153 protein-coding genes, 1 tRNA gene, 1 pseudogene and 1 riboswitch are annotated in these 184,537 nt (G+C 58.5%); of the genes and pseudogenes, 102 read left to right on the top strand and 53 right to left on the bottom strand.

The window, feature by feature from the left end:
- Window positions 1–141: 141 nt before the first annotated feature.
- From L861_RS10010 to L861_RS09985, 6 genes are all read right to left on the bottom strand, one after another.
- Window positions 142–873: an SDR family oxidoreductase gene (locus L861_RS10010; protein WP_016416959.1), complete on the bottom strand. Its 732-nt coding sequence runs from the start codon at window positions 871–873 to the stop codon at window positions 142–144.
- A gap of 9 nt (window positions 874–882) precedes the next feature.
- Window positions 883–2,424: an FGGY-family carbohydrate kinase gene (locus L861_RS10005; protein ID WP_016416958.1), complete on the bottom strand. Its 1,542-nt coding sequence runs from the start codon at window positions 2,422–2,424 to the stop codon at window positions 883–885.
- 47 nt (window positions 2,425–2,471) lie between these two features.
- Window positions 2,472–3,452: an ABC transporter permease gene (locus L861_RS10000; protein ID WP_016416957.1), complete on the bottom strand. Its 981-nt coding sequence runs from the start codon at window positions 3,450–3,452 to the stop codon at window positions 2,472–2,474.
- Window positions 3,449–4,951, bottom strand: a complete 1,503-nt coding sequence (locus L861_RS09995; protein ID WP_016416956.1) for a sugar ABC transporter ATP-binding protein — start codon at window positions 4,949–4,951, stop codon at window positions 3,449–3,451. Before L861_RS09995 ends, L861_RS10000 begins: the two co-directional genes overlap by 4 nt.
- Before the next feature lie 58 nt (window positions 4,952–5,009).
- On the bottom strand, window positions 5,010–5,948 hold the full coding sequence (locus L861_RS09990) for an ABC transporter substrate-binding protein (RefSeq protein WP_016416955.1): 939 nt from the start codon (window positions 5,946–5,948) through the stop codon (window positions 5,010–5,012).
- Window positions 5,949–6,211: 263 nt separating this feature from the next.
- Window positions 6,212–6,940: an SDR family oxidoreductase gene (locus L861_RS09985; RefSeq protein WP_016416954.1), complete on the bottom strand. Its 729-nt coding sequence runs from the start codon at window positions 6,938–6,940 to the stop codon at window positions 6,212–6,214.
- A gap of 327 nt (window positions 6,941–7,267) precedes the next feature.
- On the opposite strand from L861_RS09985, the gene L861_RS09980 reads away from it, so the two are divergent.
- Both L861_RS09980 and coq7 read left to right on the top strand, forming a co-directional pair.
- Window positions 7,268–7,609, top strand: coding sequence for a histidine triad nucleotide-binding protein (locus tag L861_RS09980; RefSeq protein WP_016416952.1), 342 nt, complete (start codon window positions 7,268–7,270; stop codon window positions 7,607–7,609).
- A 182-nt stretch (window positions 7,610–7,791) separates the two neighbouring features.
- Window positions 7,792–8,433, top strand: coding sequence for a 2-polyprenyl-3-methyl-6-methoxy-1,4-benzoquinone monooxygenase (gene coq7, locus L861_RS09975; RefSeq protein WP_016416951.1), 642 nt, complete (start codon window positions 7,792–7,794; stop codon window positions 8,431–8,433).
- 89 nt (window positions 8,434–8,522) lie between these two features.
- Here the strand turns inward: coq7 and speD are convergent, their stop codons facing one another.
- From speD to L861_RS09955, 4 genes are all read right to left on the bottom strand, one after another.
- A complete protein-coding gene (speD, locus tag L861_RS09970) occupies window positions 8,523–9,317 on the bottom strand; it encodes an adenosylmethionine decarboxylase (protein WP_016416950.1) in 795 nt (264 codons plus the stop codon).
- Window positions 9,318–9,548: 231 nt separating this feature from the next.
- Window positions 9,549–9,968 (bottom strand): OsmC family protein, encoded by a 420-nt coding sequence (locus tag L861_RS09965; RefSeq protein WP_016416949.1) that lies wholly within the window; start codon window positions 9,966–9,968, stop codon window positions 9,549–9,551.
- A 70-nt stretch (window positions 9,969–10,038) separates the two neighbouring features.
- Window positions 10,039–10,722: an N-acetylmuramate alpha-1-phosphate uridylyltransferase MurU gene (murU, locus tag L861_RS09960; RefSeq protein ID WP_016416948.1), complete on the bottom strand. Its 684-nt coding sequence runs from the start codon at window positions 10,720–10,722 to the stop codon at window positions 10,039–10,041.
- Window positions 10,719–11,771 carry an aminoglycoside phosphotransferase family protein gene (locus L861_RS09955; protein ID WP_016416947.1) on the bottom strand — a complete coding sequence of 351 codons (1,053 nt, stop codon included), beginning with the start codon at window positions 11,769–11,771 and terminating at the stop codon, window positions 10,719–10,721. The genes murU and L861_RS09955 overlap by 4 nt, the downstream gene beginning before the upstream one ends.
- A 154-nt stretch (window positions 11,772–11,925) precedes the next feature.
- Here L861_RS09955 and L861_RS09950 point away from each other — a divergent pair, with 154 nt between their 5' ends.
- The 8 genes from L861_RS09950 to L861_RS09915 are packed head-to-tail and all read left to right on the top strand — an operon-like array spanning window position 11,926 to window position 20,396.
- Window positions 11,926–14,376, top strand: a complete 2,451-nt coding sequence (locus L861_RS09950; protein ID WP_016416946.1) for an LPS-assembly protein LptD — start codon at window positions 11,926–11,928, stop codon at window positions 14,374–14,376.
- A 58-nt stretch (window positions 14,377–14,434) separates the two neighbouring features.
- Window positions 14,435–15,724, top strand: a complete 1,290-nt coding sequence (locus tag L861_RS09945; RefSeq protein ID WP_016416945.1) for a peptidylprolyl isomerase — start codon at window positions 14,435–14,437, stop codon at window positions 15,722–15,724.
- A 15-nt stretch (window positions 15,725–15,739) separates the two neighbouring features.
- Window positions 15,740–16,789, top strand: a complete 1,050-nt coding sequence (gene pdxA / locus L861_RS09940) for a 4-hydroxythreonine-4-phosphate dehydrogenase PdxA (protein WP_371827875.1) — start codon at window positions 15,740–15,742, stop codon at window positions 16,787–16,789.
- Between the two features lie 56 nt (window positions 16,790–16,845).
- Complete coding sequence (rsmA, locus tag L861_RS09935) at window positions 16,846–17,649, top strand: 16S rRNA (adenine(1518)-N(6)/adenine(1519)-N(6))-dimethyltransferase RsmA (protein ID WP_027947676.1); 804 nt, start codon at window positions 16,846–16,848, stop codon at window positions 17,647–17,649.
- Window positions 17,646–18,041 (top strand): Co2+/Mg2+ efflux facilitator ApaG/CorD, encoded by a 396-nt coding sequence (gene apaG, locus L861_RS09930; RefSeq protein WP_016416942.1) that lies wholly within the window; start codon window positions 17,646–17,648, stop codon window positions 18,039–18,041. Before rsmA ends, apaG begins: the two co-directional genes overlap by 4 nt.
- A gap of 19 nt (window positions 18,042–18,060) precedes the next feature.
- Window positions 18,061–18,870 carry a symmetrical bis(5'-nucleosyl)-tetraphosphatase gene (locus tag L861_RS09925; protein WP_016416941.1) on the top strand — a complete coding sequence of 270 codons (810 nt, stop codon included), beginning with the start codon at window positions 18,061–18,063 and terminating at the stop codon, window positions 18,868–18,870.
- 47 nt (window positions 18,871–18,917) lie between these two features.
- Complete coding sequence (gene glpE / locus L861_RS09920) at window positions 18,918–19,247, top strand: thiosulfate sulfurtransferase GlpE (protein WP_016416940.1); 330 nt, start codon at window positions 18,918–18,920, stop codon at window positions 19,245–19,247.
- Between the two features lie 6 nt (window positions 19,248–19,253).
- Window positions 19,254–20,396, top strand: coding sequence for a tRNA nucleotidyltransferase/poly(A) polymerase-related protein (locus L861_RS09915; protein WP_016416939.1), 1,143 nt, complete (start codon window positions 19,254–19,256; stop codon window positions 20,394–20,396).
- Between the two features lie 11 nt (window positions 20,397–20,407).
- On the opposite strand, the gene folK is transcribed toward L861_RS09915, so the two are convergent.
- Both folK and folB read right to left on the bottom strand, forming a co-directional pair.
- Complete coding sequence (folK, locus tag L861_RS09910; RefSeq protein ID WP_027947675.1) at window positions 20,408–20,926, bottom strand: 2-amino-4-hydroxy-6-hydroxymethyldihydropteridine diphosphokinase; 519 nt, start codon at window positions 20,924–20,926, stop codon at window positions 20,408–20,410.
- Window positions 20,926–21,279: a dihydroneopterin aldolase gene (gene folB / locus L861_RS09905; RefSeq protein WP_016416937.1), complete on the bottom strand. Its 354-nt coding sequence runs from the start codon at window positions 21,277–21,279 to the stop codon at window positions 20,926–20,928. Before folB ends, folK begins: the two co-directional genes overlap by 1 nt.
- A gap of 169 nt (window positions 21,280–21,448) precedes the next feature.
- Here folB and plsY point away from each other — a divergent pair, with 169 nt between their 5' ends.
- Window positions 21,449–22,087 carry a glycerol-3-phosphate 1-O-acyltransferase PlsY gene (plsY, locus tag L861_RS09900; protein ID WP_016416936.1) on the top strand — a complete coding sequence of 213 codons (639 nt, stop codon included), beginning with the start codon at window positions 21,449–21,451 and terminating at the stop codon, window positions 22,085–22,087.
- Here the strand turns inward: plsY and tsaD are convergent.
- Window positions 22,084–23,115 carry a tRNA (adenosine(37)-N6)-threonylcarbamoyltransferase complex transferase subunit TsaD gene (tsaD, locus tag L861_RS09895; RefSeq protein WP_016416935.1) on the bottom strand — a complete coding sequence of 344 codons (1,032 nt, stop codon included), beginning with the start codon at window positions 23,113–23,115 and terminating at the stop codon, window positions 22,084–22,086. The two genes, plsY and tsaD, sit on opposite strands and share 4 nt — an antisense overlap.
- Window positions 23,116–23,385: 270 nt before the next feature.
- Here tsaD and rpsU point away from each other — a divergent pair, with 270 nt between their 5' ends.
- The 3 genes from rpsU (at window position 23,386) to rpoD (ending at window position 27,674) form a co-directional block, all read left to right on the top strand.
- Window positions 23,386–23,601, top strand: a complete 216-nt coding sequence (gene rpsU / locus L861_RS09890; RefSeq protein ID WP_016416934.1) for a 30S ribosomal protein S21 — start codon at window positions 23,386–23,388, stop codon at window positions 23,599–23,601.
- A 136-nt stretch (window positions 23,602–23,737) separates the two neighbouring features.
- Window positions 23,738–25,555, top strand: a complete 1,818-nt coding sequence (gene dnaG, locus L861_RS09885; protein WP_016416933.1) for a DNA primase — start codon at window positions 23,738–23,740, stop codon at window positions 25,553–25,555.
- A gap of 259 nt (window positions 25,556–25,814) precedes the next feature.
- Window positions 25,815–27,674: an RNA polymerase sigma factor RpoD gene (rpoD, locus tag L861_RS09880; protein ID WP_016416932.1), complete on the top strand. Its 1,860-nt coding sequence runs from the start codon at window positions 25,815–25,817 to the stop codon at window positions 27,672–27,674.
- Window positions 27,675–27,755: 81 nt separating this feature from the next.
- Here the strand turns inward: rpoD and L861_RS09875 are convergent, their stop codons facing one another.
- Both L861_RS09875 and L861_RS09870 read right to left on the bottom strand, forming a co-directional pair.
- Entirely contained in the window at window positions 27,756–28,400 is a 645-nt protein-coding gene (locus tag L861_RS09875) for a hypothetical protein (protein ID WP_016416931.1), read from the bottom strand.
- A gap of 53 nt (window positions 28,401–28,453) precedes the next feature.
- The gene (locus L861_RS09870) at window positions 28,454–29,404 is read right to left on the bottom strand and encodes a LysR substrate-binding domain-containing protein (protein ID WP_016416930.1); all 951 of its coding nucleotides are present in this window, start codon (window positions 29,402–29,404) and stop codon (window positions 28,454–28,456) included.
- 156 nt (window positions 29,405–29,560) lie between these two features.
- Here L861_RS09870 and L861_RS09865 point away from each other — a divergent pair, with 156 nt between their 5' ends.
- The gene (locus L861_RS09865) at window positions 29,561–30,940 is read left to right on the top strand and encodes an L-serine ammonia-lyase (protein WP_016416929.1); all 1,380 of its coding nucleotides are present in this window, start codon (window positions 29,561–29,563) and stop codon (window positions 30,938–30,940) included.
- A 64-nt stretch (window positions 30,941–31,004) separates the two neighbouring features.
- Here L861_RS09865 and L861_RS09860 read toward each other — a convergent pair whose 3' ends face one another.
- On the bottom strand, window positions 31,005–31,895 hold the full coding sequence (locus L861_RS09860) for a LysR substrate-binding domain-containing protein (protein WP_016416928.1): 891 nt from the start codon (window positions 31,893–31,895) through the stop codon (window positions 31,005–31,007).
- 183 nt (window positions 31,896–32,078) lie between these two features.
- Here L861_RS09860 and L861_RS09855 point away from each other — a divergent pair, with 183 nt between their 5' ends.
- From L861_RS09855 to etfB, 10 genes are all read left to right on the top strand, one after another.
- The gene (locus L861_RS09855; protein WP_016416927.1) at window positions 32,079–33,188 is read left to right on the top strand and encodes an S-(hydroxymethyl)glutathione dehydrogenase/class III alcohol dehydrogenase; all 1,110 of its coding nucleotides are present in this window, start codon (window positions 32,079–32,081) and stop codon (window positions 33,186–33,188) included.
- A gap of 80 nt (window positions 33,189–33,268) precedes the next feature.
- Window positions 33,269–34,126, top strand: coding sequence for an S-formylglutathione hydrolase (fghA, locus tag L861_RS09850; protein ID WP_016416926.1), 858 nt, complete (start codon window positions 33,269–33,271; stop codon window positions 34,124–34,126).
- 332 nt (window positions 34,127–34,458) lie between these two features.
- Window positions 34,459–35,592, top strand: a complete 1,134-nt coding sequence (gbdR, locus tag L861_RS09845) for a choline metabolism transcriptional regulator GbdR (RefSeq protein WP_016416925.1) — start codon at window positions 34,459–34,461, stop codon at window positions 35,590–35,592.
- A gap of 108 nt (window positions 35,593–35,700) precedes the next feature.
- Entirely contained in the window at window positions 35,701–36,405 is a 705-nt protein-coding gene (mtgA, locus tag L861_RS09840; protein ID WP_016416924.1) for a monofunctional biosynthetic peptidoglycan transglycosylase, read from the top strand.
- A 140-nt stretch (window positions 36,406–36,545) separates the two neighbouring features.
- On the top strand, window positions 36,546–37,523 hold the full coding sequence (locus L861_RS09835; protein ID WP_016416923.1) for a dipeptidase: 978 nt from the start codon (window positions 36,546–36,548) through the stop codon (window positions 37,521–37,523).
- Window positions 37,524–37,660: 137 nt separating this feature from the next.
- Window positions 37,661–38,209, top strand: a complete 549-nt coding sequence (locus tag L861_RS09830) for a 4-vinyl reductase (protein ID WP_016416922.1) — start codon at window positions 37,661–37,663, stop codon at window positions 38,207–38,209.
- 12 nt (window positions 38,210–38,221) lie between these two features.
- Entirely contained in the window at window positions 38,222–40,294 is a 2,073-nt protein-coding gene (gene dgcA / locus L861_RS09825) for a dimethylglycine demethylation protein DgcA (RefSeq protein ID WP_016416921.1), read from the top strand.
- Window positions 40,295–40,538: 244 nt separating this feature from the next.
- Window positions 40,539–42,506, top strand: coding sequence for a (Fe-S)-binding protein (locus L861_RS09815; RefSeq protein WP_016416920.1), 1,968 nt, complete (start codon window positions 40,539–40,541; stop codon window positions 42,504–42,506).
- Window positions 42,503–43,786 carry an electron transfer flavoprotein subunit alpha gene (etfA, locus tag L861_RS09810; protein WP_016416919.1) on the top strand — a complete coding sequence of 428 codons (1,284 nt, stop codon included), beginning with the start codon at window positions 42,503–42,505 and terminating at the stop codon, window positions 43,784–43,786. The genes L861_RS09815 and etfA overlap by 4 nt, the downstream gene beginning before the upstream one ends.
- Window positions 43,776–44,579, top strand: a complete 804-nt coding sequence (gene etfB / locus L861_RS09805; RefSeq protein WP_016416918.1) for an electron transfer flavoprotein subunit beta — start codon at window positions 43,776–43,778, stop codon at window positions 44,577–44,579. The genes etfA and etfB overlap by 11 nt, the downstream gene beginning before the upstream one ends.
- Before the next feature lie 29 nt (window positions 44,580–44,608).
- Here etfB and L861_RS09800 read toward each other — a convergent pair whose 3' ends face one another.
- Complete coding sequence (locus L861_RS09800; protein ID WP_016416917.1) at window positions 44,609–45,574, bottom strand: DMT family transporter; 966 nt, start codon at window positions 45,572–45,574, stop codon at window positions 44,609–44,611.
- A 306-nt stretch (window positions 45,575–45,880) separates the two neighbouring features.
- On the opposite strand from L861_RS09800, the gene L861_RS09795 reads away from it, so the two are divergent.
- From L861_RS09795 to L861_RS09780, 4 genes are all read left to right on the top strand, one after another.
- The gene (locus tag L861_RS09795) at window positions 45,881–46,282 is read left to right on the top strand and encodes a DUF4168 domain-containing protein (RefSeq protein WP_016416916.1); all 402 of its coding nucleotides are present in this window, start codon (window positions 45,881–45,883) and stop codon (window positions 46,280–46,282) included.
- A gap of 191 nt (window positions 46,283–46,473) precedes the next feature.
- The gene (locus L861_RS09790) at window positions 46,474–48,384 is read left to right on the top strand and encodes a DUF294 nucleotidyltransferase-like domain-containing protein (protein ID WP_016416915.1); all 1,911 of its coding nucleotides are present in this window, start codon (window positions 46,474–46,476) and stop codon (window positions 48,382–48,384) included.
- Between the two features lie 3 nt (window positions 48,385–48,387).
- Window positions 48,388–49,110: a 3'-5' exonuclease gene (locus L861_RS09785; protein ID WP_027947674.1), complete on the top strand. Its 723-nt coding sequence runs from the start codon at window positions 48,388–48,390 to the stop codon at window positions 49,108–49,110.
- 106 nt (window positions 49,111–49,216) lie between these two features.
- Complete coding sequence (locus L861_RS09780; protein WP_035568093.1) at window positions 49,217–50,560, top strand: IS1182 family transposase; 1,344 nt, start codon at window positions 49,217–49,219, stop codon at window positions 50,558–50,560.
- A 235-nt stretch (window positions 50,561–50,795) separates the two neighbouring features.
- Here the strand turns inward: L861_RS09780 and L861_RS09775 are convergent, their stop codons facing one another.
- The 3 genes from L861_RS09775 to L861_RS09765 form a co-directional block, all read right to left on the bottom strand.
- Window positions 50,796–52,466, bottom strand: a complete 1,671-nt coding sequence (locus L861_RS09775) for a BCCT family transporter (protein ID WP_016416913.1) — start codon at window positions 52,464–52,466, stop codon at window positions 50,796–50,798.
- Between the two features lie 312 nt (window positions 52,467–52,778).
- Window positions 52,779–54,353: a BCCT family transporter gene (locus tag L861_RS09770; protein ID WP_016416912.1), complete on the bottom strand. Its 1,575-nt coding sequence runs from the start codon at window positions 54,351–54,353 to the stop codon at window positions 52,779–52,781.
- A 209-nt stretch (window positions 54,354–54,562) separates the two neighbouring features.
- On the bottom strand, window positions 54,563–55,075 hold the full coding sequence (locus L861_RS09765) for a PRC-barrel domain-containing protein (RefSeq protein WP_016416911.1): 513 nt from the start codon (window positions 55,073–55,075) through the stop codon (window positions 54,563–54,565).
- A gap of 251 nt (window positions 55,076–55,326) precedes the next feature.
- Between L861_RS09765 and L861_RS09760 the strand changes: the two genes are divergently transcribed.
- From L861_RS09760 to L861_RS09735, 6 genes are all read left to right on the top strand, one after another.
- The gene (locus tag L861_RS09760) at window positions 55,327–57,045 is read left to right on the top strand and encodes an NAD(P)H-dependent oxidoreductase subunit E (RefSeq protein WP_016416910.1); all 1,719 of its coding nucleotides are present in this window, start codon (window positions 55,327–55,329) and stop codon (window positions 57,043–57,045) included.
- A gap of 17 nt (window positions 57,046–57,062) precedes the next feature.
- Window positions 57,063–59,930 (top strand): formate dehydrogenase subunit alpha, encoded by a 2,868-nt coding sequence (gene fdhF, locus L861_RS09755; RefSeq protein ID WP_016416909.1) that lies wholly within the window; start codon window positions 57,063–57,065, stop codon window positions 59,928–59,930.
- A gap of 24 nt (window positions 59,931–59,954) precedes the next feature.
- A complete protein-coding gene (locus L861_RS09750) occupies window positions 59,955–60,194 on the top strand; it encodes a hypothetical protein (RefSeq protein WP_016416908.1) in 240 nt (79 codons plus the stop codon).
- 171 nt (window positions 60,195–60,365) lie between these two features.
- The gene (locus L861_RS09745; RefSeq protein ID WP_016416907.1) at window positions 60,366–60,749 is read left to right on the top strand and encodes a hypothetical protein; all 384 of its coding nucleotides are present in this window, start codon (window positions 60,366–60,368) and stop codon (window positions 60,747–60,749) included.
- A 250-nt stretch (window positions 60,750–60,999) separates the two neighbouring features.
- Entirely contained in the window at window positions 61,000–61,293 is a 294-nt protein-coding gene (locus tag L861_RS09740; RefSeq protein ID WP_016416906.1) for a hypothetical protein, read from the top strand.
- Window positions 61,294–61,441: 148 nt separating this feature from the next.
- A complete protein-coding gene (locus L861_RS09735) occupies window positions 61,442–61,837 on the top strand; it encodes a hypothetical protein (RefSeq protein ID WP_016416905.1) in 396 nt (131 codons plus the stop codon).
- Between the two features lie 353 nt (window positions 61,838–62,190).
- On the opposite strand, the gene L861_RS09730 is transcribed toward L861_RS09735, so the two are convergent.
- The 3 genes from L861_RS09730 to gbca form a co-directional block, all read right to left on the bottom strand.
- Complete coding sequence (locus tag L861_RS09730) at window positions 62,191–63,555, bottom strand: sigma-54-dependent transcriptional regulator (protein ID WP_016416904.1); 1,365 nt, start codon at window positions 63,553–63,555, stop codon at window positions 62,191–62,193.
- Window positions 63,556–63,597: 42 nt separating this feature from the next.
- Window positions 63,598–65,046: a sensor histidine kinase gene (locus L861_RS09725; RefSeq protein WP_016416903.1), complete on the bottom strand. Its 1,449-nt coding sequence runs from the start codon at window positions 65,044–65,046 to the stop codon at window positions 63,598–63,600.
- A 166-nt stretch (window positions 65,047–65,212) separates the two neighbouring features.
- Window positions 65,213–66,499, bottom strand: coding sequence for a glycine betaine monooxygenase oxygenase subunit (gbca, locus tag L861_RS09720; RefSeq protein WP_016416902.1), 1,287 nt, complete (start codon window positions 66,497–66,499; stop codon window positions 65,213–65,215).
- 354 nt (window positions 66,500–66,853) lie between these two features.
- Between gbca and gbcB the strand changes: the two genes are divergently transcribed.
- Together gbcB and L861_RS09710 are read left to right on the top strand one after the other, a co-directional pair.
- Entirely contained in the window at window positions 66,854–67,960 is a 1,107-nt protein-coding gene (gbcB, locus tag L861_RS09715) for a glycine betaine monooxygenase reductase subunit (RefSeq protein WP_027948016.1), read from the top strand.
- Between the two features lie 171 nt (window positions 67,961–68,131).
- Window positions 68,132–68,893, top strand: coding sequence for a transporter substrate-binding domain-containing protein (locus L861_RS09710; RefSeq protein ID WP_016416900.1), 762 nt, complete (start codon window positions 68,132–68,134; stop codon window positions 68,891–68,893).
- Window positions 68,894–68,995: 102 nt separating this feature from the next.
- Here the strand turns inward: L861_RS09710 and L861_RS09705 are convergent, their stop codons facing one another.
- Window positions 68,996–69,874: an AEC family transporter gene (locus L861_RS09705; RefSeq protein WP_016416899.1), complete on the bottom strand. Its 879-nt coding sequence runs from the start codon at window positions 69,872–69,874 to the stop codon at window positions 68,996–68,998.
- Window positions 69,875–69,929: 55 nt separating this feature from the next.
- Complete coding sequence (locus tag L861_RS09700) at window positions 69,930–70,166, bottom strand: hypothetical protein (RefSeq protein WP_021029158.1); 237 nt, start codon at window positions 70,164–70,166, stop codon at window positions 69,930–69,932.
- Window positions 70,167–70,169: 3 nt separating this feature from the next.
- Here L861_RS09700 and glyA point away from each other — a divergent pair, with 3 nt between their 5' ends.
- The 6 genes from glyA to purU all read left to right on the top strand — a co-directional run bounded on the left by glyA (window position 70,170) and on the right by purU (window position 77,867).
- A complete protein-coding gene (gene glyA / locus L861_RS09695; RefSeq protein WP_016416897.1) occupies window positions 70,170–71,498 on the top strand; it encodes a serine hydroxymethyltransferase in 1,329 nt (442 codons plus the stop codon).
- 23 nt (window positions 71,499–71,521) lie between these two features.
- Entirely contained in the window at window positions 71,522–72,772 is a 1,251-nt protein-coding gene (locus tag L861_RS09690) for a sarcosine oxidase subunit beta family protein (RefSeq protein ID WP_016416896.1), read from the top strand.
- A gap of 156 nt (window positions 72,773–72,928) precedes the next feature.
- On the top strand, window positions 72,929–73,279 hold the full coding sequence (locus L861_RS09685) for a sarcosine oxidase subunit delta (RefSeq protein ID WP_016416895.1): 351 nt from the start codon (window positions 72,929–72,931) through the stop codon (window positions 73,277–73,279).
- Window positions 73,276–76,320, top strand: a complete 3,045-nt coding sequence (locus L861_RS09680) for a sarcosine oxidase subunit alpha family protein (RefSeq protein WP_016416894.1) — start codon at window positions 73,276–73,278, stop codon at window positions 76,318–76,320. The genes L861_RS09685 and L861_RS09680 overlap by 4 nt, the downstream gene beginning before the upstream one ends.
- Window positions 76,313–76,948 (top strand): sarcosine oxidase subunit gamma, encoded by a 636-nt coding sequence (locus tag L861_RS09675; protein ID WP_016416893.1) that lies wholly within the window; start codon window positions 76,313–76,315, stop codon window positions 76,946–76,948. Before L861_RS09680 ends, L861_RS09675 begins: the two co-directional genes overlap by 8 nt.
- Before the next feature lie 52 nt (window positions 76,949–77,000).
- Window positions 77,001–77,867 carry a formyltetrahydrofolate deformylase gene (gene purU, locus L861_RS09670; protein WP_016416892.1) on the top strand — a complete coding sequence of 289 codons (867 nt, stop codon included), beginning with the start codon at window positions 77,001–77,003 and terminating at the stop codon, window positions 77,865–77,867.
- Between the two features lie 91 nt (window positions 77,868–77,958).
- Here the strand turns inward: purU and L861_RS09665 are convergent, their stop codons facing one another.
- Complete coding sequence (locus L861_RS09665; RefSeq protein WP_016416891.1) at window positions 77,959–78,909, bottom strand: ferredoxin family protein; 951 nt, start codon at window positions 78,907–78,909, stop codon at window positions 77,959–77,961.
- The gene (locus L861_RS09660) at window positions 78,906–79,784 is read right to left on the bottom strand and encodes an ABC transporter ATP-binding protein (protein ID WP_016416890.1); all 879 of its coding nucleotides are present in this window, start codon (window positions 79,782–79,784) and stop codon (window positions 78,906–78,908) included. The genes L861_RS09665 and L861_RS09660 overlap by 4 nt, the downstream gene beginning before the upstream one ends.
- Window positions 79,785–79,999: 215 nt before the next feature.
- Here L861_RS09660 and L861_RS09655 point away from each other — a divergent pair, with 215 nt between their 5' ends.
- The 11 genes from L861_RS09655 to L861_RS09605 all read left to right on the top strand — a co-directional run bounded on the left by L861_RS09655 (window position 80,000) and on the right by L861_RS09605 (window position 94,251).
- Window positions 80,000–81,472 (top strand): DHA2 family efflux MFS transporter permease subunit, encoded by a 1,473-nt coding sequence (locus L861_RS09655; RefSeq protein WP_016416888.1) that lies wholly within the window; start codon window positions 80,000–80,002, stop codon window positions 81,470–81,472.
- Between the two features lies 1 nt (window position 81,473).
- Window positions 81,474–83,243 (top strand): IucA/IucC family protein, encoded by a 1,770-nt coding sequence (locus L861_RS09650; protein WP_016416887.1) that lies wholly within the window; start codon window positions 81,474–81,476, stop codon window positions 83,241–83,243.
- Between the two features lie 4 nt (window positions 83,244–83,247).
- The gene (locus L861_RS09645; protein ID WP_016416886.1) at window positions 83,248–85,107 is read left to right on the top strand and encodes an IucA/IucC family protein; all 1,860 of its coding nucleotides are present in this window, start codon (window positions 83,248–83,250) and stop codon (window positions 85,105–85,107) included.
- Window positions 85,101–85,874: an HpcH/HpaI aldolase family protein gene (locus L861_RS09640; RefSeq protein WP_016416885.1), complete on the top strand. Its 774-nt coding sequence runs from the start codon at window positions 85,101–85,103 to the stop codon at window positions 85,872–85,874. The genes L861_RS09645 and L861_RS09640 overlap by 7 nt, the downstream gene beginning before the upstream one ends.
- Window positions 85,871–87,127, top strand: a complete 1,257-nt coding sequence (locus L861_RS09635; RefSeq protein WP_016416884.1) for a type III PLP-dependent enzyme — start codon at window positions 85,871–85,873, stop codon at window positions 87,125–87,127. The genes L861_RS09640 and L861_RS09635 overlap by 4 nt, the downstream gene beginning before the upstream one ends.
- Window positions 87,124–89,079, top strand: coding sequence for an IucA/IucC family protein (locus tag L861_RS09630; RefSeq protein ID WP_016416883.1), 1,956 nt, complete (start codon window positions 87,124–87,126; stop codon window positions 89,077–89,079). Before L861_RS09635 ends, L861_RS09630 begins: the two co-directional genes overlap by 4 nt.
- 52 nt (window positions 89,080–89,131) lie before the next feature.
- The gene (locus L861_RS09625) at window positions 89,132–90,085 is read left to right on the top strand and encodes an ABC transporter substrate-binding protein (RefSeq protein ID WP_016416882.1); all 954 of its coding nucleotides are present in this window, start codon (window positions 89,132–89,134) and stop codon (window positions 90,083–90,085) included.
- A gap of 4 nt (window positions 90,086–90,089) precedes the next feature.
- Window positions 90,090–91,094 carry a FecCD family ABC transporter permease gene (locus tag L861_RS09620; RefSeq protein WP_016416881.1) on the top strand — a complete coding sequence of 335 codons (1,005 nt, stop codon included), beginning with the start codon at window positions 90,090–90,092 and terminating at the stop codon, window positions 91,092–91,094.
- Entirely contained in the window at window positions 91,091–92,128 is a 1,038-nt protein-coding gene (locus tag L861_RS09615) for a FecCD family ABC transporter permease (protein ID WP_016416880.1), read from the top strand. The genes L861_RS09620 and L861_RS09615 overlap by 4 nt, the downstream gene beginning before the upstream one ends.
- A gap of 33 nt (window positions 92,129–92,161) precedes the next feature.
- Complete coding sequence (locus L861_RS09610) at window positions 92,162–92,785, top strand: RraA family protein (protein ID WP_016416879.1); 624 nt, start codon at window positions 92,162–92,164, stop codon at window positions 92,783–92,785.
- A 122-nt stretch (window positions 92,786–92,907) separates the two neighbouring features.
- Window positions 92,908–94,251, top strand: a complete 1,344-nt coding sequence (locus L861_RS09605; RefSeq protein ID WP_035568093.1) for an IS1182 family transposase — start codon at window positions 92,908–92,910, stop codon at window positions 94,249–94,251.
- 237 nt (window positions 94,252–94,488) lie between these two features.
- Here the strand turns inward: L861_RS09605 and L861_RS09600 are convergent, their stop codons facing one another.
- The 8 genes from L861_RS09600 to L861_RS09565 form a co-directional block, all read right to left on the bottom strand.
- On the bottom strand, window positions 94,489–96,627 hold the full coding sequence (locus L861_RS09600; RefSeq protein WP_016416877.1) for a TonB-dependent receptor: 2,139 nt from the start codon (window positions 96,625–96,627) through the stop codon (window positions 94,489–94,491).
- 283 nt (window positions 96,628–96,910) lie between these two features.
- Window positions 96,911–99,049 carry a TRAP transporter permease gene (locus L861_RS09595; RefSeq protein WP_016416876.1) on the bottom strand — a complete coding sequence of 713 codons (2,139 nt, stop codon included), beginning with the start codon at window positions 99,047–99,049 and terminating at the stop codon, window positions 96,911–96,913.
- Window positions 99,050–99,276: 227 nt separating this feature from the next.
- A complete protein-coding gene (locus L861_RS09590) occupies window positions 99,277–100,305 on the bottom strand; it encodes a TAXI family TRAP transporter solute-binding subunit (RefSeq protein WP_016416875.1) in 1,029 nt (342 codons plus the stop codon).
- A gap of 199 nt (window positions 100,306–100,504) precedes the next feature.
- The gene (locus tag L861_RS09585; protein WP_016416874.1) at window positions 100,505–101,890 is read right to left on the bottom strand and encodes a sigma-54-dependent transcriptional regulator; all 1,386 of its coding nucleotides are present in this window, start codon (window positions 101,888–101,890) and stop codon (window positions 100,505–100,507) included.
- Entirely contained in the window at window positions 101,883–103,622 is a 1,740-nt protein-coding gene (locus tag L861_RS09580) for a sensor histidine kinase (RefSeq protein ID WP_236617141.1), read from the bottom strand. Before L861_RS09580 ends, L861_RS09585 begins: the two co-directional genes overlap by 8 nt.
- A gap of 181 nt (window positions 103,623–103,803) precedes the next feature.
- Window positions 103,804–105,789 (bottom strand): Fe(3+)-hydroxamate ABC transporter permease FhuB, encoded by a 1,986-nt coding sequence (fhuB, locus tag L861_RS09575; protein WP_027947936.1) that lies wholly within the window; start codon window positions 105,787–105,789, stop codon window positions 103,804–103,806.
- The gene (locus L861_RS09570; protein WP_016416871.1) at window positions 105,779–106,678 is read right to left on the bottom strand and encodes an ABC transporter substrate-binding protein; all 900 of its coding nucleotides are present in this window, start codon (window positions 106,676–106,678) and stop codon (window positions 105,779–105,781) included. Before L861_RS09570 ends, fhuB begins: the two co-directional genes overlap by 11 nt.
- On the bottom strand, window positions 106,678–107,445 hold the full coding sequence (locus L861_RS09565) for an ATP-binding cassette domain-containing protein (RefSeq protein WP_016416870.1): 768 nt from the start codon (window positions 107,443–107,445) through the stop codon (window positions 106,678–106,680). Before L861_RS09565 ends, L861_RS09570 begins: the two co-directional genes overlap by 1 nt.
- Before the next feature lie 263 nt (window positions 107,446–107,708).
- Here L861_RS09565 and L861_RS09560 point away from each other — a divergent pair, with 263 nt between their 5' ends.
- A complete protein-coding gene (locus L861_RS09560; RefSeq protein ID WP_016416869.1) occupies window positions 107,709–108,320 on the top strand; it encodes a superoxide dismutase in 612 nt (203 codons plus the stop codon).
- A gap of 37 nt (window positions 108,321–108,357) precedes the next feature.
- On the opposite strand, the gene fhuF is transcribed toward L861_RS09560, so the two are convergent.
- The 5 genes from fhuF to L861_RS09535 all read right to left on the bottom strand — a co-directional run bounded on the left by fhuF (window position 108,358) and on the right by L861_RS09535 (window position 115,232).
- The gene (fhuF, locus tag L861_RS09555; protein ID WP_016416868.1) at window positions 108,358–109,083 is read right to left on the bottom strand and encodes a siderophore-iron reductase FhuF; all 726 of its coding nucleotides are present in this window, start codon (window positions 109,081–109,083) and stop codon (window positions 108,358–108,360) included.
- Between the two features lie 10 nt (window positions 109,084–109,093).
- Window positions 109,094–111,187: a TonB-dependent siderophore receptor gene (locus L861_RS09550; RefSeq protein WP_016416867.1), complete on the bottom strand. Its 2,094-nt coding sequence runs from the start codon at window positions 111,185–111,187 to the stop codon at window positions 109,094–109,096.
- 129 nt (window positions 111,188–111,316) lie between these two features.
- Entirely contained in the window at window positions 111,317–112,312 is a 996-nt protein-coding gene (locus tag L861_RS09545) for a helix-turn-helix transcriptional regulator (protein ID WP_016416866.1), read from the bottom strand.
- A 74-nt stretch (window positions 112,313–112,386) separates the two neighbouring features.
- Window positions 112,387–114,483 (bottom strand): TonB-dependent receptor, encoded by a 2,097-nt coding sequence (locus tag L861_RS09540; RefSeq protein ID WP_016416865.1) that lies wholly within the window; start codon window positions 114,481–114,483, stop codon window positions 112,387–112,389.
- Between the two features lie 173 nt (window positions 114,484–114,656).
- Window positions 114,657–115,232: a hypothetical protein gene (locus L861_RS09535; RefSeq protein ID WP_016416864.1), complete on the bottom strand. Its 576-nt coding sequence runs from the start codon at window positions 115,230–115,232 to the stop codon at window positions 114,657–114,659.
- Between the two features lie 128 nt (window positions 115,233–115,360).
- On the opposite strand from L861_RS09535, the gene L861_RS09530 reads away from it, so the two are divergent.
- The 32 genes from L861_RS09530 to L861_RS09375 all read left to right on the top strand — a co-directional run bounded on the left by L861_RS09530 (window position 115,361) and on the right by L861_RS09375 (window position 149,498).
- Window positions 115,361–115,437, top strand: a tRNA-Ile gene (locus L861_RS09530).
- A 97-nt stretch (window positions 115,438–115,534) separates the two neighbouring features.
- A complete protein-coding gene (locus L861_RS09525) occupies window positions 115,535–116,605 on the top strand; it encodes a tyrosine-type recombinase/integrase (RefSeq protein ID WP_016416863.1) in 1,071 nt (356 codons plus the stop codon).
- Between the two features lie 165 nt (window positions 116,606–116,770).
- A complete protein-coding gene (locus tag L861_RS09520; RefSeq protein WP_144063002.1) occupies window positions 116,771–118,426 on the top strand; it encodes a hypothetical protein in 1,656 nt (551 codons plus the stop codon).
- A gap of 447 nt (window positions 118,427–118,873) precedes the next feature.
- Window positions 118,874–119,710, top strand: a complete 837-nt coding sequence (locus L861_RS09515; protein WP_016416861.1) for a hypothetical protein — start codon at window positions 118,874–118,876, stop codon at window positions 119,708–119,710.
- Between the two features lie 509 nt (window positions 119,711–120,219).
- Window positions 120,220–120,432 carry a hypothetical protein gene (locus L861_RS09510; protein WP_016416860.1) on the top strand — a complete coding sequence of 71 codons (213 nt, stop codon included), beginning with the start codon at window positions 120,220–120,222 and terminating at the stop codon, window positions 120,430–120,432.
- 43 nt (window positions 120,433–120,475) lie between these two features.
- A complete protein-coding gene (locus L861_RS09505; protein WP_144063001.1) occupies window positions 120,476–121,366 on the top strand; it encodes a DnaT-like ssDNA-binding domain-containing protein in 891 nt (296 codons plus the stop codon).
- A gap of 1 nt (window position 121,367) precedes the next feature.
- Window positions 121,368–122,000, top strand: a complete 633-nt coding sequence (locus tag L861_RS09500; RefSeq protein WP_016416858.1) for a replication protein P — start codon at window positions 121,368–121,370, stop codon at window positions 121,998–122,000.
- A gap of 434 nt (window positions 122,001–122,434) precedes the next feature.
- A complete protein-coding gene (traJ, locus tag L861_RS09495; protein WP_016416857.1) occupies window positions 122,435–122,806 on the top strand; it encodes a conjugal transfer transcriptional regulator TraJ in 372 nt (123 codons plus the stop codon).
- Between the two features lie 34 nt (window positions 122,807–122,840).
- Window positions 122,841–124,622: a TraI/MobA(P) family conjugative relaxase gene (traI, locus tag L861_RS09490; protein ID WP_027947934.1), complete on the top strand. Its 1,782-nt coding sequence runs from the start codon at window positions 122,841–122,843 to the stop codon at window positions 124,620–124,622.
- Between the two features lie 286 nt (window positions 124,623–124,908).
- The gene (gene trbJ / locus L861_RS09485; protein ID WP_016416855.1) at window positions 124,909–125,676 is read left to right on the top strand and encodes a P-type conjugative transfer protein TrbJ; all 768 of its coding nucleotides are present in this window, start codon (window positions 124,909–124,911) and stop codon (window positions 125,674–125,676) included.
- Between the two features lie 10 nt (window positions 125,677–125,686).
- Entirely contained in the window at window positions 125,687–125,917 is a 231-nt protein-coding gene (gene trbK, locus L861_RS09480; protein WP_016416854.1) for an entry exclusion lipoprotein TrbK, read from the top strand.
- Between the two features lie 13 nt (window positions 125,918–125,930).
- The gene (gene trbL / locus L861_RS09475; RefSeq protein WP_016416853.1) at window positions 125,931–127,427 is read left to right on the top strand and encodes a P-type conjugative transfer protein TrbL; all 1,497 of its coding nucleotides are present in this window, start codon (window positions 125,931–125,933) and stop codon (window positions 127,425–127,427) included.
- A gap of 10 nt (window positions 127,428–127,437) precedes the next feature.
- Window positions 127,438–127,707 carry a hypothetical protein gene (locus L861_RS09470; RefSeq protein ID WP_016416852.1) on the top strand — a complete coding sequence of 90 codons (270 nt, stop codon included), beginning with the start codon at window positions 127,438–127,440 and terminating at the stop codon, window positions 127,705–127,707.
- A 68-nt stretch (window positions 127,708–127,775) separates the two neighbouring features.
- Window positions 127,776–128,012 (top strand): hypothetical protein, encoded by a 237-nt coding sequence (locus L861_RS09465; protein WP_016416851.1) that lies wholly within the window; start codon window positions 127,776–127,778, stop codon window positions 128,010–128,012.
- A gap of 191 nt (window positions 128,013–128,203) precedes the next feature.
- Window positions 128,204–128,458, top strand: coding sequence for a FitA-like ribbon-helix-helix domain-containing protein (locus tag L861_RS09460; protein WP_016416850.1), 255 nt, complete (start codon window positions 128,204–128,206; stop codon window positions 128,456–128,458).
- Window positions 128,455–128,883 carry a type II toxin-antitoxin system VapC family toxin gene (locus L861_RS09455; protein ID WP_016416849.1) on the top strand — a complete coding sequence of 143 codons (429 nt, stop codon included), beginning with the start codon at window positions 128,455–128,457 and terminating at the stop codon, window positions 128,881–128,883. Before L861_RS09460 ends, L861_RS09455 begins: the two co-directional genes overlap by 4 nt.
- 82 nt (window positions 128,884–128,965) lie before the next feature.
- Window positions 128,966–131,731 carry a class I SAM-dependent DNA methyltransferase gene (locus L861_RS09450; RefSeq protein WP_016416848.1) on the top strand — a complete coding sequence of 922 codons (2,766 nt, stop codon included), beginning with the start codon at window positions 128,966–128,968 and terminating at the stop codon, window positions 131,729–131,731.
- Window positions 131,731–132,522, top strand: a complete 792-nt coding sequence (locus L861_RS09445; protein ID WP_016416847.1) for a hypothetical protein — start codon at window positions 131,731–131,733, stop codon at window positions 132,520–132,522. Before L861_RS09450 ends, L861_RS09445 begins: the two co-directional genes overlap by 1 nt.
- Window positions 132,519–133,529, top strand: coding sequence for a virulence RhuM family protein (locus L861_RS09440; RefSeq protein WP_016416846.1), 1,011 nt, complete (start codon window positions 132,519–132,521; stop codon window positions 133,527–133,529). The genes L861_RS09445 and L861_RS09440 overlap by 4 nt, the downstream gene beginning before the upstream one ends.
- 181 nt (window positions 133,530–133,710) lie before the next feature.
- Window positions 133,711–135,606 (top strand): DEAD/DEAH box helicase, encoded by a 1,896-nt coding sequence (locus tag L861_RS09435; protein ID WP_236617138.1) that lies wholly within the window; start codon window positions 133,711–133,713, stop codon window positions 135,604–135,606.
- The gene (locus tag L861_RS09430) at window positions 135,599–136,768 is read left to right on the top strand and encodes a GIY-YIG nuclease family protein (RefSeq protein WP_016416844.1); all 1,170 of its coding nucleotides are present in this window, start codon (window positions 135,599–135,601) and stop codon (window positions 136,766–136,768) included. Before L861_RS09435 ends, L861_RS09430 begins: the two co-directional genes overlap by 8 nt.
- A 20-nt stretch (window positions 136,769–136,788) precedes the next feature.
- A complete protein-coding gene (locus tag L861_RS09425) occupies window positions 136,789–138,165 on the top strand; it encodes a Shedu immune nuclease family protein (RefSeq protein WP_027947932.1) in 1,377 nt (458 codons plus the stop codon).
- On the top strand, window positions 138,162–140,180 hold the full coding sequence (locus tag L861_RS09420; RefSeq protein WP_016416842.1) for an ATP-binding protein: 2,019 nt from the start codon (window positions 138,162–138,164) through the stop codon (window positions 140,178–140,180). The genes L861_RS09425 and L861_RS09420 overlap by 4 nt, the downstream gene beginning before the upstream one ends.
- A 502-nt stretch (window positions 140,181–140,682) precedes the next feature.
- Entirely contained in the window at window positions 140,683–141,444 is a 762-nt protein-coding gene (locus L861_RS09415; RefSeq protein ID WP_016416841.1) for a FadR/GntR family transcriptional regulator, read from the top strand.
- 48 nt (window positions 141,445–141,492) lie between these two features.
- Entirely contained in the window at window positions 141,493–142,482 is a 990-nt protein-coding gene (locus L861_RS09410) for a TRAP transporter substrate-binding protein (protein WP_016416840.1), read from the top strand.
- A 63-nt stretch (window positions 142,483–142,545) separates the two neighbouring features.
- On the top strand, window positions 142,546–143,025 hold the full coding sequence (locus tag L861_RS09405) for a TRAP transporter small permease (RefSeq protein ID WP_051149327.1): 480 nt from the start codon (window positions 142,546–142,548) through the stop codon (window positions 143,023–143,025).
- Window positions 143,026–144,300, top strand: a complete 1,275-nt coding sequence (locus L861_RS09400) for a TRAP transporter large permease (protein ID WP_016416838.1) — start codon at window positions 143,026–143,028, stop codon at window positions 144,298–144,300.
- Between the two features lie 33 nt (window positions 144,301–144,333).
- A complete protein-coding gene (gene rpiB / locus L861_RS09395; protein ID WP_016416837.1) occupies window positions 144,334–144,783 on the top strand; it encodes a ribose 5-phosphate isomerase B in 450 nt (149 codons plus the stop codon).
- A 346-nt stretch (window positions 144,784–145,129) separates the two neighbouring features.
- Complete coding sequence (locus tag L861_RS09390; RefSeq protein WP_016416836.1) at window positions 145,130–145,318, top strand: hypothetical protein; 189 nt, start codon at window positions 145,130–145,132, stop codon at window positions 145,316–145,318.
- Between the two features lie 4 nt (window positions 145,319–145,322).
- Window positions 145,323–146,576, top strand: coding sequence for a ferritin-like domain-containing protein (locus L861_RS09385; protein WP_016416835.1), 1,254 nt, complete (start codon window positions 145,323–145,325; stop codon window positions 146,574–146,576).
- A gap of 26 nt (window positions 146,577–146,602) precedes the next feature.
- The gene (locus L861_RS09380; protein ID WP_016416834.1) at window positions 146,603–148,372 is read left to right on the top strand and encodes a LodA/GoxA family CTQ-dependent oxidase; all 1,770 of its coding nucleotides are present in this window, start codon (window positions 146,603–146,605) and stop codon (window positions 148,370–148,372) included.
- Window positions 148,362–149,498, top strand: a complete 1,137-nt coding sequence (locus L861_RS09375) for a tryptophan 7-halogenase (protein ID WP_144063000.1) — start codon at window positions 148,362–148,364, stop codon at window positions 149,496–149,498. Before L861_RS09380 ends, L861_RS09375 begins: the two co-directional genes overlap by 11 nt.
- Here L861_RS09375 and L861_RS09370 read toward each other — a convergent pair.
- On the bottom strand, window positions 149,461–149,733 hold the full coding sequence (locus L861_RS09370; protein WP_016416832.1) for an HU family DNA-binding protein: 273 nt from the start codon (window positions 149,731–149,733) through the stop codon (window positions 149,461–149,463). The two genes, L861_RS09375 and L861_RS09370, sit on opposite strands and share 38 nt — an antisense overlap.
- A gap of 421 nt (window positions 149,734–150,154) precedes the next feature.
- On the opposite strand from L861_RS09370, the gene L861_RS09365 reads away from it, so the two are divergent.
- Window positions 150,155–151,537, top strand: a complete 1,383-nt coding sequence (locus L861_RS09365; RefSeq protein ID WP_016416831.1) for a PAS domain S-box protein — start codon at window positions 150,155–150,157, stop codon at window positions 151,535–151,537.
- Here the strand turns inward: L861_RS09365 and L861_RS24115 are convergent.
- A protein-coding gene (locus tag L861_RS24115) for an IS3 family transposase (protein ID WP_144062932.1) occupies window positions 151,530–152,707 on the bottom strand; the annotation gives its coding sequence in 2 pieces (ribosomal slippage) (window positions 151,530–152,411 and window positions 152,414–152,707; 1,176 coding nt in all). The genes L861_RS09365 and L861_RS24115 overlap by 8 nt on opposite strands.
- A gap of 28 nt (window positions 152,708–152,735) precedes the next feature.
- Between L861_RS24115 and L861_RS09350 the strand changes: the two genes are divergently transcribed.
- A complete protein-coding gene (locus L861_RS09350) occupies window positions 152,736–154,010 on the top strand; it encodes a putative bifunctional diguanylate cyclase/phosphodiesterase (RefSeq protein WP_081645816.1) in 1,275 nt (424 codons plus the stop codon).
- A 13-nt stretch (window positions 154,011–154,023) separates the two neighbouring features.
- On the opposite strand, the gene L861_RS09345 is transcribed toward L861_RS09350, so the two are convergent.
- Both L861_RS09345 and L861_RS09340 read right to left on the bottom strand, forming a co-directional pair.
- On the bottom strand, window positions 154,024–154,857 hold the full coding sequence (locus tag L861_RS09345; protein ID WP_021029155.1) for an alpha/beta fold hydrolase: 834 nt from the start codon (window positions 154,855–154,857) through the stop codon (window positions 154,024–154,026).
- A gap of 236 nt (window positions 154,858–155,093) precedes the next feature.
- Entirely contained in the window at window positions 155,094–156,833 is a 1,740-nt protein-coding gene (locus L861_RS09340; RefSeq protein WP_016416828.1) for an isocitrate/isopropylmalate family dehydrogenase, read from the bottom strand.
- A gap of 426 nt (window positions 156,834–157,259) precedes the next feature.
- Here L861_RS09340 and L861_RS09335 point away from each other — a divergent pair, with 426 nt between their 5' ends.
- Together L861_RS09335 and L861_RS09330 are read left to right on the top strand one after the other, a co-directional pair.
- Window positions 157,260–158,393 (top strand): DUF4236 domain-containing protein, encoded by a 1,134-nt coding sequence (locus tag L861_RS09335; protein WP_016416827.1) that lies wholly within the window; start codon window positions 157,260–157,262, stop codon window positions 158,391–158,393.
- Between the two features lie 158 nt (window positions 158,394–158,551).
- Window positions 158,552–159,274 (top strand): Crp/Fnr family transcriptional regulator, encoded by a 723-nt coding sequence (locus L861_RS09330; protein ID WP_016416826.1) that lies wholly within the window; start codon window positions 158,552–158,554, stop codon window positions 159,272–159,274.
- Window positions 159,275–159,328: 54 nt separating this feature from the next.
- Here the strand turns inward: L861_RS09330 and L861_RS09325 are convergent, their stop codons facing one another.
- A complete protein-coding gene (locus L861_RS09325; protein WP_016416825.1) occupies window positions 159,329–159,532 on the bottom strand; it encodes a hypothetical protein in 204 nt (67 codons plus the stop codon).
- A 240-nt stretch (window positions 159,533–159,772) separates the two neighbouring features.
- Between L861_RS09325 and L861_RS09320 the strand changes: the two genes are divergently transcribed.
- The gene (locus L861_RS09320) at window positions 159,773–168,358 is read left to right on the top strand and encodes a glycoside hydrolase family 94 protein (RefSeq protein WP_021029154.1); all 8,586 of its coding nucleotides are present in this window, start codon (window positions 159,773–159,775) and stop codon (window positions 168,356–168,358) included.
- 642 nt (window positions 168,359–169,000) lie between these two features.
- Window positions 169,001–169,297: a hypothetical protein gene (locus L861_RS09315; RefSeq protein ID WP_016416823.1), complete on the top strand. Its 297-nt coding sequence runs from the start codon at window positions 169,001–169,003 to the stop codon at window positions 169,295–169,297.
- A gap of 194 nt (window positions 169,298–169,491) precedes the next feature.
- On the opposite strand, the gene L861_RS09310 is transcribed toward L861_RS09315, so the two are convergent.
- The 3 genes from L861_RS09310 to L861_RS09300 are packed head-to-tail and all read right to left on the bottom strand — an operon-like array spanning window position 169,492 to window position 172,025.
- Window positions 169,492–170,262: an ABC transporter permease gene (locus L861_RS09310; RefSeq protein ID WP_016416822.1), complete on the bottom strand. Its 771-nt coding sequence runs from the start codon at window positions 170,260–170,262 to the stop codon at window positions 169,492–169,494.
- Window positions 170,263–170,265: 3 nt separating this feature from the next.
- Window positions 170,266–171,246: an ABC transporter substrate-binding protein gene (locus L861_RS09305; protein WP_016416821.1), complete on the bottom strand. Its 981-nt coding sequence runs from the start codon at window positions 171,244–171,246 to the stop codon at window positions 170,266–170,268.
- Window positions 171,243–172,025: an ABC transporter ATP-binding protein gene (locus L861_RS09300; protein WP_016416820.1), complete on the bottom strand. Its 783-nt coding sequence runs from the start codon at window positions 172,023–172,025 to the stop codon at window positions 171,243–171,245. Before L861_RS09300 ends, L861_RS09305 begins: the two co-directional genes overlap by 4 nt.
- A gap of 89 nt (window positions 172,026–172,114) precedes the next feature.
- On the opposite strand from L861_RS09300, the gene L861_RS24685 reads away from it, so the two are divergent.
- Both L861_RS24685 and L861_RS25300 read left to right on the top strand, forming a co-directional pair.
- Window positions 172,115–172,276, top strand: coding sequence for a hypothetical protein (locus L861_RS24685; RefSeq protein WP_154658836.1), 162 nt, complete (start codon window positions 172,115–172,117; stop codon window positions 172,274–172,276).
- Between the two features lie 62 nt (window positions 172,277–172,338).
- Window positions 172,339–172,446, top strand: a pseudogene (locus L861_RS25300) (hypothetical protein); the annotation flags it as partial.
- Here the strand turns inward: L861_RS25300 and L861_RS09295 are convergent.
- The 3 genes from L861_RS09295 to L861_RS09285 all read right to left on the bottom strand — a co-directional run bounded on the left by L861_RS09295 (window position 172,435) and on the right by L861_RS09285 (window position 176,761).
- Window positions 172,435–174,384, bottom strand: a complete 1,950-nt coding sequence (locus tag L861_RS09295; protein ID WP_016416818.1) for a tripartite tricarboxylate transporter permease — start codon at window positions 174,382–174,384, stop codon at window positions 172,435–172,437. The pseudogene L861_RS25300 and the gene L861_RS09295 overlap by 12 nt on opposite strands.
- A gap of 84 nt (window positions 174,385–174,468) precedes the next feature.
- The gene (locus L861_RS09290; RefSeq protein WP_016416817.1) at window positions 174,469–175,593 is read right to left on the bottom strand and encodes a Bug family tripartite tricarboxylate transporter substrate binding protein; all 1,125 of its coding nucleotides are present in this window, start codon (window positions 175,591–175,593) and stop codon (window positions 174,469–174,471) included.
- Window positions 175,594–175,648: 55 nt separating this feature from the next.
- Complete coding sequence (locus L861_RS09285) at window positions 175,649–176,761, bottom strand: 4-oxalomesaconate tautomerase (protein ID WP_027947953.1); 1,113 nt, start codon at window positions 176,759–176,761, stop codon at window positions 175,649–175,651.
- Between the two features lie 153 nt (window positions 176,762–176,914).
- Between L861_RS09285 and L861_RS09280 the strand changes: the two genes are divergently transcribed.
- Together L861_RS09280 and bluB are read left to right on the top strand one after the other, a co-directional pair.
- Complete coding sequence (locus L861_RS09280; protein WP_016416815.1) at window positions 176,915–177,817, top strand: LysR family transcriptional regulator; 903 nt, start codon at window positions 176,915–176,917, stop codon at window positions 177,815–177,817.
- 75 nt (window positions 177,818–177,892) lie between these two features.
- Window positions 177,893–178,600, top strand: coding sequence for a 5,6-dimethylbenzimidazole synthase (gene bluB / locus L861_RS09275; protein WP_016416814.1), 708 nt, complete (start codon window positions 177,893–177,895; stop codon window positions 178,598–178,600).
- Between the two features lie 56 nt (window positions 178,601–178,656).
- Here bluB and L861_RS09270 read toward each other — a convergent pair whose 3' ends face one another.
- Both L861_RS09270 and L861_RS09265 read right to left on the bottom strand, forming a co-directional pair.
- Window positions 178,657–179,097: a YybH family protein gene (locus L861_RS09270; RefSeq protein WP_016416813.1), complete on the bottom strand. Its 441-nt coding sequence runs from the start codon at window positions 179,095–179,097 to the stop codon at window positions 178,657–178,659.
- Between the two features lie 849 nt (window positions 179,098–179,946).
- A complete protein-coding gene (locus tag L861_RS09265; RefSeq protein ID WP_016416812.1) occupies window positions 179,947–180,168 on the bottom strand; it encodes a hypothetical protein in 222 nt (73 codons plus the stop codon).
- Window positions 180,169–180,664: 496 nt separating this feature from the next.
- On the opposite strand from L861_RS09265, the gene L861_RS09260 reads away from it, so the two are divergent.
- The 5 genes from L861_RS09260 to L861_RS09240 all read left to right on the top strand — a co-directional run.
- Window positions 180,665–180,958 carry a hypothetical protein gene (locus tag L861_RS09260; protein WP_144062999.1) on the top strand — a complete coding sequence of 98 codons (294 nt, stop codon included), beginning with the start codon at window positions 180,665–180,667 and terminating at the stop codon, window positions 180,956–180,958.
- 684 nt (window positions 180,959–181,642) lie between these two features.
- Window positions 181,643–181,999, top strand: coding sequence for a hypothetical protein (locus L861_RS09250; RefSeq protein ID WP_144062997.1), 357 nt, complete (start codon window positions 181,643–181,645; stop codon window positions 181,997–181,999).
- Window positions 181,996–182,205: riboswitch (cobalamin riboswitch) on the top strand. (Overlaps the previous gene by 4 nt.)
- Window positions 182,206–182,238: 33 nt before the next feature.
- A complete protein-coding gene (locus L861_RS24105) occupies window positions 182,239–182,430 on the top strand; it encodes a CbtB domain-containing protein (RefSeq protein ID WP_144062996.1) in 192 nt (63 codons plus the stop codon).
- A gap of 183 nt (window positions 182,431–182,613) precedes the next feature.
- On the top strand, window positions 182,614–183,384 hold the full coding sequence (locus tag L861_RS09245) for a CbtA family protein (protein WP_016416807.1): 771 nt from the start codon (window positions 182,614–182,616) through the stop codon (window positions 183,382–183,384).
- Window positions 183,365–184,537: magnesium chelatase ATPase subunit I (locus L861_RS09240; RefSeq protein ID WP_081645814.1), on the top strand; the 1,173-nt coding region annotated here is incomplete at its 3' end. The genes L861_RS09245 and L861_RS09240, both read left to right, overlap by 20 nt.

Here is a 184,537-nt window from a genome sequence, read left to right as displayed (position 1 = left end):
TTGTCGCCCTCGCTCAGGGCGTGGGAGCGGCTGGCCTCGCCGAGGATGCGCCCTGCATCGACATCGACCACCACCACCTTGGTGCTCTGGGTACCGCAGTCCACACCGATGTACATGTCAGGCTCCTTGTAGAATGCGAGACTAGTGTGACGTGAAACCTCCGTCGATCGGCAGGCAGGCGCCGCTGATCATCGACGCGGCCGGGCTCAGCAGGAAGGCCACCGGCAGGGCGACTTCCCTAGGGGTGGCGAAGCGACCCAGCGGGATGGCGGCCAGCATCGGCTCGCGCTTGGCGGGATCCGCCCAGGCACGCTCGGCCATGGGGGTCAGGGTCACTGTCGGATTGACGCTGTTGACGCGGATGCCCTTGGGGCCAAGCTCGAGGCACAGTACGCGGGTCATGGCATCCATGGCCGCCTTGGACGCGCAATAGCCGAGGTGGCCTGGCAGGGCGGCCATGGCCGCCTGACTGGAGACGTTGACGATACTGCCCTGGCGGCTGTGCTCGATCATGTGGCGTGCTGCTTCCCGCGCTACCACGGCACTGGCGGTGACGTTGGTGGTCATGATCCGCTCGAGGTCTTCCGCCTTGACGTCCAGGACGTCGTCAAGGATCGAGATGCCGGCACAGTTGACCAGGCCATCGAGGACGGGTATCCCGGCGAAGGCCTCGGTGACCGCGGCCTCATCGGTGATGTCGACGGCCAGGGTACGTGCCCCCAGTTCTCGCTTGAGTTCGGCGAGCTTGCCCCGGTTGCGACCGAACAGCACCAGTTCGGCGCCGAACTCGGCGAGGGACCGTGCAATGTCGAGTCCGATGCCGCTGGTCGCCCCCGTGACGAGGATGCATTGATTCTGGAGTTCGAAATTCATGATGTGATGTCACTTGCTCCGTGTGTCGTTTGCATTGAGTCGATGCATGATCGGCTTCAACGTCGGATAGAGCCGGCAATACAGCGTGAACAGTTCGTCGTAACGACCCGCTGCCGCCTCGGATGGCTCGGCGCGCTCGATCAGGGTGCCATGCCGCAGGGGGGGGGCCAGGTCGAGCAAGCCGGTGGCCTGCCCGGCCAGCAGGGCGGCTCCCAAGGCCGCCTCCACGTTCTCGCGGAAGGTGTAGACCGGCATGCGGGTTACGTCGGCGATGATCTGCATCCACAGGTCCGACCGGGTGGCGCCGCCGACCACGATCAGGCGGGAGTCGAGGGCCACCCCCAGTCGGATGCCCGCCTCCATGTTGTGTCGCAGGGCGAAAGTCACGCCTTCCAGTACGGCACGATACAGGTGGTGGCGGCGGTGATAGAGACTGAGGCCGATGAAGCCGGCGCTGGCCTGGGCGTCCCATACCGGGCTGCGCTCTCCCATCAGGTAGGGCAGGAAGAGCAGGCCATCGGCGCCAGGGGGAAGCTCACGGGCGGGCAGTTCGAGCTGGTCGTAGGCGCTGCCATGCTCCCCAGCAGTGGCCTGGTCCTTGCCGCAGAAGGTATCGACGAACCAGCTGACCGAGGCTCCGGCGGTCAGGGCGCCGCCAAAGGTATAGAGGTCCCGTTCGCTGTTCAGTACATGCGGCATGCTGATCAGCCCCTGGCTGGAATCGACGCGCTGATTGATCACCCCCCAACACATGCTGGTGCCGATCATGGCGACATGATTGCCGGGTCGGGTCGCCCCCGCCGCCAGCGTGGCCATCGCCGCATCGACACCACCGGCGACCACGGGGATATCGGCGCACAGGCCCAGTGAATCGGCCAGCGACGGCAGCAGGCCGCCGACAGAGGTTCCCGAGTCCACCAGTCGGGTCGGCAGCTTGTCCCGATCGAGTCCCAGGGCGTCGAGCATTTCCGTCGACCAGTCGCGTTCCTCCAGGTCGTAGATGCCGCCGGTGTTGCCGGCCGAACTGTGGTCGATGGCAATCTCGCCACTCAGGCGATAGTTGATGTAGCTGTTGGGCGGTAGCAGGTAGCGGGTCCGCTCCCAGATTTCCGGGCGCTCGGCCTTGAGCCACATCATCTTGGTGAAGCCGTAGTAGCTGTCTACCCCGTTGCCGGTGATGTCTCCCAGTTGGGCCAGATCGATATGCTCTTTCACCCACTGGACCTGGGCTTCGGCCCGGCGATCCATCCAGATCAGGCAGGGATGCAGAGGCCGAATCTCGGCGTCGACCGGGATGCCCGAGCCACCGTAGAGACTGCTGACACACAGCCCCTTGACGCCCCTGGGGTCGACGCCGGGGGCTGACAGGCAGGCTCGGAGGCAGGTGAGCACGGCTTCCCACCATATGTCCGGCCACTGCTCGGCCCAGAGTGGGCGAGGGGTGTCGACGCGGTAGCCATGGCTATGCTCGGCCAGGATCCGGCCCTGGTGATCGATCACCAGGGCCTTGGCGCTCTGGGTCCCGATATCGATACCGATGACGGTGTCCATGATGGTTCCCCCTTACGGCTTGAAGATGATCTTGATCGGGTCGGTTGTCAGGGCGTGCGCTTGCGGCTGATGTAGATCGCCAGCAGGATGATGAGACCCTTGATGACATTCTGGAGGTAGGGCGAGACACCCATCAGGTTCAGGCCGTTGTTGAGCACACCGAGCAACAGGGCGCCGACGAGGGTGCCGAGGATCATGCCGCGGCCGCCGGTGATGGCGGCGCCCCCTAGGACCACGGCGGCGATGGCGTCGAGTTCGAAGCCGACCCCGGCGTTGGGCTGGCCGCTCATCAGGCGCGAGGTCAGGATCAGTCCGGCGATGGCCGCGGTGGTGCCGCTCAGGGTGTAGACGAGCAGCTTGTAGCGCGAGACGCGTATGCCGGACAGTCGGGTGGCCTCCTCGTTGCCGCCGATGGCATACAGGTAGCGACCGGTGGCGGTGTGGCTGAGCAGCACATAGCCGATGGCATAGACGCCGATCATGATCAGGATGGGCATCTCGATGCCGGCCAGGCTGCCGCGACCGAAGAAGGCGAACTCCTGGGGCAGTCCGGAAATCGGGTAGCCGCCGGTATAGATCAGCCCGAGCCCGCGGGCAATGCCCATGGTCGCCAGTGTGACGATGATCGGCGGCATGCCGGCGAAGGCGACGAAGACGCCATTGAATGCGCCGAAGGCGGCCCCCACCAGCAGCCCGAGCACGATGGCCAGCACCGGAGGAACGCCGGCGACCATCAGGCCGGCCATGACCGTCCCCGACAGGGCCATCACCGGCCCGACCGAGAGATCGATACCGCCGGTGAGGATGGCCAGGCTCATCCCCGCGGCGATGATCGCGATGATCGACGCCTGGCGAGCCAGGTTGACCATGTTGCTCGAGGTCAGGAAGTTGTCATTGATCACCGCCATGGCGATGAAGACGACGATGAAGCCGATCAGCGGGTAGAAGACTGGGGTGCGGCGCCAGCGGGCCAGTCGCAGGCTGAGTGACTGACGGGTGGTACCGGGAGTAGAGGCGAGCTGGCTCATGAGCTGAGTCCTCCCGTGGCATGATGCATGATGGATTGTGAGTTGAGGTCTTCGCCTTGGAGTTCGGCAGCGATCCGGCCGTGGTAGAAGACCGCGGCGCGATCGCACAGGCCAAGCACTTCGGGCAGTTCCGAGGAGATCATGATGATCGACACCCCCTGAGCGGTGAGCTCCTTCATCAGTGCATAGATCTCCGACTTTGCGCCGACATCGATGCCGCGGGTGGGCTCATCGAAGATCAGCACCTTGCACTGGTGCCCCAGCCAGCGGGCGATGACCACCTTCTGCTGGTTGCCGCCACTGAGGTCGCCTACCGGGGTTTCGGGACTGGGCGCCTTGACGCGTACCGACGCCATTAGCTCGGCGGCGGTGCGGGACTCCTGGCCGCGTCGGATCAGCGGCAGCGCTCCCTGGAATTGCGTCAGGTTGTTCAAGGAGATGTTGTCGCGACACGAGAATGGCAGGATCAGCCCCTGGGTCTTGCGGCTTTCCGGAAGCAGGCCGATCCCCAGCTTCAGGGCGGTGGCGGGGTGACGAAGCTTGACCGGCTTCCCCTCCATGCTGACCTTGGCATGAGCGGGACGCGTCGCGCCGATCAGCCCCATGGCCAGTTCCGTGCGACCAGACCCCACCAGACCGGCGAAGCCGAGGATCTCGCCACGGTGGAGCTTCAGCGAGTGCTCGGGGCCATTGGTGTCGAGGCGAAGGGCCTCGATGTCCAGCACCACATCGTGGTAGTCGGCATCGCAACGGTGTTCAGGGAAGATATTCTCGACGCGTCGGCCGACCATCTTCTCGATCAGGTCGTCGGGGGTGGTCGACACGATGTCGCAGTCGTCGACCTTCTCGCCATCGCGCATCACGGTGACGCGATCGCAGATGGTGAAGATCTCCTCCATGTGGTGGGAGATGAACACCATGCCGACCTGTTGCTCGCGCAATTCTCGCATGATGGTGAACAGGTGGTCGGCTTCGCTGGGCGTCAGGGTCGCGGTCGGCTCGTCGAGGACCAGGATGCGGGCATCCAGTGACAGTGCCTTGGCGATCTCGATGAACTGTTGATCGGCGACGCTCAGTTCGGCGATGGGACAGTCCATGGGAATCGAGACCTTGAGGCGGTCGAACAGGCGTTGTGCCTCGCGGATCATGCCGGGCCGGTCTCGCAGCCCGAGCCGGTTGCGCAGTTCTCGGCCCAGGAAGATGTTATCCACGGCATCCAGGTCCGGAATCAGGCTGAATTCCTGGAAGATGATGCCGACCCCGGCGTTGAGGGCGTCCTGATAGCCGTGGAAGTCGCACGTCTTGCCATCGATGATGATGTCCCCCTCGTCCTGGCGGTAGATGCCGCAGAGGATCTTCATCAGGGTCGACTTGCCGGCCCCGTTCTCGCCGAGCAGGGCATGCACCTCGCCGGCGTGGACATCGAGTGACACATCCTGCAGGGCCTTGACCCCGGGAAACGACTTCGAGATGTGTCTCAGGGAAAGTAATGGAGTCATGGGGATACCCTCGTGTGCCGCCTTGGGCGGCACACGTTGTCAGCGTCTGCGGTAGGGGTTACCAGCTGAAGTCGGCGGCCTTTTCGCGGTCGATCAGCTCCACGTCGATGGGGATTTCCGCGGGAGCGGTGCTGGCGCCCCAGTGCTTGGCCAGACCCAGGCCGAGCCCCAGGCGCACCATGTCGCGGGGATACTGGGCCGAGGTGGCGATGAACGGCGAATCGGCCTTTTGGATCTCGGCAACGGCCTCGGGATGACCGTCGACGCTGACCAGCTTGATGTCCTTGCTGCTGGAGTTGATGGCGATCAGGGCACCCAATGAGCCGATGTCGTTGACGCTGAACAGGCCGTCGAGATCGGGGTGGGCCTGGATGATGTTCTCGGTCACCGTCATGGCGTGGGTACGCTCCTGGCGGCCGTTCTGCTTGTCGACCACCTCGATGCCGGGGTATTCGTCGAGCGCGGCGGTGCAGCCATCGATGCGCTGCAGGATCGGCACGACCGGAATGCCGTCCAACAAAGCCACCTGACCTTCACCGTCGAGTTGCTGGGCCAGGTAGTCGCACGCCTTGTAGCCGGCGTCGTAGTTCTTGGAGCCCACGAACCCGTCCACCGGGCCGTTGGCCTGGGCATCGATCGCGACCGTGGTGACGCCGGCTTCCTTGGCGGCCAGCACCGCCGTCTCGACACCTACTGAGTCGGCGGGGTTGAGCAACAGGATGTCGATACCCCGCTGGATCATGTCTTCGACATCGCTGACCTGCTTGGCGACGTCATGGCGGGCATCGGTGGTGATCACCTCGGCCCCCAGGCTGTCGGCGGCGCTCTCGAGCGCCTCCTGCATGGTCACGAAGTACTCGTTGTTGAGCTCCTGGAAGGACATGCCGATTGTCAGGGTGTGGTCATCTGCCACCGCTGTGCCCGTGGCTAGGGCAGTGCCGCAGGCGGTGACGAGAGCGGTCTTGCGGACGTGTGCTGTGATTTCGCTGATATTCATGGTTGGCTCCAGGCTTGTTCTTGTCACGTTGTAAGGGGGCTGACACTGGTTTTATGTTAACGTCAACATTTAGAAGGCTAGAAGGCTCTGTCTGGCGGGTCAACGGGCCTTCGACCAATGTCTAGCTCCTTCAGTATTCCTTGTCAGTCGACGGCTGGCGGATCCACCGGATCTGTACGTTCAGAATCTTCGGAAACTTATAGTTTCGGATGATCGCCGAATCGCAAGAGTCATCCTTGCCGTTACGGTGTCGGATGTCCTTCTTACATATCGAAATTGCTGGGCAGGACCACCATGTCGCGAATGGTCACATTGCGGGGGCGGGTCAGCATGTACATGATGGCATCGGCCACCTCGGTCGGTTCGATAATGCTGCCGGATTCCTTCGCCTTGCACAGATTTTCTTCCGGCCAGTCGGCGAGCAATGCACTGTTGACCGGGCCGGGAGAGACCGAAGCAACTCGGATGCCGTGTTTCAGAACCTGGCGGCGCACGGTCTGCACGAAACTGGTCATGGCCCACTTGGATGATGCGTAAACCGGCTCCCAGGGGACGGGAAAATGCCCGGCCACCGAGCTCGTCACCATGATGTCCCCCGTGCCACGCTCAATCATGTGTGGCAGGACATTATGGACGTTCTTCATTACAACACTGACGTTCAGGCTCACCATCCGATCGATCGCGTCCGGGTCGGCATCGAGCAGGTCGCCACCGATATAGCTACCGGCATTGGCGTGGAAGATATCGAGTTGGCCTGCCTTCTCCAGGACCTGGGACAGCAGAGTCGCACAGTCCTTCGGGTCGAGCAGATCGATGACCAGGGGAGTCGCGGCATCACCGAGCTCCTCGCAGATCGCCATCAGAGCGGCTTCATCGCGGTCGATCAGTACCACACGGGCGCCTGACGCGATCATCGCCTTGACACTGGCCAGCCCGATACCCGATGCCGCGCCGGTAACGGCTGCCACCTTGCCAATCAATTCATTCGCCATCTAGTTCTCTCCTTTATCGCCAAGTATCCCGAAGTGAGAGGTACCTTCGCTATCCACCGATTCGGTGGTGATCACTTCGGCCTGAAACATGTGCTTGAGGCGTGTGTGAAGTGAGACGTTGCTGACGCGATTAAATGTTAACGTCAACATTTGTGGAGATTAGATATCCTTCAAAGTTAAATCAACGGAGTTTAGACCAATGTCTAGTGGGGGAGGAGAGGCCTGATCGGGCCCCACTGGTGGTTATATGGACTGACAACCGTGCCGAGCAGGAGTAACCTCGTGCTCTGACGACATCATTCAGCCCCATTCTGATCGGAGTGCGTCATGGATTGCCTGTTCTGCAAGATCATCAACCGCGAAATTCCTTCTGACATCGTCTATGAAGACGAGGATGTTCTAGCGTTCAACGACATCAATCCTCAGGCACCGACCCATGTGCTGCTCATTCCCAAACGACATGTCGCCACCCTGAATGATCTCAAGGAAGACGATCTGGCGCTGGTGGGCCGGATGACGTTCTCGGCGGCCAAGCTGGCCAACGAGTACGGCTTTGCCGAGGACGGCTATCGTGTGGTGATGAACTGCAATGAAAAAGGAGGTCAGTCGGTCTATCATATACATATGCACCTGATGGGCGGTCGACGCTTCACATGGCCGGCTGGGTAGCTGGCGCCGTCCGACCCGAACGAGGCGCGGCGATTCAAGCGAACGACGCATCGGTGCATCTTGATTTTTCACGAGGCCCCACCTGCGGGGCCTCGTGCATTCCGTACCTTTCCGATCAATGACCTTACGCGTTGCGGTAGGGTTGGGATAGACTGAAGGCATTGAATCAAAGGGAATCCATCATGACGCGTCAGCTTTCACGCGCCGACCGCCTGATCCATCAATTCGACACCGTGCTGCGTACTCTGGTACCTCATGCCGCACAGCCAGAAAGGCCGTCGCCAGCGGGTAACATCGCCGATGAGCCAATGACAGAAGCCGAGCGTGAGCATGCCGTAGGGTTGATGCGTATCAATCATACGGGCGAAGTGTGTGCCCAAGCGCTCTATCAAGGGCAGGGATTGACGGCCAAGCTACCTGACACGCGTGAGCAGATGGAGCGGGCGGCTCAGGAGGAAATCGATCACCTCGCTTGGTGCGATACGCGCCTGCAGGAATTGCACGGTCATACCAGCCTATTGAACCCGGTATTCTATGCCGCATCCTTTGGCTTGGGCGCCGTGGCTGGCGCGGTGGGTGATCGGGTCAGTCTGGGCTTCGTTGCCGCCACTGAGGAACAGGTCGGCAGACACCTTGACGACCACCTTCACCAATTGCCCACCAGCGACCGTCGTTCGCGAGCGGTACTCGAGCAAATGCGCGAGGACGAAGCCCATCACGAGCGCTGGGCGCTGGAGGCTGGTGGTGCACGTTTTCCGTTGCCGGTGAAGCTGGGTATGCGCTTGATGTCCAAAGTCATGACCAAGAGCGTTTACAAGCTGTAAGCCATCAGAAAAAACACCCCGACGAAGGCTCGTCGGGGTGTTTTCATGATGCCGCCAAATCATTGTTTCGCTTACAGCTTTGCGAAGCGTCAATCGAGATTTCGCGAATAGAAGATCTCGAGCATTTCCTTGCGCAGGCGATCTTCGATATCACGAGCTTCCTCGAACGTGAGGTCGCGGCTCGAAGTGCCAAACAGATAGTTGTTGAGCTCGAAATCCTTGAGCAACATTTTGGTGTGAAACATGTTTTCCTGATAGACGTTGACATCGACCATCTGATAGGCGTTCTTGGTGTCCTCAGCCAGATAGTCCTGGATCGAGGTGATGTCGTGGTCGATGAACAGCTTCTTGCCGTCGACGTCACGCGTGAAACCCCGAACCCGGTAGTCCATGGTGACGATATCGGAATCGAAGCTATGGATCAGGTAGTTCAGCGCCTTCAGCGGGCTGATCATGCCGCAGGTCGAGACGTCGATGTCCAGGCGGAAGGTGCTGATGCCGTTATCCGGGTGAGACTCCGGATAGCTGTGTACCGTTACATGACTCTTGTCGAGGTGGCCGACCACGGTTTCCGGCAGTGGGCCCGGCCCTGGTTCGGTCTGCTCGGGATCGGCTTCATCCAACTCGTGCTCGGCGATGAGGATGGTCACACTGGCACCGTGGGGTTCATAGTCCTGACGAGCAATATTGAGAACGTGGGCGCCAATGATATTGGTCACATCCTTCAATATCTGCGTCAAGCGCTCGGCGTTGTACAGTTCATCGATATAGTCGATGTACGCCTTACGCTGCTCCTCTGTTTTGGCATAGCAGATATCGTAGATGTTGAAGCTCAGCGAGCTGGTCAGGTTGTTGAACCCATGGAGTCGGAGATTATCGGTCACTTCCGAACCTCCCTGATGGTAGTTGAGTGCTACCCGACGAGCCTGCGCCGGAACCCACTTGGAAAACGATGACCCATGGCGCTGAGGGATGTTTCGATGTTTCAGCCAGTGACATGAATCGGCGTTTTCGTTGGCGAACGAAAGGCGCGTATTATGCACATCCTAGGCGAGTGGCGCACCCGCCAGAGGCGATTTTTTTTATTACGGCCGCGGCCGCTCACCTCCCTTCATTCAGTCCTCGACAATAGTATAGGAATGTGACACCTCGACACCGCCTCTCGCGAGCATGATCGAGGCGCTGCAATATTTCTCTGCGGAGAGTTCCACGGCACGCTTGACCTGGGCTTCCTTGAGCCCCTTGCCACTGACCGTAAAGTGTACGTGGATCTTGGTGAACACACTGGGCGTCTCGTCGGCACGCTCGGCCTCGAGGCTCGCCACACAGTCACTGATCGGGGCACGTGACTTCTCGAGGATCTGCAGCACGTCGAAGGCGGTGCAAGCCCCCATCCCCATCAGCATCATTTCCATGGGTCTTGGACCGGTGTTGCGTCCGCCGTGTTCGGGGGGGCCATCGATGACCACACTATGGCCGCTCCCGGATTCGGCGACGAACTGACGACCATCGGTCCATTTGATGCTGGCTTTCATGGGCAAGGTTTCCTTGACGAGATGGGTGACATTCAGTGTGGGTGCAGCATAGCACCGTGTAGCGTCGAGCTCAGCCACGCAATGGGGGAGTACCGCCTTTCAACCAGGTATCGAGCTGGCGTAAACGCTCCGGGGTACCGACATCGATCCAGTGGCCGCGATGATGGTGACCTCCTACACGGCCGGCGATCATGGCATCGCATAATAACGGTGCCAGCGCGAAAGCCCCTGGCATCTGGCCGGCAACCAGTGCCGGATCAAGCAGACTGAGGCCGGCAAAGGTCAGGCGGGGCGTACCGACTGTTTGGACACGGCCGCCATCATCGAGATGGAAATCGCCTTCAGGATGATGAGCGGGATTATCGACCAGCCACAAGTGAGCCAGATCGTTGTTGAGAGTTGGAAGATCGCTCAGATCGGCATCGCACCAGATGTCGCCGTTGATCAACAGGAAGGGGGCTTCGCCTAGTAGCGGTAGGGCGTGGCGGATACCGCCACCGGTTTCCAATGGCGACGCCTCACGGCTCCAGGCGATGGAGACCCCATGTTGGTGGCCATCCTCCAGTGCGTCGATGATCTGCTCGGCGCGATAGCTGACATTGATCACCACCTCGTGGATACCGGCCTTGGACAGGCGCTCCAGGTGGTGCACGATCAGTGGCTTGCCGGCCACCGGCAGTAGCGGTTTGGGGCAGTGGTCTGTCAGGGGGCGCATGCGTGTGCCGAGACCGGCGGCCAGAATCATCGCTTTCATGACGTCCCTCCCCCGATGATGCCTCGGAAGCGTAGCTCGGCATCCAGTGCTGGTGCGAAGGAATCAGCGAGCCAGACACGGAAATTGTCGCAGACAGGCCACGGGGACAGGCTGTCCTGCAAGTGAGCGAGGAAGTGTGGCAAGCGTGCCAGGTAGCCGGTCTTGTGGTCACGCAGTGTCAGGCGACAGAAAATACCCAACACCTTGAGCGAGCGTTGGGCGGCCATGGCATCGGCCAGGCGACGAAATGTTGCGGTGTCGATATCGTCACCCAAACGACTGTCGGCGATGGCGCGCTGGCGAAAGGCTTCGACCCAGATGGCATATCGGGAAGCGGAAAAGCGGCAATAGCGGCCGCGCAGCAGCGAGATCAGGTCGTAGGTCAGAGGGCCGGCCACGGCGTCCTGGAAATCGATCAGATGCAAGGTATCGTCATGGACCATCAGATTCATGGCATCGAAGTCACGATGCACAGCGACGCGAGGCTGGCTCAGGGCGCTATCGATCAGGTGTTGGCGCAGCTCATGCCAGCTGTTGGGTGGCGCAATACCCAATAGTCGCTCCAGGCACCACTCGGGGAACAGGTCAAGTTCACGTCCCAGCAGGGCAGCGTCGTAAGCGGGCAGCGCCACGGTCGATGCTTGCGTCTGCAGGCGATCGAGCAACGCAATGGCGCGCTCGTGCCAGGTTAGTGTCGTGGGATCGTCGGCATCGACAAAGTGCTGTTGAAGCGCGGTATCGCCGAGGTCTTCGAGCTCCACGAAGCCGGCTTCCTGATCCGCGATATACAGGCGTGGCACCGGCAGCCCCGCTTGTTGCCAATCCTGGGCGATGGTCACGAAGCGCTGCGTGTTATTACCTTCCTGCAGCGGTGGTGCGTCCATGATCATTCGTGTACTGCCATTGGGCAGGAGCAGACGAAAATAGCGGCGGAAGCTGGCATCGCCGGCGGCCAGGTGCAGCAAGACGTCGGACGGCGCCAGGTTATGGCGCTGGGCGATCCAGTGGCGCATCCGGTCGAAACGCTCGGTTGTGGCGGCCTGTGGCATCCTCGGTCCTTGGTTGATTGGGTTGGTTGACGGACTGGCGAAGGCGCCGCATGCTGGCCCTTGCTTGTCACGCCCAAGGCGGGGCAAAGCGGGGAAGACGTGCAACGCGCGGCCTGTATAATACCGATTCCACTCGCCAAGGACACCGAGGAAGATGGGCAAGCGACGCTACTGGACTGTACTGACCGGCATGATAAGTGGCATCGGTCTGTCGATCGGCTCTGTTCAGGCTGCACCTCCTGAGCCCTTGCCCGCCGACATGCTGGATTGGCAAGCGTGGGGCGATGATGCTCCCGTCGATGCCGTGTGCCGAGGCCGTTATGTGATGCCCGAATATCGGCTGGCACCAGGCGATGTTCCTTCTCAGGTACGATCGTCGTCCGATACTGCCAGCTATGGCGAGAGTGGTGAAACCATCCTGCGTGGCGAAGTCATCTTGCGCCGGGGCGATAGTCAACTCGAAGCTCCTCGGGTGCGTGTCAATGCCGCACGTGATCGTGCCTTTGCTTCAGGCCCGTTGGCGTTACGCGATCAGGGTCTTCTGGTACGTGGTGACGATGCCGAGGTGTCGCTCGACAGTGATGCTGCCCAGGTGGATACAGCCCACTATGTGGTTCATGACCAGCGCTTGCGAGGAGATGCTCAACGCCTGCAGCGTCTTGAGGACGGTCGCTATCGCTTGACTGAAGCGAGTTTCACTACCTGTGAACCAGGCAGCGATCTGTGGCGGCTGGTCAGCAACGATATCGTCCTCGATCGCGAGAGTGGTTTCGGCACGGCTCGCCATGCACGGCTGGAAGCCGGCAATGTGCCGGTTTTCTATTGGCCTTGGGTGCGTTTTCCCATCGATGATCGTCGTCACACCGGCTTTCTGTGGCCAGCGATAGGATTTTCCGGCGACTCGTTCGATTACGCCCAGCCGTTTTACCTCAACTTGGCGCCCAACTACGATGCCACCATCACACCTCGTTGGATTGCCAATCATGGCCTGATGTTGGGCGGGGAGTTTCGTTACCTGTTCCCCAGCGATGCCGGCCAGTTCGAGGGGGCCTTCCTATCCAGCGACAAGGGCGGCAACAACGACGACCCCAATTCGAGTTCACAGCGATACGAGGGAGAGGACCGCTGGTATATCGACTATCTCCATACTGGCCGTTTTTCGCCACGTCTGCGCTATGACCTGCGCTATGGCGCAGCCAGCGATGGGAGCTACTTCGACGATTTTGGGCGAAGCTTCAGCGAGCGCGATACCAATAGCTTGTCGCGCCTGGCACGGCTCGACTATCGCGGCAGTTTGTGGAATTTGGAAGCGCGCGCGCAGGGCTACCAGAAGCTGGAGGATCCCCTCCTTGACAGCGATAAACCGTTCTACCGGTTGCCGAGTCTGACTGCCAATGCCACCTGGCGTCAGGACAGTGGCTTCTATCAGCAGTGGCGTTCCAACGCCACCTACTTTTGGCGCGACGTCAACGAGAACAACGTGCCGTTGCGCGAAGCGCCCATCGGTACCCGCACGCATTTGTCACCAGCCTTCGGTTGGCGCGCCGAGCCAAGCTGGGGGTTCCTCGAGCCTCGTATCGAGATGCTGCACACCGCCTACTCGCTTGACTATGGTCAACGCCAGACCGACCGCGCCACGGGTCTTACCCGCACGGTACCTGTGTCAACTATCGATGGCGGCCTGATCTTCGAGCGTGAGCTCGATGTTGGCGGGGAAGGGTATCGTCAGACCCTGGAGCCCAGGCTCAATTATGCTTATGTGCCGGCTCGCGATCAGAGCGAGTTCCCCGACTTCGACAGCGACGAGCGATCGTTTTCCTGGAGTCGGCTGTGGTCGCCCTACCGTTTCTCTGGCTCGGATCGGGTCGGTGATCTCAATCGGCTCTCCTATGGGGTCAGCACGCGCTTTCTCGAAGATGACAGTGGACGCCAGCGCGTCTCGCTGGGGGTAGGGCAGGCGGTATATTTCGACGATCGCACGATCGATATGGCCGGGGATCCCGATACGCTGCCCCCAGAGGACGATAGCACTCCTGAACGTTTCTATCGGTTCTACAACGCCACCCGCAGTCGCTCGCCGGTCGTGACACAGCTCGATTGGCAGATCAGCGAGCGCTGGGGAACCCGTTATGAATGGTTGTATGACGACAACCTCGGGCGGACTGAGCGAAGCGCCGTCAGGGTGGGCTATCGCGATCCGCGCGGTCATGTGTTGAACCTTGGCTATCGCTGGGAGCTCCAAGGATTCGATCCATCCGGCGACGCCGAGGATCGGCTGGGCTACAACCGCGAGGACTACGATGTTTCCTTTGCCTACCGCATCGACCCGCGCGTGGACATGATTGGCCGCTATCTCTACGACAACACCAACGGACGTTCTCTGGAGCAGCTTGCAGGTGTGCAATGGAACGACTGTTGCTATGGTGTGCAACTCGTGTGGCGAGAGTGGATCGAGGACAATGACACCGCCAATACCATTGAAGACGATTTCACCGACCGGGGAATCTTCCTGCGTTTCATCTTCAAAGGTCTTGGTGGTGTAGGCCAGGAAGCCGACAGTTATTTCGAAGAGGCCATTCCCGGATATCGTGCCACGGCCTTCTGATATACCCCCGCTAAGGCGGGGGCGATGAACAACCGATATGAATGTGAATGAGGAATCTATGCGCAGTCGACTAATCGCCCCTCTGGGCTTGGCGCTCGTCCTGGCGGTGACGCCCATGATGTCGCTGGCTCAGACTATCCAGCCGCTGGACCGTATCGTGGCGGTGGTCAATGATGGGGCCATCATGGCCAGTGAGTTGGAGGCACGGGTCGAACAGACGCAGAATCAACTGGCGGGGCGTGGTATCAACCAACCATCGAATCAAGCCCTGCGCAGCCAGGTGCTGGATCGCATGATCGTCGAAGAGATCCAGCTGCAGATGGCCAGGGAAGCCAATCTCAGTGTCGACGATACCGAACTTAATCGTACCGTGCGTGGCATCGCCGAGAGCAATGGCATGACCCTCGAGGAGTTTGCCGATGCCTTGGAAGCCGATGGCTTGACATTGGCCGGAGTGCGCGAGCAGGTGCGTCGAGAATTGCTCATGCGACAGCTGCAGCAACGCCGTGTCGCCAGCCGTGTCAACATCACCGATCGTGAGGTCGACCGTTACTTGGAACAGCAAGGGGCCAACGAGGATAGGCGTTATCGCCTGGGACATATCTTGGTGGCATTGCCTCAATCGCCAAGCGAAGAGCAGGTGAATGCGGCCCAGAACAAGGTGCAGCGACTCTCTCGCGAGCTTGCCAATGGTGCCGATTTCGCACAACTGGCCGCCAGCGAGTCCGATGGTGGCCAGGCATCGAATGGTGGCGATCTAGGATGGCGAAGTGGCGATCAACTTCCCAGTATCTTTGCCGATGTAGTGCCGCATCTCGATGTCGGTGAAGTCAGCGAGCCGCTGCGCAGCTCCAGTGGCTTCCACTTGGTCAAGCTCACTGATCGTGAAGGCGGAACACAACAGGCAGTGATCCGGGAACAACGTGCGCGACATATCTTGATCGAGACCAATCCCAATCGCGATGAGCAGCAAGCCGAGGCACTCGCCAGTCAGATCCGCCAGCGCTTGCTCAATGGCGAGAATTTTGCCGCTCTGGCTCAGGAATTCAGCGATGACAGCGGCAGTGCCCTCAATGGAGGAGAGTTGGGATGGGTTAGTCCAGGCCAGACGGTTCCTTCCTTCGAGGAGGCAATGAACGCCCTCGAAGTGGGTGAAATCTCTCAGCCGGTGCGCTCGCGCTTCGGCTACCACATCATTGTCGTCGATGAGCGTCGCCAGCGGGATGTGACCCGCGAGGCGCAGCGCCGTCAGGTTCAGGATACCTTGTTCCAACGGAAGGTGAACGATGAACTGGAAGCCTGGTTACAGGAGATCCGTGCTGATGCCTTCGTCGAGAAGCGTCTCTGAGATTATGCAGGTTCGATGATGTCTTCCTCGCTCACTCGGCCGGTGGTGGCCCTGACCACTGGTGAGCCAGCGGGCATTGGTCCCGAGCTGGCATTGATGCTGGCAGCCACTGAAAAACGGCTGCCAGCCATGTTGGTGGCGGTCGGCGATCCGCAGATGCTGGCTGAGCGTGCGGAACTGCTGGGGCTTGATATCAAGATCGAGGTGACGGCCTCCGGAAGTCGGCTTCCGCAGCCACGATTGGGAGTGTTGCCGGTGTGGCCGGTGGCTTTACGTGTCCCGTCGCATCCCGGCGTGCTCGAGCCGGCCAACGGTGCCTATGTGGTGGAAACCCTCGATGTGGCGATTGCTGCCTGCCGTGATGGCCATGCCGGTGCCATGGTCACCGCACCGGTGCACAAGGGCGCGATCATCGACGGTGGCCATACCGGCTTTACTGGGCATACCGAATATCTGCGCGACACCTGCAGTGTCGATGAGGTGGTGATGATGCTGGCCACCGATGCAGCGCTACATGGAAGGGTGGCTGGGCAGCCTCGCTGTGCACTGAGGGTGGCTCTGGCCACCACGCATCTGCCACTGCGCGAGGTTGCCGATGCCATCACCGAGACGCGTCTTGAGCGTGTTCTGCGTATTCTCGATGGTGACCTACGTCGCCATTTCGGTATCGACGCTCCACGTATCGTCGTCTGTGGATTGAATCCCCATGCTGGCGAAGGTGGCCATTTGGGCCGGGAAGAACTCGAGATCATCACACCGACATTGGCGCGCTTGCGTGACCAAGGTTTCGATCTCGAAGGGCCATTGCCGGCAGATACCTTGTTCACTCCCCGTCATCTTGAGGGCGCCGATGCGGTGCTGGCCATGTATCATGATCAGGGCCTGCCGGTATTGAAATATGCCGGCTTCGGGCGTGGTGCCAATATCACCCTCGGGTTGCCGATCGTACGCACCTCGGTGGATCATGGAACAGCGTTGGATCTGGCTGGCCAGGGTGTTGCCGACCCGGGCAGTTTACGCGTTGCTGTGAGGCTCGCTGCCGAGATGGCGCAGCGAAGCGGCTGAACTCCTCGTTTTCACCATTTCGATCGTTAGTTACCGAAAAAGGACCCTCTGAGCGCATGTCTTCTCGCCCTCCGATGCACCGGGCTCGCAAACGCTTCGGTCAAAACTTTTTGCGCGATCCTGGGATCATCTCGCGCATCGTGCGCGCTATCGGTCCGCGTTCTGGAGAACGTCTGGTGGAAATTGGCCCTGGTCAGGGGGCGTTGACCGAGCCCTTGCTCGAGGCCACGGGACATTTGGAGGTCATCGAGCTCGACCGGGACCTGATTCCGGGGTTGCGAGTGCAGTTCTTCAACTATCCCGGTTTCGTCATTCACGAGGGCGATGCACTCAAAGTCGATTTCGTCGCACTCAGAGGGGAGGGACCTCCGTTACGCGTGGTGGGAAATCTGCCCTACAACATATCCACGCCGCTGATCGTTCACCTGCTGGATGCCGGAGGAGCCATCGCCGACATGCACTTCATGTTGCAGAAGGAAGTGGTCGAACGGCTCGCGGCCAGTGCCGGTGGCAGCGACTGGGGGAGGCTATCGGTCATGGCTCAGTATTACTGTCGAGTCGAATCGCTGTTCGTGGTGCCTCCCGAGGCTTTCGTGCCTCGGCCCAAGGTCGACTCGGCCATCGTGCGCTTGACGCCGCATGCCGAGTTGCCACACCCGGCCAGTGACGAAGTCCTGTTGTTCGATGTCGTGCGCCAGGCATTTTCCCAGCGCCGCAAGACGCTGCGCAACAACCTCAAGGGACGCATCGATGCCACTGCCCTGGAAGCATTGGATATCGATTCCGGGCGTCGTCCCCAAACGCTGACGGTGGAGGAGTTCGTGCGGATTGCCAACCATTTGACGGGAGGCGAATCATGACGGACTCCTCCGACAATCTTTCCGCGGCCATTCACGTACATGTGGTGCCAGCCTTCCGTGAAGAGGAATCTTCGCCAGCCGACCAGCGTTACGTGTTCAGTTATACCATTACCGTGCACAACCACTCGGCACATAGCGTGCAGCTTCTGGCGCGTTACTGGAAGATTACCCAAGGGAGTGGCAAGGTTCAGGAGGTGCGGGGCAAAGGCGTGGTCGGCAAACAGCCACTGATCGGCCCTGGACAGACCTTCCGTTACACCAGTCGGGCGGTGCTCGAATGCCCGGTGGGCGTCATGGAAGGGGCCTATACCTGTATCGATGCCCGTTCTCAGCAGACCTTCGAGGTCGGAATTTCGCCATTTCGCCTGGCAGGGCCCAATCAGGTGCACTGACGTCACGAAGAGGAGCAGCATGACGACTTACGCGATCGGAGACTTGCAAGGCTGCCACGCCGAGTTCATGGCGCTGTTGGAGCGCCTGACGTTCGATCCCGATCAAGACCGACTGTGGCTGGTTGGTGACCTGGTCAACCGCGGTCCAGACTCGTTGGCCTGTCTACGTGAAGTGATGGCGCTGGATAAGGCCGTGCAGGTCGTACTGGGCAATCACGATCTACATCTGCTGGCGGTGGCTCGTGGTAGTGCCACACTCAAACGCAAGGATACCTTGGAGACGATTCTCCAGGCACCAGACCGTGAAATACTGCTCGACTGGTTGCAATCCCGGCCGTTGCTGTTGGCTGAGGAGGGTAGGGTGATGACCCATGCCGGGCTTTTACCGCACTGGTCCTTGCCTCAGGCAATCGAACTGGCTCGAGAAGTGGAGCAACGCTTGGCAAGCGATGCCAGCGGTGCTTTTCTCGAGCAGATGTATGGCAATGAACCGGCGCACTGGCGTGATGATCTCGATGGTATCGAACGGCTTCGGTTCATCGTCAACGCTTTTACGCGCATGCGCTTCATCGATGCGCAAGGGCATTTGGACTTTACCGCCAAGGAGGGGCTGGAATCAGCGCCACCTGGGTTTGCTCCTTGGTTTACTTTCCCGCGTCGTGATGACCCGCTGATTATCTTTGGTCACTGGGCCGCCTTGGGAGGACGCACAGTAGGCAGCCAAGTGCGTGCCGAGGCGCTGGATACCGGTTGCGTCTGGGGCGGTAGCCTGACAGCTCTGAATCTGGCGACTGGTGAGCGTATGAACGAGTCCCGTCATCCTCGATAATCCCTGCCCCTTCGCTATGCTTGTTTGGCGACTCAGGAGAACGTGCCATGAGCCAGAATGCCTTTGACCATCTCGATCCCGCTACGTTAGCCCAGTGGCTGGATGCCGAGGAACCGCTGACCTTGGTGGACATTCGTGATCCCATGAGTTTCGCTCAAGGGCACATTCCCGGCAGTCGCCATCTGGACAATGCCAGCGTCGGTGCATTGCTCGACGAGACGCCCTGCGAGCGCCCCATGGTCGTGGTTTGCTATCACGGTAACTCCAGCCAACAGGCGGCGGCGTGGCTGGCCGGCCAGGGATATGACCGGGTCTATAGTCTGGATGGAGGGTTCACCGACTGGGTGGCCCAGCATCCGACTCGTGTGGAGACGTAAGTCACCATGAGTCGGAACGACCCTCGCCTTGCCGGGCTGGAGGTCTATCGCGTGGGCGGAGCAGTGCGCGATGCTCGGTTGGGGTGGCCGGTCTATGACAACGACTGGGTGGTGGTCGGCGCAACGCCCGACAACATGCGCGAACGTGGCTTCAAGCCGGTGGGGCGCGACTTCCCGGTATTTCTCCATCCCGAAACCCATGAGGAATATGCGCTGGCGCGTACCGAGCGCAAACAGGGGCATGGCTATACCGGTTTTCAAGTATATGCTAGCCCCGACGTGACGCTGGAAGACGATTTGGCACGGCGCGATCTGACCATCAATGCCATGGCCGAGGACCGGTCAGGGTGTCTCATCGATCCCTACGGTGGCGCACGGGATCTGGAGGGACGCGTACTGCGCCACGTATCGCCGGCGTTCGCCGAGGATCCGCTACGGGTACTGCGAACGGCTCGTTTCCTGGCTCGCTATCATGGTTTGGGATTTGCCATTGCCGAGGAAACCCGCGCCTTGATGTGCCAACTCGTCGAAAGTGGCGAAATGGCCCATTTGGTGGCCGAGCGGGTCTGGAATGAAACCGAGAAGGCCTTGGGTGAGCCGAATCCCGAAGCTTATTTCCGGGCCTTGAGTGATTGTGGGGCTCTGGCCGCCCTGATGCCGGAATTGGCGCGAGACAGCGGAACCCTCGAGGCAGCATTGGCGCGTCTGCATCGCTTGCCCGAGGAGGATGGGCAGTGGTTGCGTTGGCGATGGGCCAGATTATGCGAGCACCTTAGCGATGACGAGCGTTGCCTCTTGAGTGAACGACTACGCTTGCCGCGTGCTTATCGAGAGCTGGCCCATCAGGCGGCACTGACCCGCCGGCTATGGTTGAATGCCCCCGTTCCACCGGATGGCGCTCGAGTCATGGCTTGGCTTGATGGAATCGATGCTTGGCGACGCGCTGAACGGGTAGCGCCGCAAGTGGCGCTGGTCAGTCTCGAAAACCCAGGGTTGGCCACCGACCTGGCCTTGGCCTGGCGGTTGGCGGCGCAGATTCTGCCGCAAGCGCTGCTCGACCAGGGGTTCAAGGGCAAGGCCGTGGGGGAAGAGTTGCGTCGTCGTCGTCGCGAAGCGATCGATGACGCTCTGGATGCCAGCCATCTGTAGATGGAGGCGTATCACGCCGCTCGTGAAATGACGCGACCTTGCCACACGAAGTCCACTGGCCACAGTGCCTGGCTGTCACGGGGGAAGCTTGCCCATAAGTCGGCATAGGGTATGCCACTGAGTGGGTGGGGGGTATCGGGGAGCAATTCCGCCAAGGGTTGCAGAACGAAGGCGTGGCGTGTGATCTCGTCACGGGGCAGTTGGACCCCGTCGACCAAGCCGGTCAATTCGCCCGCCGTCAGTAGGTCGATATCCAGAGTGCGCGGGCTGAATTTGGGGCTATTGGGGCGCCGGCCATTGGCATATTCCAATTGCTTGCACCAGGCCTGAAGTTCTCCTACCGAGAGCTGGCTATCGAATACCGCCACCAGGTTGTAGAAGTTGCGTCCGTCCTCGAATCCCACCGGTTCGCTCTCGAAGACCCGAGATATCCACAGTTCGCCAAAACTGGCCTGCAGTGCGTCCAGGCATGTCCGGACATGCTGTTCGCGGTCGATGTTGCTGCCGATGCTGACTACTACGCGTGTCATCAGCATTCACCTCGTTCGATGCAAACGCCCACCGCGGCAGCGGTAGGTACGGCCCCGGGTTTGCGTACCGTCAAGCGTAGCCATGGGATGGCGAACTCCTCGCGCAACATCGCTGCCAGCCGCTCGGCGAAGGTTTCCACCAGGCTGAAAGCATGCTCGTTGGTGAAGCTGCCGATTCGTTTACTGATGGCAGCGTAGTCCAATGTCAGCGTCAGGTCGTCATCGCGTGCCGCTGGGCGGATGTCGGTGGCCATCTCTAGGTCCAAGACCAAGCGTTGTTGTATATGCCGCTCCCATTCATAGACCCCGATGACGGTGTCCACGGCCAGTGATTCGATCAGCACGCGGTCCATGTCCGCCTCCTTCTGTCGTCTATCTGGAATGCAAGCTGCCGATTGTACGGCACCTGGCACGTGTGCGATAGGAAGGCGCGGGTGGGATGCGTTGGACGTGCAGCTATCGCAATGACATCTCGCCTGGCAGAATCATATCGTCTAGCCATGAGCCGTCGAGAGCGTTGCCATGCCCTCTTTGCCACTGTTGCCCACGACCTTTGCCTTGCTGCTGGCGGGCTACCTCAGTGGTTCGTGGCTTGGGGCGCTGACCGTGTGCCGCATGGCCGGCGTACGTGACCCGCGCTTTGCTGGGTCGTGCAATCCTGGTTTCTCCAATGTATTGCGCCTGCATGGCAAGCGCCTGGCATTGGCGACGCTGTTGCTGGATGCGTTGAAGGGTGTGCCGGTGCTGTTGCTGGCCAAAGGGGTGGGCCTGCCACCTTGGGCGCAAGGTGTGGTTGGGCTGGGAGTGTTGCTGGGGCACAGCTACCCCATATGGCATCGTCTACGAGGTGGTAAAGCGGTAGCCAGCGCCTTCGGGGTGCTACTGGTACTCACGCCCTGGGTGGCGCTGTGCTGCGCCGCTTGCTGGGTATTGCTGGCTTGGCGGGTAAGAACCGCCGCTATTGCATCGTTGGCCAGTGCCACTCTAGCACCACTGCTAAGTCTGTGGCTGGCACCGGAATACGTACTGGTGATCGTCACCTTTGCCTTGCTGGTGTTGGCGCGCCATGTGTGGAATATCCGCCGCCTGGGCGGCGGTGACGAACTTCGGTTGGGCGCGCGGGAGTCTTCGCAACATGGGCAGGAAGATATGAAGCGTTAGGCTGCTGGAGGCATGAGTTCCGCCAATGGCCAGCGCGGTACAGCCTTCATGGCGCTGTCATCGCGTTCGCCGGCCAGCAGGCGTTGGGCACCCACATAAGCGATCATGGCGCCGTTGTCGGTGCAGAAACGACTGCGTGGGTAGAAGGCTCGAGCGCCACGCTTCGCGGTCTCTTCCTCCAGGCGTTTGCGCAGGCGTACGTTGGCACTGACGCCACCGGCTACCACTAGCCGCTTGAGGCCGGTCTGGTCCAAGGCTCGTCGGCACTTGATCACCAAGGTGTCAACCACTGCATCCTCGAAAGCACGGGCGATATCTGCACGCCCTTGGTCATCGAGTTCACCGGTCTCACGTAGTGTATTGGCGGTGATCAGGGTGTGGGTCTTGAGGCCTGAGAAACTGAAATCCAGCCCCGGACGATCGGTCATCGGGCGCGGAAAGCGAAAGCGCGTGGGGTCACCGAGTTCGGCAAGGCGTGCCACGGCGGGGCCACCGGGATAGTCGAGCTCGAGCATCTTGGCGGCCTTGTCGAAGGCTTCACCAGCGGCGTCGTCTACCGATTCGCCGAGCAGGCGATATTGGCCCAGCCCCTGAACCTCCACTAATTGGGTATGGCCACCGGAGACCAGCAGAGCAATGAAAGGGAAGGCGGGAGGCTCCTCCTCGAGCATCGGTGCCAGCAAATGCCCTTCCATATGGTGTACGCCAAGTACCGGAATATTCAGGGCTCGGGCCATTCCGTGTGCGGTGGCGGCGCCGACCATCAGAGCGCCAACCAACCCCGGGCCGGCGGTATAGGCAATGCCGTCGATATCGTCACGGCCAAGTCCAGCGCTGGCCAATGTCTCCTGGATCAGTGGTAGCAGCTTGCGGGTATGATCGCGGGATGCTAGTTCCGGAACCACACCGCCGTATTCGGCGTGCATGGCGATCTGACTGTAGAGGGTATCGGCCAGCAGGCCGGCCTGCGTATCATAGAGGGCGACGCCGGTCTCGTCACATGATGTCTCGATGCCCAATACGCGCATGAAGAATATTCCTGAAGAATGATCGATACTGTACTCATTCTACGCGTTTTCACATGGCGTGGGCAGGTCGTCATTTGCAAACAGCCGCAACCATGACTAAAATACTGTCCGCTGTAAGACTGGGTCGTGCATCCAGGGACTGTGTCCGTCTTTGCTTTACTTTCGCTTCGCGGTTTGTCACGTGCGAGCGTCGTGGCAAGCCGACGTTAAGGCCCATAGGGTGTGCGTTCAAACCGAACTCATGATTTCTTCAAGGTAGGTGAGTGCTTAATGCCTTCTGTCAAAGTACGTGATAACGAGCCGTTCGACGTAGCTCTGCGTCGCTTCAAGCGTTCCTGTGAAAAAGCCGGTGTTCTCTCCGAAGTGCGTCGTCGTGAGCACTACGAGAAGCCGACTGCGGAGCGCAAGCGCAAGGCAGCGGCGGCCGTCAAGCGTCACGCCAAGAAGCTGCAGCGTGAGCGCAAGCGTTTCGAACGGCTGTACTGATCCGTACTAGGGGCGGCTCATGTCATGACCGGGCCGTCTCGAGAGGGACGCCAAGCGGCCGCCTGATGGTGGCCGCTTGTGTTTTCGTCCTTGCTTGCCACGCTTTCCCTTCGTCACTCAGGACAGTTTGCCGCCTATGGCCGGTCAGATCCCGCAACGTTTCATTGATGATCTGCTCGCCCGGGTTGATGTGGTCGAGGTAGTGGGGGAGCGCGTCACGCTCAAGAAGAGTGGGCGCAACTATTCAGGGTTGTGCCCCTTTCATCAGGAAAAGACACCCTCGTTCACTGTTAGTCAGGACAAGCAGTTCTACCACTGCTTTGGCTGCGGAGCCCACGGTAATGCATTGCGTTTCCTGATGGAATACGACAACTTGCGCTTCCCCGAGGCAGTGGAGCAGTTGGCTGTCCGCCAAGGGATGGAGGTGCCGCGAGAGGGTGCTGACGACCCTCGGGCCCAGGCCCGGGAACGCAAGCGCAAGGAAGGGGTCAACTTGTTGGAACTGGCAGCGAGCTTTTTTCGCGAACGCCTGAGGATGGCAGAGGCCGATTCGGCACGTGCCTACCTGGAGCGGCGTGGGCTCACTGCCGAGGTGCTGGCGGATTTCGGTATTGGTTATGCGCCACACGACTGGGAGGCGCTGAAGCGCCACTTGAGCGAGCACGGCATTCCTGAAGCAGTGCAGGTCGAATATGGCTTGCTGGTCCATCGTGAAGATAGCGGCCGTACCTATGACCGCTTCCGTGACCGGGTGATGTTTCCGATTCGCGACTTCAAGGGCCGTACCATTGCATTCGGTGGGCGGGTGCTCGGCGATGCCAAGCCCAAATACTTGAACTCTCCGGAATCTCCGGTATTTCACAAGGGGCGCGAGCTGTATGGCCTGTTCGAAGCGCGTCAGGCCAACCGTCACCTCGAGCGGGTATTGATCGTCGAAGGTTACATGGATGTGGTGGCATTGGCACAGTTCGGTATTCGCAATGCTGTGGCCACTCTTGGAACCTCGACCAGCGAGGAGCATCTCAGTCGATTGTTCCGCCTGGTCGGCGAGGTGGTGTTTTGCTTCGACGGTGACCGTGCTGGACGTCAAGCGGCTAGCCGAGCGCTTGAGATCGTGCTGCCACTGATGATTGATGGCCGGCAGGCACGCTTCCTGTTTCTTCCTGAAGGGGAGGATCCGGATAGCTTGGTCCGGCGTGAGGGGGCTGATGCCTTCGCCGATCGCATCACATGCGCCAGCCCGTTGTCGGAGTTTCTGTTCGAGCAGGCTGCCGTGGGGCGCGATCTGGCCCGGATAGAGGACCGTGAGCGTTTTGCCAGTCAGGTGTTGAGCGCATTGCAGCGCTTGCCGGAAGGGGTGCTCAAGTCAATGTTGCTGGGCGAGTTGGCCAAGCGCAGTGGCGTCGAGCAGGCGCGTTTCGAGTCCTTGCTGGCTCCTGTCGTACCGACCCGCGAGGTCGACGTTGACGACGAGGTTTACGAGCCCTATGAAGCGTCAGCGAAGCCGGTGGGGCGTGCTGACAAGCGGCCTGCAGCGCTGGGGCTGACAGGGCGCACTCTGCAGCTATTGGTGCATGAGCCGCGCCTGGTTGAGCGGTTGCCGGAGACATTGGACTGGTGTCCCACGGAGGATCCCGATGGGGCGCTTTGCGTGGAAGTCATCCAATTGTTGCGGGCGGGAGGCTATCGCAGCCCCCAGGTGCTGCTGGCGCACTTTCATGGTCGTGTGGAGGGGCAGCGACTCGCCGAGTTGGTGCGTCATGAGTTGCTGATTCCGCGCGAGGCCCGCGCTACCGAGTTGGAGGGATTGGTCGAGTATTTTCTCCAGCAACGGTCACGGCGCACGCCGCAGAGCGAAATCGACTCGCTGCTTGCCAGGGAAAGAAGCGGAGAGCGACTGTCGAGGGAAGAACGACAACGGCTCATGGAGTTGCTGACGGCACTTAGCCGTTGAGCTGAGGCGTGAGGAAGCGCCGCAACGAATTGACGGGACTCGTGTCGGGGTTGAATTGTTGCCCATTATCACCATCTAAGGGGCATACGTTCGATTGATCCGGCATCGAGTGCAACCGAACAACCTAACACACCTGAGCGTCGGCGCAAATGGAGCGCTGGCGGACGAGTATGGTAAGCCGCTATACTGATCGGCTTACTAGATTTTTTCCGCCTATACGTTTGGGTGCTTCATTCTTCTTCGTCGAGATAGGGTTTCTATGGCTGGAAATGCGCAGCAGCAGTCACGTCTGAAGGAGTTGATCGCGCGCGGCAAGGAACAGGGGTTCCTGACCTATGCCGAGGTCAACGACCACCTTCCCGAGGATATCGCCGATCCGGATCAAGTGGAAGACATCATCGGCATGATCAACGACATGGGCATCAGTGTCGTTGAAGAAGCCCCCGATGAAGACACCTTGATGATGGCCGATCACTCCCCGGACGAGCACGCCGCTGAAGAGGCAGTGGCGGCACTGGCGGCAGTGGAAAATGATGTCGGTCGCACCACCGATCCGGTGCGCATGTACATGCGTGAAATGGGGACCGTCGAGCTGCTGACCCGTGAGGGCGAGATCGAGATCGCCAAGCGCATCGAAGAAGGCACCCGTGAGGTGATGTCGGCATTGGCCTATTTGCCTGGTGCTGTCGACTCGATCCTCGAGGCCTATGATGCCACCCAGGACGAAGAGGCTCCTGGCCGTTTGTCCGACCTGTTCTCCGGGTTCATCGACCCTGATGAGGGCATCCCCGGTGTGGCCGAAGCCGAAGAGCCGGAACCCGAACCCGAAGCCGAACTCGACGAGGACGCCGATAGCGAGGCGGATGACGATGACGAGGACGCCGAGGATACCAGTGCAAGCGAAGGTGGGCCGGACCCGGAGGAAGCGCGGGCACGCTTCGAACAGATCCGCGAGCAGAACGAGCTGACCAAAGCCACCGTCGAGAAGCACGGCCGTGGTTCGCCCCGGGCCGAAGAGGAACAGGCTCGCCTGGCTGAACTGTTCTCGCCGATCAAGCTGGTGCCCAAGCACTTCGAGCGCTTGGTGGGGCAGGTGCGCATTAGCGTCGAGCAAGTGCGCGATCAGGAAAAAGTCATCATGCAGGTCTTCGTCAAGAAGGGCAAAGTGCCGCGCAAGACCTTCATCAAATCGTTTCCCGGCAACGAGTCCCGTGTCGAGTGGATGGATGAATTCCTGGCCGCCAACGATAAGTTCAGTGAGCGGCTCGAGCCGTTCCGCAATGACATCGCCCGTGCTCAGCGCAAGATTGCCTTCGAAGAGGACATGGTGCAGTTGCCGGTCGCTGAGCTGAAGGAAGTCAACCGCAAGCTGTCGATCGGCGAGGCCAAGGCGCGTCGGGCCAAGAAAGAAATGGTAGAGGCCAACCTGCGTCTGGTGATTTCGATTGCCAAGAAGTATACCAACCGTGGTTTGCAGTTCCTCGATTTGATCCAGGAAGGCAATATCGGTCTGATGAAGGCAGTGGACAAGTTCGAATATCGGCGTGGTTACAAGTTCTCGACCTATGCCACTTGGTGGATTCGTCAGGCTATCACGCGTTCTATTGCCGATCAGGCGCGCACCATTCGTATCCCGGTGCACATGATCGAGACCATCAACAAGCTCAACCGCGTATCACGGCAGATGTTGCAGGAGATGGGGCGCGAGCCGACACCGGAAGAACTCGGTGAACGTCTGGAAATGCCTGAGGACAAGGTTCGCAAGGTGCTCAAGATCGCCAAGGAGCCGATCTCCATGGAGACGCCCATCGGTGACGATGACGATTCTCATCTGGGGGATTTCATCGAGGATGGCACCATGCTGCTGCCCATCGATTCGGCCACCGGCGAGGGGCTGATCGAGGCCACTCGCAACGTGCTTGGTGGCCTTACCGCTCGCGAGGCAAAGGTATTGCGCATGCGCTTCGGCATCGACATGAATACCGATCATACCCTCGAGGAAGTGGGTAAGCAGTTCGACGTTACCCGTGAGCGGATTCGTCAGATCGAGGCCAAGGCGCTACGTAAGCTGCGTCATCCGTCGCGCTCTGAACCGCTGCGTTCGTTCCTCGACGAGTAATGCCTTTCCAGTAGTACCAAGCAAAACATCCATCGGCCAAGCCGGTGGGTGTTTTCATATCCTGCCTCTTATTCGATCGACCTACGCTCGCCAGCGGCGTGCCAGCATGATCAATTCTATTACCGCGATCAGAATCAGGCTGTAGCCGAGTAGTTCGGTGACTTCCTCGACGATGTCCTTGAACGTGCGCGCGTAGTTCTCATTGAGAATGGCGATCCACAATTCGCTGCGTCCGAAAAAGCGTGAGAAGACATAAGTGACCAGAAAGCCGCTGGCGAACAGACCGAAGGAGAAACTGTTGGCATAACGCTCGAATTCGGCGAGAAATGCATGGCGCTTGCGGATCACCATGAACAGACTGGGCAGTATCACCAGCGTCACTATGACTTGCCATGCGCCATCGAAGACATAGGTATCGAAGAAATAGTCCAGTTCCCGAACCAGAGAGCTGAAGACAAAAGCAAACATCAGCAAGGTGACGGTAGGCAGTGCCTTCAGGACGTGGCGTATATACAACAGCAAGGCAGAGATGATGCACAGGAATACAATCTGTGCCAGTTCGGTGAAACCGTATTCACTGAAGCGAACGTCTTGTAGGTACAGCGCTTCGTAGTATATGCCTTGCATCAAGCCGGTGATCAGCAGGATATACAGCATGGCGCGCAAGCAGGTGGCGCCAAAGCCGATGGGAGTCGGGAGTTTCGGTGGCAGAGGAGAGGGAGGCATCCAGGAGGTTCCACAAACAAGACAAACATTCAAGTACGAATGTCATTGTATCGTCACTGGCTCGTGCTTGCTATCTCACGCCTGTCGGGGGTGCTGCGCCGGGCCTCTTCTACTAACCAGTCGTGCACGGCGCGTACGCGTCGATCGTCGAGTGCACCTTGGGTATACACGATGCCATAACGCTTACCGGTTTCCACTCGCTGTGAAAAGGGAGCAATCAGCGCACCGGTCTTGAGCTCATTGGTGATCAGCGTCTGCCTGGCAATGGCGACGCCCATGCCGGCGATCGCCGCTTCCATGGTCAGTTGATTGCGGTTGAAGGTATAGCCACGTCGCACATTGACATGCGGGGCCGAGATGGCGCGTAGATAGTGCTCCCATTCAGCATAATCGTGGCTGCCACGCCAGGCAGTGACATCGTGCAGCAACGGATAGTAGGCCAGATCCTCCGGACGATGCAGAGGAGGCTTGCCACGCATCAGTCCGGGAGCGCAGACCGGGAAAATGACCTCGTCCATCAACGGAGTGATCTGCAGTCCCGGATAGTGGCCGTCGTTGAGGTCCAGCGCCAGGTCGAAGTCGCCGTCGCGCAACGAGAGGTTACTGTCCTCGGCGGATACGTGCAGTTCGATATCAGGAAAACGGGCTTGCAGTCGGGGCAGTCGTGGCATCAGCCACTTGGCCAGGAAAGAGGGCACCGAGCGTAACCGCAGGATACCGCTCATCACGCCGGAACGCAGACGTTTCACTTCCAGGCCCACCGACTGATAGGCATCGTCGACGACCGTCGCGAGCCGGCGCCCTTCATCGGTCAGCTCGAGTTGGCGCGGCAGACGGCGAAACAGTTTGAAGCCCAGGCGCTCCTCGAGCTGTTTGATCTGTTGGCTCACCGCTCCAGTGGTGACGTGCAGTTCTTCAGCGGCGCGGGTGAACGACAGGTGCCGGGCGCTGACGGCGAAGACCTTCAGCCAGGCATGGGTCTGGGCATTGAGAGTACGGCTCATGGTTTAGTCATTCTAAACAAAGGGCGAGATATTCTCGGTTGTCTACACAGGGATGTACGACCACCATAGCGTAAAAGGCCCGAGAGGGCAGCATTGAAACCGTGTCGGTTTAGCTATATTGATGAAGCGCCCATAGGCGTTGGTGAGGGAGTTCCCATGTCCATCAGTGTGTTCGACTTATTCAAGATCGGTGTCGGGCCGTCCAGTTCGCATACCGTGGGCCCCATGCGCGCGGCCTACGACTTCGTGCAGTCGTTGCGTGAACAGGAATTGCTTGAGCGGGTGGCGCGTGTCGAGGTGAAACTGTATGGATCCTTGTCGGCCACGGGTGTCGGGCATGGTACCGATCGTGCGGTGATCATGGGCTTGATGGGGGAACGTCCCGATCGGATCGACCCATCGATCATCTCGCCGTGCATTGAGGAGCTGCTGGAGTCACAGGCTTTACTGCTCGACAATCGGCTTGCGGTTCCCTTCCTGTGGGCGCGCGACATGCAACTACTCGAAGAGAATCTGCCGCATCACCCCAACGCCATGTGCTTGATCGCGCATGGTCATAGCACTGAGCTCTATCGCAACACCTACTATTCAGTGGGCGGTGGATTCGTGGTCGACGAGGCTCAGGCTCAGGCTGGCGAGCTCGATACCGATACCACCTCCTTGCCTTATGATTTCAACAGCGCTGCCGAACTGATGGCACTGTGCGAGATGCACGATCTGCGTATCAGCGACCTGATGCTGGAAAACGAAAAGGCCTGGCGCAGTGAGGCGGAAATCCGCGCTGAACTGTGGCGCATCTGGCAAGCCATGCAGGATTGCGTAGAAACCGGTCTGCATAACGAAGGCGTGCTACCTGGCGGGCTCAATGTCAAGCGTCGTGCCGCAGCGTTGCATCGGCGCCTGCTCGCGGTGGAGGACAGTCCTAGCCTGATCGCTTCGACCTTCTCGGCCATGGATTGGGTCAATGTCTTCGCCCTGGCGGTCAACGAAGAAAATGCGGCTGGCGGCCGAATGGTCACCGCACCGACCAATGGCGCGGCAGGTATTGTCCCAGCGGTGCTGCATTACTACATGAAGTTCCAACCAGGCGCCAGTGAGCGCGATGTGGTCGATTTCCTGCTCGCCGCCGCGGCAGTGGGCATCCTGTGCAAGAAGAATGCTTCGATTTCTGGTGCTGAGGTGGGATGCCAGGGTGAAGTGGGATCGGCATGTGCCATGGCGGCAGCGGGTCTCGCCGAAGTCATGGGCGGTACGGTTGCCCAAGTGGAAAATGCCGCCGAGATCGGTCTCGAGCACAATCTTGGTCTGACCTGCGATCCGGTGGGTGGCCTTGTTCAGGTGCCCTGCATCGAGCGCAACGCCATTGCCTCGGTCAAGGCCATCAATGCCGCCCAGATGGCTCTGCGAGGCGACGGCAACCACTTTATCTCGCTAGACAAGGTGATTCGCACCATGCGCGATACTGGGGCCGACATGCAGGAGAAGTACAAAGAGACGTCACGCGGTGGTCTGGCAGTGAATGCCATCGAGTGCTGAACCAGTTTCTCTCTCGTATCAACCCTACTTGGGCGCCTAACGGCGCCCTTTTTTTAGTTGATCTTCACCGCTTGCTTGGCAGCGTCTCGCCGATATGTGCGACCAGGAAGTCGACGAACTGGCGTACCTTGGGCGATAGATGCCGATGACGGGGATAGACGGCCCATACAGCGGTGTCAGGGTGTTGAAAGGCATCCAGTACCGAGATCAATTCCCCTGTTTGCAAATAGGGTTCGACATAGTAGTCCGGCAATTGAGCCACCCCCAGACCCTTCAACGCGGCATCCAGGATGGCCGGCCCGGAGTTGGCTTGCCAGTGTCCATGGATACGGACCTCGCGGCGTTGGCCATTGATTTCGAATAGCCAATTGTCGCGAGAGCCAATTAGACAGCGGTGGTTGGCTAATTCCGCTACCGAGTGTGGGCGCGGAACCTGTTCGAAATAGGCTCTGGAACCAACCACGTATTCACGGCGTCCACACAAGCGTCGGGCGATCAGGGTCGAGTCTCTGAGCACACCCATGCGAATCGCGATGTCATAGCCTTCATCGATCAATTCCACTTGGCGGTTGGTGAAATGCATCAACACTTCGAGCTGTGGGTGTAAGCACTGGAAGTCGTTGACCAGTGGGGCGATATAGCGTTCGCCGAAGGTCGTTGCCGAGGTTAGCTTGAGCACCCCCTTGGGTTTGGTTTGCAGGTCGTTGATGGCGGCTTCAGCCTCGCGGAAGCCGTCGAGCAAGTGACGACAGTGCTCGTAGTAGAGTGCACCGGCGTCGGTCAGACGTATCTGGCGCGTAGTGCGGTACAGCAACTGTGTATCCAACTGGTTTTCGAGTTGGCCGACCAGGCGGCTGACATGCGAGTTGGAGACCTTGAGATGGCGTGCCGCTGCGGAAAAGGTGCCCAAGCGGACCACTTCAGTAAAAGCCTCAATACGATCCCAGCGATGCATGCTTATCGTTCTCCTTCTTAATTATTGCTGACAGGCAATAATCTTATGAGTCTAACTCGGTTTATTCTGGAACGTGGGCTCGCCTAGACTGAAAAGGATGTCATATGCCGGCAAGCGCGTGATTCGCGGCTTGCCGGCATCGGTTTTTACCATTATCGCCGTATACGGACCAGGAGTGCCCCGATGAAGTCACGCGCTGCGATTGCCCTGGAAGCTGGCAAGCCGCTGGAACTCACCGAAATCGATGTCGAGGGTCCGAAGGCCGGCGAGGTGCTGGTGCAGATCAAGGCCACCAGTGTCTGCCATACCGACGCCTTTACCCTGTCCGGAGCCGACCCGGAAGGCCTGTTCCCCTCGGTGCTGGGCCATGAAGGGGCCGGCATCGTCCAGGAAGTCGGCGAAGGCGTATCCAGCCTCAAGCCCGGCGACCATGTGATCCCGCTCTACACTGCCGAATGCGGCCAGTGCAAGTTCTGCCGATCGGGCAAGACCAATCTGTGCCAGTCTGTACGCGCCACCCAAGGCAAAGGGGTGATGCCCGACGGTACCTCACGTTTCTCGCTCAATGGCCAGCAATTGCACCACTACATGGGCTGCTCGACTTTCAGCGAATACACCGTGTTGCCCGAGGTGTCGCTGGCCAAGGTATCGCCGCAGGCACCACTGGACAAGATCTGCCTGCTGGGCTGCGGGGTGACCACCGGCATCGGCGCGGTGCTCAACACCGCCAAGGTCGAGCCGGGCTCGACGGTGGCAGTATTCGGTCTGGGCGCCATCGGCCTGGCGGTGATCCAGGGCGCGGTGATGGCCAAGGCCGCCCGCATCATCGCCATTGACGTCAACCCTGACAAGTTCGACTTGGCGCGCCAGTTCGGTGCCACCGATTTCGTCAATCCCAAGGAGTACGGCGAGCCGATCCAGCAGGTGATCGTCGACATGACCGATGGTGGGGTCGACTACTCGTTCGAGTGTATCGGCAACGTCAACGTGATGCGCTCGGCGCTGGAATGCTGCCACAAGGGCTGGGGTGAGTCGGTGATCATCGGTGTGGCCGGGGCCGGCGAGGAGATCTCCACGCGGCCGTTCCAGTTGGTCACCGGTCGGGTGTGGAAGGGCTCGGCGTTCGGTGGCGTGAAGGGGCGCAGCGAGTTGCCCGGTTATGTGGAGCGCTACATGAACGGCGAGTTGAAGATCGATGAGTTCATCACCCACGACATGCCGTTCGAGCAGATCAACGAGGCATTCGAGCTGCTGCACGCTGGCAAGAGCATTCGCAGCGTGCTGCATTACTGAGCCACGGTAATCGAAGCATGAACACCGTTGGCCGGCCGTCCCTGTGACCGCAGGGACGGTGGGTTGGAATAGGAGTCGCCATGACCATGTCCGAATCGCTTTCATTAGTTTCTGCCAACAAGAGCTTCGGTGGGTGGCTGAAACGATACAAGCATCACTCTCGGGCGTTGGACTGCGAGATGATCTTTGCCATCTACTTGCCGCCTCAGGCCGAGAATGAGCGGGTACCGCTGATGTGGTGGCTGTCAGGATTGACCTGTACTGACGAGAATTTCATGCAGAAGGCAGGGGCGCAGCGCGTGGCCGCCGAGCTCGGCATCGCTATCGTGTGCCCCGATACCAGCCCACGCGGTTTGGATCTACCCGGTGAGCATGACAGTTACGACTTCGGCTCCGGCGCAGGCTTCTATGTCAATGCCACTCAGGAGCCATGGGCGAAGCACTATCGCATGTATGACTATGTTGCCGATGAATTGCCTTCGGTCGTGCGCCAGCACTTCCCGGTCAATGGTCGAGAGTCGATCAGTGGCCACTCCATGGGAGGTCATGGGGCGCTGATCATGGCGCTGCGCCATCCAGGGCGCTACAGTGCGGTGTCTGCCTTCTCGCCAATCGTCAATCCCAGTACTTGCCCTTGGGGGCAGAAAGCTTTCTCCAACTATCTGGGCGATGATCCCGGTGCTTGGACTCAGTACGATGCCTGCGAATTAGTGGTCAAGGGAGCTTCGCGCCAGCCGCTGTTCATCGATCAAGGTGAAGCCGACGATTTCCTCGAGGAACAATTGCGTCCCGAGCGGCTTGAGGCGGTGTGTGCCGATCACGATCACCCACTGACCCTGCGCCGCCAGCCTGGCTACGATCATAGCTATTTTTTCATTGCCACCTTCATTGAAGACCACTTGCGCTATCACGCCGAACGGCTGCGCGACAGCGGGTGACAGGCTCTGGATGATCCGGTTCGAATCAAGCGCCGCCTCGTCGGCGCTTTTTTATTGCCGTTTTTATGCTTTCAGACGACTCCGGCATATTCATATACGACGTCATTGTCTATGTGCAATGTTCGGTTGCTAGTCGATAGATAAATTTGTCATGTCAAAATGCGACACAAGGATTACATTGCCAGCAGAACTTGCCTGACTGCGACACACGAGAACGATGGATGGCTCGTAATCGGCGGTCTCAGGTCGTATAGCGCATCTAACAACGACAACAGAGGTCGTCGAGTTGCACTCGACGGTCGTAACAGACCAACCGTGCAGGAGTATCCCCAATGGCAATCACTCCCGATGCATCCCGTTCGTCCCCAGCTCCCCAAACATTGGGCTTCCTGTTGCTGGACAATTTCACCCTGATTTCCTTGGCGTCGGCCATTGAGCCGCTACGCATGGCCAATCAACTGGCCGGCCGTGAGCTATATCGCTGGTATACGTTGAGTTTGGATGGTGCACCAGTACGTGCCAGCGATGGCCTTCAGGTCACGCCGGATGCTTCCACCGCCGTCCCCCTGGCGCTGGACATGGTGATCGTCTGTGGCGGAGTGGGTCCGAACCGCAGCGTGCAACGCGAACATGTCATCTGGTTGCAGTCCCAAGCACGCTTGTCACGTCGCTTGGGGTCGGTGTGTACCGGTAGCTGGGCACTGGCCAAGGCCGGGTTGCTGGACGGCTACGAAACCAGCATTCACTGGGAATGCCTGGCTGCCATGCAGGAGGCATTCCCTCGCGTCGCATTGACCACCCGGCTGTTCTCCATCGATCGTGATCGGGCTACATCGTCCGGCGGTACGGCGCCGCTCGACATGATGCTCAACCTGATCAGCCGTGACCACGGTCGTGAGCTGTCGGCGGGCATCTCGGAAATGTTCATCTACGACCGCGTGCGCGGCGAACAGGACCAGCAACGGGTACCGCTCAAGCATGTTCTGGGCACCACTCAACCCAAACTGTTGGAGATCGTCGCGCTGATGGAAGCCAACCTGGAAGAACCCATTGGCCTCGACGAACTGGCACATTACGTCGATGTATCGCGGCGCCAACTCGAGCGGCTATTTCAGAAATACCTGCATTGCTCGCCGTCACGCTATTACCTCAAGTTGCGCCTCACTCGCGCGCGCCAGTTGCTCAAGCAGACCCCGATGTCGATCATCGAGGTGGCGTCGGCTTGCGGCTTCGTCTCTACCCCGCACTTCTCCAAGTGCTATCGCGAGTACTTTGGCATTCCGCCGCGTGACGAACGGCTGGGCATTGGTGGCAAAACCACGCGCAGCGTGCCCTTGGGTGCCGAGCAGGGCGCCCTGCTTAAGCATACGCAGGTCGAGGCGCCGTCACAGGATCTAGTATCCAGTGCCGTGCTGGCATTGGCCCAGGCCCAGGGAGAGCCGACCTACGCCAGTGTTCCTCTATAGGCTCCATGAACCATCCTGTGTCGATGCCGCGCCCCGATTTTCGGGGCGCGGTACTGTTATACTGGGCCAATTTCCAAAAATCGCTCGGTTATCACTGAAGGCTACTTCATGATGCAGGATTGGTGGCGCAGAACGTTGCGCGTACTGCTACTCGGCCTGGCCGGTTTCGTCGCATTGTCGATATTGCTGGTATTGCTATTCCGGATTGTCCCCGTATTCGGTTCCATGGTGATGGTCGAGCGCAAGATACAGTCCTGGGTGGCACGTGAGCCGATCACTATCGAGCACCGCTGGCGCCCGTGGTCGGAGCTATCCGACAATGCCAAGCTGGCGGTCATTGCTGCCGAGGATCAGCGCTTCCCTCACCATCGAGGGTTTGATGTCGATGAGATACAGCGTGCTTGGGAGGCCAGTCGTAATGGTGGCAAGTTGCGTGGCGCCAGCACCATCAGCCAGCAAACTGCCAAGAACCTGTTCCTATGGACTGGGCGGAATTGGGTGCGCAAGGGGCTGGAAGCCTGGTTCACGGTGCTAATCGAGTTGCTATGGCCCAAGGAGCGTATCCTCGAGGTCTATCTCAATATCGTCGAATGGGATAACGGCGTGTTCGGCCTGGAAGCGGCGGCTCAGCACTATTTCGGCGTGTCGGCCAGCCAACTCACCCAGGCCCAAGCCAGCCGCTTGGCCGCCATCCTGCCCAACCCCCGTGGCTGGAGCGCTTCACGTCCCAACTCTCATGTGGTGCAACGCAGCGCCTGGATTCGCCGGCAGATGCAGAATCTGGGTGGCCATTCCTATCTCGAACGACTCTAAGTGGTCTCTGTCGTCGCGATTGCGACACGCGTGACGTTTTTGGAATTTTCCCGGTCGTTTCCAAGCGTCGTGACAAGGGGGGCGAGGGATATGCTGCCGGCAAGATGTCATTGAGCATTGTCACTTGCCCGGAGCTGACCATGACCCCTCTAGAGCTGCATAACGACGCCATCGTCATCGATGGCCTGATCATCGCCAAGTGGAGCCGCGAGCTGTTCGAGGACATGCGCCTCGGAGGCTTGACCGCTGCCAACTGCACCGTCTCCGTGTGGGAAGGCTTCCAGGCGACCGTCGACAATATCGTCAAGTCCAATGCCTTGATGGCCGAGTGCAGCGACCTGGTGCTCCCGGTGCGGACCACAGCGGATATCACTCGTGCCAAGGAGGAAGGCAAGACCGGCATCCTCTACGGTTTCCAGAATGCCCATGCCTTCGAAGACCAGATCGGCTATGTCGAGATATTCAAGCAACTCGGCGTAGGCATCGTGCAGATGTGCTACAACACCCAGAATCTGGTAGGCACCGGTTGCTACGAGCGCGATGGCGGTCTGTCCGGTTTCGGTCGCGAGATCGTCGCTGAAATGAATCGGGTTGGCATCATGTGCGACCTGTCGCATGTCGGCGCCAAGACTTCCGAGGAAGTGATTCTCGAATCGAAGAAGCCGGTTTGCTACTCCCATTGTCTGCCATCCGGTCTCAAGGAGCATCCGCGTAACAAGTCCGACGAAGAACTCAAGTTCATCGCCGATCACGGTGGCTTCGTTGGCGTGACCATGTTCACTCCCTTCCTGCGTGCCGGCATCGACGCCACTGTCGACGACTACGTCGAGGCCATCGAATACGTGATGAACATCGTCGGTGAGGATGCCATCGGCATCGGCACCGACTTCACCCAGGGTCATGGCAAGGATTTCTTCGAGTGGCTGACCCACGACAAGGGCTATGCCCGTCGCCTGACCAGTTTCGGCAAGATCATCAATCCCGAAGGCATCCGCACTGTCGGCGAGTTCCCCAATCTCACCGAGGCGCTTCTGCGTCGCGGCTTTAGCGAGTCCGTGGTGCGCAAGATCATGGGCGAGAACTGGGTGCGGGTTTTGAAAGACGTCTGGGGCGAATGACGGCCAGCTACGAGTCACGGGCTACGAGCAGTAAGCAACACTACTGGCGAAGCTCGAAGCTCGAAGCTCGAAGCTCGAAGCTCGAAGCTCGAAGCTCGAAGCTCGAATCAAACAACTATTATCCGAGGAAAACGACTGTGACCAAAATGGCTCCCGAACTGCCCATCGAAGTGGACAGCGAAACCGGCGTCTGGACCACTGACGCTTTGCCCATGCTTTACGTGCCGCGGCACTTCTTCATCAATAATCATGTCGCGGTAGAAGAAGCATTGGGTGCCGAAAAGTATGCCGAGATTCTCTATCACGCCGGTTACAAGAGCGCCTGGCATTGGTGCGAAAAGGAAGCCGAGCTGCATGGGTTGGAAGGTGAAGCGGTATTCGAGCACTACATGAAGCGTCTGTCCCAGCGTGGCTGGGGCAAGTTCATTACCGAGGAGATCGATCTCGACGCGGGTACCGTCCGCGTGCGCCTCGAACACAGTGCCTTCGTGTACCAACTGGGCAAGGTGGGACGCAAGGTCGAGTACATGTTCACCGGCTGGTTCGCTGGGGCCATGGATCAGATCCTGAGTGCCCGGGGCAGCTCATTACGTACCGTGGCCGAGCAGACCCAAAGCGCTGCCGAGGAAGGCTACGACGTGGGCTATTTCATCACCAAGCCGATTTCATCCCACTCGCAGGGCTGAGGACCGTTCATCATGGCATTCGAAGCACTATTCCAGCCGATCGAGATCGGCAAGCTGACCATCCGCAACCGCGTGGTGAGCACCGCCCACGCCGAGGTCTATGCCACTGATGGCGGCATGACCACCGAGCGCTACGTCAAGTATTACGAAGAAAAGGCCAAGGGCGGCTGTGGACTCTGCATCTGTGGTGGCTCGTCGGTCGTCTCCATCGACAGCCCCCAGGCCTGGTGGAGTTCGGTCAACCTGGCCACCGACCGCATTATTCCGCACTTCCAGAACCTGGCGGATGCCGTGCACAAGCACGGTGGCAAGATCATGATCCAGATCACCCACATGGGACGCCGTTCTCGCTGGGATGGCTATAACTGGTCTACCTTGCTGTCGCCTTCGGGGATACGCGAGCCGGTGCACCGTTCGACCTGCAAGACCATCGAAGAAGAAGAGATCTGGCGCATCATCGGTGACTTTGCCCAGGCGGCGCGGCGAGCGAAAGAGGGTGGCCTGGATGGGGTCGAACTCTCGGCCGTGCACCAGCACCTGATTGACCAGTTCTGGAGCCCGCGCGTCAACAAGCGTACCGACGAGTGGGGCGGCAGCTTCGAGAATCGCATGCGTTTTGGCATGGAAGTGCTCAAGGCGGTGCGCGCCGAGGTCGGCGATGACTTCGTGGTCGGCATGCGTATCTGTGGCGACGAGTTCCACCCGGATGGTTTGACGCATGAGGACATGAAGCAGATCGCGGCCTACTACGATGCCACTGGCATGGTCGACTTCTTCGGTGTGATCGGTTCGGGCTGCGATACCCACAACACCCTGGCCAACGTGATTCCTAACATGTCCTATCCGCCGGAGCCGTTCCTGCACCTGGCGGCGGGCATCAAGGAAGTGGTCAGCGTGCCGGTGATCCATGCTCAGAACATCAAGGATCCCAATCAGGCCCAGCGCATCCTGGAAGGTGGCTATGTCGACCTGGTCGGCATGACGCGTGCGCATATTGCCGACCCGCACTTCATTGCCAAGATCAAGATGGACCAGGTGGACCAGATCAAGCAGTGCGTAGGGGCCAACTACTGCATCGACCGTCAGTACCAGGGGCTGGACGTGCTGTGCATCCAGAACGCCGCGACCTCCCGCGAGTACATGGGGCTACCGCATATCATCGAGAAGAGCGAAGGCCCCAAGCGCAAGGTAGTGGTGGTCGGCGGTGGTCCCGGTGGTATGGAAGCAGCACGAGTGGCAGCCGAGCGCGGTCATGAGGTGACTCTGTTCGAGGCCGAGGGCAGCCTGGGTGGACAAATCACCCTCGCTTCGAAGGCGCCGCAACGCGACCAGATCGCCGGTATCACCCGCTGGTACCAGCTCGAGCTGGCGCGCCTGAACGTCGACCTGCGCCTGGGCACTCGGGCTGACGAGGCGACGATCGCCGACCTGCGTCCGGATATCGTGGTATTGGCCACCGGTGGCCAGCCGTTCCTCTCGCAATTCCCCGAGTGGGGCTATTCCGAGAATCCCGAAGAAAGCCTGGTGGTGAGTACCTGGGACATCCTTAGCGGCGCCATTGAGCCGGGCAAGAATGTGCTGATCTACGACACCATCTGTGAATTCTCCGGTGTCTCGGCTGCGGACTACCTGGCCGACAAGGGCGCCAAGGTGGAGATCGTCACCGACGACATCAAGCCGGGTGCGGCGGTGGGTGGCACCACCTTCCCGACCTATTACCGCAGCCTCTACGAGAAGGAGGTGATCATGACCTCCGATCTGGCACTGCATAAGGTCTATCGCGAGGGTGACTCGTTGGTGGCGGTGCTCGAAAACGAGTACACCGGCGCCCTGGAAGAGCGGGTGGTCGACCAGGTCGTGGTCGAGAATGGTGTGCGTCCCGATGAGGCGCTTTATTACGCACTCAAGGAGCAGTCGCGTAACCGCGGGCAGATCGATGTCGACGCGCTGTACGCCATCCAGCCGCAACCGTGCCTGGCGGAAGAGGGTGAAGGCTTCCTGCTGTTCCGGTTGGGCGATTGCACGGCGCCGCGCAATACGCATGCGGCGATATATGATGCCCTGCGCCTTTGCAAGGACTTCTAAGCAAAGACTGGAGCCGACGGGTGGCGGACTCATGCGCGCCGCGCATCCACGAAACCCCAAAGGCCAGGCTTGCGGCCTGCAGCCACGACGCGGAAGGGCCATCCATGGCCCCCGCGTCTCTGCCGAATCCCTTCGGCAGGGCCGCACCGCAGCACCTGACCCCTGGCGCGGATGCGAAGTCGCTGATGAGCCGCCTCCCCGGCGGTGAGCTGTGGCCGTAAAACTATTCCAAGAGGTGGGCGCCATGCTCGACTCGATTCTACCGGTATTGATCTTCTCCGCCCTGGCGTTGGCGGTGATCGGCGCTTGGCGGCGTGTCCGTCTGTGGCGCCAGGGGCGGTCATCGCCCGTTCCGATTCTCAAAGGTTTGGCGGCCATGCCACGACGCTATCTGGTGGACCTGCACCACGTGGTGGGACGCGACAAGGTGATGTCCAACACTCACGTGGCCACCGCCGGTGGTTTTGTGCTGGCCGCGGTACTGATGATCCTGGTGCATGGTTTGGGACTGGCGCAGGGTGTGCTCGGCTGGGTGCTGTTGGCGGCCAGTGCCTGCATGTTCGTGGGCAGCCTGTTCGTGGCCAGGCGACGTCGCAACCCACCGGCGCGCTTGTCCAAGGGCCCTTGGATGCGCCTGCCGAAGAGCCTGATGGCTTTCTCACTGAGCGTGTTCCTGATCACCCTGCCGACGGTCGGTATATTGCCTGAAGACTTTGGCAGTTGGATTCTGGCCGTGGCGCTGGCTGCGGTGTTGGTCTGGGGCCTGGGCGAAATGTTCTTTGGCATGACCTGGGGCGGACCCATGAAGCATGCCTTCGCCGGCGCCCTGCATCTGGCCTTTCACCGCCGGGCCGAGCGCTTTGGTGGTGGACGTTCGACGGGCCTCAAGGCCTTGAATCTGGACGATCCCAAGTCATCTCTGGGCGTGGAGACGCCCAGTGACTTCACCTGGAACCAATTGCTCGGCTTCGATGCCTGTGTGCAGTGCGGTCGCTGTGAAGCGATGTGCCCAGCTTTTGCCGCCGGTCAGCCGCTCAATCCAAAGAAGCTGATCCAGGACATGGTGGTAGGCATGGCCGGTGGCAGCGATGCCAACTATGCCGGTAGCCCCTATCCGGATAGGCCGGTTGGCGAGCATCACGGCAACCCGCATGGGCCTATCGTGGCCCGCGAGGGCAAGGCTCTGGTCGATGCCGAGACACTGTGGTCGTGCACCACCTGCCGGGCCTGCGTCGAAGAGTGCCCGATGATGATCGAGCACGTCGATGCCATCGTCGACATGCGTCGCTTCCTGACCCTGGAGCACGGGAACACCCCCAACAAGGGTGCCGAGGTGCTCGACAATCTCATTGCCACCGACAACCCCGGCGGTTTCGATCCGGGCTCGCGCATGCACTGGGCGGCGGACCTGAATCTGCCGCTGATGCGGGACGTCAAGCAAGCAGACGTGTTGCTGTGGCTCGGTGACGGCGTCTTCGACATGCGCAACCAGCGCACGCTGCGCGCACTGGTCAAGGTGCTGCGTGGTGCAGGCATCGATTTCGCTGTGCTCGGCAACGAGGAGCGCGACAGCGGCGACGTGGCACGGCGCCTGGGCGACGAAGCGACGTTCCAGTCGCTCGCCAAGCGCAACATCGCGACCCTGTCGCAGTATCGCTTCCAGCGCATCGTCACCTGTGACCCGCACAGCTTCCATGTGCTCAAGAACGAGTACGGCGAACTGGATGGCCACTACGAGGTATTCCACCACAGCACTTATATCGCCGAACTCTATGAGGCTGGACGTCTGCACTTCAAGCCTTGGAAAGGGGGTACGGTCACCTATCATGATCCTTGCTACCTGGGACGCTACAACGGCGAATACGAGGCTCCGCGCAACGTGCTCAGGGCGCTGGGCATCGAGGTGGCGGAAATGGCGCGCTCTGGCTATCGCTCACGCTGCTGTGGCGGCGGCGGTGGCGCTCCGATCACCGATATTCCCGGCAAGCAGCGGATTCCCGACATGCGCATGAACGACGTCAAGGAGACCGGTGCGGATCTGGTGGCGGTCGGCTGCCCGCAATGTACCGCCATGCTCGAGGGGGTGGTGGATGCCACCGCCGAGATCCGCGATATCGCCGAACTAGTGGCCGACGCCTTGGTGACGGAGAGTGATCCGCACACCCAACCCACCGCCGAGGCACGCATCGCGATCAAGGAGGTAGCATCATGACCGGGATCTTGCGCCGCGATCCGCGCCAGGAGTGGATCGCCCGAAACCGTCTGCATCCCGAACATGAACGGGTGCTGGCCGAATTGGGGCAGGGGACTGCCGTGGCGACGGAGTGGGTGGGGCCCAATGGGGTGATACGCAAGAATCCCCATGCCGTGGGGTTTATTGGCCCCAATGGCATCAAGCGCATCGACCGTAGTGGCGTTCAGCAGGCTGCCTCGGCGGGACGAGGAGTAGGGCATGAGTCGGCAGCGGCTGATAGTCGTCGGCGTGTCGAGATCGATGCTCCCGCCTTCCTGGTCGCAGTGGTACCGGATATGGCGGGAGGCAGGCTCTCGTCTCATGATCGCGACCTGCTGGGCCTGGCCCGGCAACTGGCCGATGCCGATAGCGAGCAGCCGGGTGCCGTGCTGGCAGTGGTTTTCGGCAATCACAAGGAAGATGGTTTCGGCGAGGCGGGTGTCGATCGTCTGCTGCATCTCGATGAAGAGGTGTTCGATGGCTACATGCCGGAGGCGCGCCTGGCGGCTCTGAGTACCGTCGAGCGTGAGCTTGCCCCGTATCACTGGTTGCTGCCCGACTCCAAGCTGGGTGGTGCCGATCTGGGGCGGCGGTTGGCAGCTCGTATCCAGGAGCGGCCTGCCACTGGCGTCTGGCAAATCGAGAAGGACGACGCTTGCGAGCTGGGCTGGCGTTGTACCGCCCGGGGTGCCGCAGGTACCACTGACATTCAGCGCGCTTTGCCGCGTGTGGTCCTGGCTCTGGCCGAGTGTGCCGAACCCGTCTCCGAGACTCGTCATGCGGTGCAGCCGCTAGCCTTGTCGCAGGTCTTGCCTCCACTGCTGGGACGTATCGAGGATTTGGGCCAGGTTGCTGTCGACCCGGCCGGTGTGGCGCTGGCGGAAGCGGAGTTCATCCTTTCCGCCGGTAATGGCATCAAGGACTGGGATGGATTCCATCACGCCGCCAAGGTGCTGGGGGCGACCGAAGGCGCCTCGCGCGTGGCGGTGGACGACGGTTTCATGCCGCGACATCGGCAGGTGGGCGCGACCGGGACTTGGGTTACCGCGCGCGTCTATGTGGCCGTGGGTATCAGTGGTGCCATTCAGCACCTGCAGGGTATCCAGAGCTGCGAGAAGGTGGTGGCCATTAACCTTGACCCCGGCTGCGACATGATCAAGCGTGCGGACCTGGCGGTGATCGGTGACTCGGCGAGCATCCTCGCGGCACTGGTCGACATGGTGGAGCAGCAACGAGAGGAGAAGCGCGATGCAGCCTGAGGCCCATGCGAAAGCGGCACTCGAAGTCGCGGTATTGGTGTCCATTGGCAGGCATCCACTGACCGGTCGTGCCCGTCGCGCCGATCAGGATGCTCGGGGCGTGGAGCTGGCCATGTCCCTCGACAAGGCACGTATCACCCTGATGCATGCGGGGGCGCTCGACGATGATAGCGAAAGCGCACTGCGCGGCTATCTGGGCATGGGCTTCCAGACCCTGACCCTAGTCGAACAACCTCGCGATGCTGATGTGATTCCTGCCTTGGCCAGTGCCCTTAGCGAGACGAAGCCACAATTAGTGATCAGCGGCGAACGTGCCGAACAGGGGGAAGGCTCCGGCTTGCTTCCCTATCTGCTTGCCGAGCGCCTGGGCTGGCCGGTTGTCAGCGGTCTGGCAAGCGTGGAGAAGGTCGAGGATGGTGTGGCGACGCTGCTTCAGGCTCTGCCACGCGGTCAGCGCCGGCGACTTCAGGTGCGCCTGCCGGCCATCGTCACCGTCGACGCTGCCGCATCAGCCGCACGTCAGAGTGCCTATGGGCCGGCGCGGCGTGGTGAACTGCGATGTACCGAAGCTCTTGCAGTTCCTGATGAGGCATCAAGCGAATGGACGGTGCAGCCGGCACGCAAGCGCCCCAAGCGGTTGAAGATCGTCAAGGCAGCGTCGGCCCGCGACCGCTTCAAGGCTGCCGCGGCCAAGGCCGAGGGCGGCGGTGGTCAGGTCCTGACCGATGTGACACCAGAGCAAGGTGCTGAAGCAATCTTTAAGCTGCTAAAGGAAGAAGGGGTGCTCCGCTAGACCTCTGGACCACGACGGACGGGGCGGCGTCAGGCGCCGACCCGGTCCGATTTCGTCGCTTGCGTGGCGGTAGACTTGTTGCCCTTGGAAGTCGACCGCTTCCCCCTGGCCACCATCACCACGCCTGTCAACGCGATAGCCATACCTGCCAGGGCGATGGGTGGCAGCGCCTCGTCGAACAGCCACCAGGCCTCCAGTGCGGTGACCGGCGGTACCAGATAGAACAGGCTGGCCACGTGTGAGGCTTCGCCACGCTTGATCAAGGCCATCAGCAACAGGATGGCGGCGATCGACAACACCAGCGCCAGCCAACCAAGGGTCAGGATGAAGGTAGGCGTCCAGTCGATGTGCCGCTCTTCGAACAGCAGGGCGCCGAGTCCCAGCAGCAACCCCGCCCCCAGATACTGGACCGCGGTGCCAGAAAGCAACGGCATGCCGGTGCAGAAGCGCTTCTGGTAGAGAGTGCCGCACGAGATTCCTGCCAGCGCGACCATCACACAGGCCAACGCCCCCAAGCCGAACCCCTGAAACAGGCCGCCATCTCCCGGGTTCAGCTTGCTGCCTAGCACTAGCGTGATGCCCACCAGCCCAAGTGCCAGGCCGACCCATTGCAATGGATTCAAGCGCTCGTTCAGCAATGGCCGCGCCAGGGCGGCGGTCAACAACGGTTGTAGGCCGACCAGCAGCGAGGCCAGCCCAGCCGGCATGCCTAGGTAGATGCCATAAAAGACGCCGCCCAGATAGGCCCCATGCACCATCAATCCTGAGGTGGCGATATGCCCCCATAACCGTGGGCTCTCCGGCCAGTCACCGCGGAGCAAGAATACCAGTGGAATCAGCAATGTCAGGGTCAATACGAAGCGCACGAACAGAAAGGTGAAGGGTTCCGCATAGGGAAGTCCGAACTTGGCGCCGATGAAACCGGTGCTCCACAGCAACACGAACAGTGCCGGCATAGCGGCGATAGCGAGTGTGGAGGTTCGTGAGGCGGGCATGGGGGAGGTCGTCCTTAATCAGTCGAGAAAGCGATGAAAAAGCCACCTTACCCGTTGATTAGCAATAGAGGAAGCGAGGCGTGTCGATAGCCATGAATCATGAGATCATTCCCACAATAAGGCTATAGAGATAGCTTCTGTCATGGAGACGTTAAAGGACAGGTATTCTTTTGTGTCGCAATATGGTGACATATGTGTCATTGGAATAACTTTGTGTATATATCGGTTACAACAAAATATTGAACCTCGCCCTAGTCTTGTTCGTCACAGGGCATTACATACATTGCAATACTTTGGAGAGACTGCATGCAAAGGATGACTGCTCTGTTTTCTGCCGCACTGTTGACGGCTGGTCTGATGTCCGCTTCGGCGGCTTTTGCGCAAGAGGACCCTGCTGCGGCCCCGGAGCAGCCGCAAGCGGATGCACAGGCACAGAATTTCAGCGATGAACAGCTCCAGCAGTTTGCCGATGCTTCTCAAGAAATCGCGGTGATCTCACAGGAATACACCCAGCGCCTGCAAGATGCCGGAGAGGATAAGGAAGCTCAGCAGCAAGTTCGCATGGAAGCCAACGAAAAAATGGTCAAGGTGGTGGAAGACAGCGGTCTGGAAGTCGAGACCTTCAACTCTATCGGACATGCCATTCAACAGGATCCGGAGCTGATGCAACGCGTTCAAAAGATGGCAGGGCAGCAACAGCCGCAATAAAACGATCGTGAACTGATCGTGATTGGCGTCATGCTGACGTCTAACGCTGAAGGCCACCCAGTAAGGGTGGCCTTCAGCGTATGTGCCATCGAGATGACAGCCGGGAGTTGGCCAAGGTCGTAGGGACTGCTTTACACCCTTCGATTGGCGCATCAAACTGACGATTGTCTTGCTGGGTGGGGGTATGTCGAATGGATGTCGAGTTATTGGAAATTCGTGATCACATGGGGCGTTTTCCACCGTTCGATGGTCTTCCCGACGCATTGCTCGACGAAGTCGCCAGTCAGGTGGAGGTGGCCTACTTCAAGGCGGGTACTGATATCCTGAAACTCGAGGATAGCATCTCCGAGTTGCTGTACATTCGTAGCGGTGCGGTGGAGATCTATCGCCGCAATGGCGATCTCTACAATCGCCTGGGCGAAGGTGACATCTTTGGTCACTTCAGCCTGCTGCGAAACCATCGGGTACGCAATCCTGCCAGGGCCATCGAAGACACCCTGATCTATTTCATTCCCGAAAGCGTCTTTCATCATCTCTGCGAGGCAGACGAGCACTTTGCCGATTTCGTTGAACTCGACAGACCGCGCTTGAAAGCGACGGTGGAGGAGCAACGCCAGAGCAATGAGATGATGCTGACTCGGGTGCGTAAGCTGGTCACTCGCGGTCCTGTGATGATCGATCACGGAACCTCGGTGCAGGAGACCGCCCGGCGTATGAATGAAGAAAGCGTGTCGTCGGTACTGGTGCTCGCCGAGCCGGATGATGACCCTCGCCGTACCTTTACTGACAAGAACGAACGTCAATGGCGGTTGCTGGGGATCCTGACCGACCAGGATCTGCGCAATCGAATCGTCGCCGAAGGACTATCGCCCATGACCCGGGTGGGGGATGTCGTTACCGAAGGCCTTATCACCATCCAGTCGGACGAGTCGGTGCACGAGGCCATGCTTTACATGTTACGCAGTAACATACACCACTTGCCGGTGCTGTATCGTCGCCGACCTGTCGGCATTCTGCACTTGTCGGATATCGTTCGCTACGAGACACACAGCAGCCTCTATCTGGTAAGCAATATCTACAATCAGACCAATGCCCAAGGGTTGGCTCGCCTTGAGCCGGAAGCGCGGGCTGCCTTCGTGCGCATGGTTCACGACGGGGCTAACTCACATATGGTCGGTAGCGCACTGTCGACCATCGGTCGTAGCTTCACACGGCGGTTGCTCGAACTGGCCCAGGAAGAACTAGGTCCCCCTCCTGTGCCCTATTGCTTCATGGCCTTGGGCTCCATGGCACGAGATGAACAGAGCATCGTCACCGATCAGGATAACGCCCTGATCCTGGACGACAGCTTCGACCCACAGCAGCACGACGATTACTTCGCCGAGCTGGCCAAGCGAGTCAGCGATGGGCTTGATGCTTGTGGTTATACCTACTGCAAGGGCGATGTGATGGCCACCAACACGCGTTGGCGTCAGCCGTTGCGGGTGTGGAAGAATTATTTCAGTGACTGGATTGACAACCCGAATCCGGAGCATCTGCTGCACAGCTCGATCTTTTTCGATCTCGACAGCGTCTACGGAGAGGAGGCCTTCGTCGAGCAATTACAGGATCTGGTGGCCGAAAAGGCATCGCAGAGTCCCCTGTTCCTGGCGGCCATGGCTCGCAATGCCCTCAACCGTACTCCACCCTTGGGCTTCTTCCGCACCTTCGTGATGGAGAAGGATGGCAAGCAGAACGATATCATCAACCTCAAGCGTCGCGGCACAGCACCGATGACCGACCTGATCCGTGTACATGCCCTGGCCTGTGGCTCGCGCGCGCAGAATTCTTTCGCCCGTCTCGACGAGATTGCCAAGACTCAGCTGCTGCCGGCGGGTACTGGCGACAAGATACGCTATGCCCTTGAGTTCATTTCCATGGTGCGTATTCGTCATCAGGTAATCGATATCGAAGAAGAACGAGAACCGGATAACAATATCGAACCGGCCAATGTCTCGGATACCGAGCGCCACAACCTCAAGGATGCCTTTCAGGTACTGAGCAATGCCCAGAAGTTCCTGAAATTCCGTTATCCTATCCCCACAAGAAGTCAGGCACTCTAATCCATGCTGTCCTTTCGTTTTTCTCAAGAAGCGCAACCGGGATGGCCGGAATACATGGCACAGCGTGCCGCCAAAGCTCATGATCCACGGCTGCAACGATTCTTTTCCGCCGGCACCTTGACGCCGGATATGCCGATCGGTGAAGTGCCGATGGTGGCCATGGATATGGAAACAACGGGACTCGACGAACAACGCCACGGGATCGTCAGTATTGGACTGATGCCTTTTACCCTGCAGCGTATTGCGCTTTCACAGAGTCGCTATTGGGTGGTAAGGCCACCTCGTCCCTTGAGCCGCAAGTCGGTGACCTTGCATCGCATTACCCATTCGGAGATTGCCAAGGCGCCCGACTTGGAAGAGATTCTGGATGAGGTGTTGTCCATGTTGGCGGGCCGTTTGGTCGTGGTGCATTACCGCCATATCGAACGGCCGTTCTTCAATGCTGCGGTCAAGGCCCGTCTGAGGGAGGGTGTGCGTTTTCCATTAATCGATACCATGTCATTGGAAGCCCGGCTACATCGCCAATCACCTTGGGCACGCTTTCGCCGCTGGATGGGACGACCGCCGGTATCCATCCGTCTGCACAACAGCCGATTACGTTATGGCCTGCCACCCTATCAAGGCCATCATGCATTGGTCGATGCGCTGGCCACGGCGGAGTTATTGCAGGCTCAAGTCGCCAATCATTACTCTTTGCAGACGCCGATTGGCAATCTCTGGTACTAGAAGGTGTAACGGAAACCGGAAATAAAGAAGGCGGCCACAGCTGTGGCCGCCTCAGATTGCTGACAAAGTCCTGGCCCTTCGGCCAGGACTTTGTTGTTATTAGGGAATGCTAAAAGATCCCGGTCCTACCCAACACGAGCTGGAGATGGTCACGCTGGAAGAGCTGGTGCCTTCCGATCATCTGCTCCGGCGCATCGATGCCATCATCGACTTCTCCTTTATCCGCGACGAGACCCGTCACTTGTACTGCGAGGACAACGGTCGCCCCGCGCTGGATCCCGTTCTCCTGTTCAAGGCGCTGTTCATCGGCTACCTGTTCGGCATTCGCAGCGAGCGCCAGCTCGTCCGCGAGCTTCAGGTGAACGTGGCCTATCGCTGGTTCCTGGGCTTGCGTCTGACCGACAAGGTGCCGGACGCCTCGACCTTCAGCCAGAACCGGCGCCGGCGGTTCCGTGACAGCGATATCGCGCAGCGACTGTTCGATCATGTGGTGGAGCAGGCGATGCAACAGGGCCTGGTGGGCGGTCGTGTCCTGTACACCGACAGCACCCACATCAAGGCCAATGCCAATCGCCGTCGTTTCACGATGCAGGAGGTGGAGACGACACCGCAGGCCTATCTGGCAGAGCTGGAAGAGGCGGTGGTCGCCGATCGGGAGGCTCACGGAAAAAAGCCGCTGCCGCCTCGTCGAGAGGCGGAACCCGAGCCCACCGCCAAGAAGATCAGTGATACCGATCCCGACAGCGGCTACATGGTGCGGGAGGGCAAGCCCAAGGGGTTTTTCTACCTGGATCACCGAACGGTGGATGGCAGGCACGCCATCATCACCGATGTGCACATCACGCCCGCGAGCGTGCACGACAGCGTGCCCTACCTGGAGCGGCTGGATCGCCAACGCCGACGCTTTGGATTCGATTTGGCCGCCGTTGGGGTGGACGCCGGTTACTTTACCGCCGCGATTTGCCAAGGGTTGGAGAAGCGCCAACTTTACGGTGTGATCGGTTATTGTCGGCCCAGCAAGCCGAAAGGCATGATGCCGAAACGCCTCTTCGTGTATGACGCCGATCAGGACGGTTACCGCTGTCCAGAAGGCCAGACGCTGCGTTATGCGACTACCAACCGGGAAGGCTATCGTCATTACCACTCGGACCCGGTCTGGTGCCGGGAGTGCCCACGCCTAGCGACTTGCACACGCAATCAACACTACCGCAAGACGGTGACTCGCCACGTCTGGGAAGACGCCAAGGAGCGGGTGGGGAGCCGCCGGCTGGAGCCGGTAGGCAAACGAATTTACGAGCGCCGCAAGGAGACGGTGGAGCGCAGCTTCGCAGATGCCAAGCAACTCCATGGGTACCGCTATGCTCGCATGCGGGGAATCGCTGGAATGCGAGAGCAGGCCTTGCTCTGTGCGGCAGCGCAGAACCTCAAGAAAATGGCCTTGGCGGCCTGAGAGGGGCCCGGTCGTCGAATTTTCCTTCCAGCGACACCTTCAGGAAGCCCCATACTCGCTTGAGAGCGCCATTTTCTGCCTCTCGAGAGATAAATCGTGTTGTAGCGCTCCCTTCCGTCGCGAGCAAAGAACGCGAGCGTAGAAACACAAACCCCGCAAAAAATGCGGGGTTCGTCAGCAGTCTGAGGCGGCCACAGCTGTGGCCGCCTGGTTTGCGCTATTGCCGTTTCCGCTGTCAGGCCGCTTTTGGCTCGCTCATCAAACCCTTGACGATCGCGTAGCACGCCGCCAGCAGCACCAGGGTGAAGGGCAAGCCGGTGGAAATGACGGCGGCCTGCAAGGCCGTTAGACCACCACCCAAGAGCAGGGCGATGGCGATGGCGCCTTCGATGACGGCCCAGAACACCCGTTGAGGCTTGGGCGCATCCACTTTGCCGCCAGCGGTGATGGAGTCGATTACCAGCGAACCGGAATCGGAAGAGGTGATGAAGAAAATCATCACCAGCAAGATGCCGATGAAGGAGGTAATGGCAGTCAGCGGCAATTCACCCAGCATGACGAACAATTGGAGCTCCAGGGCCGCATCCGCCACCCCCTGGAAGTTCTGGTTCACCAATTGATCGATGGCGGTCCCGCCGAAAGCGGTCATCCACAGCACTGAAACCACTGACGGTACCAGCAGCACGGCGATCAGGAACTCGCGTACCGTGCGACCGCGCGAGACGCGTGCGATGAACATGCCGACGAACGGCGACCAACTAATCCACCAAGCCCAGTAGAAGGCAGTCCAACCCTCGGTGAAGTTGACGTCCTCACGACCGAAGGGGTTGGATAGAGCTGGCAGGTTGACCACATAAGACGCCAGATTCTCGAAGAAGCCGGTAAGGATCATCAAGGTTGGGCCGACGAAAATCACGAACAGCAACAGTAGGGCGGCCATGACCATGTTGAGCTGCGATAGACGCTTCACCCCCTTGTCGACGCCTGCCACCACGGAAAGCAACGCCACAGCGGTGATCCCCATGATCAGTAGCACCATGGTGACGTTGGTGTTGGGGGTTCCGAACAGGTAGCTCAGTCCACCAGCAGCTTGGGAGGCACCCAGCCCCAGCGAGGTGGCCAGGCCGAATAGGGTAGCGAACACTGCCAGAATATCGATGACATGCCCTGGCCAACCCCAGATACGTTCTCCCAGCAGCGGATAGAAGATCGAGCGCATGGTCAGTGGCAGCCCCTTGTTATAGGAGAACAGTGCCAGTGCCAGTGCTACCACCGCATAGATACCCCAAGGGTGTAGGCCCCAGTGGTAGATGGTGGCGGCCATGCCCAACGATATCGCACCCTGCGGGTTATCGGCAGCAGCGCCCAATGGTGCCCAGTCGGTACGCACGCCATTCTCGACGGTAGTACCGCCCATGGCGGTATCGAAATGCGTCAAGGGTTCGGAAACCCCATAGAACATCAAACCGATGCCCATGCCGGCGGCGAACAGCATGGCGAACCAACCAGCGTAGCTGAAGTCGGGTTTCGCATGCATGCCGCCAATGCGTACCTTGCCCAGGGGGGTGAAGATCAACACGATGGAAAGAACGACGAAAATATTGGCGGCCAGCAGGAAGAACCAAGTCAGGTTGCCGGTCAACCAAGTGCGCAGGCCGTTGAAGATTGGATCGACTTCGGCCTGCAGAGCCAGGGTGAGAATAACGAAGAACAGGATCACCAAGGCCGAGAACGTGAAGACCTTGCCATGCAGGTCCAGGCTCAAGCCGAACTTGCTGGCGGTGATGTTGTCTTGCCCGATGACGTAATCGGTATCGATAAGGTTTGCTGGCCCTTCAGGGGCTGGTATGCCTTCGGAGCCTTCATTCTGCCCCTTGGCCGATTGTTGTGAAGAGTAATTTGCCACAGTGGAATCTCCGTCTGAGTGACTTCAGGTAACAGCATCGCTCGAGTTCGGGGTTGGTGGGGCCTCCGGGTCTATGGTTTTTTTGTACATGCTCACTGCTCCTGCTCCTGCTCCTTTTAAATGCGATAAGTGGCTTACTTACCATACCGGAGTGGGGCGTGGGTTTGTCCAGTCAAAGAACTGAATTGATTCGATGTTTCCTTCAGTTTGGTAACGTAGTCACGACAATGCCAGGGAAGCCGTGAAAGGGCCGTCCCTGGCAGAGTAGGTAAAACCGGTCGGTATTGCTTACCGGCACGATGGGTCAACGCTTCAGATGGCTGCGGTCAAGCTCAGTTGACGTTGCTCCTGGCGTAATCCCACGTAGAGACTGAAACACATCACCAGCAATACGATGGTGAACGGCAGCCCGGTCGCGACCGCTCCGGCCTGCAGGGCGCTGAGTGCGGTGCTACCGCCGCCGTACAGCAATACACCGGCGATTACACCTTCCAGCGTAGCCCAGAATACCCGTTGGCTTCTGGGAGCGTCTGTCTTGCCGCCAGCGGTGATGTTGTCGATCACCAGCGATCCGGAGTCGGACGAGGTGATGAAGAATACCAGCACCAGTATGATCGCAAGCGTTGAGGTCAGTGTCGTCAGCGGCAGGTGCTCGAGCATCTGGAACATTGCCAATGATACGTCGTCGATACCTCCGGCGAGGGCGCCGACGCCATTCGTGGCCTGATCCAGCGCGGTGCCACCAAAGGCGGTCATCCACACGATGGTCACCACGGTGGGTACCACCAGTACCGCGGTCAGGAACTCCCGTACCGTGCGGCCACGCGAGACGCGGGCAATGAACATGCCGACGAACGGTGACCAGGAGATCCACCAGGCCCAGTAGAAGACCGTCCAGCCGTGGTACCAGGTCTGGTCGTCGCGGCCGATCCAGTTCGACAAGGGCACGATATACGACACATAGTCGACGGTGGTGGTCCACAGGCCGTTGACGAACAGCAGAGTGGAACCGGTGAACACCACGAACAGCAGCAGCACCAGGGCGATCACCATATTGATGTTGGAGAACAGCTTGACTCCGCCATCGATGCCGCGCCATACCGAGAACAGCGCCACGGCGGTGACCACCACGATGATGGCGAGCTGCGTGCCGATGGTGTTGGGAACGTCGAAGAGGTAGGCCAGCCCACCTGCCGCCTGGCTGGCACCGAAGCCCAGCGAGGTGGCCAGGCCGAAGATCGTGGCCAGAACGGCGACGATATCGACGATATGCCCGATCCAACCGCGAGTACGTTCGCCAAGCAACGGATAGAATGCCGATCTCAGAGTGAGGGGCAGTCCCTTGTTGTAGGCGAAGAAGGCCAGCGACAGCCCCACCACGGCGTAGATCGCCCAAGGGTGGAGGCCCCAGTGGAACATGGTCGCGCCCATGGCAGCACCGGCGCCTTCGGCAGTGCCGGCGGCAGCGTTCAACGGCGTGCCGTACCAGTCGGTGTAATAGGCTACCGGCTCGGCCACGCTCCAGAACATCAGGCCGATCCCCATGCCGGCGGCGAACAGCATGGCGAACCACGACATCCGCGAATACTCGGGACGAGCATCCTGGCCGCCCAAGCGGATCTTGCCAACGGGCAGAAAGATCAAGGTGATGCAGAACAGAACGAAGATGTTGCCGGCAATCATGAACAACCAGTCAAAATGCTCGATCGACCAACCGCGTGCGGCGACGAGCTGCTGATTGGCTAAATCTGGATAGACCAGCGCGTAGATGATGAATGCTAGGATGGTAATGGCGGAAAGGGGGAATACGGGGTTGTGGAAATCCAGCCCCATAACCTGTTTGTTGTCCTGACCGGGTGTCAGAAGCGGGTCGTCGTCATGCTTCATGGGATGTCCTCGTTTGTTATTTTGAACCGAATCGTCCTGGCGGTACTACCAGGCAAATTCAGTCAACGCATTCTTGAGGTATCCCGGTGCCTGTTGTGTCGTGAAAGCGACCTCGGCATGTCTAGCAGAATATGACGTGATGTGTTAACAAAGGCTACGCAAGGCGAACCCACCTTTCGGTGGGTCCGGCAAGTGATAGGGGCGGCGGCTCACTCGTTGCCACGAATGCTCTCTTCAATGGTGTCCGCGGCTTGCTCCGCTCCTTCGCGGGTGCGCTGCCAGGCACTTTCGGCACCTTCCTGGGTGGCTTCCCAGGCTTCACGGGCTTGTTGCCGAGTTTCGTTCCACCAACTGGCGTTATATTCCGGCATCTGCTCCAGTTCATCCGCGGTGGCATCGATAATGACCCGGTGTTCAGTATCCCCGGCGTTCTCGGAAGAGGTTTCCAGACGGTAATGGTCATTATTGACGACGATTTCGCGGCCTCCCATGCCCAAGGTGGCGCCAGTCTCGATCACTAGGGCCTGCACCCGCATATCATCGTCGAGCAGGATATCCTCGACGTCACCGACGCGTTCTTGCTGATTGCTGGATTGATAGGCATTGGCGTCAAGAATGGCGTCAGCGGAGTACAGTCCCTGTGGACCCTCGGCGGCGTGTACGTTGGTCATGAAGCCGATGGTGGTCAGGGTAGTACCGATGATCAAGAGTGTCTTACGCATGTCGCTAACTCCATTTCCGACAGAAGAAATCCTCTCTGGTCAACGTAATGGACTGATAGGAGATTGCCAAAGAACCTCGGTATCTTTTTGTTCTCCCTTGTATCCGAGTTCGGCTATCAGGGTATGTTGAGAGCGACGTGCGCGTATCTTTCCTCGGCGTTCGAGAGGCCCCAGAAACACTAAGATTGCCACTTGTAGACGCTGGTGCCACCATTTGGACATGTCATCATCGATAACAACGAGCATGTGCCATGACCGTCCAGACCGTGACTCCCACCCGTCGTTTCCGGGGTAAGCCCCGTGGGCGTGATCTCGATCCCGCTGCATTGGAGGAATTGCGAACCCTGATCGGCGACGAACGGACCCAACCCGACTTACGTCGTCGTGACCTGCTGATCGAGCACCTGCACATCATCCAGGATGCTCACGGCTATCTCTCGTTACGCTATCTGCGGGCGCTGGCCGCGTACATGAATCTGCCAATGGCGGCGGTCTACGAAACGGCGACCTTCTATGCTCATTTCGACGTGATCCATGACGATCAGGCACCACCACCAGCAACGACGATTCGTGTCTGCGACTCGCTGTCCTGCCAGTTGGCCGGTGCTGCGGCGCTGAAAGCGGAATTGGAAACCGGCGTCGACCCGGCCGAGGTGCGCGTACTACGTGCTCCCTGTATGGGACGATGCGAGATGGCGCCCGTGGTGGAGGTTGGCCATCGGCATGTCAATCACGCGACACGCGAAGCCATCGAAGCTGTGCTGGATACCCATCACTTTCATCCTGAGGCCGTCGATTGGCAGCATTTGGCCGACTATCGCTGTGAAGGCGGCTATGAATTGCTTGGCCAGTGTCGCGCTGGCCAGGTCACGGTCGACATGCTGATGCAGGCGCTCGAAACCGCCAATCTGCGGGGTCTGGGCGGTGCCGGTTTCCCGACCTTCAAGAAGTGGTATTTCGTGCGGCAGGAGCCAGGCCCGCGTTATTGCGCCATCAATGCCGACGAAGGTGAGCCGGGAACTTTCAAGGATCGTTACTATCTGGAGCGCGCTCCGCATCGCTTTCTGGAGGGCGCCTTGATCAGCGCTTGGGCAGTGGAGGCGGAAGCCCTGTATATCTATCTGCGCGATGAATACCCCGGTTTGCATCGAGTGTTGCGTGAAGCCATCGAAGAACTGGAGGCAGCAGGCCTGGTCGAAGCAGGGTATATCGTGATGCGGCGTGGTGCCGGCGCCTACATCTGCGGTGAGGAATCGGCGATGATCGAGTCGCTGGAAGGCAAACCCGGCAAGCCGCGTCATCGCCCGCCGTTCGTTGCCCAGAAGGGGCTGTTCGATCGTCCCACCCTGGTCAATAACGTCGAAACCGTTTACTGGATCCCTCTAATCTGGCAGCGCGGCGCCGAGTGGTTTGCCAGTCATGGTCGTCATGGCCGCAAGGGGCTCAGAAGCTTCTCGGTCTCGGGGCGGGTCAAGCGCCCCGGTGTTCATCTGGCACCAGCCGGTATCACCATGAATGAACTGTTGGAAGAGTACTGTGGCGGCATGCAGGAAGGCCACCGGCTCCTGGCGTATCTGCCTGGTGGAGCCTCGGGTGGCATTCTGCCGGCTACCAAGGCGGACATTCCCCTGGATTTCGATACGCTCCAGGAGCATGGTTGCTTCATTGGCTCGGCGGCGGTGATCGTGGTCTCCGACCAGGATGACTTGCGTTCAGCGGTCACCAACCTGTTGGCGTTCTTCGCCGATGAATCCTGTGGGCAGTGCACCCCGTGCCGTGTTGGCAGCGAGAAGATGCTGACCCTGCTCGAGCGCGACGAATGGGACGCTGCAGAGCTTGCCCGCTTGTCTCAAGTGATGATGGATGCGTCCATCTGTGGTCTCGGCCAGGCGGCTCCCAATCCAGTGTTGGGGTTGCTCAAGGACTTCCGTGAGCCGCTGGCGGCCCAACACATCATCGTCAAAGGCTGAGGGGAGAGGAATCGATCATGAATACCGTACTATCCTCGGCTACCTCCACGCAGGCTGAAGCTTTCACCATGACCCTCGACGATGTCGAGGTCAGCGCTTTCCCAGGCGAGACGCTGTGGCAGGTGGCCAAGCGTGCTGGTGAGACCATTCCGCACCTGTGTTTCAAGGATGCTCCCGGCTATCGCAGTGACGGCAACTGCCGCGCCTGTATGGTCGAGATTGAGGGCGAACGCACGCTGGCGGCGAGCTGCATACGCGAAGCCAGGCCCGGCATGGTGGTCAAGAGTGCTACATCCGAACGGGCGCGCATTTCCCGCGAAGGGGTGATGGAGCTGCTGATCGCCGATCAGCCCGATCGCGACGACAGTCCTGATCGTTCCAGTCACTTCTGGGCCATGGCCGATCAACTGGCCATCGATGCCACTGCGGTCAAACAGCGCCTGCCATCGCGTGAAGCGCGTTCCGAGCCCACCGTGCATCACATCGCTGCGCGTGAAGGCTCCTTGACCCATGACAGCACCCACTCGGCGATGAACGTCAATCTTGATGCCTGCATCGAGTGCAACCTCTGCGTGCGCGCTTGCCGTGAGGTACAGGTCAACGACGTCATCGGCTTGGCGAATCGCGGTGCGGCGTCCAAGATCGTCTTCGATTTCGACGACCCCATGGGCGACAGCACCTGCGTGGCCTGTGGCGAATGTGTCCAGGCCTGCCCGACCGGGGCGCTGATGCCTGCCACCCTGATCGACGAGCAAGGGCATGGCGACTCCAAGGTCGCTGACAAGACCGTCGATTCAGTGTGTCCCTATTGCGGGGTAGGCTGCCAGCTCACCTACCACATCAAGGATGACGAGATCCTGTTCGTCGAAGGCCGTGATGGGCCGTCGAACCAGAACCGCTTGTGCGTCAAGGGCCGTTTCGGTTTCGATTATCCGCGCCATCCCTCGCGCCTGACCGTGCCGTTGATCCGTCGCGAGGGCGTTCCCAAAGGCATCGATCCGGATTTCGATCCGGCCAAGCCGCTGAGCCATTTCCGCGAAGCGAGCTGGGATGAAGCCCTGGACCTGGCGGCCAAGGGGTTGGTCGATCTCAAGAATGCCCATGGCCCTAACGCTTTGGCCGGTTTCGGTAGTGCCAAGTGTTCCAACGAAGAGGCCTGGTTGTTCCAGAAGCTGGTGCGTACCGGCTTCGGTTCCAACCATGTCGATCACTGTACACGCCTGTGCCATGCCAGCTCGGTGGCGGCATTGATGGAGTGTATCGGCTCCGGCGCCGTGACGGCATCGTTCATGCAGGCGCAGGAAGCGGATGTGGTGATACTCACCGGCTGCAACCCGACGGTGAACCACCCGGTGGCGGCGACCTTCTTCAAACAGGCCGCCAAGCGCGGCACTAAGCTGATCATCATCGATCCGCGTGGTCAGGCGATGGGTGCCTATGCCCACAAGGCGCTGCGCTTCACACCGGGCAGCGATGTCTCGTTGTTCAATGCCATGCTCAACGTGATCGTTACCGAGGAACTGTACGATCAGGCCTATATCGATGCCCACACCGAAGGCTTCGAAGCACTGAAAGAGCATGTTCGTGGTATGACGCCGGAGGCTATGGCCGAGAGTTGTGGTGTCAGTGCCGAAGCGATTCGTGACGTGGCGCGTGAATATGCCAAGGCCGACAAGGCGATGATCTTCTGGGGGATGGGGATCTCACAGCATACTCACGGCACCGACAATGCCCGCTGCCTGATTTCGCTGGCGCTGGCCTGCGGCCACACAGGGCGGCCAGGCACCGGTCTGCACCCACTGCGTGGCCAGAACAATGTCCAGGGGGCTTCGGATGCCGGCCTGATCCCCATGGTCATGCCCGACTACCAGCCGGTATCCGATGCCCAGGTTCGCTCGGCCTTCGAGGAGCTATGGAATACCAAACTCGATGACAAACCCGGGTTGACCGTGGTCGAGATCATGGAGGCTATCCACGATGGCACTATCCGCGGCATGTACATTCAGGGCGAGAACCCGGCCATGTCCGATCCCGACCTGGATCATGCACGGGCCGCGCTTGCCAAGCTAGAGCATCTGGTGGTACAGGACCTGTTCGTTACCGAGACCGCCCAGTTCGCTGATGTGATTCTGCCGGCATCCGCCTGGCCAGAGAAGGACGGTACGGTGACCAATACCAACCGTCAGGTGCAGATGGGGCGTCAGGCGATGCCATTGCCCGGTGACGCCAAGCCCGACTGGTGGATCATCCAGGAAATGGCCAAGCGCTTCGGATTGCCTTGGGATTACCGGCATCCTCGCGATGTGTTCGCCGAGATGACTCGCGGTATGCCATCTCTTGACCATATCTCGTGGGAGCGCTTGGAGCGCGAGGACTCGGTGACGTACCCCTGTCCGGCAGATGATGCTCCCGGAGCGGACGTGGTGTTCTCGGACGCCTTCCCAACCGCGTCGGGCCGGGCCAGGTTCAGCCCTACCTTGCCGCTGCCACCGGATGAGCCGATAGATGCTGACTACCCCACGGTACTGACTACCGGGCGACAGCTCGAGCATTGGCATACCGGCTCGATGACCCGTCGTGCCCGCGTGCTCGACGATCTTGAGCCCGAGGCCGTAGCCAGTCTGGCACCCAGTGAGCTGAGGCGTCTCGGCTTGCAGCCGGGAGATCCTATGACCATCACCACGCGGCGCGGTGAGATCACTCTGCGTACGCGAGCCGACTCGCTAATGCCGGAAGGCATGGTGTTCGTGCCGTTCTGTTATGCCGAAGCGGCGGCGAATATCCTGACCAACCCAGCGTTGGATCCGTTCGGTAAGATCCCCGAGTTCAAGTACGCTGCCTGCCGGTTGTCCAAGGCGGGAACTCGTGAGGCTGTCACCCACTGATAGGGGGATGAGGAGGACAGGCAGATGATGATAGTCGACTTGATTGATGGGGATGATTTCCGCAGCCGATTGGTAGCATTAGGGATACAGATTCCCGAAGGAGCTTGTCCTGAAACTTGCGCACGCTTGGCGTTGCGCAAGCACGTGGAGGTGGGCGTTCTGGGGCTACAGGATCTGGTACGCGAGCTGATGCAGCATACTGATATCATGCTGCCGTCGGTGCGTACGGCCATTGAACGCTATCTGTTGCCGGGTCTTCGCTGATCGGCCGTCGCCATTCCTTGCATAGTGGAGAAATGCCCTGCTCGGTTTCGTGCCGAGTGGGGCGTTGTCATTAATGGGACGAACTTCACCGCGACAATAATTGTCAGGAGGGGTGCAGGGGGAATGAGTCCCCTGCCTCACTTCTCAACGCAATGAGGGGGTGTCGAAATCATGATGATATCCCAACAACTGCTCAAACGGATCGGAGTCATCGGGGTGTCGTTCGGGCTGATCGCCAGTCCGCTGGCATTGGGCCAGGATGACCCGACGGTCCAGTCGACTGATTCGGCAGCCAATCCGGAAGAAGGAGGCGAGCTTGTCGATCAACAGGAATCTCAAAGTGAAGAGTTACGCGACGAAGAGGTAGAGCCGAGTGTCAAATCAACAGACTCAGCCGCCAATCCGGAAGCAGAAGGAGAACTCGCCGAGGAAGGACAGTCGAGCGGTGAAGAATGGCTCGAAGAGGATGATGAAGAGTTAGAGTCAAGCACTGAATCCACTGGCTCAGCCGCCAATCCTGCAGAGGAAGGCGATCTCGCTGACGAAGATGAGTAACAGAATGTTCATCGCCCCACCCGAGCTTGTTTCGAGTGGGGCGATTTCATGTGCGGTTAGCGGGCCATTGTGACCCATGTGTCATTTAGCACCACGCCCGAGACCTTGCACGGCACGAAAGTGAATAGTGTTTGGAAAAGTATTTTGCCTATACCTGGTTGATATTAAGGGGTTTTTATTTGTCCTTTCGATACATGGCATGTCATCTGCTAGGGTTAGGTAAAGAAAGCAGCCACCAGAGGGAGCAAGGATGAAAGGTCACAACGAAGTTCTTCGCAAGTTGGTGCCGTTGATATCGATCGCTGCCTTGGGGCTGAGTTCTTTGGCTCTTGTGGGTTGTGATAACGAGGAAGACATGCCCCCAGGGGGAGAGGAATCGGCCCAGGAACAGCCGGCGAACCAGGATTCTGGGAACCAGAGTTCCGGTGAGCAGGAGTCCGGTAGCCAGGGTTCTGGTGAGCAGGAGTCCGGTAGCCAAGGTTCCGGTGAGCAGGAGTCCGGTAGCCAGGATTCCATGTCGAATGACGAAGAACAGCAGCAGTAGGGTATTGGCTTTCAGTACCAGCTTTCAGTATCAGATTGTGAACGCTTCTCGCTAGCGGGAGTTAGGCTATTGCCAGTAAAGCGGGAGATTTCATAGCCATGAGCCGTTTCATAGCCGTGAACCATAGCCAGAGGGCAGGAGACGCAGCATGGTGTCCAAGGAATGTATCAAGAAGTTCAGTATCGTCGGCATTACGTTCGGTTTGGTTATCAGCCCGCTGAGTTACGCTGTGGAAGAGCCCGAAGACAATCCCGAGACATCGAACGCTGAATCGATGCCAATGGGGGAGGATCCCGCAATACCCAGCGCTGATCCGATGGATGGCTCGATATCGTCAGGCTCAAATACTGACCGGATGGACGCGCCAAGTTCGTCGTCGAGCACCGACCCGGTGATGGATGACTCCATGTCTCCAAGCGTCGATCCGATGAATGATCCCTCGACGCCAGGCGCTGATCCCTCGTTGCCAGGGGACGGGCTACCCGAGGAGAACGAGGCCGGGTTCGGCGATGGTGGCGACCCCCTGCCGCAGGAAGGGCAATAACCTCGAAGCCAACCCAAGGGATAGCAAGGAATTTTACGGCGGATGGGAAGTCCCCAACGAGGAGAATATGGACGACAACGCATGCCAACGGCTGGTTCCAGCCGGCACCGCACAAGGAACGTTGTCCATTCATAGGGATGTGACGCATCGCCCCCATAGGGGGGCGATGTCGTTTTAGGCCTTGTCCGAAAATTGCCTGCACTCGCCCATACAGCGTTAAAAATCAGCTTAAAATGCTCATTTACAACCTCGTAAACTGCGCTTTTTCGCTGATTTTTGCCTTGTCTGGCCGTCGCTCGGCGGCTTTTCGAATAAGGCCGCACATTAGATTTGTCCGAAAATTGCCTGCGCTACTAGCTTTCGTCTTCTTCCAGACGTCGATATAGCGTCTTGCGGGCGATGCCGAGGATATCGGCAGTACGTCTCTTGTTTCCGCCAGTGGCTTCCAGAACCTTCTGGATATAGCGTTTCTCGACGTCTTCCAGGCGTGGCCACCGATTGCCATTGTCGCCATCCACCACGCTACTGTCAGCCAGTGACGGCTTGTCATCCTCATGATGGCGAATGCGCTCGGGCAGGTCTGCATGGCTCAATATGCCATCTTCGGCCAAGGTCACGGCTCGCATGATGGCATTTTCCAGCTCACGGACGTTGCCTGGATAGGAGTAAGTCAGCAAGGCTTGCAACGCCAGGGGTTCGACACGCTGGATCGGCTTGTCCTGAGCCTCTGCATGTTTGTCGATCAAGGATGCCACTAATTGTTCAATGTCGCCCTCACGCTCGCGCAAGGGAGGAATGCGCAGCGAGAAGGTTTCCAGGCGGTAGAAGAGGTCGCTGCGAAAGTTCTCATTCTTGATTTCCTCTTCCAGATCTCTGTGTGTCGCAGCGATGATGCGCACGTCGACGTTCTCCTCCTTCTCGGCCCCCACTGCGCGTATGGTTTTTTCCTGCAGGGCGCGCAATAGCTTGGCTTGCAACGCCGGCGACATCTCTCCGATCTCATCGAGGAACAGGCTGCCACCCGAAGCGGCTTGAAAGAGGCCCTGACGTGACTCGCTGGCGCCGGTAAAGGCGCCTTTCACATGACCGAAGAACTCACTTTCCATCAGTTCGGAAGGGATGCTGGCGCAGTTGACTGCGACGAAAGGCGCCGAATGACGAGGACTTTCCGCATGGATGGCACGTGCCAGCAGTTCCTTGCCGGTACCACTTTCCCCCAGGATCAGAATGGGGGCATCGCTCTTGGCCAATCGTGAGGCATCATGGAATAGCGACTGCATTGTCTCACTGGCACCAACGAGACCGTGAAAGCTCGCCCCCTGGTGGTCAATATTGGCCAGGCGAGATGCCAGGCGACGGTTCTCCAGTACGCGAAAGACCGATTCGCGCACGTTCTCGAGATCGAGCGGCTTGGTCAAAAAGTCATCGGCACCGATCTTGAGTGCTTCTACCGCCTGCTCGATGGTGCCAAAAGCCGTGATAACGATGAAACCGACGGGGTTTCCGTCGCGACGCAAGTTCTCCAATAGCGTCATGCCACTGATACCGGGCAGGCGCACGTCGCTGATGATCAACTCGACCTGGCTGTGGCTCAGGGTGGCAATAGCGTCTTCGGCGCTTTCCACCCCTTGTGTGGAGTAACCCGCATCACTCAGTTCTTCCTCGAGTAGTTCGAGAATGGCGGGATCGTCCTCGACGATCAGAATAGGCGCTTGCACGGGACCTCCTGAGAATTCTTGTGATGGACGGTTTAGCGACTCCTATTCCTTTTCCGGGCTATCTTCCAAAGGCAGGGTCAGGTCGAATCCAGCGCCACCAAGGCTGCTGTCGAAGACGCCGATACTGCCTCCATGATCGTTGACGATTCGATGGACCATGGATAATCCAAGGCCACTACCCTGGCCGACCGGCTTGGTAGTAAAGAAAGGATCGAAAACCTTCCCTTTGTGCGTGTCGGGAATACCAGGACCGTCGTCCTCGACCGTCAGGTGTAATTCGCCGTCATGATGGCGGGCGCGCAGTCGTATTCTGCCGCCTGGGCTGGCTTGTAGGGCGTTATGCAGCAGATTGGTCACCACTTGGGTGAGCTGCTGGGCATTGGCCATCAGGGTAGCGTTGGGCTCATCCAGATCCAACTCGAGGCGAGTCTGCTGCACGGTCAATTCATCCTCCAGCAATTCCCGGGCGGTTTCGACGATATCGCCCAAACGGCAGGATTCCTTTTCCACATTATGCTGACGGCCAAGTTCCATCAAATGCCGCACGATGATCACGATGCGTTCGACTTCATTCCGAATACGATCGAGCTTGGCGCGCTCGTCGTCGCCGATCGTGTCGCGGCGTGCCAAGCGTTGCGCCTGACCATTGATCACCGTCAATGGGGCACCAATCTCATGAGCGACTCCGGCAGCCAGGACACCCAGTTCGGCGAGTTTCTTCGACTTGCGTAACCGTTTCTCCAGCTCGATTTCCTTCTTCTGGCGCGCCTCGATATCGGCATCCTTCTCGGCCATGGCATCGAGCATACCGTTGAGGGCTATGGAAAGCCTGCGATATTCCTCGGGACCCTTGCTTATGGCGCGATAGCTGCGGTCGCCTTTCTCGACCCGCTCCATGACCCCTAGCAAGCGATTGATCGGCCGCTCGATGTAGCGCCGGAAGCCCCACCAGATCGTCAGTACGATACCACCGGCGCCAAAGGCGAATACCAGCACCGCGACAATGCTGATGAAACCAGCATAGTTCTCGATCCCGGTATTGAGTCGATTGACCTGAAGTACGCCGCGAGGCTCGCCACCCGATGTGGTCAGAGGAATCAGTGTCGAGTAGTAATTCCAACGCTCATGCTGTCGGTAGGCGCTGAGACTTTCTCCCTTTTTCGCCACTTGGCGGATGTCTTCCGGCTTGAAGAGTTCTTCCCCCAGGCCAAGACCATAGATCTTCTGACCTTGGGTATCGAAAACATAGGCGCCATAGATGCGGTGGAAGGAAAAAGCGGCATGCAAAGATTCCTGCAAGGCGTCTGGTGTGTCCTGCTCGAGAGCATAGCTTAGCGAAGTGCCGATGGCATGGGCGATGATCTGCACTTCGTTCTGCAGCTTGGAGCGGATATTGTCTTCCAGCGACTTGATCGCCACCAGACTGAATACCAGCAGGATCAGGAACAGGGGGACAAGGACCGTGAGAATGATGATGTTGCGTAGACGCATTGCACCCTCGAGGGTTGACCGCATCGATCTTTGACCCTCTCCACTCCCGCTGGTTCGCCACAAGATACCCACTATTGCTCTGCTATCGATGACCTCGCGATATGAAAAGGGCCCGCGTTGGCGGGCCCTTTCATCATGCAGGAGTGGCGAACGATTGCAAATGCCATCAGCCTTGGGCGAGTTGCAGGTTTGGTGCAGTATGGCCAAGATTCTCAAGCATTTGCTCGCTGTACCAGTCGATGAAGTCGATGACCCCAAACTCATAGGTTTCAGAGTAAGGGCCGGGCTGGTAGGCCTTGGAATTAATGCCGCGCTGGTTCTCTTCGGCGAGTTGCCGGTCCTGAGAGTTGGTGGCATCCCATACCTTGCGCATGTGCTCGGGATCGTAATCTACGCCCTCTACGGCATCCTTGTGCACCAGCCACTTGGTGGTTACCACAGTTTGCTGCGGGCCCAGCGGCATGACGCGGAACACTACCGCATGATCACCCATGAAGTGGTTCCAGGAGTTGGGTAAGTGCAGAATGCGTAGCGAACCCATGTCAGGGCTGGTCAGGCGACCCATCAGCTTCTTGCAAGCTGGCTGGCCATCCATGGTCATCGACACGGTGCCGTCCAGCAGCGGAGTGCGGGTCAGGCGGTTGCGTTTGCCGAAACGCTTGAGCTGCCACGGCACCTCTTGAGCATCCCAATCGGCCTGCTTGCGTTCCACCAAGGCCTTGTAAGCCGGTGTGGCGCGTGGATCGTCGGTATCGTCGAACTCTTGCAGCGAGTTGAGCAGTTCCGGGTGGGCGCCGTTGCAGTGATAGCACTCGCGGTTGTTCTCGAGCACCAACTTCCAGTTGGCCTGCTCGACGATAGTCGATTCCACCGCCACCTTGGCATTGTCCATGTCGTAAGGTGCCAGGTAGTGCTCGAGCGTGACCAGGAAATCGTCGATGGCAGGCGGTTGCTCGGCCAGACTGACGAAGATGTAGCCACCGGCGGTCTTGACGTGAACCGGCTTGAGGCCATAGGCGCCGAGATCGAAGTTGTCGCCCATGTCACTGCCGGCGAACAGCAGACGCCCGTCGAGCTCATAGGTCCACTGGTGATAGGGACAGACCAGCTTGGCGACCTTGCCCTTGTCCTTCACGCATAGACGCGAGCCACGGTGTCGGCACACATTATGGAAGGCGTGTACAGCGCCGTCAGCGCCGCGCACGATGAGCACTGGGTTCTCACCCACGTCCAGCGTCAAGAAGTTGCCCTTGGTGGGGATCTCACACGTCATGCCGGCGAACAGCCACTCTTTCTCGAAGATTTCCTGCATGTCCAGGGCGAACAGCCGGGCGTCGTTGTAAAACGGTTGCGGCAACGAGAAATGGCGTTGACGGTTAGCCAACATCTCGGCGGTGGCCTTGCGGGCCGGTGCCAAGGGGTCGTCCAGGCTTGGAGTGGACATTGGGGTCATGGCGGCACATCCTCTTACATGGCTGTCGCGGCAGGGCCACGGTCAGGTCGATAGTGATGATTTGTTAGGGTAGTCGTGAGAGGCCGAAGCGGACATGTCCTGTCGGGCAAGCCGTCGATTTTCGGCGAGTTTGGATCAGTGTTGGCATGGGCAGTTATCTGCCGACGACATGACGTGCTTCACCTACGACGCGGCCCTGAAAAAACCGCCCTATCGGTGGATTTCAGAGATATGCTCATGTCGTTGACAGACAAGTCAGGGCCCTGGTGCATAGCGCAGAATGCGCTCATCAAGAGAGGGGCCTCAGGCATTGGAGGCCTACCGATGGTGCAGCCCAGCCAGGCAGAGACGACAATGACAACGAGCTTCCTCAATCCGGTAACCACCCAGACTTGGACCAATGGCCGTCACCTGGTGAGATGCGTCAAGGTGATCCAGGAAACCTGGGACGTGCGCACCTTCTGCTTCATGGCAGAACAACCGGTGCTGTTCTTCTTCAAGCCGGGACAGTTCGTGACTCTGGAACTGGAGATCGATGGTGAGCCGGTCATGCGCTCCTATACCATTTCCAGTTCGCCGTCGGTGCCTTACAGCTTCTCGATCACCGTCAAGCGGATGCCGGGAGGCAAAGTCTCCAACTGGTTGCATGACAATCTGAAGACAGGCGATGAACTGGCGGTCCATGGGCCGGTGGGTAATTTCAATGCCATCGACTATCCGGCCGACAAGATCCTGATGCTGTCCGGGGGGGTAGGGATCACGCCATTGATGTCCATGGCTCGCTGGTTCTTTGACACCAATGCCGCCGTCGATCTCGAGTTCGTGCACAGTGCGCGCACCCCGGGGGATATCATCTTCCATCGTGAACTTGAGCACATCTTCTCGCGGATCCCTGAGTTCAAGCTGCATATCGTCTGTGAGCGGAGCGACGAACTGGGCGAGGCGTGGGCCGGTTTCCGGGGCTACCTGAGCCAGGCGATGCTCGAACTGATGGCGCCTGATTTCATGGATCGCGAGATATTCTGTTGTGGTCCGACGCCCTACATGAACGCCGTCAAACGCTTGCTGCGTGACAATGGCTTCGACATGAGCCGCTATCATGAGGAGTCCTTCGGTGCCACGCCGGCGGACGTCCAGGAAGAGGTGCTGGAGCATGCCGAACAGGCCGAAGTCGAGGCTGGGGAAGTCGACGTCAGCGAATTGCTCAGTGTCGAATTCAGCGCCTCCGGCAAGAGCGTGCGCATCCAGCCTGGCGAGACCGTTCACGCCGCTGCCTCCAAACTGGGGCTGCATATTCCCAAGGCCTGCGGTATGGGTATCTGCGGCACCTGTCGTGTTCCCCTGACCTCAGGTCAGGTCGAAATGGAGCACAACGGCGGTATCACGGACGAGGACGTCGAGGAGGGTTACATTCTCTCCTGCTGCAGTAAGCCTGTCGGCGATGTGGTGGTGGAATACTGATATCACATCCGGCGCGCCCCGACCGGGCGCGCCGTCATCGCACCCTTCGATTCTAGGCGGTGCCGTGCACCGTTCTCCTTTCACTTGACGCTTGATTAGGTGTGTCGGACATTGGGGAGTTGGGCCAAGTCGCTTGGCTTTCCACCAACAATCATAAGGAACGAACTTCCCATGCTACGACTCATTGTCATTGGACTGCTGCTAGCCACCAGTCTGAGCGCCTCGGCGCGTGATCTCGATGCCATTCTCGATAGTGGCATCCTGCGCGTGGGGACCACCGGAGACTACAAGCCTTTCACCTATCTGGACGAAGGAGCATACGAAGGTTTCGATATCGACATGGCGGAACATGTGGCCGAAGAGATGGGCCTGGACGTCGAGTTCGTCGAAACCAGTTGGCCGACGTTGATGGATGATCTCAAGGCCGACAAGTACGACATCGGTATGGGCGGTATCAGTCGTACCGTTTCCCGCCAGCTACAGGCGCGTTACTCGCATCCTTACCTGACCTACGGCAAGACGCCTTTGGTACATGTCGATAACGCGGATCGCTTCTCCTCGCTGGAGGATATCGATCAACCGGACGTCAGGATCGGCGTCAATCCCGGGGGAACCAACGAAGCCTTCGTAAAGGACAACATCCAGCAAGCCGAAGTCGTCGTGATCGAGCGCAATCTCGATATTCCTCCCGCCGTGGCGGCCAAGGAAGTCGACGTGATGATCACCGACAGTCCGGAAGCCATTTTCTACGCCAATGCCGACGAAGACCTGGCAGCACCGCTGGTAGACGAGCCATTCACCAAAAGCCAACTCGCCTATCTGATGCAAGCCGATGCCGAGCGACTTCAGGGTACCGTCAACTTCATTCTGGAACGCATGGAGCTGACCGGTGAACTGGACGCCTTGCGTCGAGAGCACCTGTTGATCCAATAAGTGCCTATATTGCCAACGACGAACCACTCGCGGTTCGTCGTTGGTGTTCGTGTCGAGTGTCTCCCGGAAATGGTAAGGCAGTCGGCTCCCTTCTACGCATCATCACATCAAATAAGCCAGCAGCAACGGCAAGTAAAGGAACGACAGCAGGGTCGAGCAGAACACCAGGCTGGCGACATAGGCGGGTTCGCGACCTGCTCGCTGGGCGAACAGATAGTTGAAGACGGCAACCGGCATGCTCATCTGCAACACCAGAATGCTGTGCGCCATCGGTGGCAATTCCAGCAGGAAGCCGATCACCGAGGCCAGCACTGCCGCCGCCAGGGTACGCAGCAGGCTGAAACCGACGCCGGAGCGCAGGCTCTTGACCTGGATGCTGCCCAGCGACACGCCGAGGGTGATCAACATCAACGGCACCGTGAACCCGGACATCAGATCCAGGGTGTTGTCCAGCCATAACGGCAGTTTGGTGTCGGTGAGCAGGACGGCCAACGCGATCAGGATGGCATAAACATTGGGGGTCCGCGCGAGCGTTCGCAGCGGCTTGCCGCTACGGCTGGAAATCAACGTACCGAAGGTGAACTGCACCAACGATACCGTGACCATCGAGGCGATAGCAAAAGCAAACCCGGCATTGCCGAAGGCATAGAGCGTGACCGGTAAGCCCATGTTGCCGGTATTGGGATACATCATAGGCGACAGCAATACTCGCCAGTCCTTGCGCAGCAGCGGTGCCATGGCGAACGTCAACACCCCCATGCCGACCAGCACCAGCACGGTGCCGAGCATGGTGCGCCCGAAACTGCCGGCATCGATTTCCGCGCCGGACAACGAGGCCAGGATCAACGCCGGGGTGCCGATATTGAAGACCAGCTTGGTGACGAACTCCACCGGGTAGGCATGGCCCATGCGGACCCATAGGAAACCGAGACTCGCGCCGACGAAGACCGGGGCCATCACGGCGAAGAGTTCGGCAAGCATGGGCAATGTCCTTGAAAGAAAGGGAAATGACGCGACGAAGGCATATTGTCGTTAATTAGCCTGCGAAGATGCAACTGAGCATGCTCAACCCAGTGGAAAGGGAAATGGGTTGTCGAGAGACGACACCCATGTCGCAAACGCATCGGGTCGTGACGCCGCCAAGCATCTTGCCCCCCAGGCCCAGGGATACCATCGCCGCAAGGATGGCATAGTTGAATAACGACTGCTCCTTGGGAAACGCCGAACGAATGATCCGTGCTTCCCCGGCCACGACAACAATCTCTGGAGGCATAACATGTCCCACCGCGATGGGTTTGCCCACAACGACCGCCTGGCATCCTTCGATGCCGCCCTGGCCACGGCCATTGCTGAAGAAACCGCTCGTCAGGAGGCGCACATCGAATTGATCGCCTCCGAGAACTATGCCAGTCGCTGGGTCATGGAAGCCCAGGGCACCCAACTGACCAACAAGTACGCCGAGGGCTACCCGGGCAAGCGTTATTACGGTGGCTGCGAGTTCGTCGACAAGGTCGAGGCCCTGGCCATCGAACGTGCCTGCGACCTGTTCAGTGCCGATTATGCCAATGTCCAGCCGCACTCTGGCGCCCAGGCCAATGCCGCGGTGTTCATGGCGCTGGTTAGCCCGGGCGACACCGTGCTGGGCATGAGCCTGGCGCATGGCGGCCACCTGACCCATGGCGCGGCACCTAACTTCTCCGGCAAGCACTATAATGCCGTGCAGTACGGCCTGAACCCCGAAACCGGCGAGATCGACTACGCCGAAGTCGAGCGTCTGGCACGCGAGCACCGTCCCAAGATGATCATTGCCGGCTTCTCCGCCTATTCGCGGGTGGTCGACTGGCGGCGTTTTCGCGACATTGCTGACGAGGTCGGGGCTTACCTGATGGTCGACATGGCACATGTTGCCGGTCTGGTGGCGGCCGATCTGTACCCCAGCCCGCTGCCGCACGCGCATGTGGTGACCACCACCACCCACAAGACCCTGCGCGGCCCACGCGGCGGCCTGATCCTCTCCGCGAGTGGCGATGAGGCACTGTACAAGAAGCTCAATGGCGCGGTGTTCCCAGGCCAGCAGGGCGGTCCGCTGATGCACGTGATCGCCGCCAAGGCGGTAGCCTTCAAGGAGGCCATGAGCCAGGACTTCGTGCGCTACCAGACCCAGGTGATTGCCAATGCCAAGGCCATGGCCCAGGTGTTCGTCGCACGCGGTTTCGACGTGGTTTCCGGCGGTACCGATGACCACCTGTTCCTGGTCTCGCTGATTCGCCAGGGCGTGACCGGCAAGGATGCGGACGCAGCACTGGGCCGGGCGCATATCACCGTCAACAAGAACACCGTGCCCAATGATCCGCAGAGCCCCTTCGTGACCTCAGGGTTGCGCATCGGCACCCCGGCGGTGACCACCCGAGGCTTCAACGAGGACGACTGCGAGCAACTCGCGGGCTGGATTTGCGACATTCTCGATGTGCTGGCCGAGCAGGGCAGCACCAGTGCCGTGGAGGCCGAGGTACGCGAGAAGGTCGCCGAGCTGTGCGGGCGTTACCCGGTGTATGGCGACGCCGAGCAGGCGACCGCCGATGAGCGCGAGACAACCATCGCCTGAATCCATCCGTCAGGAGAATCATTATGCAACGTTATTCAGGATTCGGGCTGGTCAAGCATGCGCTGAGCCACCACGAGAACTGGCAGCGGCAGTGGCGCAACCCCACGCCCAAGAAAGAGTACGACGTGATCATCGTCGGCGGTGGTGGCCATGGCCTGGCCACCGCCTACTACCTGGCCAAGGAACATGGTGTCAAGAACATCGCCGTGATCGAGAAAGGCTGGCTGGGGGGGGGTAACACCGCACGTAACACCACCATCGTGCGTTCCAACTACCTGTGGGACGAAGCTGCAGCGCTCTACGAGCATGCCATGAAACTATGGGAAGGCCTGTCCCAGGACATCAACTACAACGTCATGTTCTCGCAGCGCGGCGTGTTGAACCTCGGCCACACCCTGCAGGACATGCGCGATATCCAGCGCCGGGTCAATGCCAACCGCTTGAACGGCATCGACGGTGAGGTCCTCGACGCCAAGGGCGTACAGGAACTGGTGCCGATCATGGACTGCTCGAAGAATGCCCGCTATCCGGTGATGGGTGCCTCCTGGCAGCCGCGAGCCGGTGTGGCACGTCACGACGCCGTGGCCTGGGGTTATGCCCGCGCCGCCGATGCGCATGGGGTCGACCTGCTGCAGAACACTGAGGTCACCGGCTTCAAGATCCGCGATGGCCGTGTCTACGGGGTACACACCAACCGTGGCGATATCGGCGCCAAGACCATCGGCTGCGTGGCCGCTGGCAACTCTGGCGTGCTGGCCAATATGGCCGGCTTCAAGTTGCCGCTGGAGTCACATCCCCTGCAGGCGCTGGTCTCCGAGCCGCTCAAGCCGATTCTCGACACCGTGGTCATGTCCAACCACGTGCACGGCTATATCAGCCAGTCGGACAAGGGCGACCTGGTGATCGGCGCCGGCATCGACGGCTATAACGGCTACGGTCAGCGCGGCAGCTTCCCCACCGTGGAGCATACCCTGCAGGCCATCGTCGAGATGTTCCCGATCTTCTCGCGGGTGCGCATGAACCGTCAGTGGGGCGGTATCGTCGATACCTGCCCGGACGCCTGCCCGATCCTGTCGAAGACGCCGGTCAAGGGGCTGTTCTTCAACTGCGGTTGGGGCACTGGTGGCTTCAAGGCCACGCCCGGCTCGGGACACGTGTTCGCCGCGAGTCTCGCCAAGGGCGAGATGCATCCCCTTGCCGCGCCATTCAGCATCGACCGCTTCCATAGTGGGGCGTTGATCGATGAGCATGGCGCCGCTGGCGTGGCTCACTAATCAGGATCAGGTCCAGAACAACATCAGCTAGCACGGGGAGGGGCCAAGCAAGGCGTCTTTTTCAGGGATGAAAAAGCCGAGCGTCCAGGGATGGATGCATAGCGTCCTTGCTGGGCTCTTGCCGCGCTAGCGATCTCCTCGAGGAGAACAAACATCATGTTTTACATTTACTGCCCTTACTGCGGCGAACACCGCGAGGAAGAGGAATTTCACCCCAAGGGCCAGGCACACATCGTGCGGCCCAAGGAACCGGAGTCCTGCTCGGATGAAGAGTGGGGCGATTACCTGTTCTTCCGCGACAACCCGCGTGGCATCCACCATGAGTTGTGGGTGCATGCCGTCGGTTGCCGCAAGTTCTTCAACATCACGCGGCACACGGTGACCTACGAGATCCTCGAGACCTACAAGATGGGCGAACAACCGTCGATCACCGCGGAGACGTATGCGCCACAGTCGTCCGAGTCGGAAGCGGCAAGAGTCGCCAAGCAAGCAGGAGTCCGGGCATGAGCCAGCAACAGCCGAATCGTCTCCAGGCCGGTGGTCGTATCGATCGCTCCCGTCGTCTGAGCTTCACCTTCAACGGCCAGACCTACCAGGGCCACGCCGGTGACACCCTGGCCTCGGCGCTGCTTGCCAATGGCGTCGACGTGGTCAACCGCAGCTTCAAGTACTCGCGCCCGCGCGGCATCGTCGCTGCCGGTGCCGAAGAACCCAATGGCGTGGTGCAACTGGGCAGTAGCGAAGCCGCTCAGGTACCTAACGTACGCGCCACACAGCAGGCGCTGTATGACGGTCTCTCCGCGCGCAGCACCAATGGCTGGCCGAACGTGCAGCGTGACCTGATGGGCCTGGTCGGCAAGCTGGGCGGCCAGTTCATGCCGCCGGGCTTCTACTACAAGACCTTCATGGCCCCGGCCTCGATGTGGATGACCTATGAGAAGTACATCCGCAAGAGTGCCGGCCTGGGACGTAGCCCCACCGAGCCCGATCCGGACATCTACGATCACATGAACCAGCACTGCGACGTGCTGGTGATCGGTGCCGGCCCTGCGGGATTGGCCGCGGCGTTGGCTGCCGCTCGCTCTGGTGCACGAGTGATCGTCGCCGATGAACAAGAGGAGATGGGGGGCTCGCTGCTCGATAGCCGTGAGCTGCTCGATGGCATGCCGGCCGATCGCTGGGTCGCCCAGGTCCTGGAAGAACTGGCTGGCCTAGCCAACGTGACCCTGCTGCCGCGCACCACCGCCAACGGCTATCATGACCATCACTTCGTGACGCTGCACGAGCGGCGCACCGAGCATCTGGCCGATATCGCACCACTCAAGGACGGCCGCCGCCAGGCCCGTGCGCGCCTGCATCGTGTTCGTGCGCTTCAAGTGGTATTGGCCACCGGTGCCCACGAGCGCCCACTGGTCTATGCCAACAACGACGTGCCCGGCAACCTGCTGGCCGGCGCCGTATCGACCTATATCCGCCGTTACGGCGTGGTGCCGGGTAACAAGCTGGTGCTTTCCACCAGCAATGATCACGCTTACCGTGCCGCTCTGGACTGGCAGGATGCCGGCCGCGAGGTGGCGGCCATCGTCGATGCCCGTCCCAATCCGACCGGTGACTGGATCGACGCCGCCAAGGCCAAGGGCATCCGCATCATCACCGGCAGTGCCGTGATCGAGGCCAAGGGCGACAAGCGTGTCAGCGCGGCTCGCGTGGCCAAGATCGACCTCGACGCCTTCCAGGTCGCCGGCAAGGTGGAAGAGCTGACTTGCGACACCATCGCCAGCTCCGGCGGCTACAGCCCGGTCATCCACCTGGCCTCGCATACCGGTGCTCGCCCTACCTGGCGCGACGACATCCTCGGTTTCGTGCCGACCCTGGTGAAAGGGGTTTCCGCTGCCGGTGGTGCTCACGGCATCTATGCTCTCGCCGACACCCTGGCCGATGGTGTCGAAGCTGGTGCGAGCGCTGCGGCGGCCATCGGTCACCAAGTGCTGAGCGTCGAATTGCCTGAGGTAGCGGCAATCCGCGAAGGGGCGACCTGTGCGCTTTACCAGGTGCCCCACGAAAATCCGACGCTGCGTGCTCCCAAGCAGTTCGTCGACCTGCAGAACGACGTCACCGCGGCGGGCATCGAACTTGCCACCCGTGAAGGCTTCGAGTCGATCGAGCACGTCAAACGCTATACCGCCATGGGCTTCGGTACCGACCAGGGCAAGCTTGGCAACATCAATGGCATGGCCATCGCCGCACGCTGCCTGGGCCGTTCGATTCCCGAAGTGGGTACCACGGTGTTCCGTCCCAACTATACCCCGGTGACCTTCGGTGCCATCGTCGGTCGTCACTGCCGCGAGCTGTTCGACCCCGAACGCTACACCGCCCTCCATCAGTGGCATGTGGAGAACGGCGCTGAGTTCGAGGACGTTGGTCAGTGGAAGCGTCCCTGGTACTACCCGCATACCGTCAACGGCAAGGTCGAGACCATGCACGAGGCCGTGGCGCGCGAATGTCGCGCGGTGCGCAAGTCCGTGGGTATCCTCGACGCATCGACGCTGGGCAAGATCGACATCCAGGGCCCGGATGCCCGTGAATTCCTGGGTCGCATCTACACCAACAAGTGGGAGAAGCTCGCCGTCGGCAAGGCTCGCTACGGGCTGATGTGTAAGGACGACGGCATGGTCACCGACGACGGTGTGACCACCTGTCTGGGCGATAACCACTTCCTGATGACCACCACCACCGGCGGCGCCGCGGCGATCCTCGAGTGGCTGGAGCTGTGGCATCAGACCGAGTGGCCGGAGCTCGAGGTCTACTTCACCTCGGTCACCGACCACTGGGCGACCATGACCATCACCGGGCCCGAGGCACGCCACCTGCTCTCGGAGATTACCGACATCGATCTCGATCGTGATGGCTTCAAGTTCATGGAGTGGCGCCAGGGCAAGGTCGCTGGCGTACCGGCGCGGGTCTTCCGCATCTCCTTCACCGGCGAACTGACCTACGAGATCAACGTCCAGGCCAACTACGCCATGCACGTCTGGAAGACGCTCTTCCAGCATGGCGAGAAGTACGACCTGACGCCCTACGGCACCGAAACCATGCACGTGCTGCGTGCCGAGAAAGGCTTCATCATCGTTGGCCAGGACACCGACGGTTCGGTGACCCCGGAAGACCTGGGCATGCAATGGTGCGTAGGTTACGACAAGCCTTTCTCCTGGATCGGCAAGCGCGCGCTGTCACGCCCCGACACCAAGCGCAGCGACCGCAAGCAACTGGTCGGCCTCAAGCCCAAGGATCCCAAGGTAGTGTTGGAAGAGGGCGCGCAGATCGTCTTCGATCCGAAGCACCCGGTTCCCATGCCGATGGTCGGTCATGTCACGTCGAGCTACTACAGCCCGGCGCTGGATTCGGGCTTCGCCCTGGCCGTTGTCAAGGGCGGACAGCACAAGATGGGCGAGACCGTCTATCTGCCCATGGCCGACGGCAAGACTCATGAGGCCGAAATCGTTAGCCCGATCTTCTACGATCCCAAGGGAGAGCGCCAGAATGTCTAATGTCGCAACCTTCGATACTCGCACCGAGGCCAATATCCCGGTCGAATCGCCACTGGCCTACTCCTATCGGCGCAGCGGCACCCCGGCGGTCACGACCGCCAGTCGCGTGGTGCTCAAGGAACGCGCGCTGCTCGGTCACTTGATCCTGCGTGGCGGTGCCATCGTCCTCGACGAGGCACTGCGCGAGGAACTGGGGATCAACCTGCCCGGTCAGCCCCAGGGGCTGGTTCTCGATGCCAGCGGCGAACGCTCGGTGCAGTGGCTGTCGCCCGATGAGTGGCTGATCATCGTCCCCGGCGGTGAGGAGTTCGAGCTAGAGAATCGCCTGCGTGCGCGTCTCGGCGATGCCCATTACAGCATCGTCAATGTCGGCGGCGGCCAGACCGTACTGGAGCTGTCCGGTGAGAAGGCCCGCGAAGTGCTGATGAAATCGGTGGTCTATGACGTCCACCCCAGCCACTTCCCAGTTGGCAAGGGCGTGACTACGGTTTTCGCCAAGGCCACCGTCATCATTCGTCGTCCGACGGAGGATTGCTGGGAACTGGTGGTGCGTCGCAGCTTCGCCGACTATTGTTATCGCTGGTTGCTGGATGCCGGCGAGGAATACGGCATCGGCGTCGCAAAGTGAGTGTCAGGCCGGGGCATGCCCCGGCCTTTTGCCACATAAGGAGGCGTCTATCATGAGTCCCCCTTCCGATACCTGGATCATTGCTGCCCAGTGTCCCAGCCGTCTGGGCACTGTGGACGTGGTCACTCGTTTCCTGAAGGAGCAGCGCTGTTACATCACCGAACAGCACTCCTTCGATGATCGTCTCGGGGAGCGCTTCTTCATCCGCGCCGAGTTCCGGCCACTAGACGATGACTTCGACGGTGAGGTCTTCCGCAACGCCTTCGCCCCACGAGCAGCGGAATTCGACATGACCTTCGAGTTGATCCCGCCGGGCACGCGCATGCCGGTGGTGATTATGGTCTCCAAGGCCGATCATTGCTTGAACGACCTGTTGTATCGCTATCGCATCGGTCAGTTGCCGATCGAGATTCGTGCTGTGGTATCCAATCACCCGGACCTCGAACCACTGGCGATCTGGCACGACCTGCCGTATTACCACTTCCCGATCACCCCGGATACCAAGGCCGAGCAGGAGGCCAAGGTGTGGGAAGTGATCGAGGAGACCGGTGCCGAACTGGTGATCCTGGCGCGTTACATGCAGGTGCTATCCAGTGAGATGTGCGAGAAACTCGCCGGTCGGGCGATTAATATCCACCACTCGCTGTTGCCTGGCTTCAAGGGCGCCAAGCCTTACCACCAGGCCTACGACAAGGGCGTCAAACTGGTCGGCGCCACCGCTCACTACATCAACGACGATCTCGACGAAGGCCCGATCATCACCCAAGGGGTCGAGCCGGTCAGTCATGCCGACTACCCTGAGGATCTCGTCGCCAAGGGCCGCGATATCGAATGCCTGACGCTGGCGCGGGCCGTGGGGTATCACGTCGAGCGGCGGGCATTCCTGCATGCCAAGCGCACGGTGGTGTTTGCCAAGTAACGCTAATTGTTGCCTTGTGACCCGCCCGGATGTGGGAAATGCGAAGGCCCGTAGGGAACGGGCCTAGCCCTGGTCATCACTCGGCAACTTTTCAGACAAAGTGCTGGCCTTGGGCCACGCTGTCCAGCACATTAACCTGCGTGGCACGCCAGACCTTGCTGGCTGTCGCACCGTCGCTTTCGTAGTCGGCGCAGGTGTCGTGTCGGATGAGCTCGGTTTCGACGCAGGTCACCGTCAGCCAGCCTTGTCGTTGTGCATCTTGCCAACGAACCGGGACGCTCAGGCGGTTGCCTTCTGCGGTGGCGTTCTCGCGGTCAACATCGACAATGGCTTTCATTCCTTGTGCCTGGAGCCACTCGAACGCGGCGACCTGGGCGCATTGTTCGGGCGGTGCAAGTCGGGAATCGCCACGGTAGCAGGGAAGATAGGGTTGATCGGACGCTTCGGCCTGTAACAGGTGCGGGATGTCATCGATTCCGATACGGCCATACTTGCGTAGCTGGGGAAAGACCACCGCACTGGCCGCCAGCCGACAGCCGCCCAGGTGAGTGCTTTCCCAGACGTCGAAGGGATGGTCATGTCGTGAGGCCTCGTCGACGATCGCCTTGTAGGTACGATAGCCGAACTTGGCACAACACTTGTCCTTCTTGCCATGGGTGCAGCACAGGATCATCGACCCTTGCACGGCTCCGCTCTCCCAGCGTTCGAGAGATGTGCCCTCGCGGAGGGCATGCAAGAAGGCGGTCAGCTCTGCTCGCGGTACATCATGGCTTCGGCACTCGGGCATCAGAAAGATGCGATGCAGATGACTGGGTTGCCCTTGGCGGTGGATCAGATTAATACGCCGACTATTCGTCGCAATGTCCTCGATCAGCGCAGAGATTTCTTCTGGCATGTCGCTTGCCTGGCGCAGGCTGCGCAGCCACTTGGCACGTGGCCAACTGATCAACAGATTGCGTTCGGCATGGGCCGCCGTGCCAACCAGAGGATCGCCAATGGCGGCGCTTTCCTGGGCACAGAAGCGTCTGGGCAACGCGGTCATGGCTGGATCATGGCAGTTGGTGCGTGATAGCCAAGCCCTGCGGTAACGGGCTGTGGTGATGTCATTCCACCCAACGCCGGTACGCATACCAAGCGTTGGGTATGTGGATCGCGAATCACATGCGCATCGAGATCGAAGACTTGCTTGAGGTTGGTGGCGGTGAACACCGTCTCGGGGGCACCACTGTGCTCGATGCGTCCCTTGCGCATCATCACCAGCACATCGGCGTAGGCCGCGGCCAGGTTCAGATCGTGCAACACCACCAGCAGGGTGCGTCCCTTGTCGTGGGCGAGTCGTACCAATAGTTCCAGCAGGTCGACCTGTACCTTCAGGTCGAGAAAGGTCGTTGGTTCGTCGAGCAGGATCAGGTCGGTTTCCTGGGCCAGCACCATGGCGATCCAGCAACGCTGGCGTTGACCACCCGACAGGTCGTCGATCGGACGATCGGCGAACTGGTCGACGTTGGCAGTGGCCATGGCTTCGGTCACAGCGCGTTCGTCCTCTGCAGACCATTGGCGCCATAAGTGCTGATAGGGAAAGCGCCCCAGGCAGACTAGCTCGCGCACCGTCACTCCCTCCGGGGCGGAAGGCCCTTGAGGAAGGATGCCTAGCTTGCGTGCGACATCCCGGGTTCGGCTGCGATGGATGTCCTTGCCATCGAGTAATACCTGGCCCCGCTCAGGCGCAAGTGTGCGCGCGAGGGTCTTCAATAGCGTCGACTTGCCACTGCCATTGGGGCCCAGCAGAACCGTCACTTGGCCATCTTTCACGCCAAAGTCGACCTCGCTGAGAACGCGATGGCCATCATAGCCGGCGGTAAGGCGCTTGCCCTGCAAACGGTCAGTAGAGGAGGAGGGGAGATGTTGAGCGCACATGGACGATTTCGATCCTGAGTTTCCCGAGCAAGCTATTATAAAAAATTCTCATTTTCAATGTCGGTCTTGCCCCCGAGCCAGCAGAAACGATTTTTAACACAAATGATAGTGATAATGATTTGCATTAAATAATTGAGTGTGCCATCTTCTCGCTGCTCAAGCATCTCCGAGTGCATCGGGGATGCGGTACTCACGATACATGGTAATGGAAGCCCATGAGCCCGAGGGATGCCGCCGGGGTGAAGGTACTGGTTACCGTCTTGCTCGGCACGTTTACCGTCAGCCTCAATAACAGTGCATTGAATCTGGCGATTCCTGAACTGATGTACGTTTTCGATGCCAGCGCCGTACAGGTCAGTTGGGTCATGACCCTGTTCCTCATCTGCATGGGCATGACCATGCCGCTCACGGGGTTCCTGGCCGACCGCTTTGGTACGAAACGTATCTATTTGCTCGGGCTATGGCTGTTTCTAGCGAGTTCCTTGGCAGGCGCCGCTTCGACGAATCTGCTTCTCGTCATCCTGGCGCGTGGCATGCAAGGGATCGCCGGCGGTTTGATGATCCCACTATCCCTATCCCTGATCTTTGCGACCTTTCCGTCTCACCAGCGTGGTCGGGTGACCGGTGTCTGGGGGTTCGCCGTGATGATAGCACCGGCGATCGGCCCAAGTGCCGGTGGGTTGTTGCTCGAGATCAGCCACTGGCAAGCCTTGTTTCTGATGAATTTGCCCTCCGCCATCCTGGGATTGGTATGCGGTTATCGCTATTTGAGCGGAGGTATCCGAGATTCTGCGCGGCGCTTCGACTTCCCTGGATTCGTGCTGGTCACGCTGGGCGTGGGGAGTGTGCTGTTCGCGTTGGGGACGATTTCATCGCTGGCCGAGCTGCTCACACTGTCACGTCTGGTGGCGTTATGCCTGGGGATGTTGATGTTAGTCGCCTTCGTGCACTTGGAACGCCGAGTGGTGCATCCGCTACTCGATCTGAGGGTCTTCACCGTTCGCCCTTATGCCCTGAGCGTTATCATCGCTTGCGCTCAGGCCATCGGTACCTTTGGATGCCTGTTGCTGATCCCGCTATGGATGCAGCATGTCCAGGGCTACGACGCCCTGACCACCGGGCTTGTGTTCCTGCCCGCTGCCCTTGCCGCGGCCTGTTGCGTGGCCTGGGCCGGGCGGCTGGTCGACCGTCATTCTCCACGCTGGATCGTTACCTTAGGGTTACTGGTGACCGTTGCCAGCCTGATGGGGTTGGCGATGCTGGACATGACGACTCCCTTGTGGGTGATCGTCGCGCTAATGGCACTGCGTGGTGTCGGGTTGGGCTTCTCTTACCTGCCGGTAACGACGGTGGGCTTGAATGCTCTTGCCGACAGTCGTGTCTCGCAGGCCTCGGCCATGAACAATATCTCTCGGCGCATCACGTCGTCCTTGGGCGTCGTCGCGCTTTCCCTCTATTACGAGGTGCGTACCTCGCAGCAGCTCTTGCAAGGCGTGAGCTCGACACACGCCAGCATGACGGCCTTGAGCGAGACGTTTCTCGCTCTGGCTCTTCTGATCCTCGCGGTGACGCCCATGGCACTTTCACTTCATGCCTCTTTTCGTGAGGTGAAGTCACCGCGTGGCCAACGCCGGGACGTGAGCGATCGCGTCTCTCAAGGGATGACCGGTTTCCGACAGGAAAAATGAGATGTTGAATCAACCGTTGGACTATCCGTCGTATACGAGCCACGTGGCAGCCAAGCAAGCGACCCTGCGTGCCTTGCTCAACAGCTATCTGCGTGAAACGGGATGTCAGGACCCTCGCCAGGGAGCAGCAGGGCTGGATGCGGCGCTGCTCGATGAAGGCGAGGAGTTCTGTATTCCTCTGCCGCGCTGCGGGGGAAGCATGCTCGGTACGCTGCGCTATTTCTCGCTGTTGGGGCAGCACCGCTATGGCTCGGCCTTCTATTGGCGCAATGCCCAAGGGCGGGTGACGCCACTCGACATGCAGGATGTCATCCAGCGCATCCTCGAGGAACTGGGTTCCCATGAAGAGGGGAACACCCAAGAGCTACGACTGTGGGACATGCGCGAGAAGATCAACAACAGCTTCGCCAAGATGGCAGCGTATCTCGATGCCTTCCAGCTACGTCACCCGGATGGCCAGCCACTGAAGCTTGATTTCATCGCTGCCGAACAGTCACTGTTGTTGGGCCACCCCTTCCACCCCTTTCCCAAATGCTCCCAAGGTGCCGAACGACGGGAATTCAGCAATTTCAGTCCCGAGCGACAGGCAACGTTCCAGCTTCATTACCTGGCCGTTCGCCGCCCCCTGCTGGTGGAGGAGTGGGTCGGCGAACCCGATGCCGGCCTGGCGGACAAGGTGCTGAGCGTGGCACGTGAGCGGCTTGGTGAGCGGTTCGCCGACTACGGGATCATGCCCATGCATCCCTGGCAGGCTTCATACCTACTGCCACAGCGGGATGTTCAGCCACTGCTCGCCAATGGTGACATTGTCGATCTTGGCGTGATGGGCCCCATGGCCTATCCGACCTCGTCGGTGCGTTCGGTGTGGGTGCCGGAAACCGGCCACGGCTACAAGTTGCCGCTTCAGGTGCGGATCACCAATCTGGTGCGCGAGAACACGCTCGAGCAGTCGCAGCGCACGCTCGACGCTGCGCGTGTCATCAGGCGCCTGCAAGACGGGTTGGAGAGCGATGAATTCAAGGTAATCCTGGAGACCGGCTACCAGACGCTGAGCGCGGATTGCTCGGGACTCGAGGCGCATCGTGTGCCGGCCTTCACCGTCCTGCACCGGCCGATGGATATCGATGAACGCCGGACCTTCGTCGTGGCGTCACTGCTCGAAGCCTATCCGGGCCATGATGAACCCAAGTTGATCGCTGCGATTCGCGATAGCGGGGCTGGGTCGATAGTCGATCTCCATCGATGGTTCGAGGCCTACCTGTCGATCTCCATGCTTCCGCTGCTGAAGATCCTGGCACGTACCGGGGTCAGTTTCGAAGCGCATCTGCAAAACGCGCAGGTGAGGCTCGAGGATGGCTGGCCCAGGACCTTCTATGTGCGCGACCTGGAAGGTGTCAGTCTTGATCGCAGCCAGGTCGAGGACAGCGACTGGTGGAAGGCGCTGAACATCGCCGCTGACAGTCCCATCCTCTATACCCCTGACATCGCCTGGAAACGTACCCAATACTACTTCTTCGTCAATCACCTGGGCGGAGTGGTGCATGCCTTGGCCGATCATCTCGGGGTCGATGAGGGCGAGTTCTGGCGCTTGGCGGGCACAGTGCTAGAGCGTGAACGCGACCCACACGATGCCAGGCTGTGTGGCTATATCGACGAGTTGCTACATGCGAGGCATTGGCCAGCCAAGGCCAATTTCCTGAGCTGTTTCCAGCAGCGTGGCGACACGCCTCTGTTCATCGATGTCATCAATCCCATCAAGGCGTCCAGGTGAATCCATGGAATCCATCTCTCAAGCCGAACCGCAAACCAATACCAGCCATTGGCAGCTGTTGTCGTCACCAGAATATAGCCGTGTGGAGCAGCGCGTCATTCGCCAGTTGATCCAGGGGCTGACGTTCGAGGATGTCCTGCCCATCGTCGAAAGCGAAGCGCCAGGACAAAAGGGGGCGCGTTACATGACGCTGAGCGGACATGATGTCGCTGGCAACGATGTGCGTTATACCTGCGTGGGCGCACGCAAGGCGAGTTTCGGGCGTGTGCGTCTGAAGGCATTGCCTGTGCAGCGTGTGGCGCCGGATGGCACCAAAACCGATGCTACGCTGGTGGGTTTCCTGACCGAGGTCATGGCTGAAATCGTGCCGGCGGATCGCTTTCCGGCATTCATGGACGAGCTTCAGCAGACGCTGCTCAAGGACGTTCAGTCACGGGTGTTGAGTGGCATGCCGACGACCCCGGACCTGAATTGGGATCACGATGCCTGGGAAGGGCGACTTCAAGAGGGCCATCCCTATCACCCCAGTTACAAGTCACGGATCGGCTTCACGCTGGCCGACAACGCCGAGTACGGCCCCGAATTCCAGCGCGACATCCGTCCGGTGTGGCTGGCCATTGCCATCGGTGATTGCAAGGTGTCCGCCTCGGTAGCGATTCAGCCTGGTAACTTCCTGCGTGAGGAATTGGGTGAAGCAACCTGGCAACGTTTTCGCAAGGTGCTCGTCGATCAAGGCAAACGTCCTCAAGACTACGCTTTCCTTCCCGTGCATCCCTGGCAGTGGTCGCGCAGCATTCTGTTGAACTACCATTCCGAGCTGGCGGCGGGGCGTATCGTCTATCTGGGGCAAGCCCAGGATGCCTATCGTGCCCAGCAGTCGATTCGTACCCTGGCCAATGCCACCTGTCGCCAAAAGGCCTATCTGAAGCTGGCGCTAAGCATCACCAATACCTCGACCAGTCGTATTCTGGCGGCCCATACCGTGCAGAACAGCGCCCGAATCAGCGACTGGTTGCATGACCTGGTTGCACGGGATCGCGATGCTCGCCACACGGGGGTCGTCATTCTGCGTGAGGTGCTAGGCGTGGCCTACGATGACTCACGCCTTGCCGACTCGCGCCGTGCCCTTGCCTATGGCTCCTTGGGGGCCGTGTGGCGCGAGAGCCTGCATCGTTACCTGAAAGATGGCGAACGTGCCCTGGCGTTCAATGGACTGACGCAACTGGCCGGCTCGGGCATGCCGATGATCGATGGCTGGATCCGTCAATATGGCGTGGTGGCCTGGACCCAGCAGCTACTGGACGTCACGGTAACACCGTTGATCCATATGCTTTATGCCCATGGCATCGGCCTGGAGGCGCATGGCCAGAACATCCTGTTGATTCACCGCAACGGTTGGCCCGAACGAATCGCGCTGAAGGATTTCCACGATGGCGTACGTTACAGCGTGACGCTGCTGGCCGAGCCGCAACGCGCACCAACGCTGGTACCTGAACCGGCCAGCCACGCCGCCGTCAACCGCAACTCCTTCATCCAGACCGACGATGCCGATGAAGTGCGAGACTTCACCTACGACGCCTTCATCTTCATTTGTCTCACCGAACTCTGCCTGTGTCTTGAACAGTATCACGGCCTGAAAGAAGCCGATTTCTGGGCGATGACCGCCGATGTGATCCACACCTACCAGGCGGCGCATCCGGAGCTGGCCGAACGTTTCGCGATTTTCGACCTGTTCGCTGAAACGGTGAACATCGAGGAACTGACCAAGCGCCGCCTGTTCGGTGATGGCGAGTTGCGCTTCACCACGCGCGCCAATCCGCTGTATCCCTTCCGGGCCGTTGGCGAGGAGCGGGCATCATGCTGAAGGCCAATCGGTTGAAGCGCCAACTTGCTCGAGGCGAGCAGGTCGTCGGCCTGTTCGCCTCGATCCCCACGCCGATCACCATCGAGATGATCGGTCACGCGGGGTTCGACTTCGTGATTCTCGACACCGAGCACACGCTGGTGAACCCCGAGACCCTGGAGAACATGCTGCGCGCCGCCGAACTAGTTGGCCTCACCGCGCTGGTAAGGGTGGCAACGACCGATGCCCGCACCCTGGTGCCGATTCTCGATGGCGGCGCGCAAGGGATCGTGCTAGCCAATGTGCAAAGTGCCGAGACGTTGCAGGCGCTGTATGACAACGTACGCTTCGATCCCTTGGGCAAGCGCAGCATGAACAGTGGCCGTCCTGGCCGCTTCGGGGCGGACGATCTGGTCGATTATCTGCACCGTGCCAACGACGAGATCATGATCGTGCCGATGATCGAAAGCCAGGCGGGCGTGGACAATCTCGAGGCCATCCTGCAGGTGCCTGGCGTCGACATGGTGTTGGAGGGTGCCGCCGATCTGTCTCAGTCGCTGGGGATGCCCTGGCAGACCGAAGCGCCGGCCGTGACCCAGGCACTGGATCGGGTCTTCGACACCTGCCGGCGCGCTGACATCCCATTCTGCGCGATCCCGCGCAGCGAACAGCGTCGCGACGACTGGCAGAGGCGGGGCGTCAAGGCCTTCGTGCTGGGTGACGAGCGCGGTATTGCCTTCCGGGCCTTGCAGGCGAAGGTGAAGCCATATCGGGAGGACGAGAGATGAGGTTGTCTCCCTTGTCCCGAGGCGTCTCCCAGCGCCTTGCCGAGTTATGCGAAGTGAATGGCGATGCTCGGTCCGATGACATTCGCGAGCCGGTTTGTGCTTATCTCTACGACTTGGACGCACTGGCTTCTCATGTCGAGTCATTGGTGACGAGCCTGCCGTCACCTTGTCGCCTGTTCTATGCCGTCAAGGCCAATCCCGACCGGCGGATCATCGCCGGTCTGGCCCCGTTGGTGGCTGGGTTCGAAGCCGCTTCGATCGGCGAGATACGCATCATTCGCGAGGTCTGCGAGTCCTGCCCAATCATCTTCGGCGGCCCCGGCAAGAAAGATGCGGAAATCGAGGAGGCCCTGCGGCTTGGCGTGTCGAGAATCCATGTCGAAAGCCTGCACGAGCTGCGCCGTCTGCAACTCATCGCTGAGCGTCGACGGCAGGTCGTTCCCATCCTGCTGCGCGTGAACCTGCACGACGAACTGCCGGAGGCCACCGTGACCATGGCGGGTCGGGCCACCCAGTTCGGCATCGACGAAGAGCAGTTGCCGGCAGTGGTGGAGGAGGTGAAGCGCAGCTCGGCCGTCAGGCTCGACGGCTTCCACATGCATTCCATCTCGAACAACCTGGATGCGCACCTGCATGCGCGTCTCGTCGCCACTTATCTGACTCGTGTGCATGACTGGGCGCAGCGTTTCGATCTGGATATCCGCTGTGTCGATGCCGGCGGCGGCTTCGGTGTGTCCTATGACGAACGGCCTGACTTCGATTGGTCGGTATTTCTGAGCGAGTTGTCACAAGTGTTGGCCGACAATCCGTTGCCAGAGGCGACATTGATTTTCGAGCCGGGCCGTTTCCTTAGCGCTTTCTGTGGTTATTACGCGGTCGAAGTCATCGATATCAAGACCAGTCACGGGCGGCATTACGCCATCGTACGTGGAGGCACCCACCACTTCCGGTTGCCCGCTTCCTGGAAGCATGATCACCCGTTCGAGGTCATCGCCCGCCACGACTGGCCTTATCCTTTCGCCCGGCCCGGCTTGGAAGCCCAGCGAGTGACACTGGTCGGGGAGTTGTGCACGCCCAAGGACGTCCTGGCAGCGGAGGTGGAAGTCGCACGGCTGCGTGTCGGTGATCTGCTGGTCTTCCACCGCGCCGGTGCCTATGGCTGGACCATCTCGCACCATGACTTCCTCGGACATCCCCATCCCCTGCACCTGTATATAGAACGACGTTCCGCCGATAAGGAATTCGCGACATGAACCAGCTTGCTTCATTGCCAAATGTCTCGGCACTTGCCGACAACGCCGAGCACATTGCGGAAGAGCGCATTTTCAGCGATCTCATCAATACACTGCTGGCTGAACGGTTTCTCGACGATCAACTCGTTGATTGGCTGACGCCCGAGGTTCTGGGGCGATTGCTGTCGTTGCCCGATGGTCCATTCTGGGAATGGCCGGTGGGAACGAGTTGCCTGCGTTGGTGGGTCGACCGTGATGCAAAGCAGGCCATCGTCTTCCCCGTGAAGAAGGCCATCGTCCAGCCATACCGTTATGTGCCGTCGGGTGGAGTTTTCTCGGTGCGCTTCCTGGATTCAGGGGATATTGCCGAGCCATGGCACAAGCTGACACCTGTCGAGTTGCTGCAGCATGTAATAGCCGTTTGTCTCAACGAGCATCAACGACAGCAGAAGGGCGTCGCCAATGTGTTGGACTTGTTGGCCACCACGCAGTGGCAGTTGCGCCAGTCGATAGCCGGCTCGACAACCGAGCGCAACTTGCTGGGCTTGTCGACGGCCCAGTGCTTTCAGGCCCTCGAGCGCCGCGCTGCGCTGCGTGACCGACCCTTTCACCCGGTGGCCAAGGCCAAGCAGGGGCTGGATGAAGCGAACCATGAATACTATGCAGCGGAGTTCGACCGGCCCATGACCCTGCGTTGGATCGCGATGGACCGCCGCCAATTGATGCTGGGAACGCAGGCAGTTGCTGGCGAGATGCTTCACGAGCCGATGGACCTGATCCTCACGGCGGCCGAACGCCAGGCCATCGAAGCGGAAATGGCCAGTCGCGGCCTGGCACGCTCGACTCACCTGGCGATGCCGGTGCATCCCTGGCAAATGGAATATGGCTTGCCCGAGCATTTGTCGGAGATGTTGGCCAAGGGGGATGGCATTCCCCTGGAAACCGCCGGCGGTGTTTTCCAGGCTACGTCGTCGCTGCGCTCGCTGGCGCCGATCGACAGTGGTCGGCATTATCTGAAGCTGCCGATGGCGGTCTTTTCGCTGGGGGCGGCTCGTTACTTGCCGGCGGTCAAGCTGATCAACGGCGAGCGTGGCCAGACCATGCTCGAGCAGGCCAAGCCACTGGATCCAGTGCTGCAAACCCGCCTTCATCTGTGTGAAGAGCGTCAATGGTGGTCGTACATGCCGGAAGGCAGTGGACTGTTCGACGATCCGCCCCGGCATCTCGGCGCGATGGTACGGGAATACCCGGCCACCCTGTTGGAGGACCAGGGCGTGCGTCTGCTGCCCATGGCGGCGCTCGGCGTTCCCTTGTTTCGCGATGATGGTCACTTCTTCGACGACTGGCTACGTTATCGTCAGTTGCCGGAGAAAGCCGATGCCATCGAAGGCCTTTTCGGGGAAGTGTGCTCGGGCTTCTTCGATATCGTGCTGCGCCTGTATCGCCTGGGGCTGATGCCGGAAATTCATGGGCAGAATGCCGTGCTGGTATGGCGCGATGGTCATATCGATGGCCTGCTGTTGCGTGATCATGACTCGGTACGGCTGCACCAGCCCTGGCTCGACCGGAATGGCATCGACGATCCTGACTACCAGATCCGTCCCGGCTATTCGAACAGCCTATACAACGACAGCCCTCGCGACTTGCTGTTCTATCTCCAGACACTTGGCATTCAGGTCAACCTGTGCGCCATTATCGAAACGCTGGCGTTGCATTACGACGTCGAGGAAGCCTCGCTATGGCGTGTACTGCGGGGGTGTCTGAAAGATCGGATCGCCCAACTGCCATTCACGGCGGAAGAGCGGAAAACACTGCAGGCGGTGTTGTTCGATGATGTTCGGTGGCCGCTGAAATGTGTGCTGCGGCCCTTGCTGGAACAGCAGGGCGTGCCCGGTAGCATGCCATCGGGGAAGTCGACGTTGCCGAATCCATTTCGCAGCGAGGCTTTTTTGTCGGCGGAAGGAGTGCGTTAGCGGGCGTAAACCTGTATAACGTGACGCCGTATTTCCGTTGCGAACGATTATCATGAGCTTTACATGTCGTGGGTTCCGCCAGTGGGGGGCTGCGCTTCTCCTACTGGCGGTTGCCGGTTCAAGCCAAGCCGGGCAGGCGCGCACGATCGAGCATGCTTTTGGTGAAACCCATATCGATGGCGCGCCTCAGCGCATCGTGAGCCTCTATCAGGGCGCCACGGATACGGCTGTGGCCTTGGGGATCGAACCGGTGGGCGTCGTCGAATCCTGGACGGAAAAGCCCATGTACCGCTATCTGCGCGATGGTTTGTCGGATGACGTCCAATACCTGGGGTTGGAAACCCAGCCCGATCTCGAGTCCGTCGCCTGGTTGGCGCCGGATCTGATCGTTGGCGCCCGTTATCGTCACGAAGCGGTCTATCCGCTGCTGTCGCGTATCGCCCCTACGGTGGTGCCGGATACCAGCTACGACTTCAAGGCCATGTTGGCACTGATGGGAGAGGCGACCGGACGCGAGCGGAGGGCACAGGCGCTGCTCGATGACTGGGAGGCCAGGGTGGCCGACTTCCGTCGTCAGGCCAAGGTGAAGCTTGGCGATGCCTGGCCGCAGACGGTGGCGGTGGTCAGGTTTCGTAGCGATCATGCGCGCCTTTACCACGAAGGCTTCGCCAGCAGCATCCTCGACGAACTGGGCTTTCAGCATCCCGATACCCAACAGCAATCGGGATGGGGCATCAAGCTGACCAGCCGCGAGAGCATCCCGGCCCTGGACGCCGATGTCATCTTCGTGTTCATGCGCGAAGAGGATCCCGCCGTGATCGAGACCTATCGGCAGTGGACCCAACATCCGCTGTGGCAAAACCTCGAAGCGGCGCGCCAAGGTCGGGTCTACCGCGTGGATCCCGTCATCTGGAGCATGGGCGCCGGCATTCTGGCCGCCAATCGCCTGCTCGACGAACTCTATGCCCACTATGGCCTGGAACCAGGCCGCGACACACAGGAGTGATGGGGTGCTGAAGACACGCACAGCCAAGATGTTGGGCCTGCTGTTGGGTGTAGTGCTGATGCTAGGCGCTTGGCTCGCCAGCTTGGCGTTGGGGTACACCGAAATTCCCCTGGGCACCTTGGTGGACGCTTTCTTCGCCTATGACCCAAGTTCGACGCAGCACTTGATCTTGCGTACCGAACGTCTCTCCCGGGCGGTGATCGCCGCCGTTGTGGGTGCCAGCCTGGCGGTGGCCGGGGCGCTGATGCAGACCCTGACACGCAATGCCCTGGCTGCACCCAGCATCCTTGGCATCAATGCCGGCGCCATGTTCTTCCTCGTGGTGGCCAGCACATGGTTCACCCTGCGTGCGCCGCTGACCTTCGTCTGGGCAGCCTTCCTCGGGGCTGGCGTCGCTGCGCTGTTGGTCTACCTGCTGGGGCGGCAGGGGCAGAGCGGGGTATCGCCAGTTCGCGTGGTGCTGGCCGGAGTCGCGATTACCGCATTGTTCGTCTCCTTCGCCCAAGGGTTGCTGATCGCCAATCAGGAGCAATTCGAAAGCATCCTGTTCTGGCTCGCCGGCTCGGTGGCCGGCCGGGGCATGGAAATGGTGGCACCACTGCTGCCGTTGTTTCTTGTTGCCGCCATTCTCTGTGCCGCATTGACCCGTCAGCTCAACGTCCTGGCTCTCGACGACGAGGTGGTAAAGGGGCTGGGGCAGCGTTCCGGCCGTGTCAAACTACTGGCGGGAGCTGTGGTCATCGTGCTAGCCGGTGGCTCGGTGGCGGTAGCCGGTATGATCGGCTTCGTGGGGCTGATCGTACCGCACATGGTACGTAGCCTGTTCGGACGCGATCACCGCTGGGTATTGCCTGGCTGCGCATTGCTGGGAGCCGGCTTGCTGCTGACCGCCGATACCCTGGCGCGCTTTCTGATGCCTCCCCAAGAGGTGCCGGTAGGAGTGATGACGGCCCTGCTGGGCACCCCATTCTTTCTGTATCTCGCTCGTCGCAGGAGCCAGGCACTATGAGTCGACCGATCGTGCTGCGTAGTGCCAAAGGGCGTCTGGCGTTGCGGTTTGACCGACGTACCTTGGTGGTGACGGCGTTATTGGGGCTGGGACTTGTGGCCAGTGCCTTTGTGTCGCTGTGTCTGGGCAGCCGTCCTTCCACCCCGACGGCCGTGCTCGAGGCGCTGCTGTTTCCCGCGCGCAGTGACATCGCGCTGATCGTGCATGAGATTCGCCTACCGCGGATACTATTGGCGGTGATGGTCGGTGCTTCCCTGGCGGTGGCTGGGCTGATCCTGCAGGGATTGGTGCGCAATCCGCTGGCATCGCCGGATGTCATCGGCATTACCGGGGGCGCCTCGGTGGCTGCCGTGGCGTTCCTGACACTGGGAGGTGCGGCGTGGGGTGAGGCCTGGTTGCCGATGGTGGCGATGGGCGGTGCTGTCTTGGTCGCGCTGGGAATCATCGCCTTGGCTTGGCAACGTGGCGTGACCCCAGCGCGATTGGTGTTGATCGGCATTGGTATCGCGGCGGCGCTGGGTGCCGTCACCATGCTGATGATCGTACTGAGTCCAGATAGCACGTCGATGCAGGCCTACGTATGGCTGACCGGCAGTCTCTATGCGGCGCAATGGCATGAGGTGGTGGGGATGTTGCCTTGGGTGGCGGTCTGCCTGCCTCTGGCACTTAGTCAGGCTCGTCAATTGGATGTACTCGCCTTGGGCGACGACATGGCGACCGGCCTGGGCAGTGCCGTGCAGGGAAGTCGCCTGATGCTGCTATTGCTCAGCGTGGCACTGGCCGGTTCGGCGGTGGCCTTCGCCGGTGGCTTGAGCTTTGTCGGACTGATTGCCCCCCATATTGCCCGCCGCTTGGTCTCCCGTAGCGTTACCGGCCTGATGCCAGTAACGGCACTGATCGGGGCTCTGATCCTGCTTTATGCTGATTTGTTGGGGCGGACCGCATTCATGCCCCAGGATCTGCCGGCGGGTATCTTCGTCGCCGGGATCGGGGCCCCCTTCTTTGTATATCTGCTCTATCGCTGGCGCCAATAGGCCTTGTCCGAAAACTGGTAAAGAGAAGAGTCCATGTTCGATATTCAGCCCCGCGTGGTGGGCGCCTCGCCGTCGTTGCTGTCGCGTTATGAAGAGATTGCGACATCGACGCTTGGCCATTTCACTGACTTCGGGGCAATTACCGGCCTCCAGCCATTGCGCCGCCCCGTGCGCTTGCTGGGCAATGCCTTGACGGTGCGTATCCCGCATATCGACGGCAGTGTCATTCGTCGTGCACTGGAGATGGCCTGCCCGGGAGACGTGCTGGTGATTGACATGTCGGGCGACGAGCAGCGAGCTTGCTGGGGCGAGCTGCGTAGCTATGCGGCGTTGCGCAAGGGGCTGGCCGGCATCGTGACCTCGGGGTGTGTGACCGACGTACAGCAATTGGCAACACTCGACCTGCCGGTCTATTCGCGTGGTATCAGCCCACTGACGACACGTGCGTTGGAGCTGGAAGGGGAGGTCAATACGCCGGTGTCGATCGACGGAGTAACGGTAAACGCCGGCGATCTGGTCATCGGCGATGATGACGGCCTGTTCGTGTTGTCTCCGCCGCGAGCCGAAGCTTTGGCATCCCAGGCCATCGACAAGCAATGCCAGGAGGAAAGTCGACGCCGGCAACTCATGGCGGAATATCCCGAGTGGTTTCGCTGAAGCGTCGCTAGTATCGTCAACCATGAAAAAAGCGGCGACCAGATGGTCGCCGCCTCAGATTGCTGACACAGATTGCTGACAAAGTCCTGGCCCTTCGGCCAGGACTTTGTTGTTATTAGGGAATGCTAAAAGATCCCGGTCCTACCCAACACGAGCTGGAGATGGTCACGCTGGAAGAGCTGGTGCCTTCCGATCATCTGCTCCGGCGCATCGATGCCATCATCGACTTCTCCTTTATCCGCGACGAGACCCGTCACTTGTACTGCGAGGACAACGGTCGCCCCGCGCTGGATCCCGTTCTCCTGTTCAAGGCGCTGTTCATCGGCTACCTGTTCGGCATTCGCAGCGAGCGCCAGCTCGTCCGCGAGCTTCAGGTGAACGTGGCCTATCGCTGGTTCCTGGGCTTGCGTCTGACCGACAAGGTGCCGGACGCCTCGACCTTCAGCCAGAACCGGCGCCGGCGGTTCCGTGACAGCGATATCGCGCAGCGACTGTTCGATCATGTGGTGGAGCAGGCGATGCAACAGGGCCTGGTGGGCGGTCGTGTCCTGTACACCGACAGCACCCACATCAAGGCCAATGCCAATCGCCGTCGTTTCACGATGCAGGAGGTGGAGACGACACCGCAGGCCTATCTGGCAGAGCTGGAAGAGGCGGTGGTCGCCGATCGGGAGGCTCACGGAAAAAAGCCGCTGCCGCCTCGTCGAGAGGCGGAACCCGAGCCCACCGCCAAGAAGATCAGTGATACCGATCCCGACAGCGGCTACATGGTGCGGGAGGGCAAGCCCAAGGGGTTTTTCTACCTGGATCACCGAACGGTGGATGGCAGGCACGCCATCATCACCGATGTGCACATCACGCCCGCGAGCGTGCACGACAGCGTGCCCTACCTGGAGCGGCTGGATCGCCAACGCCGACGCTTTGGATTCGATTTGGCCGCCGTTGGGGTGGACGCCGGTTACTTTACCGCCGCGATTTGCCAAGGGTTGGAGAAGCGCCAACTTTACGGTGTGATCGGTTATTGTCGGCCCAGCAAGCCGAAAGGCATGATGCCGAAACGCCTCTTCGTGTATGACGCCGATCAGGACGGTTACCGCTGTCCAGAAGGCCAGACGCTGCGTTATGCGACTACCAACCGGGAAGGCTATCGTCATTACCACTCGGACCCGGTCTGGTGCCGGGAGTGCCCACGCCTAGCGACTTGCACACGCAATCAACACTACCGCAAGACGGTGACTCGCCACGTCTGGGAAGACGCCAAGGAGCGGGTGGGGAGCCGCCGGCTGGAGCCGGTAGGCAAACGAATTTACGAGCGCCGCAAGGAGACGGTGGAGCGCAGCTTCGCAGATGCCAAGCAACTCCATGGGTACCGCTATGCTCGCATGCGGGGAATCGCTGGAATGCGAGAGCAGGCCTTGCTCTGTGCGGCAGCGCAGAACCTCAAGAAAATGGCCTTGGCGGCCTGAGAGGGGCCCGGTCGTCGAATTTTCCTTCCAGCGACACCTTCAGGAAGCCCCATACTCGCTTGAGAGCGCCATTTTCTGCCTCTCGAGAGATAAATCGTGTTGTAGCGCTCCCTTCCGTCGCGAGCAAAGAACGCGAGCGTAGAAACACAAACCCCGCAAAAAATGCGGGGTTCGTCAGCAGTCTGACGCGGCGACCAGATGGTCGCCGCCTTTTTCGATCTTCATGGCGAGAGCCGATCAGAAGTCGAGCTGATAGCCCACCGTGAAGGTCCGGCCACGGCCCTGAAAGTACTGATCGTCACCACCTCGTGCGGTCTGCGAGTAATAGGTGAAGTAGTCTTTATCCAGCAGGTTCTCGATGCCCACACTCATCTGGCCTACGGGCAGTCGATAGGCCAGGGAGGCGTCGACGAGGCTATAGCCGTCGAAATGATGCAGGTCTGGATCTTCCTGATCCTCGAAGGTGTCGCTGAAGAAGTGGCTGGCTTGCAGGTGAGTGGCAAGCTTGTCGGTCCAGCTCGCGCTCCAACCCACGGTGAGGCGCTCGGGCGCGATATTGATGCCGGTCAGTTCGGTATCGACATCGCCGTCGCCATCCGTGTCGGACTTGCCTCGCGTACGGGCATAAGACAAGCGCAGGCCGTGATCGTCGGTCAGTTGGATCTCACCGCTCAACTCGACGCCCTGGATCTCGACCTTTTCACGGTTGGCTACGAAAGTTCCGCCCTCTTCTGTCAGGCGTTGACCGAAGTCGGAATCGGATTCGTAATAGCTCAGCTCGAAGTTATAGCGGTCCCAGCCGAATCGGGTACCGATTTCACGGTTATCGGTCACGATGGGCTGCAGTTCCAGGAGAGTGTCGACATCCTGTCCGGTGGCGTCGATACCGCGCAGCACTCGGCCCACGTCGGGCATGCCGAAGCCTTCCGAATAATTCGCGAACAGCTGGGCCCAGTCGGTCACCTGGTAGACAGCACCGAAATTGTGCAGTGTCTCGTCGAAATCAGGGCTGCCTCCCTCGACGGTCACGCCGTTCTGAGACGCAATGGTCTGGTAGGTATCGACGTTGAGCTTGGCATATTCCTGACGTATCCCGGCATGCAGCGTCAGGTCGTCGATCAGTTCGTAATCCCCTTGCAGGAAAACGGCGTAGTTGCGGAATTGTGTCTCGGGCACATAGGTACGGCCTGTTTGCACCAGCAACTGCTGTGTTTCGTCCTGGATCAGGTCGAGACCGGTGGTCAGGTTGAGACGGTCATTGAACATGCCGCTACGGTTGATGGTGAACTTGGCACCGAGCTTGTCGGACTCATTGCGCGACTGATCGAATAAGGTGCCATCCGGGGCAATGGAAGGGTCCTGGAAAGTGGGAATGACACTTCCCCCGAACTGGGCACGAAAGCGCTGGTAGTAAAGCTTGGCATCGAGCTCGTTGCCGAACCAATCAGCATGCGAGTAAGACAAGCCGGTAGTGGTGGCCTCGTTGTAGGCGGGATCGCCCTCTGGATCCCCTTTACGCGATGTCGTTGGCTCGCCCGTGGCCCGATTGCCTTCGACGGCAATGTAATCGCCATTGTTGTCTAGTTTGAAGTGATTGAGCGAAAACTCGAGATTCTGGTTGTCGTCCAGCCAGTAGCCGAGCTTGGTGAAGATGTCATAGCTGGTCGAGTCCTGGATCTCGCCTTGGGTACCGTCGATACCGATATTGCGACCCTCGCCATCGCGGAAAATGCCGCGTTCCTGCTGGGTGACAGCGGCAAGATAGTCCCACTTACCCTGCTGACCATTGATCAGGTAGCTCAGCTTGTGGCCAAGCCCTTCTGAATCGAGCTCGTCGTCGAAGGTCAGACTGGCCGAAGCATGTTGGTTGACTTCCCCGGGTTCGGCACTTTTGGTCACGAAGTTGATGATTCCGCCGGTAGCCCCCAGGCCGTGCTCAGCGCTGGCACCATGAATGACTTCGATGCGCTCGACCATCGCAAGATCGATGGTGTAGCTGTCTCGAGAACTGTCACGCAGTGGGTTGGATTGAGGGATGCCATCGATCATGAACAAGGGATCGCGGCCGCGAAAGGTTTCGCCAGAGTTGGTCATTTTCTGGCGACTGGGCGAATAGCTGGGAATCAGGTTGCTCAGGACCTGGCCGCGATCGCTGGTGATGGCCAGCTGCTGCTCGATCTGTTCACGCGAGATGACGGTGACCTTCTGCGGCGTTTCGCCGGCGACGCTCTTGTTGCGTGTCGCAGTCACGACTACCGGTGATAGTTCGTTGGCGGTGTCTTGCTCGGTGGCCGATTGAGCGAGTGCTGCGGAAGGCAAGGCAGAAAGAACGGCGGGTATTAGCCAAGTAACGTTGGGCTGCCGGGGATGTGACATGTCAACGGGTGTCCCTTTGCTGGTCCGTGGATCACGGTTTGTATGGTGTTTTCGCTGATGCTGAATAACAGACGCTGCAAATGATAATGTTTTGCGTTTGACAGTGCAAACGCGTTGCATTACTTTTCGTAGAGTTATTCTCAAGGGGAATAGCGTGTGCCGATCGCATTGCGGTAGCGCGCAATGCTGCCTCCACGGCAGGTCGCAAAGCCAGAAGCACGACGCCCGGCCAATGGCCGGGCGTCGTGCGTTGTATCGTCACTTTCGTGACTGTCTCGATTTCCTATGAGGTCGTTACGGCTGGGGTGGCGGTACGTCCGGCCCGTGAACTCCACAGCAGCGTACCCAGGAACAACATCAGGCCCAGGGCATCCAGCGCCAGTTCTCCATGCGGCCACAGCATCAGGGCGCCTATGGGGAACATGGCCAGGCGCATCCACCAAGGCAATTCGTGCTCGAGATAGCCCTCCATACCAGCGATGATGGCGTAGATCCCGAACAGGGCGAAGACGAACACGATGGTCATCTCAAGCGGCGTGCCACCGATCAAGGGTGACCAGACGAACAGCAGCGGGATGATGTAGAGCCCCTTGGCGATCTTCCAGGCAGTGAAGCCGGTGCGCATCTGCGGCGTATTGGCGATCGCAGCAGCGGCGAAGGCGGTGAGGCATACCGGTGGCGTCACGTTGGAATCCTGGGAGAGCCAGAAGATCACCATATGGGCGGCCACCAGCAGCATGGTCAGGGTATGGGGTGACAGCGCCTGCTCATACAGTTGGCTGCGGAAGTCATCCGGTACCACTGCCAACAGTTCCTTGGCGCTGGCAGCGTCCATGGGGGCATTGAGGGCATCCAGGCTTTCCGGGGCCGCCAGCATGAAGATCGCGCGGGCCTGTTCGGGCAGGTCGCCAGCCATCAACAAGTCCAGCAGCTGTTCCTGGGCCATGAGGCCATAGAGGGCCGGTGCCGAGAGGGTACCCAGTACGATATAGGCGGCCGTGACCGGCAGCCCCATCCCCAGGATCAACGAGGCGACGGCGATCAGCACCAGGGTGATCAGCAGGCTGCCACCGGCCCAGTCGGTAATCATCAGCGAGAAGGTGTTGCCGATGCCGGTGGTGGAGACCACGTTGACGATCAGCCCCACGGTGATCAGCAGGATCGCGGTGGTGATCATGTTGCGGGTACCCAACGACAGGGCCTCTAGGATCGCCTTTGGCGTCATTGGATTCTTGGATAGCCAGGACGCCACGACCACCGAAAGAATGGCAATGCCGGCGGCATAGGTCGGGGTGAAACCGTAGATCAGCGACGCTACCAGTATCACCAAGGGTAACAGGAAGTGCCAGCCGCCTTTGAGCACTTCGATCAGGCGGGGGCCTTCTTCGGTCTCGACATGCTGGGCATTGCTGCGCTTGGCCTCGATGCGCACGAACATCGCCACCGAGAGGAAGTAGAGCAGTGCCGGCAGGGCGGCCACGCCGATGATGGTGAGGTAGGAAACCTGGGTATACGACGCCATGATGAAGGCACCCGCGCCCATCACTGGAGGCATCAATTGACCACCGGTGGAAGCCGCAGCTTCGACCCCGGCGGCGAAGCGCGCCGGGAAGCCGGCCTTGCGCATCAATGGAATGGTGATCACCCCGGTGGAAACGGTGTTGGCGACACTGGAGCCGGAGACGGAACCCATCAGCCCCGAGGAGAACACTGCCACGAAGCCAGGCCCGCCGATGAAGCGCCCGGCGGCGCAGCGGGCCAGTTCGATGATGAAGTCGCCGGCACCGGAGCGGACCAGGAAGGCACCGAACAGGATGAACATGAACACATAGGACCAGGAAATGCGGGCAATCGAGCCCAGCATGCCGTTGCCACCCAAGTAGCTACGGTAGAGCACCGTTTCCCAGTTGAGACCGGGGAACCCGAACACTCCACTCACGTATCGACCCCACCAAGCCACATAGGTGAGCGCCACCAGACACAGCAGCGGGATGAACCAGCCGGTGGTACGGCGGGCGAATTCCAGCACCAAGGCCAGGGCGGTGATGGAAACGACCCAATCGGCGGTGGAGAAGCGCATGCCCCGGGCGTAGAGGGCATCCTCGAAGCCGATCAGGTAGAAGGCACAGCCCAGTGCGGCCAGACCGAGCAGGATATCGATGACCAGCACCAAACGTGATCCGCTTGCGGAGCGGGTCTTGAGCATCGGTACCGACAGTGCGCAGAGCAACCCGAACATGCCGAAGTGCAGGGCGCTGACCCACACCTCGGAGAGGGTGCCCAGGGTATTGAAATAGAGATGCGACAGGGCCACGACGATGGCCAGGGCGAACAGCACGCGGCCAAGCCAGGGATGCGCGAGGCGCTCTGGTGCCTCGCTGGCGGCTTCGTCGCGCACTTCAGGGGAAGGCGTTGCGTTCATGGGCGTTACTCACGGAGCTGGCGTGGATGGGGAATAGTGCCGCCGGCAGTGTCACGTGGCTTTGCCGGGGGCAGGCTTTCAGCGACACGGGGCTGTTACCGGTGACAAGCCTCCGAGAAGGCGCTGTGGACCCCTCCCTGGGCGCTACATCCTTCATCCCTGAAGGATGACCTTCTCTCCGGCTTGTCCCCGGCCGCCCCTTCGGAGACTTGCTTCACCGTTCTTGCTTATCCCTCCAGCAGATGCTCGGGGATCTCCAGCCCTTGCTCCTCGAAATAGCGTGCCGCGCCTGGGTGCAGCGGCATGGGCAGGCCGTCCAGGGCCTTTTCCAGGGCCATGGCACGGGTTGCCGGGTGAATGTTGTTGAGGAAAGGCAGGTTCTCAAACATCGCCTTGGTGATCTGATAGACGTGCTCTTCCGGCACATCGGCATTGACCACCAGGATGTTGGGCTGGGCAATGGTGTGGACCGGCTCGTCCTGGCTGGGATAGGTGCCGGCGGGTATCTCGTAGGGGGTCCATACCGGATATTCGCGGTTGATACGCTCGAGCTGTTCCGCGGTGACCTCGAGAATGGAGATATCGTCCCCGATGTTGGCGAAGGCGCTGGTCACCGCTGAGGCCGGTGCGCCGGCAGGGATATTCATGCCATCGATATTGCCGTTCTGCATCGAGTCGGCGCTGGGGCCATAGCCCAGGTAAGCGAGGTTCATCTGCTCCGGGTCGATATCGAGGCCGGCAAGAATTTGCCGACCGGAGCCTTCTGTGCCCGAATTGCGGGCGCCGATGGAAAAGCCATGACCGTACAGATTGGTCAGGTCATCGATGGTGCCACTCTCGAGAAGCTCGTTGCGCACCACGAAATGCTCCACGTTCTGCCACAGCATGGAGATGGAGCGCACATTGTCGTAGGCCTTGGGTACCGGGCCGGTGCCATTCCACGCCCAGGCGCCGTAGAGGGCCTGAAGGATGCCGAACTGGGCCTGACCGTCATCCATCAGGCGCAGGTTCTCGGCGGAGCCGGCGGAGCTGATGGCGGAGACCGAAATGTTGTGGGTTGGCTCCAGCTTGACCCGCACCAGGGTCGAGAGGGCTACGCCAACCGGATAAAAGGTGCCGCCGGTCGTGGCGGTACCCATGATGTATTGGCCGCCACCATTCTCGGTTTCTTGGGCGATGGCGCTGCTGGCAGTGACGCCGAGCAGGCCGGCGGTGGCGAGACACAGAGCGGACTTGAGGAACTGGCGCTTATGCATGGCGTGTTCTCCTATCGATGGGAGTCTGTTGTGGTTGTGCCCCATATCGATAGCGATAAACTTGCCAGACGATACCAATTCTTATTTATTTCAATGGCTTGAACGGTTTTTGGGCAGGCTGGTAACCGGATCGTCGGTGGTTATCGGCCATTTCTTGCCGATGGCAACGCTCGCATCGGCAAGAAATGGCCGATGGCCGTCACGATGGTGGCTTTTCCTGTTCGCTCGCGCCGATGAAGGCCTCGCGACGCAGTCCGTGCTTCTGCATCTTCTGGTTGAGGGTGCGGCGTGGTAAATCCAGTTCTTCGAGGACCGCCTGGATATTGCCGGCGTGTCGGCTCAGGGCCGAACGCAACAGTGCTGCCTCGAAGGCAGCCAACTGCGCTGCCAGCGAGTCTTCGTGTGCTATGTCGCCGTCGCCCAGTTGAGGAATCTCCAGGCCCAGCACGTAGCGGGTGGCCGCATTGCGCAGCTCGCGTAGATTGCCTGGCCAGTGATGTCGCTCCAGGGCCCGCAGCAGTTCGCCATCGGGCTCGTGGAGGGGGCGGTCGTGCACCTCGGCGGCCTGGCGACAGAAGTGGCGGAATAGCAGCGGAATGTCTTCGCGTCGCTCGCGCAGTGACGGGATGCCCAGTTCGGCAATCGCCAGGCGATAGTAGAGATCCTCGCGGAACCGTCCTTCGCCGGCCAGCGCCAAGAGATCCACCTTGCTGGCCGCCACGACCCGCAAGTCGACCTCGATCACACTATTGCTGCCCAAGCGAGTGACTTCCCCCTCTTGGAGAGCACGCAGCAGCTTGACTTGGGCGGCCAAGGGTAGCGACTCCACTTCATCGAGAAATAGCGTGCCGCCGCTGGCGTGTTCCAACTTGCCGATGCGCCGTTCCAGCGCGCCGGTGAAGGCGCCTTTTTCATGGCCGAACAGTTCCGACTCGATCAGCTCCGGGGCAATGGCGCCGCAATTGAGGGCCACGAACGGCGCCTCCCGTCCCGGACCGAAGTCATGCAGACAGCGCGCTACCACTTCCTTGCCACTGCCGGTTTCGCCTTGCACGAGGACATTGGCCCGTACCGGTGCCAAGTTGGCCAACTGCTGGCGCAGACGCACCATGGCTGGTGCCTGCCCCAGCAGCCGAGTGGCCAACCCACCTTCACGCAGGGCGTGCCGTAACCGGCGGTTTTCGAGCGCCAGACGGCGTCGTTCCAGTGCACGGCGCACGCACTCTTCGAGGCGCTCCGGCTCGAACGGCTTTTCGACGAAATCCCAGGCCCCGGCACGCATCGCCGACACCGCCATTGGCACGTCGCCATGACCGGTGATCATCACCATGGGCGGCGGTTCTTCCAGAGCCTGTACCTCACGCAGCACGGCCATGCCGTCGAGCCCCGGCATTTTCACGTCGCAGACCAACACCCCGCATGCATCGCCAGACTGGAGTGCCTCTAGGGCCGCCTGGCCACGTGAAAAGGTCCGCACCTTGAGTTCCGAGAGCTCCAGCCACTGGCTCAGGGATTCGCGTACGTCGGGATCGTCGTCCACCAACCACACCGGCAGTGACGTGGCAGGTGCCATCTCATCAGGCATGGCGGGGGCCTCCTTCAGCCTTCGGCAGCTCTACCTGGAACCAGGCGCCTCCTGCCTCGCGGTTACCGGCGGTGATGCGACCATCCAGATCCTGGACGATGCCGTAGCTGATGAACAGCCCCAGGCCCAGGCCATCGCCGACTGCCTTGGTGGTGTAGAAAGGATCGAAAAGCCGCTCCAAGGTCGCTTCATCGATGCCCGGTCCGTTATCGGCAACCGTGATGACCCACCGCCGGGGCTCGTCGTCGAGAGTGATCTCCAGGCGTGGCGTCTCGACGCCGCGCAGGGCATCGAGAGCGTTGCGCAGCAGGTTGGTCAGCAGTTGTTCGATGCGTACCTCGTCCCCGGCGACCCGGATCGTATCGTGGGGGACATTGGCCGGAAGCGTGACGTGCAATGTGACTCCCTGGCGCTGTATCCGCTCCTCGAGCAGCTCGAGGACGAAATCGAGCCGGGCGGCCAGTTCCACTGGCTCGCGGGCGCCGCCCTTGCGGGCGAACAGCTTGAGCTGGCGGATCAGGGTACCGAGCCGCTCGCAGAGGGTCTGGATGCGGCGAAAATTCTCTTCGGCGGCTTGGGTTCGCTCACGATGTAGCAGTCGCTCGCCATTGGCGGCATAGGTACGAATGCCCGACAAGGGTTGGTTGAGTTCATGAGCGATGCCGGCGGCCATGGTGCCCAGTGCCGCCAGCTTGCCGGCCTGGACCAGTTCGGCCTGGGCTTCCCGAAGCTCCCGGGTACGTTCCTCCACCCGCGCTTCCAGGCGCTCATTGGCTTCGCGGATGATGCGCGATTCACGGTCGCGCAATCGCTGACGTTTTTGCCGTTCGCGCAACCACAGCCCCAGCAACAGCAGTGCCAGTGTTCCGCCCGCTGCTACCAGCAGGGCATTACGTGCACTGGCATAGAGGGGGCGTACCGGTACCAGGTAATGCATGGTCCAGCCCAGCGTGGCCAGTTCGAGTGGCTTGGTCAGATAGCGTTCGCCAATACCCTGGTTTCCGATGCTCAGCGTCCCATCGCGCAGGCGCTCGCCCAAGGGATCCAGAGGCTCATCCATGAACTGGCGCTGCTCGCGGATCTCGAGCATGGCCTGTTCGGAGAGCTCACCGAGACGGCGGTAACGCCACTCCGGTCGGCTCGACAGGATCACCACACCATTGGCATCCGTCAGTAGCACGTTTTCTCCGGCTTGCCGCCAGCTTTCCTGCAGTGACTCAAGGGAGACCTTGAGTGCCAACACCCCTTGGGAGCCGGTGCCCGCCGGGTTATCGACCGCTGCAGAGACGAAGTATCCCGCCCTCCCGGTGGTGCTGCCGATGGCAAAGAACTCTCCGATGCCATTGTCCATGGCATCTCGGAAGTAGGGACGAAAGGCGTAGTGGTGACCCAGGAAACTATCGTCTTCGGCATGATTACTGGCGGCGATCGTCACCCCTTGCGCATCCATCAGGAAGATCGCTTCGGCGCCCGAGCGCTCGGCCACCAGCGACAAATAGTCGTTGGCCTGTGTCGCCAGGAGTCTCGTTTCGTCGGTCAGGGCCGCCTGGATCAGTGTCTGCTGGGCCAGCAATCCCGGAAGATAGGCAAAACGCTCGAGGGCGCCTTGCAGGCTGCTGCTATACAGCGTCAGCCGGTTGTGGGCGTGGCGTTCAGCTTCTCTGGCGGCTTGAGTATATTGCCAATGCCATACCGACCACAGCCCCACGGCTACCAAGACCGCCAAGCTCACGAGACCTGCTATTCGCCAGACTCGGAAGTGGCCGTGTTGGCTCATGGTGCCAGCCATCTGACAGTGTCGGGGGCAATTCGCTGCTGAGGTTGCGTCATCTCTTTCGGTTTTTCATCGTCGGTGGCTGACGATGATAGGGTGTCCCGAGAAACCACGCCACGCCCAAGTGTTCAGGCAAGGTTTAGGCGCGTCGCAATCCCCACATAAAGTAAGCCCCACCCAGCAGAGAGGCGACCAGCCCGGCGGGAATCTCCTGCGGGAACAGCAGTTGGCGACCCACCCAGTCAGCCAGCACCATCAGCAGCGCCCCAATCAGTGTGGCCCCGAGCAGGTGGGTATGTGCGCGCGAGAAGCCGAGCAGCCGTGCCATATGTGGCGCCAACAGGCCCACGAAGGAAAGCGGACCGACCACCAGGGTGGCGCAAGCCGTGAGCAGTGCAACCAGTGCCAACAGCGCCAGGCGTGAGCGCTCGACACCGATACCCAGAGCGCTGGCGGTGGCAGCACCGAGCGGCAGGATGTCCAGCCAGCGGGCGAAAGGTCGCGTGGCCAGGGCCAGTACGATGGCAGCTCCGATGACGATCACGGCACTGTGCAGATCGACATAATAGGTGGAACCCGACAGCCAAGCGATGACTTGCTGGCCGCGGGGATCGCCGCCGGCCAGCACGATACTGCGTACAGCATCGAATAGTGCAGTGATGGCCACGCCGGTCAGCAGTAGACGCTCTGGTAAATAGCCACTGCGTCGATTCAGAGCGATCAACACCGCGAGTGATGCCAGTGCTCCCAGTGTTCCGGCAGCGACCAGCGTCAGATTACCGGGTGCAGGCAACAGGAAGATAGCAGCGATCAGGGCGATGGCACTGCCACCGCTGATCCCCAGCACTTCGGGGCTAGCCATGGGGTTGGCGGTGAGACGCTGTACCACGGTACCGGCAATGGCCAGCATCACACCGCTGCCGGCCGCGGCGAGTATGCGTGGCAGGCGCCATTCCATGACACTCCATTGATCGAGCGATAACCATGACCAGCCGGCACCGCCTTGGCCGATGAATAGTGCCACGGTTGCCAATACGGTCAATGCCAATACCAGCCGCACTGCCAAGTGGTTGGGGGATGGATGACGATGGCCTATGGCATGTGCTGCGCTGGGTGGCTGATCACCCTGGAGTCGCAGGCGAGGGATCAACCACAGTAAAAGCGGCGCGCCCAAGGCGGCAGTGGTCGCGCCGGTAGGGATCAGTGTCGGCAGCGTACTCGTGAAGTGCTGCAGGAGCAGGTCGGTGGTGGCCAGCAGCAGCGCACCGAGCAGCGTAGCCCATAGCAGGCGCTGGCCCAGGCGCCGTGCACCGGCCAGACGCACGATATTGGGCGCGGCCAGACCGATGAAGCCAATTACACCGACCACACTGACCACACAGCCGGTGATGAACACTGCCAACCCCAGGCCAGCCAGACGCAGGTGCTTGAGCGACACCCCCAGGCTGCGCGCACTGGCGTCGTTGAGTTCGAGTATCGCCAGTGGCTTGAGTAGCAACCAGGCGAGTAGGACACTGATCGTCAGACGTGGCCACAGGTAGACGACACCGCCCCAGCCATTTTGTGAAAGCGAACCAGCGCCCCAGATCAACAAGCCCTTCAGTTCCTCCTGATGGAAGAGCAGCAGCACCATGCTCAGGGCCCCGAGATAGAGATTGACCACTAGCCCGGCCAGTACCACGACCACTGGGGCCAGGCCGCGTCGCCAGGCAAGCAGGAATACCAGGCCCATCGCCAGGCCACCGCCGGCGAGTGCCACCCACTCACGCCCCGGTATCAGCAGCCAGGGGGCCATTAGGGTCGTCGCCATCAGGGCCAGGTTGGCGCCGTTGGCGACACCTAGCGTGGTGGGTGCGGCCAGGGGATTGCGCAGCACTTGTTGCATCAGTACACCGGCTAGCGCCAGGCCACCGCCGGCGAGTAACGCCATGCTCAGGCGTGGCCACCAGCTATAATGCAACAGCAATCTCTCGCTATTCTGGGCGGGTGTCTCGAACAGCGCTTGTAGGCCAACCACAAGACCGTCATGGGTCTGCAATGTGGTTAGCGCAAGTCCCAGCAGGGGCAACGACAGCAGCAGGCAGACACGTCCCGGCGTCAAAAAGGGAGCGGACCTAGTTGCCATTGCTACCCCCCAAGGCCGCGACCAGCTCGGTGGCGAAGCGCTTGGCCGAAGGCAGAGCGCCGAAGCTCCACACTGGCGGCAGGGTGATCAGGGTATCGTCGCGTACACTTGGCAGGTGCTGCCAAAGCCCGCTGTTGGCCAGTTGGGCTTTCACCCCCACTGGATAAGGTTCCACGACCACCAAGCGGGCTTCGATGTCGACCAGCGCCTCGATTCCTACCAGCGAGAAGCCCCAGTCGTTGGTTTGGCCTTGCCAGGCATTCACGAGTCCCAAGCGGTCGAGTACTGCTTGGTAGAGTCCGTTGTTGCCGAACACCCGCACATGGCGTTCGTCCATGAACTGTACGATCAGTAGAGGGGAATGGTTGCTGCTGTCCAGTGTTGTGCGCAGCGATGCCAGGTAGGCCTCGGCATCGGCGATCAAGCGCTCGCCGGCATGAGGGCGGCCGACCAATTGCGCGACCTGGCGCGTCAACTTGCCCATCTGTTCCCAGGTATCGCCCTCCGGCGTATAGAGCGACAGATTCTCTACTGGCGCGATCCGTGACAGACGAGGTGTCAGGTTGGCGAACATTGGCGAGATCAGGATACGCTCGGGCTCGAGACTTGCCAGCAGTTCGAGATTGGGCTGCGTGCGCAGACCGAGATCGGTCACCGAAGCCGGCAATGGTGGTTCGCCAACCCAGTCACGGTAGGCATCGGTCTGGGCCACGGCTTGAGGTGCGACACCCAGAGCGACGAGCGTTTCGGCAATGGTCCAGTCCAGTGTGGCGATAGCCGGTGTATCGGCACGCAAGGCATGTGTAGGCGCAAGCAGCAACAGCAAGGCAAGGCCTGCCAAGAAGTGTGTCGAGGCAATATGTCGGAACATGGGGTAGGCGTCGGTCATCAGTTCACTACAGCGATGGGATGCTCGCCACCAGGATGCGTCATGACTTGCATGGGAATGCCATAGATGGCTTCCAGGGTGACGCCGTCCATCATCTCGGCGGGCGTACCGCGGGCGAGTAGGTGGCCGCTGTGCAGGGCCACCAGTTGATCGCAGTAGCGTGCCGCCATGTTCACGTCATGCAATACGATCACCACGCCAAGACCCAATTCACGGCATAGCTTGCGTATCAGGGCCAGTACTTCCACCTGATGAGCGATATCCAGTGCTGCCAAGGGCTCGTCGAGCAACAGGAAACGACTACCTTGGGCCAGCAGCATGGCCAGCCACACGCGTTGGCGCTCGCCACCGGACAGGGTGTCGACCAGTCGGTCGGCGAATGTCTGGGTATGAGTCAACTCGATGGCACGCTCGACCTGCAGTCGATCCTCACGAGTATGACGCCCCAGCAGTCCATGCCATGGGTAGCGGCCAAAGTCGACCAGCTCGCGTCCGGTCAGATTCTCGGCACTGGGCAGATGCTGGGGCAGATAGGCCACTTGACGGGCGAATTCACGACCGCCCCACGCGGATAGCGGTCGACCATCGAAGCGGATCTCCCCTTGGGTGGGAGGCTGCTGTTGTGCCAATAGCTTGAGCAGGGTCGATTTACCGGAGCCGTTATGGCCGATCAAACCATGGACCTGTCCCTCGTCGAAGCTCAGGCTGGTCGGTTGCAGTAGACATTTGCCGTTGACCTCGAAGGTAGCGGCATCGACATCGAACATGATCGGGCTCCGCATCGCCACGATGATGGCGATCCTGAGTAGGAAAAAGGCGTTATGTTTGCCGGCAAACGCGGGGCATGCCGTAGGCGGGAAGACTAAAACAAATAAGAATTGTTATCAATGTTGTTTCGGCGGCACTAATAACCTGAGCCTATATAAGATGATAGCGATTTGCATTAGCGTTATTTACCAGGCTCTGCCATCCTTACTCGGTGAGGTAAGGGGGATAGTTCCCCATTCGTTTCATTCACGGAGGAGTCATTATGCCGCATACACTACCCGACTTACCGTATGGCTATGACGCCCTGGAGCCACACATCGATGCCATGACCATGGAGATCCACCACTCCCGGCATCATCAGACCTACGTCAACAACCTCAATGCCGCGCTTGAGGGAACCGGGCTCGAGGAAGTGCCGGTCGATGAGGTGATCGCCAATCTCGATCGTGTGCCCGAAGGCAAGCGCCAGGCGGTCATCAATAACGGGGGGGGCCACTCCAACCATTCGAAGTTCTGGCAGATGATGTCGCCAAATGGCGGTGGTAAACCACAAGGCAAGGTCGCTTCCGCCATCGATAGCGAGCTGGGTGGCTACGAGGCCTTCCAGGAAGCCTTCACCAAGGCAGCCTTGGGCCGCTTCGGCAGTGGCTGGGCATGGCTGAGCGTGACACCGGGGAAGAAGCTGGTGGTCGAGAATACGCTGAACCAGGACAGCCCATTAATGCATGGCAATACACCCGTTCTCGGATTGGACGTCTGGGAACATGCCTATTACCTGAAGTATCAGAACAAGCGCCCCGACTACGTCCAGGCTTTTTATAACGTGATCAATTGGGACGATGTCGAACGTCGCTACCAGGATGCCATGTCCTGATTTTCTACTTGCCGCGGCCTGTGGTGGCCGCGGCCTGTTATCTCCTCACTCTCCTGTCGCACCCCTCCAGTGGGCAATTGCCGCAATAGCCCAGTTCTGGCAGCAGATAACGCAGGCAGCATAGCTTGCGGACACGCTGTACCTCGCTATGTTGCGACTCGATGTAACGCACCGGTCGGTACAGGGGGTTGCGTCGACCGTCCGGGTATTGGCGACTTTCCAATAGCAGGCGTGCCTCTTCGCCCGTGCCGGGGCTGGCCATCGGATGTTGGTCGACGGCACTGACGAAATACTCGAAGACATTGCCGACGTTGCTCCAGAAAACCCTGGGGGAAGCCCCGGAAAGGGAGGCCAGCATCTCGATCAGCGGCGCCAGATGTCGATCCAGCAAGGTGGTAAAGCGCGTAAAGGCCCCGAGCGAGGCGAGGGGCGTGCCCTCATTCTCCAGACACAGTCGCTCGGTACGTCCTTCAGGGGTCAGGATCACTTGCACTTGGTCGAGTGTCAGCGGCAGATCGCGTTCGAGCAGCAGGTTGGCGGCCAGCGCGGGGGCAAGCAAGGCGTTGAAATGCCACTTCGACCATAACGAGGCAACGGCTCGCCGGTCACCGTGTTGATACTGGGCGGCAAATCGATCGAGCAGTTCATTTAGGCGATCCGCTACCAGCAGCTCGGTTGCCGGCAGGGCGCGGGCGGGTGCCTCCGACAGCAGTGGCGGAATCAGCGCTTCCATAGGGCCGATATAGAGCTGGGCGAGTGACACAAGGAGTTGCCTAGAACTCGTAGCTCAAGGTGGCGGTAACATTGCGTTCCTCGCCGAAGTAGCAGAAATCGAGGTCGTAGCAGGACGCGATGTACTCCTTGTCGAGCAGGTTGTTGGCGTTGATCCGCGCTTCCATGCCAGTGAGGCCGAAGCGGCTCAGATCCAAGCCCAGGCTGGCATCGACCAGCGTATAGGCAGGAACACGCAGCGTGTTCTCCTTGTCTGCCCAGCTCTCACCTACATAGCGCACGCCACCACCTAGCGTAACGCCACGTAGCGCCCCAGAGCCGAATGCGTAATTGCCCCAAAGCGACGCCAAGTGGCGTGGTGCCATGTTGGTGTCATTGCCTTGGGTGCCGTCTTCCGCACGATGGTAGCGGATATCGGTGTAGGTGTAGCCGGCCAGCAGGTGGAAGGCATCGGTGATCCGCATCCTGGCTTCTAACTCCAGGCCTTGTGACCGAATCGCACCAACCGGGCGGTAGAAGGGTTCGGCAGGGCGCTTGGTAGCGACGTTCTCCTGATCGATATGAAACAGTGCCGCGGTGAACTGATTCTCGCTGCCCGGTGGCTGGTACTTCAGCCCCAACTCGTACTGACTGCCCTCGGTGAGTTCGAGCAGGTTGCCATCCTGATCCGCATAGCTGTTGGGGTTGAACGACTCGGAATAGCTCAGGTAGAGAGCGACACCGTTATCGAAGAGATAGAGCAAGCCGGCACGGCCACTGAACTTACTCCAATCCCCCTCCGTGCCCGTGCCGCTCTCGCGGTCGGTCGTGGATAGCTCGACCCAATCCTGACGGCCTCCCAGCGTCAGGCGCCAGTTGCCCAAGGCGATCTGATCCTGCACATAGACGCCGGTCTGCTCCAGGCGACGACGGTCCTGGTTGGTCTGCACGATACTGAGCGGTTCGGCCCCGTATTCGGGATCGAAGGCATCGATGGGCGGGAAGGTACCGGAGAACCAATCGACATCGGCCTTGCGACGCTGGTAGTCGACACCGAACAGCATGGTGTGGTCCGCCGCGCCAGTCGCGAAATCCGCTCGCAACTGGTTGTCGACCGCATAGGCATCCAGGGTTTCGTCGGCGCCGGAATAGTAACGGTTGAGCTCGGTCTCGGAAGCCCAGCCGTAGGCATAGACTTGGTCGAGTTCGACCTCAGCGTTCAGATAACGGAAGTTCTGGCGTGCCGACCAGGTGTCGTTGAAGGTGTGCTCCAACTGGTAACCGAGCATCACCTGGGAACGATCGAACGTCTCGAAGTCCGGTTCGCCCTCGAAGAAGTGACGGGAAATCTTGCGGCCATTACGCGGGAAAAGCGTGCCTTCGGCCGGCAAACCGCTGTGCGAGCCACCTTCGGGATCCTTCTGCAGATAGGCTTGCAGCGTCAGGCTGGTAGCATCGCTCAGGTCGACGGTGAACGACGGCGCGATGGCATAGCGCTCTTCCTCGAGATGGTCGAATTGGGTGTCGGATTGCTGAGCCAGGCCGGTAAGGCGATAGGCCATGCGTCCACTATCGCCAACCTGGCCACTGAAGTCGAAACCGGTACTACGCTGACCTTGGGTTCCGATAGTGGCTTGTACCTGGCGGTAACGCTCGAACAGTGGCTGCTTGCTGGTCAGGGCGACCAACCCACCAGGAGACGCACGGCCATAGAGTACCGATGAGGGCCCCTTGACCACCTCGATGCGCTTGAGAAAGTAGGGATCGATCTGCAGGGACGTGAAGGTGCCGCTATCGCCCAATACCTTGAGGCCATCGAGGTAGATATTGTCGATGCTGCCATCGGCGAAGCCTCGCAGCACCAGATAGTCGTAGCGCTTGGAGGCACCGATCTGGTTGCTGAAGACCCCGGGCGTATAGCGGGTTGCTTGCTGGACGGTCTGCGAGCCCTGTTCCTCGATCTGTTCGTCGGTGATCACCGAGATCGATTGCGGTGTTTCGATGAATGGCGTCTCGACTTTGGTTGCCGCCTGCTGGGCGGTGATGGTCAGGGTCGACAGTTGTGTGTCTTGAGCGTCCTCAGCTGCCCAGGTGGGAACCAAGGTGCTGCCCGCCATGATGGCGATACTGAAACAAAGGGGATGTCTTGAAGGCATGGGTGGGTAGTTCCTGACGAACGACACATTGATATTTATGGTAATGAGAATTATTACATTCTTGATGTGTTGTCAGGCTATGCCCAGTGACAGGAAACCTATGCATCGTGCCAAACAGGCTGGGGCTCCCTAAATCTCAGGTTCTATCCGAAAACCATCGGCTCGTTGTCCCCTTGAATCGCTCGGTGCGATGCCAAAGCGGCGCCGGAAAGCAGTGGCAAAGTTGGTGGCGTGACGATAGCCACAGAAATGAGCGGCTTGTTGGACGCTGAAGCCCTCAAGCAAAAGCTCTCGGGCCAGTGACAGTCGACGGTCGCGAAGGTAGTCGAAAACCGACTGTCCGTAAGCGGCGCGGAACTTGCTGCGCAGGCTGCTGGAGCTCATGGAAGCCAGTTGGGCCAAGCTTTGCAGGGAGTGATTCTTGGCGGGATCGTCGTGCAGTTGATGGCGTACGGCTTCCAGGCGTTGGCGTTCCCCAGGGAGCAGAATCCCCTCCGTGGCGGAGTGCTGCTGCATAGGGCCAGGTGCGCCATGGGCCAGGAGCTGTAGTGCGAGCCCTTCCCAAAGCAGTTGGCGTCGGTGTCCTTGCCAGCCGTTGCTCAAGCCGTCCTCCAGCGAAGGGAGTAGATAGCCGGGCAGGTGCCACTTGTGCAGCAACGCCGGGGGAGCATCTAACAGTGTCGTCAGTGCCGTATCGTGTGCCGCCTGTTCTTTCAGCGCGTCGGGACTCAGTGAAAGGTTCAGCGTTCTCAGCCGTTGCCCCGGCACTTGATACGCGTTCAGTGCCAGACTGTCGTGGAAACGGGTACTCGTTGCCATGCCCTCCGTCAGTTCCACCTCCTGGTGACCGAGCCTGATCCGAACCTTGCCTTGCAGGATGACGACGATAAAGAGTGGCGATGGCAGCAGCGAGGTGGATTCGTAGTGCTGCAATATCTCGAGGTCCGACGTGGTCAGCCTGATGCCGGGGCGCAATTCGAGTTCCTCCACTTGCCCCTGCACCACGGCGTGGCGCTCCTGCGGGCCTTGCGAGCGGGAGCCCAGCATGGGAAATCGATAGTCGATGCCATAGTGCTGGCCGAAGTTCCGAAAATCAGCGACCGAATAACGATGTGGTGTTGGCATGACGGGGCAACCTTGAAAAACGCCCATCGCGAGGATAGGCGTGAAAGGTGCGAGCATATCGCGAGTAAGATGACTCAGTAGTCGACAGACCAGGTCAGGGTGTAGGTGCGGCCGCGGCCCTGATAGTCGTAGAGATATCCCGGGCCGTAGTAGGGGGAATAGAACATTGCCGCGCGCTGGCCCCATACGGTGGAGTACTGCTCATTCAATAGGTTCTGCACCCCTAGGCTGAACTTGCCAAAGTCGGTCCGTTGGCTCGCCAGCAGATCCAGAGTGGTAAAGCCATCGATCTGGCGGTCGTTATCGTCCTCCAGGTTGAAGACATGGTTGGTCTGCAGGCGTGCCGAGCGAATGTAATCGGTCCAGCCGACGAAAGCAGTGGCCGAGGACAGCGAGGCATAGCGAGCATCACGCTTTTCCCACTCACCTTCGTCGTTTTCCTGATCGGAGCGTACCAGATGAAGGGTGCCGCCGGCCTCGATGCCATTGTCGAAGTAACGGGTCAGGGCGCCTTCGAAACCGTAGTCGCGCTTTTTCTCGTCGACCACCGTCACACTCAGGTCCTCGGCATTCTCCACCGCCTTGTCGGACCAGGAGTAGTAGATCGCCGCCTGGGTCAGCCAGTCACCGCCACGATAGCGCCAACCGAGCTCGACCTGATCGGTCTCGATGGCGGACAGCGGGTTTTCGGCAACGCTGATGTCGGCGCTCTTGCCATAGTACTTGGCCGGGTCGGGCAGTTCGAAGCCCTGGCTGAATTGCAGCCAGTTCTGGTGGCCATTGCCGTAGTCATAAAGGGCACCGGCATTGAGCAGAGTGGCATCGTAGTCGTTCTCGCCACCGGGGATGCCCTTGAAATCGTCGACCTCGACGTCAGTATGCTGGCGGCGCGCTCCGACGGAGAGCTGCAGGCCATCGGTCACCTGCCACTTGCCTTGGGCGAAGGCAGCGATGCCATCGACCTGATAGCCGGGGTAGCGTGGCTCGACACTGGCCCGCTCCTGCACCAGGCCGCCACTCGCATCGGACACGGCCTTGTCGAAGATCATCTGGCTGGCGTCGAATTTTTCGCGATCCAGGTCCAGGCCGTAGGTGAGACCGATGCTGTCGCTCAATTGGGCATCGAACAGCGCCTTGATCCCGCTGAGCTTAGTGTTCTGTTTGGAGGCGCGGAATTCGGAGCCATCAGTGACGGGATAAGGGAAGGCCTGGAAGCTGGATTCTTCCTCGCGGTGGAAGACCTGGAGATAGAAGTCCTGACTCAACAGGTTGCCGTGATGGTATTGCGCATTGACCGTCTTGCGGTCGGTGGCCGGATCGCGATCCGAGCGATAGCCGTCGCGGATTTCAGCATCGTTCAGGTCGGGCGTGGGGGCGTCCAGGTTGGGGAAGTAGACGCCGCGATCGCCTTCGTAACCGGAGCGATAGAGCTGGGCGCCGAGTTCGAGGGTCTGGTCGGCATCCAGGTTGAAGGTCAGGTTGCCGAGCACGTCGATACTGCGGTTGTCCTGCAGGTCGGTTTGGGCGATATCCGGAAATATCTCGTCGCCATTGGCATCGAATTGGCGACCGTTGTCCTGGTAGGCAACGCCAAGATAGCCCTGTACCCGTTCGCTGCCTCCGCTGATCGATTGAGCGACGCGCTTATCGAGGTCATTGCTGTCATTGAAACCCGTGGTAACCCCGGCTTCGGTGCGCCAGTTGGGGCCGCCGACATCACCCTTTCTGGTGATGATGTTGATGATGCCGCCAGTGGCGCCGCCGCCATATAGGCTGCTGGCGCCGGAGAGCACTTCGATGCGTTCGATATTGAAGGGGTCGATGGAGTCGAACTGACGGGAGAGACCGCGTGAGCTATTGAGCGATACGCCGTCGATCAGTACTTGGACGCTACGACCACGCAGGTTCTGGCCATAGTTGGTACGCCCCTGGGGAGCCATGTCGAGCCCCGGTACCAGCTTGCCCAGGGCAGTCTTGAGATCGGCGCCGGTTTCGATCTGCTGTTGCAAGTCCTCTTTTTCGATTACCCACACAGCGCCCGGGATCTGGCTGATCTGGGTCGGTGTGCGCGAGCCGACCACCACCATGGTGTCCTGTTCTTCCTGGGCTTGCAGCGCCATCGTCGCTGAACCGGCGACGACGGCGAGGCCGAGGGACAGTGTCTTTTTCATTATGAGTGCCCTTGCTGGTTATGCATGTCTTGCTTAGGTTGTGAGCGAGGCAAGCATACCAACAAGAAATAAAAACTCAATGAGATTGATTCGCTTTAACGAAAAAGGCGAGTGAAGACTAACTCATCTGCCAGAAGGCGTGCAGCCAGCGTGAGTGTGGGGCAGTCGTAAAGCTAGCGGTCGATCAAGGTGGCATCGAGCTGCACCGGTACCTCGTCACCGATCTGCTCGTAACCCAGCAGCAGCATGACACTGCGCGCGGTTTGATTGGCCATCAGCTCGCGGCCATCCAGTGCTACCCGCTCGGCATTGGTGACTTGGATTTCATCGTGCGTGTGGCGAGTGAAGCGCAGCTTGAGCGGCTCCTGTTGGGTGACGTCTTCGGACTGAATTCGGAACATCAAGGTTTCGGTCATCGACTCGCCCACACCAAGGGCATCCAGACGCTCAGGCGGGAGTTGGGTGACCAAGGTAGCCAAGGTCATCTCCTTCACACCCGACAGCCAGGGTGGCAGTTCTCCCAGTCGATCCAATACATCGGTCTGGTTGAGTCGCAACGGCAAGCGCAGAGTACCTTCGGGGCTGATATCGCCGCGCAATTCGCGAAGCTGATGTTGGTGTGGTACTGGTCCGTTAGGGGTAATCTCGACCACTGTGGCTTCAAGGCGCGATTGAGCCGGGTCGAGCTGCCAGGCCGCTTGGGCGGGTAGGGAGAGCAGAAGGGGTACGATGGCAAGGTACGCTTTCAATAGGCTATCTCCGAATCATTGACACCATTCCAGACCTGCCAAGCGCAGAAAAGTGCCCGCCGCATCGATCACGCTTCCAACGCTAGCCTAGCGCGACGGCATTCGCTATCATACTGCCGCGCAATGCAGGGCCTATAGCTCAGTTGGTTAGAGCAGGGGACTCATAATCCCTTGGTCGCTGGTTCGAGTCCAGCTGGGCCCACCAATAAAATCAAGCGCTTAGCAATTCTAGCTGGTGAGTCCCATGTTCCAAGGGTACAGTTTCGGTACAGTGCCGATCCTTCAGCCCTCTGGAGTTTTTCATGGCCACCATCGTCAAGACCCCCTCTGGTAGTTGGAAAGCCGTCATCCGCAAGACTGGATGGCCTACCACCGCCAAGACCTTCCGCACCAAGCGTGATGCCCAGGACTGGGCACGCCGCACCGAAGACGAGATGGTGCGCGGTGTCTATATCCAGCGCAGCGCCTCGGAGCGCATGACGCTCGAAGCCGCCCTCAAGCGCTACCTGGCCGACGTTACCCCTACCAAGAAGCCCAGCACCCAGAAGAGCGAGCGCCACAAGGCCCGCACGCTGATCAAGCACCTGGGCAAATACTCCCTCGCAGCTCTGACGCCAGACCTGGTTGCCAACTACCGCGATGACCGGCTGAACAGCCTCGGGCATCGGGGGCAGCCTATTAGCCCTAACACCGTGCGCCTGGAGCTCGCCCTGCTCGGCCACCTCTACACCGTGGCCATCCAGGAGTGGGGGCTGGGCCTGACCTACAACCCCGTCCAGAACATCCGCAAGCCCAGCCCGGGGGAGGGGCGCGACCGCCGCCTGAGTCCCGACGAGGAGAAGCGCCTGTTCGCGGTGTTACGGCAGCACAGCAACCCCATGCTGGCCTGGATCGCCAGAATCGCCCTGGAAACGGGCATGCGCTCGTCGGAGATCCTGACTCTCACCCGTTTGCAGGTTGATGTGAATCGCCGCGTGGTGCGCCTCACCGACACCAAGAACAATGAAGCCCGCCTGGTGCCGCTGACCCAGGCCGCCACCGAAGTGTTCAAGCAGGCGCTGAATAACCCGGTGCGGCCGATAGACTGTGACCTGGTGTTCTTCGGTGAGCCTGGGCGGGACGGAAAGCGTGGACCATATGCCTACACCAAGCTCTGGAACCAGGCGAAGAAGAAGGCTGGACTTGGTGATTTTCGCTTCCACGACTTAAGACATGAGGCAATCAGCCGATTAGTAGAAGCAGGGCTATCTGACCAGGAGGTCGCCACGATCAGCGGTCACAAGTCGATGCAGATGCTGAGGCGGTATACCCACTTGAGGGCCGAGGATTTAGTCGAGAAGCTGGATAAAATCAGTGGGGATGAATATGTTTGAGTAATGTGGAAAAGTTTCGAGATAGTGAGAGGTTGCTATCGATCCAAAGCGCTCGTATCGACATTGGCTGCCATTAAGGTGATAGACAGTTACATTGTAGAGATATAATTAATCATTAATATGCTGTCTATCTAATGCTTCTTAGGTTTAAGAATAAGTTGGAGGATGGATTTGAAACTTAATAAAAATATTCTTCGGGATCAATGGGCGAGTGAATATACCGAAGACTATAGAAGCTGCCTCAATGCAAGAGGGTTGTATGACTCAATGCAGTTTGTGTTGAGGCTAAGGCCGGATTTACACCATCTGCTTGATCGTGTAGAAAGCGGAATTGCAAAGTCAGGGGATTACGACTTTGAGACAATTCAAGCTTTCTCTACATATTTTCACGAAACAGTTCACTGGTGGCAACACTCTGGATCTATCTCTGGTTTGATTCTAAGTTTAACTTATCCATCGCAAGCTCACATCAATCATGCTGAACTAAAAAGATATATTGAGTTGACTGGGCCCGTTAAATCGATCGCAGCATATAATAGGCTGAATGCTAAGGAGGTTAACCCAGGAGATGAAGAGTTCAAGACAATTAATGTTATTTTAAATAACTTTCATGATATCGAGTTTTTTAAATACAGGGTTATAGTTCCTGGGACAGCAAGACAATTTTCCCTTGATCCTCTTTTTGAGTCGGTGGGCCACTCTTTTTTCATTGCGTATTCATCCTTCATTAACTTGCTATCTTCTTGTTTTGATAGAGAACTCGAGTTTTTGCCAAAAGCAGATGAGTGGCACAAAGGGTTCAGAGATTTGAGCGATAATAAAGTAGATGGCTACTTTTATGGTTCTAATATTGAACTTCCATCAGTGGGTCTTAAAGACATATATGAAGGTCAGGCGAGATTTTCACAGTTACAGTATCTATACTTCGCTTATGGAGGGAATCTGACATGGGATGATTTCGATGAAATGGGTATGTTGTCCGGTGTTTATTATAGGGCCTTTTCTTCATTTTTAGAGCTTACAGAGTCAGAGCGTCCTGAATCGATAGATAGTCCCTTAGTTGCACTTTTTCTTCTGGTTCTTGATTTGGCAATGAACCCTTCTGATGGTTTTCCTTTCGAGATAATGCACTATGAATCGTTTATAGAGTCTGTGGATCCTGGGATAAGGTTCATGTTTTTATGTCGTATGGTTGCTTTAAGGCATCCGGAGCTTAAAGGTTATATAACAGAATATTCTTCGTCTGAGTATTTTGAGGCTTCGAAATTGCTATCTGATGCGATCGTTTGCCCATCACCACTGGAATCAGCTTCCTTAATATCTGAGTGGTCAGAAAATAAGCCAAGTCTTATTAAACTGATGGAAGAGGAAAGCACATTCGATTTTAGTGATGAAAATCAACCTATTAGATTGATTTTTTCTCGGTTTATAAGATATCAGAAAGATAAGTTGAAAAATCCAGCATTTTTTTGTTGGCCGGGAGTTTATGCAGCAGGGACGAAGTGTTCTGAAGCTGGGTTGCGACTATTTAATGAGCACGAGGCCCTTTTTAAAGACAAGCCTGATGGCGACATCTACCCGAGGGTTTTTCCTGATAAAAATAAAGAGTTGGTTCAGGTTGCATTTGATAAATTCTATTCTTGGGTAGCCACATATGATCTTTGTCGGCAATGGATAATCAATGATGGCGATTTTAGTTATGACTACTGGTGGCTCACTAGTAAGTATTCTATGGATGAGCTAGAAGCTTGGGCGTCAAGTCATTTCGAGTTCGTCTTTGGAGTAAAGCCGCAGAATTTTAAAGTGGTTGCTGACCTCTAAGAAATCTCGGAAGATAGACGTATGATACAAGACGCTTCACTCAACTTTATACCTGTTGTTGATGAACGACCACTGCACGTCAGCGGATTTAAGGAAGATCATATAAATTTCATTTCCGTTATAAATTTTCTGTTGTTTGCCAGTAGCTATCTGATAAAAAAGAAGATTTCTAATCAGGAAGTCTTCACGGGTAGTGATCGCAAGTCTATATAGGTTTCATGACAACACCCTCCCCGCAGAGTACAAAAAGCTAGAAGTTAAACTGGGTTGAAAAAGGATAATAATTGCGGTTTTTTGTGTTGTTGTTTATTTTTGATCAAGTAACAAGTTTTTTTAAGATTGGTTGGTTTATATTATAAATAATTATTTTTCTGTGCTAGTGTGTCATAAGGGCTGTAGTCATTGAGTTAGCTAGAAGACTGTGTAAATATCGGAATCGAGGTGTTTATGTCTATTCCAATGCCGTTTGGCTTAATAGCGAAGGCTCTTTCTTGGCTTTGGGGTTATACAACTAGGTTCCTTTTGCTCAAAACTTATCGTCGTTCCCATAAGCTTTGGGCTCGTCGTCACCATTTGGGAGCAAGGTGGATACCTCTGGGAAGTTATCTGGAGTACTCCTTACAGTTAGCAAAGCCTATTGATGACGGTGCGAAAGTATCGAAGGTGGCGTTTCGCTCCAAAAAACATAAGATTTTAAATCTTGAAGTTTTCTTTGAGGCTATTGGAGGTGAAATTCGCTATCAAGAAAAGATCTGTTTGAGTGACATTGATGAGCGTCCCATCGTATGCAGCATGGTGAATGTGCCATGCCAAGAGTTAATTGCCCTATCGAATAATAAAATAATGTTTTCTATCGAGTCTGTGCAGTTTCGTAAGTGTAAATTAGAGCTTGAAGGGGGAGAGGCGGTCTCTCAATTCGATTCTCAAATTTCCTATTTGACACATAGCTGGTTGATGCACGATGAGTGGAAGTTTCGATGGGGTGTGTGGTGGAATTGTAACTCTATAAAATGGGCGAAGCAAAGGCTGCAAGACTACTGGAAATGGGGGTTTGGGGCGCCTAAGTTGAGAGTTGTTATCCCCTCTGAAGAGTTTTCCCGTCGCGAACCATTGTGGATGTCAGGGGTGAGAGGTATTGGATGGCTCATGGGGAGGCCGTGGCTAGTGACAATGCAATTTTGGGTCGCTATTTGGTCAGGACTTTTTATTCTCAATGACGAGGATGAACTGCAGTGGCGATGGAAAAAAACCTTCACCAATGACTCATTCGATAGCGAAAACTAGGGGGTATGTAGTATGTTGTAATAGTATGCTACAACATACTACACCAAACCAAAAAAGTAGAGTCGTGCTTAAGGCTGTAGAGATGCAGTTTTAGCGGCTAAAATTTTTCTCTTTTGGCGCGGCCTAACATGATCGCACCACCCCATCTTTTTCCTGCCCAGTCTTTCCCCGTACACGGCGCATGTCTCTATGCTTCCAGAGGCCTGCGTAAAAAGTGCCCCTTAAGTGTCAATGAAATAAAGCGCATTGAATAAGCCCAGTGCGCAGGCTATTTACCCAGGGCGGTTATTGACATTTGAGGGGCATGAGTGCCTAGGCTACTGTTTGAGTTTTTATATGAAGATATCGTGGTTATTGAATTAATGTGAGTGCTTTTAGGAAAGTATAGATAAACTTTTTCAAGGCAGGTATAGCTATACTTTTTCTTTTAAATCAATTGCTTGAAAATAACCAAAAGTTGGCGTAGATATTAAAAGCGTAATCTCGCTATGCGCTATCTTGAGGTGTTTATGACAACCGAAGAACAGTTGCTTGAACGATATGGGCCATTGCTCTCACTGACCGATTTATCGGAATTACTGAAGCGTAGTCCCGATGGTCTCCGAATATCTTTGCAGAGCCAGTCAGAGTTTGCTGTGAAATGGAATGCCGCCAAGAGGAAGGTTGGAAGGCGTGTCTATTTCCGTGCAACCGACGTTGCAGGGCTGATTGATGAAGCCTGAGCGGTTAGAGCGGCAAAGTGAAGCGGATACGAAGGGGTAAGGCGTGAGTATTGTCGCCATGAACTGGGCATGGGATGTCCAACTGAGCTACCTGAACGAGCGTGACAACAAGGCTGGGCGTCGCTTGCTGTTGGTAGCGTTGGGCGACAACGCCAACGAAGAAGGGGTGTGTTGGCCAGCCATCTCCACTCTGGCACGTCGCTGTGAGTCCAGTACCAAGAGCGTTCGCCGTTGGTTACGTGAGTTCGAAGAGTATCAGTTACTCAGCATTCAGCCTCGTCGGAATGCGGCGGGGCAGACCAGCAACCTGTATCAACTGAGACTGGCAAATCGAGTCGCGGAGAGGACTTACACCCCCCTGGACACCGAGTCCACCCCCCAGGGACGTGGAGTCCGGGGCCCCCAGACACCTGGTGACCAGGGCCCCTGGACATCTGGTGTCCCCCTAACCATCAATGAACCATCAATGAACCTCTCTCACTCTCAGGCGGGAGAGTCGATGCTTGGTCGAGCGGATCAGAACAGTGACGCAGTTTCTCTTCAGGAATCTTCGTCAACCATCCCAATATGTTCTGATCGCTTTCCCATGACCCTCGAATGGACGCCGGACCCGACTGAGCTGTCGATGGCCTGTTTACGAGCAGGTCTCTCAACTGATCTGGCTCCCGAGCGATATCAGCTCGCCAAGTTCACGGCCCACCATGCCGATACTGGTCGCACGGCCAGTACGGCTGCCTGGCATACCAAGCTTGCCGACTGGCTGCGCAAAGATGTGCTCGCAGCTCAGTCCACTACCGGAGGACTCGCTAATGGACATCGCCGCCAACGCACTCCATCGCGCCGTGTTACCGCCGCAGAAGCACGCGCACGCGCCAAAGCTCAACAGAGTGGGGAAATCATCGACGAAGACTGGTCCGCTGATCGTAGAAGCTGACGTGGATCAGTTGTTTGATGCCCTTGGTGTGTTGTTCGGCTGGAAGTTCACGGGCCAGTGGGGCGCCTTCGATGAATCAGGTGTCTGGATGGCTGAGCTGGCTTTTCTGACTCGCCGACATCTGGAGCTGGGGATTCAACGCTGTCGTGAGGCGGTGCAGGAAGCAACGCGGACGGGTAACGAATCCTGGCCACCGCAACCTGCTGCATTCGCGGTTCTCTGTGAGCCGCGCCCAGAGGACTTTGGAATACCTGGTCTGGAGGAGGCGTGGCGTGAGGTATGCGCCCATGCTCATGAACCGACCCAATGGCACTGGAGCCATGAAGCCGTGAGGATGGCGGGTAGCGCCGTGGGCTGGTGGGATCTTACGCATAGCACGGCGTTGTCGGCTTGGTCACGTCTCGAACGTCACTTCACCCAGGAGTATGGCGCTTTGATCAATCGGTTGATGAATGGAGAACAACTGGTGGCCTATGCACTGCTGGAGAGTGACCGCAATCGTAGCCCCGCCGATCTGGCAGAGCGGGCCGGACACGCGGCTGTGAACCGAGCGGTCAAGGCTGCGGGTCTTCCTCATCGAATGAGTTCCGCGCATGGGCTTACAGCTCTACGCAACGCGGTCGGCAAAACTTGAGTGTTTTCATTGACACTTGAGGGGCAGCACTTCTGGTTCATTGACATTTGAGGGGCAGTGCGGAAACCGCGTGGAAAGCTGTGTATTTCAATATGGAAAGCGCAAGGACACCGCTATAGGTAAATCGCTGTTAGATCGCTGCTTTACCGCTTCTGGAGCGCAGCATTATCGCCGTAAGTGTCGACTTCATCAGGGGGCGAGACCGTTTGTCACGGATGCACAGGAAAAAAAAGATCCGTGCAACGAAATGCAGAGAAATAGCGATGCTTTGCACATGGCGTACCTACAAAAATCAACGCTGAAGTGCGGGCAGGATGTGTGAAGTAGTCCCACCCCGCAAGCGTGGTGTTCCTCTTCACTGGTCCTTATTCGCACCTGCGGTGCTCAACGGACATCCTGCTCTGCAAGGCATGGCATCTGAGATAGGAGCTGGCATGAGTGAGAAGCAAAGGGTGACACGGAAGAACAGCACTCCACTCAAGGTGTACTGCCTTCCGGAAGAGAGAGAACTGATTGAATCCAACGCCAGGCAGGCAGGGCTAAGCGTTGCTTGTTATCTGCGGGAAGTGGGGCAGGGCTACCAGGTCAATGGCGTTATGGACTACGAGTATGTCCGCGAGTTGGTTCGTGTAAATGGAGACTTGGGTCGTTTGGGAGGATTACTGAAGCTCTGGCTGACAGATGACGTGAGAACGGCTCACTTCGGGGCGGCTACCATCCTAAGCCTGCTCGGAAGGATCGAAGCCACTCAGGAGGAAATGAGTCAGGTGTTGAAATCCGTGGTGCAGCCAAGGGCCAGGTCGTGATTTTTTTAGCCGCTAAAATGTGGGGCTGGCACTGATGATCGCCAAACACGTCTCTATGCGCTCCCGGGGCAAGTCAGACTTTGCTGGTCTGGTGAATTACATCACCGACGAGCAAAGCAAGGAGCACCGTCTTGGCGCGGTACAGTTGACCAACTGCGAGGCGTATTCGGTCCAGGATGCCGTCAGCGAGGTACTAGCGACCCAGTTCGCCAATACCCGAGCGAAGAACGACAAGACCTATCACTTGATTGTCAGCTTCCGGGCCGGGGAACAGATCGAGGCCGATACCCTGGTGGCCATCGAGGACCGTATTTGCAAGGGGCTGGGCTTTGGAGAGCATCAGCGCATCAGTGCCGTTCACAACGATACCGACAACCTGCACATCCATATCGCCGTCAACAAGATCCACCCGAGACGCAACATCATCCACGAACCCTACTACCCACACCAGACGCTGGCCGAGCTATGCGAGGTCATGGAACGGGACTATGGGTTGCAGCAAGACAACCACATGCCGCGCCGACGTGGGGCTGAGGCGCGAGCCGCCGACATGGAGCGTCATGCCGGTATTGAAAGCCTGATCGGTTGGATCAAGCGCGAGTGCCTGGACGACATCAAAACCGCGCAGTCCTGGGCTCAGCTACACCAGGTCATGCGTGACAATGGCCTGGAACTCCGGGCGCGGGGGAATGGGCTGGTTGTTGTGGCCGGTGATGACGCGGCGGTCAAGGCGAGCACCTTGGGGCGGGATTTCTCCAAGTCGAAGCTGGAGGCCCGTTTCGGCCCGTTCGAGCCTGACCAGGCGCAACAGGCCAAACCCTGCCGCCAGTACCGCAAAGACCCGGTACGGCTGCGCGTAAACACTACTGAGCTTTACGCCCGCTTCAAATCAGAACAGCAGAGCGCCGCAGCCAACAAGACGGCGGCCCTGGACAAAGCCCGGTGGCAGAAAGACCGCCGGATTGAGAACGCCAAGAAGAAGGGCAAGGCCCGGCGGGCGGCCATCAAGCTCACCAGCGGCAGGCTGACCAAGAAGGTGCTGTATGCGCAGGCCAGCAGTGCCCTGAAAGCCGACATTGACGCGATCCAGAAGCAGTACCGCGAGGAACGCCAGGCGATTCATGAAACCCACGGGCACCGCACATGGGCCGATTGGCTCAAACGGGAAGCCTTGCAGGGCGATACCGAGGCCCTGGCCGCGTTGCGAGCCAGGGAGGCCGCCCAGGGCCTCAAGGGCAACACTTTGAAGGGTGAGGGGCAGGCGAAGCCCGGCCATGCGCCGGTGATCGACAACATCACCAAGAAGGGCACCATCATTTACCGGGCCGGAGCCAGCGCCGTGCGCGACGATGGCGACCGGCTCCAGGTGTCCAGGGAGTCCGACCAGGCAGGCATCCAGAAGGCGCTAAGGATGGCGATGGAACGCTACGGCGAGCGCATCACCGTGAACGGTTCGCCCGAGTTCAAAGCGCGGGTGATCAAGGCGGCAGCGGATGGACAGTTGCCTATCCGGTTTGCGGACGCCGGGCTGGAACGTCGCCGCCAAGCCCTGGCGAACGGCGAGAACACCGCCTCGGCCAAGACCCGAAGCAAACGGGCGGGAGTGCCGCCCATCGGTCAGCCGCCACCCCCGGTGCGCCGGAACCGGCTGCAATCGCTGTCCCAGGCCGATGTGCTTCACCTTGAGGGACAAGCGGGCAAGACTCCGACACCGCCCCCACGGGGGCCGAGCGAGCAAGAGCGCCGCAAAGCCAAGTTACGAGCAGAGATGGACGCCAAGAGGGCAAAAAGACAGCAAATGGGACGCTCACTATAGTGCTTTCCCTTTGGAAGGCGGCAACAAACAGTAGATGCGATTAACCCTTGGGAAGCCTAACCGTTCCCCAGGACAATGACACCGATGTTCAACAAGCATTGGCCGCGCGTTCTGACGGTGTCGCGCAGGTCGGACGCCGGGATAGTAAGTGACGAGCTATCCCTGTAGAGGTCCACACTTCACCGCTGGGTTCTCCGGCAGGGGTAGTGGCTCGCAATCTTCATGAGCGAGCCGCTACAGGTTGGTGAGTGCAACTTAGTCACGATGAAGCTAAGAGCACTCAATCATGAGAAGAGAAAGAATTTTAGCGGCTAAAATTCCTGTCGCGGTCATGTCCTTGGCGTTAACCGCTTCCATGCCTGCCCAAGCGGGCATCCCTGTCGTCGACGGTACCAACCTGCAGCAAAACGTCATGACGGCGATGGAGTCCGTCTCTCAGACTCTCAAGCAGATCGAGCAGTACCAGACGCAGTTGCAGCAGTATGAAAACCAGTTGCAAAACACCATGGCTCCAGCGGCCTATATCTGGGACAGGGCACAATCCACGATTAATGATCTGATCCAAGCCACCAATACGCTTCAGCATTACCAGAACCAGCTCGGCAGCCTCGATGCCTACCTAGGCAAGTTCCAGGACGTAGCGTATTACCGGAGTTCCCCCTGCTTCAATGGCGGCGGTTGCACGGATGCCGAACGTGCAGCGATGGATGAAAACCGTCGCCTGGCGTCTGAATCGCAAAAAGCGGCTAACGATGCGCTCTTTCGTGGATTGGATCAGCAACAAGATAACCTGGTCTCTGATGCTCGACAGCTTGAGCGTCTGCAATCCGCCGCCCAGGGCGCGGATGGCCAACTTGCCGCCATTGGTTACGCCAACCAGCTCGCCAGTAACCAAGCGAACCAACTTCTGCAAATCCGCAGCTTGCTGATTGCTCAGCAGAACGCTGAAGCCGCCCGTCTCGCCGCCGAACTGGATGCTAACGCCAGAGGGGAAGCGCGGGAACGGCAGATGCGTACCTGGAATTACCAACCTAGCGCAGCAGATCGCTATTAAGGAGGCCGCGATGAAGAAGATCATCCCACTTGTGGCAGCTGTTGCCTTGGTAGGTTGTGAGCAGGAAATGGTACCAGAGGCGAGTGCGATCACGTGCGCGCCAGTTGCCTTTCAGCAGACTATCAGCGAGCTAAGCCGGGAATCTAACCGAAAAGCCTTTACTGAAGCCTGCCGGTCGTTCGAGAAGGCCCAACGCATGCGGGAATGGGAGTTCGAACCCAGCTCCCCCGACAGATATTGAGGGAGGGCGTCGCATGAAACGATTCGTTTTTGGTGGTTTGGGTGTGATGGCCGTCGTCATGCTGTCCGATACCGCAATGGCTCAGGAGCTATCCAGCAGCAACATCATGGATGATGTGTTGGACCGCTTTCATTCCGCGGCATCAACGTGGGGGCCTGCCATAGAAGCGGCCGCCAGTCGGTTGTTCTGGACCCTTGTAGTGATCTCGATGGTCTGGACTTTCGGCATGATGGCGCTGCGCAAGGCCGACATTGGTGAGTTCTTTGCCGAGCTTGTTCGTTTCACCATCTTTACAGGCTTTTTCTGGTGGTTGCTGACGAACGCGACGCAGGGCATGAACATCGCGGGAACCATCGTACAGTCATTGCAAACCCTTGGGGCACAAGCCGGTGGCCTCTCCAACGGCAACTTGGGGCCCTCTAGCATCCTCGATATCGGTTTTGAACTGTACGACCAGACGGTGAAGGCTACGTCAGAGTTGAGCTGGAAACAGTTTGCCACTGCGTTGGTGATGGAAGGTATGGCCTTGGCCGTATTGCTGGTGTTGGCGATTATCTCCGTCAACCTACTCCTGCTGCTAGCCGCCAGTTGGATACTGCTTTATGCGGGAGTGTTTTTCCTGGGGTTTGGCGGCTCCCGTTGGACATCAGACATGGCGATCAACTATTACAAGGCTATTCTCGGCATAGCGGCTCAGTTGATGGCAATGGTGCTCCTGGTCGCCATCGGTAGGGAGTTTATTACTCACTACTACTCGCAGATGAGCGAGAACATGGCGTCCCAGGAGTTGGTCGTGATGCTGGTCGTTTCGGTGATCCTGCTATTTCTGGTGAATAAGATTCCACCGATGATTTCCGGCCTGGTGTCGGGTGGCAGCGTGGGAGCAATGGGCATCGGGTCATTCGGTGCCGGTGCTGCGGTAGGAGCAGCCATGACAGCGGCAGGTATGGCTCTCACGGCGGGCAAGATGGCTGGGAGCGCGATGTTGGGCGGTGCGGCGAATGCAGTAGGTGGCGGGTCAGCCATCAAGGCTGCCTTCGAGAAGGCCCAGTCCAATATGTCTGGGTCTGGAGCCGACATGCCGAGCTTTGGCACTGGAGGTGACAGCAGCGGTGGTGGGAGTGGCAGCAGCTCCACCGGAGATGAAGCTGGCACCGGTGACACCCCATTTGCGCAGGCGGCTGGTTTCGCTGGTTCTGGCTCCCGATCTGGTGGTGGTAGCGGATTCAAGCGAGCAGCATCCTTGGGAGCGGGAACGGCTGGCGAGCTAGCTAAAGGGGTTGGATCGAAGATGGCTGGGAAGTTTCAGGGCAAGGTTGATCAAACCGCTGGTGGCCGCATGGCGTCCTCCATCCGCGCGAGCATGGAGCCGGAAGGGGATAGTGGGGTCGCGGAAGCGGATGATTCTGCTCCCTCATTCGACAGTGACAGCTTGGGCGGTAGTGAACACCAGCAGGACCGTAGCGACGAGATCGCTCGCTTTGTGAACCGTGGCCAGCAGGACACCTAAGGAGACCCCCATGATGAAACAACGCCATTTTATGGTAGCCCTGGATATGCTCGACGAAGGGCGGGAGGCCTACACAGAAGCCGCTTTTGTACCGGCTGTCGAGCTATCGGTCGAGGGAGAGAGGAACTTTGGTGCAGAGATTGCCGCTTTCGTGAACCGTCCGGCCCACTCGGGCCGCGAGGAGGCACCACGCAGCACGCACACTAGCAACGATGTAGGAGCTGGAACCGGGAGAACCCCGTTTTCAGAGGCGGCGGGATTTTCCGATACTGGCTTCTGACATTATGGGAGTCATTGACCAGCGATAGCTCAGGCGGCCAATGGCCGCCTTTCCGCAAGGAGGGGGACATGGGCGAACAATCACGCCGACAACAGCGTAAAGAGCTGGAAGGCAAGACCGTCGAGCAGGCCGGCGAGGCGCACGCAGAAAGCGGGGAGCCGGCGGTTCGGTGGCTGATTCCCGAGGAGCTCGACGAACTGCGGCGGGATATGAAAGAAGCATCCGCTTGGGCGCGGGCTGAGCTGAAGCGGCGTAGAGAGGGCGGGGAGTCAAATTCAAGGTGGTTGGGTAAGAATCGATGGTAACTATCGCGACCTCGGCTTTTTGACCATGCTTCGATCACCAAACAGCCGGTCTCGGCCCAGGTCCAACTACCCTGGCGGAGCTCTTTTCGAAGACCACCCTACAATACGTATAGAGCTGTATGCAGCCTAGCTTGCAGTAGTGCATGCAAAACCATAGCATGCATTCATGGACGTTCAGGGATCACCGACCGATGGCAATGCTTACAGTTCGCAACATACCAGACGAGGTACACCGCGCCCTGCGTGTCCGTGCGGCTCTGCACGGGCACAGTATGGAAGCCGAGGTGCGTGAGATCCTAGAGGCTGCTGTAGCCCCCGAAGGCCGGGTAAAGCTGGGGTCCATTCTGGCCGACATCGGCCGCCATGCTCAGCTGACCGATGATGAGTTCGCCGCCTTCGAGCAAGTCCGCGACAAGACCCCGGCGCGTCCGATGGACTTCGAATGATCCTGCTCGACACCAATGTCATCTCGGAACCACTGCGCCAGGAGCCAGAACCGCGCGTTATCGAGTGGATCGACGCCCAAGCCCTGGAGACTCTCTACCTCTCCGCTATCACAGTGGCAGAGCTACGTACTGGCATCGCCTTGCTCCCTGCAGGGGATCGCAGGACGAAGTTGCAGGAGAACCTGGAGAAGCGGGCGCTACCCCTGTTTGCCGGGCGCGTACTTCCGTTCGACCTTCCCTGTACGCAGGCCTATGCCGGGCTGATGGTGAAGGCACGAGAAACTCGCACCGAGCTTACTGTCGCCGATGGCTACATCGCAGCGATTACCCTAGCCAACGGCTTTGCCGTGGCAACGAGAGCTCCCGAACGCTTCGAAGCAATAGGCGTGGCGGTAATCAACCCGTGGAAGATGAAAGCCGCATAACGCCAAGTAAGTTGGACGGCGAAAATTTTAGCGGCTAAAAACGCAGCACTCGCCAGAAGGCGAACAGGATAAATGGCACACCATGAACGCAGTAGAAATCGAAGCCGCAATATCGGATCTGGCACAACAGCCCTTTGACCCGGCTGAATTCCCCTATGCCTTCCTGGAAGCCTTCGGCAATAAGGCTACTACCATCAAACGGCTGCGCTCGGGTGCATCCAACAAGTCCGATCTTGGCGGTGTGTTGCAGACTAACAATATCCATATCGCAGTGGCGGATGCCGGAGCCGTTACGCAAACCCTGGAGGCCCTCAAGGCCAGCCCGGCGACCACCCGTGCCAAGGCGCGCTACGTCCTGGCAACCGATGGCATGGTTTTCGAGGCTGAAGATCTGGAAACTGGTGAGACGGTGGCCTGCACCTATGAGGCTTTCCCTGACCATTTCGGCTTCTTCCTACCGCTGGCAGGCATCACCACGGTCAAGCAGGTGCGCGACAGCTCCTTTGACATTCGCGCTACCAGCCGTCTGAATCGGCTGTATGTGGAGCTGCTGAAGGACAACCCCGACTGGGGCACGGAAGAACAGCGCCACGAGATGAACCACTTCATGGCAAGGCTGATCTTCTGTTTCTTCGCGGAAGACACCGACATTTTCGCTGGTAGCGGCCTGTTTACCGATATCGTGGCCCAGATGAGCGCACGGGATTCCGCCAATACCCACGAGGTGATCAGCGAAATCTTCCGTGCCATGAACACCAAACAGGCCGAACGCACGACGGCAAGTATTCCCCGCTGGGCAGATGATGGCTTCCCCTATGTGAATGGCGGGCTGTTTTCGGGTAGCGTGGCGGTACCGCGCTTCAGCAAGATTGCGCGCTCCTACCTGCTACACATCGGCAGTCTGGACTGGACCCAGATCAACCCCGACATTTTCGGTTCCATGATCCAGGCGGTCGCGGATGATGAAGAACGCGGCGCGTTGGGCATGCATTACACCAGCGTGCCCAACATCCTGAAAGTGCTGAACCCGCTGTTCCTGGACGACCTGCGCGAGAAGCTGGAGGAAGCGGGTGACAACTCCCGCAAGCTGTTGAACCTGCGCAACCGCATGGCCAAAATCCGGGTATTCGATCCGGCCTGCGGCTCAGGAAACTTCCTAGTCATCGCCTATAAGCAAATGCGGGCTATCGAAGCTGAGATTAATCAGCGCCGGGGAGAACCCAACCGGCCTACGGATATCCCGCTCACCAACTTCCGTGGCATCGAGCTGCGGGACTTTTCAGCAGAGATAGCCCGCCTTGCATTGATCATCGCCGAGTACCAGTGCGACCTGCTGTATCGCGGAAAAAAACTGGCATTGGCTGAGTTTCTGCCGCTGGATTCCGAAAACTGGATTACTTGTGATAACGCCCTTCGACTAAACTGGCTCAGCATCTGTCCGCCTACTGGAACAGCGGTAAAGCATCATGCAGATGACCTGTTTGGATCACTACTCGATCAAGCACAGATTGACTTCGAGAACGAAGGCGGGGAGATTTATATTTGTGGAAATCCACCGTACTCAGGAAAAGGAAAGCTTACTCCTGAACAAAAAGAAGACATGCAGCTGATTTTCAAAGGGCGCACGAAACACTGGGGTTACATAGACTTTGTGGGTGCTTGGTTCCTTAAAGCATCAGATTACTGCTTGGCTACTGACGCTGTTGCTGCACTGGTAGCAACAAATTCGATAGCAATGGGAAGGCAAGCGCCAACGCTTTGGCCAATAGTTTTACAAAAAGACGTGAAGATTAGATTTGCGCACAGCTCATTTATTTGGTCAAACAATGCGGCTCGCAAAGCCTCCGTGTTCTGTGTGATAGTCGGAATTGATGGGCGAGAGGCTGGTGGCCGAAAATTGTACGAAAACGATCTCGTGCGACAGGTTGGTCATATATCTCATTACTTAACAGCGGGTGAGGCGCCTCTTGTTAAGGCAGTTGGCACGCCTGTTTCTAAAGATGTGCCGGAAATGATCTTGGGAAATATGCCAAACGATGGTGGGGCATTGAGCCTGACTTTCTCTGAAAAGCACCAGCTCCTTTTTGAAAGTCCGCAAGGAGGGAAATTCATTAGGAGGTTCTACGGCTCTAAAGAATATAACAATAACATCCCGAGATATTGTTTATGGATAAGCGATAATGATGTAGGCTGTGCAAAAAAAGTTGAAACAATTTCCCAGCGACTTCAGCTGTCAAGAGCAGCAAGGCTTAAAAGCCCTGATGCCTCTAACAAGAAGCTTGCCGATCGTCCACACCAAATGCGTGAATTTAACGAAGCGCAGAGTCATTCGTTCATCATTCCTCGAATGACGTCAGAACGCCGCGAATATCTTCCGTGCGGAGCTGTTGGCAAAGGAGCTATTATCTCCAGTCAAGCATTTGCTATTCTTGATTCCAGTTATTGGTCTCTTTCGTTGCTACTTTCAAAACTACACTTCGTATGGGTCGCGACGATCTGTGGGAAGTTTAAAGAAGACTATCGGTACTCGAGCGACTTAGGTTGGCATACTTTTCCGGTTCCTGTTCTTACGGATAAGAATAAGGCTGACCTGACTCGCTGCGCTGAAAATATTCTATTGGCACGGGAATCTCATTTTCCTGCTACCATTGCTGATCTCTATGATCCCGAAAAGATGCCAGCCAACCTGCGCGAAGCGCATGAGCACAATGATGAGGTACTTGAGCGTATCTATATCGGCCGCCGTTTCAAAAACGATACCGAGCGTCTGGAAAAACTGTTCGAGTTGTATACCAAAATGACGGCTGCCTCTCCCTCGAAAAATAGGACGAAACGGGGGGTATCCTGATGGGCGGTTATTCGCTGTTTCAGATGTGGGAGCCTTTTCGGCAGTCGCTGATAGCCGGACAACTTTTTTACGTGGAGCAAGCCAATAAGCGGCTGCTGTCACAATTTGACGACATTAAGGGGGAGGCTGACAAGGCAGCTGAGCGCTGGCTGGAGGAAAATAGCCAATATTTCGATCCAGACCGTCACGATCCAGGAGAGTTCGAAGAACGTGCGTATGACGCAAGTGTGGAATTCTATGGGCTGATGTGCGATTTGCGTGAGCAAACCAAGCTCAGTGTTGTGGCGGGTATGTATCATGAATGGGAAAAACATCTAAGAAAATGGATGACAGGTGAGATTCGCCATTGGCATATTGGCGGCATTGTTGCAGAAAAAGTGTGGACTGTAGACGTTGGCAAGTTGGTCGACCTATTGGAAAGTCTTGGCTGGAAGATCCGCAGTCAAGCTTATTTCTCTAAGCTTGATGCTTGTCGCTTGGTAGTAAATGTCTACAAGCATGGTAAAGGCAGATCGCTAAATGATTTGAAGCAACTTTACCCAGAGTATCTTTCTGATCCATTGGTCCATATTGGCGGTGTCTTTTCAGGCATAAATTATTTGGATTATGATCACCTCTCTGTGAGTGACGGCCAGCTACAAAGGTTCTCAGACGCGATTGTGTCCTTCTGGAAGGATGTCCCTGAAAATATATTGGACCGCGAAGACCTGGAAGTGCCGGGTTGGTTCGCGAAGGTCATGTTGGATGACCAGCGGGCAGCAAGTCGTCAGCAAGGAGGCCCCAATCTATGAGCGAGCTGATCCTTTACACCACGGATGACGGCCGGACCCAACTGCACCTTCGGGTAGAAGGGGACAGCATCTGGCTAAGCCAGATGGAGATTGCTGAGCTGTTCCAGACCACCAAGCAGAACGTCTCTCTGCATGCCAAAAACATATTTGAAGACAATGAGTTGGCCCCGGAGGCAACTATCAAGGAATCCTTGACAGTTCAGTCCGAGGGCAATCGCCAAGTGAAGCGGCGGATCAGTTACTACAACCTCGATCTCATCCTGGCCATCGGCTACCGCGTCCGCTCGCCTCGGGGTGTGCAGTTCCGCCAGTGGGCCAGCACCCACCTCAAGGAGTTCCTGCTAAAGGGCTTCGTAATGGATGACGAACGCCTGAAGAACCCCAGTGGCTGGGACTACTTCGACGAACTGCTGGAGCGCATCCGGGACATACGGGCCTCGGAAAAACGCTTTTACCAGAAGGTCCGTGATCTGTTTGCCCTCAGTTCCGACTACCAGGCCCGCGAGCGTGAGACCGCCCAGTTCTTTGCCGAGGTGCAGAACAAGCTGCTCTATGCCACCACCGGACACACAGCCGCTGAGCTGATCCTGAAGCGTTCAAACCCCAGCCAACCCAACATGGCGTTGACCAACTGGAGCGGTTCACGGGTACGCAAGCACGACGTCATCGTGGCCAAGAACTACCTAACAGCCGACGAGATCGACACGCTCAACCGGCTGGTGGTGATCTTCCTGGAACAGGCAGAGCTTCGGGTGAAGCAACAGAAGGATCTGACCCTGGACTTCTGGCGTACCAACGTCGACAAGATGCTAGCCTTCAATGACCAGCCGATTCTCGAGGGTGCCGGCTCGGTCAGCCGCGAGAGCATGGAGAAGATCGCTCGTGAACGTTATGAGGTTTTCGACCAGCAGCGGCGTATTGCGGAAGCCAAGGCAGCCGATGCCGCTGACCTGAAGGAAATCGAACAATTGGAACAAGACCTCAAACACAAGGGCAAGAAGTCCTGACAGGTGTCGCACTATGACAAAGATCGTACCCTCTGTTTCCGTCTCGTATGCGAGTAATGGCAGTTCTACCAAATCCAATGCCCTGGGCATGCGGCCCATGCAGGAGCGTGCCTACGAGCGGCGAGGCGAACAGTACCTGCTGATCAAGTCTCCGCCGGCCTCCGGCAAGAGCCGCGCCCTGATGTTCATCGCGCTGGACAAGCTCCTCAATCAGGGGCTCAAGCAAGCCATCATCGTGGTTCCGGAGAAGTCCATCGGCTCCAGCTTCAATGATGAACCGCTGAGCGATTATGGCTTCTGGGCTGACTGGCACGTGGAGCCAAAATGGAATCTGTGTAATGCACCAGGCTCCGACAATGGCGGAAAGGTCAAATCGCTGGGCGCCTTTCTCACCAGTGATGACCAGGTGCTGGTATGCACCCATGCGACCTTCCGTTTTGCCGTCGACCAGTTTGGCGTTACCGCCTTCGACGACCGACTGGTTGCCGTGGATGAGTTTCACCACGTTTCAGCCAACCCCGACAACAAGTTGGGGACTCACTTGGGCGAGTTCATTGCCCGCGACAAGGTGCATATCGTAGCCATGACCGGCTCCTATTTCCGAGGGGATGCTGAGGCCGTGCTGGCCCCCCAGGACGAGTCGCGCTTCGATACTGTCACTTACACCTATTACGAGCAGCTCAACGGCTACGAGTACCTCAAGCAGCTCGATATTGGCTACTACTTCTACTCCGGTTCCTACGCTGACGACATCCTCAAGGTTCTCGATCCGGCCGAGAAAACCATCGTCCATATACCCAACGTCAATTCCCGAGAGAGCACAAAAGATAAGGTTCGCGAAGTTGAGCATATCATCGAAGAATTGGGTGAATGGCAGGGAGCCGACCCAGTAACGGGTTTCCAATTGATTAAAACACCAGATGGCCGGTTGCTGAAAATTGCCGATTTGGTGGACGACGATCCAACCAAGCGTGACCGGGTATCTGCGGCGCTGAAAGACCCAACCCAAAAGAATAATCGCGGCCATGTAGATGTCATCATTGCACTGGGCATGGCGAAGGAAGGTTTTGACTGGATCTGGTGCGAGCATGCGCTGACGGTAGGCTATCGCAACAGCCTCACAGAAATCGTGCAGATAATCGGCCGCGCCACTCGGGATGCCCCAGGCAAAACACGGGCACGCTTCACCAACCTGATAGCAGAACCCGATGCTGCTGAGCAGGCCGTGACGGAAGCTATCAACGACACCCTGAAAGCCATTGCCGCCAGTCTGTTGATGGAGCAAGTGTTGGCCCCGCGTTTCGAGTTCACGCCCAAGAACCCCACCAGCGGCCCGCAGGAGGGCTTCGACTACGGTGAAGAGGGCTATGACCCCGACAAATGCAACGTGGGTGTCAACGAAGAGACTGGAAAGTACCATATAGAAATCAATGGGTTGGCTGAGCCAAAAAGCGAAGAGGTCAACCGTATTTGCCAGGAAGACCTGAACGAGGTCATTGCCAGCTTTGTGCAAGACAAAAACGCCATTGAGCGTGGTCTATTCGATGAGGAGCTGGTCCCCGAAGAGCTCACGCAGGTACGTTTGGGCAAGATCATAAAGGACCGTTATCCCAACCTCGATGAGGAAGACCAAGAGAGCGTTCGTCAACATGCCATCGCAGCCCTGAACCTGACCCAGCAGGCCAAGCAGCTGCTTGCGGGTGACGAGACCATTGACGTGGGCAGTAACGAGCCCAAACCGAATACGGCGCTGATAGCTGGTGTGCGCAAGTTTGCCATGGACGTGCGGGAGCTTGATATTGATCTGATTGATCGCATCAACCCCTTCAGCGAGGCCTATGCGATTCTTGCCAAGACCATGAGCGAAGACAGCCTGAAACAGGTGGCGGCAGTTATCTCCGGAAAACGTACTAATCTGACGCCAGAAGAGGCTAAGGAGCTTGCTGTGAGGGCTTTCAGATTCAAAAGGGAGCGCGGTCGGCTGCCTTCTATCAGCTCACAGGACGCCTGGGAACAACGCATGGCTGAGGGCGCTGCCGCTTTCGTGCGCTTCAAGGATGAGGGCCGTTATGACTGATCTGGACGAATTGCGCGCTGAACTGGACGGCTTCGCCCAGCCCGAGAAGAAGAAAGGCCACTCTGCGCGCGAAGAGCGCATCATCGCTGGTTTCGAAGAGATCCAGCGCTTTGTCGACGAGCATGGCCGCACCCCACAGCACGGCGAAGACAAAGACATCTTCGAACGACTCCATGCCATACGCTTGGACCGCATACGCGCGCTTGAGGAATGCCGAACCCTGGTGACACCACTTGATCACCAGGGCTTGCTCGATGGCGACTACGCCATCGAAGCGGAATCCGTAGAGACTATGGACGATGACGCCTTGCTTGCCGAGTTGGCCGGTGCCGCCGGGGCGCCTGAGCTTACCGAACTGAGGCATGTCCGCTCCAGCGCGGAGAAACGAGCCGCAGAAGAGGTCGCCCACAGAGAGAGGTGTGAGGACTTTGAGACCTTCAAGGCGCTGTTTGATCAAGTAGAAAGTGAGCTAAAGTCCGGACTGAGAACCACTCGACCATTCGGCAAGAATGCCACTATTGAGTTGAATCAATGGTTCATTCTGGATGGACAGACCGCCTATGTGGCTGATGAGGGGGAGGAGTTTGATTCGCCCCAAGGAAAGAAGGATGCACGCTTGCGGGTGATTTTCTCCAACGGGACGGAAAACAACCTGCTACGTCTGTCGCTGGTTAGAGCGCTCTACAAGGATGAAGCAAGCCGCCGTATCACCGAGCCAAATGCCGGGCCGCTGTTCAGCGAGACCTGGGAAGAGGACGACATAGAAAGCGGTACCATATATGTGCTGCGCAGCCTGTCCGAACACCCATACGTTGCCGAGCACCGCGAGCTGATTCACAAGATCGGCGTCACGGGAGGCAAGGTGGAAACCCGCATCGCCAACGCAGCACACGATGCCACCTACCTGCTGGCCGATGTCGAAGTGGTCGCCACCTACAAGCTGGCCGGCATCAACCGCCGTAAGCTGGAAGCCCTCTTCCATCGCATCTTTGCACCGGCGCAGCTTGAGCTGACCATCCAAGACCGCTTTGGTCATCCGGTGAAGCCGAGAGAGTGGTTTTTAGTGCCGTTGCATGTGATCGATGAGGTGGTACAGCGGATTCGGGATGGGTCGATTACGTCTGTTGTTTACGATCCCGCTACAGCACGACTCAGCATTTAATCTTGAATGCAGGTATGCTTATGGCTAGGTTATTTCCTAATGATTTCAGTCCTGAAGATCTCGATATCGAGATCGAAGAGATTTTTCCAAATTGCACTGAAGTGTTTTATCTTCCCAGCCAGGCCGACTTAGACCTTGCAGGCAGAGGGTCTGAAGCCCCTAGGCAGCTTAGGAAAAAAATTGCCGTGTTTAATGGGAAGGGTGGCTATATCTCAGTTTATCCAATTTACACACTGCCTACCCATCCAGACTACCTAAATCAAAAATATCCGCAGATTGAGGAGATTAGACTTCTTTTCGATATCGACATCGTACCCTATACCAAAGATGACGTATTGTCTGCCTTGGAAGGTATGCCAGCAGGGTTTGTTAAAGATGTTCGTTATGGGTTGGGATTGATTAAAGATTTTCGATTCATTATATCGGCTGTTGAAGAGCAGACAAAAAGCAAAGTTCTTGTGCTTTGTGATGAGGAAACTAGAGATAAAGATGATGGTCGCTTCTGTCTAAGTTGGGGCGATTATGATGAGATGCGCCGTGATTGCAATCGAATAACTGAACGCGCCAGAAAAGCCGCACGGATTTCAAAAAGTGCTGCTACTTACAATCGTCTTGCCTATCTTTTAGGTAATGAGCAAAAGCCATTACCAATAGCCAACGATTCGATCAGTAAAATGCTTAGTATCAAGATATCAGATACTGACAAGCAGGCCGCAATGAACCTTATTGTAGGGGATAAGTCTGCTATCGAACAGACTGATACAGTGACTCTTTCGAGGTTGAAAAACGATATTGAGCTTGTGTCATTAGAGGTTCTGATAAAGAAATACGAAGAGCTGTTGTCTAAGAGTGCAAGGGAAGAGACTTGGCAGAAGCTGTTTAATGATAATCCATTTATCCTCAATCTAGCCTTTGGTTACCCTGCCATAAAAATTTCTGGTCAAGCTAGCGTTGGTGGAAAGCACTTGTCTGGAGATGGAGAAAAAATTACCGATTTTTTGTTAAAAAACGGTGTTACCAATAACTTGGCTATTGTTGAGATAAAAAAGCCTAGCTCAATGCTGTTAAATAAAACACAGTATCGTGGCGCCGTTTTTTCCGCCTCAAAAGAACTAACTGGATCGGTAACACAAGTCTTAGATCAGTGCTATCAGTTGCAAAAAAACATCTCAACTATAAAAGTTGATTCACGTATCTATGATATTGAATCTTATGCCATCCACTGTATCTTGATTATTGGCACCATGCCTACCGATGAAAATCAAAAAAAATCGCTAGAAATCTATCGTCGGAATTCAAAAAATGTACAGATAATTACTTTTGACGAGATGCTTGTTAAGCTAAAGCAGCTCCACTGTTTTCTTTCTGATGATGATAACTCAGGGGTGGCGCAATGAGCTTACAAACAAACTTGAAGGGCCGGCTCCGAAATACTTCTTTGCCAAAGAGTCATGGACTTTTACCAGTGTTTGAAGCTGTAGTTAACTCAATTCATGCTATTGAGGAGAGAGTTGGAAACGCTGCCGGTAAGATTGTTCTTCAAATCAACCGAGATGTTCAGGAAGACTTGGAGCTAGATGCCAAGGCGTTGCCCCCCATCGTTGGTTTCACTATCAAAGATAACGGTTGTGGTTTTGACTCTAAAAATTTCAAGTCGTTTGAAACACTTGATTCTGATCACAAAATTGACAAGGGTTGCCGAGGCGTAGGGCGGTTAATGTGGCTGAAGGTCTTTGATGTGGTCGAATCAGAAAGCCATTTTTTCGATGAAGATAACGAGATCAACAAACGCTTTTTTCGGTTTGACGACAAGTCTGGTGTCCACGATGATAAAGTTCTGGCAGCTTCACAAGATCAAACAGGTACGACTATAAAGCTAATCGGCTTTGATGAGAGCTTCCGCAAGAAAGTGCCTGCCAAGGGTGAGTCTATTGCTAATCAGCTTTTAGAACATGTGCTTTGGTACTTTGTGCGCAACGAGGAAAGTCCGAAAATACTGGTTGCAGATATGGGGGAGAATGTTGACCTCGACGCTCTCTATGAACAACACATGCATGCCAGTGCCTATCATGAAACAATTGTTATTAAAGGCCAGGATTTCGAGTTAACACATATTAAATTTCGAGCATCTGTTAATAAGAAGCATCAGCTTGCTTTGTGTGCATCGAGTAGACTGGTAAAAGAAGAGATTATACAGGGAAAGATTCCTGGGCTCTATGGTAAGATTGCAGATTCATCTGGCGAGTTTACCTATACTTGTTATGTGGCTTCTGAATACCTGGATAACCATGTCCGTACTGAGCGAACCTCATTTGATATAGCTGAAGACGTCGAGGATATTCTTGATGAAATAACTCTAAAGGAAATACGTGAGGCAGTACTTGATCGTACAAAAGAATACTTAAAAGATGTTCTTTGTGAAAATGTAACAGCAGGAAGAAAGCGGGTAGAAGATTTTATTAATGAACATGCGCCTCGCTACCGACCTATAACCAGCTATGTTGAAGGCGATATGCTCATTGTTGACCCCGAAAAATCGGACAAGGATATAGAGCTACACCTTCACGCAGAATGGTACAAAGTAGAGCGCCAGTTGGTCAGTGAAGGTCATGACATTATGCAGCCTCAAAGTGAAGAGCATGAAGAAACATACAAAGAACGGCTTGGTGATTATTTGCGTAAAGCTGAAGATATAAAAAAATCAGACCTGGCGAACTATGTCTCTCATCGAAAAGTTATCATCGATCTTTTGACAAAGTCTATTGAGAGATTAGATCATGGGAAGTACGCTCGTGAAGAGATGATTCACGAGCTTATTATGCCGATGCGCAAAGATTCGAGTGAGCTATTTCTGGACTCATGCAATCTCTGGCTGGTTGATGAACGTCTGGCGTTCCACAACTATATGGCATCAGATAAGACTATCAATGCCATGCCGATTACTAACAGCGACTCTGGAAAAGAACCAGACTTGCTTTCCCTTAAGGTCTTCGACAACCCTATTTTGGTAAATGACCAGCATAGCTTTCCACTTGCTTCAATTACCGTAATTGAGATTAAGCGACCTATGCGCAATGATATGCGGGAGGGCGAGGATAAAGACCCCATTGATCAAGCTTTAAGCTATTTGGAAAGGATTAGAGATGGGAAAGTAACAACTAAGTCTGGTCGTCCAATACCTAGAAATAGTGATATACCGGGTTACTGCTATGTGCTTTGCGATCTTACTGAATCGATGCATCGTAGATGCCGACGGGCAAACCTCAGAATCACATCCGATGGGATGGGATATTTTGGCTATAACGAACCTTCTCATGCCTACATAGAAGTGATTAGTTTCGATCAATTGGTGAAGGCCGCCAATGAGAGGAATCGCGCGTTCTTTGATAAGTTAGGGCTCCCTGTGGCCTAGATCGAACTATCGGTAGTGCACCGCTCAAAACGGTACACTACCGGTACACACACCAGCTTCCTGTGCTATCCTCAACCTTCGCTAAGCTACTGATTCAAAAGAACTGTACCTTTCGCTTGATTACGGTTGCGTTTCCTTGAATATCAGTAGCTTATTGGTTTAAAAGCGAACTCATAATCCCTTGGTCGCTGGTTCGAGTCCAGCTGGGCCCACCATCCGTTTCCCCGCTTCCTCAAGCACCACCATTGCGCGCTGACAGTCGCTGTTACCAGTAGGCTTCCTTTCCATAGGCTGGATTTCATCAAAGGTCGTTACTGGTAAGACCACATGCGCGGTACCAAAGTCTTGTTGTTGATCGTTCTTTCCCCCTTCTACTGTCTATTTATGGATTGAAAGTCGGAAATGCTGCGTAGAACGTACGCATTGGTCGGCGAGATTTCTGAATTTGGATTTAACGATTAAGAAAAGTGGTCGTAAGTGGTAAGACCTGTTAGGAGGTGTCATGGCGCTTGACGCTATCTCCCACGATGATGAGTCCGCGAAGGGGTATGAGCGGGTCTTCGATGTCTTTCGCGAACGGGTACTAAGTGGCGAATGGCGACCTGGCGATCGGCTACCGAGCGAGCGTGAATTGGCACTACAGCTTGGAGTGGGCCGCCCTCTCTTGCGTGAAGTGATGCGCTCGCTCGACATGTTGGGCGTTCTCGATATCCGTCATGGCAAGGGCACTTTCGTGGCCAAGGCCGATTTCAAGGTGCTCTCGGATTTCTTCGCCTTCTACCTGGCCCAGGAGAAGAACGCCCTGGACGATATCATGCAGGCGCGCATCGCCATCGAATGCCAGGCCATTCGCCTTGCCTGTGAACGGGCCACGGACAACGACATCGCACGGATCGAGACCTGTTTCACCCGTTTGATGGACACGCTGGAAGATCCCGAGCAGGGAGGGCGTGCGGACTACCAGTTCCATCTGGCCATCGTCGAGGCGAGCCACAGTCAGTCGCTAATGACGCTCTATCACGCCATCTCGGCGCTGCTGCTCAAAAGCCATGTGCAGCGCCGCCAGATCACCCTGGGTTCCACGGAGGTGGTGGAGGCGCATATCGACTCCCACCGGCAAGTCTTTCTCTCCATCGTCGCAGGCGAGGGCGACATGGCCGTAAAGCGCCTGCGCGAGCACTTTTCCATCGGCGATGAACTTCGTCGCAAGAGCATCATTGCCGCCTACACCAAGGGCGGTGAAGGGATGCAGCCTCGTTCCTAACTCCCTGAATGATATCGATAATTATAAATGACAAGAGAGGTGAGTTCGATGAATCTCAAGATGAGCGTCAAGCAACTGACCCTTGGGCTGGTCGTCAGTCTGGCAGCCAGTGGCGTATCCGCGGAAACGTTGCGCTACGCCCACGTGGGCGCCGAAGGTGATCTACAAACGCGTTTTGCCAGTGAGGCAGCGGCGGCGATCAATGAGGCCACCTCGGGTAATCTGGAAATAGAGGTCTATCCCGCCAGTCAGTTGGGCGGTGTCGCCGAAATGGTGGATGGCATCCGCATGGGGTCCATCGGCATGGGGCACCACGACTTCGCGTCGCTTGCTCGTATCGTGCCAGAAGTGGCTGTCTTCAACGCCCCCTACATCTATCGTGATGCCGCGCACGCGCTTGCCGCGACGGATCCCGAGACGCCGGCAGTCAAGGAAATCAACGAGCGTCTCATCGAGGAGGGCGGCGTTCGTATCGTGGGCCGCATCTATCGCGGAGCGCGACACGTGTCGTCCAATTTCCCGGTCAAGTTGCCGGCGGATCTAGAAGGCAAACCTTTTCGCGCGGTGCCGTTGGATCTGTGGGTCTCCATGGTCAAGGGCTTCGGCGCCAACCCTACCCCGGTGGCGGTATCCGAACTACCGACAGCACTCATGACCGGGCTCGTGGTCGGGCAAGAAAATCCATTGACCATGATCGCTGCCAACAAGCTTTACGAAGTGCAATCCCATGTGGCGCTGACGGGGCATATGCATTCGGTACTGGCCGTCTTCGTTAACGAGAAGGCTTGGCAGTCGCTCAGCGACGAGCAGCGTAGCGCTATCACCGAGGTGCTCGACAAGAAGGCCGATGAATCCCTTGAGTGGGCCCAAAGTTCGGAAAGCGAGCTGGTCGATGAGCTGAAAGGGCATGGCATGACGGTGATCACCGCTGACGATGGCTTGGATCTCGATGCCTTCCGCGAGCAGGTCAGCGCTCAGATCAACCAGGACTTCCCCAACTTCGGGCCTTACATCGAGCAGATCGCTCAGGTCGAGTAGGGCTCGGCTCGGAGGGGGTGAGAGCCCCCTCCTCGTGAATCAGGATTTAGCGAGGAGATGCAGGTGCCTATTGTCAGGAAAGCGTGGCAAGCACTGTGTGCGCTACTGCTGGCCGGGATTGTGCTCGTCCCGTTGGTCCAGGTAGTCATGCGGGATCTGTTCTCGGCGCCGTTGGTGGGGGCCGAAGAATTCACCCGCTTTCTCTTGGTGTGCTTGGTATTCGCAAGCTATCCGCTGGTGGTTAGCCATGGAGAGAATATTCGCATGGGCGAATTCCATGACGCCATGACCGGCCGATTCAAACGCCTCCTCGATGGGATCATCTTCCTGGGGGCGGCGTTTTCTAGCGGGTTTGTGGCCTATGCCACCTTCACCACCATCTTCGACAACCTTAACAACGCCACCCCGACGCTCAAGATTCCGTTTTGGGTCTTCCTGGGCTCCACGGCGGTGGGGTTCTTCGTGGCTTGCCTGCAGCACCTTCTGCGACTCCGTCGCCGCTGCCGCCAGGAACCCCTCGACCATCGGCCGGAGGTTTCGTAAATGGGAATGGCACTTATCCTGGCCTTTCTGGCCCTCTTTCTTCTGGGGTTTCCGGTGGTCTACGCCATCCTGCTGCCCGGCATCGTCTACGTATTGGTGGAAGGGTTTCCGCTAGGCCTTTTGGGGCAGCGGATCACCTATGCCCTCGACAGTTTCCCCTTGGTGGCTGTGCCGATCTTTATCTTCGTCGGCAACCTGATGAATCTCTCCGGAGTCACGGATCGCATCTTTCGTTTCGCCGATACGCTGGTGGGGCGGGCGCCTGGCGGCCTGGCCCAGGTGAATATCTTCTCGAGTTTGATCTTTTCCGGTATGTCCGGTGCGGCTCTGGCCGACGTGGGCGGGCTTGGCAAGATCGAGATCGAGGCCATGCGCAAGCGCGGCTTCACGATGCCATTCTCCGCAGCGGTCACCGCCTCTTCCGCGGTCGTGGGTCCCATTTTCCCACCAAGTATTCCGCTGATCGTCTATGGCTCTGTTACCAGTGTGTCGATCATCCAGCTGTTGATCGCCGGCATCGTGCCTGCACTGATTTGCGTGGCGTTGCTGATGGCCACCGCGGCTGTGCTGGCAATGCGCTCGGACATGCCGCGCTCGCCACGGTGGCCGAATCTTCAAGAGGTGGTGGCGTCGCTGCTGCCTGCCTTGCCGGCGCTGTTGGCGCCGGTGCTGATGATTGCCGGAATGATGCTGGGGTTCTTTACACCAACGGAGGCGGCAGCCGTCACGGCGGGTTATGTTCTTCTGATCAGTGGCCTTATCTACAAGGAACTGACCTGGGAGCACTTGTGGTCAGCCATGCAGGCCACTCTCAGAAGCACCAGCGCCATTCTGATCATCGTCGCGGCGGCATCCCTGTTCGGGTGGATACTGGCGGTGGAGCAGATCCCCCAGACCTTCGCTGCCTTCATTCTGCAGATCTCCACCGACCCGCTGGTGCTGTTGCTGATCGCCAACCTGATCTTCTTTGTGGTGGGAATGTTCCTGGATTCGACCACCGCGACCCTGCTGGTGGTGCCGGTGATTGCGCCGCCTATGGTGCTGGCCGGTGTCGATCCGGTACATCTTGGCATCGTCGCCATCTTCAACCTGATGATCGGTCTGCTGACCCCGCCGATGGGGCTATCGCTCTATCTGATCTCGTCAATTGCCAATATCAGTTTGCGGCAGTTGCTCAAGGCCTTGATGCCGTTCTACGTGCCACTGTTCATGACCCTGGCGATCATCACCTTTGCCTCCGATATGGTGCTGTGGTTGCCGGGCCTGCTGCGCTAACACGAGTTCCCACCTGTCTATGCTGGAGTTGCCATGAAAATCGTTGTTGGTTCGGATCATGCGGGGTTCCCGCTGAAAGCCAGTGTCGTTGCCTACATCGAATCCCTGGGCCATGAGGTCGTCGACGTGGGCTCCCATGATGATCAGCCCGTGGACTTCCCCGATATCGCCAAGGACGTGACATCCCTGGTGACATCCGGCCAGGCGGATCGTGGGCTGATGGTCTGCGGTACCGGCGTGGGGGCCTCGATTGCCGCCAACAAGGTGAAAGACATCCGGGCGGCGGTGTGCCACGACATTCACTCGGCCCACCAGTGCGTGGAGCACGATGATGTCAATGTGATGTGCATCGGTGCGCAGATAGTCGGCGCCTGGCTCGCCAATGACTTGATCAAGGCCTTTCTCGAGGCGGAGTTCTCCACCGATGAGGAGTTTCGCCGGCGTGTGGAGAAGCTGAAAGCGATGGAAACGGGCGCTGAGTAAGGGCTGAGACTTCCCGTTACCCCCCAAAAAAGTATTGTATTCACCAAGAACCTGGCCTGGCCCTTCGGGGGGCAGGCTGAGGCTTACGAATATATATGGCGTATGGCTTACAAATCGTATAGCAAAATGCTTACAAGAAAGATCGTGTAATACCTACGTGCCATATGCTCCATTCCTTACAGATGAATTTTCTAAGCCAACTATATTGAAGCATGCAAGGTACTGATAATTACATTGCTTATCAGAGAAAGTGCATTGGCAAACTATATTCGCACTTGATTACATCGGTTGGCTTATTACTGATTGGCTTATTACAAGGTACACAGGGAAATGTCATGAATACTTCATGAACGCCAATGCGTCAGTCGAACGCCTTGACGAGATTCCCCTGTCGGTGCATCCCGACCTCCACTTGCGCACCCGCACGCCTGGCCGCACGGGCCCGACGCTGTTAATGACGGCCGGCGTGGGTTCCCGCCATCTGCCGTGGAAACAGGCTAACCAAAATAACGAGACCCAGAATAACGAGACATAGGGAGATGAAAACCATGGCGCCATCGGAAACAGAGAGAGAGGACCTTCCTACAGGCCTGTTCGACAGGCTTACACGCACCAGTGAGCCCGCGTTGCAGGACCTCCGGGAGGCGGCGCAGCTCGCTTTACAGGTGGAATTTACCACCATACCCGTCTACCTATCGGCACTCTATTCCATTTCAGACACCGGGAGCCACGCCTACCAGACCCTGCGAAGCGTCGCCATGGAGGAGATGTTCCATGTCAACCAGGCGGCCAATATCATCGTCGCCCTGGGCGCGCTGCCCAAATTTACCGGTGATGCGGTCCCGACTTTCCCCGGCTATCTGCCACAGGCCAATCCGAACACGACCCCCATGGTCGGCCTGTTTCGTGCATCCCCCGATGTATTCGCCAATGTCTTTGCCGCCATCGAGAGCCCCGCGCAGTATGGCGCGCCTCCTCAGGGTGACAACTACGACAGCATCGCGCAGCTGTACGGCGCCCTGGTCGATGCGGTGGATGCCTATCCCGGAAACCCCTTCAGTACCGTCGACGTTCCCGGTCGGCAAAGGACCAACATTTATCTCGGCAAATTTGGCGGTAACGTCAACGCCGTGGTGGACAAGAAGAGCTTCTACGCTGCGGTAAACGAAATCGTCGAGCAAGGTGAAGGGACCGTCCCCCCGGAAAAGCCTCTGGTGCCGGTCGAGAGTTTCGGTACTTACAACCACTATGGTAAGCGCACCGACGGCACCTACGGGCCCATCCTCGGCACCCCGTATGAGTTGAGCCACTTCCTCAAGTTCCGCGAAGTTTCGCTCGACAGCGCCAATTTCCCGGCAACGCGCCCGATCATCTCCAATCCCGACAGCAACGACTACACCAACCAGCGGGCCAAACGCTTGTCTGACAGCTTCGACTACCGCTACAGCCTGATGCTGCGCGCCTTCGAGGCCGCATTCAAGGACGACTCCCCCGATCCCTATTTCAACGTCGTTCTGTCAATCATGCACCGGGTTCTGCCGCATCTTGCCAGAGCGCTGATGTCTACCCCGGCCTTTGCCGACGGTGATAGCTCCGTTGGTCCCAATGCCGCACCGGCATGGCGTTACACAAGCGATACCAGACTCCCCTTTGAGGAACTGACGCAGGCGCTTGAAGGCGAGCTTGACCAGCTGTCGACATCGCCCAGGGATGACGCCTTGCGCACGCACCTCAAGGCAGCCGTAGCCGGCGACAAAGAGATATTGACGGCAGCCAAAGCGCTGGGCTTGTAACGGGATCAAGTGGAAAGGAAATCATCATGTCTGACTACAAAATTTACCCGCCTGTTGGCATCGCCCGTGTGGGGAACGCGCCGGAAAAATTCTATATCGGCCCCGAGGCATATCGCGGTCTGCCCATTAACCCCGACGGCAGCCCCTTCACCCAGGATGACTTCCGGGATGAACAGGGCCGCATGTGTCGCCAGGCGGCGCGCTTCCATATTTATCACGGTGATCAAGAGATCACCCTGGATACACCCGGAGTCAAGTCGATCACCTGGACCGTGCACATGGCGAACAAGAAAGCCAGTTGGTACGAGTTCGCCACCAACGAGGGGGAGCAGGGTTACGCCAGCAATCATCCTTTGCGCAACGCCCATGTGGAGGACCGGCACAGCTTGATCATCGATCCAGGCCCACGTCGGATCAGCGGCGCCTATGCCGGTCCCGTCCCCATGGATCGCTACACGGTTCCCGAAGACTATCAGGGCGCGAACTTCCCTGAGGGCACCTTGTATCCCAACCGGGAGTGTATCGACACTCTGGGAGAGCTGCGTACCGACGAAGCCGGTCGCCTGCTGGTACTGGGCGGTCTGGGCATATCCGGGACCGAAGATGAAAACGCTGTGATCAAACAGTACGCCAATAACGACGGCTGGTGGGACGACACCGGTGACGGTCCGGTCAGGGCGGTAATCGAGTGGGACGATGACAGCCTCGATCCGGCTGATCCGGCCTGGGTGTCTGTGGCACCGCCCTCCTATGCACCGGAGATCGCCAACCTGGTAACGCTCTGGGATACCATCTTCGACAGCGCTGTGCGTGCCGGACACTACCCGCAGATCAATGATCAGGGCATGTGGCAAAGCGGGCCCGATGGCTACAAGCCCAACTTCCAGAGCGAGATAAAACCACTACTGGAGCGAGCCACCACCTACACCTGGGTCGCGGCAATCCCCCCCAAACCCCACAAATTCGATATGGAGATGCTGGGTGCGGTGCCGTATCGGGAGGATCACTACCGCGGCCTGCGCAACTGGATTCTGGATATCCTGCGCCCCCCGGCAAATGAGAACACCATTATCTCCGGGCGGGGAGGTACCATGATGCCCTACCTGGCGGGGGACAACTGTCTTATCGACGGCACGCTTACCTCCACTTACCTGCGTTTGACGGATACCCAGTTCTTCTTCGTCCAACAGTGGGCGGCGGGACACTTCGTCAACGAGCCTGTTGCCGATCGCGGCCCCCAGTCACTGACACGCAATATTCTGGAAAACTGTGTCGGAGGCGCGTTTTCTCCCGGTATCGAGCTCACCTGGATCTCCCGCAATCGGGCCATCTACAGTTGTGAAGACCCTTTCCGTATCAACGCCGCGCCGCCCACCTACGGGCCACTCAATCTGGGCTTTACGCCTTCTGCGATGGAACCTGGGGATCTTACTCGCTACATGGCCATACCCTGGCAGGCAGATTTCAATGAGTGCTCCTCACAACCCATCGGTGAGCGAGTATTGTGGTGGTGGCCCGCACAAAGGCCTGAATTCGTCTATCTGGAAACGCAACCCGAGGGCGGAAGCCTGGCGTCGATTCCGACACCGGATGAACAGACGGGAGGGCAGGTCGCCTGGGTCGGCACCGATTTCGATCAGATGCGGGGAGATTTCATCTCTTTTGCCGACGACGTACAGATGGTGCAGTACTGGTCGCAACTGGGCTTCGTGATGGAAAAAGAGGTCGAAGGAGAGCGCCGCTTTGTAGAAGTTGCGCGCACTCTACCTCGACCTTTCACACCGGATGGCAACTGATCTCGATCTCGTTATCCTCGGCGCCGGCCCTGCCGGCTGCGCCACGGCTCTCGCCGCGATAGCGGCGGGTGTCGAGCGCGTGGCTATTCTGGACAGTCCCGCCCGGCAAGCCTTCAGGATAGGGGAGTCCGCAGCGCCCGACGTCGTCGCTAAATTGAGGCTGCTGGGGATATCGGATGACCTTGAGGCGAGAGGACACCGACCTTACTACACCAATCTCTCCCTATGGGCGGGAGAGCGTCGGTTCGACGATTTTCTCCATCGCTCGACAGGGAACGGTTGGCATCTCGATCGGGAACGCTTTGACGAGGATTTGCGTCAAGCCAGCTGTGAGAGAGGTGCGCAATTACTGACGCCGGCGGTGTTGGAATCGCTACGCTGGGATAGAGGAGAGTGGCAGCTGCAAATCACGTATCAGGGCAAACCGCATCTGCTGAGTTGTCGTTACCTCGTCGACGCTTCCGGTCGCCGAGCTTCCCTCTGCAGGCGACTGGAAATTGAGCGCAAGCGTCTCGACGATCTAGTGGCGGTGGCGTGTAAATGGCCCAATGCCGGCAAACTGGAAGGTATTACTCTGGTGGAATCGGTGGCCGACGGATGGTGGTACGCGACCCGTTTACCCGATGGTTCTGCGCTGCTGGCGTTGATGTCGGATGCCGCTGTTGTTCGCCGGAAGAGGTTACGGAATCCCGAAACATTTTATGCACTCTGGGCTCAGACAGAGGAGCTACAGCAGTGGCTGCAGCCACCCCGGCACGCTCTCTCCCTTACCTGCTTTGCCGCATACAGCGGTTTCGTTACCCAGGCCGCCGGACCGGGTTGGATCGCCGTGGGCGATGCCTTGGCTGCATTCGATCCTTTGACCTCTTCGGGAATTTCCAACGCACTGGGCGACGGTCTGGCGGCGGCACCGGTAATCACCGATTGGCTGCACAACAATGGCCTGCAAGCGGCGGAACGGTATGCGCTTCGGGCAAACAGGGGGATAAACCGCTTTCTCAGGGAGTGGCAGGGCCAATATAACCTGGAACGACGGTGGCCGGATCATCCATTCTGGGCCCACCGTCGTGGGGTTATGCCCCCCGTGTTCACTTCACCGCGTCTTTCAGCCCTTTCCCCGCCTTGAACGTCGGGCGCTTTGACGCAGGGATGACGATTTCCGCCCCTGTCCGCGGATTGCGTCCTTTGCGCTCGGCACGCTGGCTTACCTGGAAGGTACCGAAACCTAGCAAGGAGACAGTATCACCCTGCTGTAGGGTCTTGGTTACGGAGGTAGTAACGGCCTCGAGTGCACGACCGGCCTGGGCTTTACTCAGCCCTGCCCCTCGTGCGATACGCTCGATCAGATCATTCTTGTTCATATCGTTAATCCCTTGGCTAGCACTTTCGAACCATGAATCTAGCACATGATTGATTAGTGTCGATATCTTGTTATCCCTCTATTATCAACCCACCTAACCCAACGCCGCCCCCATTACTGTGATGGGTATCCTATTATTGATAGCAGGCTCCCAATGTTGATAGGTGTCGACGGATCACCAAGACGGTCGCGTTGGCCCCGTCTGCCTCGTGAGCGGAGTGGGGCCGTTTCCGGCTCATGCGGCGGAAGATGCACGTGTCCGCATGGCGTCGATGCTCCAGGGGCCGGGCCCTGCAAACACCAGGTAGAGGAACACGACGCAGTAGAGGGTGGCAGTGTCAACACTGTTACGGTATGAAACGTTCTGTATCGGATCTACTATAGTAGGGAAAGCTAGTTCCCCATAAGTCGTGGAGCATGAAATGGACATTGATCCCAAGGTCGGGACCAGTTTGTTTGAAAATATCGCTAATTTCCTTGACTTGGCAGATAGCTTTCCTGACTGGGAACAGCATCTCACACGGCTGGTTGTGTCCTGTTATGATGCAGACAGAGCCTACTTGGTTCGGCTAGGCTCTTCTTCCATGCAGCTTTCCCTTGTTGCAAGTTATCCCATGATATCGCAACATGCCTTCCCCATGGCGGGTGCGGGGTGCCTGCGAGCTTGGAATGAGAAAGAGTTTTATACTCGACTACTGCCGAGCTATTTCCCAGAGTTCATTGATTTAGATCAAGGGCCAATAAATTGCTATCTGGTTGTTCCCCTAAGCCGAGAAGAACAGGATGGCATATTATTATTGCTGGCATACGAGAAAGAAACCCCTTTATTAAATGCTGAACAATACCATGGTTTGCGTATTATTTCAGCCTATGTACGGAGACGGTTGCAGGGGCAGGAAGAACTGACTAACTTTGGTGTGGATAATTTTTCATCCCAACAAATTCTGAACTTGATAGATGAGATATTTGATTTTGCTCCCATTATGATTGATGGATTCAATAGAGAGGGGCAGTGTATTCTGTGGAATAAAGAGTGCGAGCGCGTGTTTGGATGGTCTGCTGAGGAGATCAAATCTCATCCGGTCCCTTTGTCTGTTTTTTATCCTGACAAAGAGCAATATCAAGATGTTATTAGTGGCTTCTCTGGCGGTAGTGGGTCCATATTTAGAGAATGGAGACCTAGAACGCGTGATGGTAAACAGCTGGTTGCTATCTGGGCCAATGTTGCTCTTCCAAATGGTGATATGATATGCATTGGTCATGATATCACCGAACAGAAGATGGCCGAGAATCAGCGCCGTCTCACTGCTAGTGTTTTCGAAGCAAGCTATGAAGGAATCATGATCACAGATGCCAATAATAGAATCTGTGATGTCAACCCGGCCTTCACTCGTATTACTGGTTACGTAAAAGATGATGTTATTGGCTATGCCCCCTCTCTGCTGAGTTCTGGCCAACACGATAGAAGCTTTTATACGTCCATTTGGAAGGCTCTCTCCGAAAAGGATAGCTGGAAAGGCGAAGTATGGAATCGTCGTAAAAATGGTGAAATTTATCCCCAGCTATTGTCAATTTCGGTGGTCAGGGATAGTCAAGAAAAAATACTTCATTATGTGGCTGTGTTTTCCGACATAACGAATTTAAAAAATCATGAGGCAGAGCTGAAATATTTAGCTCACCATGATGCCTTGACTAAAGTGCCCAATCGCTTGCTGTTTGCCGAATACCTGGAAAAGGCCTTGGCAAGTGCCCGCAAGGAAAATGATGCTCCCCCAAAAAAATGGACACGCTCTATTCTCACATGACGGCCTCAAACTCTCGCGGAGTCTGATAACCAAGGCCACTGTGTAGCCTCTGGGTGTTGTAGAATCTATCGATGTAATTCCTTATATGTTTTCGCAATTGGCGGATGGTCACAAAGCTGGTGGCGTGTAACAGTTCGCCCTTCAATGTCTTGAAGAAGGACTCAACCTCGGCATTGTCGGTACATTGGCCTGGGCGGTTCATGCTGTGGCGTACTTGGTGGCGTTGTAGCAACGCTTGGGTTTTTCGTGCGCGATATTCAACACCTCGATCCGTGTGAAGCAGTAGTCCTGGTGCCGGTTGCCGCGAAGTGAATGCCTGTCTCAGCGCTCCCCGGGATAAATCACCATCCAAGCGTTCCGCCAGTTGCCAGCCAATCACCCGGCGCGAGTACAGATCCAACACTACCGCTAGATACACCCAGCGTCGCCCCAGCCTGATATAGGTGACATCACTGCTCCACTGCTGATCGATGCCGACCGGCTTCGCTTCCACCAAGCGGTGATTGGGGAGAGCCTTCAACTCCTCCCGGCGTTTGAGCAAACGGCGATACACGCGACTCACACGAGCTTTCATGCCCCATTCCCGCATCAGCCTCGCGATCCGATTTTCGCTGGCCACTATCCCTTCGCGACGGAGTGCCTGGTAAACCTTGGGGCTACCGTAGCGATGATGGCTAGCGGTGTAGATTCGGTGAATGTGGCCCAACAGCTCTGCATTTTGCACTGCTCGCTGACTAGGCTTGCGATGCAACCACGCATAGTAGCCTGACCGAGAGACCTTCAAATGACGGCACAGCGCCTTTACGGAGTATCGTTCCCGGTGTTTCCAGACGAACCGGAAGGCTTCCTGCGTGCTTCCGCCTGGAAACGTTGCCACTTTTTTAAGATGTCATTCTCCTCTTCCAGCTCAGCGACTCGGCGCTTGAGACGGTTGATCTCATCCTGTTCTTTCAGTTGCTTCTTGGCGTCTGGCGGCGCCTTCGGCTTGCTCATGGCAAATTTCCCTTCCCGGTATTCCTTGCGCCAGCGTGACAGCATGAAGGGGTGAATATCCAGCGCTTCGGCTACGCCTTTGACACTTCGGTGGGACTGATGGCTCCACTGGACAGCTTTGACCTTGAATTCAACCGAATACTTTTGAGTCTTCTTCCCCGTATTCATTGCCGGCATCGTTCACCTCCATAGCGGTTAGCGATGCGTGTCCACTGAAGTGGGGGAAGTCCAAAAAGAGCTATTGGCTGTTTGTTATCTTGACTTGGATGGGTTCAAGCCTGTCAACGATAAATTCGGGCATGCCGCAGGGGACCAGTTATTGGTTGTGGTAAGTGAACGGCTTCGCCATACAATACGTCCAAATGACATTTTGGCCCGATTGGGAGGGGATGAGTTTGCGGTTTTATTATCCGGGTTGCGCAATGCGGATGAATGTGTCAGTGTCATAAAGCGGATGCTTTGCAATATCAGCTTGCCCATTGTCCTCGAAGACTCTTTGGTTAGAATATCCAGCAGCATTGGGGTCACATTGTTTCCTGATGACGATGCTGAAGCAGAGATACTACTGCGTCATGCAGACCAGGCCATGTATCAAGCTAAGAGAGGAGGGAAAAATCGCTATCAGTTTTACAATCCATTAAACAATCAGCTAGAAGCAATGTGCAAGAAAGAAATTGAAAGGTTAGAGCAGGCATTTCTAGAGGAGGAGTTTGTTCTCTACTATCAACCGAAGGTCAACTTATTGACTGATGAGGTGATAGGTTTTGAAGCTTTGCTAAGATGGAGTCATCCTGAACGCGGCATACTGGAGCCGGCTGATTTTCTTCCTGTCATAGCGGGCACCAGGCTGGAATTTTCCATGGGGGAATGGGTGATTGATGCCGTTCTCAGACAGATCCAATACTGGAAGTCTCAGGGACAAGATATCAGCATTAGTTTTAACATCAGTACCAGTCATTTAATGTCCCAAGGTTTTACCGATTATTTAGAAACAATGCTGGCCTGCTATTCTTCTATTCCTAACGCTATGCTGGAGATGGAGCTCAAGGAAAGTGTGACCTCTGATAATGTCTTTGAAGTGGCAAAAACTCTCTCTCGCTGCCGAGAGTTGGGTGTGACAATAGCACTTGATGATTTTGGGACCGGATGTTCGTCTCTTTCTCATCTCAGGGAATTACCAATCGATACTATTAAAATTGCTAAAAGCTTTGTCAGTGGCATACCACTCAGTCAGAAGGATAAGAGCCTGGTGAAGGGGATTGTGCAGATAACCCAAATGCTCGGGATTTCTGTTATCGCTGAGGGGGTTGAGTCTGCGACGCATAGCAGCATGTTGCTTGATTTGGGATGTCCCCTAGCTCAGGGATATGGAATCGCTGAACCCATGCCCGCCTCACAGGTTCTGGCTTGGTTGCAACAGAACGTGGTCTTCCTTATCCAACCGCCGGATCAGCTTGGCTCGATACTCACTCCGCGCTAGCAATAGGCCCCACTCATCGGTCTTCGCCTTCGCGCGATAGAAAGGCGTCCAGCCGCTCCACAACGAGATCCGGGGCTTCGAGCTGGGGCAAGTGGCCGACGCCTGGCAGCGTTTCGAACGAAGCCTGCGGGATCAGCCCATGAAGCGCTTTGCCTCGCCTCAGCGGGATCCACGGATCGTCCTCGCCCCAGATGATGTTGACTGGGCACCGAACATCCCCGAATACCGGCTCGACTTCAGCGGTATACTTTTCGTCGGCTTGCGCGAATTGCCGATAGAAGCTTCCCCGTCCCTCTTCAGAAAGCCACGGCTCGACAAGCTTATCGAAATCACCGGAGTCGATGTCGTTGACAATCGCCCCCTTGATATAAGCCTCCACGACCGCCTTGTGGATGTGCGGCGGTAGCCCCAAAAACGCATCCACATGGCGACCGACATGATCGAAGAACTCCGATCCCCAAGGGCGCATCGCGACGACATTCATCAGAACATACCTGTCAAAGTCGCAGCCATGCAGCAAATGCGCTCGTAGCGTTGTCGCTCCGCCCATGTCATGGGCAACGACGATCGGCTGCTCGAGGCCCCAGTGCGCAAGCATCTCGGCGAAGACCTGTCCTTGCACGTCGAGCGAAGTGCGCTGCTCCGCTCCTTTGTCGGATCGCCCGTATCCGGGCATATCGTACCAATGGACACGGTACCGCCTTGCAAGATGCGGAATGATCCGATGCCAAGAGAACGAAGACCACGGCCAGCCGTGGGCAAGCACGAGCGCAGGTCCACTACCAAGTCGCCCAGCCGCTACAGCGCCCGCCGATGTTTCGACGGTCTTATCGAGTTTCCACGACATCCCATATCCTCCTTGGTATTCGGGACCGCTGGCCTCAAATCTCGGACGCTGTCCGCTCCAGCGGCGGGTCAGACACCTGGGTCGCTCAACGACCGCTTCATGGCACTCCTTGCTCTGGATGGCAACCGCATAGAACACTGCCTATGGACGGTTACGGAAAGTCCATGACCGTCGCTTACCTATTTTAAACAAGAACGGGTCGGCCTCGCCCTTACAGGCGAGGCCGCCGTCGTCATTTACGCTGCCAGCCGTTTAGCCACGGCGTCCAGGAAGCCCTGCATGTCGACGATGATCTCTGAAGCGGGGTTGGTCGTCTTGCCCTTGAGGTCGCCGGTGATGACGCCGTCGGCAACGGTGTTGATAAGTGCGGTCTTGAGGCGGGTGGCGTAATCGACCAGTGCCTTGTTGTCTTCCCGCTCGCCGAGGGTCTCCAGGGCGTTGGCCACGGCGAAGATCAGCGCGGAGGAATTGAAGTGCGCCTCCTTGCCGTCGCTCTCCAGATACTTCAGGTAGAGGTCGTGGGCGGTGCCGTGGGGCGCCTCGAAGAGCATAGTGCCGCTCTTGCTCTCGATGATGGAACTGGCGGTGGCCAAGCTGCCGCCGAGCGCCGCGGAGATGTCCGAAAAGATGTCGCCGTCCAGGTTCTGGGCCGGGTAGAGAGCATTGCGGGGTGGGTCGGTGATCATCTTGATGAGCTGACTGGAGGGCCGCATGATCATGAACGAGGGGGGCGGGGTGTCGGCCTGGGCCAGTTCACGGCGCACGCCGGTGATAACGGTGCTGAACACCTCGTCGTAGTCCATGTACTCGCGCTTGAGGCCGAAGTAGACCTCTTTCTGCTTACGCGAGGCATCGCGGAACACCTGGGTGACCCAGTCATTGATGGCCTCGTGGTCGTTGGACATCAACAGGATCGGGTCGCCCTGCTTGACGTGGCGCGCATGCTTCTCGTCGCCGTCGACGATCACCTTGAGAATGCCATCCTCCTCAGCGGGAGCGTTGTAGCTGCCGTACTGGTCGCCGCCGCCGGCACTCATCCGCGACAGCGAGACATGTGCCTTGCGGGTGGGAATGCCGTGCACCTTGAGCCGTTCGACCAGCTTGTAGAGCTTGCGACCGGTGGTATTGTCCGGTACACCCCACAGTGCTCGCTCCGGTGGGTTGGCGACAATGCGGGCGGCCTGGGCGTCGATCAGCTCGTAGTGGTACTGCAGGCCCAGTGACTCGACCTGCTGGCGGTAATCGCTCTCGTAGATGCCCTCGATGGCAGCACGCATCACACCGTCGTAACCGGCGATCACGGTGTCCTTCAGGCCGAGGTAGATGTCGCGCTTCTCGTCGATGGCTCGCTGGAAGAAACGGTGCGCCCAAGCCTTGATCTCGTCGATGTCGTTGGTGGCGAGCAGCCAGGGGTCACCTTTCTTGACCTCGCGGCGATGCAGTTCCACCGGATCGCCGCTTCGGCCGACGAACATCAGCTTGACGATGCCGGTAGCGCTGGAAAGCTCGTTGTAGCTGTCCTTGTTGCCTCCGGTCGCCATGGTGTCGACCTCGATGTCGCGGCCAATCCACTCCGGCTTCTTGAATTCCAGGTTGCGGAATTGGATGTCCTCACGGGTGATGTTGCCGCCGATGCCCTTGCGGATGGCGCCGTTGGGCGACTTGGTGGCCAGTGGGTGCAGCGCGGTGTCGTCGATCTCCGGGTGCTTGGCCAGCAGTTCGCTCAGCTGAGTGCGGTTCACCGTCATGCCGGCATTCTTCACGCCCACGCCATGCTGCTTGAGCGCCTCGATGGCATCGATGACCACCTGGCCGTTGGTGACCAGCCGCTGCTCGGCGGACAGGTCGAATTCCACGAGCTCCAGATCCAACCGGGACGTTAAGAAGGTCTCGAGGATCCTCTCGAAGGCTACCTGTGCCATCTCGTCGCCATGCAGAATGACCAAAGGGGCTGTCACGTTGATCTTGCTACTCATCACTTTTCCCGTGTTGCGATGGAAGGAGCGGCCTGCCTTACCATCCGAAAGAGGCACGGTTGCTAGGCCATGACGACGTCACCGGCCGACACCACCACGGCCAAGAGGCAGGAATGGCATTCGAGGATGCCGCGAACCAGTCAGGCAACGCCAGATGTGCACAGGGTACGCCTACGCGTTGCACCAGCCAAGTTTCGCGGTGATGAGCGCCAAAGCAAGGTCGCCAAGGACGGGAGAGATCGATCATGATGCTGGAGAGCCGCGTCTTGGTGCCTGATCTAATAGCGATGCTCATGAGGATCATGATCGTGCCAGTCTGTGCATTGGTAGCCTTAAAGGGACAACCTTTTGATCTGCCGGTATCCCATCATGCTCATAAAGCAGTAACCTGTAGGCTTTCCAGCAGCGACCGACAGGGAGATCGCCGTGGGCTTTCGCTTCCAGCGCCATATCCGCCTGGCACCTGGTGCGCGTCTTGACGTCAGCAAAAGCGAGTTGCGGCTCTCGGCTGGCCCCTTCGGTGCGAGCCTTGCTGGTGTCTCAGGGAGTGAGCGCAGTCCTGTGCGTACCCTGGAGGGCTTGTTGAAGGAAGGAGGCAGCCTGCCGATACGACTCGAGATCAATAAGTCAGGGAACATCCGCTATCGGCATGGCGATGGCACGCCAATGGGGGCCCATGAAGCCAGGCTGCTGCGCCGCCATGCTGGCAATGGGATCCGCGAACAGCTGTCTGCCCACTGTGAGCGGCTCAATGCCGATCTCGAAAGCCTCGCGCTGTTGTATGCGCAGACACCACCGCCGGGTCGGCACACAGGTTATCAGCCACGTCATTTCCCGGAGCCACCGCCAGCATTTCCGATACGGCAGCAGCCGACTAGGTGGCAGCAGCTATGGCCAGCGACCCGTCATCGTATCGAAGAGGAGAATATTCGGCGCGAGAAGGTCTATGAAGAGGCCTACCGCGCCTGGGAATGGGACAAGGCCGAGCACGATAGCAGGGAGTTTGCCCGGGAGCAGCGCGAGACCCATGCTGTCCTGAGCAATTTGGAGGCCATGGAACAAACCCTGACCGAACGGTTTGAAGAGATCCCTTGGCCAAGGGAGACAGCCGTTGATTTCGACTTTACGGATGACGCTTGTGCCATCGCCTTGGATATCGATCTACCTGGTGAAGACGAGATGCCCGACCGGCAATGGACGATGCCCGCCAAGCGTCTCAAGCTCACTCCCAGAAGGCTCAGCGTCACCCGCCAGCGCAAGCTCTATAGTGATTATGTGCATGGAGCGGCTTTTTTCATACTCGGGACTGTCTTCGCCCGCCTCCCCAAAGTGGAACGGGCGGTGGTCTCCGGCTATCGCCTGGTCACTGATCCTGCCACAGGTAGCAGCCGTGACCAGTATCTCTACAGCATCAAGATCACCCGAAAAGAATGGGAGCGGTTTCACTTCGACCAACTGGAGCAGGTTGGCCTGGTTCATGCCTTGGAGATCTTCACACTGCGACGTGACATGACCAAGACAGGCATCTTCAACGAGATCGAACCGTTCGAGTTGGATTGACGATGAAGGTGAATCGAATCCCGCTGAGGAAAACAAAGCACACAGTGCACCGCCCCCAGGGGTAGCTGACCATGCCTGCGAGCAAGATGTATGGCTGCGGTCCAGAATTACTTACACTTCAGTACGAAACGAGAATTCCTTCCGACGGTGACGTATACATGCTCGAAAGCTGCTCGCCTGACCGAAATCATTTATTGGCGGCCCTGCCTGACGATGCCAAGCGTCGGATAACCCCGCTTCTCGAACCAGTACACTTGCCGCTGGGCCAGGTCCTCTATGAAGCGGGGGACACCCTGAGCCACGTCTATTTCCCTACCGATGCGATCGTGTCGTTGCTCTACGTGACGGAGAATGGCGCGTCAGCGGAAATCTCGGTAGTTGGCAATGAAGGTCTGGTCGGTATTGCCGTCTTCATGGGCGGCGAGAGCACCACCAGCCGCGCGATCGTGCAAAGTGCTGGCCACGCCTTGCGGTTACCGGTGGACCAACTCAAGGATGAGTTCAATCGCCACGGGGAAATGCTGCATCTGCTGTTGCGCTATACCCAGGCGCTGATCACACAGATGGCACAAACGGCGGTATGCAACCGCCACCACTCGATCGATCAACAGCTATGTCGCTGGCTGCTGTTGTCTCTGGACCGGCTGCCAGGCAACCATTTGGACATGACCCAAGAGCTGATCGCCAACATGCTGGGGGTGCGCCGAGAGGGTGTGACCGAGGCGGCCGGCAAACTGCACAAGCTCGGTGTGATCGAATATCGACGTGGGCATATTACGGTGCTGGACAGACCCCGACTCGAGCAGCTTAGCTGCGAGTGTTATGCCGTGGTCAAGAAGGAAAGTGATCGCCTGATGCCCTATCGGTCGACCTCACAATGAACAAAGCGACGGATATTTGCATGGAATGGCGGGGCTGAGCCCCGCCAGGTCGCTTCAAGCTTGGTTGGGATCCATGCCCATGAGTTCGTCGTCCCCGCGAGCTGCTTGCAAGGGCACGCTCAGGTTGCCGTAGGCAGGAACGTATAGGTACGTGAGCGTACCGAAAGCGACAGGCTTGTGGCCGGGACGAAGGGCAATGACAGGGCGGAAGGTCATTGGAGCACCGGCGTTGATAGGCTGATCGATGAGAGTTTTCATGATGGTGACCTCGGTGACGTCATCCGCGAAATGCGAGATAGCGGCTAACCGACTATGCCAGGCTGTGCCCCGGGTGTCGGTGCGCTGGCGCGCTTAGGCGCTCGATTTCTCTTCGGGATTCTCCAAACTGGCCGTACTGTGCGATAGCGAACCGACAATGATGCGAGTCTCGCTCAGACTCCCGGTTACGAATTATCGCTTGCCCAGCAGGGTATAGCGCATCGACCGGGATAGTGGCTTGTGGATGTATTGCTCCGTTATTTGCGTGGGTATCACTCATCGTCGCCGCCTTGGAACTCTGCGGCCCCGGTGAGGGAGGAACTGTTCAGCGTAGAACGGCTCGAACAGCACGCTGGCAGCCTGGCGCAGGCACAATGCGTCACTAAAACGCCCCCCAAGGTCATGCCGTTGGCGCGGCGGCTCGACGATAATGCCAAGGTCTTGTTGGCTGCCTACCGGGCGAGTGCCGCGGAACTGGCTGATGGTCGCGATGTCGTGCCGGCTGCGGCTTGGCTGCTCGACAATTACCATCTCATTGAAGCGCAGATCCGCGAGATCCGCGGCGACCTGCCTCCTGGCTACTATCGACAGCTACCGAAACTGGCTACGGGGCCTTTTGCCGGCTATCCTCGTGTCTTCGGCCTGGCCTGGGCGTTTGTCGCGCATACCGACAGTCATCTCGACCCCGATACCCTACGGGGTTTCATTGCCGCCTATCAACGCGTGCAACCGCTGACAATCGGCGAGCTGTGGGCGGTGGCAATCACTCTGCGCATTGTACTCGTCGAGAACCTGCGCCGACTCGCCGATCAAATCATCAGCGAACAAGCGGCGCGAAACGATGCTGATGCCATGGCCACTCGGTGGGCCATCCCCGAGGGCCAGCGCACCACGCTGGAAACCGCCTCTTTCTCGCACAGCGCTGACCCCCTGTCGGAACCCTTCGCCGCCCAACTCGCCAAGCGCTTGCGAGACCTGGACCCTAGAACAAACCCGATACTCGGTTGGCTGGAAGAACAGCTCAGCTCCCAGGGCAATTCCATCGACGACGTAGTACAGCATGCCCAGCAGCGGCAGGGCGCCGCCAACGTCACCGTGCGTAACATCATCACCAGCATGAGGTTGGTATCGAGTATCGATTGGGCAGAGCTGTTCGAAAGCGTAAGTTTGGTGGATGCGCGGTTGCGTGAAACCAGCATCTTCGATGCCATGGATTTCCCTACCCGCAATCGCTACCGTAGCGCCACCGAGCAACTGGCCCGGGGCTCGGCGCGCGAGGAACTGGAGGTGGTCGAGTACGCTCTGGCCGCTTCACGAGAGGCGATGGCAAGCACTGACGATCCTGTCGAGGCAGCACGCGTCGGCGACCCCGGTTATTTTCTGATCGCGGCAGGGCGACGTGTACTGGAGCAAGCCATCGGCTTTCGCCCCTCGCCGACTCAGCGACTGCGCCAGGTCTTCCTTGATTACGGCATGAACGGTTATGTCGGAGTGATTGCACTCATCACTATGGGATTACTGTCGCTGGCGTCAGGGACGTTATGGATGCTGTCGCTTTCCTTTGGCGAATTCCCCCAAGGCTGGCTGACACTACTGGTTTTGCTTGGTGTATTACCGGCGACCGAGGTAGCCACCTTACTGGTCAATCGCATTATCATTCGTAGCGTCGGGGCACAGCCCCTACCGAGCCTCGATCTGTCCGAAGGCGTTCCGCCCTCGCTGCGTACGCTCATCGCCGTGCCGACACTTTTGACCAGCGAAACCGAGCTGCGAGAGCAGATCGAACGATTGGAAGTCCACCACTTGGCCAGCGGTGGCGGCGCTATCGTATATGCCCTGCTGACCGATGGGGTCGACGCCGACCGCGCCGAATTACCTGGCGACGCTGCCTTGCTGGCTGTCGCCGGCGAGGCGATCGGCCAACTCAATCGCCGCTATGGCGCGACATCGGGCGACAATGGCGAACGTTTCTTCTTGCTGCACCGACGCCGAGTCTTCAACAGCAGTGAAAACTGCTGGATGGGATGGGAGCGTAAACGCGGCAAGCTGCATGAACTCAACCGCATACTCCGCGGGGCCAGCGATACCACTTTTCTGGATGTGCCCGCCCTGCCAAGCGATATACGGTACGTCATTACGCTTGATGCCGATACGCGACTGCCCAGGGGATCGGCCAGCCAGCTGATCGGTAAGATGGCGCATCCACTCAATAAACCACGGTTCGATAACATCCGGCAGCGCGTTGTTGACGGTTACGCCATTCTCCAGCCACGCGTCACGCCGTCGTTACCGCTTGGCCGTGAAGGCTCTGTCTATCAACGGCTTTTCTCCGCGCCGGGTGGTATCGACCCTTATGCAGCCGCCGTATCGGATCTCTATCAGGATCTGCTCGGCGAGGGCTCTTTTGCCGGCAAGGGCATCTACGATATCGATGCGTTCGAGGCCTCGCTCTGCGGACGTGTACCGGAGAATAGCGTTCTCAGCCACGACCTTTTTGAAGGGGTCTTCGCACGCGCCGGCCTAGCCTCGGATATCGAAGTCATCGAGGATTTCCCTTCCCGCTACGATGTCGCAGGCAAGCGTCAACATCGCTGGACGCGAGGCGACTGGCAATTGCTGCCTTGGATCGTCGGGCGAGCGATGCCCTTGATCGGGCGCTTGAAGATGATGGACAATCTGCGCCGCTCGTTACTAGCCCCGTTACTGCTGGCAAGCCTCGCCGTCAGTTGGCTATTGCCTTTGCCGGCCGCCATCGTGGGTACGCTGTTCGTCTTCACCGTCATCGCCGCACCACCGTTTATCCCTCTGTTGACATCCTTCATGCCGCCTAAAGCGGGAGTGAATTTACGTCATCATTTCAACAGAGGGTTCGCCGAGCTGAAGCTTGCGTCTATCCAGAGTCTGTTGTTGGTTGCCTTCCTACCCGACCAGGCCTGGCGCATGCTGGATGCCATCCTTAGAACCCTGGCACGGTTACTGGTGACGCGTCGGCATCTGCTTGAGTGGACGACAGCCGCCCAGTCCATGGGGAGGCCGCGCCAAACACTGGCGGGCTTTTATCGGGGCATGGCGCCGGGTACCACGCTGGGGCTGGCGGTCTCACTGGGGGCAGTGGCCTATGCACCTGGGGTGTGGCCCTTGGCGCTGCCCATGGTACTGCTATGGTTGGCTGCTCCGGCTATTGCCCACTGGCTCAGCCGTTCGCAGAGCATCGCACCGCGGCACGCCATTTCGATGTCGGAGGCACGTGAGTTGCGCCTGATCGCACGGCGCACCTGGCGGTTCTTCGAGACCTTTGTGACTCCTGCCGAGAACATGCTGCCGCCTGACAATTTTCAAGAAGAGCCACACTCGGCTATCGCCTCGCGCACTTCCCCCACGAACATGGGGCTCTATCTTCTGTCGACCCTGGCCGCTCGCGATTTTGGTTGGACAGGAGTTCTGAGTGCCGTCGAACGCCTTGAGACCACGCTCAGCGTCATGCAGACGCTACCGCGCTACCGGGGCCATTTCTTCAACTGGTACTCCACCCGGGATCTACGCCCGCTGGCCCCGAGGTATGTCTCCTCCGTCGACAGCGGCAACCTCGCGGGCCACTTGATCGTTGTTGCCAATGCCTGTGAAACATGGCTGGAGACTGAACTGCTGCCCGACCCTCGCCCCGGCATCGGGGATAACCTGCGTCTAACGCGTGAAGCACTCCAGGCGGTGCCCACGGCTCATGGCGAGAGTACAGCGTTGCTCGCGGCACGCTTTGACGAGATCGAGGCCCACTTGAAGGGCGATCCGATGTTCGTGGCGTGGTTGCCAGCACTGAAACAGCTCATCGATCACACCACACGCATGGCCCATGACGCCTTACGAGGGGACGCAGACCCGCGGATCGCAGAGCTATTGTTCTGGATTGGGGCCTTGCGCCAGTCGGTGGCCGAACATTGCCACGACCGAAAACGGATCGGCAAGGCGACACCGCGTGCTCGACTCCTGGCACGCTTCAGGCAACTCGCCGACACAGCACGAAGCATGGCACTGGCGATGGATTTCGCCTTTCTACTCGACCCCGAGCGTCAACTGCTGTCGATCGGCTATTCGCCGGACGAGAACAGTCTCGACATCAGTTGCTACGATCTGCTCGCTTCCGAAGCGCGGCTTGCCAGCCTGTTGGCGATTGCCAAGGGGGATGTGCCGACGCGGCACTGGTTCCGGCTCGGGCGTACGGCCACTCCGCTGGACCACGGTTCGGCGCTGATTTCCTGGTCCGGGTCGATGTTTGAATACCTGATGCCGTCGCTGGTGATGCGCGCTCCCGCGGGCAGTCTGCTCGAGCAAAGCAATCGCCTGGTGGTCAAGCGTCAAACGGCGTATGCCACGTCGCTGGGTGTCCCCTGGGGCCTCTCCGAATCCGCCTACAATGCACGCGACATGGAATTCACCTATCAGTATTCCAACTTCGGTGTGCCCGGCCTGGGGCTGAAGCGCGGGCTATCTGCCGATCTGGTGGTTGCCCCGTATGCGACGGGCCTGGCAACGATGGTCGATCCTCGGGGAGCGTGCCGCAACTTCGCCCGCCTCACCGGCATGGGCGCGCTGGGGCGCTACGGTTTCTATGAAGCGCTCGACTTCACCCGCACGCGGTTACCTACGGGTGAAAATGTCGCCATCGTGCGCAGCTTCATGGCCCACCACCAGGGCATGACCATCGTGGCGATCGCCAACACCCTGCACCACGGCCAGATGCGCGCACGCTTCCACCGTGAACCGATCATTCAGGCCAGCGAACTGCTGTTGCAGGAACGCATACCACGTGACGTGGCGATTGCTCATCCCCGCGCCGAGGAAGTGAAGTCGGCGCCGAGTAAAAACGTCAACGAGGCACATACGATTCGCCGCGTCTCAACGACAGCCCAGGGCGCTCCGGTGACCCATCTGCTGTCGAATGGACGCTACTCGGTCATGTTGACGGCGACGGGAAGTGGATACAGCCGTTGGCGGCATATCGCCATCAGCCGCTGGCAAGAAGATGTGACCCGCGATCACTGGGGTAGCTTCATCTTCCTGCGCGATATACGAAATGCCGACGTCTGGTCAGCCACGGGGCAAACGTTGGGTCGAGAAAACGGACACGTGGATGACAGCAACGACGTGGTCTTTGCCGAGGATTACGCGCGATTCAGTCATCGCCATGGTGACCTTACCACCCACCTGGACGTTCTTGTCTCGGGCGAAGACGACAGCGAAGTGCGGCGCGTCTCGTTGACCAACAGCGGGCGCCGGGCGCGAGATATCGAGATTACCTCCTATTCGGAGCTGGTGCTGACCACACCGGCCACCGACAATGCACATCCGACATTCGCGAAGATGTTCGTCGTTACCGAGTATCTCGAGGCATTCAATGCGCTGATCGCCACCCGCCGCCTGCGGGGGCCAGACGAAGCGCAGGTCTGGGCTGCCCACTTCGCCGTGGTGGAAGGCGAAGCCTTGGCCGAAGCGCAATACGAGACCGACCGGGCCCGCTTCATCGGCCGGGGGCGAACGGTCACGAGCGCAGACACCCTTGTCGATGGCCAGCCATTGTCGAATACGGTCGGCACGGTACTCGACCCGATCTTTTCGCTGAGGCAGCGTATCCAGATAGCCCCCGGCAAGGTCGCGCGCATTGCCTTCTGGACCGTAGTGGCATCGTCACGCGAAGCGCTCGTGGATCTGATCGACAAGCATCACGACCGTAGTGCCTTCGATCGGGCCAGAACGTTGGCCTGGACCCAAGCTCAGGTGCAGCTTCGACATCTCGACGTCAAACCCGAGGAAGCGGCGGATTTCCAGCGCCTGGCCGCGCCGATCCTGTATGCCGATCCACGCTTCAGGGCACCACCCGAAGCCATCGAGCGCGGTGCGGGGCCGCAAACGGGCCTGTGGCCACATGCGGTTTCCGGCGATTTGCCGATCGTACTCCTGCGTGTCGATTCGACCGATGACCTGGCCCAGGTACGCCAGTTGCTGCGCGCGCATGAGTACTGGCGCATGAAACGTCTTGACGTCGATCTGGTGATCGTCAACGAGCGTGCGTCATCCTATGTGCAGGACCTTCAACAAGCCATCGAGACCGCGGTACTCAGCAGCCAGTCGCGACCACGCTTCCAGGAAGGCCATGCCCAAGGCTCGGTCATCACGCTACGTGCTGAGCTGATAAGCCTAGAAGTCCGCGCTCTACTGCAATCCGTTGCCAGGGTGGCCTTGATGGCACACCGAGGGCCAATCGCCGATCAGATCGCCCTTATCCCGCCTAGCCATCAGCGTACTTTGCCGAACGAAGAGACCATGGTTGCGCCGCCGTCCGTGACACCCACCTTGCAAACCGTCCCACACGCAGCACCGAATCTCGAGTTCTTCAACGGGCTGGGCGGCTTCGACAAGCAGGGCCGAGAATACGTGACGATTCTCGAAGCCGGGCGCTCCACGCCGGCTCCCTGGATCAATGTGATTGCCAACGCCGGCTTCGGTTTTCAAGTCTCGGCGGAGGGCACGGGCTACCTATGGGCCGACAACAGTCGCGAAAACCAGCTAACGCCATGGTTTAACGACCCGGTCGTGGATCCCTGCGGCGAGGCGATTTACGTTCGCGATGAAGAGACCCTGGCGGTGTGGACGGCGACAGCACTGCCCGTGCGTGATGAAGGCCGTTACCTGTCCCGGCATGGCTTTGGTTATAGCCAGTTCGAGCACGAGGCACACGGCATCGCACTCGAGCTGCTGCACTTCGTGCCTCTCGACGACCCCATCCGGATCTCTCGCCTGACCCTCAGAAACCGTTCGGGACGGCCCCGCCGGCTGTCCATCACCGCCTACGTGGAATGGACACTGGGCACATCACGTAGTGCGTCGGGCCCGTTCCTCATCACCCGAAGGGATGAGACCAGCGGTGCGATGTTGGCACACAACCCTTGGAATATCACATTTCCCGGGCGTGTCGCCTTTGCCGACCTGGGCGGCCTGCAAACGTCCTGGACAGCGGATCGTGGTGAATTTCTCGGCCACGGCGGCAGCCATGCATCGCCCGCTTGCCTGCGCACACGAGCCCCGCTATCCGGGACCACAGGGGCGGGTCTGGATCCTTGCTCAGCCCTGCAAGGTATCGTTGAACTGGCAGTCGATGAGACAGTAGAGGTCGTCGCGTTCATTGGCCAGTGCCACAGCACCGCTGAGGCCAGAGACCTCATCGCTCTCTATCGCAGGGCTGATCTTGACGCCGAGTTCGCAGCGGTCACGGAATACTGGGAGAGGCAACTTGGCGCGGTGCAGGTTTCCACGCCTGACCGCGCCATGGACATCATGCTCAATGGCTGGCTGCTATACCAGACAATGGCCTGCCGCATCACGGCACGTTCTGCGTTCTACCAGGCCAGCGGTGCTTATGGGTTCCGCGATCAATTGCAGGATGGTATGGCCCTGACCTTCGCCAATCCCGAGACGACGCGACACCATCTGTTGCGTGCCGCCTCTCGTCAGTTCGTCGAGGGAGACGTGCAGCACTGGTGGCTTCCTCATTCCGGCCAGGGCGTGCGCACCCGTATTTCTGACGACCGGGTCTGGCTGGCTTATGCCAGCGCCGTCTATGTCACCACCTCGGGTGACGCCGAGGTGTTGGATGAGCCGGTGGGCTTCCTCGAGGGTGCATTGTTGGAGCCCGGCGAACACGATGTCTTTTTCCAGCCGATGATCGCTGACGAAACCGCCTCGCTATACGAACACTGTGCCCGCGGTCTCGACCAATGCCTGGCGCTCACCGGCGAGAGAGGCCTGCCGCTGATCGGGGGGGGCGATTGGAACGATGGTATGAACCGGGTCGGCGAAGGCGGGAGGGGCGAAAGCGTATGGCTAGGTTGGCTACTGGTGCGAACCTTGGCTCTGTTCGTGCCGCTCGCCGAACAACGCAACCATGAGGACAAGCGGGCCGGCCGTTGGCGAGCGCATCTGGCCTCGCTACGCGAGGCGCTTGAACACGAAGCCTGGGATGGCCAGTGGTACCGGCGGGCGACCTTCGATGATGGCCGCTGGCTCGGCACTCAGGATAGCGACGAGTGCCGCATCGATTCGATTGCCCAATCCTGGGCGGTGTTGTCCGGTGCTGCTGATCCACAGCGTGCGGCGCTCGCCATGCGCTCGCTGGAGCGCGAACTGATCCGTCGCGATCCCGGGTTGGCCTTGCTATTCTGGCCCCCCTTCGACAAGCCGTCGCATGATCCTGGCTATATCAGCGGTTATCCGCCAGGACTGCGTGAAAATGGCGGCCAGTACAGTCATGCATCGATGTGGGCGGTCCTGGCATTTGCCGAACTAGGGGAGGGCGACAAGGCTTGCGACCTGTTCGCCCTGCTCAACCCGATCAACCACACACGCACCCCCGAAGAGACCGCACGTTATCGGGTCGAACCTTATGTGGTGGCTGCCGATGTATACTCCGTCGTCCCGCATGTCGGGCGTGGCGGCTGGACCTGGTATACGGGTTCCGCCGGGTGGATGTATCGGGCGGGTCTCGAGGGTATTCTGGGCATTCGCCGCGAGGGAGCCTTTCTGGTCATCACTCCCTGTCTGCCCGCCGCCTGGCCGGGCTTCGAGGCGACGATAGACATCGCCTCCTCCCATTACACGATCCAGGTGGAAAACTCTCCTCAGCGCCATCTCGTTACCTCGCAGGCCCACCTGGATGGGAGGGAAATAACCTGCGACGAGGGGAACGTCCGTGTACCGCTCGATGGCGCCCGGCATATTTTGGCACTTGTCCTAAGGAGTGCCCGTCCTTGTCCTGTAGAAACGCATATTAGTTAGAGGGCAACATGAGCATAAAAATTATTCTTGTTAGTAGCCAAGGCGTTTCTTTAACAGTTCGCGCTAAAGCCTAGAGCTGTTTCAATCATACGGCCTCAAAGATTTAATTAGTGTTAGCACTTGGTAATCAAGACATCGATTCATGGTTATAGATCAGAAAAAACCAGAAGACACACCGCTGCCTGAGGAGTACGTGGGTTTGAGCGTCTTTGGTTAATTGGAAACCAAAAATGATAAAATAAATGATCCGTTTCGAGTGGCTTATGGCACGTATAATGCTGGCTTCATTATTCGACTGGTCAGGCTATTGTGGAGGTATTACTTCACAGGATCTTTGCTAATCATGATTGGTATGGTGAATTCCAGTCTCGCAATAATTTTAAAAGTATCACTTTGTTTTTCGTCGTAAGCTATAATTAATTAGCCAAAGCCGGACGTCAATCCATGGCGGCCGAAAAGGCTAAGCGCCAAGAACCTAGGCTTGTACCCTCCGGTCAAACTCATCTTCTTCCCGCGGCTCCTCTTCTCCAAGAACCATGACGGGCATGGCTGGTGGCATGCTTGTGCCCATTGATTACAGTGCCGAATATTGATTAGTGATTGGTGGGCAACAATTAACGCAAGTACACAATGAGGTATTCCATGAAACTCATGACGTTGACCGCAACCCTCGTCGTTGGCTTGCTTGCGGCAGGCACGGTTCTGGCGTTGGATTCATCATACATGGACCAGCGTAGTGCACGTCTTCATCTAATGGTTGGTGAAAGTGACGTGATGCGAGTCAGTACTGATATTCCCTTGGTAACGGGTTCATCATACTGGGAAAATCGCAGTGCAAACCTTAACCGGACGACCAGTGGAATAGCTAACCCTCAGGATGAAAAACAGAGTGTCAGAGGGCTAATTTTAGTCAGCGATCCCTATGCTTGGTGGCGCTGATACAGCTTGTCTCTGTATATCGCCAGAGACCCCATCAGCAAAGACATGAATAGAGGTGAATAAGCCTGTTAATATGATTGCTGCAGTCTGCTGCTCAGCATGATTTTCCCGACCGTCTGCTGTTTCCTTGGTCGGGGATGGGCACCCCAGCCATCCGGCCGGGGTGCCTTGGAGCACGGGAAATAGATGAACGGCTAGAGGTACTGGTAGCGCAGCAGGCGGTGCTTGACTCGCTCCAGGAGCACTTGGTCGATCACTGCCGCCAGCACCGCGATGACCAGGATGTTGGTCATCACGCCAGTCATGTCGGCGATCTCGCCAGAGTAGGCCAGCGATTTGCCTAGCCCGGCACTGAAACCGACGATCATCTCCGCGGAGATCAGCGCCCGCCAGGCGTTGCCGAAGGCGAGTTGTGCGCCGGTGATCAATTCGGGGGTGACCGCGGGGAAGTAGATCCGCTTGAGCATCTGCAGGCGCGAGGCACCCATGACACGGGCGGCGTCGATGTGAACCCGCTCGACGCTCTCGGTGGCATTCATCACGCTCAGCGCGGTGGGGAAGAAGGCTCCCACGGCCACCACCACGATGATCGGCATGTTGCCGAAGCCCATCAGGATCAGGAACAGGGGCACCCAGGCGATGGAAGGGATCGACTGAAGGATGATGATTGCCGCCTTCAGGGGGCTGCGCACCGCTGAGAGGGTGCCACCCACCAGCCCCAGCACGACACCGGCGACCAGGGCAGCGCCGTAGCCTGCGCCCAACCGGCCCATGCTGTTGCCGAGCCCCGCATAGAATTCGATGCTTCCCAGCTCCTGCCATAGGCGGCCCAACGCCACATGGACGTCGGGCATCAGAAAGCTGGGCAGGAACCAGGCGGCCACTTGCCAGAAGAACAGGATGAAGGCGATGGCCAGCACATAGGCCCGCTTGCTGGCAACGCCGGTCGTGGTGGAGGTGCTCATGGGTTACAGCCCGCGCTCTTCCTGCCAGGTGAGATCGAGCAGCGCGTCCACGTCGAAGTCAGCGTCCTCGAGGATGCCCTGCTCGTGCATGATGCCGGCCAGTTCCTTCATGCGTTCGATGTCCGCTTCGGTGAGCTTGGCACTGAAGTCATTGGTCGCAATGGCTCTGGCGATTACCTCCTCACTCGAGATCTCACCCTGGTCACGGCTATTCATCACGTCCTCTTTGATGAAGTAGTGAGTGATATAGGGGGCGGCCTCTTCGGGGGCGTTCTCGAGCATGTCGATAGCTTCGCGCTGGGCGTCCATAGCGGCCCACAGTACGTCACGCCGCTGCTCGAGGGTCTCACCGGAGGTAATCACTACCATGCAGGGGAAGGGCCAGACTTCGCCGATCTCGTAGATCTCCTTCACCGGTGCCTGTAGCTTGGCGATGCTGGAATAAGGCTCGAAAAGGAAGGCGGCGTCCACCCGGCCACCGGCCAGCGACTGCACTGCCACAGAGGGCGCGACACCCATGATGTTGAGATCGTCTGGTGAAAGGCCGGCATCGGCCAGCGTCACACCCTTGAGTACGATGTCGGCGGTACTGCCCTGTTTCTGAGAGGCCAGGCTCTTGCCCGCCAGGTCGGAGACGTCATCGATCCCGGTATCCTCTCGCGCCAGCAAGGCATGGTAGCCGCGCTGGGCGCCGCCGACGATCCTGAGGTCAGCGCCACGGCTGGCCCAGGTAAAGGCATTGGAGAAGCCCAGTACGCCGATGTCGAGCTGCCCACCGACAATGCCCTTGATCAGGTCGGTGCCGGAGCTGAACTCGATCAACTCGGCGTCCAGGCCATATTTCTCGTAGAGGCTTGCCTCTTGGGCCAGCATGACCTGGGCGTCGTCCATCACACGGACATAGCCGACTCTGAACGTCTCGTTGGCCATGGCCGGGGCGGCCAGGGCGAAGGTCAGCAGGAGGGTGACCAGTCGCTGGATCATGCGGTGACTCCTTTATTGGGAATAGGGGATTCAGTACCCGGATCGTCTTTGGTATCGATGCCAAGCAACGCCAGCACCTCGCACCGGATGTCGGCGAAGGCCGTGAGGTCATGGGTCTTGGGGATGTGGCCGAGGGTGAATTCCTTCAGGACCCGGGCCGGTCTTTGGCTGAACACCAACACCCGGTCGGCCAGATAGAGCGCCTCGTCCACGTCATGGGTGACCAGTACCACGGTGGGGCGCTCCTCCTCGATCAGTTCCTTGAGCACACTCTGCAGTGTCATGCGGGTCAGGGCATCCAGTGCGCCGAAGGGCTCATCGAGCAACAACACTTTAGGGCGGGCGATGAAGGCCCGGGCCAGGGCGCAGCGTTGGCGCATGCCGCCGGAGACCTGGTGGGGATAGTAGCCCTCGAAACCACCCAGCTTGACTCGGCTGAGCCATTGGCGTGCCTTGGCACGGGCTTCCTTGGCCGGCTGATCCTGAAATTCCAGGGCCAGGGCGACGTTCTCCTCCAAGGTCATCCAGGGGTAGAGGGCGTGCTCCTGGAATACCAGGGTGCGCTCTGGGGCCGGTTTCTCCACTGGCTGGCCAGCGGCACGAACGCTACCGCCGGTGGCCTGCTGGAGCCCGGCAACCATATGCAGAAGGGTCGACTTACCACAACCCGACGGGCCGACCAGCGCAACGATCTCGCCGTCGGCGATGGTGTTGTCGAAGGCCTCGATGACATTCAAGTCACCGAAGGACTTGGTGACCTTCTCGAACTGAAGCTGCATATGAGCCCTCGGAATGACCTTATATATAATTAAATAGAATGCTTAAGATAAGCGATATAACCGTAATCGCTTCTGGGGGCGTTGTCTAGTTGGTCATCTTCAATGGTAATTTCGACGCCGGCGGCCAGGCGACGCCAATGACCTACACCGGCGACGACGGTCGACAGTACGTGGTGGTCACCGCAGGTGGCCATGGTACCTTTGGCACCAAGATGGGGGATTACGTGATCGGCTACGCTCTGCCAGAGTGATATCAACACGAGAAGCATCTATTGATGAACACGTCTGAGGTTGCTGCGGTGGATCTACAGCTGGGGGCGTCCTGACCCGGCACTGGCGCGATACGTCCGCTGGCACGATAGATCGTGCCAGCCCTTGTCTGTATAGGACGTATCTGCCAAAAGGGGACTCAGCCAAATAGCCAAGGATCGATCAGACCGCTTGGGTACGTCAGAGTAAGGAACTGAGCCATGCCAAGCAGGAAGGCTGTGACTCCCAGCGACATACCAGCGGCGGTCCAGGGCTTGAGCCTGGCGATGGCCACCAGGAACGCCAGGCAGAACAGCGTCGCCGCGGTGATGAAGCCGAGTGTCAGCATGATCGCAACCAGAGCGAAGAACCCTGCCAGCCAGGCTACCTGCTGTCGTAGCGGCTGATGCTGCCACTCGGGGCGACGCACCAGACAACGTGCAATCTCCAACAGGCAGGCAACCCCGAGTATTGCAATGGCCAGGCGAGGCATGATGCCTCCGATCAACGACAGGTCGGCAACATCCATCCAGGCAAAGGCGGCGGTGCCGAGCAGCGCGACGAAGAGCACCACGTCGATGGCGCCCAGGGTCGGGGGCTCGGCGCGAGCCGTCGATGCAGCTCCTACCGAATAGGCCTGGCGACGCTTGATCCACAGTGAACGCAGCATGGGAATGAAGAGGGCCGCGAGGATAAGGGAACCGATGGTCAACACGCCGGGACGTTGGAACGCATCGGCCCCCTGGAACTGGACCGCCTGGTAGAAATAGCTCTCGGCTCCCGGGGCCAGTACGAAACCGATCAGGAATGCTGGGCGTGACCAGTTTGCCTGCTTGAACAGGACTCCCAATACGCCGACCGCCCCCAAGGCGAGCAGGTCACCTGTGGCACGGGTGGCTTGGAAGGCGGCGAACATGATCAGCACCGTGATCAAAGGCGCTAAAGTGGCAAAGGGTACCCGGGTCAGGCTGGCCACCGGGCGAGCGAGCACCAGACACAGCGCGGCCCCCAGAATGTTGGCCAGGGCCAGCGACCAGATGATGGTATAGGTTAGGTCAAGATGGGTCTCGATCATGCCGACGCCAGGCTGCAACCCGAGCAGTAGTAGTCCACCCAGGAACACCGCGGCCGTGCCCGAGCCGGGTACGCCGAACAGCAGAGTCGGTACCATGGCTCCGCAAGCGCAGGCATTGTTGGCGGACTCCGGGGCGATGACGCCGCGGATGTCCCCTTGGCCGAACTGCGACTTGTCCCTGGCACTTTGCACGGCATGGCCATAGGTCAGCCAGTCCACCACGGATCCGGCGAGGCCGGGAATCGTACCTATCAGGCTACCGATGCCGGCGCAACGCGCCACGAGTCCACGTTGCAGACCGACATCGCGAATCCCCTGTCGCCAGCCTTCACCAAGCTTGCAGGGTTCGCTGGCAATCGCTCCGCGTTTGACCAGTAGGTCGATAATTTCCGGTAGTGCGAAAATCCCTAGGCCGACCACTACCAACGGCAGGCCGTCATAGAGATAGTCGAGGCCGAAATTGAGGCGAAATTCGCCAGTGGCTGGAGCCATGCCGATGGCGCCGATCAATAACCCTAGGCCGCAGGCGGCCAGCCCCTTGAACAAGTCGCGCCCCGAAAGCACTGCCACCATCGACAGGCCGAGCAATGTCAGCATGAACAGCTCGGAAGAGGAAAAGGATAGTACCAGGGGGCGGGCGATCAGGATGAAGCCGGTCAAGACAATGGCACCAATCAGGCCGCCGATCATCGACGACAGGAAGGCACTGGACAATGCCCGTGCCGCCTGGCCGCGTTTGGCCAGGGAAAAACCATCGATCACCGTCGCCTGGGAGGCGCTGGAGCCGGGAATGCCCAATAGCACCGAGGCGAAGGTGTCGCCGGTGGGAATCACGGCGACAAGGCCCATCAGCATGCCCAGGGCGACAGTGGGCTCCATGCCATACAGGAAGGGCAGCAACAATGACATCCCGGCAATCCCGCCCAGGCCAGGGATGATACCGACGACCAGACCAACCAGTACCCCCAACATCATGTAGAGCAGATGGGACACGGTGAAAAGGTGTCCCAGGCTGGAAAAAAGGATATCGAACATGGCGTGTGGCTCTCGTGTTGTGTAGGAGAGTGGAGCCTGGGGACCGCCGGCCTTTGCGGGTACCGGCGCCCCCCCTACGTGGTGTCAAATCTCGGCGCCGTGCTCCGATTTCAGCCAATCGGCGAGCCATTCACGCGTAGCATCATCGATGGACATGGCGTCATCGAGGTGCCGCTGGACGGTGTCTCCTATGACCGGCGTATAGGGGCCTAACTGTGCAGCCGCTTCCTGCTTGAACTGATCGGTATCAATGAAGTCGCGAGCTGCTTGACGGTAAGTATCGATCAGGGCTTGAGGGGTATCTTTGGGCACCATGATCAGCTTCTGAAGGGCATAGCCGGAGGCGAAGAATTTACGAAATGCCTCATAGGCATTGCCCGACGGTGCCTCACCGTTGAGTTCCTGATAGACCTCGTTGAAGGTGGGCAAATCGGGGAAGGCTGGGTCGCGGACAATCTTCCCTTCATCGTTCAGGACCCCAAGCGAGAATAGTGGCACGGCCTTGCCGGCTTCTACCAACGGCGTCACATTACTCAGGTAGGCGGAAGTGGTCTGGAAGTCGATGTCGGCTTCGCCGCGCTCGAACGCCAAACGGCCCTCTCCCCGACTACGCATGCCAAAGACGGCCTGCACGTCGGCACCCAGCATGTCTAGGGCGATCAGCACCGGCAGTTCGACGCCGGTCGGGTTCTGTGCTGCCAGCTTGACCGGCTGTGCCAGCATGGCCTCGAGGGCCGTCTCGGCATTTTCTCCCAGGTTGGGTTGGGCATAGACGACGCCACCCGTGGGTGTGGCCAGGATCGGAGCCCACTCACTGTAGTCATAACGCACGCGGGGGTCATCCAGCATGGCGGGGTACTGGGTCGAGGCCGACGTACCCAACCAGTCGCTACCGTCCGACTTGGCGCGTACGGCGAACAGGTTGGCACCATTGATGGAGCCACCGCCGGGAACGTTGTCGATCATGATGGTCGGCTCTCCCGGCAACTGCTTGCTGAGCCAGGGCGAGAAGAAGCGTGCCCACACATCCGTACCGCCGCCGACACCAAAGGGGATGGTCCACTTGATGTTCCCCGGCACTTCCTCCTCCTGTGCTAAGGATGCCGTGGAAGAGAGCAGACCGATGCCGGTGACAGCCAGTCCGAGAAGGGCCGCTTTCTTGAGGCGGCCGAGAGAGGCCTGAAACGTTGTCGGCTGTATATGTTTCATGGCGAGACTCCTTGCTTGTTGTCGTGGTTGGAAGGCCTGGTCGAGCTAGCAGCACTCAACCGACCTGAGAGGTCAATACATCTCGAGTGGACGAATAAAAGATTGTCCCGCTCATGATCTTTCTGGCGGTGCGAATCAGGGAAACGCGGGCAATGTCATGGGGATCGCCGTGACGATGGGCGATGTCGAGATCGATATATCCGGAAGGGTGCTCGAGCCTGATCTGCGACAAAGGACTGCCCGATGCCAAGCGACCAGCGTCGATGGCAATGCGGTTGGCGATAGTGCCGGGTAGGCTGACCGCTGAGGCGACGGCAATCGCGCCGGTGACGGCGATTGCCTTGTGGCAGCGGTGGGGAACGAAGTAACGAGTGTTCAACGTGCTGGTGGCATCCCGAGGAGGGGATACCAATACCGGCTTGGGCAATACACCTTGGCTGACATCGCCCAGGCCCATATATCTGCCGGCTTGACGCCGGATGGTCTCGAGTCTCTCGAGCAAGGCGGTATTGCCATCCAATTCGGCGGGCGACTCCTTTCCGTCCAGTCCAAGGTCTTCGGCTGCAATCATCAGGATTGGCGTTGCAGCGTCGAGGCAGGTAACCGGAATCCCCCTGATGGTGTCGATGGCCTTGCCGGTTGGTAGCAGAGCGCCGGTCTTGGTACCGACGATATCCAGAAAACTGAGCTGAATGCCTGCGGCGCTTCCCGGCACACCACTGATACGGGTGTCACCCTCATAACTGATTTGGCGTCCGGGGGTTGGTACATGGCACTCGATGAGGCGCTGTGTGTTCAGGTTGCGAACTCGCACGATGGTCTTGCCATCCTGAGGCCCCACCAATCCTGTCTCGATCGCATATGGGCCAACCGCTGACAGCATGTTGCCGCAATTCGGATTGAAATCGACACGCCGGTTGAAGACGTCGACCTGGGCAAACAGGTAGTCGACATCGGCTTCCGGGTGGGAGGAACGCTCCACGATGGCGACCTTGCTTGTCAGAGGATCGCCCCCGCCGATGCCATCGATCTGCAAGGCATGGCCCGAGCCCATGAGGCTGAGCAGTATCTCGGCTTGTTCTTCCTGCTGGGAAGGGAGATCGCTCATTCTCAGAAATGGCCCCCTCGAGGTACCACCACGCATGATCATGCAAGGAATGCTGTTCATCATCGTTTTGTCATTCCACGTTGGGAGATCGTGGTGACAGCATGTCAGTGGTCGTTTGATGTCTCAAATGCAAATATATAGCTTAATTAATGTGTAAAATGGATTAATGTGCTAGTGTTATTGATATCCCTTGTTTGATGCAAGAATACTGGCATGCTGCATAGACTCGAGTTCCTTGATCTTCAGGCATTTATCCAGGTTGCTGAGTTGGGTACGTTCCATGAAGCGGCGCAGCGCCTGCATTTATCCCAACCTGCTTTGACACGCCGGATCCAGAAACTGGAAGAGTTGCTGGAGGTGGAACTGCTGGAGCGAACCACTCGCCGAACCCGCCTTACTCCGATTGGAGCGGATTTTCTGCCTCGCGCACGGCGCATGATCGAGGAGTACGAATCGTCGATACAGGGGATTCGTGAGTTGGCCACCCATCAGAAGGGCACTGTGACCATCGCCTGCCTGCCCACGGCGGCCTTCTATTTTCTCCCCAGCGTGATTCGTGTCTTCAGCGAGGCCTGGCCGGGTATTCGCATCCGGATCCTAGATGTCAGTGCCAATGAAGGGTTGGAGCGTGTCATCAACGGCGAGGCGGACTTTGGCATCAACATGTACAGTGCGCAAAGTTCAGATGTATCGTTCACTCCCTTGCTGCGCGATCCATTTGTCCTGGCGCTCAGGTCCGACCACCCCTTGGCAGCAAAGGAGCGCATCGAGTGGTCGGATCTCGAGGAAGTACGGCTAATCACCGTCAGTCGCGACAGCGGCAATCGTACCTTGCTCGACAATTCCCTGGCCGCGGAGGGAATTCGCTTGAACAGCTTCTATGAGGTTCAGCACCTATCCACGTCGCTTGGCTTGGTCGAGTCGGGGCTCGGTGTCGCGATCCTGCCCCAGATGACCATGCCCGGGCCGGACCATGAAACTCTTTGTTCCCGTCAACTGCCGGAGCCGAGAATCCAACGTACGATCGGGCTGGTCAGAAGTCATTCACATAGTCTGTCGAGCACGGCTCAGTTGTTTATTGACCTTTTGCTGGAACACTGGGGAGACTCGATGTAAAAGCGCCGATCGCTCGGCTGTAAGGCAAGTGGGGTGATTTTTTCTGATGATTCTCAACACGAGCAGCATTTCTTGATGAACACGTCCGACAATCGTTTTTCCGAAGCCGAACGGAACGGCCTTTACCGTGCCATCCATGAGCGGCGTGATGTGCGGTCGCAATTTCTGTCCGATCCGGTCCCTCCCGAGGTCCTTGCGCGTCTGCTGCAGGCGGCGCACCACGCTCCCTCGGTAGGGTTCATGCAGCCATGGGATTTCATCGTCATCGATAGCCTCGAGGTCAGGCAGGCGGTCAGAGAGATTTTCGAGCAGGAGAATCAGAAGGCCGCTGAGAACTACGCCGGTGAGCGGGCGGATCTCTATCGTCACCTTAAGCTCGAAGGTATCCTCGAGAGCCCCATCAATCTTTGCATCACATGTAATCGGAGCCGTGGTGGCCCTCATGTCTTGGGACGCAACACCATCCTGGAGACGGACCTTTTCAGTGTCTGCCTAGCGGTCCAGAACCTGTGGCTTGCGGCCCGAGCCGAAGGTATTGGCGTGGGCTGGGTGAGTATTCTGGATCAGGAAAGGTTGGCAGAAACCCTCGAGCTTCCGGATGACGTATATCCAGTCGCGTACCTATGTCTTGGTTACGTCACCGAGTTTCTTCCTCGGCCGGAGCTCGAGGTCAAAGGCTGGCGCTCTCGGTTGCCGATCCATGAGCTTGTCCATGGAAATGGCTGGGGCCAACCGCTGGAGAATGGCCCACTAAAGACCGCGCTGGATGAGCAAGAGGTTTAGTTACCCGACCCGATCGTCAACCGCAGCACCTTCAGGCCATCGCGCTCAAGCGGCGCTTAGTTGAAGGTATGCACCTTCAGCTGCAGGCTGCCGTCGTCCTGTTTCTCGAAGACGTGCGTCGCTATCCCGCTGAAGGTCGCTGCTGCGCCTGCATCATCTTGCCCCTGCGCAGACCACTTTGCGCTCGACACGATCAGTTCGCCCTCGCTGATGGCCTCGATCAGCTCCAGCTTGTGATCGGTCACACCATTTTCGAACAGACCGGCGAAGAACTCTTCGACCCCTGAGCGGCTCTTGATGATGTCGTGGCTCGCCGGCAGGAATAGTGTGTCTTCGGTATAGAAGGTCGCAAGGCTCTTGGCATCGGACTCGTTGAACGCCGTGTCCCATTCGGTGTAGGCGGCACTGACGTCCTCCTCTAGCGATCCGGCCTGGACTGAGATCGGCATCAGAAGTGCGATGCCGACGGCAAGTGTAGCAATGCGTAACGGTGTCATGGCTGACTCCTCGACCTGTAGTGAGATCCCGCAGCGGTGGTGTAGTGCATAGGAAGTGGCAGTCATTATAAACAATTTGTAACCATGTTGCTTATATCATTTACATAATGTGGTCTTGGTTAATTTATGTCGCAGAAGTTGTTGAACAGTTTGCTATGCATTGATCTTAAAGGGCTAATGAAAATTAACTCATTATGACTGAAAATCCCCAAAACATGCTGTAGTTGCGCACTGACAGATACAAGCCAATCTAATTAAGAGAAATAATTATAATTATATGGAAGATGAGATGGCGCGATACTAAGTGAACTCAAACGCGCAAGCATGAACTCGCTTACCCCGCAGGGAGGATCCCCTGCATCCGCCACCTGATACGGCAATACGATGGCTCATCCTTGCGCCCAGTACCGAATACGAGATCGAAGCGAGGCACAAGGCCGAGGACTACTGCACGATATGATGTCTGTCCGCAGGTCTCTGGTGATTGCCTGGTCGGCGCACAGAAACGGTTACAGATCGATGTCTCTGAGTGCCACGGGATTGAGATGAGCCACGCTGGCACCTAACCCTTTTTTCTTGGTTTTCTCAACGACTATTGCCTACACACATACGAAATTATCACCAAGGAGACTACTACTGATCTATACTAGAAAAGCGGTTGATTCTCTTCGTATGAGACTTCTGTTGTGGGACTCCATATACTCCCCCGTCTCGGTGATCCGACTCTGCGGTTGATCCTTCTGAGAACAGGATTTCGGGGCGGGGGCTTCTTCGCTCCTGATGGTTTCTTTCTGGGCTCGAGCCTAAGAAAAGGAGCAACGGAGCCTATGCGATCAAGGGCAGCAGCATTCAGTGCTGCAGTGGCCTGTCGTATAACTCAATCACGCGCTGCCCGTTCACCCATACGGTCTCATCGTCAGCTAAGGTTTGACGGATACCGAGTACCTGTTTCTCTGTCACCTCGAAAAATGATTCGCGCTCTGTTTCGACGTAAGGATAATCGAGGATCGCTCCCTCGTGGATGGCAGAGATCTCTCCTCGGGTGAGTTGACGAGCGTGCCTGATGACCATTGTTGTCTCCTACCTGCATTGACCCATCATTCTCAGAGTATGAGCCGTAAGTGGCGGTTTTCCATGTTGTTGTAGTCAACCCCGTCGAGCTGTTCTAGGACACGGATACAGCTACGGCGTCTCTCGGTCATTGGTTCCCTCCATCCGAGAGTTGGCCTCGAAGCCCGCGTCTCACTGACACTATTGAATGGCCTCACTACTATTTTTTCCTAATGACTGCACATGCCCTCGCATTCTGGTCTATTCTGATATGTAACAAAATGTGTGTAATTGTTTCTCGGGCTTGAGGAAGGCCGCATCTGGTAGCCCCTCCAAGCTTATCTCGTCACCCGGCGACCGTGCCCGGCCCAGTCTGGAAATGGCCACGAAATCGCCGGCTGTTCTTGCCTTTGGGGTGACAGCAGGGTGGTTATTCTTCAATCTCAGCTTCTTCCTCCTTGCGCCAGTACGCACCACCAGTCAAGAGGCGCTCGGGAGCAAGACGCTGTGGAGCCGCGTGAAGCCTGCCGATCAGACCAGGCAAGCGCGCTGTCGTGAACGGGAGCATCCTGGCGCTGATGCGCCTACAGAGGTGATCGCCATGTACTGGAATAAGATCCACGCCGACTATTGGTGCAACGAGTTCGGTGACGAGATCCACCGCTACGAGATCCTGGACGACGAGGATCAGTGCCTGGTCGAGTACCACACCCACCGCGCAGGCGAGCATTTGCCCTGGAGCGGCAAAACCTACACGCTGGATGAGGCTCAGCGTCAGCTGCAGCACAGTCACGATGCGTTAATGGCATGAGCTAGGACATATGGTCGGCACTTCAGTCGGGTTTGGCGCCGTGGCCTACTATCAGGAACGGTCGAGAGAGAAGGCCGATGAACAGATCGAGTCTCTCCGTCGGCAAAGGCGTTATGAACTCAGAGAGCGAGCGGACGGCACGTAAGGACTTCGACGCGCTATTAATGACACGGCCCAGGTGGAGGTTGCTGTCCAGCAGGTCGATCCGGATACCAGGTCCGGCATTCTCCTGGAGGTGGCATATGTCCCTTGGGTATTGGTGTCGCATAGCGATGTTCGTCACCACCATATGTATATCCATCTGCATAGGCGACACAGCCAGCCAAGGTGGCACACACGCTTAGAGCAGTTGCAAGTCGAATTACCTTGATCATCCCTTTTCTCCGGTTCTCGGAGCATGCCGGAACCATAGCAGGAACTGCTTCGTTACCTTTCATGAGGTTGCCAGCTTCCACATTATTGCCATCAGGTGTCGCCATCCAGCCACATGGCCCGGGGAAAGCCGCTTGCTAGTATGAAGCATCACGGCTCAACCGGAGAAACGTATGCGCCTGATCTTCGTATTGTTCAGCGCTATCGCCATCTTGAGCCTGGCGGGTTGTAGTTACCAGCCGGCGCATATCAGGACAGAGCCAGCCATCGTCATCAACGATGACTGGTACGGCTATGATCGTGAGTGGCGTCGTGAGTATCGATATTACGATCATGATCACGACCATTGGGAACATGATAGGTACCGCTGGGACCGGAATCATGACCATTGGGACCGGGAACGCGATCGTTGGGAACGGATTCATGAGCGCCATGAACGAGATCGCGAACACTGGAAACGGGATCGTGAGCATTGGGAACATGATCGAGGGAGTTGGAAGCGGAATCGTGAACACCGAGAACCAGATCGAGATCGCTGGAAACGGGATCGCGAGCACCGGGAAAGGGGGCGTGGGCACTGGGAACGGAACCGAGACTAGGAAAGCAATGGTGGACTTGAGGAGTACGCGCCCACAGATTGCGCCTTTCACAGCAATTGCTTTAGGATGATCCGACTAGAGACGGGTGCCCCTGCTTCAAGGGGATAATCGGGAAGTATGGTGCGGCTTTTCAGCCAATCCCATCGCTGCCCCCGCAACGGTAATAGAAGAGTAGCCTGCGACAGCCACCGGCATATGCCGGGAAGGTGCAGGCGATGGCGCGATCTGAATGCGTCCTCTTCGAGCCCGGAGACCGGCCTGTCATTTCGTTCCATCCAATGACGGTGCGGTGGGCACCGAGGATCCAACATGTCTGCGACTCCCGTATCTTCTTCCCAACGGACTTCCCGTTCCGCTTCCAAAATTTCGTCTGCCTGCCAGCAGGGGGCTGTCGTGCTCTTCGGAGCGCTCATCCTCTATGCCGTCGGTTTCCTGCCGATGAACGCAGCACATAACGCGGCGCACGATAGCCGGCATTCTTTCGTGTTTCCTTGCCACTGAGGAAGCACCGCACAAATGCCTGCGCGGGCAAATAGCTGCGTTGTGCGGTGCTGGTGCGCCAGCCCGGTCGGAATCCTTGTATATACCCCATATGCTCCGGTTCCTCCGCTCCGTGCGCCTAGCGCTTCACTCCGCTCGTCGATTTGTTCAGCGTTTCCCTAAGACCGTTTTGGAGGAAAGCCGATGTTCCGTTCGCTGGTGCTGAGCGCCTGTCTGATTGGCGTTGTCTTGGGACTGGCAATGACGGCCATGCAGGCCGTTGGTGTCACCCCGATTCTTCTCGCCGCTGAACAGTATGAAGTCAGCGACGATCCTCATGCCTCGGCCGGAGGCCATCACGCTCATGAACACGAGGGCCACGCAGGCCATCATCATGGCGAAGAGGCCTGGGCCCCAGCCGATGGTGCCGAGCGTCTGTTCTATACGGCCGTTTCCAACATTTTCGCCGGGATCGGTTTTACCGCCATTCTCCTGGTGGTCATGAACCAGCTCAGGGAACGCGGCCGGCTGGCACTGACCGCGGGTCGTGGCCTGACGGTGGGGGTGCTGTGCTATCTCGCAGTTTTCGTGGCGCCGTCCCTCGGCCTGCCGCCCGAAATCCCCGGTGCCGCGGCCGCTGATCTCGAGTCACGCCAACTATGGTGGCTCGCCACCGTTGTCATGGTCGCGGTCGGTCTGGGCCTGCTGATCCTGGCGCGAGGCTGGAAACGCGGGCTCGGGCTGCCCTTGTTATTGGTGCCCTATGCCTGGGTGCCGGCACATGAAGGCCCGCTGTTCTCGAATCCGGATCCCCAGGCAGTGGTTGCACTGAGCGAACTGCACCATGAGTTCATCTGGGCATCCGGCCTCACCAATTTGGCGTTCTGGCTACTTGCCGGACTGCTGTGTGTCATCGCCCTGAAGCGTCTCAAGAACAATGGTACAGCGCGCAGCCATGATGAAGTCCCCGGCTGAATTCCCCTTTGCCGCCGTCGTCGGCCAGGATGCCCTCAAGACCGCGTTGCTGCTCAACGTCATCAACCCCCGGGTGGGCGGTGTACTGATCAGCGGTTCACGGGGTAGCGCAAAATCCACCCTGGCGCGGGCGCTGGCGGCGATCCTGCCCGATGACGCCGAGCGGCGGCGGCCGCCGTTCGTCACCCTGCCGCTGGGCGCCAGTGAGGATCGCTTGACCGGCAGCCTGGACCTTCAGCGGGTGCTGTCCGAGCGCGAGGCGGCCTTCCACGAGGGCTTGCTGGCCAAGGCGGATGGCGGCGTGTTGTATGTCGACGAGGTTAACCTGCTGCCGGACACCCTGGTGGACCTGCTGCTCGATGTGGCGGCGAGCGGCATCAATATCGTCGAGCGCGACGGCATCAGTCATACGCATCCCGCGCGCTTCAGCCTGATTGGCACCATGAACCCGGATGAGGGGGAACTGCGCCCCCAATTGCTCGACCGTTTCGGCCTGTGTCTCGAGCAGGACGCGGTGGTGAATGTCCAGGAACGAATTGCCATCGTGCAGCAGAGAGAGGCCTTCGACCGCGATCCAGAGGCCTATGTCGCGCACCATGAGGCCGTCCAGGCATCGCTGACCCAGCGTATCCGGCGAGCGCAGCTGGCGCTGGTCGAGATCACCGCCGAGCCCTGGGTCTACGAGCATATCGCGGTTCGTTGCGAGGCCGCCGGTGTCGAAGGCCTGAGGGCGGATGTGACCTGGCATCGAGCCGCGCAGGCGCATGCCGCCTGGCGGGGCGCGCATACGGTGAGCCAGGAGGACCTGGATACTGTCGAGCCGTGGGTCCTGGCCCATCGCCGTACGACTCAACATACGACGCTACCCACGCCGCCTGGAACGCCGCCGCCTCCCCCTGGGGAAGGGGGAGGAGGCGCCGAAAGGGAAACCTCGTCCTCTAGAGGCGGCCACGCCGGTGCCTCGCAAGCGCAGGGGCAGTGGGGCGCCATGCCGCCGGTGACACAGAAGAGCGTGAGCGTGCCGATAGTGGATGTTCCGGATATTTCCGCTGGAACACGAGCGAAACAGCCGTCATCGTCGCCGTCCTCGCGCCCGTCCTCCACGCGCCTGGGGCGGGGGCACCAGCCGGGGCATCGCCGGGCGCATGCCGAG

The sequence above is a fragment of the Litchfieldella anticariensis FP35 = DSM 16096 genome, from assembly GCF_000409775.1.
Taxonomy (GTDB): Bacteria; Pseudomonadota; Gammaproteobacteria; order Pseudomonadales; family Halomonadaceae; genus Litchfieldella; species Litchfieldella anticariensis.
This window is presented reverse-complemented; position numbering and strand designations above follow the sequence as displayed.

Excerpts from the sequence above, each read along its gene's own strand:
- dgcA (WP_016416921.1), top strand. The coding sequence starts at position 38,222 with ATGGCATTCGAAGCACTATTCCAGCCGATCGAGATCGGCAAGCTGACC.
- L861_RS09470 (WP_016416852.1), top strand. The coding sequence starts at position 127,438 with ATGATGAAACAACGCCATTTTATGGTAGCCCTGGATATGCTCGACGAA.
- L861_RS09625 (WP_016416882.1), top strand. The coding sequence starts at position 89,132 with ATGAGCTTTACATGTCGTGGGTTCCGCCAGTGGGGGGCTGCGCTTCTC.
- trbJ (WP_016416855.1), top strand. The coding sequence starts at position 124,909 with ATGAGAAGAGAAAGAATTTTAGCGGCTAAAATTCCTGTCGCGGTCATG.
- dnaG (WP_016416933.1), top strand. The coding sequence starts at position 23,738 with ATGGCCGGTCAGATCCCGCAACGTTTCATTGATGATCTGCTCGCCCGG.
- L861_RS09795 (WP_016416916.1), top strand. The coding sequence starts at position 45,881 with ATGCAAAGGATGACTGCTCTGTTTTCTGCCGCACTGTTGACGGCTGGT.
- L861_RS09565 (WP_016416870.1), bottom strand. The coding sequence starts at position 107,445 with ATGTTCGATGTCGATGCCGCTACCTTCGAGGTCAACGGCAAATGTCTA.
- L861_RS09650 (WP_016416887.1), top strand. The coding sequence starts at position 81,474 with ATGTTGAATCAACCGTTGGACTATCCGTCGTATACGAGCCACGTGGCA.
- L861_RS09380 (WP_016416834.1), top strand. The coding sequence starts at position 146,603 with ATGTCTGACTACAAAATTTACCCGCCTGTTGGCATCGCCCGTGTGGGG.
- fghA (WP_016416926.1), top strand. The coding sequence starts at position 33,269 with ATGACCATGTCCGAATCGCTTTCATTAGTTTCTGCCAACAAGAGCTTC.
- L861_RS09685 (WP_016416895.1), top strand. The coding sequence starts at position 72,929 with ATGTTTTACATTTACTGCCCTTACTGCGGCGAACACCGCGAGGAAGAG.
- L861_RS09305 (WP_016416821.1), bottom strand. The coding sequence starts at position 171,246 with ATGATCCAGCGACTGGTCACCCTCCTGCTGACCTTCGCCCTGGCCGCC.
- L861_RS09595 (WP_016416876.1), bottom strand. The coding sequence starts at position 99,049 with ATGAACGCAACGCCTTCCCCTGAAGTGCGCGACGAAGCCGCCAGCGAG.
- L861_RS09375 (WP_144063000.1), top strand. The coding sequence starts at position 148,362 with ATGGCAACTGATCTCGATCTCGTTATCCTCGGCGCCGGCCCTGCCGGC.
- L861_RS09705 (WP_016416899.1), bottom strand. The coding sequence starts at position 69,874 with ATGCTTGCCGAACTCTTCGCCGTGATGGCCCCGGTCTTCGTCGGCGCG.
- L861_RS09315 (WP_016416823.1), top strand. The coding sequence starts at position 169,001 with ATGAAACTCATGACGTTGACCGCAACCCTCGTCGTTGGCTTGCTTGCG.
- L861_RS09400 (WP_016416838.1), top strand. The coding sequence starts at position 143,026 with ATGGGAATGGCACTTATCCTGGCCTTTCTGGCCCTCTTTCTTCTGGGG.
- L861_RS09965 (WP_016416949.1), bottom strand. The coding sequence starts at position 9,968 with ATGAAAGCCAGCATCAAATGGACCGATGGTCGTCAGTTCGTCGCCGAA.
- L861_RS09950 (WP_016416946.1), top strand. The coding sequence starts at position 11,926 with ATGGGCAAGCGACGCTACTGGACTGTACTGACCGGCATGATAAGTGGC.
- L861_RS09710 (WP_016416900.1), top strand. The coding sequence starts at position 68,132 with ATGCTACGACTCATTGTCATTGGACTGCTGCTAGCCACCAGTCTGAGC.
- L861_RS09550 (WP_016416867.1), bottom strand. The coding sequence starts at position 111,187 with ATGCCTTCAAGACATCCCCTTTGTTTCAGTATCGCCATCATGGCGGGC.
- L861_RS09340 (WP_016416828.1), bottom strand. The coding sequence starts at position 156,833 with ATGAGTAGCAAGATCAACGTGACAGCCCCTTTGGTCATTCTGCATGGC.
- glpE (WP_016416940.1), top strand. The coding sequence starts at position 18,918 with ATGAGCCAGAATGCCTTTGACCATCTCGATCCCGCTACGTTAGCCCAG.
- L861_RS09570 (WP_016416871.1), bottom strand. The coding sequence starts at position 106,678 with ATGACCGACGCCTACCCCATGTTCCGACATATTGCCTCGACACACTTC.
- L861_RS09440 (WP_016416846.1), top strand. The coding sequence starts at position 132,519 with ATGAGCGAGCTGATCCTTTACACCACGGATGACGGCCGGACCCAACTG.
- L861_RS09945 (WP_016416945.1), top strand. The coding sequence starts at position 14,435 with ATGCGCAGTCGACTAATCGCCCCTCTGGGCTTGGCGCTCGTCCTGGCG.
- L861_RS09760 (WP_016416910.1), top strand. The coding sequence starts at position 55,327 with ATGACCGTCCAGACCGTGACTCCCACCCGTCGTTTCCGGGGTAAGCCC.
- L861_RS09610 (WP_016416879.1), top strand. The coding sequence starts at position 92,162 with ATGTTCGATATTCAGCCCCGCGTGGTGGGCGCCTCGCCGTCGTTGCTG.
- L861_RS09800 (WP_016416917.1), bottom strand. The coding sequence starts at position 45,574 with ATGCCCGCCTCACGAACCTCCACACTCGCTATCGCCGCTATGCCGGCA.
- L861_RS09735 (WP_016416905.1), top strand. The coding sequence starts at position 61,442 with ATGGTGTCCAAGGAATGTATCAAGAAGTTCAGTATCGTCGGCATTACG.
- L861_RS09615 (WP_016416880.1), top strand. The coding sequence starts at position 91,091 with ATGAGTCGACCGATCGTGCTGCGTAGTGCCAAAGGGCGTCTGGCGTTG.
- L861_RS09300 (WP_016416820.1), bottom strand. The coding sequence starts at position 172,025 with ATGCAGCTTCAGTTCGAGAAGGTCACCAAGTCCTTCGGTGACTTGAAT.
- L861_RS09295 (WP_016416818.1), bottom strand. The coding sequence starts at position 174,384 with ATGTTCGATATCCTTTTTTCCAGCCTGGGACACCTTTTCACCGTGTCC.
- L861_RS09370 (WP_016416832.1), bottom strand. The coding sequence starts at position 149,733 with ATGAACAAGAATGATCTGATCGAGCGTATCGCACGAGGGGCAGGGCTG.
- fhuB (WP_027947936.1), bottom strand. The coding sequence starts at position 105,789 with ATGGCAACTAGGTCCGCTCCCTTTTTGACGCCGGGACGTGTCTGCCTG.
- L861_RS09325 (WP_016416825.1), bottom strand. The coding sequence starts at position 159,532 with ATGAAAACTCTCATCGATCAGCCTATCAACGCCGGTGCTCCAATGACC.
- L861_RS09635 (WP_016416884.1), top strand. The coding sequence starts at position 85,871 with ATGAGGTTGTCTCCCTTGTCCCGAGGCGTCTCCCAGCGCCTTGCCGAG.
- L861_RS09745 (WP_016416907.1), top strand. The coding sequence starts at position 60,366 with ATGATGATATCCCAACAACTGCTCAAACGGATCGGAGTCATCGGGGTG.
- rpiB (WP_016416837.1), top strand. The coding sequence starts at position 144,334 with ATGAAAATCGTTGTTGGTTCGGATCATGCGGGGTTCCCGCTGAAAGCC.
- L861_RS09285 (WP_027947953.1), bottom strand. The coding sequence starts at position 176,761 with ATGAACAGCATTCCTTGCATGATCATGCGTGGTGGTACCTCGAGGGGG.
- rpoD (WP_016416932.1), top strand. The coding sequence starts at position 25,815 with ATGGCTGGAAATGCGCAGCAGCAGTCACGTCTGAAGGAGTTGATCGCG.
- L861_RS09245 (WP_016416807.1), top strand. The coding sequence starts at position 182,614 with ATGTTCCGTTCGCTGGTGCTGAGCGCCTGTCTGATTGGCGTTGTCTTG.
- L861_RS09460 (WP_016416850.1), top strand. The coding sequence starts at position 128,204 with ATGGCAATGCTTACAGTTCGCAACATACCAGACGAGGTACACCGCGCC.
- L861_RS09925 (WP_016416941.1), top strand. The coding sequence starts at position 18,061 with ATGACGACTTACGCGATCGGAGACTTGCAAGGCTGCCACGCCGAGTTC.
- L861_RS09280 (WP_016416815.1), top strand. The coding sequence starts at position 176,915 with ATGCTGCATAGACTCGAGTTCCTTGATCTTCAGGCATTTATCCAGGTT.
- L861_RS09520 (WP_144063002.1), top strand. The coding sequence starts at position 116,771 with ATGGATTTGAAACTTAATAAAAATATTCTTCGGGATCAATGGGCGAGT.
- L861_RS09915 (WP_016416939.1), top strand. The coding sequence starts at position 19,254 with ATGAGTCGGAACGACCCTCGCCTTGCCGGGCTGGAGGTCTATCGCGTG.
- L861_RS09860 (WP_016416928.1), bottom strand. The coding sequence starts at position 31,895 with ATGCATCGCTGGGATCGTATTGAGGCTTTTACTGAAGTGGTCCGCTTG.
- L861_RS09980 (WP_016416952.1), top strand. The coding sequence starts at position 7,268 with ATGGATTGCCTGTTCTGCAAGATCATCAACCGCGAAATTCCTTCTGAC.
- L861_RS09790 (WP_016416915.1), top strand. The coding sequence starts at position 46,474 with ATGGATGTCGAGTTATTGGAAATTCGTGATCACATGGGGCGTTTTCCA.
- bluB (WP_016416814.1), top strand. The coding sequence starts at position 177,893 with ATGAACACGTCCGACAATCGTTTTTCCGAAGCCGAACGGAACGGCCTT.
- purU (WP_016416892.1), top strand. The coding sequence starts at position 77,001 with ATGAGTCCCCCTTCCGATACCTGGATCATTGCTGCCCAGTGTCCCAGC.
- traI (WP_027947934.1), top strand. The coding sequence starts at position 122,841 with ATGATCGCCAAACACGTCTCTATGCGCTCCCGGGGCAAGTCAGACTTT.
- L861_RS09675 (WP_016416893.1), top strand. The coding sequence starts at position 76,313 with ATGTCTAATGTCGCAACCTTCGATACTCGCACCGAGGCCAATATCCCG.
- trbK (WP_016416854.1), top strand. The coding sequence starts at position 125,687 with ATGAAGAAGATCATCCCACTTGTGGCAGCTGTTGCCTTGGTAGGTTGT.
- rpsU (WP_016416934.1), top strand. The coding sequence starts at position 23,386 with ATGCCTTCTGTCAAAGTACGTGATAACGAGCCGTTCGACGTAGCTCTG.
- L861_RS09455 (WP_016416849.1), top strand. The coding sequence starts at position 128,455 with ATGATCCTGCTCGACACCAATGTCATCTCGGAACCACTGCGCCAGGAG.
- L861_RS09835 (WP_016416923.1), top strand. The coding sequence starts at position 36,546 with ATGACCCCTCTAGAGCTGCATAACGACGCCATCGTCATCGATGGCCTG.
- glyA (WP_016416897.1), top strand. The coding sequence starts at position 70,170 with ATGTCCCACCGCGATGGGTTTGCCCACAACGACCGCCTGGCATCCTTC.
- L861_RS24105 (WP_144062996.1), top strand. The coding sequence starts at position 182,239 with ATGTCTGCGACTCCCGTATCTTCTTCCCAACGGACTTCCCGTTCCGCT.
- folB (WP_016416937.1), bottom strand. The coding sequence starts at position 21,279 with ATGGACCGCGTGCTGATCGAATCACTGGCCGTGGACACCGTCATCGGG.
- L861_RS09875 (WP_016416931.1), bottom strand. The coding sequence starts at position 28,400 with ATGCCTCCCTCTCCTCTGCCACCGAAACTCCCGACTCCCATCGGCTTT.
- rsmA (WP_027947676.1), top strand. The coding sequence starts at position 16,846 with ATGTCTTCTCGCCCTCCGATGCACCGGGCTCGCAAACGCTTCGGTCAA.
- L861_RS10005 (WP_016416958.1), bottom strand. The coding sequence starts at position 2,424 with ATGGACACCGTCATCGGTATCGATATCGGGACCCAGAGCGCCAAGGCC.
- mtgA (WP_016416924.1), top strand. The coding sequence starts at position 35,701 with ATGATGCAGGATTGGTGGCGCAGAACGTTGCGCGTACTGCTACTCGGC.
- L861_RS09600 (WP_016416877.1), bottom strand. The coding sequence starts at position 96,627 with ATGTCACATCCCCGGCAGCCCAACGTTACTTGGCTAATACCCGCCGTT.
- L861_RS09385 (WP_016416835.1), top strand. The coding sequence starts at position 145,323 with ATGAAAACCATGGCGCCATCGGAAACAGAGAGAGAGGACCTTCCTACA.
- murU (WP_016416948.1), bottom strand. The coding sequence starts at position 10,722 with ATGAAAGCGATGATTCTGGCCGCCGGTCTCGGCACACGCATGCGCCCC.
- L861_RS09590 (WP_016416875.1), bottom strand. The coding sequence starts at position 100,305 with ATGCATAAGCGCCAGTTCCTCAAGTCCGCTCTGTGTCTCGCCACCGCC.
- L861_RS09465 (WP_016416851.1), top strand. The coding sequence starts at position 127,776 with ATGGGCGAACAATCACGCCGACAACAGCGTAAAGAGCTGGAAGGCAAG.
- traJ (WP_016416857.1), top strand. The coding sequence starts at position 122,435 with ATGAGTGAGAAGCAAAGGGTGACACGGAAGAACAGCACTCCACTCAAG.
- L861_RS09515 (WP_016416861.1), top strand. The coding sequence starts at position 118,874 with ATGTCTATTCCAATGCCGTTTGGCTTAATAGCGAAGGCTCTTTCTTGG.
- etfA (WP_016416919.1), top strand. The coding sequence starts at position 42,503 with ATGACCGGGATCTTGCGCCGCGATCCGCGCCAGGAGTGGATCGCCCGA.
- L861_RS09780 (WP_035568093.1), top strand. The coding sequence starts at position 49,217 with ATGCTAAAAGATCCCGGTCCTACCCAACACGAGCTGGAGATGGTCACG.
- L861_RS09270 (WP_016416813.1), bottom strand. The coding sequence starts at position 179,097 with ATGACACCGTTACGCATTGCTACACTTGCCGTCGGCATCGCACTTCTG.
- L861_RS09545 (WP_016416866.1), bottom strand. The coding sequence starts at position 112,312 with ATGCCAACACCACATCGTTATTCGGTCGCTGATTTTCGGAACTTCGGC.
- gbdR (WP_016416925.1), top strand. The coding sequence starts at position 34,459 with ATGGCAATCACTCCCGATGCATCCCGTTCGTCCCCAGCTCCCCAAACA.
- L861_RS09585 (WP_016416874.1), bottom strand. The coding sequence starts at position 101,890 with ATGCCTGATGAGATGGCACCTGCCACGTCACTGCCGGTGTGGTTGGTG.
- L861_RS09655 (WP_016416888.1), top strand. The coding sequence starts at position 80,000 with ATGAGCCCGAGGGATGCCGCCGGGGTGAAGGTACTGGTTACCGTCTTG.
- L861_RS09765 (WP_016416911.1), bottom strand. The coding sequence starts at position 55,075 with ATGCGTAAGACACTCTTGATCATCGGTACTACCCTGACCACCATCGGC.
- L861_RS09985 (WP_016416954.1), bottom strand. The coding sequence starts at position 6,940 with ATGGCGAATGAATTGATTGGCAAGGTGGCAGCCGTTACCGGCGCGGCA.
- trbL (WP_016416853.1), top strand. The coding sequence starts at position 125,931 with ATGAAACGATTCGTTTTTGGTGGTTTGGGTGTGATGGCCGTCGTCATG.
- L861_RS09700 (WP_021029158.1), bottom strand. The coding sequence starts at position 70,166 with ATGCCTCCAGAGATTGTTGTCGTGGCCGGGGAAGCACGGATCATTCGT.
- L861_RS09410 (WP_016416840.1), top strand. The coding sequence starts at position 141,493 with ATGAATCTCAAGATGAGCGTCAAGCAACTGACCCTTGGGCTGGTCGTC.
- L861_RS09855 (WP_016416927.1), top strand. The coding sequence starts at position 32,079 with ATGAAGTCACGCGCTGCGATTGCCCTGGAAGCTGGCAAGCCGCTGGAA.
- L861_RS09430 (WP_016416844.1), top strand. The coding sequence starts at position 135,599 with ATGACTGATCTGGACGAATTGCGCGCTGAACTGGACGGCTTCGCCCAG.
- L861_RS09310 (WP_016416822.1), bottom strand. The coding sequence starts at position 170,262 with ATGAGCACCTCCACCACGACCGGCGTTGCCAGCAAGCGGGCCTATGTG.
- L861_RS09330 (WP_016416826.1), top strand. The coding sequence starts at position 158,552 with ATGCTCGAAAGCTGCTCGCCTGACCGAAATCATTTATTGGCGGCCCTG.
- apaG (WP_016416942.1), top strand. The coding sequence starts at position 17,646 with ATGACGGACTCCTCCGACAATCTTTCCGCGGCCATTCACGTACATGTG.
- L861_RS09560 (WP_016416869.1), top strand. The coding sequence starts at position 107,709 with ATGCCGCATACACTACCCGACTTACCGTATGGCTATGACGCCCTGGAG.
- L861_RS09525 (WP_016416863.1), top strand. The coding sequence starts at position 115,535 with ATGGCCACCATCGTCAAGACCCCCTCTGGTAGTTGGAAAGCCGTCATC.
- L861_RS09815 (WP_016416920.1), top strand. The coding sequence starts at position 40,539 with ATGCTCGACTCGATTCTACCGGTATTGATCTTCTCCGCCCTGGCGTTG.
- L861_RS09955 (WP_016416947.1), bottom strand. The coding sequence starts at position 11,771 with ATGCCACAGGCCGCCACAACCGAGCGTTTCGACCGGATGCGCCACTGG.
- L861_RS09865 (WP_016416929.1), top strand. The coding sequence starts at position 29,561 with ATGTCCATCAGTGTGTTCGACTTATTCAAGATCGGTGTCGGGCCGTCC.
- L861_RS09690 (WP_016416896.1), top strand. The coding sequence starts at position 71,522 with ATGCAACGTTATTCAGGATTCGGGCTGGTCAAGCATGCGCTGAGCCAC.
- L861_RS09660 (WP_016416890.1), bottom strand. The coding sequence starts at position 79,784 with ATGTGCGCTCAACATCTCCCCTCCTCCTCTACTGACCGTTTGCAGGGC.
- fdhF (WP_016416909.1), top strand. The coding sequence starts at position 57,063 with ATGAATACCGTACTATCCTCGGCTACCTCCACGCAGGCTGAAGCTTTC.
- L861_RS09605 (WP_035568093.1), top strand. The coding sequence starts at position 92,908 with ATGCTAAAAGATCCCGGTCCTACCCAACACGAGCTGGAGATGGTCACG.
- L861_RS09750 (WP_016416908.1), top strand. The coding sequence starts at position 59,955 with ATGATGATAGTCGACTTGATTGATGGGGATGATTTCCGCAGCCGATTG.
- gbca (WP_016416902.1), bottom strand. The coding sequence starts at position 66,499 with ATGACCCCAATGTCCACTCCAAGCCTGGACGACCCCTTGGCACCGGCC.
- L861_RS09390 (WP_016416836.1), top strand. The coding sequence starts at position 145,130 with ATGAACGCCAATGCGTCAGTCGAACGCCTTGACGAGATTCCCCTGTCG.
- L861_RS10010 (WP_016416959.1), bottom strand. The coding sequence starts at position 873 with ATGAATTTCGAACTCCAGAATCAATGCATCCTCGTCACGGGGGCGACC.
- L861_RS09290 (WP_016416817.1), bottom strand. The coding sequence starts at position 175,593 with ATGAAACATATACAGCCGACAACGTTTCAGGCCTCTCTCGGCCGCCTC.
- coq7 (WP_016416951.1), top strand. The coding sequence starts at position 7,792 with ATGACGCGTCAGCTTTCACGCGCCGACCGCCTGATCCATCAATTCGAC.
- L861_RS09345 (WP_021029155.1), bottom strand. The coding sequence starts at position 154,857 with ATGTCGTGGAAACTCGATAAGACCGTCGAAACATCGGCGGGCGCTGTA.
- L861_RS09990 (WP_016416955.1), bottom strand. The coding sequence starts at position 5,948 with ATGAATATCAGCGAAATCACAGCACACGTCCGCAAGACCGCTCTCGTC.
- L861_RS09365 (WP_016416831.1), top strand. The coding sequence starts at position 150,155 with ATGGACATTGATCCCAAGGTCGGGACCAGTTTGTTTGAAAATATCGCT.
- L861_RS09630 (WP_016416883.1), top strand. The coding sequence starts at position 87,124 with ATGAACCAGCTTGCTTCATTGCCAAATGTCTCGGCACTTGCCGACAAC.
- L861_RS09265 (WP_016416812.1), bottom strand. The coding sequence starts at position 180,168 with ATGGTCATCAGGCACGCTCGTCAACTCACCCGAGGAGAGATCTCTGCC.
- L861_RS09995 (WP_016416956.1), bottom strand. The coding sequence starts at position 4,951 with ATGACTCCATTACTTTCCCTGAGACACATCTCGAAGTCGTTTCCCGGG.
- gbcB (WP_027948016.1), top strand. The coding sequence starts at position 66,854 with ATGACAACGAGCTTCCTCAATCCGGTAACCACCCAGACTTGGACCAAT.
- L861_RS09640 (WP_016416885.1), top strand. The coding sequence starts at position 85,101 with ATGCTGAAGGCCAATCGGTTGAAGCGCCAACTTGCTCGAGGCGAGCAG.
- L861_RS09415 (WP_016416841.1), top strand. The coding sequence starts at position 140,683 with ATGGCGCTTGACGCTATCTCCCACGATGATGAGTCCGCGAAGGGGTAT.
- L861_RS09870 (WP_016416930.1), bottom strand. The coding sequence starts at position 29,404 with ATGAGCCGTACTCTCAATGCCCAGACCCATGCCTGGCTGAAGGTCTTC.
- L861_RS09445 (WP_016416847.1), top strand. The coding sequence starts at position 131,731 with ATGGGCGGTTATTCGCTGTTTCAGATGTGGGAGCCTTTTCGGCAGTCG.
- L861_RS09785 (WP_027947674.1), top strand. The coding sequence starts at position 48,388 with ATGCTGTCCTTTCGTTTTTCTCAAGAAGCGCAACCGGGATGGCCGGAA.
- etfB (WP_016416918.1), top strand. The coding sequence starts at position 43,776 with ATGCAGCCTGAGGCCCATGCGAAAGCGGCACTCGAAGTCGCGGTATTG.
- L861_RS09450 (WP_016416848.1), top strand. The coding sequence starts at position 128,966 with ATGAACGCAGTAGAAATCGAAGCCGCAATATCGGATCTGGCACAACAG.
- L861_RS09680 (WP_016416894.1), top strand. The coding sequence starts at position 73,276 with ATGAGCCAGCAACAGCCGAATCGTCTCCAGGCCGGTGGTCGTATCGAT.
- L861_RS09770 (WP_016416912.1), bottom strand. The coding sequence starts at position 54,353 with ATGAAGCATGACGACGACCCGCTTCTGACACCCGGTCAGGACAACAAA.
- L861_RS09725 (WP_016416903.1), bottom strand. The coding sequence starts at position 65,046 with ATGCGTCTACGCAACATCATCATTCTCACGGTCCTTGTCCCCCTGTTC.
- folK (WP_027947675.1), bottom strand. The coding sequence starts at position 20,926 with ATGACACGCGTAGTAGTCAGCATCGGCAGCAACATCGACCGCGAACAG.
- L861_RS09740 (WP_016416906.1), top strand. The coding sequence starts at position 61,000 with ATGAAAGGTCACAACGAAGTTCTTCGCAAGTTGGTGCCGTTGATATCG.
- tsaD (WP_016416935.1), bottom strand. The coding sequence starts at position 23,115 with ATGCGCGTATTGGGCATCGAGACATCATGTGACGAGACCGGCGTCGCC.
- L861_RS09510 (WP_016416860.1), top strand. The coding sequence starts at position 120,220 with ATGACAACCGAAGAACAGTTGCTTGAACGATATGGGCCATTGCTCTCA.
- L861_RS09665 (WP_016416891.1), bottom strand. The coding sequence starts at position 78,909 with ATGACCGCGTTGCCCAGACGCTTCTGTGCCCAGGAAAGCGCCGCCATT.
- L861_RS09425 (WP_027947932.1), top strand. The coding sequence starts at position 136,789 with ATGGCTAGGTTATTTCCTAATGATTTCAGTCCTGAAGATCTCGATATC.
- L861_RS10000 (WP_016416957.1), bottom strand. The coding sequence starts at position 3,452 with ATGAGCCAGCTCGCCTCTACTCCCGGTACCACCCGTCAGTCACTCAGC.
- pdxA (WP_371827875.1), top strand. The coding sequence starts at position 15,740 with ATGATGTCTTCCTCGCTCACTCGGCCGGTGGTGGCCCTGACCACTGGT.
- plsY (WP_016416936.1), top strand. The coding sequence starts at position 21,449 with ATGCCCTCTTTGCCACTGTTGCCCACGACCTTTGCCTTGCTGCTGGCG.
- L861_RS09420 (WP_016416842.1), top strand. The coding sequence starts at position 138,162 with ATGAGCTTACAAACAAACTTGAAGGGCCGGCTCCGAAATACTTCTTTG.
- L861_RS09435 (WP_236617138.1), top strand. The coding sequence starts at position 133,711 with ATGTTCATCGCGCTGGACAAGCTCCTCAATCAGGGGCTCAAGCAAGCC.
- L861_RS09540 (WP_016416865.1), bottom strand. The coding sequence starts at position 114,483 with ATGAAAAAGACACTGTCCCTCGGCCTCGCCGTCGTCGCCGGTTCAGCG.
- L861_RS09645 (WP_016416886.1), top strand. The coding sequence starts at position 83,248 with ATGGAATCCATCTCTCAAGCCGAACCGCAAACCAATACCAGCCATTGG.